At 59.5% G+C, this 225,327-nt stretch carries 229 protein-coding genes, 4 tRNA genes and 1 other RNA gene (2 of these 234 cut by a window edge); 122 read left to right on the top strand and 112 right to left on the bottom strand.

The features are described from left to right. A protein-coding gene (locus tag GH975_RS02275; protein ID WP_153712959.1) for a pirin family protein crosses the window boundary here: on the top strand, positions 1-717 show its 3' portion. Its footprint begins 150 nt before the window's first position; only the last 717 of its 867 coding nucleotides appear in the window; its start codon lies beyond the left edge, outside the window; its stop codon occupies positions 715-717. Between the two features lie 130 nt (positions 718-847). Further along, positions 848-1,327 (top strand): fasciclin domain-containing protein, encoded by a 480-nt coding sequence (locus GH975_RS02280; RefSeq protein WP_246164748.1) that lies wholly within the window; start codon positions 848-850, stop codon positions 1,325-1,327. A gap of 9 nt (positions 1,328-1,336) precedes the next feature. Here GH975_RS02280 and GH975_RS02285 read toward each other — a convergent pair whose 3' ends face one another. After that, entirely contained in the window at positions 1,337-1,663 is a 327-nt protein-coding gene (locus tag GH975_RS02285; RefSeq protein ID WP_153712961.1) for a translation initiation factor, read from the bottom strand. Positions 1,664-1,794: 131 nt separating this feature from the next. Here GH975_RS02285 and greA point away from each other — a divergent pair, with 131 nt between their 5' ends. Next, the gene (greA, locus tag GH975_RS02290) at positions 1,795-2,271 is read left to right on the top strand and encodes a transcription elongation factor GreA (protein WP_153712962.1); all 477 of its coding nucleotides are present in this window, start codon (positions 1,795-1,797) and stop codon (positions 2,269-2,271) included. Here greA and recN read toward each other — a convergent pair. Continuing rightward, positions 2,268-3,932: a DNA repair protein RecN gene (gene recN, locus GH975_RS02295; protein ID WP_153712963.1), complete on the bottom strand. Its 1,665-nt coding sequence runs from the start codon at positions 3,930-3,932 to the stop codon at positions 2,268-2,270. The two genes, greA and recN, sit on opposite strands and share 4 nt — an antisense overlap. Positions 3,933-4,001: 69 nt before the next feature. Continuing rightward, positions 4,002-4,304: a YhbY family RNA-binding protein gene (locus GH975_RS02300; RefSeq protein ID WP_153712964.1), complete on the bottom strand. Its 303-nt coding sequence runs from the start codon at positions 4,302-4,304 to the stop codon at positions 4,002-4,004. A gap of 64 nt (positions 4,305-4,368) precedes the next feature. Here GH975_RS02300 and rlmE point away from each other — a divergent pair, with 64 nt between their 5' ends. From rlmE to GH975_RS02335, 7 genes are all read left to right on the top strand, one after another. Next, positions 4,369-4,989, top strand: coding sequence for a 23S rRNA (uridine(2552)-2'-O)-methyltransferase RlmE (gene rlmE, locus GH975_RS02305; protein WP_153712965.1), 621 nt, complete (start codon positions 4,369-4,371; stop codon positions 4,987-4,989). A 44-nt stretch (positions 4,990-5,033) separates the two neighbouring features. Then, entirely contained in the window at positions 5,034-6,971 is a 1,938-nt protein-coding gene (ftsH, locus tag GH975_RS02310; RefSeq protein WP_153712966.1) for an ATP-dependent zinc metalloprotease FtsH, read from the top strand. A gap of 61 nt (positions 6,972-7,032) precedes the next feature. Further along, positions 7,033-7,818, top strand: a complete 786-nt coding sequence (gene folP / locus GH975_RS02315; RefSeq protein WP_246164749.1) for a dihydropteroate synthase — start codon at positions 7,033-7,035, stop codon at positions 7,816-7,818. 2 nt (positions 7,819-7,820) lie between these two features. Beyond that, a complete protein-coding gene (gene glmM, locus GH975_RS02320; RefSeq protein ID WP_153712967.1) occupies positions 7,821-9,161 on the top strand; it encodes a phosphoglucosamine mutase in 1,341 nt (446 codons plus the stop codon). A 49-nt stretch (positions 9,162-9,210) separates the two neighbouring features. Further along, positions 9,211-9,945, top strand: coding sequence for a triose-phosphate isomerase (gene tpiA / locus GH975_RS02325; protein ID WP_153712968.1), 735 nt, complete (start codon positions 9,211-9,213; stop codon positions 9,943-9,945). Next, positions 9,945-10,280 (top strand): preprotein translocase subunit SecG, encoded by a 336-nt coding sequence (secG, locus tag GH975_RS02330; RefSeq protein WP_153712969.1) that lies wholly within the window; start codon positions 9,945-9,947, stop codon positions 10,278-10,280. The genes tpiA and secG overlap by 1 nt, the downstream gene beginning before the upstream one ends. Before the next feature lie 9 nt (positions 10,281-10,289). Then, positions 10,290-10,376: transfer RNA gene (locus GH975_RS02335), tRNA-Leu, on the top strand. 1,124 nt (positions 10,377-11,500) lie between these two features. Here the strand turns inward: GH975_RS02335 and GH975_RS02340 are convergent. Continuing rightward, the gene (locus GH975_RS02340) at positions 11,501-12,037 is read right to left on the bottom strand and encodes an MASE1 domain-containing protein (RefSeq protein ID WP_153712970.1); all 537 of its coding nucleotides are present in this window, start codon (positions 12,035-12,037) and stop codon (positions 11,501-11,503) included. Between the two features lie 190 nt (positions 12,038-12,227). Here GH975_RS02340 and GH975_RS02345 point away from each other — a divergent pair. Both GH975_RS02345 and GH975_RS02350 read left to right on the top strand, forming a co-directional pair. Beyond that, a tRNA-Leu gene (locus tag GH975_RS02345) sits at positions 12,228-12,314 on the top strand. 427 nt (positions 12,315-12,741) lie between these two features. Continuing rightward, positions 12,742-13,809, top strand: a complete 1,068-nt coding sequence (locus tag GH975_RS02350) for a TauD/TfdA family dioxygenase (protein ID WP_153712971.1) — start codon at positions 12,742-12,744, stop codon at positions 13,807-13,809. A gap of 63 nt (positions 13,810-13,872) precedes the next feature. Here the strand turns inward: GH975_RS02350 and GH975_RS02355 are convergent, their stop codons facing one another. Further along, complete coding sequence (locus GH975_RS02355) at positions 13,873-14,700, bottom strand: IclR family transcriptional regulator (protein WP_153712972.1); 828 nt, start codon at positions 14,698-14,700, stop codon at positions 13,873-13,875. A gap of 153 nt (positions 14,701-14,853) precedes the next feature. Between GH975_RS02355 and gcl the strand changes: the two genes are divergently transcribed. The 4 genes from gcl to GH975_RS02375 are packed head-to-tail and all read left to right on the top strand — an operon-like array spanning position 14,854 to position 19,565. After that, positions 14,854-16,650 (top strand): glyoxylate carboligase, encoded by a 1,797-nt coding sequence (gcl, locus tag GH975_RS02360; RefSeq protein WP_153712973.1) that lies wholly within the window; start codon positions 14,854-14,856, stop codon positions 16,648-16,650. Then, positions 16,643-17,440 (top strand): hydroxypyruvate isomerase, encoded by a 798-nt coding sequence (gene hyi / locus GH975_RS02365; RefSeq protein WP_153712974.1) that lies wholly within the window; start codon positions 16,643-16,645, stop codon positions 17,438-17,440. Before gcl ends, hyi begins: the two co-directional genes overlap by 8 nt. Further along, positions 17,437-18,330, top strand: a complete 894-nt coding sequence (locus GH975_RS02370; RefSeq protein WP_153712975.1) for a 2-hydroxy-3-oxopropionate reductase — start codon at positions 17,437-17,439, stop codon at positions 18,328-18,330. Before hyi ends, GH975_RS02370 begins: the two co-directional genes overlap by 4 nt. Then, the gene (locus tag GH975_RS02375) at positions 18,327-19,565 is read left to right on the top strand and encodes a glycerate kinase type-2 family protein (protein ID WP_153712976.1); all 1,239 of its coding nucleotides are present in this window, start codon (positions 18,327-18,329) and stop codon (positions 19,563-19,565) included. The genes GH975_RS02370 and GH975_RS02375 overlap by 4 nt, the downstream gene beginning before the upstream one ends. A 5-nt stretch (positions 19,566-19,570) precedes the next feature. On the opposite strand, the gene GH975_RS02380 is transcribed toward GH975_RS02375, so the two are convergent. Next, positions 19,571-20,446: a DMT family transporter gene (locus tag GH975_RS02380; RefSeq protein WP_153712977.1), complete on the bottom strand. Its 876-nt coding sequence runs from the start codon at positions 20,444-20,446 to the stop codon at positions 19,571-19,573. Positions 20,447-20,545: 99 nt separating this feature from the next. Here GH975_RS02380 and GH975_RS02385 point away from each other — a divergent pair, with 99 nt between their 5' ends. The 5 genes from GH975_RS02385 to GH975_RS02405 all read left to right on the top strand — a co-directional run bounded on the left by GH975_RS02385 (position 20,546) and on the right by GH975_RS02405 (position 26,999). After that, positions 20,546-22,213: a sensor histidine kinase gene (locus GH975_RS02385; protein ID WP_153712978.1), complete on the top strand. Its 1,668-nt coding sequence runs from the start codon at positions 20,546-20,548 to the stop codon at positions 22,211-22,213. Then, on the top strand, positions 22,210-23,544 hold the full coding sequence (locus GH975_RS02390) for a sigma-54-dependent transcriptional regulator (protein WP_153712979.1): 1,335 nt from the start codon (positions 22,210-22,212) through the stop codon (positions 23,542-23,544). The genes GH975_RS02385 and GH975_RS02390 overlap by 4 nt, the downstream gene beginning before the upstream one ends. A gap of 116 nt (positions 23,545-23,660) precedes the next feature. Then, on the top strand, positions 23,661-24,650 hold the full coding sequence (locus GH975_RS02395) for a DctP family TRAP transporter solute-binding subunit (protein WP_153712980.1): 990 nt from the start codon (positions 23,661-23,663) through the stop codon (positions 24,648-24,650). Positions 24,651-24,699: 49 nt separating this feature from the next. Further along, on the top strand, positions 24,700-25,383 hold the full coding sequence (locus tag GH975_RS02400) for a TRAP transporter small permease (RefSeq protein ID WP_153712981.1): 684 nt from the start codon (positions 24,700-24,702) through the stop codon (positions 25,381-25,383). Continuing rightward, a complete protein-coding gene (locus GH975_RS02405; RefSeq protein ID WP_153712982.1) occupies positions 25,383-26,999 on the top strand; it encodes a TRAP transporter large permease in 1,617 nt (538 codons plus the stop codon). Before GH975_RS02400 ends, GH975_RS02405 begins: the two co-directional genes overlap by 1 nt. A gap of 36 nt (positions 27,000-27,035) precedes the next feature. Here GH975_RS02405 and GH975_RS02410 read toward each other — a convergent pair whose 3' ends face one another. Further along, positions 27,036-27,551, bottom strand: a complete 516-nt coding sequence (locus GH975_RS02410) for an adenine phosphoribosyltransferase (protein WP_153712983.1) — start codon at positions 27,549-27,551, stop codon at positions 27,036-27,038. Between the two features lie 46 nt (positions 27,552-27,597). Here GH975_RS02410 and GH975_RS02415 point away from each other — a divergent pair, with 46 nt between their 5' ends. Beyond that, positions 27,598-28,068: an outer membrane lipoprotein gene (locus GH975_RS02415; RefSeq protein ID WP_153712984.1), complete on the top strand. Its 471-nt coding sequence runs from the start codon at positions 27,598-27,600 to the stop codon at positions 28,066-28,068. On the opposite strand, the gene GH975_RS02420 is transcribed toward GH975_RS02415, so the two are convergent. Beyond that, positions 28,069-28,326 carry a DUF1244 domain-containing protein gene (locus GH975_RS02420; protein WP_153712985.1) on the bottom strand — a complete coding sequence of 86 codons (258 nt, stop codon included), beginning with the start codon at positions 28,324-28,326 and terminating at the stop codon, positions 28,069-28,071. A gap of 212 nt (positions 28,327-28,538) precedes the next feature. Between GH975_RS02420 and rimP the strand changes: the two genes are divergently transcribed. The 7 genes from rimP (at position 28,539) to pnp (ending at position 37,042) form a co-directional block, all read left to right on the top strand. Further along, positions 28,539-29,003: a ribosome maturation factor RimP gene (gene rimP / locus GH975_RS02425; RefSeq protein WP_153712986.1), complete on the top strand. Its 465-nt coding sequence runs from the start codon at positions 28,539-28,541 to the stop codon at positions 29,001-29,003. Between the two features lie 6 nt (positions 29,004-29,009). Next, on the top strand, positions 29,010-30,500 hold the full coding sequence (gene nusA / locus GH975_RS02430) for a transcription termination factor NusA (RefSeq protein WP_153712987.1): 1,491 nt from the start codon (positions 29,010-29,012) through the stop codon (positions 30,498-30,500). A 14-nt stretch (positions 30,501-30,514) separates the two neighbouring features. After that, positions 30,515-33,250: a translation initiation factor IF-2 gene (infB, locus tag GH975_RS02435; protein WP_153712988.1), complete on the top strand. Its 2,736-nt coding sequence runs from the start codon at positions 30,515-30,517 to the stop codon at positions 33,248-33,250. Then, positions 33,251-33,625 carry a 30S ribosome-binding factor RbfA gene (gene rbfA / locus GH975_RS02440; RefSeq protein WP_153712989.1) on the top strand — a complete coding sequence of 125 codons (375 nt, stop codon included), beginning with the start codon at positions 33,251-33,253 and terminating at the stop codon, positions 33,623-33,625. Between the two features lie 4 nt (positions 33,626-33,629). After that, positions 33,630-34,556 carry a tRNA pseudouridine(55) synthase TruB gene (gene truB / locus GH975_RS02445; protein WP_153712990.1) on the top strand — a complete coding sequence of 309 codons (927 nt, stop codon included), beginning with the start codon at positions 33,630-33,632 and terminating at the stop codon, positions 34,554-34,556. A gap of 81 nt (positions 34,557-34,637) precedes the next feature. Then, positions 34,638-34,907: a 30S ribosomal protein S15 gene (gene rpsO, locus GH975_RS02450; RefSeq protein ID WP_153712991.1), complete on the top strand. Its 270-nt coding sequence runs from the start codon at positions 34,638-34,640 to the stop codon at positions 34,905-34,907. A gap of 56 nt (positions 34,908-34,963) precedes the next feature. Beyond that, complete coding sequence (pnp, locus tag GH975_RS02455) at positions 34,964-37,042, top strand: polyribonucleotide nucleotidyltransferase (protein ID WP_153712992.1); 2,079 nt, start codon at positions 34,964-34,966, stop codon at positions 37,040-37,042. A 60-nt stretch (positions 37,043-37,102) separates the two neighbouring features. Here the strand turns inward: pnp and GH975_RS02460 are convergent, their stop codons facing one another. The 4 genes from GH975_RS02460 to GH975_RS02475 form a co-directional block, all read right to left on the bottom strand. Further along, complete coding sequence (locus GH975_RS02460) at positions 37,103-37,360, bottom strand: hypothetical protein (protein WP_153712993.1); 258 nt, start codon at positions 37,358-37,360, stop codon at positions 37,103-37,105. A 96-nt stretch (positions 37,361-37,456) separates the two neighbouring features. Then, complete coding sequence (locus tag GH975_RS02465; protein WP_153712994.1) at positions 37,457-38,287, bottom strand: DMT family transporter; 831 nt, start codon at positions 38,285-38,287, stop codon at positions 37,457-37,459. After that, positions 38,284-38,571 (bottom strand): RnfH family protein, encoded by a 288-nt coding sequence (locus tag GH975_RS02470; RefSeq protein ID WP_153712995.1) that lies wholly within the window; start codon positions 38,569-38,571, stop codon positions 38,284-38,286. The genes GH975_RS02465 and GH975_RS02470 overlap by 4 nt, the downstream gene beginning before the upstream one ends. Continuing rightward, positions 38,568-38,999, bottom strand: coding sequence for a type II toxin-antitoxin system RatA family toxin (locus GH975_RS02475; protein WP_153712996.1), 432 nt, complete (start codon positions 38,997-38,999; stop codon positions 38,568-38,570). The genes GH975_RS02470 and GH975_RS02475 overlap by 4 nt, the downstream gene beginning before the upstream one ends. A gap of 69 nt (positions 39,000-39,068) precedes the next feature. Between GH975_RS02475 and smpB the strand changes: the two genes are divergently transcribed. Beyond that, positions 39,069-39,548 carry an SsrA-binding protein SmpB gene (gene smpB, locus GH975_RS02480; RefSeq protein ID WP_153712997.1) on the top strand — a complete coding sequence of 160 codons (480 nt, stop codon included), beginning with the start codon at positions 39,069-39,071 and terminating at the stop codon, positions 39,546-39,548. A 2-nt stretch (positions 39,549-39,550) separates the two neighbouring features. Here the strand turns inward: smpB and GH975_RS02485 are convergent, their stop codons facing one another. Beyond that, complete coding sequence (locus GH975_RS02485) at positions 39,551-39,958, bottom strand: hypothetical protein (RefSeq protein WP_153712998.1); 408 nt, start codon at positions 39,956-39,958, stop codon at positions 39,551-39,553. A gap of 54 nt (positions 39,959-40,012) precedes the next feature. On the opposite strand from GH975_RS02485, the gene GH975_RS02490 reads away from it, so the two are divergent. After that, a complete protein-coding gene (locus tag GH975_RS02490; protein ID WP_153712999.1) occupies positions 40,013-41,011 on the top strand; it encodes a DUF6538 domain-containing protein in 999 nt (332 codons plus the stop codon). Here the strand turns inward: GH975_RS02490 and ppnP are convergent. After that, positions 41,002-41,280, bottom strand: coding sequence for a pyrimidine/purine nucleoside phosphorylase (ppnP, locus tag GH975_RS02495; RefSeq protein ID WP_153713000.1), 279 nt, complete (start codon positions 41,278-41,280; stop codon positions 41,002-41,004). The genes GH975_RS02490 and ppnP overlap by 10 nt on opposite strands. A gap of 116 nt (positions 41,281-41,396) precedes the next feature. On the opposite strand from ppnP, the gene ssrA reads away from it, so the two are divergent. Further along, positions 41,397-41,757, top strand: a transfer-messenger RNA (tmRNA) gene (gene ssrA, locus GH975_RS02500). Between the two features lie 283 nt (positions 41,758-42,040). On the opposite strand, the gene GH975_RS02505 is transcribed toward ssrA, so the two are convergent. Further along, positions 42,041-42,556: a hypothetical protein gene (locus GH975_RS02505; RefSeq protein WP_153713001.1), complete on the bottom strand. Its 516-nt coding sequence runs from the start codon at positions 42,554-42,556 to the stop codon at positions 42,041-42,043. 161 nt (positions 42,557-42,717) lie between these two features. Between GH975_RS02505 and GH975_RS02510 the strand changes: the two genes are divergently transcribed. Beyond that, positions 42,718-43,410 (top strand): glutathione S-transferase C-terminal domain-containing protein, encoded by a 693-nt coding sequence (locus tag GH975_RS02510; protein ID WP_153713002.1) that lies wholly within the window; start codon positions 42,718-42,720, stop codon positions 43,408-43,410. Here GH975_RS02510 and GH975_RS02515 read toward each other — a convergent pair. After that, a complete protein-coding gene (locus GH975_RS02515) occupies positions 43,407-43,814 on the bottom strand; it encodes a response regulator (protein WP_153713003.1) in 408 nt (135 codons plus the stop codon). The two genes, GH975_RS02510 and GH975_RS02515, sit on opposite strands and share 4 nt — an antisense overlap. 199 nt (positions 43,815-44,013) lie before the next feature. Between GH975_RS02515 and GH975_RS02520 the strand changes: the two genes are divergently transcribed. Next, a complete protein-coding gene (locus GH975_RS02520; protein WP_153713004.1) occupies positions 44,014-45,009 on the top strand; it encodes an Ldh family oxidoreductase in 996 nt (331 codons plus the stop codon). A 28-nt stretch (positions 45,010-45,037) separates the two neighbouring features. Next, on the top strand, positions 45,038-45,655 hold the full coding sequence (locus GH975_RS02525; RefSeq protein ID WP_246164750.1) for a 2OG-Fe(II) oxygenase: 618 nt from the start codon (positions 45,038-45,040) through the stop codon (positions 45,653-45,655). Here the strand turns inward: GH975_RS02525 and GH975_RS02530 are convergent. The 3 genes from GH975_RS02530 to GH975_RS02540 all read right to left on the bottom strand — a co-directional run bounded on the left by GH975_RS02530 (position 45,652) and on the right by GH975_RS02540 (position 48,233). Beyond that, complete coding sequence (locus tag GH975_RS02530) at positions 45,652-46,269, bottom strand: cupin domain-containing protein (protein WP_153713005.1); 618 nt, start codon at positions 46,267-46,269, stop codon at positions 45,652-45,654. The two genes, GH975_RS02525 and GH975_RS02530, sit on opposite strands and share 4 nt — an antisense overlap. A gap of 2 nt (positions 46,270-46,271) precedes the next feature. Then, positions 46,272-47,717 carry a DEAD/DEAH box helicase gene (locus tag GH975_RS02535; RefSeq protein ID WP_153713006.1) on the bottom strand — a complete coding sequence of 482 codons (1,446 nt, stop codon included), beginning with the start codon at positions 47,715-47,717 and terminating at the stop codon, positions 46,272-46,274. A 78-nt stretch (positions 47,718-47,795) separates the two neighbouring features. Next, on the bottom strand, positions 47,796-48,233 hold the full coding sequence (locus GH975_RS02540) for a YtoQ family protein (protein ID WP_153713007.1): 438 nt from the start codon (positions 48,231-48,233) through the stop codon (positions 47,796-47,798). Positions 48,234-48,427: 194 nt separating this feature from the next. Here GH975_RS02540 and GH975_RS02545 point away from each other — a divergent pair, with 194 nt between their 5' ends. The 5 genes from GH975_RS02545 (at position 48,428) to rimI (ending at position 53,666) form a co-directional block, all read left to right on the top strand. Further along, positions 48,428-50,314, top strand: a complete 1,887-nt coding sequence (locus GH975_RS02545) for a DEAD/DEAH box helicase (RefSeq protein ID WP_153713008.1) — start codon at positions 48,428-48,430, stop codon at positions 50,312-50,314. A gap of 189 nt (positions 50,315-50,503) precedes the next feature. Next, positions 50,504-50,713 carry a cold-shock protein gene (locus tag GH975_RS02550; protein WP_153713009.1) on the top strand — a complete coding sequence of 70 codons (210 nt, stop codon included), beginning with the start codon at positions 50,504-50,506 and terminating at the stop codon, positions 50,711-50,713. A gap of 291 nt (positions 50,714-51,004) precedes the next feature. Beyond that, a complete protein-coding gene (locus tag GH975_RS02555; RefSeq protein WP_211365827.1) occupies positions 51,005-52,552 on the top strand; it encodes a 2-isopropylmalate synthase in 1,548 nt (515 codons plus the stop codon). Beyond that, positions 52,549-53,232 (top strand): hypothetical protein, encoded by a 684-nt coding sequence (locus GH975_RS02560; RefSeq protein ID WP_153713011.1) that lies wholly within the window; start codon positions 52,549-52,551, stop codon positions 53,230-53,232. Before GH975_RS02555 ends, GH975_RS02560 begins: the two co-directional genes overlap by 4 nt. Beyond that, positions 53,196-53,666 carry a ribosomal protein S18-alanine N-acetyltransferase gene (gene rimI, locus GH975_RS02565; protein ID WP_153713012.1) on the top strand — a complete coding sequence of 157 codons (471 nt, stop codon included), beginning with the start codon at positions 53,196-53,198 and terminating at the stop codon, positions 53,664-53,666. The genes GH975_RS02560 and rimI overlap by 37 nt, the downstream gene beginning before the upstream one ends. On the opposite strand, the gene GH975_RS02570 is transcribed toward rimI, so the two are convergent. Continuing rightward, positions 53,663-55,363 (bottom strand): beta-ketoacyl synthase, encoded by a 1,701-nt coding sequence (locus tag GH975_RS02570; protein WP_153713013.1) that lies wholly within the window; start codon positions 55,361-55,363, stop codon positions 53,663-53,665. The two genes, rimI and GH975_RS02570, sit on opposite strands and share 4 nt — an antisense overlap. 62 nt (positions 55,364-55,425) lie before the next feature. Between GH975_RS02570 and moaC the strand changes: the two genes are divergently transcribed. From moaC to GH975_RS02595, 5 genes are read left to right on the top strand one after another with little or no spacing between them, the layout of a single operon-like run. Next, on the top strand, positions 55,426-55,899 hold the full coding sequence (moaC, locus tag GH975_RS02575; protein ID WP_153713014.1) for a cyclic pyranopterin monophosphate synthase MoaC: 474 nt from the start codon (positions 55,426-55,428) through the stop codon (positions 55,897-55,899). Beyond that, positions 55,886-56,116 (top strand): MoaD/ThiS family protein, encoded by a 231-nt coding sequence (locus tag GH975_RS02580; protein ID WP_153713015.1) that lies wholly within the window; start codon positions 55,886-55,888, stop codon positions 56,114-56,116. The genes moaC and GH975_RS02580 overlap by 14 nt, the downstream gene beginning before the upstream one ends. Before the next feature lie 3 nt (positions 56,117-56,119). After that, entirely contained in the window at positions 56,120-56,533 is a 414-nt protein-coding gene (locus tag GH975_RS02585; protein WP_153713016.1) for a molybdenum cofactor biosynthesis protein MoaE, read from the top strand. Continuing rightward, on the top strand, positions 56,530-57,042 hold the full coding sequence (gene moaB / locus GH975_RS02590) for a molybdenum cofactor biosynthesis protein B (protein WP_211365828.1): 513 nt from the start codon (positions 56,530-56,532) through the stop codon (positions 57,040-57,042). The genes GH975_RS02585 and moaB overlap by 4 nt, the downstream gene beginning before the upstream one ends. Further along, positions 57,026-58,192 carry a molybdopterin molybdotransferase MoeA gene (locus tag GH975_RS02595; protein WP_153713018.1) on the top strand — a complete coding sequence of 389 codons (1,167 nt, stop codon included), beginning with the start codon at positions 57,026-57,028 and terminating at the stop codon, positions 58,190-58,192. Before moaB ends, GH975_RS02595 begins: the two co-directional genes overlap by 17 nt. On the opposite strand, the gene GH975_RS02600 is transcribed toward GH975_RS02595, so the two are convergent. From GH975_RS02600 to GH975_RS02620, 5 genes are all read right to left on the bottom strand, one after another. Beyond that, the gene (locus GH975_RS02600; RefSeq protein WP_153713019.1) at positions 58,189-59,082 is read right to left on the bottom strand and encodes an AEC family transporter; all 894 of its coding nucleotides are present in this window, start codon (positions 59,080-59,082) and stop codon (positions 58,189-58,191) included. The two genes, GH975_RS02595 and GH975_RS02600, sit on opposite strands and share 4 nt — an antisense overlap. Before the next feature lie 77 nt (positions 59,083-59,159). After that, positions 59,160-61,136, bottom strand: coding sequence for a transketolase family protein (locus GH975_RS02605; RefSeq protein ID WP_153713020.1), 1,977 nt, complete (start codon positions 61,134-61,136; stop codon positions 59,160-59,162). Continuing rightward, complete coding sequence (locus GH975_RS02610; RefSeq protein WP_153713021.1) at positions 61,136-61,891, bottom strand: SDR family NAD(P)-dependent oxidoreductase; 756 nt, start codon at positions 61,889-61,891, stop codon at positions 61,136-61,138. The genes GH975_RS02605 and GH975_RS02610 overlap by 1 nt, the downstream gene beginning before the upstream one ends. An 18-nt stretch (positions 61,892-61,909) precedes the next feature. Continuing rightward, the gene (locus tag GH975_RS02615; protein ID WP_153713022.1) at positions 61,910-62,947 is read right to left on the bottom strand and encodes a transketolase family protein; all 1,038 of its coding nucleotides are present in this window, start codon (positions 62,945-62,947) and stop codon (positions 61,910-61,912) included. Then, entirely contained in the window at positions 62,944-63,777 is an 834-nt protein-coding gene (locus GH975_RS02620) for a transketolase (RefSeq protein ID WP_153713023.1), read from the bottom strand. Before GH975_RS02620 ends, GH975_RS02615 begins: the two co-directional genes overlap by 4 nt. 138 nt (positions 63,778-63,915) lie before the next feature. Here GH975_RS02620 and GH975_RS02625 point away from each other — a divergent pair, with 138 nt between their 5' ends. Next, a complete protein-coding gene (locus tag GH975_RS02625; RefSeq protein ID WP_153713024.1) occupies positions 63,916-64,839 on the top strand; it encodes a LysR family transcriptional regulator in 924 nt (307 codons plus the stop codon). Here GH975_RS02625 and GH975_RS02630 read toward each other — a convergent pair. Further along, on the bottom strand, positions 64,836-65,762 hold the full coding sequence (locus GH975_RS02630; protein ID WP_153713025.1) for a sugar kinase: 927 nt from the start codon (positions 65,760-65,762) through the stop codon (positions 64,836-64,838). The two genes, GH975_RS02625 and GH975_RS02630, sit on opposite strands and share 4 nt — an antisense overlap. A gap of 65 nt (positions 65,763-65,827) precedes the next feature. On the opposite strand from GH975_RS02630, the gene GH975_RS02635 reads away from it, so the two are divergent. Continuing rightward, the gene (locus GH975_RS02635; protein ID WP_153713026.1) at positions 65,828-66,430 is read left to right on the top strand and encodes an HAD family hydrolase; all 603 of its coding nucleotides are present in this window, start codon (positions 65,828-65,830) and stop codon (positions 66,428-66,430) included. On the opposite strand, the gene GH975_RS02640 is transcribed toward GH975_RS02635, so the two are convergent. From GH975_RS02640 to GH975_RS02650, 3 genes are read right to left on the bottom strand one after another with little or no spacing between them, the layout of a single operon-like run. Then, positions 66,427-66,891 carry a DUF2938 domain-containing protein gene (locus tag GH975_RS02640; RefSeq protein ID WP_211365829.1) on the bottom strand — a complete coding sequence of 155 codons (465 nt, stop codon included), beginning with the start codon at positions 66,889-66,891 and terminating at the stop codon, positions 66,427-66,429. The two genes, GH975_RS02635 and GH975_RS02640, sit on opposite strands and share 4 nt — an antisense overlap. A gap of 2 nt (positions 66,892-66,893) precedes the next feature. Continuing rightward, on the bottom strand, positions 66,894-67,640 hold the full coding sequence (locus GH975_RS02645; RefSeq protein WP_153713027.1) for an SDR family oxidoreductase: 747 nt from the start codon (positions 67,638-67,640) through the stop codon (positions 66,894-66,896). After that, positions 67,640-69,421 carry an IlvD/Edd family dehydratase gene (locus GH975_RS02650; protein ID WP_153713028.1) on the bottom strand — a complete coding sequence of 594 codons (1,782 nt, stop codon included), beginning with the start codon at positions 69,419-69,421 and terminating at the stop codon, positions 67,640-67,642. Before GH975_RS02650 ends, GH975_RS02645 begins: the two co-directional genes overlap by 1 nt. 94 nt (positions 69,422-69,515) lie before the next feature. On the opposite strand from GH975_RS02650, the gene GH975_RS02655 reads away from it, so the two are divergent. Genes GH975_RS02655 through GH975_RS02675 form a run of 5 tightly spaced genes read left to right on the top strand, consistent with a single transcriptional unit; the run spans position 69,516 to position 73,178 of the window. Continuing rightward, positions 69,516-70,238, top strand: a complete 723-nt coding sequence (locus GH975_RS02655) for an AzlC family ABC transporter permease (RefSeq protein ID WP_153713029.1) — start codon at positions 69,516-69,518, stop codon at positions 70,236-70,238. Further along, a complete protein-coding gene (locus tag GH975_RS02660) occupies positions 70,231-70,554 on the top strand; it encodes an AzlD domain-containing protein (RefSeq protein ID WP_153713030.1) in 324 nt (107 codons plus the stop codon). Before GH975_RS02655 ends, GH975_RS02660 begins: the two co-directional genes overlap by 8 nt. Positions 70,555-70,570: 16 nt before the next feature. Continuing rightward, complete coding sequence (locus GH975_RS02665) at positions 70,571-71,263, top strand: RraA family protein (protein ID WP_153713031.1); 693 nt, start codon at positions 70,571-70,573, stop codon at positions 71,261-71,263. 28 nt (positions 71,264-71,291) lie between these two features. Then, positions 71,292-72,401 carry a mandelate racemase/muconate lactonizing enzyme family protein gene (locus tag GH975_RS02670; protein ID WP_153713032.1) on the top strand — a complete coding sequence of 370 codons (1,110 nt, stop codon included), beginning with the start codon at positions 71,292-71,294 and terminating at the stop codon, positions 72,399-72,401. A 15-nt stretch (positions 72,402-72,416) separates the two neighbouring features. Further along, on the top strand, positions 72,417-73,178 hold the full coding sequence (locus GH975_RS02675; RefSeq protein WP_153713033.1) for an SDR family NAD(P)-dependent oxidoreductase: 762 nt from the start codon (positions 72,417-72,419) through the stop codon (positions 73,176-73,178). Here the strand turns inward: GH975_RS02675 and GH975_RS02680 are convergent, their stop codons facing one another. Then, positions 73,179-74,096 (bottom strand): NAD(P)-dependent oxidoreductase, encoded by a 918-nt coding sequence (locus GH975_RS02680; protein ID WP_153713034.1) that lies wholly within the window; start codon positions 74,094-74,096, stop codon positions 73,179-73,181. A 138-nt stretch (positions 74,097-74,234) separates the two neighbouring features. Here GH975_RS02680 and GH975_RS02685 point away from each other — a divergent pair, with 138 nt between their 5' ends. From GH975_RS02685 to denD, 3 genes are read left to right on the top strand one after another with little or no spacing between them, the layout of a single operon-like run. Further along, positions 74,235-75,152, top strand: a complete 918-nt coding sequence (locus tag GH975_RS02685) for a dihydrodipicolinate synthase family protein (protein WP_153713035.1) — start codon at positions 74,235-74,237, stop codon at positions 75,150-75,152. 9 nt (positions 75,153-75,161) lie between these two features. Next, entirely contained in the window at positions 75,162-76,313 is a 1,152-nt protein-coding gene (locus GH975_RS02690) for a fumarylacetoacetate hydrolase family protein (protein ID WP_153713036.1), read from the top strand. A 17-nt stretch (positions 76,314-76,330) separates the two neighbouring features. Then, on the top strand, positions 76,331-77,299 hold the full coding sequence (denD, locus tag GH975_RS02695; RefSeq protein WP_153713037.1) for a D-erythronate dehydrogenase: 969 nt from the start codon (positions 76,331-76,333) through the stop codon (positions 77,297-77,299). Here the strand turns inward: denD and GH975_RS02700 are convergent. From GH975_RS02700 to GH975_RS02715, 4 genes are read right to left on the bottom strand one after another with little or no spacing between them, the layout of a single operon-like run. Then, on the bottom strand, positions 77,292-78,230 hold the full coding sequence (locus GH975_RS02700) for a 2-hydroxyacid dehydrogenase (protein ID WP_153713038.1): 939 nt from the start codon (positions 78,228-78,230) through the stop codon (positions 77,292-77,294). The two genes, denD and GH975_RS02700, sit on opposite strands and share 8 nt — an antisense overlap. Before the next feature lie 24 nt (positions 78,231-78,254). Next, positions 78,255-79,094 carry a phosphogluconate dehydrogenase C-terminal domain-containing protein gene (locus GH975_RS02705; protein ID WP_153713039.1) on the bottom strand — a complete coding sequence of 280 codons (840 nt, stop codon included), beginning with the start codon at positions 79,092-79,094 and terminating at the stop codon, positions 78,255-78,257. Positions 79,095-79,104: 10 nt separating this feature from the next. Continuing rightward, positions 79,105-80,457, bottom strand: a complete 1,353-nt coding sequence (locus tag GH975_RS02710; RefSeq protein WP_153713040.1) for a four-carbon acid sugar kinase family protein — start codon at positions 80,455-80,457, stop codon at positions 79,105-79,107. Then, positions 80,454-81,701 carry a ribulose-bisphosphate carboxylase large subunit family protein gene (locus GH975_RS02715; RefSeq protein ID WP_153713041.1) on the bottom strand — a complete coding sequence of 416 codons (1,248 nt, stop codon included), beginning with the start codon at positions 81,699-81,701 and terminating at the stop codon, positions 80,454-80,456. Before GH975_RS02715 ends, GH975_RS02710 begins: the two co-directional genes overlap by 4 nt. A gap of 129 nt (positions 81,702-81,830) precedes the next feature. On the opposite strand from GH975_RS02715, the gene GH975_RS02720 reads away from it, so the two are divergent. Next, the gene (locus GH975_RS02720; RefSeq protein ID WP_153713042.1) at positions 81,831-83,000 is read left to right on the top strand and encodes a pyridoxal phosphate-dependent aminotransferase; all 1,170 of its coding nucleotides are present in this window, start codon (positions 81,831-81,833) and stop codon (positions 82,998-83,000) included. Here the strand turns inward: GH975_RS02720 and GH975_RS02725 are convergent. Continuing rightward, entirely contained in the window at positions 82,997-84,340 is a 1,344-nt protein-coding gene (locus tag GH975_RS02725) for an NAD(P)H-dependent oxidoreductase (RefSeq protein WP_153713043.1), read from the bottom strand. The two genes, GH975_RS02720 and GH975_RS02725, sit on opposite strands and share 4 nt — an antisense overlap. A 119-nt stretch (positions 84,341-84,459) precedes the next feature. On the opposite strand from GH975_RS02725, the gene GH975_RS02730 reads away from it, so the two are divergent. Continuing rightward, positions 84,460-85,335 (top strand): NAD(P)-dependent oxidoreductase, encoded by an 876-nt coding sequence (locus tag GH975_RS02730; protein WP_153713044.1) that lies wholly within the window; start codon positions 84,460-84,462, stop codon positions 85,333-85,335. Here GH975_RS02730 and GH975_RS02735 read toward each other — a convergent pair. Further along, positions 85,332-86,177, bottom strand: coding sequence for a fumarylacetoacetate hydrolase family protein (locus tag GH975_RS02735; RefSeq protein WP_153713045.1), 846 nt, complete (start codon positions 86,175-86,177; stop codon positions 85,332-85,334). The genes GH975_RS02730 and GH975_RS02735 overlap by 4 nt on opposite strands. A 3-nt stretch (positions 86,178-86,180) precedes the next feature. Further along, a complete protein-coding gene (locus tag GH975_RS02740; RefSeq protein WP_153713046.1) occupies positions 86,181-86,840 on the bottom strand; it encodes a GntR family transcriptional regulator in 660 nt (219 codons plus the stop codon). 216 nt (positions 86,841-87,056) lie between these two features. Here GH975_RS02740 and GH975_RS02745 point away from each other — a divergent pair, with 216 nt between their 5' ends. The 7 genes from GH975_RS02745 (at position 87,057) to GH975_RS02775 (ending at position 94,687) form a co-directional block, all read left to right on the top strand. Continuing rightward, positions 87,057-88,070 (top strand): TRAP transporter substrate-binding protein, encoded by a 1,014-nt coding sequence (locus tag GH975_RS02745; protein ID WP_153713047.1) that lies wholly within the window; start codon positions 87,057-87,059, stop codon positions 88,068-88,070. Between the two features lie 158 nt (positions 88,071-88,228). Then, positions 88,229-88,981, top strand: a complete 753-nt coding sequence (locus GH975_RS02750) for a TRAP transporter small permease subunit (protein ID WP_211365830.1) — start codon at positions 88,229-88,231, stop codon at positions 88,979-88,981. 3 nt (positions 88,982-88,984) lie between these two features. Next, positions 88,985-90,616: a TRAP transporter large permease gene (locus GH975_RS02755; RefSeq protein WP_211365831.1), complete on the top strand. Its 1,632-nt coding sequence runs from the start codon at positions 88,985-88,987 to the stop codon at positions 90,614-90,616. Between the two features lie 57 nt (positions 90,617-90,673). Next, positions 90,674-92,164, top strand: a complete 1,491-nt coding sequence (locus tag GH975_RS02760) for a UxaA family hydrolase (RefSeq protein WP_153713049.1) — start codon at positions 90,674-90,676, stop codon at positions 92,162-92,164. A gap of 15 nt (positions 92,165-92,179) precedes the next feature. Next, complete coding sequence (locus GH975_RS02765) at positions 92,180-93,061, top strand: NAD(P)-dependent oxidoreductase (RefSeq protein WP_153713050.1); 882 nt, start codon at positions 92,180-92,182, stop codon at positions 93,059-93,061. Next, positions 93,058-93,780 carry an SDR family oxidoreductase gene (locus tag GH975_RS02770; protein WP_153713051.1) on the top strand — a complete coding sequence of 241 codons (723 nt, stop codon included), beginning with the start codon at positions 93,058-93,060 and terminating at the stop codon, positions 93,778-93,780. The genes GH975_RS02765 and GH975_RS02770 overlap by 4 nt, the downstream gene beginning before the upstream one ends. A gap of 4 nt (positions 93,781-93,784) precedes the next feature. Further along, positions 93,785-94,687: a DMT family transporter gene (locus tag GH975_RS02775; RefSeq protein ID WP_211365832.1), complete on the top strand. Its 903-nt coding sequence runs from the start codon at positions 93,785-93,787 to the stop codon at positions 94,685-94,687. Here GH975_RS02775 and otnC read toward each other — a convergent pair. From otnC to GH975_RS02795, 4 genes are read right to left on the bottom strand one after another with little or no spacing between them, the layout of a single operon-like run. After that, positions 94,684-95,322, bottom strand: coding sequence for a 3-oxo-tetronate 4-phosphate decarboxylase (gene otnC / locus GH975_RS02780; RefSeq protein ID WP_153713052.1), 639 nt, complete (start codon positions 95,320-95,322; stop codon positions 94,684-94,686). The genes GH975_RS02775 and otnC overlap by 4 nt on opposite strands. Then, positions 95,309-96,538 carry a 3-oxo-tetronate kinase gene (gene otnK, locus GH975_RS02785; RefSeq protein WP_153713053.1) on the bottom strand — a complete coding sequence of 410 codons (1,230 nt, stop codon included), beginning with the start codon at positions 96,536-96,538 and terminating at the stop codon, positions 95,309-95,311. The genes otnC and otnK overlap by 14 nt, the downstream gene beginning before the upstream one ends. Further along, positions 96,535-97,425: an L-threonate dehydrogenase gene (gene ltnD / locus GH975_RS02790; RefSeq protein ID WP_153713054.1), complete on the bottom strand. Its 891-nt coding sequence runs from the start codon at positions 97,423-97,425 to the stop codon at positions 96,535-96,537. Before ltnD ends, otnK begins: the two co-directional genes overlap by 4 nt. Before the next feature lie 14 nt (positions 97,426-97,439). After that, the gene (locus GH975_RS02795) at positions 97,440-98,201 is read right to left on the bottom strand and encodes an SDR family oxidoreductase (RefSeq protein ID WP_153713055.1); all 762 of its coding nucleotides are present in this window, start codon (positions 98,199-98,201) and stop codon (positions 97,440-97,442) included. A gap of 95 nt (positions 98,202-98,296) precedes the next feature. Between GH975_RS02795 and GH975_RS02800 the strand changes: the two genes are divergently transcribed. Next, positions 98,297-99,343 carry an L-idonate 5-dehydrogenase gene (locus GH975_RS02800; protein WP_153713056.1) on the top strand — a complete coding sequence of 349 codons (1,047 nt, stop codon included), beginning with the start codon at positions 98,297-98,299 and terminating at the stop codon, positions 99,341-99,343. On the opposite strand, the gene GH975_RS02805 is transcribed toward GH975_RS02800, so the two are convergent. Genes GH975_RS02805 through GH975_RS02815 form a run of 3 tightly spaced genes read right to left on the bottom strand, consistent with a single transcriptional unit; the run spans position 99,340 to position 102,109 of the window. Next, positions 99,340-99,981, bottom strand: a complete 642-nt coding sequence (locus tag GH975_RS02805) for a LutC/YkgG family protein (protein WP_153713057.1) — start codon at positions 99,979-99,981, stop codon at positions 99,340-99,342. The genes GH975_RS02800 and GH975_RS02805 overlap by 4 nt on opposite strands. Continuing rightward, a complete protein-coding gene (locus tag GH975_RS02810; RefSeq protein WP_153713058.1) occupies positions 99,978-101,387 on the bottom strand; it encodes a LutB/LldF family L-lactate oxidation iron-sulfur protein in 1,410 nt (469 codons plus the stop codon). The genes GH975_RS02805 and GH975_RS02810 overlap by 4 nt, the downstream gene beginning before the upstream one ends. Further along, a complete protein-coding gene (locus tag GH975_RS02815; protein ID WP_153713059.1) occupies positions 101,384-102,109 on the bottom strand; it encodes a (Fe-S)-binding protein in 726 nt (241 codons plus the stop codon). Before GH975_RS02815 ends, GH975_RS02810 begins: the two co-directional genes overlap by 4 nt. Positions 102,110-102,206: 97 nt before the next feature. On the opposite strand from GH975_RS02815, the gene GH975_RS02820 reads away from it, so the two are divergent. The 3 genes from GH975_RS02820 (at position 102,207) to aceF (ending at position 107,709) form a co-directional block, all read left to right on the top strand. Then, positions 102,207-102,959: an FCD domain-containing protein gene (locus GH975_RS02820; RefSeq protein WP_153713060.1), complete on the top strand. Its 753-nt coding sequence runs from the start codon at positions 102,207-102,209 to the stop codon at positions 102,957-102,959. Positions 102,960-103,055: 96 nt separating this feature from the next. Beyond that, a complete protein-coding gene (gene aceE / locus GH975_RS02825; protein ID WP_153713061.1) occupies positions 103,056-105,722 on the top strand; it encodes a pyruvate dehydrogenase (acetyl-transferring), homodimeric type in 2,667 nt (888 codons plus the stop codon). Positions 105,723-105,744: 22 nt separating this feature from the next. After that, positions 105,745-107,709, top strand: a complete 1,965-nt coding sequence (gene aceF / locus GH975_RS02830) for a dihydrolipoyllysine-residue acetyltransferase (protein ID WP_153713062.1) — start codon at positions 105,745-105,747, stop codon at positions 107,707-107,709. Between the two features lie 77 nt (positions 107,710-107,786). On the opposite strand, the gene GH975_RS02835 is transcribed toward aceF, so the two are convergent. Genes GH975_RS02835 through GH975_RS02845 form a run of 3 tightly spaced genes read right to left on the bottom strand, consistent with a single transcriptional unit; the run spans position 107,787 to position 109,468 of the window. Further along, positions 107,787-108,338 carry a cob(I)yrinic acid a,c-diamide adenosyltransferase gene (locus GH975_RS02835; protein ID WP_153713063.1) on the bottom strand — a complete coding sequence of 184 codons (552 nt, stop codon included), beginning with the start codon at positions 108,336-108,338 and terminating at the stop codon, positions 107,787-107,789. 54 nt (positions 108,339-108,392) lie between these two features. After that, a complete protein-coding gene (locus tag GH975_RS02840; protein WP_153713064.1) occupies positions 108,393-108,707 on the bottom strand; it encodes an MGMT family protein in 315 nt (104 codons plus the stop codon). Next, entirely contained in the window at positions 108,707-109,468 is a 762-nt protein-coding gene (locus GH975_RS02845; protein ID WP_153713065.1) for an SDR family oxidoreductase, read from the bottom strand. Before GH975_RS02845 ends, GH975_RS02840 begins: the two co-directional genes overlap by 1 nt. Positions 109,469-109,566: 98 nt before the next feature. On the opposite strand from GH975_RS02845, the gene GH975_RS02850 reads away from it, so the two are divergent. The 3 genes from GH975_RS02850 to groL all read left to right on the top strand — a co-directional run bounded on the left by GH975_RS02850 (position 109,567) and on the right by groL (position 112,140). Further along, positions 109,567-110,010 (top strand): FxsA family protein, encoded by a 444-nt coding sequence (locus GH975_RS02850; protein WP_153713066.1) that lies wholly within the window; start codon positions 109,567-109,569, stop codon positions 110,008-110,010. Between the two features lie 177 nt (positions 110,011-110,187). Next, positions 110,188-110,481 carry a co-chaperone GroES gene (locus tag GH975_RS02855; RefSeq protein WP_153714762.1) on the top strand — a complete coding sequence of 98 codons (294 nt, stop codon included), beginning with the start codon at positions 110,188-110,190 and terminating at the stop codon, positions 110,479-110,481. An 18-nt stretch (positions 110,482-110,499) separates the two neighbouring features. Then, positions 110,500-112,140: a chaperonin GroEL gene (gene groL, locus GH975_RS02860; protein WP_153713067.1), complete on the top strand. Its 1,641-nt coding sequence runs from the start codon at positions 110,500-110,502 to the stop codon at positions 112,138-112,140. A 923-nt stretch (positions 112,141-113,063) separates the two neighbouring features. On the opposite strand, the gene GH975_RS02865 is transcribed toward groL, so the two are convergent. After that, positions 113,064-113,645, bottom strand: a complete 582-nt coding sequence (locus tag GH975_RS02865; protein WP_153713068.1) for a superoxide dismutase — start codon at positions 113,643-113,645, stop codon at positions 113,064-113,066. Positions 113,646-113,771: 126 nt separating this feature from the next. On the opposite strand from GH975_RS02865, the gene GH975_RS02870 reads away from it, so the two are divergent. From GH975_RS02870 to GH975_RS02885, 4 genes are all read left to right on the top strand, one after another. Then, a complete protein-coding gene (locus GH975_RS02870) occupies positions 113,772-114,728 on the top strand; it encodes a coiled-coil domain-containing protein (RefSeq protein ID WP_153713069.1) in 957 nt (318 codons plus the stop codon). Continuing rightward, positions 114,725-115,051 carry a YqcC family protein gene (locus GH975_RS02875; RefSeq protein WP_153713070.1) on the top strand — a complete coding sequence of 109 codons (327 nt, stop codon included), beginning with the start codon at positions 114,725-114,727 and terminating at the stop codon, positions 115,049-115,051. Before GH975_RS02870 ends, GH975_RS02875 begins: the two co-directional genes overlap by 4 nt. A 101-nt stretch (positions 115,052-115,152) precedes the next feature. Then, the gene (locus GH975_RS02880) at positions 115,153-116,754 is read left to right on the top strand and encodes an alpha-glucosidase (protein ID WP_153713071.1); all 1,602 of its coding nucleotides are present in this window, start codon (positions 115,153-115,155) and stop codon (positions 116,752-116,754) included. Beyond that, positions 116,755-117,423 (top strand): DNA-3-methyladenine glycosylase I, encoded by a 669-nt coding sequence (locus GH975_RS02885; RefSeq protein ID WP_153713072.1) that lies wholly within the window; start codon positions 116,755-116,757, stop codon positions 117,421-117,423. On the opposite strand, the gene GH975_RS02890 is transcribed toward GH975_RS02885, so the two are convergent. From GH975_RS02890 to puuE, 6 genes are all read right to left on the bottom strand, one after another. Next, on the bottom strand, positions 117,350-118,246 hold the full coding sequence (locus GH975_RS02890) for a YihY/virulence factor BrkB family protein (protein WP_153713073.1): 897 nt from the start codon (positions 118,244-118,246) through the stop codon (positions 117,350-117,352). The genes GH975_RS02885 and GH975_RS02890 overlap by 74 nt on opposite strands. A 96-nt stretch (positions 118,247-118,342) precedes the next feature. Next, positions 118,343-119,662, bottom strand: a complete 1,320-nt coding sequence (locus GH975_RS02895) for a uracil-xanthine permease family protein (protein ID WP_153713074.1) — start codon at positions 119,660-119,662, stop codon at positions 118,343-118,345. A gap of 69 nt (positions 119,663-119,731) precedes the next feature. Next, entirely contained in the window at positions 119,732-120,199 is a 468-nt protein-coding gene (locus GH975_RS02900; RefSeq protein WP_246164751.1) for an ureidoglycolate lyase, read from the bottom strand. Further along, a complete protein-coding gene (gene alc, locus GH975_RS02905) occupies positions 120,192-121,154 on the bottom strand; it encodes an allantoicase (protein ID WP_153713076.1) in 963 nt (320 codons plus the stop codon). Before alc ends, GH975_RS02900 begins: the two co-directional genes overlap by 8 nt. Continuing rightward, the gene (gene uraD / locus GH975_RS02910; protein ID WP_153713077.1) at positions 121,151-121,663 is read right to left on the bottom strand and encodes a 2-oxo-4-hydroxy-4-carboxy-5-ureidoimidazoline decarboxylase; all 513 of its coding nucleotides are present in this window, start codon (positions 121,661-121,663) and stop codon (positions 121,151-121,153) included. Before uraD ends, alc begins: the two co-directional genes overlap by 4 nt. Then, on the bottom strand, positions 121,664-122,575 hold the full coding sequence (gene puuE, locus GH975_RS02915; RefSeq protein ID WP_153713078.1) for an allantoinase PuuE: 912 nt from the start codon (positions 122,573-122,575) through the stop codon (positions 121,664-121,666). Between the two features lie 177 nt (positions 122,576-122,752). On the opposite strand from puuE, the gene GH975_RS02920 reads away from it, so the two are divergent. From GH975_RS02920 to uraH, 3 genes are read left to right on the top strand one after another with little or no spacing between them, the layout of a single operon-like run. Next, entirely contained in the window at positions 122,753-123,907 is a 1,155-nt protein-coding gene (locus GH975_RS02920) for a urate hydroxylase PuuD (RefSeq protein ID WP_246164752.1), read from the top strand. Further along, positions 123,908-124,822, top strand: a complete 915-nt coding sequence (locus GH975_RS02925; protein ID WP_153713080.1) for a LysR family transcriptional regulator — start codon at positions 123,908-123,910, stop codon at positions 124,820-124,822. 10 nt (positions 124,823-124,832) lie between these two features. Continuing rightward, positions 124,833-125,174: a hydroxyisourate hydrolase gene (gene uraH, locus GH975_RS02930; RefSeq protein ID WP_153713081.1), complete on the top strand. Its 342-nt coding sequence runs from the start codon at positions 124,833-124,835 to the stop codon at positions 125,172-125,174. On the opposite strand, the gene panD is transcribed toward uraH, so the two are convergent. After that, a complete protein-coding gene (gene panD, locus GH975_RS02935; RefSeq protein ID WP_153713082.1) occupies positions 125,171-125,560 on the bottom strand; it encodes an aspartate 1-decarboxylase in 390 nt (129 codons plus the stop codon). The two genes, uraH and panD, sit on opposite strands and share 4 nt — an antisense overlap. Positions 125,561-125,634: 74 nt before the next feature. After that, a complete protein-coding gene (locus GH975_RS02940; RefSeq protein WP_153713083.1) occupies positions 125,635-126,588 on the bottom strand; it encodes a cupin domain-containing protein in 954 nt (317 codons plus the stop codon). Between the two features lie 111 nt (positions 126,589-126,699). Between GH975_RS02940 and GH975_RS02945 the strand changes: the two genes are divergently transcribed. After that, entirely contained in the window at positions 126,700-127,281 is a 582-nt protein-coding gene (locus GH975_RS02945) for an LOG family protein (protein ID WP_153713084.1), read from the top strand. Here GH975_RS02945 and GH975_RS02950 read toward each other — a convergent pair. Then, positions 127,253-130,417 carry an efflux RND transporter permease subunit gene (locus tag GH975_RS02950; RefSeq protein WP_153713085.1) on the bottom strand — a complete coding sequence of 1,055 codons (3,165 nt, stop codon included), beginning with the start codon at positions 130,415-130,417 and terminating at the stop codon, positions 127,253-127,255. The two genes, GH975_RS02945 and GH975_RS02950, sit on opposite strands and share 29 nt — an antisense overlap. 3 nt (positions 130,418-130,420) lie before the next feature. Next, positions 130,421-131,578, bottom strand: a complete 1,158-nt coding sequence (locus tag GH975_RS02955) for an efflux RND transporter periplasmic adaptor subunit (protein ID WP_153713086.1) — start codon at positions 131,576-131,578, stop codon at positions 130,421-130,423. A gap of 96 nt (positions 131,579-131,674) precedes the next feature. Between GH975_RS02955 and GH975_RS02960 the strand changes: the two genes are divergently transcribed. Both GH975_RS02960 and GH975_RS02965 read left to right on the top strand, forming a co-directional pair. Then, a complete protein-coding gene (locus GH975_RS02960; protein ID WP_153713087.1) occupies positions 131,675-132,328 on the top strand; it encodes a TetR/AcrR family transcriptional regulator in 654 nt (217 codons plus the stop codon). Positions 132,329-132,364: 36 nt separating this feature from the next. Beyond that, complete coding sequence (locus GH975_RS02965) at positions 132,365-133,306, top strand: AEC family transporter (RefSeq protein ID WP_246164753.1); 942 nt, start codon at positions 132,365-132,367, stop codon at positions 133,304-133,306. On the opposite strand, the gene GH975_RS02970 is transcribed toward GH975_RS02965, so the two are convergent. The 14 genes from GH975_RS02970 to GH975_RS03035 all read right to left on the bottom strand — a co-directional run bounded on the left by GH975_RS02970 (position 133,289) and on the right by GH975_RS03035 (position 142,262). Next, positions 133,289-133,567 (bottom strand): hypothetical protein, encoded by a 279-nt coding sequence (locus GH975_RS02970; RefSeq protein WP_153713088.1) that lies wholly within the window; start codon positions 133,565-133,567, stop codon positions 133,289-133,291. The two genes, GH975_RS02965 and GH975_RS02970, sit on opposite strands and share 18 nt — an antisense overlap. A gap of 70 nt (positions 133,568-133,637) precedes the next feature. Beyond that, a complete protein-coding gene (locus tag GH975_RS02975; RefSeq protein ID WP_153713089.1) occupies positions 133,638-134,348 on the bottom strand; it encodes a hypothetical protein in 711 nt (236 codons plus the stop codon). A 233-nt stretch (positions 134,349-134,581) separates the two neighbouring features. Continuing rightward, positions 134,582-135,304: a hypothetical protein gene (locus tag GH975_RS02980; RefSeq protein WP_153713090.1), complete on the bottom strand. Its 723-nt coding sequence runs from the start codon at positions 135,302-135,304 to the stop codon at positions 134,582-134,584. 149 nt (positions 135,305-135,453) lie between these two features. Next, on the bottom strand, positions 135,454-135,693 hold the full coding sequence (locus GH975_RS02985) for a hypothetical protein (RefSeq protein ID WP_153713091.1): 240 nt from the start codon (positions 135,691-135,693) through the stop codon (positions 135,454-135,456). Positions 135,694-135,814: 121 nt separating this feature from the next. After that, positions 135,815-136,456, bottom strand: a complete 642-nt coding sequence (locus GH975_RS12095; protein ID WP_153713092.1) for a response regulator transcription factor — start codon at positions 136,454-136,456, stop codon at positions 135,815-135,817. A gap of 84 nt (positions 136,457-136,540) precedes the next feature. Continuing rightward, on the bottom strand, positions 136,541-137,194 hold the full coding sequence (gene ureG, locus GH975_RS02995; protein WP_153713093.1) for an urease accessory protein UreG: 654 nt from the start codon (positions 137,192-137,194) through the stop codon (positions 136,541-136,543). Between the two features lie 12 nt (positions 137,195-137,206). After that, a complete protein-coding gene (locus GH975_RS03000) occupies positions 137,207-137,896 on the bottom strand; it encodes an urease accessory protein UreF (protein ID WP_246164754.1) in 690 nt (229 codons plus the stop codon). After that, a complete protein-coding gene (locus tag GH975_RS03005; RefSeq protein ID WP_153713095.1) occupies positions 137,865-138,053 on the bottom strand; it encodes a hypothetical protein in 189 nt (62 codons plus the stop codon). Before GH975_RS03005 ends, GH975_RS03000 begins: the two co-directional genes overlap by 32 nt. Positions 138,054-138,062: 9 nt before the next feature. Next, a complete protein-coding gene (gene ureE / locus GH975_RS03010; protein ID WP_153713096.1) occupies positions 138,063-138,518 on the bottom strand; it encodes an urease accessory protein UreE in 456 nt (151 codons plus the stop codon). A gap of 7 nt (positions 138,519-138,525) precedes the next feature. Beyond that, positions 138,526-140,229, bottom strand: coding sequence for an urease subunit alpha (ureC, locus tag GH975_RS03015; protein ID WP_153713097.1), 1,704 nt, complete (start codon positions 140,227-140,229; stop codon positions 138,526-138,528). Then, positions 140,226-140,549 carry an urease subunit beta gene (locus tag GH975_RS03020; protein WP_153713098.1) on the bottom strand — a complete coding sequence of 108 codons (324 nt, stop codon included), beginning with the start codon at positions 140,547-140,549 and terminating at the stop codon, positions 140,226-140,228. The genes ureC and GH975_RS03020 overlap by 4 nt, the downstream gene beginning before the upstream one ends. Positions 140,550-140,557: 8 nt before the next feature. Then, positions 140,558-140,860 (bottom strand): urease subunit gamma, encoded by a 303-nt coding sequence (gene ureA, locus GH975_RS03025; RefSeq protein WP_153713099.1) that lies wholly within the window; start codon positions 140,858-140,860, stop codon positions 140,558-140,560. An 8-nt stretch (positions 140,861-140,868) separates the two neighbouring features. Continuing rightward, positions 140,869-141,705, bottom strand: a complete 837-nt coding sequence (locus GH975_RS03030; RefSeq protein ID WP_211365833.1) for an urease accessory protein UreD — start codon at positions 141,703-141,705, stop codon at positions 140,869-140,871. A gap of 125 nt (positions 141,706-141,830) precedes the next feature. Beyond that, positions 141,831-142,262, bottom strand: a complete 432-nt coding sequence (locus tag GH975_RS03035; RefSeq protein WP_153713100.1) for a hypothetical protein — start codon at positions 142,260-142,262, stop codon at positions 141,831-141,833. 125 nt (positions 142,263-142,387) lie between these two features. On the opposite strand from GH975_RS03035, the gene GH975_RS03040 reads away from it, so the two are divergent. Next, positions 142,388-143,005: a flavin reductase family protein gene (locus GH975_RS03040; RefSeq protein ID WP_153713101.1), complete on the top strand. Its 618-nt coding sequence runs from the start codon at positions 142,388-142,390 to the stop codon at positions 143,003-143,005. A 39-nt stretch (positions 143,006-143,044) separates the two neighbouring features. Here GH975_RS03040 and GH975_RS03045 read toward each other — a convergent pair whose 3' ends face one another. Further along, complete coding sequence (locus GH975_RS03045) at positions 143,045-143,848, bottom strand: NERD domain-containing protein (protein WP_153713102.1); 804 nt, start codon at positions 143,846-143,848, stop codon at positions 143,045-143,047. 140 nt (positions 143,849-143,988) lie between these two features. Between GH975_RS03045 and nfsA the strand changes: the two genes are divergently transcribed. From nfsA to GH975_RS03070, 5 genes are all read left to right on the top strand, one after another. Then, on the top strand, positions 143,989-144,765 hold the full coding sequence (nfsA, locus tag GH975_RS03050; RefSeq protein WP_246164755.1) for an oxygen-insensitive NADPH nitroreductase: 777 nt from the start codon (positions 143,989-143,991) through the stop codon (positions 144,763-144,765). A 199-nt stretch (positions 144,766-144,964) separates the two neighbouring features. Next, positions 144,965-146,050, top strand: a complete 1,086-nt coding sequence (dctP, locus tag GH975_RS03055; protein ID WP_153713103.1) for a TRAP transporter substrate-binding protein DctP — start codon at positions 144,965-144,967, stop codon at positions 146,048-146,050. A gap of 62 nt (positions 146,051-146,112) precedes the next feature. Then, positions 146,113-146,766 carry a TRAP transporter small permease subunit gene (locus GH975_RS03060; RefSeq protein ID WP_153713104.1) on the top strand — a complete coding sequence of 218 codons (654 nt, stop codon included), beginning with the start codon at positions 146,113-146,115 and terminating at the stop codon, positions 146,764-146,766. Further along, positions 146,763-148,286, top strand: coding sequence for a TRAP transporter large permease (locus tag GH975_RS03065; protein ID WP_153713105.1), 1,524 nt, complete (start codon positions 146,763-146,765; stop codon positions 148,284-148,286). Before GH975_RS03060 ends, GH975_RS03065 begins: the two co-directional genes overlap by 4 nt. 64 nt (positions 148,287-148,350) lie before the next feature. Continuing rightward, positions 148,351-149,133 (top strand): TSUP family transporter, encoded by a 783-nt coding sequence (locus GH975_RS03070; protein ID WP_153713106.1) that lies wholly within the window; start codon positions 148,351-148,353, stop codon positions 149,131-149,133. A gap of 13 nt (positions 149,134-149,146) precedes the next feature. Here the strand turns inward: GH975_RS03070 and GH975_RS03075 are convergent, their stop codons facing one another. The 4 genes from GH975_RS03075 to GH975_RS03090 are packed head-to-tail and all read right to left on the bottom strand — an operon-like array spanning position 149,147 to position 154,218. Then, positions 149,147-150,880 (bottom strand): histidine kinase dimerization/phospho-acceptor domain-containing protein, encoded by a 1,734-nt coding sequence (locus GH975_RS03075; protein ID WP_153713107.1) that lies wholly within the window; start codon positions 150,878-150,880, stop codon positions 149,147-149,149. Continuing rightward, a complete protein-coding gene (locus tag GH975_RS03080; RefSeq protein ID WP_153713108.1) occupies positions 150,862-151,539 on the bottom strand; it encodes a response regulator transcription factor in 678 nt (225 codons plus the stop codon). Before GH975_RS03080 ends, GH975_RS03075 begins: the two co-directional genes overlap by 19 nt. A 56-nt stretch (positions 151,540-151,595) precedes the next feature. Continuing rightward, positions 151,596-151,985 (bottom strand): MerR family DNA-binding protein, encoded by a 390-nt coding sequence (locus GH975_RS03085; protein ID WP_153713109.1) that lies wholly within the window; start codon positions 151,983-151,985, stop codon positions 151,596-151,598. A 19-nt stretch (positions 151,986-152,004) separates the two neighbouring features. After that, complete coding sequence (locus GH975_RS03090) at positions 152,005-154,218, bottom strand: heavy metal translocating P-type ATPase (RefSeq protein WP_153713110.1); 2,214 nt, start codon at positions 154,216-154,218, stop codon at positions 152,005-152,007. A 75-nt stretch (positions 154,219-154,293) separates the two neighbouring features. Here GH975_RS03090 and GH975_RS03095 point away from each other — a divergent pair, with 75 nt between their 5' ends. Both GH975_RS03095 and GH975_RS03100 read left to right on the top strand, forming a co-directional pair. Further along, positions 154,294-155,475 (top strand): AGE family epimerase/isomerase, encoded by a 1,182-nt coding sequence (locus GH975_RS03095; RefSeq protein WP_153713111.1) that lies wholly within the window; start codon positions 154,294-154,296, stop codon positions 155,473-155,475. Between the two features lie 29 nt (positions 155,476-155,504). Next, positions 155,505-156,494, top strand: coding sequence for an aldo/keto reductase (locus GH975_RS03100; protein ID WP_153713112.1), 990 nt, complete (start codon positions 155,505-155,507; stop codon positions 156,492-156,494). Here the strand turns inward: GH975_RS03100 and GH975_RS03105 are convergent. Both GH975_RS03105 and GH975_RS03110 read right to left on the bottom strand, forming a co-directional pair. Further along, positions 156,491-157,525, bottom strand: a complete 1,035-nt coding sequence (locus tag GH975_RS03105) for a Gfo/Idh/MocA family protein (RefSeq protein WP_153713113.1) — start codon at positions 157,523-157,525, stop codon at positions 156,491-156,493. The genes GH975_RS03100 and GH975_RS03105 overlap by 4 nt on opposite strands. Before the next feature lie 14 nt (positions 157,526-157,539). Continuing rightward, positions 157,540-158,385, bottom strand: a complete 846-nt coding sequence (locus GH975_RS03110; RefSeq protein WP_153713114.1) for a shikimate dehydrogenase family protein — start codon at positions 158,383-158,385, stop codon at positions 157,540-157,542. Positions 158,386-158,566: 181 nt separating this feature from the next. Between GH975_RS03110 and GH975_RS03115 the strand changes: the two genes are divergently transcribed. Genes GH975_RS03115 through GH975_RS03125 form a run of 3 tightly spaced genes read left to right on the top strand, consistent with a single transcriptional unit; the run spans position 158,567 to position 161,867 of the window. Continuing rightward, entirely contained in the window at positions 158,567-160,195 is a 1,629-nt protein-coding gene (locus GH975_RS03115; RefSeq protein ID WP_153713115.1) for an acyl-CoA synthetase, read from the top strand. Next, positions 160,192-160,941 carry an electron transfer flavoprotein subunit beta/FixA family protein gene (locus tag GH975_RS03120; RefSeq protein WP_153713116.1) on the top strand — a complete coding sequence of 250 codons (750 nt, stop codon included), beginning with the start codon at positions 160,192-160,194 and terminating at the stop codon, positions 160,939-160,941. Before GH975_RS03115 ends, GH975_RS03120 begins: the two co-directional genes overlap by 4 nt. Continuing rightward, complete coding sequence (locus GH975_RS03125; protein WP_153713117.1) at positions 160,941-161,867, top strand: FAD-binding protein; 927 nt, start codon at positions 160,941-160,943, stop codon at positions 161,865-161,867. Before GH975_RS03120 ends, GH975_RS03125 begins: the two co-directional genes overlap by 1 nt. On the opposite strand, the gene GH975_RS03130 is transcribed toward GH975_RS03125, so the two are convergent. Next, complete coding sequence (locus GH975_RS03130; protein ID WP_153713118.1) at positions 161,864-162,865, bottom strand: AraC family transcriptional regulator; 1,002 nt, start codon at positions 162,863-162,865, stop codon at positions 161,864-161,866. The genes GH975_RS03125 and GH975_RS03130 overlap by 4 nt on opposite strands. Positions 162,866-162,968: 103 nt before the next feature. Here GH975_RS03130 and GH975_RS03135 point away from each other — a divergent pair, with 103 nt between their 5' ends. The 3 genes from GH975_RS03135 to GH975_RS03145 are packed head-to-tail and all read left to right on the top strand — an operon-like array spanning position 162,969 to position 167,030. Then, positions 162,969-164,690, top strand: coding sequence for an acyl-CoA dehydrogenase (locus GH975_RS03135; RefSeq protein WP_153713119.1), 1,722 nt, complete (start codon positions 162,969-162,971; stop codon positions 164,688-164,690). After that, positions 164,690-166,309 carry an electron transfer flavoprotein-ubiquinone oxidoreductase gene (locus GH975_RS03140; RefSeq protein WP_153713120.1) on the top strand — a complete coding sequence of 540 codons (1,620 nt, stop codon included), beginning with the start codon at positions 164,690-164,692 and terminating at the stop codon, positions 166,307-166,309. The genes GH975_RS03135 and GH975_RS03140 overlap by 1 nt, the downstream gene beginning before the upstream one ends. Beyond that, positions 166,284-167,030, top strand: a complete 747-nt coding sequence (locus GH975_RS03145) for a class I SAM-dependent methyltransferase (protein ID WP_153713121.1) — start codon at positions 166,284-166,286, stop codon at positions 167,028-167,030. The genes GH975_RS03140 and GH975_RS03145 overlap by 26 nt, the downstream gene beginning before the upstream one ends. Here GH975_RS03145 and GH975_RS03150 read toward each other — a convergent pair. The 4 genes from GH975_RS03150 to GH975_RS03165 are packed head-to-tail and all read right to left on the bottom strand — an operon-like array spanning position 166,991 to position 171,042. After that, on the bottom strand, positions 166,991-167,989 hold the full coding sequence (locus GH975_RS03150) for a glucokinase (RefSeq protein WP_153713122.1): 999 nt from the start codon (positions 167,987-167,989) through the stop codon (positions 166,991-166,993). The genes GH975_RS03145 and GH975_RS03150 overlap by 40 nt on opposite strands. Continuing rightward, positions 167,986-169,371, bottom strand: coding sequence for a bifunctional enoyl-CoA hydratase/phosphate acetyltransferase (locus GH975_RS03155; RefSeq protein ID WP_170272519.1), 1,386 nt, complete (start codon positions 169,369-169,371; stop codon positions 167,986-167,988). The genes GH975_RS03150 and GH975_RS03155 overlap by 4 nt, the downstream gene beginning before the upstream one ends. Continuing rightward, the gene (gene fabI / locus GH975_RS03160; RefSeq protein WP_153713124.1) at positions 169,364-170,110 is read right to left on the bottom strand and encodes an enoyl-ACP reductase FabI; all 747 of its coding nucleotides are present in this window, start codon (positions 170,108-170,110) and stop codon (positions 169,364-169,366) included. Before fabI ends, GH975_RS03155 begins: the two co-directional genes overlap by 8 nt. Then, a complete protein-coding gene (locus GH975_RS03165) occupies positions 170,107-171,042 on the bottom strand; it encodes a histone deacetylase family protein (protein ID WP_153713125.1) in 936 nt (311 codons plus the stop codon). Before GH975_RS03165 ends, fabI begins: the two co-directional genes overlap by 4 nt. Positions 171,043-171,328: 286 nt before the next feature. On the opposite strand from GH975_RS03165, the gene GH975_RS12220 reads away from it, so the two are divergent. Together GH975_RS12220 and GH975_RS03170 are read left to right on the top strand one after the other, a co-directional pair. Beyond that, a complete protein-coding gene (locus GH975_RS12220; RefSeq protein WP_272482789.1) occupies positions 171,329-171,460 on the top strand; it encodes a hypothetical protein in 132 nt (43 codons plus the stop codon). A 51-nt stretch (positions 171,461-171,511) separates the two neighbouring features. Further along, a complete protein-coding gene (locus tag GH975_RS03170) occupies positions 171,512-171,673 on the top strand; it encodes a DUF6435 family protein (RefSeq protein ID WP_153713126.1) in 162 nt (53 codons plus the stop codon). On the opposite strand, the gene urtE is transcribed toward GH975_RS03170, so the two are convergent. The 5 genes from urtE to urtA are packed head-to-tail and all read right to left on the bottom strand — an operon-like array spanning position 171,670 to position 177,144. After that, the gene (gene urtE / locus GH975_RS03175) at positions 171,670-172,365 is read right to left on the bottom strand and encodes an urea ABC transporter ATP-binding subunit UrtE (protein WP_153713127.1); all 696 of its coding nucleotides are present in this window, start codon (positions 172,363-172,365) and stop codon (positions 171,670-171,672) included. The two genes, GH975_RS03170 and urtE, sit on opposite strands and share 4 nt — an antisense overlap. After that, positions 172,365-173,192: an urea ABC transporter ATP-binding protein UrtD gene (gene urtD, locus GH975_RS03180; RefSeq protein ID WP_153713128.1), complete on the bottom strand. Its 828-nt coding sequence runs from the start codon at positions 173,190-173,192 to the stop codon at positions 172,365-172,367. The genes urtE and urtD overlap by 1 nt, the downstream gene beginning before the upstream one ends. Continuing rightward, entirely contained in the window at positions 173,189-174,271 is a 1,083-nt protein-coding gene (gene urtC, locus GH975_RS03185; RefSeq protein ID WP_246164756.1) for an urea ABC transporter permease subunit UrtC, read from the bottom strand. The genes urtD and urtC overlap by 4 nt, the downstream gene beginning before the upstream one ends. 4 nt (positions 174,272-174,275) lie before the next feature. Continuing rightward, positions 174,276-175,856, bottom strand: coding sequence for an urea ABC transporter permease subunit UrtB (urtB, locus tag GH975_RS03190; RefSeq protein WP_153713129.1), 1,581 nt, complete (start codon positions 175,854-175,856; stop codon positions 174,276-174,278). A 58-nt stretch (positions 175,857-175,914) separates the two neighbouring features. Continuing rightward, the gene (gene urtA / locus GH975_RS03195) at positions 175,915-177,144 is read right to left on the bottom strand and encodes an urea ABC transporter substrate-binding protein (protein WP_246164775.1); all 1,230 of its coding nucleotides are present in this window, start codon (positions 177,142-177,144) and stop codon (positions 175,915-175,917) included. Positions 177,145-177,467: 323 nt separating this feature from the next. On the opposite strand from urtA, the gene GH975_RS03200 reads away from it, so the two are divergent. The 6 genes from GH975_RS03200 to GH975_RS03225 are packed head-to-tail and all read left to right on the top strand — an operon-like array spanning position 177,468 to position 181,963. Next, positions 177,468-177,911: a ZrgA family zinc uptake protein gene (locus tag GH975_RS03200; RefSeq protein WP_153713131.1), complete on the top strand. Its 444-nt coding sequence runs from the start codon at positions 177,468-177,470 to the stop codon at positions 177,909-177,911. Then, complete coding sequence (locus GH975_RS03205; RefSeq protein WP_153713132.1) at positions 177,880-178,518, top strand: ABC transporter ATP-binding protein; 639 nt, start codon at positions 177,880-177,882, stop codon at positions 178,516-178,518. The genes GH975_RS03200 and GH975_RS03205 overlap by 32 nt, the downstream gene beginning before the upstream one ends. A gap of 11 nt (positions 178,519-178,529) precedes the next feature. Continuing rightward, a complete protein-coding gene (locus GH975_RS03210; RefSeq protein WP_170272520.1) occupies positions 178,530-179,714 on the top strand; it encodes an ABC transporter permease in 1,185 nt (394 codons plus the stop codon). Then, positions 179,711-180,289: a DUF3299 domain-containing protein gene (locus GH975_RS03215; RefSeq protein ID WP_153713134.1), complete on the top strand. Its 579-nt coding sequence runs from the start codon at positions 179,711-179,713 to the stop codon at positions 180,287-180,289. Before GH975_RS03210 ends, GH975_RS03215 begins: the two co-directional genes overlap by 4 nt. Before the next feature lie 45 nt (positions 180,290-180,334). Then, entirely contained in the window at positions 180,335-180,763 is a 429-nt protein-coding gene (locus GH975_RS03220) for an acyl-CoA thioesterase (RefSeq protein WP_153713135.1), read from the top strand. Positions 180,764-180,823: 60 nt separating this feature from the next. Then, positions 180,824-181,963 carry an iron-containing alcohol dehydrogenase gene (locus GH975_RS03225; protein ID WP_153713136.1) on the top strand — a complete coding sequence of 380 codons (1,140 nt, stop codon included), beginning with the start codon at positions 180,824-180,826 and terminating at the stop codon, positions 181,961-181,963. A gap of 34 nt (positions 181,964-181,997) precedes the next feature. Here GH975_RS03225 and GH975_RS03230 read toward each other — a convergent pair whose 3' ends face one another. Genes GH975_RS03230 through GH975_RS03240 form a run of 3 tightly spaced genes read right to left on the bottom strand, consistent with a single transcriptional unit; the run spans position 181,998 to position 184,208 of the window. Then, positions 181,998-182,159: a hypothetical protein gene (locus tag GH975_RS03230; RefSeq protein WP_153713137.1), complete on the bottom strand. Its 162-nt coding sequence runs from the start codon at positions 182,157-182,159 to the stop codon at positions 181,998-182,000. Next, positions 182,156-183,229 (bottom strand): YeeE/YedE thiosulfate transporter family protein, encoded by a 1,074-nt coding sequence (locus tag GH975_RS03235; protein WP_211365834.1) that lies wholly within the window; start codon positions 183,227-183,229, stop codon positions 182,156-182,158. The genes GH975_RS03230 and GH975_RS03235 overlap by 4 nt, the downstream gene beginning before the upstream one ends. A gap of 1 nt (position 183,230) precedes the next feature. Then, on the bottom strand, positions 183,231-184,208 hold the full coding sequence (locus GH975_RS03240; protein ID WP_170272521.1) for a sulfurtransferase: 978 nt from the start codon (positions 184,206-184,208) through the stop codon (positions 183,231-183,233). Positions 184,209-184,380: 172 nt separating this feature from the next. On the opposite strand from GH975_RS03240, the gene GH975_RS03245 reads away from it, so the two are divergent. Both GH975_RS03245 and GH975_RS03250 read left to right on the top strand, forming a co-directional pair. Next, positions 184,381-185,142 carry a hydroxypyruvate isomerase family protein gene (locus GH975_RS03245; protein ID WP_153713139.1) on the top strand — a complete coding sequence of 254 codons (762 nt, stop codon included), beginning with the start codon at positions 184,381-184,383 and terminating at the stop codon, positions 185,140-185,142. A 185-nt stretch (positions 185,143-185,327) separates the two neighbouring features. Next, the gene (locus GH975_RS03250) at positions 185,328-186,458 is read left to right on the top strand and encodes an MFS transporter (protein ID WP_153713140.1); all 1,131 of its coding nucleotides are present in this window, start codon (positions 185,328-185,330) and stop codon (positions 186,456-186,458) included. Here the strand turns inward: GH975_RS03250 and GH975_RS03255 are convergent. After that, on the bottom strand, positions 186,451-186,855 hold the full coding sequence (locus tag GH975_RS03255) for a hypothetical protein (RefSeq protein ID WP_153713141.1): 405 nt from the start codon (positions 186,853-186,855) through the stop codon (positions 186,451-186,453). The genes GH975_RS03250 and GH975_RS03255 overlap by 8 nt on opposite strands. A 1,180-nt stretch (positions 186,856-188,035) precedes the next feature. Beyond that, positions 188,036-188,112: transfer RNA gene (locus GH975_RS03260), tRNA-Met, on the bottom strand. A 301-nt stretch (positions 188,113-188,413) separates the two neighbouring features. Between GH975_RS03260 and GH975_RS03265 the strand changes: the two genes are divergently transcribed. Continuing rightward, positions 188,414-189,130, top strand: a complete 717-nt coding sequence (locus GH975_RS03265) for a VPLPA-CTERM sorting domain-containing protein (RefSeq protein ID WP_153713142.1) — start codon at positions 188,414-188,416, stop codon at positions 189,128-189,130. Here GH975_RS03265 and GH975_RS03270 read toward each other — a convergent pair. From GH975_RS03270 to GH975_RS03280, 3 genes are read right to left on the bottom strand one after another with little or no spacing between them, the layout of a single operon-like run. Then, positions 189,127-189,897, bottom strand: coding sequence for an SDR family NAD(P)-dependent oxidoreductase (locus tag GH975_RS03270; protein WP_153713143.1), 771 nt, complete (start codon positions 189,895-189,897; stop codon positions 189,127-189,129). The two genes, GH975_RS03265 and GH975_RS03270, sit on opposite strands and share 4 nt — an antisense overlap. After that, positions 189,894-190,859: an LLM class oxidoreductase gene (locus GH975_RS03275; RefSeq protein WP_211365835.1), complete on the bottom strand. Its 966-nt coding sequence runs from the start codon at positions 190,857-190,859 to the stop codon at positions 189,894-189,896. The genes GH975_RS03270 and GH975_RS03275 overlap by 4 nt, the downstream gene beginning before the upstream one ends. A gap of 32 nt (positions 190,860-190,891) precedes the next feature. Beyond that, positions 190,892-193,525 carry a cation-translocating P-type ATPase gene (locus GH975_RS03280; RefSeq protein WP_153713144.1) on the bottom strand — a complete coding sequence of 878 codons (2,634 nt, stop codon included), beginning with the start codon at positions 193,523-193,525 and terminating at the stop codon, positions 190,892-190,894. Positions 193,526-193,681: 156 nt separating this feature from the next. Between GH975_RS03280 and GH975_RS03285 the strand changes: the two genes are divergently transcribed. From GH975_RS03285 to sbcB, 5 genes are all read left to right on the top strand, one after another. Beyond that, the gene (locus GH975_RS03285; protein WP_153713145.1) at positions 193,682-194,812 is read left to right on the top strand and encodes a PilT/PilU family type 4a pilus ATPase; all 1,131 of its coding nucleotides are present in this window, start codon (positions 193,682-193,684) and stop codon (positions 194,810-194,812) included. A gap of 69 nt (positions 194,813-194,881) precedes the next feature. Then, entirely contained in the window at positions 194,882-195,583 is a 702-nt protein-coding gene (gene minC, locus GH975_RS03290; protein WP_153713146.1) for a septum site-determining protein MinC, read from the top strand. A gap of 77 nt (positions 195,584-195,660) precedes the next feature. After that, positions 195,661-196,473 (top strand): septum site-determining protein MinD, encoded by an 813-nt coding sequence (minD, locus tag GH975_RS03295; protein ID WP_153713147.1) that lies wholly within the window; start codon positions 195,661-195,663, stop codon positions 196,471-196,473. 4 nt (positions 196,474-196,477) lie between these two features. Then, positions 196,478-196,726, top strand: a complete 249-nt coding sequence (gene minE, locus GH975_RS03300) for a cell division topological specificity factor MinE (RefSeq protein ID WP_153713148.1) — start codon at positions 196,478-196,480, stop codon at positions 196,724-196,726. After that, entirely contained in the window at positions 196,719-198,158 is a 1,440-nt protein-coding gene (gene sbcB, locus GH975_RS03305; RefSeq protein ID WP_153713149.1) for an exodeoxyribonuclease I, read from the top strand. Before minE ends, sbcB begins: the two co-directional genes overlap by 8 nt. On the opposite strand, the gene GH975_RS03310 is transcribed toward sbcB, so the two are convergent. Next, positions 198,155-198,322, bottom strand: a complete 168-nt coding sequence (locus GH975_RS03310) for a Trm112 family protein (protein ID WP_153713150.1) — start codon at positions 198,320-198,322, stop codon at positions 198,155-198,157. The two genes, sbcB and GH975_RS03310, sit on opposite strands and share 4 nt — an antisense overlap. A gap of 28 nt (positions 198,323-198,350) precedes the next feature. On the opposite strand from GH975_RS03310, the gene GH975_RS03315 reads away from it, so the two are divergent. Further along, entirely contained in the window at positions 198,351-199,178 is an 828-nt protein-coding gene (locus GH975_RS03315) for an alpha/beta fold hydrolase (RefSeq protein WP_170272522.1), read from the top strand. 72 nt (positions 199,179-199,250) lie between these two features. After that, positions 199,251-199,760 carry a DUF2244 domain-containing protein gene (locus tag GH975_RS03320; RefSeq protein WP_153713152.1) on the top strand — a complete coding sequence of 170 codons (510 nt, stop codon included), beginning with the start codon at positions 199,251-199,253 and terminating at the stop codon, positions 199,758-199,760. On the opposite strand, the gene GH975_RS03325 is transcribed toward GH975_RS03320, so the two are convergent. From GH975_RS03325 to yaaA, 3 genes are all read right to left on the bottom strand, one after another. Beyond that, positions 199,711-202,428, bottom strand: coding sequence for an insulinase family protein (locus GH975_RS03325; RefSeq protein WP_170272523.1), 2,718 nt, complete (start codon positions 202,426-202,428; stop codon positions 199,711-199,713). The two genes, GH975_RS03320 and GH975_RS03325, sit on opposite strands and share 50 nt — an antisense overlap. A gap of 146 nt (positions 202,429-202,574) precedes the next feature. Then, the gene (locus GH975_RS03330; RefSeq protein WP_153713154.1) at positions 202,575-202,976 is read right to left on the bottom strand and encodes a DUF6231 family protein; all 402 of its coding nucleotides are present in this window, start codon (positions 202,974-202,976) and stop codon (positions 202,575-202,577) included. After that, positions 202,973-203,743: a peroxide stress protein YaaA gene (gene yaaA, locus GH975_RS03335; protein ID WP_153713155.1), complete on the bottom strand. Its 771-nt coding sequence runs from the start codon at positions 203,741-203,743 to the stop codon at positions 202,973-202,975. The genes GH975_RS03330 and yaaA overlap by 4 nt, the downstream gene beginning before the upstream one ends. Before the next feature lie 104 nt (positions 203,744-203,847). On the opposite strand from yaaA, the gene GH975_RS03340 reads away from it, so the two are divergent. Further along, a complete protein-coding gene (locus GH975_RS03340) occupies positions 203,848-205,302 on the top strand; it encodes a circularly permuted type 2 ATP-grasp protein (protein ID WP_153713156.1) in 1,455 nt (484 codons plus the stop codon). Continuing rightward, entirely contained in the window at positions 205,302-206,228 is a 927-nt protein-coding gene (locus GH975_RS03345) for an alpha-E domain-containing protein (RefSeq protein WP_153713157.1), read from the top strand. The genes GH975_RS03340 and GH975_RS03345 overlap by 1 nt, the downstream gene beginning before the upstream one ends. 390 nt (positions 206,229-206,618) lie before the next feature. Here the strand turns inward: GH975_RS03345 and GH975_RS03350 are convergent. Further along, positions 206,619-206,695: transfer RNA gene (locus GH975_RS03350), tRNA-Pro, on the bottom strand. A 105-nt stretch (positions 206,696-206,800) separates the two neighbouring features. Here GH975_RS03350 and GH975_RS03355 point away from each other — a divergent pair. Together GH975_RS03355 and GH975_RS03360 are read left to right on the top strand one after the other, a co-directional pair. Further along, positions 206,801-209,215, top strand: a complete 2,415-nt coding sequence (locus tag GH975_RS03355; protein WP_153713158.1) for a circularly permuted type 2 ATP-grasp protein — start codon at positions 206,801-206,803, stop codon at positions 209,213-209,215. After that, complete coding sequence (locus GH975_RS03360; protein ID WP_153713159.1) at positions 209,212-210,099, top strand: transglutaminase family protein; 888 nt, start codon at positions 209,212-209,214, stop codon at positions 210,097-210,099. The genes GH975_RS03355 and GH975_RS03360 overlap by 4 nt, the downstream gene beginning before the upstream one ends. On the opposite strand, the gene GH975_RS03365 is transcribed toward GH975_RS03360, so the two are convergent. From GH975_RS03365 to ettA, 7 genes are all read right to left on the bottom strand, one after another. Then, positions 210,096-211,016 (bottom strand): pirin family protein, encoded by a 921-nt coding sequence (locus GH975_RS03365; RefSeq protein ID WP_246164757.1) that lies wholly within the window; start codon positions 211,014-211,016, stop codon positions 210,096-210,098. The two genes, GH975_RS03360 and GH975_RS03365, sit on opposite strands and share 4 nt — an antisense overlap. A gap of 92 nt (positions 211,017-211,108) precedes the next feature. Beyond that, positions 211,109-212,137 (bottom strand): NADP(H)-dependent aldo-keto reductase, encoded by a 1,029-nt coding sequence (locus GH975_RS03370; protein ID WP_153713161.1) that lies wholly within the window; start codon positions 212,135-212,137, stop codon positions 211,109-211,111. Positions 212,138-212,191: 54 nt separating this feature from the next. Then, on the bottom strand, positions 212,192-213,994 hold the full coding sequence (locus GH975_RS03375) for a type IV pilus assembly protein FimV (RefSeq protein ID WP_153713162.1): 1,803 nt from the start codon (positions 213,992-213,994) through the stop codon (positions 212,192-212,194). Positions 213,995-214,092: 98 nt separating this feature from the next. Further along, positions 214,093-215,247 (bottom strand): MFS transporter, encoded by a 1,155-nt coding sequence (locus tag GH975_RS03380; protein WP_153713163.1) that lies wholly within the window; start codon positions 215,245-215,247, stop codon positions 214,093-214,095. Further along, complete coding sequence (locus tag GH975_RS03385) at positions 215,237-216,367, bottom strand: MalY/PatB family protein (RefSeq protein ID WP_153713164.1); 1,131 nt, start codon at positions 216,365-216,367, stop codon at positions 215,237-215,239. Before GH975_RS03385 ends, GH975_RS03380 begins: the two co-directional genes overlap by 11 nt. Further along, on the bottom strand, positions 216,360-217,253 hold the full coding sequence (locus GH975_RS03390) for a DMT family transporter (RefSeq protein WP_153713165.1): 894 nt from the start codon (positions 217,251-217,253) through the stop codon (positions 216,360-216,362). The genes GH975_RS03385 and GH975_RS03390 overlap by 8 nt, the downstream gene beginning before the upstream one ends. After that, positions 217,254-218,921: an energy-dependent translational throttle protein EttA gene (gene ettA, locus GH975_RS03395; protein ID WP_153713166.1), complete on the bottom strand. Its 1,668-nt coding sequence runs from the start codon at positions 218,919-218,921 to the stop codon at positions 217,254-217,256. It lies immediately after the preceding gene. 68 nt (positions 218,922-218,989) lie between these two features. Between ettA and GH975_RS03400 the strand changes: the two genes are divergently transcribed. Together GH975_RS03400 and rarD are read left to right on the top strand one after the other, a co-directional pair. Continuing rightward, positions 218,990-220,027, top strand: a complete 1,038-nt coding sequence (locus GH975_RS03400; RefSeq protein WP_153713167.1) for a bifunctional transcriptional activator/DNA repair enzyme AdaA — start codon at positions 218,990-218,992, stop codon at positions 220,025-220,027. Then, complete coding sequence (gene rarD / locus GH975_RS03405) at positions 220,024-220,923, top strand: EamA family transporter RarD (RefSeq protein ID WP_153713168.1); 900 nt, start codon at positions 220,024-220,026, stop codon at positions 220,921-220,923. Before GH975_RS03400 ends, rarD begins: the two co-directional genes overlap by 4 nt. On the opposite strand, the gene GH975_RS03410 is transcribed toward rarD, so the two are convergent. Together GH975_RS03410 and GH975_RS03415 are read right to left on the bottom strand one after the other, a co-directional pair. Beyond that, complete coding sequence (locus GH975_RS03410; RefSeq protein ID WP_153713169.1) at positions 220,873-221,067, bottom strand: DUF3094 family protein; 195 nt, start codon at positions 221,065-221,067, stop codon at positions 220,873-220,875. The genes rarD and GH975_RS03410 overlap by 51 nt on opposite strands. Next, positions 221,060-222,106 (bottom strand): malate/lactate/ureidoglycolate dehydrogenase, encoded by a 1,047-nt coding sequence (locus tag GH975_RS03415; RefSeq protein ID WP_153713170.1) that lies wholly within the window; start codon positions 222,104-222,106, stop codon positions 221,060-221,062. Before GH975_RS03415 ends, GH975_RS03410 begins: the two co-directional genes overlap by 8 nt. A gap of 105 nt (positions 222,107-222,211) precedes the next feature. Here GH975_RS03415 and GH975_RS03420 point away from each other — a divergent pair, with 105 nt between their 5' ends. From GH975_RS03420 to nhaD, 3 genes are all read left to right on the top strand, one after another. After that, on the top strand, positions 222,212-223,240 hold the full coding sequence (locus GH975_RS03420; RefSeq protein WP_153713171.1) for an AI-2E family transporter: 1,029 nt from the start codon (positions 222,212-222,214) through the stop codon (positions 223,238-223,240). 4 nt (positions 223,241-223,244) lie between these two features. Continuing rightward, positions 223,245-223,445: a DUF2788 domain-containing protein gene (locus GH975_RS03425; RefSeq protein WP_153713172.1), complete on the top strand. Its 201-nt coding sequence runs from the start codon at positions 223,245-223,247 to the stop codon at positions 223,443-223,445. 99 nt (positions 223,446-223,544) lie between these two features. Next, positions 223,545-224,984 (top strand): sodium:proton antiporter NhaD, encoded by a 1,440-nt coding sequence (gene nhaD / locus GH975_RS03430; protein ID WP_153713173.1) that lies wholly within the window; start codon positions 223,545-223,547, stop codon positions 224,982-224,984. Here the strand turns inward: nhaD and GH975_RS03435 are convergent. Beyond that, positions 224,955-225,327, bottom strand: the final stretch of a protein-coding gene (locus GH975_RS03435) for a GGDEF domain-containing protein (RefSeq protein WP_153713174.1). It continues 1,157 nt past the right edge of the window; 373 of the gene's 1,530 nt are visible here — the last part of the coding sequence; the start codon falls outside the window, past its right edge; its stop codon occupies positions 224,955-224,957. The two genes, nhaD and GH975_RS03435, sit on opposite strands and share 30 nt — an antisense overlap.

The raw sequence follows: 225,327 nt of genomic DNA on the forward strand, positions 1-225,327 counted from the left end.
TATGGTGCGGGCTTTCCGCCGCACCCGCACCGCGGCTTTGAAACCGTGACCTACATGCTGGAAGGAAAAATGGAGCACCACGACTCGGCTGGCAACAAGGGTTTGCTACGAGACGGTGGCGTCCAGTGGATGACCGCAGGTTCCGGGGTTTTGCATTCCGAGATGCCGAAACAAACCGACGGTCGGCTGTGGGGTTTTCAACTCTGGGTCAACTTACCCGGCCGCCTTAAAATGGTTAAGCCTGCCTACCAAGACATCCAGAGCGGAGATATCCCCGAGGTTCAGGCCAAGGGTTTTAGTGTGCGTGTTATTGCCGGGCAGTTCGGTGAACAGCAAGGTGCCGCCAAAACGCTGACCGATGTCAGCTACCTTGATGTGCATATTCAAGGCGGGCAGCGCGCCCCGATCGACTTGCCGGCGAATCAAAACGCCATCGTCTTTGTGTATGACGGTCAAGCCAAGGTCTCGACTGACGAGTCCCCTCCCGAGGTGATCGGCGACGGCGAGGCGGCGATACTGCAGGGCGACGGTCCGATCTACCTGTATGCCCGCAATGATGCGCGCATGCTGGTGATTGCGGGCGCGCCGCTGAACGAGCCGGTGGCGCGTCACGGGCCCTTTGTGATGAACACCCACGAAGAGTTAGTGCAGGCGGTCGACGACTACAACGCAGGCACGCTTGCGCCCAATCAATGGGCCTTTTTAGAACGCCAATAATGTGAACCGGCGCACTGGTACCAGCGGGGCAGGCGGGAAACTTTTCGGCCCGCCATCTCTCTAAGTCGTTGTCTCCAGGATGAGCACTTTTGCCAACGGTCGGCACTTCTTAATGAGTTTGGAGAGATCAATGAAAAAAACACTACTAGCCGCCAGCATGGGTCTGTTGATCAGTGCCTCGGCACTGGCCGGTTCGATGAAGGCCGATATCGTGGATACCGCATCCGAAGCCGGCACCTTTAAAACCTTATTGGCAGCGGCCGATGCGGCGGGCTTGGTCGAGACATTACGAAGCGCAGGGCCTTTTACGGTGTTTGCGCCGACCGATGAGGCCTTTGCAAAATTGCCGGCGGGCACGGTTGAAAGTTTGCTGCTGCCGGAAAATAAAGACCAATTGGCGGCGGTGCTGACGTATCACGTCCTGCCGGGCAAGGTGATGGCCTCACAGGTTCAAGACAAAGGCATGGCGACAACGGTTCAGGGCGACACCGTTGATTTCAGCATCGCCGGCGAGGCGGTGATGATCGATGCCGCAAAAATAGTCGCCACCGACATTGAAGCCAGTAACGGCATTATTCACGTGATCGATTCGGTGATCCTACCGAACTAGTCGCGGCACCTAGCCACCACTGCGCTTGGGGTTCAAACCCTTGGCCTCGAGCGCAGCCAAGACTTTGACGACCTGATCACCTTGTATCTCAATAATCCCGTCTTTTACGGCGCCACCTACGCCGACTGACTTTTTGAGTGCCTTGCCTAGACTTTTGATGTCATCTGCATTCATCGCAAGCCCCGTAACGGTGGTCACTGACTTACCGCCGCGGCCTTTTTTTTCCAGTCTTACCCGGACTTTGCCGTCGCCCAAGATCGCGTCGGGGTCGGCGTCAGGTGTCTCTGCAATCCGTCCGGTTTCGGTTGAAAATACCAGTGTTCGATCGCGTGCCATGCGTGCCTCAGTGTGCGTTAGAATTTGCAGTTTTTCGATGAGGCCACTATGTTGGCGCAAATACCCATGACACAACAACTCAGTTTGACCGGGACCCCGGCGGGTGCCGTGGTTTTTTCGTTGGAGAAAATATGAACAAAGTGCCAATGACTGTGGCGGGCGAGCAAAGCCTACGTGCCGAATTAACGGACCTGAAATCGGTTCAGCGCCCCGCAGTCATCGCGTCGATCGCTGAAGCCCGAGAGCACGGCGATCTTAAAGAGAATGCTGAATACCATGCGGCGCGTGAGCAGCAAGGTTTCATTGAGGGCCGTATTCAGGAGTTGGAGGGCAAGCTGTCCAACTGTGTGGTGATTGATGTCACTACGGTCGAAAACACTGGCAAGGTTATTTTTGGAACGACGGTGGGGCTGCTGAACGTCGACACCGAGACTCAGGTGACCTACCGCATTGTCGGCGAAGATGAGGCGGACGTTAAGAAGGGTTTATTGAGCGTTCAGTCACCCATTGCGCGTGCTTTGATTGGCAAGGTCGAGGGCGACGAAGTTGCCATCGACACGCCCGGCGGCACCGTGACCTTTGAGATTGAGTCCGTCGAGCATATCTAGGCCCCCATCAATAACTCCTGGGCGGTCGTTTTGGTCGCCTTGGTCACATCCAGTCCACCGAGCATGCGTGCGATCTCGTCGACGCGCTGGGGGGGTGTGAGTGTCTGGACGTGCGAACGCATGCCCTGATCGTCTTTGTGCTTGCTGACATGCAGGTGGGTTTGGCCGGCGGCCGCGACCTGCGGTTGGTGGGTAACCACGAATACCTGCGCGGTAACGGCCAGCTTGCGCAACAGTTCGCCGACTTTGGCGGCCGTACGGCCTCCGATCCCAACGTCGACTTCGTCAAAAATTAAGGTCGGCGTTTCCAGTTGCGAGGCGACGCACACCTGAATTGCCAGTGCGATCCGCGACAACTCGCCCCCGCTTGCGACTTTTGACAGCGCCTGCGCCTTTTGACCGCTGTTGGCGGTCAAGGTGAAGTGAATGTCCTCGGCGCCCTCTGCGCTGGGTTTTTTCGGCGTCAGTTCGTACGCCAATACCGCATCTTTTAGCTCTAGCTCTTTGAGCTGGGCGTTAACGGTGGCCATCAGCGTTTCGGCGCTGGCAATACGGGCGTCGGTTAGCGCGGCACACGCCATCTTCAGCGCTTGTTCGCTGGCGACAACGGCGTTTTCGATGTCGGGCAGCCGGCTGCGGTCCGCACTCATTTGGCTGAGCTTATGTTGTAGCTGGCCGTGCAATTGATCGAGCGTTGCCGGCTCCACCCGGTGCTTGCGACTGAGTTCCATCCACTCCGCGATGCGAGTTTCGGTTCGGCGCAAGGCCTCGGGGTCCGATTCTATGTTGTCGCAGGCGCTGTCCAACTCGCGCAGCGCTTCTTCCAGATTGATCGCCGCTTCGCTAAGTAGGCTGTGGGCGCCGGCGGCGTGTGTGTCGCCGCTGCCAAATGAAGCCAGGCGTTTGGCCAGGCGTTGGGTGATCGCAAGCGGACTATTTTCACCCTCACTTAATTCAAATTGGGTCGATTGATAGGTCGCGGTGCGCTCGTCGGCCGATCCCAGCAGCGTCAGATTTACTTCCAAACGCGCCCACTCGCCCGATTCGGGCGCTAGTTTGTCCAGCTCTTCGACCTGGTATTCAAGCAATGCGCGCTGGGCATCGGCGTCGGCCAGCGTCCCGAGTAAGGTCTTGAGTGCTAGCTGGTTGGTTTGGTGTTGCTGCCATGCCGTGCGCACGGCGCCTTTGAGTTCGCGGTGATGGCCGTATTGATCAACCAGTGTTCGTTGGCGTTCCGGCTGCAGGAGTGCATAGGCGGCGTGCTGACCTTGCAGGCTGATTAGATGCTCGGATAGCGCGCGCAAGTCTTGTAGCGTGACGGGCCGGTTGTTGATGTAGGCCTTTGAACGTCCGTCTTGGGTCACTGAACGGCGAACGCTGAGGGCATAGGGGTCGTCGGCGTCATCGAGGTCATGTGCGCACAACCACTGGTGTGCGTTGGCAAGGCGCTGGAGGTCAAATTCGGCGATCACTTCGGCGCGCTTGGATTGGCTGTTGACCAGGCTAGAGTCCGCCCGTTGCCCCATGATGAGTCCGAGCCCGTCCAATAGCAGCGATTTACCGGCGCCGGTTTCGCCGGTCAATACCGTCAGTCCAGGCTCGTACTCGATTGCTTGCGAGCGGACGATGGCCAGGTCTTGGATGTGCAGTCGGTTGAGCATGGTGTCGCCTCAGTATCGATTGATGACTGAGGAGATTACCGGACGATACTGGTTAAATAAACAGTATTTTTAGGAAATGCGATGCAGGTTGCTTTTCAGCGGATCGGCATTGGGGTTGCGGCGATAAAGCAGTACGATCTGGCCAATGCTTTGAACGATTTCGGCCTTGGTTTGATCAACCAAGCCTTGTTGCCACTCGGAGCGCACGTCACGCGGTGCGCGCAGGCGAACTTTGATCAGCTCGTGGTCGCTAAGTGCACGTTCGAGTTCGTCCATGACGCCTTCGCTCAGGCCTTTGTCGGCGACCATTACAACTGGGTTAAGTTGGTGTCCGATTGAGCGGAATTGTTTGCGCTGGGAGGCGGTGAGCATTCTAGATCCTTTCGTTGAGTCGGCACATAGCTTAGCATCTCGCGCCTTGGATACAGAGAGAATTATGGCCCGTTCAAAATCAAGTTCACGTTGGATTCGCGAGCACGAAGACGATGAGTATGTAAAAAAAGCCCGCGCCGCGGGGTATCGCTCGCGGGCGGCGTTCAAACTGATCGAGATTCAAGAGCGCGATCGTTTGATCAAACCCAACCAGACCGTGGTTGATTTAGGCGCAGCACCGGGCGGCTGGAGCCAAATGGCGCGCCAGTGGATCGGCCGTAACGGCATCTTGGTCGCCAGTGATATCCTTGAAATGGATGCCATGGCGGACGTGGATTTTGTTCAGGGCGACTTTACCGAAGCGGCTTGTCTGGACGAACTGCTGGGGGTGTTGGACGGTCGAGAAGTGGACGTTGTAATTAGCGATATGGCCCCCAATATGTCAGGTAACACCAATGTAGATATGCCGCGTGCGATGGTGTTGTGCGAATTGGCGCTGGAGTTCGCGCGCACTCAGTTGCGGCCGGGCGGAACCTTCTTAATCAAGGTGTTTCAGGGCGAAGGTTTTGAAACGTTTTTGAAGGAATGCAGAGCATCATTTGCGGTCGTCAAAAGTCGCAAGCCAAAGGCGTCACGACCGCGCTCACGTGAGCTGTACTTGCTAGGCACAGATTTTCGCGGGTAATCCCGCACGATTTTAGGCGGACCAACCGTCGACAGGAGTAATACATGGCACGCAACCTGATACTTTGGATGATCATCGCTGGGGTGTTGTTGACAGTGTTCAACAACTTCAGCATGGAACCGCAGCAGCGACAGTTGCCGTATTCTGATTTTGTCGAGGAAGTGAACCGCGATCAGGTCCGTGAAGTGACCATTAGCGGTTACACCATCAGCGGCACCCGTGCCAACGGCGAAACATTCGAGACCACTCGGCCGGCCATCAGTGACCCGCGTTTGATCGACGATTTGTTGGATCACAACGTCAAAGTCGAGGGCAAGCAGCCGGAACAACAAAGCGTGTGGACGCAACTGCTGGTAGCCAGTTTTCCGATCCTGATTATTTTGGCCGTGTTCATGTTCTTCATGCGCCAGATGCAGGGCGGTGGTGGCGGCAAGGGTGGCCCGATGAGCTTTGGTAAATCCAAAGCCCGGTTGCTCAGCGAAGACCAAATTAAAACCACGTTCATGGACGTGGCCGGTTGCGATGAAGCCAAAGAAGACGTCCAGGAGCTGGTCGAGTTTTTGCGTGACCCCGGTAAATTTCAAAAGCTCGGCGGACGCATCCCCCGTGGCGTGCTGATGGCGGGGCCTCCTGGTACCGGTAAGACGCTGCTGGCGAAAGCCATTGCTGGCGAAGCGAAGGTGCCGTTCTTCACCATTTCCGGTTCGGACTTTGTGGAGATGTTTGTCGGTGTCGGCGCCTCGCGTGTGCGCGACATGTTTGAGCAGGCCAAAAAGCAGGCGCCGTGTATCATCTTTATTGATGAGATCGATGCGGTCGGCCGCCAACGTGGTGCGGGCATGGGCGGCGGTCACGACGAACGCGAGCAGACCTTGAACCAGTTGCTGGTCGAAATGGACGGTTTTGACGTCAACGACGGCGTGATTGTGATTGCCGCGACTAACCGTCCGGATGTTTTGGACTCGGCGCTGTTGCGGCCGGGGCGTTTCGATCGTCAGGTCACGGTTGGCCTGCCGGATATTCGCGGGCGCGAACAGATCCTGAAAGTCCACATGCGAAAAACTCCGATTTCGGACGAAGTTAACCCGGCGGTGATCGCCCGTGGTACGCCCGGATTTAGTGGCGCCGACTTGGCGAACTTAGTTAACGAGGCGTCGTTGTTTGCGGCCCGCAATGACGAGCGCATGGTCAGCCAAAAGCACTTCGAATTGGCCAAAGACAAAATCATGATGGGTGCCGAGCGCAAAACCATGGTGATGAAAGAGTCTGAAAAGTTGAACACGGCCTTTCACGAAGCCGGTCACGCGATCGTTGGCCGCTTGATGCCCGAGCATGACCCGGTTTACAAGGTATCGATTATTCCGCGCGGCCGGGCCTTGGGCGTGACTATGTTCTTGCCCGAAGAAGACAAGTACAGCCACAGCAAGCAGGCCTTGTTGTCCCAGGTGTGTTCGTTATTCGGCGGCCGCGTCGCCGAGGAACTGACACTGGGTGAAATGGGTGTTACCACCGGCGCCAGCAACGACATTGAACGGGCGACTAAAATTGCCCGATCGATGGTCACCAAGTGGGGCCTTTCCGAGACCTTGGGTCCGCTGTTGTACGATGACGAAGACGGCGACCCCTTTGTTGGCCGCAGCATGGGCCAACCGGCGAAAGGCGTATCGGGTGAAACCGCGCGCATGATTGACGCGGAAGTCCGCCGCATCATTGACGAGTGCTATACCCAGGCGCGTACATTGCTGGTTGATAACCGGGATAAGCTCGACCTGATGGCCGAGGCACTGATGGAATTTGAAACCATCGACGCGTCGCAAATTGATGAGATTATGCAAGGTCATAAGCCGTCGCCGCCGCGCGACTGGAATCCGCCGTCGGACGATTCATCCAAGGGTGAATCCGAAACCGTTAGCATCGACCCGGCGGCACCGGAGTCGGACGATGGTGACGCGTCCGAGCCGGACAGCCAACCAAACAGCTAGTCGTTTGCGCGTTAACACAAGGGCCCCTCTCGCGAGGGGCCTTTTTACATTAGGAAGATGCATGACCGAGATCATGGCAGTGATGAACTTGACCCCGGATTCGTTTTCGGACGGTGGTCAAATCGACTTGACTCAAGATGCGGTCTTGGCCCGCGCGATCGCCTGTGTTGCCGAGGGGGCGACGTGGCTGGATTTGGGCGGTGAAAGCACGCGTCCCGGTGCCGAAAGTGTATCCGAAGCTGAGGAGCAGGCCCGCGTATTGCCGGCGCTGGAGTGGATTAAGGCGCGTGTGGATGTCAAGGTTAGTCTGGATACCTCAACCCCCAGTGTGATGCAGGCGGGGCTGGCTTTGGGTGCGGACATGATCAACGATGTCCGTGCGTTGACCCGCCCCGGTGCGCTCGAGGTGTGCGCCCAGTCCGAGGTGCCTTTGGTCCTAATGCATATGCAAGGCACACCGTTGAACATGCAGGCTGCACCGGAGTATCAAGATGTCGTTGGTGAGGTCATGGCGTTTTTGCAGGCCCGGGTTGCGGCGTGCGCGGACGCGGGCATTGGCAAAGAGCGTTTGGTGTTGGACCCCGGTTTTGGCTTTGGTAAGTCGCTTGAGCATAATCGCTCTTTGTTCGCGAGCATTGATGCGTTTCAGCGGGCCGGCTTCGACACCCTTATCGGGGTGTCGCGCAAGCGCATGATTGGTGACATCACCGGTCAACCGGTTGAAGGCCGGGCTGTCGGTTCGGCGGTGGCGGCTGCATTGGCAGCAAAGGCTGGGGCGCGCTGGGTGCGAGTGCATGATGTCGCCGCGACGCGCGATGCAATCGCGGTAATGAACTCCCTAGGATAGTTATGACACGTAAATACTTTGGCACGGACGGCATTCGAGGCACTGTGGGCACAGCCCCGATCACACCCGACTTCATGCTTAAACTGGGCTGGGCGGCTGGCAAGGTGCTGGGCGGTGATGCTGGTGGCAAAGTGCTGATCGGCAAGGACACTCGTATTAGCGGCTACATGTTTGAGTCGGCGCTGGAAGCAGGCCTGAGTGCGGCAGGAGTCGACACGCTGTTGCTGGGTCCCCTGCCGACGCCGGCGGTGTCGTATTTGACGCGTACGTTTTCGGCCCAGGCGGGTATCGTGATCAGTGCGTCGCACAATCCGTTTGCCGACAACGGCATTAAGTTTTTTGGCCCCGATGGGCGCAAACTTAGCGATCATCTCGAATCCGAGATTGAGCGTTTAATTGATCAACCTTTGGTGTGTGTGCATCCGGCAGGGCTGGGGCGTGCGAAACGGATCAATGACGCAGCCGGGCGTTACGTTGAGTTTTGTAAAAGCACATTTGGCGGCGACACCAGCCTGAAAGGGCTGCGAATCGTGGTGGACTGTGCGCACGGTGCGGCTTACCAGGTTGGACCGGCTGTGTTTCGCGAGTTGGGCGCGGAGGTGATTACCATCGGCAACGAACCGGACGGGCTAAACATTAATAAGGATGTCGGTTCGACCTACCCTGCGGCGTTACAGGCGGCGGTTAAAGCACGCGGGGCCGATTTGGGTGTGGCCTTGGACGGCGACGCCGACCGCGTAGTGATGGTCGATCACGAGGGGCGCTTGGTTGATGGCGATCAACTGCTGTTCGTTATCGCCGATCACCTGACGGCGCAAGGCCGGTTTGAGGGTGGTGTGGTCGGGACCCTGATGACCAATTTGGGACTAGAACAGGCCTTTGCCGCCCGCGGCATTCCGTTTGCCCGGGCTAATGTGGGCGATCGCTATGTCGTCGCAGAAATGGTCAAGCGCGGCTGGATGTTGGGCGGCGAGACCAGTGGCCACGTAGTGTGTGGTCATGCCACGGGCACCGGAGACGGTTTGGTCACGGCCTTGCAAGTGGTCGCCGCGGTCCGCGGCTCAGGCAAAACATTGGCGGCGCTCAGTCGCGGTTACGAGAGTTGCCCGCAAGTGCTGGTTAACGTGCGCATCGCCGAGAAAGTTAATTTGGCCGAACAGGCCAGTATTCAGGCAGCCGTGGTCAGCGCCGAAAGCGCCATGGGCGGGGATGGGCGTGTGCTGTTGCGTGCATCCGGCACCGAGCCTTTGATTCGGGTGATGGTCGAAGCTCAATCTCAGACCGTGGCCGACACGCATGCGCATACGATTGCTGACGTTGTTCGTGCATCCTTGTCAGATTGAATGCAGTGAGGCGCAGTGATAGTCTCTGCGCCCGATTATAAGGGTCCGTATGAACACACTGATTGCAGGCAACTGGAAGACCAATTTACTGGCTGATAGCGCTCAGGCGTTGGCGCAGGCAGTGCGGGACCATTGCAATCAGACCAATGTGTGCGTGATCCCGCCGGCGCTGTACGCTGGCAAAGTCGCTGAGCTATTGGCCACCAGCGATGTCGCGCTGGGATTGCAAGACATTAGCGACCAGGGCATGGGCGCCACGACCGGTGATATTTGCGCGCAACAGGCGGTGGACGTCGGCGCTAAGTACGTGCTGGTCGGGCATTCGGAGCGTCGTGTTCGCCAGTTTGAAACCTCAGATCTGGTTGCCCGCAAGGCATTGGCAGCGGCTAGCGCTGGTTTGGTGCCGATTGTTTGTGTCGGTGAGTCGCTGGATGATCGTGAAGCCGGCCGTCACGAGCAGGTGGTCGGTGAGCAGTTGGCGCCGGTGATTCAGGCCTTGGGCACGGTGATGGACTGCGTCGTGGCCTATGAGCCGGTCTGGGCGATCGGTACTGGAAAGACAGCCAGTGCCGAACAAGCGCAGGCCATGCATGCGGTGATTCGCCGGATGCTGGTCGACGCCGGTAAGGGCCAGACAAAAATTTTATACGGCGGCAGTGTGAATGCCGCTAACGCCGCGGAATTGGCTGCGTGCCCGGATGTTAACGGGGCGTTGGTCGGTGGGGCGGCATTAACTATTGAATCCTTTGCGGTGATCGTGAAGGCCTTTACGGAGCAGAATTAGTGGAAAGTGGAATTATCATCGTGCACGTGGTGTTGGCTGTGGCCATCATCGGTTTGGTTATGATCCAGCAGGGCAAAGGCGCGGACGCCGGTGCTTCGTTTGGTGGTGGCGCGTCACAGACCGTTTTCGGTGCGTCCGGATCGGGTAACTTTTTGACTAAGATGACGGGTATTTTGGCCGGTCTGTTTTTTGTGTCTTCGTTTACCTTGGCGGTGATCGCCAAGAATCAAGCGGACTCTATTTCAGGTGTTGGCTTGCCGACACTTGTTACGCCGATGGAAACAGTCGATACTCCCGCCCCGGCGGAATCGAGTGATCTTCCGACCGGTAATTAAAGCGTTATCGCCGAAGTGGTGGAATTGGTAGACACGCCATCTTGAGGGGGTGGTGAGATTTATCTCGTGCGGGTTCAAGTCCCGCCTTCGGCACCAAACATAAAAAAGGGCCCGCAATAGCGGGCCTTTTTTATGTTTGGTATTTGGGGACTTGTACCCGCACGTGCGGGTTCCGCCGGCCAGGATGGCCAAGCGCCGCGCAGGGCATGGATGCCCGAGAGCGGCGGAGTGATTCGTGTGATGGCGGTGGTCGTGGCACCAACAGCCCGCAATAGCGGGCCTTTTTTTATGTTTGGTATTTGGGGACTTGCACCCGCACGTGCGGGTTCCGCCGGCCAGGATGGCCAAGCGCCGCGCAGGGCATGGATGCCCGAGAGCGGCGGAGTGATACCTGTGATAGCGGTGTTCGCGGTAAGAGCAGCCCGCAATAGCGGGCCTTTTTTATGTTTGGTATTTGGGGACTTGTACCCGCACGTGCGGGTTCCGCCGGCCAGGATGGCCAAGCGCCGCGCAGGGCATGGATGCCCGAGAGCGGCGGAGTGATACCTGTGATAGCGGTGTTCGCGGTAAGAACAGCCCGCAATAGCGGGCCTTTTTTTATGTTTGGTATTTGTGGACTTGCACCCGCACGTGCGGGTTCCGTCGGCCAGGATGGCCAAGCGCCGCGCAGGGCATGGATGCCCGCGAGCGGCGGAGTGATTCATGTGATGGCGGTGGTTGTGGCACCAACAGCCCGCAATAGCGGGCCTTTTTTTATGTTTGGTATTTGGGGACTTGCACCCGCACGTGCGGGTTCCGCCGGCCAGGATGGCCAAGCGCCGCGCAGGGCATGGATGCCCGCGAGCGGCGGAGTCATTCGTGTGATGGCGGTGGTCGTGGCACCAACAGCCCGCAATAGCGGGCCTTTTTTATGTTTGGTATTTGGGGACTTGCACCCGCACGTGCGGGTTCCGCCGGCCAGGATGGCCAAGCGCCGCGCAGGGCATGGATGCCCGAGAGCGGCGGAGTCATTCGTGTGATGGCGGTGGTCGTGGCACCAACAGCCCGCAATAGCGGGCCTTTTTTTATGTTTGGTATTTGGGGACTTGCACCCGCACGTGCGGGTTCCGCCGGCCAGGATGGCCAAGCGCCGCGCAGGGCATGGATGCCCGAGAGCGGCGGAGTGATTCGTGTGATGGCGGTGTTGGTGGCCAGCAAGGCGCTTGTCCGCGCCATGCCATTTAGCCTGATTGTGTTGAAGCGGCCAGGCGCCGCCGGCGATCCCAGCGGAAGTAGAAAAGCAATGCCCCAACAAAAACGATCATGCCAATCAGATCGCCGACCGCATATTGGACGAGTTGGTTAACGTCGATATCTCGACTGGCCGTTACTAGGTAAACGCTGGATACCGCTACACCATTTAAGGCCGTTGCGATGACACCTAAGAGTGCAAATGAGGTCCAGGGCACCACGGGGTAGGCGTTTCGCGGCGCCAGCAAGTCCCAGCCCAGCGCATAAAGTGCCAGGTAAACCAGCGGTAGCGGGGTTACGCTGGCTATGCAGGTGGCAACGTATGTCCATGGCATTTCGGTGAAGTTGGGAAAGAAAAGTACGCAGGTGGCGATGTGTCCTACCAGGAGCCCCGGTAGCGCCCGGAAGCGGAACAGGAAAAAACTCACTACACGCCAGCCGTGCGGTAAAAAAATCAATGACGCTGCGGCTGAGTTTTGGCGAAAGCCCCAGTCTTGAACGGCAAATAGAAAAACGTAGATGGCCATGGTGGCGATGTTGATGGTGAGTGTTGATCGGTTAATAATGTCGGCCCCAAACTGACTCTTATTGTTAAGAACCTACACGCAAAATTGGAGTTGAGTCCACTTTTGACATCGATGCTTTAGTCGAGGGGGCGGCCTTGGTAAAATTCGCTTGCGCTGATGCGCTAACGTCACTATTATCCGCCCCCACAAAGCCCAGGTGGCGGAATTGGTAGACGCGCTAGCTTCAGGTGCTAGTGTCTGTATAGACGTGGAGGTTCAAGTCCTCTCCTGGGCACCAAATTCCAAAGGTTAAAGGCCAGCAGAGATGCTGGCCTTTTTCTGTTTAAAGTGCCTATTTAAAGTGCCTGCTTAGGGTGCCTGCGGTCGGACTGCCGGCCCGTCGCTGGCGCTTTGGGCGTTCGCAGGCTCGAAGCGTTGCTTCTCGAAATCCCTGCTCACCCTCTCCTGGGCACCAAATTCCAAAGGTTAAAGGCCAGCAGAGATGCTGGCCTTTTTCTGTTTAAAGTGCCTGCTTAGGGTGCCTGTGGTCGGACTGCCGGCCCGTCGCTGGCGCTTTGGGCGTTCGCAGGCTCGAAGCGTTGCTTGATACGGTGCGTCATATGCACCATCCGAAAAAGTCTAAGCGGCTGTTTTTTTCGATTGTCCAGCCTTCGTACCAAGTTTATGATGCTCGTCGCGTTTTAATTTACCCTTGAGAGAAATCGATGTCCGCGACCGCTGAAGCAGTATTTGCACCATTGCCCAACATCATCGAACCCAAATGGTGGACAGGCACCCCGTCCATTTCTCCGGATCTGTTTGTCATCGACGGCAACCAGTATCGCGTCGACGGCACGCCGTTAGCACCGAGCGCTGAACTTGAAGCCCACATGCAGCGGACCTTTGACGAAGTGGGTTTGGTTCATGTCGTCAATACCGGCCTTGATGATCTGCAATCGATGCGTTTGATTGCGACTCAAGTGCTGAAAGTACAGCGCAACTACGAGGGCGGTGCGAATCCTCGGAAAATGATCCAAAAGAACGTCTACGAAGTCGGCGCGCCGCTGGAAGCGCGTCTGCATTATCACCACGAGATGGCTTACATCGGTTCAAGCACCAAGATGGTCAGTTTCATGGCGAGCAAAATGCCGAGCGAAGGTGGCTATACCTTTGTGTCGGACAACTGCCGGGCGACGGATGCAATCTTAGCGACGCCTTTTGGCCAAAAGCTGAAGGAGCTGGGTCTGTGCTATCACCGTAGCCTGACGGATCGCGACTCCTTTACAGACCGTTTGAACATTGGCGTTTACAACCACTGGCAGCAGTCGATGTTGACTGATGACCCGGACGTGGCGGCGGCCGAAGCCCAAAGCCGCGGTTTGGAAGTCGAGTGGGGGCCGAATCGTTTACTGAAAACGCGTTTCTACATTTCGGCCTTCGAGTTTTTTCCGCAGATGGATCGTAACTTGCTGTACGCCAGCCTGGCTGACGATGCCGCGTGGTTTGACACCTGGCCGCTGGTCCAGCACCTGCCCGCCCACGAGCGCCCGTTACAGCTCACCTTTGGTGACGGCTCGGAAATGAGCGACGACGAAAAGCAGCTGTTCCTCAAGGTCTACGATGACTATGGCATTCCGATTCCGTGGAAGGTCGGTGACGTTGCCGTGATCTGTAACTACCGTTTTGCCCACGGTCGCCCGGCGGTGCACCTGAAACCCGGTGAACAGCGCGAGCTGGGTGTTTTGATCGGTGAATCGTTTGACCGATTGGAGACACGCGACGGCAAGTGGTAGCCGTCGACGGCGTGCCGTGTTGATTGAAAGGCCAGCCTAAAGGCTGGCCTTTTTTTATCCGCTTTAGCCGGCGTGGGATGCGCCCATTAGGGCGCTAATACGGCTGGCAGTTTGCCGCACCTGGCGGGCCAGATCGGGCATCGTGTCGTCGTTGACTCGAAAGCTTGGGCCGGACACGGACAGCCCAGCAATGACTTCATTGTGAACATTAAAGATGGGTGCCGCGACACAGCGCATGCCCGTGTGCCGTTCTTCATCGTCAATCGAAAATCCGTTGCGTCGGGCGTCACGCAGTGCGCTTTTGAAGCCGTCCTTATCGGTCAGTGTTGCGTCGGTGAAGCGTTCAAGCGGGTAGCTATTTAGCCAGTGGAATTGTTCAACCTCACCGGAGGCACCCAAAATAGCCTTGCCGATGGCACTGCTGTGTGCGGCGCTGCGACTGCCAGGGCGAAAAAACGCCCGGATGGGTTGGTGGGTTTCATGCTGGGCCACAAACACCACTTCGCCTTTATCTAAAATTCCGAGGTTGGCGGTCTCGTGGGTTAGCTCACTTAACTGCTTCATCGGCAGTCGTGCATGTTCGACCACTTTTGCCGAGCGGGCGAATACGCTGCCTAATCGAAAGGCCTCGATGCCAATCCGCCACTCGCCAGTTTCAGCGCTTTGGGTCACAAATCCACGGCGCTCGAAGGTGTTGAGGAATCGGTAAATCGAGGCTGGGCTGGTGTCCATGGTGACGGCGATATCGCTAAGGCTGATGCCGTCGTATTGACCGACGGTTTGCAAAATTGACAGGGCCCGGTCCAGGGTTTTAACGCCACTCGGCTCGCCTTCCAGTTTTGGCCGTCCGCGCCCGCGTTTGCTGGGTTCGGTTCCAAGGGAATTTTTCATTATTGTTTTTGCCTACCATTTGAAAAAACAAAAATCATTTAAATACAACTAGATAAATAATTTACCAATTTTATAAAAAGCAATTTTGAAAAAATATACTGCATCCGGCTAAAAGAACAAAGTAGTGCGTCTAAACAATAACGAGGACGAACTATGACCCAGATGCGTGCAGTGGATGCGATGGCATTAATATTGGAAAAAGAGGGCATTACCCAGGCCTTTGGCGTGCCAGGTGCTGCGATTAACCCTTTTTACTCTGCGCTAAAAGGTCACGGTGGTTTTAACCACGTGCTGGCACGCCACGTCGAGGCTGCCTCGCACATGGCCGAGGGCTTCACGCGTGCGGCGCCTGGCAATATCGGTCTGTGTATCGGCACCAGCGGCCCGGGTGGTACGGACATGGTCACCGGCCTGTACTCGGCATGGGCGGACTCTATCCCGATCTTGTGCGTGACCGGTCAAGCGCCGATCGCCAAACTAGACAAAGAAGACTTTCAAGCCGTCGATATTGTATCCATTGCAGCGCCCGTGACGAAGTGGGCGGTCATGTTGGGAGCCGCGGCGCAATTGCCGGGCACACTGCGCAAAGCCTGTCAGCTGATGCGCGAAGGGCGCAAGGGGCCGGTTTTAATTGATTTGCCGATCGATGTTCAGATGACGGAAATCGATTTTGATATTGACCTGTATGAACCGGCTGAAATCGCAAAGCCGGCGCCAAGTGCGGCTCAAATAGACCGCTTGGTCGACCTCATTAACCAATCTGAGCGGCCGGTGATCGTGGCCGGTGGTGGAATCATCAATGCCACTGCCGAAGCCGAGCTGTTGGCCTTTGCCGACGCCCGTCGCATTCCGGTGATTCCGACCTTGATGGGGTGGGGTTGCATTCCGGACGATCACGACCTCATGGCCGGTATGGTGGGGCTGCAAACCAGCCACCGCTGCGGCAACGCGACGCTGCTGCGCGCCGATTTGGTGATCGGAATCGGCAACCGCTGGGCTAACCGGCACACCGGTGACCTGGAAACCTATACCCGGGGGCGAAAGTTTGTCCATGTCGACGTTGAGGCCACCCAAATCGGGCGCATATTCGAGCCGACGCTGGGTATTGTGTCGGACGCCAAGCAGGCTTTGGTCCAGTTTGTCGCCGCGTTACCGCGGATTACCCAGCGCTTCGATCGCTGGTCCGCAGAATGCTTACACCGCAAACATCACATGCTGCGCAAGACCGATTTCGAGCAGGTCCCGATGAAACCACAACGCATCTACCAAGCCATGAACGAGGCCTTTGGCCCGGACACGCGCTACGTCTCGACCATCGGGCTTTCGCAAATCGCTGGTGGCCAGTTCTTAAAGGTGTTTAAACCGCGTCATTGGATCAACTGCGGCCAAGCCGGTCCCCTGGGCTGGACACTGCCGGCGGCACTGGGTGTCAGTGCCGCGTGCCCAGATGAGGTCGTGGTTGGGGTTTGTGGCGACTACGATTTTCAGTTTTTGATCGAAGAATTGGCGGTCGGCGCCCAGCACGGTCTGGGCGTGGTCATCATACTGTTGAATAACGCGTATCTGGGGTTAATTCGTCAGGCCCAAAAAGGCTTCGACATGGACTTCCAAGTCAGCCTCGCGTTCGACAACCAAAACACCCCCGCCGGCGGTGACGGTGTGCCGCAGGCCTATGGTGTCGACCATGCCAAAGTGATCGAAGGCATGGGCTGCGAAGTCATCCGTGTGCTCGAGCCACAACACCTCAACCAAGGCTTGATCGACGCCCAGGCCAGGGCCAAGGCGCAACGCGTGCCGGTTGTGGTGGAGTGCATTTGCGAGCGAGTGACCAATATCGCCATGGGCCAGTCGATCGCAGCGATCAATGAATTTGAGCCCATTGATTGCCGCGATGGAGACCTAACAGCCGAGACCTTTTGGGTGCCGAAAATGGAGAAAATCGATGCCTAAGTTCAGCGCAAACCTATCCATGTTGTTTACCGAAGTGGCCTTTATTGATCGCTTTCAAGCCGCGGCTGCGGCCGGATTTGATACGGTCGAATACTTGTTTCCCTATGCCCATCCGCGCCATGAAATAGCTGAGCTGCTCGCGACCCATGGGTTGCGCCAGGGCCTGTTTAATTTGCCGGCGGGTGACTGGGACCAGGGCGAACGCGGGATTGCCTGCCATCCTGACCGGATCGCCGAATTTCGAGCCGGCGTCGACAAGGCCATCGCCTATGCCAAGGAGTTGGAGTGCCCGCAATTGAATTGCCTGGCGGGCATTGTGCCGGCTGGCATCAGCCTGGAGCAGGCCCAGGCCGTGCTGGTCGACAATCTGCGCTACGCGGCACTGAAACTGGAGGGGGAGGGACTGCGCTTGTTGTTGGAACCGATCAACTCCAAAGTCGATATCCCCGGGTTCTTAATCGACACCACGGCCAAGGGTTTGGCGGCGATCGAGCAAGCCGACTGCGGCAATATTTGGCTGCAATATGACGTTTATCACGCGCAGGTTATGGAGGGCGATCTGATCCGGACGATGCACGCTCACATGGCCCAGATTGGGCATATCCAAATTGCCGACAACCCAGGGCGTCACGAACCCGGCACGGGTGAAATTAATTTCGACCAGGTATTTGCAGCCATCGATGCGGCCGGCTACCGCGGTGACATCGGCTGCGAATACAAGCCGGCACGGACAACCCAGGCGGGTCTGGACTGGTTGCGATCAACACTGAAAACGGAGGAAACCGCATGAGCACGATTGGATTTATTGGGTTGGGCATTATGGGTGCGCCGATGGTGGGTCATTTATTAAGCGCCGGTCATAGCGTCAGCACTAAGACGCACAGCGCGGCCTTGCCGGATGAGTTGGCGCGCCAAGGCCTGCAGGATCTGGACAGCTATGCCGCGGTCGCGGCGGCCGCGGACGTACTGATTTTAATGCTGCCGAATACCCCGCAGGTCGACGCGGTGCTGTTTGGCGACGGCGGCCTGGCGGCGTCACTGCGCCCGGGCACCTTGGTGATCGATATGAGCTCTATCGATCCGATTCAGACCCGGGATTTTGCCGCACAGGTCGAGGCCGCAGGCGGTGTTTGGCTGGACGCGCCGGTATCCGGCGGTCAGGTTGGCGCCAAGGCGGCGTCGCTGTCGATTATGTGTGGCGGCAGCGCGAGTGCATTTGAGCGCGCACAGCCGCTGTTGGCGTTGATGGGAAAAAACATCACCCATGTCGGCCCGTCCGGGGCCGGTCAAATTGCCAAGGTCGCCAACCAAATGATTGTGGCGCTTAACATCGAAGCCGTCGCCGAGGCCTTGGTATTTGCGTCCAAAGCCGGTGCCGATCCGCAACGGGTGCGCCAGGCCTTGATGGGTGGCTTCGCATCCTCCAAAATACTGGAGGTGCATGGCGAACGGATGACCACACGGTCGTTCGATCCGGGCTTTACAATCGAGCTGCACCAAAAAGACCTCGGCTTGGCCTTGGACAGCGCCAAGTCCCTTGGGCTTGCGCTGCCACATACCGCCGGCGCTATGCAGCTGATGAATCAGTGTGTGGCCATGGGCGGTGCCAGTCAGGATCACTCCGCGTTGGTGCGGGCCATCGAAAATATGGCCGGCCACACTATTGGCGAGCATGAATGACACAGCCCCGCGACTCCTTGACGGCGATGATGCAGGCGGCATTAGCCGCCGCGGACCCGGCCCAGGCCATCCACGGCAGACTGCCGGACTGTAAAAAACTAGTGGTGCTGGGCGCGGGCAAGGCCGCGGCGGCGATGGCACGCGCGGTCGAGCAACAATTTTCCGGATCCATTCGCGGCGCCGTGGTCACACGCTACGGCCATGCGGTCGATTGCCAGCATGTTGAAGTCATCGAAGCGGCTCACCCGACACCGGATGCCAACAGTGTTCGCGGCGCCCAGCGCTTGTTGCAATTGGCGGGCGGTGCGGCGGATGACGAACAGGTACTGATGCTGCTGTCCGGCGGTGCGTCGTCGCTGATTGCCTACCCACCGGCGGGGGTTGAGTTGGCTGAGATTCAGGCGATCACCAAACAGCTACTCAACGGCGGGTCAACCATCGGTCAGCTTAATACCGTGCGTCGACACCTCTCGCAAATTGGCGGTGGCCGCTTGGCCGCGGCCTGTGCCGGTGCCGGGCTGACCACGCTGGTGATTTCGGACGTTACCGGCGATGTGTTGCACGACATTGGGTCCGGCCCGACCAGTGCCGACCCGACCTCGGTCGGTGACGTGCTGGCGCTGTTTAAACAATTTGAAGTGACGCCCAGTGATGCCGTTTTGGCCCATTTACGCGGTCCCAATGGCGAAACACCCAACGCGGTCCCAGGCCATGTTGAGTTAGTCGCGACCCCGCAGCAGGCCCTGGTGGCGGCGGCCGATGTGGCCGAAGCGGCGGGTATTAATGTGCTCAATCTGGGGGCATTTATCGAAGCGGATGCGCTGGAAACCGCAAAGGTTATGGCCGCGATCGCGTTACAAGTCCAGCAATACCAACAGCCGATTCGGACCCCCGCGGTCATTTTGAGCGGCGGCGAATCCACCGTGACAGTGCGCGGTGAGGGTATCGGCGGTCGCAACGTCGAATTCGCCATGGGCATGGTTCAGGCACTGCATGGCAGCCGCGACATTGTCGGCTTGGCGATTGATACCGATGGGGTCGATGGCGCCGCTGAGGTGGCCGGAGCCTGGTTTGACTCGGGCAGCATGGATGCGGCCAATGCCCAAGGCCATGCCCTGGCTGAATACCAAGCGCGCAACGATGGCCACCGTTTTTTTGCCGCCACGGGTGAGCAGATCGTGACCGGGCCGACACTGACTAACGTCAACGATTTCCGGGCGATTTTGGTCCGCTAAGCGGGCTAGCGTGATCGGCGCAAAGTCGCCAAACCCGACACGATCACCAGCGCACTGCCGGCCAGCATCGCAGCGTTGACCGTTTCGTCAAAGAACACCACCGACAACATCAGCGCAAACACCAAGCGACTGTAGCGAAAGGGCGCAACGACGGCGACATCACCGCCGCGGGTCGCCAATACCACCGCAAAGTAGGCGCCGGCGCCGGCGATCGTTGATAGACAGAGCAAGCCCAGGTGTGCCGGGCGGATGGGGCTGAATTCACCAAATACCGGGATGGTCACGACGCCGGCCAGAAACAGCGCAAAGAAGGCCCAAAATGAAATCGTGATGGGCGCAATTGAGCCCGCGATTGACCGGGTTAGTAAGTCGCGAATTGCTAGTAATATGACCGCAACCACCGCCAGTAACGCCGCTGGCTGAAAGCCCTGCATGCCGGGTTGGATAATCAGCAACACGCCCGCGAAGCCGGCGCCAATGAGCACCCACTGGCGGGTGCTGACCGCTTGGCCCAAAAACAACGCGCCGCCCATGGCCACTACCAGCGGTGCCGCCTGCAAGATCGCCGAGGACGCTGACAACGAGGCGTAGACAATCGCCGAGACGAAAAATATTGCCGATGACAGCTCGCAAAAGGTGCGCCCGACAAAGCGCCAGTTGGCCAGGTTGGGCCCGAACAGTGCGATTGACTTAAGCGCCGCGATGACCGCAAAGGCGAGGCTGCCGCAGAGTCCGACCAATACCAAAATCTGCGAGATCGGCATGTCATAGGACAACTGCTTAATAACCGCGTCTTCAATTGCGAAGCCGGCCATGGCGATGACCATGTAAAGAATACACAGGCTGTTTTCGGAGCGGGCCGAGGCGGTGGCGTTAATCAAAGGAGCAATCCTGGGTGGTGGGCGCGCCAAACTGGACGCGCGCGGACGATAACCTGTCGCTGGCGTCGATCCAACCCTCGCATCAGGCTAAACTGTGGCATGGCCAAATCCCTGCAAGCCCTGACATTCCGGCGTCGCCTCGCGTTTGAGATGCTATTTATCCTGACCTTGGTGTTGTCGGCGGCGGCTTGGTTGTACGACTGGGAGCGAGCCTCGGATCGGGCACGGGCGTCCGCCGCCACCGATGCCGAGGTCCAGGTGCTGGCTCTGAATGCGTTGTTGGACCGTTATCGCTCATTGCCGCGGCTATGGGCCGAGGATACCCAGACCACTAACTGGGTGCGCCGCGGTAATCTGTATGCGTTAAAACAAAAGGCCACCGACTGGACCTACCTGTCTGGGGCTTATGCGACCGGCGTGTACAACGCGGACGGCGAGTCATTGGTGTGGGTCGACCGCGAATCCGGGCGCGGTCGTATTCAGTTGTTGCCCGATCAAATCAGCCGTGCGGTGCGCCAGGGTAGCCTTGGTCGCGGCTCGCTAATCGACGCGGCCGGGCGGCCATTGTATCTGTTTGCAGCGCCGGTTCGCGGCGCGGCTTATCTGGGTGCCATTTTGGTCGTCGTTGACCTGTCCCAGTTAGAACAGCAGTGGGTCATTGCCAACCATCCGCTGGTGTTGGTCGATCAACTGGGTGACGTTATCGTGACCAACGTCGAGGCGATCAAAGGCCAACCCTTTGCCGCCGCCAGCCGCTACGATCGCGGTTGGGTGACCCACCAGGTTCGACTGCCAGTTATGGGCTGGACGTTGTGGTCGATCGAGCGTATCGACATGGGGCGTGGTTGGGTGGTGCCGGCCATGGGGGCGCTGGTTGGGTTGGTGCTGTGGTTGACGCTGGCTCGTGTGTTTCGCCGCCAGATTCAATCGGTTCAGCAAGAGCGCCTGCAAAAATCCGTCTCGCTGCGTTTAGAACGCCAGGTCAGCCTGCGCACGCGTGATTTGCGTCTCGAAATTGAGGAGCGCCAGCAGGCCCAGCGTAAACTCGAAGCGGCCCAGGCCGAGCGCGAGCAAACCGCAAAACTGGCCGCCATTGGTCAGCTGTCGACGACTCTGAGTCACGAATATAACCAACCCATTGCGACGGTTCGCACCTACGCCCAAAACGCCCAAAAGCTACTGGCGATGGGCAAGCACGACACGGTCGCGGACAACCTTGGGTTTATTGTTGAACAAACTGAGCGCATGTCGATGCTGTCGAAGACTCTGCTCGGTTTTGCGCGTCGCTCGGACAGCCAACTGAGCTGGGTCGATTGGCAGGTCAGTGCGCGTGAGGCCTCGATCTTGCTGTTGCCGCGCTGTCGAATCCAACAGGTCGAGTTGCAAATTTTGGGGCCGCCGGCGCGGTTGAAAGCGGATTCAATTGCCCTGACTCAGGTCCTGTTAAACCTGTTAAGCAATGCCTTGGATGCGGTCCGCGACACCGACGCCCCCCAGATCGCCTTGACTGGGCAGTGGACTGAGGGTGGGTTTCAGCTGCGCTGTTCGGACAACGGGCCGGGTGTGGCCGACGCGGTCAAAGACCAGCTGTTCGAGCCGTTTGCGACCACCAAACCGCAAGGATCCGGGCTTGGGCTTGGGCTGTCGTTGGTGCATGATTTGATGCAACGCTTCGACGGTCAGGTCCAGGCGATTGGCGGCCCAAACGGCTCGGGCGCGATCTTTATACTGACCTTTAATCACGCACAACCAGCGAGCGAACCGTGAAATCACCGCACATTGTATTGATCGATGACGATTTGGATTTGTCGCGGGCGTTGGCCCAATCCTTGGAGCTTGAAGGCTTTGAGGTGCGCACGTTCAGCCGTGGCGCGCAGGCGTTGGAGCGCTTGTCGCGCGATGACTATGCGGTGGTGCTGACGGATTATTTGATGCCGGGGTTGGACGGGCTCGATGTGCTGGAGCGGGTTCAGGCGATTGATTCGGTGTTGCCGGTGGTGGTCATGACCGGTCATGGCGACGTACCGATGGCGGTCAAGTGCATGCGCCTGGGTGCCCATGACTTTATTGAAAAACCGTGCGCGGTCGAACAACTGGTGCGGACCCTAAACAATGCGGTGGAACGGCGCCGGCTGGTGCTTGAAAACCGCGTACTGCGATCTGAATTGACCGATAACCGTGGGTTGCAAAGCCGGTTGGTCGGCCAGCACCCGTCGATGGACGAATTGCGCCACCGTATTCAGGTTGCCGCCGAGGCCCAGATCGACTGTCTGATTGTCGGTGAAACTGGCACCGGCAAGGAAGTGGTGGCACGCGCCCTGCACGACGAAGGCCCGCGCGCGAGCGGGCCCTTTATCGCCATCAATTGCTCGGCGATTCCCACCGACATGATCGAATCCGAGCTGTTTGGCCATGTCGCTGGGGCCTTCACCGGCGCCCAAGGCGCGCGCGAAGGCCGGCTGGCGCACGCCGCCGGCGGCACCGTGTTCTTGGACGAGCTTGAAAGTATGAATCTGGACGTCCAGTCCAAGCTGCTGCGGGCCATTGAAAACCGCACGATTGAGCCGCTGGGCAGCAACCAAAGCATTCAGCTGGACGTGTGTTTCGTCGCCGCGATCAAGTCGACGCCGGAGGCCGATCCCGGTTTGAATTTGCGCAGTGACCTGTATTACCGGCTGAATGTGGTCCAGTTGCCGCTGTTGCCGCTGCGCGAGCGCATCAGCGATGTGCCGGCGTTGTTTTATCATTTGGCGCGCGAAGCTCGGGGCAAGTACCGACGCGAGATCCCCGAGTTGAGCCCGGCGCTGGAGCAACAGCTGATGGCCTACGGCTGGCCGGGCAATGTGCGTGAGCTTCGTAACCTGGCCGAGCGCTTTGTGCTGGGGCTGTGGCATGGCTTTGCGACCCCGACGGCGGACGGCCAGCAACCCTTGGCGGATCAGGTGGCAGCGTTCGAGGCCAGCGTGATTCGGGCGGCGTTAATCGGTAACGCGGGCCAAATGAAGGCGACCTACGAAGCCCTGGGCCTGTCGCGCAAGGGGCTTTACGACAAGCTGCAGCGACACGGCATTGATGGGTCGAAACTGACGCACGAATAGTTGCGAATGGGTAGATTACTACCCGCGCCCACCGCAATGACTAACTCTTGAGCTGGCACAGCCTTTGCAGTATCCCGCGCACTGCAGCTTTGCAGCTATAACAATAGGAGTTACATATGAACAAGTTGATTGGCGCGGTCAGCGCTCTGACGTTGGCCGTTGCGGCCTCTACTGCGAACGCCGCCTGCGACGCCGGCGAAGTGGTGGTTAAGCTTTCACACGTCACGGGCGGCACCACGCACCCTAAAGTTGTGGCGGCGAACAACCTGGCCGAACGCATCAACACGGAACTGAACGGCCAAATGTGCATGGAAGTTTATCCTTCAAGCACGCTGTTCGGCGACTCAAAAGAACTCGAAGCACTGTTGCTGGGTGACGTTCAGGTCCTCGCGCCTTCGCTGTCTAAGTTCGGCTCGTACACCAAGAAATTGGGCGTATACGACCTGCCGTTCATCTTCCAAGATATCGATGCGGCGATTCGTTTCACCAATTCATCAACCGGTAAAGACCTGCTGAACTCGATGGAAGACGTCGGTTTTGTTGGCCTGGGTTACTGGATGAGTGGCATGAAGTACTTTTCTGCCAACAAGCCCTTGCTAGAGCCGACCGATGCTGCGGGCCTGAAATTCCGCGTTCAGACGTCGGACGTTGCCAAGGCGATGATCGCAGCCATGGGTGCGTCACCGCAGCCGATGGCATTCAGCGAAGTTTACGGCGCGCTGCAGACGGGCGTTGTTGACGGTCAGGAAAACACCTGGTCGAACATCTACACCAAGAAGTTCTTTGAAGTTCAGGACGGCACCACTGAAACCAACCACCAGCTGCTGGCCTATTTCTTCATGACCAGCTCTGAGTTCCTGGACAGCCTGGATGCGGACTTGCGTGCTGACTTCCTGCGCATTTCGGATGATGTGACGCAACAAGCCAACTTGAACGTTAAGAAGGCCGAAGCCACCAACCGTGCCAACATCCTCAAAGCGGGCGGCGAAATTCGCAGCCTGACGCCTGCTCAGCGTGCCAGCTGGGTAGAAGCGATGAAGCCGGTCTGGGGTCAGTTCGAAGACGAAATCGGTGCTGACATCGTTAAAGCTGCGGCGGACGCCTAAGCTTTTTCCGCCCGGCGTTCGCGCCGGGCACTTATTCTAGGATGACCCCATGGCATATTGGCCTCACCTTTGTTTGCTAGCGCTCGTCGCGGCGTTATTTGTTTGGGAGCGATTCAAGCCCCAAGCGGTCGCTAACCTTGAAGAGAACATGCTGGTCGGACTGATGGCGTTGTTAACGCTTGTCTCGTTCGGCCAGGTCGTGGCTCGGTACGGTTTTAATACCGGCTGGAGCGCAGCCTTGGAATTCACCACCTTGGCCTTTTCATGGCTGATTCTGGTGGGCATGAGCTATGGCATCCGCACCGGCACCCACCTGGGTGTCGACATTTTACTCAAAGCCATGCCGCCCAAAAGCATGCGCTATATGGCCGCGTTCGGCGCTTTTTCAGGCGTGCTGTACGGTCTGATATTGCTCGACGCCAGTTGGCTGGCCTACGTGGGTATCGAAACCCGCTCCGGGGCGATCGATTACTGGGCAAAAATGTACAAGATCAATATTGGCACCGAAGAGCTGCGCTGGCCGCTCTGGGTCCAAGACACCTTTGGCGTCAAAGACCGTGTCCAGCGTTGGCTGGTGCTGATTATGTTGCCGGTTGGGCTGGCGCTGCTGGCGTTCCGCTCGCTCCAAGCCATGGTTCAAATCTTAATGGGTCAACGCGACATGGTCATTGCCAGTCACGAAGCTGAGGACCTGGTCGAAGAAAACAAAGGCGTGCTTAAGGAGCTCGACTGATGGAAGCGCTGATTCTATTTGGCATGGTCTTGGCATTGCTGTTCGTCGGTGTGCCGGTCGGGCTGTCGCTCGGTTTATCGTCGATTTTGTTCATCGCGGTGTTTACCAATGACTCCCTGTCCAGTGTCGCCATCAGCCTATTTGGCGTGGGGCAGCACTACACCCTATTGGCGATCCCGTTCTTTGTTTTGGCGTCCAGCTACATGTCCACTGGCGGCGTCGCCAAGCGCTTGATCCGGTTTGCTATTGCCGCGGTCGGTCACCTGCGCGGTGGCTTGGCCATGGCGTCGGTGTTGGCATGTATGTTGTTCGCAGCCTTGTCCGGTTCATCGCCGGCCACAGTCGTAGCCATTGGCACCATCGCCATCGCCGGTATGCGTCAAGTCGGGTACTCCAAAGAGTTCGCATCGGGCGTGATTGCTAACGCCGGGACCTTGGGTATTTTGATTCCGCCGTCGATTGTTATGGTGGTATACGCCGCGTCCGTCGACGTGTCCGTCGGCCGTATGTTCCTGGCCGGTATTATTCCTGGCATCTTGGCCGGTGCCATGTTGATGCTGGCCATCTACATCGTTGCGCGAATTAAGAATCTGCCGGCGGGTGAGTGGAAAGGCGTCGGCGAATTGGTGGCCGGTGGCAAAGACGCTTTCTGGGGTTTGTTCCTGGTCGTTATTATCATGGGCGGTATCTACGGCGGTGTCTTTACGCCGACCGAGGCGGCCGCGGTCGCGGCGGTCTATTCCGCGGCGATTGCGGTGTTTATTTACCGCGACATGGGGCCGCTTAAAGGCATCGGTTGGACCGATGAAAACGATGCGCCGGTCGCTCGTGTCGGTTTCAACGGCTGGGTCTACATGCTGTCCTTTTGGATGGTGTTCATGATTTTGTCGTTCTTTGCGCTGGCCGGCTCCGAGTCCATTGGTTTGGGCGATCGCAGCCTGATCGGCCTGGGATTGGCGGCTGCATTGGGTGTTTGGTACGTTCAGTGGCGTGGCCAAGGTGGCCTGGGTGCGGTCGCCGGCTACCTAGCCGCAGGCTTCCCGATTTTGCTGCGTAACTTCAGCCTGATGGGCCGCAAGTTCTTCCCGGCCCTGTTTGGTGGAGCGTCACGTCAAGTGACCTTGGACGCTACGCGGACCACGGTGATGTTGATGTTTATCATCGCCAACGCCTTGTTGTTTGCGCACACCTTGTCCGCCGAGCGCATTCCGCAAATGATTACCGAGTGGATGTTGTCGGTCGGCTTTAACTGGTTCACCTTCCTGATCTTGGTCAACGTATTGCTGTTGATTGGCGGTCAGTTCATGGAGCCTTCAGGGCTGCTGGTTATCGTCGCCCCAGTGGTGTTCCCGATCGCGATGCAGCTGGGCATCGATCCGATTCACTTGGGTATCATCATGGTCGTGAACATGGAAATCGGCATGATTACGCCGCCGATTGGGCTTAATTTGTTTGTCACCTCCGGGATTACCGGGATGAGCTTGGCGCGTGTCGTCAAAGCCGCCGCGCCTTTCGTCGGCGTGTTGTTCATCTTCTTGATTATGGTGACTTACATCCCCGCTCTGTCGACCATGATTCCGAACGCTATCATGGGCCCCGAGATCGTCACCCAATAAGCAGGTGATCGCCGGCTACGGCCGGCGATGCTGCCTTCAGAATTCGTACTGTTGCAGCGCGTGGACGTCTCCGGACAGCCGCGCGCGGCCATTTAACCCGGTCAATTCGACTACGAAAAGGCTGGCCACAACCGTGGCACCGACTTGCTCAATCAGGGCTTGGGCGGCGCTTACGGTGCCCCCTGTTGCCAACAGATCATCAATGATGACCACGCGTTTGCCGTGCAAATCGCGCTCGGTTTGAATCGCCAAGGTCGCCTCACCGTATTCCAGTGCATACGAGCGCTCGATCACCTGGCCCGGCAGTTTGCCAGCCTTGCGCACCATGATCGTGCCGATATCCAGCGCCAGCGCCACCGGCAGGCTGAACAGAAAGCCGCGCGCATCCAGTCCGATAATGACGTCTGGCTGATAGCGAGCGGCCAGCTCGCTCAGTGTGTTGACGGCTTGGCGGGCGACCGCCGGGTCTTCGAGTATCGGACTGATGTCGTAAAAGGTGATGCCGGGCTTCGGAAACGCCGGGACTTTTGCGATATGTTGGTCGAAATTCATTCGGTGTCCTTTTAAAGGGCAATTGACAGCTGAGTAAGGAAATAAGATGGCGCACATCATAAAAGTATTGCTGGCAGTTTCCACATTGGTGTTGGCCGGCTGTGCCTCCAGCCTCAAAGGCGATGTCTATTCACGTGGCGAAGCGCGCGATGTTGCCACGGTCCAGTACGGCACCATCAACGAAGTCCGCGCGGTGATCATTGAGGGCACCCAGAGCGGTGCCGGTGCGGTCGCCGGCGGCGCGATCGGTGGCATTGCCGGGTCTGGGGTGTCCAGTGGTTCGCGCGAAAGCCGGATCGGCGCGATTTTGGTCGGCGCAGTCGGCGCGCTAGTCGGCAACAAGGCCGAAGAGGCTCTGACCAAGACTCAGGGCTTGGAGATGGTGGTGTCGTTGGATGCGGGCCGCGTGATCAGCTTGGTTCAGGAAGTCAGTCGCGTTGATGAATTTGCGCCCGGGCAGCGCGTCAAGGTGATCGGCACGGGCAAGAACACGCGTGTCTCGCCCGCTGCCGACTAGCTATTTTTGGTAGTTAGCTTTCCATTCGGCGTACGGCATGCCGTACACGGCTTCACGGGCGTCGGGGTCTGAAATTTCGACGCCTTGGTCGGCAGCCTCGGCGCGCAACCACTTTGATAGACAGTTACGGCAAAAACCCGATAGTTCCATCAGATCAATGTTTTGGACGTCGGTTCGCGATTGTAAATGCGCCACAAGGCGGCGGAATGTGGCGGCTTGAATGGCATCAAGTTGCTGGTCGTTTGTAGGTTCGCTCATGGCGGAATTCTCCAAGTTATGTGATCGCAGTTAGGTTGATTTGTACCCTCAACTTCCCTAGTATGCGCACCAGCGATAGGCGATGACAAACCTCACGGGTGTTTGTCGGCACACATCAAAGCACCGATGTGACCCTACGTGACTAAAGGGCCCCGTGTGAGGCCCTTTTTCGTTTTTAGGGCCCGTGGGGGCCCTTTTTTATGCAGGACGCTATGCAAGGTAAAGCCTTAGAAATTGCGGAATTGGCACGGCCGGGCGTCGAGGCGCTGGGACTGGTGTTGTGGGGCGTCGAGCTCGCAGGTTCCGCCAAAGAACTGAAAGTCATTGTCTATATTGATCGTGCCGGTGACGAAACCGTCAATGTTGATGATTGCGCTGATGTCAGCCGCCAACTAAGCGGCGTGATGGATGTCGAAGAACCGATTGCCGAGGCCTACAGCCTAGAAGTGTCGAGCCCGGGTTGGGATCGGCCGCTGTATTCGCTGGACCAGTACCAGCAAATGGTTGGCTCGGAAGTGCGCATTAAACTGCGCTTCCCGTTCGACGGTCGTCGTAATTTTCGCGGGCCGTTGAAGGGTGTCGAGGGCGACGAGGTTGTCGTCCAGGTTGATAACGAAGAATATGTTTTGCCGTTTGAGGCGATTGAGCAAGGGCGCGTTGTGCCCCCGAAAGGATAGGAAAGGATGGAAGGTAAAGAACTGCTGTCTGTTGTCGAACTGTTCGCCAACGAAAAAGACATCAACAAAGAAATCGTATTCGAAGCCATGGAGCAGGCCTTGGCCAGCGCCACCAAAAAGCGTTTTGAAGACGAAGAGCCGGAAATCCATGTGGTGATCGATCGCGAAAGCGGCGACTACCAGACTTTCCGAACCTGGTTGGTGCGTGCCGACGACGAAATGGCGATTTTGGGGTCTGAGTTGACCACCGAAGAGGCTAATGAAGTCGACCCAAGCTTGGAAGTGGGCGATACCCACAAAGAGCTAGTGGCGAACGCCGGCTTTGGTCGTATCGAAGCCCAGGCGGCGAAACAGGTCATCGTTCAAAAGATCCGCGAAGCGGAGCGTGAAAAGGTCGTCGTCGAATACGAAGACCGTGTTGGCACGCTGATCAACGGTACGGTCAAAAAGACCACCCGCGATAACGTCATTGTCGATTTGGGCAATAACGCCGAAGGCCTGTTGCCACGGGAAAACTTGGTTGGTCGCGAAATCTTCCGCATCAATGATCGGATCCGTGCGCTGCTCGAAGAAGTGCGCCCGGAAGGCCGCGGCCCTCAGCTGTTGCTGACACGTACCGCGCCGAAAATGATTATGGAGCTGTTCAAGCTCGAAGTGCCGGAAGTCAGCGAAGAAGTGATCGAAATTCGTGGCGCTGCACGTGACCCGGGCAGCCGCGCCAAAATCGCGGTTAAAACCAACGACGGTCGTATCGACCCGGTTGGCGCTTGCGTGGGTATGCGAGGCAGTCGTGTTCAGGCAGTTTCGAACGAATTGAACAACGAACGCGTCGACATCGTGCTGTGGGACGACAACCCCGCGCAGTTGGTGATCAATGCCCTGAGTCCGGCCGAAGTCGCGTCAATCGTGATGGACGAAGAAGCCCACACCATGGACGTTGCGGTCGCCGAAGATAACTTGGCTCAGGCCATTGGTCGCGGTGGTCAAAACGTACGATTGGCGTCGGAGCTGACCGGTTGGAATATCAACATCATGACCCTCGAGGACGCCGATGCGCGCCGCGAAGCGGAAATGGGCCAGTATGTCGAACAGTTTATGGAATGGCTGGGTATTGATGACGAATTGGCCGGTGTGCTGGTCGAAGAAGGCTTCACGACCTTGGAAGAAGTTGTTTACGTTCCGCGCGAAGAAATGCTCGCCATTGAAGGCTTTGAAGAAGACCTGGTCGATGCACTGCGCGAGCGTTCACGCGATGCCCTGTTGAACCTTGAGCTGGCGCGCGAAGAAAAATTGGAAGGGCGTGAGCCGGCCGAAGATTTGTTGACTATGGAAGGCATGGACCGGGCAACCGCGTTCAAGTTGGCGGAACAAGATATCCGCACCATGGAAGACCTGGCCGAGCAAGCGGTTGATGACCTGTTGGACATCGAAGGAATAGATGCTGAACGAGCGGCCGCGCTGATCATGAAAGCGCGTGAGCCCTGGTTCGCCGAGTAATTTGGGAGAAAGTTTTGTCTGAAAATACCGTTGCTAAGCTAGCTGAGCTAGTCGGCACACCAACCGAAAAACTGCTGAGTCAGATGGCCGATGCAGGTCTGTCACAGAAAACAGCACAGGACGCCGTCAGCGAGTCTGAAAAGGCTACGTTGCTTGCGCACCTGAAAAAATCACACGGCGGCGATGGCGCGGTTGACCCCGCGCGCGTCACCATGACCCGCAAGACCAACACCACCCTGAAAGTGGGCGGCGGTCGCGGTGGCAAAACCGTCAACGTTGAAGTTCGTAAAAAGCGCACCTACGTGCGCCGTGACGAGCCCGTTGCTGGTGAGCCCGTTGCTGGTGAGCCTGGAGCCGGGACGCCTGAAGCCGCAGCGCCGATGATCGAAGAAGTTGCCGCGGCACCTGTGGTCGAGCCGGTGGTCGAGCCCGTGGTCGAGCCGGTTGTTGAAAAAGCGCCGGAGCCCGTGGCTGAAGTGGCACCGGCACCCGAGCCCGAGCCCGAGCCTGTGGTTGCAGCTGAGCCGGTAGCGCCGGCCAAGCCAGCGGCGCCCAAGGTTCCGCGCACTGAAATCAAGATGGACGATTTGGACCGTTTGGCCGCGGCACGCCGCGCCAGCCGCGAGCGTCGCGAAGCCGAGGCTCTGGAATCCGAGCAGCGCCGTAAAAAGAAAGCCGAGGACGAAGTCCGCGCCAAGGCAGCGGCGGCCGCGAAAGCCGCGGCCAACGCCCAGGCAGCAGCCGCTAAACCGGCCGCTGCACCGGCGGCGGCACCCTCGCCGGACAGTGGGCGTGCGGATCGTACGCGTCGCTTGCGCCCGGATGCGGCCCCCGCTAACAACGACCGGTTCGCCAAGAAGCGCGGCCCGGGTGGTGGACGTAACCAGCGCGGTAAGCAGGACGATCGCCGCCGCACCGGCAAAAAACTGAAAGGCGGGCAGGCCGTGGCAGAAATGTCCCAAGCCAACCAATTCCAAGCCCCGACCGCACCGATTGTGCGCGAAGTCACGGTCTCCGGTCCCATCACGCCGGGTGAAATCGCCCAGCAAATGGCGGTCAAGTCCGGTGAAGTCATCAAGACGCTGATGAAGATGGGCACCATGTGCACCATCAACCAAGCGATTGATGAAGACACCGCCGAGTTGGTGATCGAGGAAATGGGCCACGTGATTAAGCGTGTCGCCGAAAACCAGATCGAAGAAGCCATCGTCAGCGAAGTGCAGTACGACCAGAGCAAGTCGGCGACTCGTGCGCCGGTTGTCACCGTCATGGGTCACGTTGACCATGGTAAGACGTCGCTGTTGGACCGCATTCGTAAAACCCGCGTCACCGCGGGCGAGGCCGGCGGCATCACCCAGCACATCGGTGCCTACCACGTTGATACGCCCAACGGCATGGTGACCTTTATTGATACCCCCGGCCACGCCGCCTTTACGGCCATGCGTGCTCGTGGTGCTGAGGTGACGGATATCGTGATCTTGGTGGTGGCGGCCGACGACGGCGTGATGCCCCAGACCGAAGAAGCCGTCCAGCACGCCCGTGCCGGTAACGTGCCCTTGGTGGTTGCCGTCAACAAAATGGATAAAGAACAAGCCGACCCGGATCGTGTTAAGAACGAGCTGGCCCAGCGCAACGTGATTCCCGAAGCCTGGGGTGGCGACACGCAGTTCGTGCACGTGTCAGCGACCACGGGCGAGGGCGTCGAGCAGCTGCTGGAAGCGGTATTGCTGCAGGCTGAACTGATGGAGTTGAACGCGGTGGCCGAAGGCCCCGCGACCGGCACCGTAGTTGAATCGCGCTTGGACAAGGGCCGCGGCCCAGTTGCAACGGTCTTGGTACAGCAGGGCACCCTGCGCAAGGGCGACGTGCTGTTGGCCGGTGACCAGGTCGGTAAGGTTCGTGCGTTGATCGATGAAAACGGTAAGCAGATCTTGGAAGCCGGGCCGTCTATGCCGGTCGAGGTTTTGGGCTTGGCGGGTACGCCGAATGCCGGTGACAACTTTTTGGTTGCGGAAAGCGAGCGTAAAGCCCGCGAAGTGGCGGAATTCCGTCGCGACCGTGCCAAAGAGCAAGAGCAGCGTCGTCAGCAGGCGGCCAAGCTGGACCAGATGTTCGCCAACATGGGTGCGGACGAAGTTCAGGTCTTGAATATTGTCCTTAAAACCGACGTGCGCGGTACCTTGGAAGCCTTGAACGGCCAGATCGAGAAGCTGTCGACCGAAGAAGTCAAAGTTAACGTCATCAGTTCCGGCGTTGGCGGGATCACCGAAAGCGATGCCAACTTGGCATTGTCAGCCGGTGCGATTGTGGTCGGCTTTAACGTTCGTGCGGACAATGCGTCACGCAAAATCATCGAACGCGAAGACATGGATTTGCGTTACTACAGCGTGATCTACGACATCATCGACGACATCAAGCAAGCAATGTCGGGCATGTTGAGCCCGGAATTGCGCGAAGAAATCGTCGGTATTGCCGAAGTGCGCGATGTCTTCAACTCGCCCAAGTTTGGTCAGGTTGCCGGGTGTATGGTGGTCGAGGGCACGGTTTACCGTCAAAAGCGGATCCGTGTACTGCGCGACAACATCGTGGTTTACGAAGGCGAGCTGGAAAGCTTGCGCCGCTTCAAGGACGACGTCCAAGAAGTCCGCAACAACATGGAATGTGGTATCGCGGTTAAGGCCTACAACGACGTTAAGCCCGGTGACAAGATCGAAGTCTTTGACACCAAAGAATTCGCGCGGACACTATAAGTGGCTCGCGAGTTTAAACGGTCCGACCGTCTGGGCGAGCAAATCCAGCGTGAACTGGCGGAGCTGTTGCAGTTCCATTCCCGAGTTCACCTGCCGGGTTTGGTCACCGTCAGTGGCGTTAAACTAAGCCGTGATATGGGCTACGCTGATGTTCACATCAGCGTGCTCGGCGGTGGTGATGACGCCCCTACACGCGCACTGGATGCGATTAACAGTCAAAAAGGATACCTGCGCACGGAGTTGAGCCAACGCTTGCACGTGCGCCGGGTGCCCGAACTGCGTTTTTATGGGGATAGCACCCAGCAAGACGCAGCCCGCATGGCGACGCTGATTTCAAAGGCGCGCGCCAGCGATTCAGATATTTCCGAGGAATAAATACATGGGACGTCGTAGAAAGCCGAGCGGCCGTCGGTTCGACGGCGTGTTGTTGTTGGATAAGCCCCAGGGCATTACCAGCAACGAAGCTTTGCAGACCGTTAAACGCATTTACAATGCGGACAAAGCCGGCCATACCGGGTCACTGGATCCGTTGGCGACCGGCATGTTGCCTATCTTGTTTGGTGAGGGCACTAAGTTGTCACGCCTGTTGTTGGAAGCGGACAAGGTTTACACCACGCGGGCTAAGTTAGGCGTGACCACCGATTCCGGCGATGCCGATGGCAAGGTGCTGGAAACCAAAGCCATCCCCGAGATCAGCGATGAACGGTTGGAATCGGTTTTGGCCAAGTTTCGTGGCCAGGGCACACAAATTCCGAGCATGTTTTCGGCGCTGAAAAAAGACGGCAAAAAGCTGTATGAGTTGGCCCGCGAAGGGATAGAAGTGGAGCGCGAGCCGCGTCCCATCAACATTTTCGAGCTGACGCTGCTGGGCCGTGGCGACGATTGGATTGATCTGCGGGTGCACTGCTCGAAGGGCACCTACGTTCGAACCTTGGTCGAAGACATAGGTCAGGCTTTAGATTGTGGCGCACATGTGGTTGAATTGCGCCGCACGAACGTTGCGGGCTTCCAAGCGGACGCCATGGTGACGCTCGATGCGTTGAATTTATTGCGCGATGACAAGGCCTTTGCCGAGATGGACGCCCACTGTGGCCCCATTAATTCTCTGGCCAATCATCTGCCGCGCTTTGAATTGACCGCTGAAGAAATCAGCTGGGTCGTCAAAGGGCAAGCATTGCTGATACCAGGTGCACCCACCGAGGGTGACTTGGCATTGGTAGACGCCGAAGGCCAGTTAGTGGCTTTGGGCGCGATGATGGACGACGGTCGGGTTGGCCCGACACGCTTGTTGATCTCGGGTCAATAATGACCCACAAGGTGACTGCAGATATGCGCGGTCACCGGGGCAATATCGCCCTTTAGGCATATTCCACAGGAGGAAATCGCCATGGCACTAACCGCCGAAGCAAAAGCTGCAATCGTCGAGAAATTTGGACGTGTTGCAAACGACACCGGTTCACCGGAAGTTCAGGTCGCACTGTTAACCGCGAACATTGAAGCCCTGCAAGGTCACTTCAAGAGCAACATCCACGACCACCACAGTCGTCGCGGTTTGATCCGCATGGTTAACCAGCGTCGTAAGTTGCTGGACTACCTGAAGGGCAAGAGCGTTGATCGCTACTCAGCCCTGATCAAAGAGCTTGGCCTACGCCGCTAAGCGCTTAAAAAAATGGCCCGCATGTGCGGGTCATTTTCGTTGGAAGGAATGGAAAATTGACTATCGTAAAAAAATCATTTGAGTTCGGTGGCCAGACGGTCACATTGGAAACCGGTCGAATCGCACGCCAAGCCAGCGGCGCGGTCATGGTCAGCATGGGCAAAACCCAGTTGCTGGCAACGGTTGTTGCTAAAAATGGCCTGAAGCCGGGACAAGACTTCTTCCCGCTGTCGGTTCATTACCAAGAAAAGACCTACGCTGCCGGTCGTATCCCCGGTGGTTACTTTAAGCGTGAAGGCCGTCCCACCGAAACTGAAACACTGGTTTCGCGTCTGTGCGACCGCCCGATTCGTCCGCTGTTCCCGAAAGGCTTCATGAACGAAGTTCAGGTTATCCTGACCGTTATGAGCGCCGAGCCGGGTCGCGATGCCGACATCATTGCGATGATCGGTCAGTCCGCTGCGCTGGCGGTGTCTGGGATTCCGTTTAACGGCCCGATTGGTGCCGCCAAAGTCGGTTTCAGCGAAACCGGTGAATACATCCTTAACCCGAGCCGTGCGCAGCTGGAAACCAGCCGTCTGGAAATGGTCGTGGCCGGTACCGCAGACGCGGTATTGATGGTCGAATCGGAAGCCGAAGAGCTGACTGAAGACCAGATGTTGGGTGCGGTTTTGTTCGCCCACGAAGAAATTCAAGAAACCATCGAAGTCATCAAGGCGTTCGCCGCCGAAGCTGACATCAAGCCGTTCGCATGGACACCACCGGCCGAAGATAAGGCCCTGGCGGCCTTGGTCGCACCTTACGCCGAGCGCGTGGCTGCGGCCTACCGCGTGACTGACAAGATGGAGCGTTACGCTGCATTGGGCGCGATCCGTAGCGAAGCGACTGCCGAGCTGGTTAACGACACCTACAACGCTGACGACATCGGCAGCGGCATCGCCAAGCTGGAAAAAAACAGCGTGCGTGAAGCCGTTCTGAATGGCGAACCGCGTATCGATGGCCGTGACCTCACTACCGTGCGCGGTATTGATGTTGAAGTCGGCGTATTGGACCAGACCCACGGCAGCGCTTTGTTCACCCGCGGTGAAACGCAGGCGATCGTAGCGGCGACCTTGGGTACGCTGAAAGATTCTCAGCACCTGGACACGCTGCACGGTCACATCACCGACCGCTTCATGCTGCACTACAACTTCCCTCCCTTCTCGGTTGGCGAAGCGGGCTTCATGGGTGGACCTAAGCGTCGTGAAATCGGCCACGGCCGTCTCGCACGTCGCGGTGTTCAAGCGGTACTGCCCAGCGAAGAAGACTTCCCTTACGCGTTGCGTGTGGTCTCGGAAATCACCGAGTCCAACGGTTCGTCGTCAATGGCATCGGTGTGCGGTACGTCACTGGCCTTGATGGACGCAGGCGTGCCCTTGCGTGCGCCGGTGGCCGGTATTGCTATGGGCTTGGTCAAAGATGGCGAGCGTTTCGCGGTATTGACCGACATCTTGGGCGACGAAGATCACCTCGGCGACATGGACTTCAAGGTCGCAGGTACCGCCGAAGGCGTGACTGCACTGCAGATGGACATCAAGATCGAAGGCATCAACGAAGAAATCATGGAGAAGGCGCTGCAGCAGGCTTGTACTGCGCGTTTGCACATCCTTGATGAGATGAACAAGGTCCTCAAAGAATCACGCACTGAGCTGGCTGCTACGGCGCCGCGCATGAGCACCATGAAGATCGACTCGGACAAAATCCGTGACGTGATCGGCAAGGGTGGCAGCGTGATTCGTGACCTGACCGAGAAGTCAGGCGCGTCGATCGATCTGGACGACGATGGCACGGTGCGTATTTACGCCGCCAGCCAGGACAGTGCAGATTTGGCCAAACAGATGATCTTGGCGATTACAGCGGAAGCTGAAGTCGGCACAGTCTACGAAGGCTTGGTCGCACGTATCGTTGATTTTGGTGCCTTTGTGACTATTTTGCCGGGCAAAGACGGCTTGGTTCACATCAGCCAGATCAGTGAAGAACGTGTCGAGAAAGTCACGGACTACCTGTCCGAAGGCCAGACCATCAAGGTCAAGGTATTGGACGTGGACGCCCGCGGCCGTATCAAACTGTCAATGCGTGACCTCGAAGCCGAGTAGTCATTCGCGATTGATAGATCAAGGAAGCCAGCATCATGCTGGCTTTTTTGTGGGCGGCGTTTAGGCGCCGGTGTCTTGTTCGTCTTGATCGATGGTGCGCGTGTGTTGACGGACCAAGCTGACCATCAAGGTGTCCTCAATGATCTTGACGGCTTCGGCGCGTAACCGATCGTCTTCGAAGTTAGTCAGCACCGCTCGCAGCTGTCCGAATAGCGCATCGGCGTCATCCGCGATCTGTTCGTCCTCTTGAAATAGGGCGTTAATCGCGTCGCGCTCTTCGTCGGTCAGCAGTCCGCTGGGTTTAGAAGTTTGATCCAAGGTATCCCTCTCCAGTTACGAGGTGGACTTTAGTACAGTATTGTCTGCGGTGGAATCAATGGTTTTGCTTACGCCAGGTATTTGGGTGCGTACAAGTTACTTACTACGCATCAGCGCGGAGCCAAACACGACGCCGGCGCCGGCGAGGGCGATCCAGCTGTGTTCCTCGCCGAATACCATGGCGGTTACGATCAGTACGAACACGGATTCTAAGTTCAAGATAAATGACGCGTCCTGATGCACCAGGTGGCGTTGGGCTTTGATTTGCAGCATGAATCGACTGCAGGTAATGCCGACGCCGGCTATCAACAGCCACGCCCAACCGGTGGCGTTGGCCTGACTGAATTGTGCGGTGGGCTCGAACAGGGCCGATAGCGCTAAAAGGCCGGCGCCGGTGGTTAACATCTGACCGAAGCCGACGGTGACGGTGTCCGCCCCACGGGTTTGATGATTGATTAGGGTGATTTGCCAGCCAAACGCGATCGCGGCGCCCGCAAACAGGGCGAAGTTATCCAGCTGAAAATCCGGCGCCATCAGTGCGCCGCCGGCCAAGGCGAGGGTGGCTCTGCGTTTGAAGCCGGCGCTGACCGGTTCGTTAAAGAACCAGTGGCTGTAAAGCGGTGACAGCACCATGCCGACGGCGACGACAAAACCGGCCAAACCCAGTTCGGTAGAGCGCTGTACCGCGGTCGCCCAAAGTGCCGTCGACACCACCATGACCACACCGATCAAGCAGCTGGCGCGAAAACTGCGCCACTCAAAGGTTTTCAGGGCAAACGGCAGCAATATCAGGCCGACTGCAAGGAAACGCACGCCCATAAACCCCATCGGTTCGAAGTGCGTTAGGCCGATCTTGGTCACCGGCCACCCCCATGAGGCTAAAAACGCGGCGCCCAGCATGGCCAGCCGCGCTTGGTTCCGGGTCAAGGCGTGGTGGCTTTGCTGGCGCGGTTTTTACGCGCCTCTTTGGGGTCAATCAATAGCGGCCGATAAACCTCGATGCGCTCGCCGGTTTGCATGATGCGAGTCGCCGGGTCCTTTTCGGTCTTGCCCCAGACGCCCATCTTGACGCTGGCCATGTCGATTTCGGGAAATTCGCGCAGGATACCGCTGGCGCGCACGGCCTCGATCATGGTGGTGCCTGTACTGACGTCAACGCTTAAAATGAGTTGGCGCTTGGGTGTCGCGTAGGCCACTTCGATCGTGATCATGGGTATATCTCGTCTGCGCGGTCACAAAACGCAGCGACCATGGTGTTGGCAACCTGGGTAAAGACCGGGCCCAGCGCGATTGCGGTTAATTTCCCGCCCATATCAAAAGATAGGTTCAGCGCAACTTCACAGGCATCGTCGCCTTTGGCGGTAAAGGTCCATTCACCGTGAAAGTGTTTGAACGGGCCCTGGACCAGTGACAGCGTGATCGACGTCGGCCGCACGCGGGCGTTGCGCGTGGTAAAGGCATGGCGCAGCCGGCCTTTGGCCAAATTGAGTTCGGCGACCATGCTGTCATCGGATGTTTCGATGATCGTGGCATCGGCACACCATGGCAAAAATTCCGGGTAACGCGCGACGTCGTCAACGACATCGAACATCTGCTCGGCGGTATGGAACACAAGGGCAGTTTTAGCAATGTTTTTCATGGGGCAGGAGTGTAGCCGATCCCGCCAATACATTGAATTTTAGCGCATTGGGCGTATGCTCACGGCCGCATGAGTAATAAACCCAACAAAGGCGGCATGCCCGCCATCGCACGCAACAAGCGCGCGGCATTCGAATACCACATCGACGAGAAATTCGAGGCGGGGTTGGTCCTGCAAGGGTGGGAAGTGAAAAGCGCCCGCGCCGGCAAAGTCCAGCTGACCGACACCTATGTGGTGATGCGCGACGGCGAGGCGTTTTTGTTAAACGCCCACATTCAGCCGTTGAATACGGCCTCGACACACGTTATCGCGGATCCGGAACGCACCCGTAAGCTGTTGTTGCATCAAAAAGAGCTCGGCAAGATTCACAGCGCCCTGACCGGCAAAGGCCGAGCCTGCGTTGGCTTGGCGATGTATTGGAAAGGCAAGAACATCAAGGTCGAAATCGGCTTGGCGACGGGTAAGAAAATGCACGACAAGCGCCAAACCGAGAAAGAACGCGATTGGACTCGTGAAAAAGGTCGCGTACTGCGCTCAAACACCAAGTAATTTCAGTCGCAGCGCTGGCCTTGAAGGGTCGGCGCCTGCTCGTTTGGGGTAATCACCTCGCGGCCGATCCGGCCATAAAAATCGACCACCATGCGTGGGGGATTCGCCAGTTGAAAGCTTTGGACCCAAAAGTCGTTTGGGTAGCCGAGGCGAATGCCGTCATCGGTCCGGCGCATATCGATGTGACCGGGCAATGCCGCACACGGCAGCCGTTTCAGGGTGCCCGGGAAGGTAAGCCAGATCGAACGCTCATCAAATGTGGTGCGATGTGCCAGGTTTCGATCCAGGTCAAAGACCACGCGTACGCGATCGTTATAGCTGTGGTGGCGAACGTCCAGCACCACCCACGGCGCGGCAAGCGCGGGTAGGGATAGCAGGGTTAACGCGCATACTAGGGTGTGTCTCAACATCGCCGGGGCCGAACAGAGTTTGTGATACGCTAGGGGTATCACAAGTGAGTGCGCATGGCGAATTATCTGTTAAAGCGGGGCAACCTTTGGTGGGTCCAGCGAAAATTTCCAGTCGATGTCAAAGATCAATTAGGAACGTTTTTTCGCAAATCGCTGTCGACTGAGGATGCCGATGCGGCGCGTCTGGCTGTGCCTCAACGGATGCGTGAATTCGATGCCTTGATTGGTCAGGTTCGGATGGCACGGGACGAGGGCGACTTGTTCGCCAATGCTGATGAGCAGCCCGCGCTGGATCAAATGCTGGTGCGTTACCAAGGTCAGGTCCTAAGTGGTCTGTCGAATGCGGCCCAGCGCCGCCACCTACGCGTACTTGAAGCCTTTGGCGCCTTTGTCGGGCTGAATCTAACTGCGCAGCAATTGGCCAGTCGCGCCAAACCGGTGGTCGAGCAGTGGTTGCTGCCAAGTTTTGGTCATACCGACGCCGGGCGCCGGGCATTGAACGTGCTGATCGCATTTTACGACTGGGTGGTGGAGTGCGGTTACGCACAGCCGCCGAATGCGTTTAGCGGTTATCGAATTCGACCGATCAAAAGCGTGGTGGTGTCGCGTAAAGCCTGGACGGATAATGAATGCGAGCTGGTGTTGACCAGTTTGCTGGCCGAGGCCGAGCGTCCGGCCAACGTTTTGGCGCGGGACAATGCGTGGCGCTTGGCGTGGGTGGTCTTGCTGGGGCTGTCGTCCGGAGATACCTTGCACTTCGTGTGTGAAGCGCAACGCCAAACGCATTTTAAGGCTTTGTCGGCGGATTGGCATAAAACCCGTGCCTGCTGGCCCGAGATCGATCCTTATTGGGTGCCCGGCTTGTCGCCCGGCGGGCCGGACGGGCGCCGGTCATGGCAATTACAAAAAGCCTTGGGCCGGCGCCTGACGTCGTTACCGGGCAGCTTGACCTACACCGGTTTGCGCCATGCGGCGGCCAATCAGGTTCGCCCTGATTTCGACGCGTGGCTTGCGCGACTGCAAGCCATCGACTTGTCGCCCGCTCAGGCGTAGTGACACAGGTACGCGGTCGGCGTTTCGACCTGGACTTCAAATTCTTGGTGAGTCGGCACTTCGAACTGGCTGCCTGCGCTGAATACGACAAACTCGGCGTCGGAATCGCGCTTAATGGTCAGTGAACCCGTAATCACGGTCATGGTTTCGTGCTGCGAGGTGGCAAAGGTATAGGTGCCGGGTTGCATTACGCCAACGGACTGGGTGCCGTCGTTGTTTTCAAATCCGACAGAGACGACGTGATCTTCAAAGTAGCGGTTAACTTGCATGTGGGTTCCTTAGGTTGGTTGCAAACGGAAATCTAACCCAAGGGTGCATGGCTGTCGCGATAATTTGTCGGATGAGGTCTTGTGTTTGCCTGCAATCGGCCTAACATTGCCGGTATGGGGACGCACTGGTTTCGACGTCAGTGACAAAACCTATTGTGCATGCCGAGCGGTTCCAACAGCGTTCGTAAATCCAACTGATGGGCTTTGTTAGCATAACTGCCAACGACGAAAACTACGCTCTAGCCGCTTAAAGGTTAGACTGCAAAGCTTGCTCGGCTCTGGGTGGGTGGCGCAGTAATTTACAGAGCCTGGCGTGGAGTACCTGGTCCGGGGACAAAGCGTAAGACTGAAATGGACTCGCCCCATGCTTCCTGGCCTTCGGACAGCGGACGGGTTAACTAGAAAGAATGGCCTAAGCATGTAGATCAGTAGGCAGAGTGCTAGCGGACGCGGGTTCAATTCCCGCCGTCTCCACCAATACCAACGAAAAAGGGTCGCCCATCGGGCGGCCCTTTTTCGTTGGTGTGGCGCCGTATTGGGAATTGATACCCGCGTAGCGGGTTGGCCCAACGGGCCCACCGGGGCCATGGCCCCGGTGCTAGGTAATCGCGTGGGCGATGTTGAGCGATGCGCCGAAATATCAGCGCCCATTGGGCGGCCCTTTTTCGTTGGTGTGGCGCCGTATTGGGAATTGATACCGACCCGCATGACGCGGGTCCACCGGGGCGGCCATGGATGGCCGTAGCCCCGGTGGTCGCAATCACCCCCGAAATTCATCCGCCGACTGCCACTGCAGCTCGAAAAACGTGCCGAGCAATTCAGGGTCCTCGTTGATCCAGTGCGAACCGTCGGCGTTGGCCCACACGGTGTGGCGGGTACGAATGCGATCCATCAGTCGAATCAATTCGGCGCCGGTGCTGTCGCTGTGGGTCGGCGCGTGCAAGGGTGGGCTGGGATTACCGTTGGCCGCGTCGCACAGGCACATGACCTGAACGCGGCCGGGGCGGCCGAGGTCGCGGCGAAAGCTGTCGTGGGTCGCCAAAAAGCCCGGTGCCGGGGTCGCCACCGTGTTCAGAAACGGTTTCAGTGGGACCGCGCGGCCGTGCTTGTACAGCGCCATGACCGACAGTGTGATGACCTGCTCGTCGGCATCCAGCACCTCGCCAATGATGAAATGGTCGTCGGTATTCTTGCGCACGAACACGCGCACGATGGCGCCACGTGCCAGTTTCGGCTTGCCGTTCTTGAGCGTTAACCGGGGGGTCGGGAGATACACGTAGACGCCTCCTTTTTTACAACGCTAACACCCATCGTGGCCGTCCGCATTTGGCACTGCAACACGGGCGTGCCAATTGCGCTCGAATGCCGTGCCAGGTCGCGACTTGTGTGTGATCGGGTATGCGATAAGACTGTGGGACTTAGCAAAAGGAGCCGCAGATGCTGTCAGATTTCCCCATTACAAAACGTTGGCCGGCGGCCGATCCATCGGTTATCCAGCTGTACTCGTTGGCCACGCCCAACGGTATCAAGGTCGCGGCCATGTTAGAGGAGACCGGGCTTGGGTATGAGGCACACAAAGTCAGTTTCGCTGACGCCGACCAGATGACCCCCGAATTCTTATCACTGAATCCGAACAATAAAATCCCGGCGATCATTGACCCCCACGGCCCGGATGGCAAGGCCATTGGGCTGTGGGAAAGCGGCGCAATCCTGATTTATCTGGCGGAAAAAACGGGGACGCTATTGCCGTCGGATCCGGTCAAACGTGCCCACAGCTTGCAGTGGTTGATGTGGCAAATGGGTGGGGCCGGTCCAATGTTCGGCCAGTTTGGATTCTTCTTCAAAATGGGCGGGGCTGCGTTTGAGGACAAGCGGCCGCTGGCGCGTTACACCGACGAAGCGATTCGTTTGCTCGGTGTGATGGATGCGCAGCTGGCGGCTAACGAATTCATCGCCGGAGACGCCTATAGCATTGCTGATATTGCGCTGTGGCCGTGGATCAACGTGCTAACGGGTTTTTACGGGGCTGGCGAGCATTTGCAGGTCGCTCGCTACCCGCACATTCAGCGCTGGTTACATGCGGCGCTGGCGCGGCCAGCCAGTCAAGCGGCGCTGACGGTGCCGTCTTAGCGCGCTTTTTCCGTTTGGCGTATCTCGAATGAGTGGCCAGATCCAGCCAGCGCCGCGCGGATGTGCTCTGGACGAAGTGGCTTTTCGATCACCTCGGCGCCCTGTTTGCGGACATGGCGGACCAGCTTCGATTCAGCGTTGCCGCTGACAAACAAAAAACAGTGGTTGCCTTCGCTGCCAAAGGATGACAGTAGGCTGACAATTTTAGGGCCGGACAGCTCGGGCAAATAGATGTCCAAAATAATCAGGTCGTAGCGGTAGTCCTGACAGGCGTCCATTGCGGCATAGGGGTTATCAACGGAGGTGACCTGAACACCCTCGAGCTGGGCCAGCGCGCGCTGGCCTGCGGCCAAGTCGTCAGGGTTGTCGTCAACCAGCAATATCGCCTTTGGGATTATGTGCATGGTGGTTCACCTTTTCGAGAGCGGGTGGTGAGCGGGTGGTGAGCGGGTGGCACTATCGCAGGTCGCGCAGGGTCAGGTGTGTCGTGGTTCGCAATCTTCATCGGCAGTTTGTCGTCGATTAGACCCGACGTGTCGCTAAAGGCGCTGGAGTCGGCGCATAGAAGTTGCGACCATGTGGCGAAATTTTAAGGACAACATCATGGCTATCCTGACCCTCAATGAAATAGAAACCCTGTGCTTTGACGCCCTGGTCCGCTGCGGTGCCAGCGACCTGCAAGCGGGCGCCGCGGCGTTGGAATTGCGCGACGCCGAAGCGGAAGGCATTCGCAACGTGGGCTTGGGTTATATCCACCTGTATTTGAAGCACCTGCGTTGCGCCAAGGTCGATGGTCAGGCAGTGCCGAGCATTGTCAAAACGTCAGAGTCGGCAACGGTAGTCGATGCGGCGCATGGTTTTTGCCACACCGCGTATTTGGCCGGTGAGTCGCGCCTGATCGAAACCGCCAAGCGTCAGGGCATCGCGACCATGGTCATTCACCGCTCGTATTCGGCCGGCGTGCTGGGCTGGTTTACGCGCCGTCTGGGCCAGCAAGGGTTGGTCAGCTTGATGTTTGCCAACTCCTCCAAGGCGGTCGCAGCCCACGGCGGGCGGGTGCCTTTTTTTGGTACCAATCCGATGGCCTTTGGTTCCCCGCGCGGTGGCGACGAGCCCTTGGTATTTGACATGGCCACGGCCTCAACGGCCCGCGTCAACTTGGTCAAGGCGGCCCGCGACGGTGTCGCCATCGAGCCGGGGCATGCGATTGATCCCGACGGCAATCCCACCACCGATCCGGCGCTCGGTTTAAAAGGTGCGCAATTGCCGATGGGCGGGGCCAAAGGCTTTGGCCTTGGATTGATGGTCGATATGTTGGGCGGGCTACTCAGTGGCGGCAACTGTTCGTACGAGGCCAGTATGTTTGCCACCGAAGAGGGCGGTCCGCCCAACGTTGGCCAAACGATCATAGCCTTTGACCCTGACTTTTTTGCCCCGGGTTACGTGGCGCACTTAGAGCAGATGCTCGGCGATTTAACGGACGGTAACGAGGTCCGAGTGCCTGGCGAGCGTCGCGCTGGCTTGCGTGAGCACCACGAATCCAACGGTGTCGAGGTGCCGCAATCATTGCTGGACCAAATCGCCGCGTTGTCTCAGTAATGGCATGCGCTGTTCGGTGTTTTTTTAGGTGATTGCGCCGTCGACCTTGGATCAAATCGCCAACGACTTGGCCGAGCAGGGGTTTAGCGTTTGCCCGCGCGCGCTGCCGGCCGAGCTAATGCGAGCCTTGGCCGAGGAGGCAGTGGGCGGCACGTTGTCACCGGCGCGAATTGGCCGCGGGGTGGATCAAGTCTCCGCGCCCGAGCAGCGCGGCGACCGCATTCGTTGGATTGATGAATGCTCCGGCGCCGGGCGCACATGGCTGGCCGGCTGTGATCAGCTGCGTGTACATTTAAACCGAACACTGATGGCAGGGCTGTTTTCGTTCGAGTCGCATTTCGCTCATTACCCAGCGGGCGCTTTTTACCAGCGCCACGTCGATGCATTTCGCGGCCAAGCCAATCGCCGTGTCTCGCTGGTGGCCTATCTAAATGACGAGTGGAGTGACGCGGACGGTGGTCAGTTAGTGCTGTACCCGACCGACCACCCGCAGGTTCGGGTGACCCCCGCGATGGGCACATTGGTGGTGTTTCTAAGTGAGGATCTGGCGCACGAGGTATTGCCGGCCAGTCGCGATCGCTATTCGATTGCCGGCTGGTTTCGGGTCAATCAGTCCAGCACCGGGCGGGTCGACCCACCCGTCTAAATTGGCCGTCTGAGGTGTCCGCGCTTGCGCAGTACGCGGGTTGGCTCAAGCGCCTGCCATTGACCGTCAAACCCGGCGGGTAACCGGATCCAGCTGCCGCTAGGGTAGTCGCCCGCTAGTACCCCTAGGCACCCGGATAGCACCATGACTTCGTCGCCGTCATGGCCGACTGGGCATGAGTCGGTCCAGGTTTCCAGGCTAACGATTTCAGTTTGGTGTTGATGCAGTGGGCCGTCGCCGGCATCGTCGATGACGAATTGCGCGCTGTCGTCAGCGGCGAACTGATGCAACTTTACCCAAATCAGGGCGCCTTGGGCGCCGACTTGGGGGGTGTGGCTTGTGCCGATCGGATTACGCAGGTAACTGCCGGCCGGATAGATGCCGTGTTCATCGCCAAATGCGCCGTCCAATACAAATATTTCTTCGCCGCCGCCGTGGGTGTGGGCGCTGAATGAGGCGCCGGGCTGGTATCGAACTAACGAGGTGGCACGGGCCACTTCATCACCGACGCGATCCAGCATCATGCGCTCGACCCCGGGCATCGGCGACGCCAACCATTGATAGTCACGCGGGTGAACCCGCGCGGGCTGATCAAAGTCGGCGCGCAGTCTCACACTTAGCGGTTGCCGGACGGCGCCGACGGACGACGCGGTGCGCTTGAGCGGCGTCGGCTATTGGCCGGCTTGTCACCGTCGCGGCGCTGACCACTGCTAGCACGTTCGCCGCCATTACCGCGCGACTCGCCGCGGCTATTGTCCGAGCGGGTGCTGCTGCGTCCGCCACCGGGACGGCTGTTGCCGCGTGAATTGCCACGATTATCGTCACGGTTGCCACCGCGGCTGTCGTCGCGACGGCGGTCACCGGTCGGCTTGGGCTTCTTCGGACGCGTGGCCGAACGTGGGCCGCGCAGGCTGGATTCAGGCAGCGGCGTCGAGGGCGTGAAACCTTCGATTTCGTGGCGCGGCAGAATCTTTTGAATCAAGCGCTCGATATCTTGCAGCAACGGGAATTCTTCGCGATCGACCAGCGAGCTGGCCAGACCTGATTTGCCGGCACGCCCGGTACGGCCGATGCGGTGAACGTAGTCTTCGGAGACGTTGGGCAGATCGTAGTTGACCACGTAAGGTAACTCGTCGATGTCGATGCCACGGGCGGCAATGTCAGTGGCGACCAAGACCTGCAAGTCTCCGGCTTTGAACTCGGCCAATGCCCGGGTGCGCGCGCCTTGGCTTTTGTTGCCGTGGATAGCGGCCGACGGGATGTCCGCCTTGCCCAACAGCGTGGCGATTTTGTTGGCACCGTGTTTAGTGCGGCTGAATACCAGCACCTGGTGCCAATTGTTGTCTTTGATCAGGCGGATCAGCATGGTCGTCTTATCGGCCTTGTCGGTCGGATAAATACGTTGCTCAATACGCTCAACCGTGCTGTTGCGCGGCGTCACCGAAATCTCGACCGGATCGTTAACCAGTCCCTTGGCCAGGTTGCGTATTTCCTGGCTAAAGGTGGCGGAGTACAGCAGGTTTTGGCGCTTGGGCGGCAATAACCGGAAAATGCGTTTGATATCGTGAATAAAGCCCATGTCCAGCATGCGGTCGGCTTCGTCCAGCACCAGCACTTCGAGTTGCTCGAACTTAATCGCGTTTTGTTGGTGCAAATCCAACAGGCGACCCGGCGTCGCCACCAGCACGTCAACGCCACCGCGCAGTTTTTGCAACTGGGGGTTAATCTTGACGCCACCGAACACGACCGCCGCTTTGATCGGCAAGTGCTTGGCGTAGCTTTGCACGTTATCCAAGATCTGGGCCGCCAGTTCACGCGTCGGCGTAATGATCAGCGCACGCGCCTGGTTGGGTCGCGCACGTTCCCCCTTGGACAGGCGATCTAGGATCGGCAGGGTAAAGCCGGCGGTTTTACCGGTGCCCGTCTGTGCCGCGGCCATGACATCGCGGCCGGACATGACGGCGGGGATGGACTGGGCTTGAATGGGCGTCGGGGTGGTGTAGCCGGTTTCCAGCACTGCGTCCAAAATGGGTTGGGCGAGGCCGAGCTGATCGAATTGCATGCGCTATCCAGAGAAAAAGGGTGGCGGAGTATAGGGGACTGGCTCGAACAATGTTGAGTTTTGTCCCCGGCGAGTTAACTAGTTGGAACTTAGTACGTAGGCGAGAATTTGCACGACCTGGTCGGTGTTTTTGGCCCACGCCATGGCTTGGGCGTCGACTTCCTTTAAAGGATGCACAATATCGTCGGCGTGCAGCGTGATGTACGGCTTGCCCAATGCAGCGCAATAGCCCGCGTCAAACGCCGCGTTCCACTGTTTGTATTTGTCACCGAAACGCACCACCACAAGGTCAGCCATTTCAATCGCAGTTTTGGTCCGGATGCCATTGACCTTGGAGGACTGGTGGTCGCGCCAAAAACTTTCGGCCGGCACGCCCAGCATATCCCCGGCGGCGTCCGAGGCATCGTGGTCGGTGACGGGGGCCGAAAAGGTCACGTCTAGACCCCGTGCCGCGCAGCCTTTTTCAATGTCTTGGCGCCATTGGGTGTGGATCTCTCCGGAGAGGTAAACGTTCATCTAAATTCCTTAAGTCAATTAATCTGACACTATACCTTGGTCTGTGATAGTATTCGCGCCCCAAGAGTCAGGGAGAGTGTCGTTAACACGGCATCGCGACTCGAATTTGGTTCAAACCGTTTGTTTGAATCCCACCGGGCAATGGTCGACCGCAGTAAGGGTCTGGATTGCCTGACTTAACTTAAAGGCATTCTATGACTACCGAAATTACCTTCGCCGACTTGGCGTTGCCGACCGCTATTCTTGAAAATTTAACGCGCATTGGCTACGAAAAGCCCTCGGCCATTCAGGCCGCCAGTATCCCGCTTTTGCTGGCCGGCGAAGACCTGTTGGGCACCGCCCAAACCGGAACCGGCAAAACCGCCGCGTTCGCTTTGCCTGCATTGGCGTTGATTGATCCCAATTCCAGCGACACCCAAGTGTTGGTATTGACGCCGACGCGTGAGTTGGCAATTCAGGTCGCCGAAGCCTTCCAAACTTACAGCCAAGGCATGCGTGGTTTTCACGTGTTGCCGATCTACGGTGGCCAGCCCATGAGCGGCCAGCTGCGTGGATTGCGCCGTGGCGTTCAAGTCGTGGTCGGTACGCCGGGCCGAGTCATGGATCACCTGCGCCGCGGCACCTTAAAGTTGGACAACCTGCGCGAAGTGATCTTGGACGAAGCGGACGAAATGCTGCGCATGGGCTTTATTGATGACGTCACCTGGATTTTGGAGCACGCACCGAAAGAGCGTCAGGTTGCGTTGTTCTCGGCCACCATGCCGCGTCCGATCCGTCGCTTGGCAGAGCAGTACCTGACCAACCCCAAAGAAATCTCCATTCAGGCGCAGTCCAGCGTGGTCGACAAAATCGACCAGGCCTACTGGCTGGTGTCGGGCGTTAACAAATTGGACGCCCTGACCCGCATCCTGGAAGTGGAAACCTTTGACGGCCTGGTGATGTTTGTTCGCACCAAAAACCAGACCATCGAAATGGCCCAGAAGCTTGAAGCCCGTGGTTACAGCGCCAAAGCGATTAACGGCGATATGACCCAGAAGCTGCGTGAGCAGACCATTGGTGAGTTGAAAAGCGGCACTATCGATATTTTGGTGGCCACTGACGTCGCAGCGCGTGGTATTGACGTACCGCGTATCACCCACGTGATCAACTACGACATTCCGATCGATCCCGAAGCCTACGTCCACCGTATTGGGCGTACCGGTCGAGCCGGCCGTTCGGGCAAGGCGATCTTGTTCGTCGCGCCGCGCGAGCGTCGTTTGTTGCGTTCGATCGAGAACTTGACCAAGACCCGCATTCAGGCGATGGACATTCCGACCCGCGATCAGGTCAGCGAAAAGCGTATTAACGACTTCAAGAGCCAGATCGGTGAAGCGCTGGAACACCCCAAGCTGAGCTTTTTCCAGCAAATGGTCACGGACTACCTGGAAGAATCGGGCGTTGAATTACTCGACCTGGCAGCCGCGTTGGCGTGCCTGGGTCAAAAAGACAAATTGTTGCTGACGGACGAGCGCCCAGAACGCGCTGAACGTCAAGAGCGTGCGCCGCGTGATCGCGGTGACCGTCCGGCACCGTTTTCAGAGCGCACCGAATGGCACGAAAAACAGCGTGAGCGTCGCGTACATGACGACTCGGGCATGGGTTTCTACCGGATTTCGGTCGGCTACCAGCACAGCGTGCGTCCGGGTGACATCGTCGGCGCCCTGGTCAACGAAGCGGACATTGATAAGGCCTCCATTGGTCGTATCCAGCTGTTTGACGATTTCTCGGTCGTACAGATGCCGGTCGGTATGCCTGACAACCTGTTGAGCCATCTGAAGCGTTTGAAAATTCGCGGTCAGAGCATCGTCATCAATCCGATCGACGTCAGCGAAGTGCCCGAGCAAAAGCGTCCGCCGCGCAGCGACAAGCCCCGCGGCGACCGTCCTTACGGTGACAAGCCCCGTGGCGATCGTCCGCACGGCGACAAAGGCGGCTACCGCGGCGACAAAGAACGCAGCAAGTCCGGCTTTAAGCACCGCAAGTCTAACGACTCGGGCTTTGACCCGGCCCGCGCACCGAAGAAGCGTCCGTCGCGCGACTAAATTATTTAGCACTCGGAGCTTGTAGTGGCGTAAATTCCTCTATAGGCTCCTACTTAGGTATAGAGGCGAATAAACGTCGAGTTTTTCCAGCAATGGATTTGGTCACCGTTTTGCACTCTTCTGTACCGTCCGGCGTCGGCACTAGGTCACGACCGGTTTTTTAAAAGTCAGAAAAGGTATACTCGAGCAATGTCCGAGAAGCAAAACGGAACCGTTAAGTGGTTCAACGAAAGTAAAGGCTACGGCTTCATCCAACGTGATGGCGGCGCTGACCTGTTTGTTCACTTCAGCAACATTTCTGGTAGCGGATTCCGCACCCTTCAAGAAGGTCAGCCTGTGACTTTCACTGAAGGTACTGGCCAGAAAGGTCCTCAAGCCGAGAACGTTGAACCTGCCTAAGGTCTGACTGCTCAGTTTGTAACGAGAGCGCCTGCATTTGCGGGCGTTTTTGTATGCGTTATTTTTGACGCTTGTCAGCGCGTGCAAACGCCGCTATGTTTCAAGTATGAACTCACACACTCCCACAGCGTTCTCGCTGACCGGCCTTCTGGCTGCGTTGACCTGTGTGTGCTCGCTACGCGCCCTGCTACGACTGCCCTGAGGGGCATATTATTTTTTACCCAACAGGTCTGACTAATTTCGTAGCAACTCTTTAAGATAGGGCTGGCGCGTCCGCCCAAAGGAATAATGATGACAACAAACAATTTGGTGATCTTTGACACCACCATGCGTGATGGCGAGCAGTCGCCGGGCGCGTCTATGAGCCGCGATGAAAAAGTGCGCATCGGCAAGACCCTCGAGCGTCTCGGTGTTGATGTTATGGAAGCCGGCTTTGCAATCGCCAGCAAAGGCGACTTCGAGGCAGTCCGCGCGGTCGCCAGTGTGGTTAAAGAGAGCACGGTCTGTTCGTTGGCACGTGCCCACGACAAAGACATTGAAGCGGCGGCTGAGGCGCTGGAGCCGGCGGCGCGTAAGCGTATTCACACCTTTATCGCGACCAGCCCGATCCATATGAAGTACAAGCTCAAGATGGAGCCGGACCAGGTTGTTGAACAGGCTGTGGCCGCCGTTAAGAAGGCCCGTCAATACTGCGATGACGTTGAATTCAGTGCCGAAGACGCGGGTCGCTCGGACCCAGACTTTTTATGCCGAATTTTTGAGGCCGTGATTGCCGCCGGTGCCGGAACGATCAATATCCCCGACACGGTCGGCTATGCCTTGCCGCATGAATTCGGTGCCCTGGTGGGCGACGTCATGGCGCGCACCGCCAACTCGGATCGCGCGATTTTCAGCGTCCACTGCCACAACGACCTGGGTTTGGCCGTCGCCAACTCGTTGGCCGCGGTTCAACAGGGTGCCCGTCAGGTCGAGTGCACCATCAACGGCTTGGGCGAGCGCGCGGGCAATGCCAGCCTCGAAGAAATCGTCATGGCGATGCGCGTGCGCAAAGACTTGATGGCCTTGGATACGCGTATTGATACCACCCAAATCGTTCCGGCGAGCCGTTTGGTATCCAGCATCACCGGGTTCGCGGTCCAGCCCAACAAAGCCATCGTCGGTGCCAATGCCTTTGCGCACGAAGCGGGCATTCACCAGGATGGCGTGCTCAAGCACCGCGAGACCTATGAAATTATGGCCGCCGAGGACGTCGGTTGGTCGGCTAACCGGATGGTGCTCGGCAAGCACTCGGGGCGTGCTGCCTTCAAGAGCCGTTTGGAAGAGCTGGGGATTGAGCCGGGTGACGACAATGACTTTGGCGATGCCTTTGTGCGCTTCAAAGCATTGGCGGACAAAAAACACGACATTTTCGACGAAGACTTGGTTGCGTTGGTTTCGGGTAATGAAAGTATGGACGGGGCGGCCATGTTCACCTTGACCAACTTGAACGTGACCAGCCAGTTAGGCACCAACCCCAATGCCGCGGTGTCGCTGGATGTTCAGGGCGAGGGTGTCGATTCCAGTGCCCAGGGCGACGGCCCCGTAGATGCGGTGTTCAAGGCGATTGAGAAAATTGCCCAGTCCGGCTGCGAGCAAAAACTTTATAACGTCAACGCGATCACTTCGGGCACCGAGTCCCAAGGTGAAGTCACGGTCCGTCTGGAGCGCGCAGGGCGCATCGTTAATGGCGTCGGTGCGGACACCGATATTGTCGTTGCCAGCGCCAAGGCCTACTTGCACGCCTTGAACCAAATGATGCGACCCCAGCTGCGCCAGCATCCGCAGGCCAGCGGCGTTTGATCGCACCGGGAATCGGTCAGGGCGGGCGCGATCCTGCCATTGCTCGTGCGGCGCTGGAGCACATGGGTATCACGCCTTGGGTGTTGCGGGAGCGTGTAGCCGAGCCGATTAGCCAGCCCGTTGGCAAGCCGATTGCCAAAGCAGCGCCGGCTGCACCGCTCGCTGCTCGTGAACCTGAACGCGCCGCGATTGTTATTCCCAAGCCCGAGCCAGTGGTTGCTAAGTCGCGGGAGCCCGCTGAAGACACCGAGTCTGAACCTGCGCCGAGTGACCGTGTTGAACCAGTCTTTTTTGCCTGCATGCAGCGCGGCGAGTTGTTGGTGATGGCACAGCTACCCAGTTGGTCCAATGGCTTGCTGGAGCACGTCAGCGCCGGCTTCCTCAAGGATCTGTTGGGGCATTTGCCGGACGGCGAAGCACCGCGTGACGTGATGGCGATCAATTTGCCAGACCAGACCCAATACGATGTGCGCGCCATGGTCCAGGGGCGTCTGATGCGCGAGCGCGGCCGTGGGGTCAAACGTTGCTTGCTGCTGTCGGATCTGTCCGCATTGGTGGCGCCGGCGGTCCCGACCGAAATGGCGCTGTTCGAGGCGCCAGGCCTGCAAACACTGTGGGAATCCGGTTCGGCTAAGCAAGCCCTGTGGGCGCTGGTTCAGCGGTTGTCGGGTTCGGTTTGAACCTGCGGCCGATGACCGACGCGGATTTGCCGATGGTGGCCGAGGTTGAGGCCGCGGCGTACAGCCACCCCTGGTCGATGAACGTGATTCGCGGCTGCATCAAAATGCGTTACGACGCCTGGGTCGCCGAATTGGAAGGGGTGATTCGCGGGCACCTGTTTATCCAATGCGTGCTGGACGAAGCGCATTTGCTAAACGTATGCGTCCATCCGACTCTGCAAGGTCAGGGCTTTGGGCGCCAATTAGTCGCCCACGCCGAGGCCCGTTGCGAGCAGCTGGGGGCGTCACGGATTATTTTGGAAGTGCGGCCTTCAAACAAGCCGGCGCGGCGGTTGTATCGCGATGCCGGCTTCGAGCGTATCGGCGTTCGCCCGGGTTATTACCCCGGACACGGCAGCCGTGAAGATGCCTGGGTGCTGTCTAAGTACCTTTAGAGTTTCAGGTCCGGGAAGGGATGCGGAATGTTCAGGTCGACCCCTCGATCCCAGCCCGGCACTTTCAATGCGCCACTGCTGATTTGAATATCGTTGCCGTCGATGACGTCCTCGCCGAAATGGTATTGGACGTTGAAGTCGGCGCGCGCACTGCGCACGCGATAGTCATCGCTGGCAGTCAGTACCGATTCGTTGCGGTGTTCCCACGCGGTCATGTCGTGGCGTTTGGCCATCATCGCACGGGTCACGTCGGGGCCGGCGACTAACGCGGTCGCGTTATTACCGCCAAACCCTTTGGCGTTCAAAAAGCAGCCCGGCGGCAGGTCGAGTTGGCGATCGTGCATCACGAAATCCAAGCCCGCGGTGTGGACGTCGTCGGCCAGCGCCGCGGTGGTTTGGATGCCCGGCAGCCAGCCGCTGGCAAAGGTGCCCAGTGCGTTGGCCATTTGATCGCCGCCCGCGGTGCCTTGCGAGTGGCCGATAAAGGCCTTGATCGCAGTGACCGGCCAGTGCGCGCCCATGGCTTGGGCAACCTGGCTTAGTACGTGAGATTCGGTGACTCGGTTTTGTGGCGTACTGGTGCCGTGCGCGTGCACAAACATGCGGCGCATGTCGGTGTCGCCAAATAGCGTACGGGCCAAACCGGCAGCCTTGGCCATGGTCAAATAGTTGCCGGCGCCGGGGGCTGAAATGCTGCGTTTGGGGCCGTCGGCGTTGACGAACAGGCCGGGCACGCTGCCCATCACGCGGGCGCCAGTTTCGGCCGCTAATTCGTCGTCCATTAACAGCATGAACTGAGCGCCCTCGGCGATCGTGAAACCGCAGTTGTTGCCAAAGGGGCGGCTGGCTTGGCGCCAGTTAACCCTTTGTTCCGCGCTTAGGTTATCGATCGCTCGCAACCCGGCTTCGTCCGCCAGCGCGCTCATGGCGCGGAAGCCTTCGACCACTTCCGGCACGATCGGGGCATCGGCCCCGCCGACCACGGCGATACGGGCCTGGCCGGTTTGGATGGCGTGGCAGGCATTGGCTAGGTTGTAAAGGAAGCTGGCACAGGCCCCTTGAACGGCACCGGTCGAACCTAAGGTTCCGAGCACATAGGCGTTGACGAAGTCCGCGGGCATTTGCGGATACCCCAGCGGCAGTTGCTTGGATGACACTCGTTTACCGAACAATGCCGCTTGCAGCATGCCACCAAAGCCTTGGTTGTCGAGTTGGCCGATGCTGTTGCCGGCGTAAACCGCGACCTGGTCCGGGGCGATGCGCTGGCGCAAGCTGTGCCAGTCCAGGCCGCTGGCGGCCATCATGTCGCTGGCGGCGAACACCGTCATTTGCAGCGCACGCGGATGGGCGCGCGATTTGTAAAGGTCGGCCGGGCGAAAGCCCGTTGGCAGCATACCGGCGCTGCGAACCGGGCTGTTGCGATCCGTATCGGCCCACATGTCGTCGCTGCGCCGGCGTGCATGCAGCGCGCTGGGGTTGTACCAGTCCGGATGGATTTCTCGAATCAGACTGTCGTTCAGCATTGCGTCGACGCTGGCATCGGGGCGTCCGGTCAGTGCGCGCAATTCGTCAATGACGCCGGACTGTTGTGCCGCGGGCAGGCTGGGGTAGACCATGCGCATCAAGTCGCTGTGGAAGGCGCTGCGTCCTGCTGCGTTGATTCCGCCAACGGAAACAATGATGGGTAACTGGGCCACCCGCTACTCCTTTGTTTTTGATCGCGCTAGAATACTCGCTCCCAACCTCGAAGACTATGATAATGAACGGATTTACGCACACAGATGCGGCCGGTAACGCGCGAATGGTCGATGTCTCTGAAAAATCGATTACCCGTCGGGTTGCTGTGGCCGAGGGCTACTTGATCACGCGACCGGATGTGATTCAACGTATTCAAACCCAAAATATCGCAAAAGGCGACGTGCTCGCGGTGGCACGCGTGGCCGGGATCATGGCGGCTAAGCGCACGCCGGATTTGATTCCGCTATGCCATGGCCTGCCGATGGATGGCTGCGAGGTGGAATTGACCTGTCAGGACGATCGCGTGCGGATTCAAGCAACCTGCCTAATCGACGCCAAAACCGGTATCGAAATGGAAGCTTTGACTGCGGTCAGCGTAGCGGCGTTGACGCTGTACGACATGTGCAAGGCGGTCGACAAGGCCATGCGCATCGAAGGCGTGCGGTTGCTGTCGAAAACCGGTGGCAAAAGCGGTGATTACCATGCCGACCGTTAACCTGGTGTTTCTGGCTGCGTTTCGTGACGTCGCCGGTACCGACCGCACCACCGTCGAGGCGGCGACGCCGCGCGCGGCTCTGGCCCAGCTCGGAATTTTGGATGCGCTGGTGGCCCAGACACCCATTGTCGCCGTCAATCAGCGCATTTGTGACTTGGATATAGCGCTGTCCAGTGGCGATGAAGTGGCCTTGATGCCACCGATGACCGGGGGCTAGATCATGGTCAAAGTACAGCGCGATCCGTTCGATCCCGGCGCCTTGCAACAGGCCCTGACCGGCAACGAAGCAGTCGGTGCGGTGGTCACCTTTACCGGTTACGTGCGCCAAACCGACACCCTCGAATTGGAACATTACCCGGGCATGACCGAGGCTGTGATGGACGACTTGCGCAGCCAAGCAATCACGCGTTTTTCGTTGCACGGCGCGGTTTTGGTACACCGGGTTGGGCCGCTTCAAACCAATGACCCGATTGTCTGGGTCGGCGTCAGTGCGCCGCACCGGGTTGACGCGTTTCAGGGGGCGATGTTTTTGATGGATCACCTCAAGTCATCTGTGCCGCTGTGGAAAAAAGAGCAGGGTCAATGGCTGCGTCCCAGTGAGCACGACAAATCCAGTATCGAGGCATGGTCATGAGTGAAGCATTACATTGTGCGGTATTGACGGCCTCCGATAGCCGCGACTTGAGCACCGATACCAGCGGTCAATACCTGCATGACGCCCTAGAAAGCATGGGCCATCGGGTCATGTTTCGCGAGTTGCTACCCGACGATCCTTACCACATTCGCGCTCAGGTGTGCCGCTGGGCCGCGGACGCCGACCCGCAGGTGATACTGATTACCGGTGGTACGGGATTTAGCGGCCGCGACGGCACCGTCGAGGCGATACGGCCGATTTTGGACACCGAAATCGAGGGCTTTGGCGAGCTATTCCGCCAGCTCAGCTACCAAGACATCGGCAGCTCCACGGTCCAGTCGCGGGCCATGGCGGGGCTGTCAAACAACACCTTTATTGCGTGCTTGCCTGGCTCCGGCGGCGCATGCCGTTTGGCGTTTGAGCGCATCCTGCGCGAGCAACTGGATAGCACCCACAAGCCCTGCAACTTCGTCAACTTGCTGCTGCGTGGCGATGCTCGACGTAGCTGAGGCCCGTGCGCGCTTACTGGCGGCCATAACCCCGGCTGATTTGGTTGGTCGGCGCTTGGCCTTGGCCGAGGCCGCCGGCCAAATTGCCGCGTTGGATGTCGATGCGCGGGTCGCTAACCCGCCGTTTCGGCGCGCCGTGATGGACGGCTATGCCTGTCGTGCGGCCGATTTGCCTGGCCCCTTGCCGGTTGCCTTTGAAGTGCCGGCGGGTTCGGCGCAGACCCACCTGGACGCCGGTCAGTGCGCGCGTATTTTTACCGGTGCTCCGGTACCCGACGGCGCAGACGTGGTGGTTCCCCAGGAAAACCTGCGCGCTCACGAGGGCGGTGTGCTGTTGGATCCCAGCACCCAGGCCTGGATCCGTCCGGTTGGCGACGACATTCAAATCGGTCAACGCCTGGTCAGCGCCGGCCAGGCCCTAGGCCCGGTCGAGCTAGGTTTGTTGGCGGCTGGGGGGCACGCGGACGTGGCCGTTCAGTCCGCCCTCAAGGTCGCACTGATCACTACCGGTGACGAGGTCCGCCCGCCCGGAAGCGCGCTGGAAAGCGGCCAGATTCACAGCTCCAACGCGGTCTCGCTGATGGCGTTATTGGCCGGGTGGGGCGTTCAGGCCGAACACCACCACATCGCCGACGATTACCAGGCAATGGTGTCGGCCTTGTCCGAGCTCTCGGCACGGTGCGATTTGGTGGTGACCGTGGGCGGCGTCAGTGCCGGTGACTACGACTGGGTTCGTCCAGCCATCCAAGCGCTTGGCCAGATCGAGTCGTATCGGGTTCGCATGAAGCCCGGAAAGCCATTTGCCTTTGGCCAGATTGGCACCACGCCGGTGTGCTGCGTGCCGGGTAATCCGGCCAGTGCATTGGTCACCAGTTTGCTGTTTGTGTGGCCGGCGATCCAGGCCCTGCGCGGCCAACAACATGGCGATGTGCGCTTGCCGGTGCGCGCCAAGTTTACGACAACGGCGGCCCAGCGCAGGCGTTTCCTGAGGGTGCGCTGGGACGGCGATGGCCTGCGTGTCCATGCCAATCAAGACAGCGGGTCGATCACGCCGATGGCATGGGCCACGGGGCTGGCGGAAATTGCTCCGGACACCGCCGTGGCCGACGGTGATAGCCTCGTTTATTGGCCGTTTAGTCAGTGGTTCTAAAGCACAAAAAACAAGGTCGCCGGGATAATCACTAGGCCGCCGATGTTGCCGATCAAGACGATCGGCGCCACCAGTTCCGGCTGTTGGTTTTGGCGTTCGGCGACAATGTAATTCAGCACCGCCGGCGGCAGTGACGCAAACAACCACACATAGGCGGTGTTGACGGCCGACAGGTCCAGCCAGTAGACCACTGGAATCGCCATCAGCAAGCCGGTCCCGGGGCCAATCAGAGCGCTCCATAGGCCGATTTTCCACTGCGAAAAATCGACATCATTCATGCGCACACCCAATGCAAACAGCAGCAGCGGGATCGACACCTGCCCCAGCATTTCCAGCGAAATGGACAGGGTCTTGGCCATCGGCAAGTCCAGTAAACTCCAGGCAATGCCCAGGAAAGTCGCCGCGATCATGGGTTGGGTCAGCAGCTTGAACGGGTTTTTATCCGCCCCAACCATGTAAGCCCCAAGCGTGAAGTGAATGGTGTTACTGACGACGAACAGCATCACCGCGGCGGGCAGTGCGGTCTCGCCAAACGCCAGCACCAACAGCGGCAAACCCAGGTTGCCACAGTTGTTAAACATCATCGGCGGGACAAAGGTTTTGACCTGGACGCCGAGCACTCGGCACAGCGGCCAGGCCAACAGCCCGGAGCCCAACACAATGACCGTAACGGCAACCGCCAGGTCCAGGTAAGCGGTGATGTCAAAGGCCTGGGACGACATCACGCCGAAAATCAGCGCGGGCAAAAATACGTCGGTGTTGATCTTGTTCGAGACCGACATGTCGGTGCTGCGATAACGGCCATACACATAGCCGACCGCGACCACAGCGAACAGCGCAAACACGATCTCGAAGGTCTTTTGAAAGATCGCCAGTAACTGGGCGTCCATGGAGGTCCTTAGCGGGTCAACTGCAAAGGGCGAGTATCGTTACTTATGACCCGATTGAGTAGCGATTTTTGACCGATTTATTGCCCCAGTCGCTGTTGGACCGCGCTGACGATGGCCTCGGCGCTGATCCCAAAATGTTCGTATAACTGCTCCGCTGGCCCGGATAATCCATAGCCGTGCATGCCGATAAAGAGATCGCTCGGTGATAACCACTGATCCCAGCCAAAGCGCACCGCGGCTTCGACCCCGACGCGCAAATGCCCGCTGCCCAGTACGTCTTGGCGATAGGCCTCGGTTTGCTCGGCAAACAGTTCCCAGCACGGCAATGACACGACGGCGGTGGCGATGCCGAGGGCTTCCAGCCGCGCGCGTGCGTCGCAGGCAATCGCCACTTCCGACCCGGTCGCCAGCAGCGTCACTTGGCGCGGCCCGGATTGGGCGGGCTGTAATACATAGCCACCGTGCGCGCACGGGTTGCCGCTGAGCCCTGGTGCGCGCACCCGCACCAGGTCTTGCTTGGCGAACACCAAGGCACAGGGTGCGTCATCAATACCCAGCGCAATTTCCCAGCACTCCGCCGCCTCGACGGCGTCAGCGGGGCGCATTAGGTACAGGTTCGGCATGGCCCGAAACGACGCCAAAAATTCAACCGGTTGGTGGGTCGGACCGTTGCGCCCGACGCCAATCGAGTCGTGGCTGAACACATATTTCACCGCTAGCCCCATCAGCGCCGCCATGCGAATTGAGGCCCGTTCGTAGTCCGAGAACGCCAGGTAGGTTACCGCCAGCGGTATCACGCCACCGTGTGCCGCCATGCCGTTGGCCATTGCCGCCATGGCGTGTTCGCGAATGCCGCAATGCAGGTACCCGCCGTCGGGCATGTCGGGTGTAAACGCCGTCAGGCCGCGTTTGTGCGAGGTCGGCGCCTCCAGATCGGCACACCCGACCAGTCGCTCTGGCAACCAGGGCCCGAGCAAATCATTGATTTCGGCCGACGCTATGATGCCGGCAATGGGGGCATTGCTGGACAGCGCGCGGCGCTTGTAATCGTTCAAGCACGCGACCAGTCCATCGGGCAGCGTAGCGCTTTGTTGGCGGTCCCATTGGCGACGTTGGCTGCTGAGCAACGCCGCATGCGCGGCCTGCCACGCCCGGTACGCCGGCCGGCTTTGGTCGGCAAAGGTGCGCCACACCGATAAGACCTCGGATGGGATTTCAAAGGCCGGATGCGGCCACCCTAATAGGGCTCGGGCAGCCGCGGCGTCGTCACTAAATAGGCGCGCGCTGTGCCCGGCGCGCAGGCCTTGGACACGCGGCAAGCCGCGGCCGATGACGGTGGCGCAGGCAATCAGCGATGGCCTTGGGTCCTGTTTGGCGGCGGCGATGGCGACGGATACCGCGGCGCTATCGTGGCCGTCGACTTCGCACACATGCCACCCGGCGACTCGGAATCGCGCGGCCACGTCTTCGCTGATCGACAGTTGCGTGCTGCCGTCGTCGGTGATTTTGTTGTCATCCCACAGAAAAATCAGGCGACCCAGTTTCAGGTGCCCGGCCAGCGAGATGGTTTCCTGGCCGATGCCTTCTTGCAGGCAGCCGTCGCCGACAAAGGCATAGGTGTAGTGGTTGACCATGGCGTCGCCAAAGCGCGCCCTCTGGTGGGCCTCGGCGACCGCCATGCCCATGGCGTTGGCAATGCCCTGGCCAAGCGGTCCCGTGGTCACTTCGATGCCCGCTTCGGGTTCGTACTCGGGGTGGCCGGCACAGATCGAGCCCAGTTCGCGAAACCCTTGGATTGCGTCCAGTGAAACCTGGGTATAGCCCGTTAAATACAACAGCGAATACAGCAACATCGAGCCGTGTCCGTTGGACAGCACGACCCGGTCGCGATCCGGCCAGGTCGGATCGGCGGGGTTGAACTTTAGATGATCCCGGTACAGCGCGGTGGCAATGTCGGCCATGCCCAGTGGCACGCCCTGATGGCCTTCGCCGGCCTTGACGATGGCATCGATCGACAGCATACGAATCGCATTCGCGAGGGTTTGACTGTCCATCAGTGAATCAACGAGCCGCCGTTAACGTCGACCTCGGAGCCGGTCACGTACGACGCCAACGACGATGCCAAAAACAAACAGCACCCGGCGACTTCATCCGCGCGTCCCGGGCGTCCCAGCGGAATTCCGGCCTTAATCCCGACCAGCATATCGTCGGTCAGTTTGCCTGCCGTGATGTCGGTTGCGATGAACCCGGGGCAGACCGCATTGACGCGGATGCCGTCGACGGCCAGTTCGCGCGCTGACGCCTTGGTTAAGCCCAAGATGCCGGCTTTGGCGGCGGAGTAGTGTGGGCCGCCGAAAATACCGCCGCCGCGCTGAGCCGAAACTGATGAAATATTGACGATGGACCCTCGCTGGCGCCGGCGTAGGTGCGGCGTCACGGCCTGGGTCATATACAGCGTGCCACGCAGATTTACGTCCAGCACGGCGTCGTAGTTCGCGCCTTGTATGTCCATCAGTTTCAACGGCTGGGTGATGCCTGCGTTATTGATCAGCACATCAATTTGCCCCCATTGGGCCAACAGCTGATCGACCGCGCGCTGGCAGGCGTCACGATCGGTGACATCGCACGCCAGCCCAATGTGCCCGGGACCCAGGTCGGCGGCCGCGCCTTGTGCCGCGGTTAAATCCAGGTCCAAAATGGCCACGGTGGCGCCGTGCTCGGCGAACAACCGTGCGCTGGCTTTGCCCAAGCCGTTAGCCGAGGCGGCGCCGGTGATGATGGCGAATTGACCGGACAGTAATCCTGACATGGCGGTGGGTTCCTTAGGTTAGTGGGCGAGCCAGTGTTTGACCTGGCGCACCACGGCGTCGGTCGAAATGCCGTATTGGTCGTGCAGCACGGGTAGCGCGCCGGCATCTAGAAATTCATCCGGCAGTCCGATCATGCGAAACGCGGGGGTGACGCCGTTTTGTAACAGGGCGCTGGCGACTGACTCGCCGAGGCCGCCGATGACGCTGTGGTTTTCAGCGGTCACCACCAAACGCCCGGGCTTGGCGCAGTGCTTGACTAGGGTGGCCACGTCCAGCGGCTTAATGGTCGGGCAATGCAACACGCCGCAATGGATGCCGTCGACCCGTAGCAACCGCATGGCTTCGATCGTGCGCATGGTCATGAACCCGGATGACACGAACAGCACTTCCGCCCCGTCTTCGAGCAATTGCGCTTTGCCCAACTCAAATTGGTAGTCGTATTGATCCAAGATGCTGGGCACCTGACCGCGCAACAGCCGCATATAAACCGGCCCTTTATGGGCCGCGATGGCGTGCGTGGCTTGATGGATTTCCAGGGCGTCGCAGGGATCGACGATGGTCAGGTTGGGCAGACCACGAAAGATCGCCAGGTCCTCGGTGGCCTGGTGGCTGGGGCCATACCCGGTGGTTAAACCGGGCAAGGCACAGACCATTTTGACGTCCAGGTTGTCCTCGGCGATGGCCATGGCAATAAAGTCGTAGGCGCGGCGGGCGGCAAACACCGCGTAGGTGGTCGCAAAGGGCGTCAATCCCTCTTTGGCCAGTCCCGCGGCGGCGCTGAACATGACCTGTTCGGCCATGCCCATTTGATAAAAGCGTTCGGGGAAGGCCTCGGCAAAAACGTGCAGGTCGGTGTACTTGCCCAGGTCCGCAGTCAGCCCCACGACATCGTCACGTTGGTGCGCGATTTCGACCAGCGCGTGGCCAAAGGGTGCGCTGACGGTGGGCAGGCCCTCGGCGCCTAATGACGCAATCATTGCCGACGTTAATTGGCGCTCGGCGGCATCGACTGGCGTGCGAGCCAGCCACTTTGAACGGCGACGGCTAAGGCTCATTGCGGCTTCCCCTGTTGCAGTATGTCCAAGGCGAGCGCCCACTCCTGTTCGTCGACCCGAACAAAGTGCGCGATCTCGCGGGCTTCCAAAAACGGCACCCCTTTACACATGGTGGTGTCGCAAATGATGGCCCGCGGCACCGGCTCGGGGTGATGGCGGGCGCGGTCAAATGCCTCGACCAGGGCGTTCAGGTCGTTGCCATCGACGCGTTGGGTGTACCAGCCAAAGGCCTCGAACTTTTGGTCGACCGGTTCCGATGACAGCACCTGGCGTGAGCATCCGTCGGCCTGTTGGTTGTTAAAATCAACCAGGCAGATCAGGTTGTCCAGGGCGTGGTGGGCGGCTGACATCGCCGCCTCCCAGGTTGAGCCTTCGCCCAGTTCGCCATCGGACATCAGGTTGTAAATGAAACACTCCGAGCGCTTGCGTTTAAGCCCCAGCGCCATGCCGACGCCGATGCCCAGCCCCTGTCCAAGCGAGCCACCGGTGATTTCCATGCCCGGGGTATACGAGGCCATGCCCGACATCGGCAACCGGCTGTCGTCCGTGCCGTAGGTTTCCAGTTCAAGCGCCGGGATCACGCCTTTTTCGATCAGTGCCGCGTACAACGCGATTGCGTAGTGGCCGATCGACAGCAAAAACCGGTCGCGCCCTTCCCATTCCGGGTCATCGGCGTGCATGTCCATGGCGTGAAAATAGGCCACTGCCAGCACGTCGGCGACGCCGAGGGCTTGACCGACATAGCCTTGTTTTTGGACCGCGCCCATGCGCACGGCGTGGTGACGAATGCCCCAGGCGTGTCGGGCCAGAGCCGGAAGGTCAGCAGACATAGGCGCTCTCGTTGTTTTTGTTAGGCGTTGATTTTTGGCCGCATTCGGCGCATTTTCAATGCGAATCTATTAACTTAATGTTTAGCTGGGCTTCACTAATGGCGTCGGCGTATTTTTCCTCGGAGGTAACGAGTCCGCATGTCGCGCGATCCCAGTTTGAATGCCATGGTCTATTTCGAATCGGTCGCGCGTACCGGCCGCGTCGCCAAAGCCGCCGAACAGCTGGGGGTGTCGCCGTCCGCGGTCAGCCAGCAAATTAAACTGTTGGAGAATCTGCTTGGGGTGGCGCTGTTTCGCCGCGACAAACGCGAGCTGAGCCTGACGCTGGAGGGTGAACAGATGTTCACCGCAGCATCCTCGGCGTTTACCACCTTGGATGCCGCCCGCCGACGTATTACCCGTCAGCGCGAGCGCCAACAACTGATCGCTCGGGTCAGCCCCAGCTTTGGTGTGCGCTGGCTGGGTCAGCGATTGGTCGGCTTTATTGACGCCCACCCGGACTGGGATTTGCGCATTGACGCGACCGCTGACCCGACTAACTTTGACCGTGAAGTGGTGGATTTGGACCTGCGCTACGGCCACGGGCAGTGGCCTGGCCTGGTCAACCAATGCGTGATTCAAGACTCGGTTTTCCCCATGTGCAGCCCCGACTACCTGGCCCGCACCGCGGTCGACGAGGCACGCTATATCGACAGCACCCAGGCGGCTATTCAGTGGGATCGGTGGTGGGCCGAGCAGTCCATGACGCCGACGGGGGATTATGGCGCGCTGCGTTTTGAACGCTCATCCATGGCCATCCAGCAGGCCGTCAACGGAGTCGGCGTGGTGTTAGAGTCGGCGACCTTGGCATGGGACGAGTTGTCCGATGCGCGCTTGGTTCCCTGGGCCCCAGAGCAGGGCGCGCTGCGATTTCCAGCCTACTGGGCGGTCTGTCCACCCGGGCACGCCAATCGCAGGCTGCTGCGAGCGTTTATTGACTGGGTCCAGGCCGAGGGCACGGCCCACGAGTCGGCGATTCAGGCCTACTTGCTCGCCCATGCGATCCGAATCCAGCAGCCTTAATGCGTGGTCACAATAGCGCCGCGCTGCTGGATGACCTGGGCGGCCAGCGCATGGCCACGGCCTAGGCAGTGTTGGGTGTCCTGTCCGCCCATTAACGCAGCCAGGTAGCCGGCGTTGAAGCTGTCACCGGCGGCGGTCGTATCAATCGCCCGGACACTGGGCCCAAGATCGGCCAGAGGCGCACCACTGACCAGATCAAGCGGACCCTCAGCGCCGCGCTTTAGGGCGCCGGCGCGGAATGTGTATTGGGCCAGACGCTGGCGCACCGCGGTTTCATCCGCGTCCGCGTGCAGCGCCATTTCGTCGTCAACCGAGGGCAGGGCGATGTCGGTCCGCAGCCACATTTGATGATGGGCGGTTTGCGCCTGCTCGCGGCTATCCCACAGCTGCGGCCGGTAATTGCTGTCGTACACGGTTATGCCGCCGGCGGCGCGAAAATCATCCAGGTACTGAAACAGCCGCGCGCGGCCAGGTTCGGACAAAATGGCCAAGGAAATGCCGGACAGGACCACGACCGATGCGCCGCTTAGGGCGCTGTACGGCGGCCAGTCGGGGAATGAAAACAGTGTTTTCGCGGCCGAGTCGGAGCGCCAGTAGGTGAAGCTGCGCTCGCCCTGTTGATCGGTTTGGATGGCGTACAGTCCGGCGCCTTTGTCGGCGTGGCGGACGATCAAGTCGGTGTCCAGGCCGTGCTGCTGGGCTTGGTCGATCATCTGTTGTGAAAACGCATCGCGGCCGACCGCGCTCAGGTAGCGCACCTGCACGGTGCTGGGTAGGCAACGCTTTAGATACACCGCGGTATTGTAGGTGTCGCCGGCGACCGACAATTGGGCCTGGCCGGCGTCGCCGACGATTAACTCGGACATGACTTCACCGATCACGATGATCGATCCGGGTAACGAGGAAAACAGGGCTGCGGTCATGGCCACTCCTGGCGGTTGCTGTCGTGCGCGCGTTCGTGAAAGGATGATGCATACAGGAGATTCGCATGCTCAATTTGGATGCCTACGCCGGCATTATTTTCGATATGGACGGTACCTTGGTCGACTCGGTTGGCGGGCATCTTGACGCCTGGCAACAGGTCTGTGGGCGTTTTGGACTGCACTTCGATGGCGATTTTATTCATGCCCTCAGTGGCATGCCGTCCTGGGGCATCGCCGAGAAAATGCTGGCGCGCGACGCGGTTGATCATTGCCCACGGGCGATTGCCGAGGCCAAGTACCAGGCCTGGCTGGCGCTGGATCACCACCCGGACTTGATCGATCCGACCTATCGCGTGTTTCAGCACTACGAAGGGCGCGTGCCGATTGCGGTGGGTACCGGCGCCATTCGTCCGTGCGCAGAATTGATCTTGGCCCGCGTTGGAGTGCTGGATCGACTGTCCGCACTGGTCACCTCCAGCGACGTCGCGCGCGGTAAACCGGACGGTGAGACCTTTCATTCAGCCGCCGTTACCATGGGCGTCGAGCCACGCCGCTGCGTGGTCTTCGAGGACACTCAGGTCGGTGTCGATGCGGCCCATGACGCCGCCATGGACTGTTATTGGGTCGGTCCCGCCGGTCTTGAATTCAGGCCGCGCCCGGGTCACTAAACCAGCACCACCGGCAGGTACATACCGACACCGAATACCGTGTGGCCGATTAACCCCAGTGCGCGTCCTTTCCATGGACGTGGCGTGCGGCCAAGGGCCCAGCCCAGGCCCATGCCGGGCTGCAGTAAAAACCAGCCACCGGCAATGGTGACTAGGGCATACAGCCACAGCACGGGGAAGGTCGGTTGGGCAAACCAGGCCGGCCCGACCAGCAGTGCAAAGATCAGTCCAAAGGCCAAGCCGACGGCATAGTGAAACGCCCACCCGATCGCCAACTCGTGCCGGTGCGGCGGGGCGTCGCCAATGTCGTCGTGAAACACCCGAGTGCCTAAGTGCGACACCCAGCGCCCGACCCGAGCCCAATTCGGGCGGTCCGCGATGCCGGCTTTTTCGAGCAGATAACCCCAGGCGTCCAGCAACAAAGTACCGCACACACCCATGACCAAGCCCTGTAGCAGCACGCTTAGCCGCGCCCGATGTAAGGCATGTTGGTGGCCATTACGGTCATGAACTGCACGTTCACACCGAGCGGCAACTGGGCCATATTCAGCACGCTGTCGGCGACGTGTTTGACGTCCATGACCGGTTCGATTTCGATCCGTCCGTCGGCTTGGGGCATGCCCGTGGTCATCGATTGGGCCATATCGGTGAGGGCATTGCCGATGTCGATTTGGCTGCAGGCGATGGAAAACGGGCGACCATCCAGGCTGATCGAACGGGTTAGGCCGGTGACCGCGTGTTTGGACGTGGTGTAGGCGACCGATCCCCAGCGCGGCACGTGGGCCGAGACCGAACCGTTGTTGATGATGCGCCCGCCCTGGGGCGTTTGTTCGCGCATCAGCCCAAAGGCCGCCCGGGCACAGATAAAGGCCCCAGTGACGTTGATGTCGATCAGCGAACGCCAGTCCGCCACCGAGACTTCGTTAATCGGCTTACCTTTAACGGTGACACCGGCGTTGTTGAACAGCGCATCCAGTCGCCCCCAGTCGGCGGCCGCGGCTGCGAAGACGCGGTCAACGTCGGCTTCATCACTAACATCGCAGGCCATGACGCGGGCATTTGGGTGACCGTCGGCGGTCTCGACCAGCGCCTGTTCGCGCCGCCCGACCAGTCCAACCCGCCAGCCGGCGGCCAAGAAACGGTGCGCGGTGGCGCGCCCGACGCCGGAGCCGGCGCCGGTAATGATGATGGTTTGAGTGTCTGTGCTCATCAGTGGTTATCCCGTGGCAGTTGATGTCGAATTTTTTGGTAGGCGGTGGCCAGTTCCAAGCAACCGCCGTTGGACAGCTGGCCGACGTGGTTGCGGTAGATTTCTTGCCAGGGCGTTTGATGAACCAGCTGCGGCGGCTCCCAGGCGTCAATTCGGGCTTGCCATTCGTCGGCGTCGACCAAGGCCATCAGCGTCGATGCGTTCAAATCCAGGCGCACGCGGTCGCCGGTTTGAAGGTGCGCCAAGCCGCCGCCAACCACGCTTTCCGGGCTCGCGTTCAGAATTGATGGGCTTTCGGAAGTGCCGGATTGGCGCCCATCGCCGACCGTGGGCAGGTGGTAAATGCCCTGGCGAATCATGTCATCGGGCGGTTGCATGTTGACCACTTCGGCCGACCCTGGGTACCCGACACAGCCCACGCCGCGGATAAACAGTATCGTCTTGTCATCGATGTTCAGGGACGGGTCGTTGATCCGGTCGTGGTAGTCCTCGGGGCCTTCGAACATGACCGCGCGGGCTTCAAAGATACCCTCGTTTCCGGGTTGGGATAAAAAGCGCTGTTGGAAGTCTTCGGAAATGACGCTGGTTTTCATCAGTGCCGAGTCAAACAGGTTGCCCGACAGCACCTTAAAGCCCGCATCGTGACGCAGCGGCTGATCGTACGAGGTGATCACCATTAGGTCTTCGCTTTGCATGCCGGCAATGTTTTCGCCGGTGGTTTTGCCCGTTGCGGTGCGCGTGTCCATATGGATCCGCCCGGCCTTGGCCAGCTCGCCCATCACTGCGGGCACGCCGCCGGCACGGAAAAAGCTTTCACCCAGGAATTTACCGGCCGGTTGCATGTTGACCATCAGCGGCACGTCAAAGCCGATCGTTTCCCAGTCTTTGACCTCCAGGTCAACACCGATGTGGCGAGCCACGGCTTGCAGGTGCGGCGGCGCATTGGTCGAGCCGCCAATGGCGGTGTTGACCACAATCGCGTTTTCGAAGGCTTCGCGGGTCATGATGTCGGACGGTTTCAGATCTTCATGGACCATTTCGACGATGCGTTTGCCGGTCAGGTAGGCCATGCCCATGCGCTCGCGGTAGGGCGCCGGAATCGCCGAGTTGCCGGACAGGCTCATGCCCAAGGCCTCGGCCATGGCGTTCATGGTGCTGGCGGTGCCCATGGTGTTGCAGTGACCCAGCGATGGCGCGGATGAGCACACCCGCGACATGAACTCGTCAAAATCAATTTCGCCAGCGGCCAGTAAGCGTCGGCTTTCCCACACAATCATGCCGGACCCGGAGCGTTCGCCTTTCCACCAGCCATCCAGCATCGGACCACCATTTAATGCGATCGCCGGCAAGTCGACGGTGGCGGCACCCATCAACATCGCCGGGGTGGTCTTGTCACAGCCCGTGGTCAGCACCACACCGTCAATTGGGTAACCGTGCAGCACTTCAACCAACCCCAGATAGGTTAGGTTGCGATCCAGCGCGGCGGTCGGTCGCTTGCCGGTTTCTTGGATCGGATGAACCGGGAATTCCATCGGAATGCCGCCGGCCTCGCGGATGCCGTCTTTGATGCGATCCATCAGGTACACGTGAATTTTGTTGCACGGTGACAGGTCGCTGCCGGTTTGGGCAATGCCAATCACCGGCTTGCCGCTTTGCAGCTCATCGCGGGTAAAGGTCTGATTTTGGTAGCGCTCGACATACAAAGCCGTCATGCCCGGGTTGTTGGGATTATCAAACCATTCTTGTGAGCGAAATCGTTTGTTGGCTTTGGTATCGGACATGGAGCGGCTCCTGATTAAATTTATTTTATGCTACGCTTCCGGAGGAGTAGAATGGTATACCAAATAATTCGCAGAACACAATAAAAGGCGCGCGATGAACCTGAAACACCCCTGGAGCGGATTTTGGCGTGGCTGCGTGGACTGTTCGCCCTTTGTTGTGATCGTTATTCCGTATTCGTTGCTGTTTGGTGTCGTGGCCACCGATGCCGGTCTGAATCTGTTTGAAACGATGTCGATGTCGGTGCTGGTGATCGCGGGCGTCTCGCAATTTACCGCGCTGGCGCTGTTGCAAGACCAGGCGCCGGTGTTCATCGTGCTGTTGGCATCGTTGGCGGTTAATTTGCGCATGGCGATGTATTCGGCGGCCTTGGTGCCCTACCTCGGCCATGCCTCGATGCGGCTGCGTGCGTTGATGTCGTATTTGATGGTCGACCAGGCTTATGCGGTCGCCGTGCGTGCCTACGAAGCGGATCCACAGATGGGGCCAAGCACCCGCGTTGCCTACTATTTCGGCTGCATGAGCATGATCGGTCCTTTTTGGTACTTCTTTACCTTTATCGGTGCCTGGGCGGGCACCGCCATTCCGGCGTCGTGGTCACTCGAATTTGCGGTGCCGATTTGCTTCATCGCCTTGACCGCGCCGTTGCTGCAATCGTTATCACACGTGCTGGCGGCCTTGGCGGCAGCTGTTTCAGCCTTGGTGTTTGCCTTTTTGCCCTGGTCGTTGGGCCTGATCGTCGGCGCCAGTGTCGGCATTGTGGTCGGCGCTCAGGCCGAGTTGTGGGTCAATCGCCAGGCGCGGGTTGCCCATGATTGAGTCATCCACGTTTTGGCTGGTCACGCTGACGTTGGGCCTCGGCACCTTTTTGATCCGCTTTTCGTTTCTCGGATTTTGGGGTGCCCGGCCTATCCCTGACTGGGCCCGGCTGCACCTGAAATACGTCGGCACTGCGGTGTTTCCGGCGCTGGTGGTGCCCCTGGTGGTGTGGCCGCCGGCGACCGACGGAGTGTTCGATCCCGTGCGATTTGTCGCCGCACTGGCGGCGCTGCTAGCGGGGCTGCGTTTCGGCGTGGTGTGGGCGATTGTGCTGGGCATGGGGACCTTGTATACCCTGCAATATGTGTTGAATTAAGCGAGGACGCGACGCGATGTTAGAAGAACCCCCCGTATTAAAACTGTGCCGGTCCATAGCGCGACCGACGGCCCGTCAAATTCAAGCCTTCGAAGGCGTGCCCACGGGTTTTGTATGCGATGCCTTGGGCGGGCAGGGGGCACTGGACCGGTCGATTAGGCCGCTGGTTGCGCGGGCAGACGCGGTTCATGTGGTTGGCCCAGCGGTGGTGGCGGATAACGGTCCGGCCGATTTGCTGGCGACCTTGGGTGGCTTGCACCTAATCCAGCCGGGTGATGTGTTGGTAGCGGCGGTGCACGGTCATCAAGGCTGTGCTGCGGTCGGTGATCTGGTTTGTGGCATGCTCAAAAATCGCGGCGCGCGGGCGCTGGTGACCGATGGGGTGGTGCGCGATTACGCCGGCCTAATGCAGGTTGATTTGCCGCTGTGGTGCACCGGGCTCAGCCCCAATTCTCCCTTTGCCAAAGGCCCTGGAACGGCGGGGTTCGGCGCCCAAATTGGCGGTCGCCAGGTCAACTCCGGCGATCTGGTGGTGGCCGATGCCGACGGCGTGGTGACGGTGCCTTTTGCGCGCATCGACGAGATCATTGCGCAACTGGATGCGATCCGCGAAGCCGAGGCCGAGATGGACGCCAAGGTCGCGGATGGACTGGGCAATTTGCCCGTGGTCGAAGACTTATTATCCAGCGGTGGGGCCGTCTGGGACTGACCCACGCACTAACCCGGGAGTAACGCCAATGACCGCGATAATTACCGCCCTCACCACCCAGGTCTTCGATGTGCCGCTGGCTGAAGTATTGGTCGATGCGAAGCACGGTGATCATACCCATTTCGAGCTGGCCACCGTCACCGTAAAGCTGAGTGACGGCCGCGATGGCACCGGTTACACCTACACCGGTGGCAAGGGTGGGCGCGCGATCGCCGCGATGATCGAACATGACCTGACCGGGCTATTGCTCGGGCAACCGGCGGATGATGTCGAGGCGTTATACGACGCCATGCAGTGGCACATTCATTATGTCGGCCGCGGCGGGGTTGCGTCCTTTGCGATTTCCGCGATCGACGTCGCGCTGTGGGACCTGCGTTGCAAGGCGCTGGGACAACCGCTGTGGCAGGTCGCCGGGGGCGCCGGTGATCGCTGCCGGGCCTACGGAGGGGGGATTGATTTGGGCTTTCCGTTACCGAAGTTGCTGCGCTCGATCCAAAGTTACCTGGACGCCGGCATGAACGGCGTCAAAATCAAAGTCGGCCAGCCAACCCTGGCGGCGGACGTCGAGCGCGTGGCGGCGGTGCGTGAATTGATTGGACCGGCGCGCAAGCTGATGGTCGATGCCAACTATTCGATGAGCGTGGCCGAGGCGATCGACGCGGCCAACGCCTTTAAGCCCTATGATTTATTGTGGTTCGAAGAGCCCACCATTCCGGATGATTACGTGGGCTTCGCACGCATTGCCGAGCAAACCGGCATGCCACTGGCGATGGGCGAAAACCTGCACACCCTGCATGAATTTGAATACGCCTTTGCCCAGGCCCGCCTGAGTTTCATACAGCCGGACGCCTCGAACTGCGGTGGTATTACCGGGTGGCTTCAGGTCGCAAAACTCAGCGAGCGTCACGGTTTGCCAGTCTGTAGCCACGGCATGCAAGAGCTGCACGTCAGTTTGATGGCGGCGCGGCCGAATGCCGGTTGGATGGAAGTGCACAGTTTTCCGATCGATCAGTACACCATGCGGCCGTTGGTGATCGAGCAACACCTAGCGGTGGCCCCGAACGAGGCTGGGATCGGTGTGACCTTTGATTGGGACAAATTACACGCGGCGCATCGCTCGATGCACGCACCCACCTGATAGCACGGAGCCGGTATGAGCACGAATAATCAGTATGCATTGCAGGGACAGCGGGCGGTCGTCACCGGCGGTGCCCAGGGTATTGGCTACGCCGTAGCGGGGCGCTTGCTGGCTAACGGCTGTCGAGTCGCGTTGTGGGACCTGAATGACGACCGAGTCAACGCCGCGGCGGCTGAATTGCGTCAACTGGGTGACTGCCGTGGGGTGGTGTGCGATGTCAGCCGTTTTGAGTCGGTCCAGCAGGCCCAGGCCGATACGGACGGTGAATGGGGCGGCATCGATATACTGGTCAATAGCGCCGGTATCGCAGGCCCTAACGCCAGCGTCGAGGACTATCCGGTGGCCGACTTTGAACGGGTCATGCAGATTAATTTGATGGGCACGTTTTTCACCAACAAGGTGGTGGTCGCCGGCATGCGCGCGCGCAATTACGGCCGGATCGTCAATATCGCGTCGATCGCCGGCAAGGAAGGCAACCCCCAAGCGGGCGCCTACAGCGCCTCAAAGGCGGGCGTCATTGGCCTGACCAAATCACTGGGCAAAGAGTTAGCCGGGCATAATGTCGCGGTCAACTGCATCACACCGGCGGCCGCGCGTACGCCCATTTTCGAGCAGATGTCGGACGAATTTATTCAATACATGCTGTCGAAAATCCCGCGCAATCGGTTTCTGGAAGTCGACGAGGTGTCGGCCATGGTGGCCTGGCTGGTCAGCCCGGAAAACTCCTTTACCACCGGTGCAGTGTTTGACCTGTCCGGTGGCCGGGCGACCTACTAACTAGCGCGTCTTGCGCACCACCGCATCGATATCCAAGCCGTTTAGGCGGCCGACGTGATCGCACAGCTGGGGCACGAAATCTTCGCCCGCACCCTGGGCCAGCGCGTGGGTGTAGTAATGCCGTGCGGCGGACGACATGACGTTCATGACGCCGGCATCACAGGCCATGTCATTGACGTAGCCGATGTCCTTGGCCATGTTGTTGATGGAAAATTTGTGGGCGTCGCGATCACGTTCACAGACGTACTGCATAAAGGTATTAAAAAACCCAGATCCCAGGCGGCTCGGGCCGATCACCTCGCGAAAGGTGTGCGGACTCAGGCCGACGCTTGACGCCAGTGACACCGCTTCGGAGTACAGGGCGGCGTAGCTGGCACCTAAAAAGTTCATCAGCAGTTTCATTTGGTGACCACTGCCCGTATCGCCAATGCGCGTGATGGTGCCGGCCCAGCAATCAATCACCGGTTTGATCGTATCGAATAGCTCCGCGGGGCATCCGACCATGGCATCCAATTCGCCGGCCTCGGCCTCTTTGGGCGTGCGCCCCAGTGGTGCATCGACCAGGGTGCAGCCCTGAGCGCTCATGTCCGCGGCTAACTTCAAGGTCACCGCCGGGTCCGAGGTCGAGGTGTCGATGACGATCAGGCCTCGGCGCTGGGCGCTTAATAGCCCATCCGGTCCCAGTATCGCGTCGCTGACTTGGGCTGAGTTGGACAGGCACAGGTGAATGATGTCGCAGTGCTCGGCCATCTGGCGCAGGCTGCCGGCTTCCTGGGCCCCCAGTCCGAGCAAGCTGTCGATTGGTGTGCGGTTGCGGTTGCCCTTGATCCACAGGGGGTAGCCCCGGGCCAGAATATTTTTTGCCATGCCGTGGCCCATAAAGCCGACGCCGACGAATCCGATGGTGGGGTGTGTCATTGAGTGCGCTCCGGTGTGTGCAGTGTCAATCAGTTTGACATTTAGCAAACGGTATACCATTTTAATGGCAATGCTCAAGCGCAGGTATTGGGCACACATAATAATCGGCGCTTGCGGGCCGACCATCGAGACAATGCAATGAATTATCCACGCTATTCGGGGATTTGGCCGGTCGCCCCAACGCCGTTTACTGATAACGGAGCCCTTGATCTACCTGGCATGCGTCGGGTTTTGGACTTGATGATCGACCAAGGCGTCGATGGCATCTGCATCTTGGCCAATTTCTCGGAACAGTTTTTGATTACCGACGCCGAGCGCGAACAGCTGACGCGGCTGTGCCTTAAACATGTCGCCGGGCGTGTGCCGGTGATTGTCACCATCAGCCACTATGCGACCCCGATCGTGGTCGAGCGTGCGCGCTTGGCCAAGGACCTGGGCGCGGACATCGTGATGATGATGCCGCCCTACCACGGCGCCTTGATGAAAGGCTCGGCGGCCCAGACCTTTGAGCAGTTCCAAGCGGTCGGCGAGGTCGGCATTCCGATCATGCTCCAAGACGCGCCTTTGTCGGGGGTCGATTTGCCGGTGCCGCTGCTGGTCGAGATGGCGCAAAAAATTGAGATGCTGAAACTGTTCAAAATCGAGTGCCCACAGGCCGCGGCCAAATTGCGCGCCCTGATTGAACAGGGTGGCGCCGCGATTGAGGGGCCCTTCGATGGCGAGGAAGCGATCACGCTGCTGGCGGACTTGGACGCGGGGGCCACTGGGACTATGACCTCGGCCATGATCCCCGATTTGATCGGTCCGATCGTGCGCGACTTTGCCGCCGGCCGCCGTGACGCCGCGATTGCCCAGTACGCACGGGTATTGCCGGTGGTTAACCATGAAAACCGTCAGTGCGGTTTTCGCTCGGCCAAGGCCGCGATGATGGCCGGTGGCGTCATTCAATCCGATTTTTGCCGTCATCCAATCGCGCCGCTTCACCCAGCCACCCGAGCCATGCTGCTCGAGTTGTTGACGCCATTGGATCCCCTGGTCTTGAACTGGGGTCGCTAGGAGCTCGTTATGTTGCCGTATTCAAACCCCACGCCCGGCGCGACCTTGATCGGTCGTATCTGGCTTCCCGGTCAGGGCCCTGCGCTGGTGCGCGTGGACGGTGATCAGGTGGTCGATATCACCTGTGCCGATTACCCAACCGCACAGGCCTTGTTCGACGCACCGGACTGCGTTTTGGTGGCCCGCGCCTTACCCGGCCGCGTGGTCACCGATTTGGCGACGCTGGCGCAGGCCTCGCTGAACGCGGGTGCGGACGATCTGCGGCTGTTGGCGCCGGCGGATTTACAAGCGATCAAAGCCTCCGGTGTGACCTTTGCCGACAGCATGGTCGAACGCGTGATTGAAGAGCAGGCGGCGGGGGACCCGGATCGCGCCGAGGCCATCCGCGAAAAAGTCACCCGCATTATTGGCGACAGTTTGTCCGGGATCGAACCGGGTTCGGCGGACGCCGAACGGGTCAAGGCGGTCCTGAAAAGCGAGGGGCTGTGGTCTCAGTACTTGGAAGTTGGGATTGGTCCGGACGCGGAAGTGTTTACCAAATGCCAGCCCATGGCGGCGGTTGGGTTCGGCGCCGAGGTCGGGTTGCACCCGATCTCGTCGTGGAACAACCCCGAGCCGGAAATCGTGCTGGTGATCAATGGCGGCGGCGTCATTGTCGGTGCGACCTTGGGCAATGACGTTAATTTGCGCGACGTTGAAGGCCGCTCCGCGCTGTTGTTGGGTAAAGCTAAAGACAACAACGCCAGCTGTGCGCTGGGGCCCTTTGTGCGCTTGTTTGATGGCGACTACAGCCTCGACAGGGTGCGCGCGGCTGAGCTGAGTTTGACGGTCAGCGGAGACGACGGTTTCGTGCTCGAGGGCGCCTCGTCGATGGCTAAAATCAGTCGCGATCCGGCGTCGATCGTCGCTCAAACGGTCGGGTCGCATCATCAATACCCGGACGGGTTCCTGCTGTTTTTGGGAACCCTGTTTGCACCGGTTCAGGACCGTGATGCACCCGGCCAGGGCTTCACCCATCACCTGGGTGACGACGTGCGTATTCGTGAAGCGGCGCTGGGCGAATTGCGCAACTCGGTGAACTTATCAACACGTTGCCCGCCCTGGACATTTGGCACGGCGGCACTCATGCGAAATCTGGCCCAACGCGGGCTGCTCACATAAATTCAATGGAGAACACTGTGAAGGTATTGATTATTGGAGGCGGCGGTTTCGTCGGCCAGAAATTGGCACGTTCGTTGGTCGCTCGGGGTCAATTGGACGGGCAGGCGATTCAGTCCATCAGTTTGGTCGACGTGGTCATGCCAGCATCGATCGAGAGCGCCGCCATTGCAGTCAACAGTTCGGTCTGTGATATCACCGACCCGGCGTCGATTGCCAACGCCCTCGATGCCAGTGTCACGCACATCTTTTTGCTGGCAGCGATTGTATCGGCGCATGCCGAAGAAGATTTTGATGCCGGTATGCAAATTAATATGCAGGGTGTGTGGAACGTGCTCGAACGCGCCCGTGCCCTTGGTAGCGTGCCGAAGGTCATCTTTACCTCGTCGATCGCGGTCTACGGCGGCGAAGTGCCCGATCCGATAACCGATCACAGTTTCCTGAACCCCCAAGGCTCCTACGGCATTCAAAAGGCGATTGGCGAGCTGTTGTTAAACGATTACAGCCGCAAGGGCTTCGTCGACGGCCGTGGCTTCCGCTTGCCGACCATCTCCGTGCGCCCGGGCAAGCCCAACCGCGCCGCGTCAAGCTTCATGTCGTCGATACTGCGTGAGCCGCTAAACGGCGAGTCCGCGGTGTGCCCGGTTGACGATGACTTCCTGCACTACTATTTGTCGCCGCGCAAATGCGTTGAAAATCTGATTAAAGGGGCTGAATTGGCGGCCGCCGATTTGGGCCAGAACCGTTGCATGTTGATGCCCGGCAAGACCTGGAGCATCGGCCAGCTGATCGAAGCACTGACGGCGGTGGCGGGCCCGGGCCCTGCGCAGTTGATCCGACGCGAATCGCAGCCGGATATTCAGCGAATTGTTAAAGGCTGGCGCTTTGATTTTCACGCCGACAAAGCTTTGGCGCTGGGCCTAAGCGCGGACGAGTCGTTCCAAGACAACGTCCGCTATTACCTTGAGGATGACGCGCCGGTTAGTTAACCGGCGTCAACAGGGCCTGGCCCGTTGTAAACGCGCTGACATTGTCGCGCTGCAACTGGGCCATGGCGGCGCGGGTTTCAACCGTGGCTGACCCCTGGTGCGGCTGAAAGCTGACATTGTCCAGCGCCAGAAAACGCGGGTCGATGTGCGGCTCGTTCAAGAACACATCCAACGCCGCGCCGCCCAGGGTGTTGGCTTCCAACGCGTCCAGCAACGCGCCCTCGTCGACCGTTGATCCGCGTGAAATATTAACCAGCACCCCGTTCGGCCCAAGCGCGTCGATCACCGCTTTAGAAACGAAGTTTTGCGTGTCCGGGCCACCGACCAGCGCGACTATCAAGTAGTCCACTGATTGCGCCAGTGATACCGGGTCGCTGTGGAACTGCCAGCCGGGGGTGTCTTTTTGGCTGCGCGCAAAGTAGTGAATTTCGCTTTTGAAGGCGGCCAAACGATCGGCGATATCGCGGCCAATGCGGCCCAATCCCAAGATGCCGACTTTGCGGCCTGATACTTTTCGGCCCAACGGGTAAGCGCCCTGACTGGACCAGTTGCCGTCGCGCACCCAACGACTGGCGCCTTCGTACTGGCGTTCATGCGCCAGCAACATCAGTACGGTTAAATCGGCGACGTCGTCGTTCAGCACATCCGGGGTGTTAGTCACGCGCACGTCGCGCGCCGAGGCGGCGACGGTGTCGATGGCGTCATAGCCGACGCCGAAGTTAGCAATCAGGCCCAGGGCTGGAAATGCGTCCATCTCGGCGCCGCCAAAGGCGTGGTGGCCGCGGTAGGCGATCGCCGTGATGGCGCCGCGCTCGGCCTCGCTCAGTTGGGCTGCGTCGGCCAGCGATGGGCTATAAAGGGGGTCAAAGGCGGCCTCGGTAATGGCGCGCTCGGCATCACTTTCCGGCCCGATGACTAGTACATTCGACATGGTTATAGATCCTTTTTAGCTCGGTTAGTCGGCACAGATGTCCCGCACGGATTTTTTAATGGCATCGAGGTTAAACACCTCATCCAACCACTGGTCTTTGAAGACCACGGATTTGGCCTGGTCGATCGCCATTAAGGCGCCGTCCGAGAAGCGTCCCTCGGGAAAGATACCAAAGGCAATCGCCAACTCAATTTTTAAGTGGCCCAGAATAAAGTCATGCGCGGCTGCGGCCGGCACGCCCATGGAAATGGCTTTGTCGGTGGCTTCGCGCAGCGCCATGGCAAAGGTCGCGCCGACGGTTTCCGACAGCGCCGGTTCCAAGATGGCAATCTGTTCGAGGCTGCAGCGGTGACTGCGCGATACCGGCGCATAGATCACCTGGGCCACTTCTTCGCACAGCGCGTAATGCGCGTCCGGTCCCTGAATCAGCGCACACACAATCGCCTGGGGCGCTGCGATGCCACCAAAGTAGTCCTGCTGGGCTGCGCGACTGTCGTGTGCCTCCAGGATGTGCGGGTGGCAGGGGTGCGTGCAAAAATAGGTGATGTCGGCGCGCTCGGGCAATTCCCCTGCATAGGGTGCGGCGGCGTCCAGCACGATGACGGCGGCACCGGGTTTTAATTGCGCAATAAAGGTGTGGGCGATTTTGCCAATCAGTTTGTCCGGCACTGCCATCAAAACGATGTCGGCCTCGGCCAAGGCCAGCGCTTGCTCGACCGCTTCAAGCCCGGTGGCGTCGCGCAGTCGCGCACGGCCCTCGACGGAAATTTCGACCGGGTCGAGCTCGAAGCGTGAGTGGTTCAGGTTAGTTGCCAGGCGCACGCCCATTTTTCCGCCGGCACCCAGTAACGCTACTTTGGTCATCGTGTTTTCCTCATTGGGGGCCTGCGCCCGCTTTTATCCAGCCGAAGAAGTCGGCACTGCCCATCTGACCGCCCTTGAGAGCCAACTCCAGGCCTTGCCAAGCCGGGTCTTCGGAGTGGGCCTGCATCAGCGGCGCACCGGGCACCGTTTGGGCCAGCGCGGTCAGGGCGTAAATGTCCATGCATTGGCAGACAAAGCCTGCACTGTCACCACCGGCGACGACTGCGCGTCGCAGCCCCGTGGTCAGTAAAACAGATTTGAGTAGCTGCCCCAGCGCCGCACCGATTTCAGCCTGCACCTGGTCCAGGTTCAATCCCAGCTGGTTGACCGTGTCGGTCAGCGCGGCCACGGCCGGATCGTCGGGCCCTCGGGCGGAACAAATCAGCGGGTCACGTCCATCGTCGATCGCGATCAAGGCGGCGTCCAGCGCCGCCTGGACGATGCCGGCGTCGCCGCGCGCCAGTCCAGCGGCATCTAACTGGATGACCGCAAAGCCGTTGTGTTCGGCCCATGCAATTTGCGCTGCACTGACCGGCGACACTGAACCGGACACCACCGGCAAGCATGCAACAGGACCGGCATTGGCGGCCGTGGGCGGCGCGGGCAACTGTCCGCTCGCGCGCCAGTGTTCGACCAGCGCGTATTGAATGCCCTGGGAGCCGACCACGAATCGGGGTTGATGCCGCCACAACAGCCCGCCAATGATCGCCATGTCCGCGTCAGTCATCGCATCAAAAGCAATCACGGACTGTTTGGCCGCTTGGCAGTGCGCCAGCGCCCGCTCGGCGTCGTCGGCCAAGTCCTCAAGGCTGATGACGCCGAACTTGGCATCGGTCTGGGCCGCTAAATGACGGCACACATCCGACTCATGCATCGGTGTGACCGGGTGATGAGCCATGCTGGGATGGCGGTCCAACCGATAGACACCGCCGGGCGCGCCGGCAAATAGGTGCCCAAAGGCCTGGTAGCGGCGCAGTTGAGGTGCCGCGATCAGCACCGCCACCCAGGTGTCGGCAAACGCCTTGCGCCCCAGTTCGATGGCGCGGCCGATCGAACCGATCCCCGGCGCACTGTCCAAGGTCGAGCACACTTTGTAGTGGATGATCGGGGCGCCAAATCCTCGCAAGGCGTCAAACGCCGCTGGAAGGTGATGGTCCATCCATGCCGGCGACTGAGCGCGGGCAGTGCTGGCCAGGCCGATGCCGCGGGCACCTTTAAATCGGTCGCGTTGGGCGGCGGTCGGTGCTGTCAAAAACAGCACCGACGCCAGGCCGGCAAAGGTCAAGACTTCAAGCGTCGCCGCAGCGCCGGTGAAATCGTCGCCGACCCACGCAATCAGTGGGCCGTCCGGCAGCGCCGTCATTGGTAAGCATCCAGGGCACGGACTAAGGCGGGGTGCTGCTGGGCATGGGTCGCGATCGGAATCCCGCGCATGGCCGCATGCCACCCTTCGCGCAGTGATGAAACGCCGGCGCCAGGCCCGTCTGGGTGACCCATGATCCCGCCCCCTGCGGCGTAGATCAGGTCCGCATGGCCCAGGCGTTGGTAGGTTTGTTCGATCTGTTTGACCGATTGGCCGGACGAAAAGACGGCCATTGCGCGCTGTGGGTGCTGGCTAAATATCGGCGTACTCAGCGACTGGGCCGAGCGCATGACGCTGTCGTTGTCTTCACTGAACTTGTTGTCCAAGCCATTCACGTGCAGGTGGTCGGCCCCGGCGATGCGCCACAGTTTGGACCACGCCCGGTAGTCCCACCCTAGCATCGGCGAGCGCGACAGGTAGCCCCAGCCATTGCGATGTGCATGGATTGGCAGCTGGGAATGGCGACTTAACCCCAAAAAACCAGTCATCCCAACCGAGTTGAGACTGGCCATGACACAGCTGCCGCCCAAGGCCTGAACCTGGTCGTGGCGGCGGCGCATTTGGTCGACTTCACCGGTGACATTGAAGGCGTACATGACTTTTTTGCCGGTCGCGTCGGCATGCCGATTGATCACTGCCATGACCGCTTCCGCGCGCGCATCAAAGGGGCACCGAGGGCCATCGCATTGCAATTCGTCGTCTTTGATAAAATCAATGCCGGCGTCAATCAGTGTGGTGACCAGCTGCGCCGTTTGGGCCGGATCCAAACCAACGGAGGGCTTGATGATGGTGCCGATGAGCGGCCCCTGATCGACCCCGGATAATGCACGGGTGCCACTGACGCCAAACTTTGGCCCGGGGTAAACGGAGGCAAAGGCGTCCGGAAGGCGCACATCCAGCAGACGTAGCCCGGAAAGGCCCTGTAGTTCAAACAGGTTGCCTGCGACGGTGGCAATCAAATTGGGCAGGTCGGCGCCAATGTTGTCCAACGGCCAGGATAAGGTGACCCGGGCTTGGGTGAATTCCGAACCCTGGTAGCGGCCGGGCAGGGCCGGGCCAGTCGCCGGTGCCAGCACCTCGATGTGCTCGACGCGTGCGGCACTGCGCTCTTTTAATTCGGGGGTCTCGTTGGGTACTGCGATAAAAGTGCCGGAACTTTGCTCGCCAGCGATAACCGCCGCCGCATGCTCGATGGGTTCGGGGGTCTGGACTAAATAATCGGCTTCAAAACGCTCCGATCGCATGCCTGGCTCCGTTACAGTCGCGCACCACGGCGCAGATGAATTATTATTTGCAACGGAATGGTATACCATAATCCGCTAGTGCGACAGCATCGACAATCGCCCGCGAGGGCCGGGACAGGAAACCCAGTTATGAGTTCATTGAAATTTGCCGCCAGCCTTTCCCGGCTGGGCACCGAATCAGCATTTGAAATTTTGGCCCGCGCCCAAGCACTGGCGGCCGGCGGTGCCGATATTATTAACCTAGGCATCGGCCAACCCGATTTCAAAACTCCGGAACATATCGTCGAGGCCGGCATCCAAGCGCTGCGTGATGGCCATCATGGATACACGCCGGCTAACGGAATTTTGCCGCTGCGCGAAGCGGTCTGTGCGGATTTGCACCGGCGCCATGGGGTCGAGGTTAACCCGGACAACGTGGTGGTGGTGCCGGGCGGCAAGCCCACCATGTTTTTTGCGATCATGATGTTTGGCGAACCGGGGGCGGAAATTATCTATCCCAATCCGGGCTTTCCGATCTATGAATCGGTGATCAATTACTCCGGGGCGACGGCGGTGCCGATGTCGCTGAAAGAGGAAAACGGATTCGCGTTTTCCGCCGACGAGGTGCTGGCCCAGATCAACCCCAACACGCGGCTGATCATTATCAATTCGCCAGCCAACCCGACCGGCGGTGTTACCCCGCGCGCGGAAATCGACAAGTTGGTCGCCGGCTTGCAGGCCCATCCACAGGTCGCGCTGATGTCGGACGAAATTTACTCGAACATGCTGTACGACGGCCGCGAGCACGTCAGCTTGCTGCAATACCCGGAGATTCGAGACCGCCTGATCATGTTGGATGGCTGGTCCAAAACCTATGCCATGACCGGGTGGCGGCTGGGGTATGCGGTGTGGCCGGATGCCATGGTCGAACAGGTCCAGCGGCTGTGCATCAATGATCACTCGTGTGTTAATGCGGCGACCCAGTACGCCGGTTTGGCGGCCCTCAATGGTCCCCAAGACGCGGTCCGCGACATGGTCGCCCAGTTTGATGTGCGTCGACAGCGCATCGTCGCCATGCTCAACGATTTGCCGGGTGTGTCCTGCACCGATGCGGCGGGGGCCTTCTATGCCTTCCCGAACATCACCGGCACCGGGTTGACCTCGACCGAGGCGCAAAACAAATTCTTAGAAGCCTGCGGCGTGGCGTCCGTCAGCGGGACCGCCTTTGGGGCGTCGGGCGAGGGCTACGTGCGCTTTTCCTATGCCAATTCGCTGGACAACATCGAAGAAGCGATGCGCCGTATTCGCGCGGTCCTTTAAGTCTTCGATAGCATTTTTCGCTGGGCCAGGCGAATTTGATGAAGGTCCAGGTCGTCGACGATATCGACATCGTCAAGCGTGACGATTTGGTCCTTGCGAATGGCGCGCTTTAGCTTGACGTGATGGGCCAGTCCGATCGGCAGGGCATTGTGCTGTGCCGATAGGGTGGCGGGAATGGCGTTCGCCCAGACCTTATAACCGCCCTCGCCGTCGAGGTAGTCGCCGGCGGCAAAATCGCCTTTTGCGGTCGCAACCGCGTCCGCTCGATAGGTGTTGGAGCAGCCGGTTGGTTCGTTGCGCAGGGCCGCTGACAACACCGACACGCTGGTTTCCAATCCGATCAGGTGAAAGGGTCGCCACATCGATCCATACCAACCGGAGTCGTCGGTCAACAAGCCGTACTGTTTGAAACAGTCGCGTGCGTATTGGTCCGGTGCCCGGAAGGTGACGAACATGCCGTATTGGATGTTGTTGAGGACAACGCGCCCGTCGGGCTCGCGGCTGGCTGCGATATCGACCAGTCCGGGTTTGTCGAGACGACCGCCGTCGGATTTGGGCTTGAAAACCTGGGCAAGGTCCTGAAGTCCAGCGGGGTGAAAGTCCAAGCCCCGGTCCGGACAGTCCAGCCCGGTGGCATTGGCGACGGCGGCCATCTCGATGGCGGCCTTAGTGCCGTCGGTAAATGAGTTATACATTTTTGCGTTGAAGTCGCCGGCCGCGACCTCTTCGTCGCTCCAGCCAAAAAAGCCCCACACCGTATCCGGCGTTGAGTAGCGGTAATGCGGCGCAAAGTTCATGCCTTTTCCGGCCGCGACCAATTCGAATCCAGAGCACCGGACCCAGTCCACCAGTTCGCAGATCGCCGCGGGTTGGTCGCCGTATGCCATCGAATACACCACGCCTTGCTGGGCCGCGCGCTTTGCTAGATAGGGGCCGCAGAGCACGTCCGCTTCGACGTTGACCATGACCAAGTGCTTGCCGGCGTCGATGGCGGCCATGGCATGCCGAACCCCGGCCAGGGGGTGTCCGGTCGCTTCAATGATGACCTCGATTTGATCGTCCTGAAATAGCGCCGCGGCATCGTCGGTCACCCAGGTGCTGCCGTCGCGATGGGCGTCGGCGATGGAGTTGGCGCTGTATTGGGCCTCGCTCCAATGAACCCGGTCAAACGCCTGGCGCGCTTTGGGAATGTCCAGGTCAGCCACCGCGACCACGTGATAGCCCTCGATGTGCTTGGCCTGAGCCAGCACCATAGAGCCAAATTTGCCGGCACCGATTAGCCCAACTTTGACCGACTTGCCGTTGGCAACGCGCGCTTGTAATAGCCTGTGTAGGTTCATGATTCGCTCAACATCCGTAGCAATTAGAGATGTCGAACATACGCCGGCGCACGGGCTTGCGATAGGCATTGGACGTATTTCGTGGCAACGTGGCTCGCGCCATGCGGGAGGAGGCTAGGATGAAGTTATCGATGATTGGGTTGGGCATGATGGGGCTGGGCATGGCCCGAAATCTATTGAAGGCGGGCCATGAGCTGGACGTCTTCGATTTGTCCGGCGACGCCTGCGCAGCAGTTCAGCAGGCTGGCGCAACAGCCCATGCCAGTGCCGCCGAAGCCGCCGCCGGTGCCGATCTGCTTTTGCTGATGGTCGCCAGCGGTCCGCAGTGCCAAGCGGCGCTGTTTGACAGTGGCGCGGCTGCGGCGTTGAGTCCGGGTGCCGTGGTCTTAATTTGCTCGACCATCGCGCCATCTGACGCCCGCGCAATCGCGGCGCAATTGGCGGCCATGAATTTGTCACTGGTGGATGCGCCGGTGTCCGGTGGCCAGGTCGGCGCTAATGCCGGACAGTTGACCATCATGGCCTCGGGGGCCGATGAGGCCATGGACCGGGTTGAACCCGTGCTTCAGGCTTTCGCCAAAAAAGTCCATAAGCTGGGCTCGGTCGCCGGCTTGGGGTCAACCTACAAAGTCGTCCATCAGCTCGCAGCCGGGGTCCATTTGGTGGCTGCGGCGGAACTCATGAATCTGGGGGTTCAGGCGGGTTGTGACGCCGAGCGGCTGTTCGACATTGTGTCGACGTCAGCGGGCAACAGCTGGATGTTTTCAGATCGCGTTCCGCGCATGCTGCAAGAGGACCCGGCGGCGACCTCGACGGTGGACATTTTCATTAAAGATTTGGGGTTGGTGCTGCAAACTGGGCAGGAAGCCCAGGCCAGCTTGCCGTTGGCGGCGGCGGCCTTTCAGATGTTGGTCGCGGCCCGCGGCTTGGGCCACGGGCGCGATGATGACAGTCAGGTTATTCAGGCCTACCAGGCCTTGACGAGTAAGGACTAGTCGGCGGCGACGGCGACCTGTCGCTGTTGCCCGAGGCCATCAATTTCCAGCTCCATGACGTCGCCAGGCTTCAAGAAACGCTGCGGGTTCATGCCCAAGCCAACCCCAGATGGGGTGCCGGTGGTGATGATGTCACCGGGCATCAACCGCATGAACTGGCTCATGTAGGCGACGATCTCGCGGACGCTGAAGATCATGTCGCTGGTGTTCGAGTCCTGAACGACTTCGCCGTTCAGCGCCAGCTGCAAACGCAGGGTCTGGGGGTCAGGGATTTCATCGGCCGATACCAAATAGGGTCCAATCGGGCCGAAGGTGGGGGCCGATTTGCCCTTGACCCACTGACCGCCTTTCTCAATCTGAAACTCGCGTTCCGAAACGTCGTTGATCAAGCAATAGCCGGCCACATAGTTCAGCGCGTCGGCTTCGTCGACGTACAGCGCTTCGCGGCCGATGACCACCCCCAGCTCGACTTCCCAGTCGGTTTTGACCGAGCGGCGCGGAATAATGACGTTGTCGTTGGGGCCGGACAGGCTGGAGCTGGCTTTGTTAAACAAGACCGGTTCACTGGGCGCATCCAGGCCAGATTCAGCCGCGTGCAGCGCATAGTTCAGCCCGACGCAGTAAAAGTTGCGAGTGTCGGCGACACAGGCACCGATGCGCGTTGACGGGTCGACAATGGGGTATTGGGTTAGGTCCAGCGCGGCAATGCGGGCAATGGCGTCGCACGAGATGTCGGCGCCAAAATAGTCCGGGACGACGCCTGTCAGGTCACGGATGTTGCCGTGGGCATCAATGGCACCGGGAGCTTCATGGCCTGCGGGGCCGAAACGTAACAGTTTCATCGCTTAATTTCCTTGTGGTGTGTTGGGTTCTAGGATTTCTTGCATGTCCTCGGCCAAATGTCCGAGGTGTTGATCAATGGCCGCCCGCGACGCGACCGGATCGCCAGATTTCACAGCGTCGACGATGGTGGTGTGATCGTGAACCATCTTGTTGCGGTTGCGCCGTTTGCTGGCGGAAATGAAGCGCGACCGCCACAGCCGCTGCAGGTACTGGCGATGGGTCGCTGCCAATGACGCATTGTGCGAAGCCTCCGCCAGGGCTGAGTGAAAGGTCATGTCAATTTCAAACATGTCCAGCGGGTCCATCGAGTCATAGTGCTCGGCCATGTAGGCGACCAATTCTTCAATCCGCGCAATGTCTTCGGCGGTCGCATGCAGGCACGCCAGTTCAACGGACAACTTTTCAAGCGCGATCAGTACCTCGGCTTGGTCTTTGACGACTTGCCCGTCCGGCCGCGCAACGATCGGGCTGCGCGACGGTCGCAACTCTACCAGGCCTTCTTTGGCCAGCATGCGCACGGCTTCGCGCATCGGGGTGCGGCTGACACCCATGTCGAGCGCATTGTCGCGCTCCTTGATCGGTGTTCCCGGGGGCAATTGGCCACGCAAAATACGCCGGCGCAGCGCGGTGGCGACGGTTTCTGCAAGTACGCTGTCTGACATCGATCGTGGCTCTCCGTGACCCTGACCACACATTCGCTGCGTCGTTAATTTGTTCGCGAACAAATGGTTGTAAATGAAAATTGCTTTGTTTAATCTGATTGGCGAATGGTATACCAATTGAGAATTCGAGTGTATAGCATCCGTCGCAAGCCCTGAGCATCGGGTGAAAGAAAAATAAAAAGCGGTGTCGATCACCGCACCATGGAGTAGGACCGTATGAACTTTAAAAAATCCTTACTAACCTCAGCTGTCGTAGCCGCGGTATCCGTGTCGGCATTTGCTGACCCTATTACACTGCGCGTTTCATCACACTATGCAACTGAGCACCCGACTGGTCAGATGCTGACCCAGTGGGCGGACGACGTTCAGACTATGTCTGGCGGCGACATCACCATTGAAATGTTCTATTCGTCATCAGTTGTTGCCACCACCGAAACATTCGACGCGGCGATCAATGGCATTTTGGATTGTGACGCTACCGGCGGCGCTTACCAGACCGGTAAAAACCCTGCGTTCCAGTTTGTTGGTGACATCATGGGCGGCTACGAGACTCCGTGGCAGCAGTACTCATGGCTGTACTACGGCGGCGGTTATGAAGCGGCACAGGAACTTTACAACGCCAACAACATGCAGCTGATCGGTTGGTCGATCTACGGTCAAGAATCTATGTCTTCTTCGACGCCTATCCGGGGCTTGGAAGATCTGAAAGGCTGGAAATTCCGTTCACCGCCCGGCATGGAAACTGAGATCTTTAAAGAGTTGGGTGCATCACCCATCGTGATGGATTTCACCGAGATCTTTACCGCGCTTGAAACCGGCATCATCGACGGTGCTGACGCGTCGGGCTTGTACAACAACGTTGGTCTGGGCTTGTACGACATCGTTAAGCACGCGACTTACCCCGGTTTCCACTCCATGCCGTCGGATCACATGGCGTGTAACCTGGACGTCTGGAACGGCATGACCGACCAGCAGCGCCTGATCATCGATACCGCATGGCAGAAACTGTCATTCCAAATCGCGATGGCCAACAGCAAGAAAAATGCTGAAGCCGCAACGGAGCTGAAGGCGGCCGGCGTAACCTTGCACACCTGGTCTGAAGCAGACCGTGCGGTGTTCCGTCAAGCGGCTCAGAAAGCATGGGATGACTGGGCAACTCGCTCACCTGAAGCTGGCGCGCTGGTTGCGAGCCACAAGAAATACATGAAAGAACTGGGCCTGATCGATTAATCGAGCCCATTTGAAGCGCAGCTGCCGGTCAGTTTGATCGGCAGCTGTTCTCTTAAGTTTCTAATAATAATTCCCCACTGCTTTTTTATAATAGGAGCTAAGCGATGACTAGCCAAAGTGTATGGTTAGGTTCTGCGCGTCAGCCAATGCGCTGGATAATGATTGGGTTTTTGGCCCTTGCCGCCGCTAACTTCTTGCTCATATTGGTTCTGAATTTGGTGTCCGAAGGCGACATTGGCATTCATGAGATGATTCGCCCCGCCGGTCGACCCCTGGTCGTCAGCATGTTGTTCTTCATTTTTGGATCAATCCTAACTACTTCAATTTATCTGTCCGACACGGTCGAGACCATCGAATGCGAGCCCCGCGGTTTCTTTGACATCGTGTCGTTGATCGCGTCGCGCATCGCGATGATTTTCACCACGCTGATCGTGCTGGTGATGTTTTACGAAGTCATTTCGCGCTACCTGTTTTCCGCGCCAACCCTGTGGGCGAACGAATTGTCATTGTGGTTGGCCGCGTTTGTGTTTTTGTTGGCCGGTCAATACGCCATGCAACAGCGCAGCCACATTCGCATTTACGTGCTGTACGACATGATGTCCCGGCCCTTTAAGAAGCTGTCGGACGTTTTGACCGTGTCAATGATCTGCGGCTTCACCTTTGCCCTGGTGTGGGGCAACTTCGCCGACGCCCAGCGCCGGTTCGATCGGATGGAGACCTTTGGCACCGCCTGGGATCCGCCGATGCCGGGGACTATTAAGCCGGCGATTCTGATCATCATTGTGTTGGTCGCTATTCAAGCGGTTTCAAACTTAATATCGGACTGGCACAAAGAGCCGGAAACCCACTCGCCAATGGACGACATTGACCAGAGTGAAATCGAGAACATCAAAAAGACGTTGGAGAACTGACGCGTGGAATTCTTTGATTTACTAGCCTGGATGAAGGTCGGGGACGTTGCCACGCTGTCCATCGTGTTGCTGCTGGGTATGTTGGTGCTGTTGGCGATCGGGATGCCATTGGGATTTGCCTCGGCTTTCTTGGCGGTCGCCGTCATCGTCATGAAGTTTGGTCCTGAAATTGCGTTCGGCCGTTTTGGTAGCGGTCCGCTCTCGGTGTTGGCGCAGGCCGTGTATCGGCAAATGACCAACTATGTACTGATATCGGTGCCGCTATTTATCTTCATGGCGGCGCTGTTGGAACGCTCTGGCATTGCCCGGGATATGTACTCGTCGTTGAACGTTTGGTTAAGCCGTACCCGTGGTGGTATTGCCCTGGTGACCTCGCTGATGGCGGTCATTATGGCGGCCATGTCCGGCATCATCGGTGGTGAAGTCGTGTTGCTCGGCCTGATTGCCTTGCCGCAAATGCTCAAGCTCGGTTATGACCGTGGGTTGGCCATCGGCACCATCTGTGCGTCCGGCTCGTTGGGCACCATGATTCCGCCGTCGATCGTATTGATCTTCTATGGGTTGGTGACTGAAACCTCGATCAAGGCCTTGTTCACGGCATCGTTCCTGCCTGGCTTCATTTTGGCCGCGATGATCATGCTGTACATCGTCATCCGTACGACCATTAACCCCTCCTTGGCGCCGCTGCCGGAACCGGACCCGAACGACCCCCAGGGTTGGGAAAAATTCCTGCGCTTCGTCGGCTTCTTGTGCAAGTTTGCGCTCGGTGTGTATACGGTGCTGATCTTGCGCGCGGTGTTCTTGACCGTGACTGGTCAGAACGATCCGGCGATCTTGGACGAGCCGGTGCGCTATGGCATGGCCTCGGATATCCCCTGGTTCGTTGGCACCTTTGTCGCGTTGTATTTGCTGATGCGCTTTGGGGTCGGCAAGCAACGGACCGATGAAGGCTGGGAAATGGGTCGCGGTCTGGTCGCACCGATCATCGTCATTGGCGTGGTCATGGGCTCGATTTACGCCGGCATTACCGGCATTACCGAAGCCGCTGGTATGGGTGTGATCGCGGTCTTTGTACTGGGCGCGATTCGCCGCGAGATGTCCTTCGAAGTGGTATGGGACAGCTTGGTCCGGACGCTGAAATCGACGGGTACCATCATATGGGTGACCATTGGTGCGGCGGCCTTGGCTGCGGCCTACACCCTGTCGGGCGGTCCGACTTACGTGGCCAACATGATTGTGGCGGCGGACTTGCCGACCATGGGCATCATTTTGACCATGATGGTGATCTTCCTGATCATGGGCATGTTTATGGACTGGGTCGGCATCGTCTTGCTGATCATGCCCGTGTTCTTGCCGATCGTGATGCAATTGCCGGTCGAAGAACTCGGCTTCTTTGGCCAGGCGCTGGAGCCGCGTCAGGTCGCGATTTGGTTCGGTGTGGTGTTCTGTATGAACATGCAGGTCAGCTTCCTGTCGCCGCCATTTGGTCCCGCTGCTTTCTACCTGAAGTCAGTCGCGCCGCCGGATATCTCGTTGACGGACATTTTCAAAGGCTTTTTGCCCTTCATCTGCTTGCAGTTGATGGCACTTGCGCTGTTGGTGTGCTACCCGCAGATCGTCACCGTCTTTTTGTAAGCTACGATGCCCCGCCCGGCGTTCCAGCCGAGCGGGGCACTTTTTGAGGTAAATCCTGTGAGTACTGTCCAACTGTCCCCTGCGGACAACGTGGCGGTGGCCACGGTCGAGTTGTGCGCCGGTGATTTTGGTGCGATCGAAACCATCCCCCGCGGTCACAAACTGGCGACACGCCCAGTTGCTCAAGGCGAACCGGTCTTGAAGTACGCCCAAGTCATTGGCTATGCGGCTTGCGATATTGCTCAGGGCGCGCACGTCCACGAGCACAACCTTGAGTTTCGCAATGTCTCGCAAATCTACGAATTTTCAACCCGCTTGCAGGACGTGCCCAAGGCCACTCAGGCCGATACCTTTATGGGCTACCGGCGCGCTAATGGCCGGGTCGGAACGCGCAACTATATTGCGATTCTAACTAGCGTTAATTGTTCGGCGACGGCGGCGCGCATGATCGCGCAGCACTTTACCCCCGAGCGGCTGGCGGACTACCCGAATGTCGACGGTGTCGCAGCCTTCGTGCACGGCACAGGCTGCGCCATGGGCGGCGACGGGACTGGCATTAAGTTCTTGCAGCGTGTGCTGTGGGGGTATGCCAAGCACCCGAACGTGGGTGGCGCGCTGATTGCGGGCTTGGGCTGCGAGACCATGCAGATCGACCGCTTGGTCGGGCATTACGGGCTAGAGCCGGGGCCGCTGTTTCAGGCCATGAATATCCAGGACAACGGCGGGCTGCAAAAAACCATTGAGCTGGGCATTGCCCAGGTCCAGGCCATGTTGCCGCTGGTCAACCAAGCCGAACGCGAACCCTGCCCGGCCTCGGAATTGATGGTGGCGCTGCAATGCGGTGGATCGGACGCCTGGTCCGGCATCACGGCTAATCCGGCGCTGGGCTATGCCAGCGATTTGTTGGTCGCCCAGGGCGGCAGTGTGGTGCTGGCGGAAACGCCGGAGATCTATGGGGCCGAGCACTTGCTGACGGCACGTGCGCGCACCGAAACGGTCGGCGGCGACCTGATTGGTCTGATTCGCTGGTGGGAGGACTACACCCAGCGCAACCATGGCAGCATGGATAACAATCCGTCGCCGGGTAACAAGAAGGGCGGCCTGACCACCATTTTGGAAAAGTCACTGGGTGCGGTCGCCAAGGGTGGCACCTCGCCACTTAACGGCGTCTATAAATATGCTGAGCCGGTGACCACCCCTGGCTTTAACTTTATGGACAGCCCGGGTTATGACCCAGCCAGTGTGACCGGACAAATCGCTAGCGGCTGCAACCTGGTGACCTTCACCACCGGGCGCGGTTCGGCGTTTGGGTCAAAGCCGGCGCCGACCCTGAAAATTGCCACCAATACGCCAATGTTTGAGCGCCTCAGCGCCGATATGGACGTCAATGCCGGACAGGTGTTGTCGGACGGCGCCAGTGTCGAAGCCGTCGGCCAGCAAATCTATCAGCGCTGGCTGCAGGTGGCGTCAGGCCAGGCAACCAAGTCTGAAGCCCAGGGCCTCGGGGACTATGAGTTTGTGCCGTGGCAAGTCGGCGCGGTGATGTAAACCAGGAGTTAACACATGAAAATTGGATTTATCGGACTTGGCCTGATGGGCCGCGCGATGGTCGAGTGCCTGCAAAACGCAGGACACGAATTGCGGGTTTTGGGTAACCGGGATCGCACTGGGGTCGATGAAGCGGTCGCCCGCGGTGGCGCCGAAGCCGCCAATGCACGTGAGCTGGTGGCTGCCAGCGACATGGTCATGCTGTGCATGGCAACGTCCGAACAGGTCGAGCAACGCATTTATGGCGACGACGGCGTGCTTGCTGGCATCAAAGCCGACCAAATTGTGATTGATTTCGGGACTTCGCTGCCCGGCTCAACCTTGAAAATTGGGGCCGATTTGGCGGCCAAAGGGGCCGGTTATTTAGACGCCCCCCTGGGCCGGACCCCGGCCTTTGCCAAACTCGGCCAGCTCAACATTTTGTGCGGCGGGGACTCGGCGATTTTTGAGCGGGCCAAACCGGTGTTGGATCAACTCAGTGAAAACCTGTTCTATTTGGGCGAGTTGGGCAGCGGTCACACCGTTAAGTTGCTTAACAACTATTACGCCATGACCAGCGCCTCGGCCATGTCCGAAGCCTTTGCCATGGCGGATGCGGCGGGCGTCGATCGCGACACCCTGTATAAGGTCGTCGCGGCTGGCCCGAACGGCTCAGCGATGATTGGTTTCATTCGTAATTTCGCGGTCGACGGCCAAATCGACCTGGCCTTTTCGGTTGCCAACGCGCGCAAAGACGTTGGTTACTACCGCCAAATGGTCGCGGACTTGGGCAAAACCAGTCGTATGTCCGGGGCCGCTTATGGGGTGCTCAGCGACGCCTGTGACAGCGGTGACGGTCAATTGATGGTCCCGGAACTGGTCAATTGGATGTCCGCGCATTTGGAGAAAGACGCATGAGATTGACCGGGAAACGTATTTTTGTGACTGCCGCCGGCCAAGGCATCGGCCGCGCGATTGCCGTGGCCATGGCTGCCGAGGGTGGCCATGTCATCGCCAGCGACCTGGATTCGGGCCTGCTCGCGGGCCTACCGGTGGCCGAGACCCTGGGCTTGAATGTGCTGGATAAACAGGCACTGGAGCGGGCAGTGACTGACGCCAACCCAGACGTGTTGGTCAACTGCACCGGTGTCGTCCACAGCGGCACCGTCAGCGACGCTAGCGACGCAGACTTTGACCAGGCCATGAACCTGAATGTGCGTGCGCACATGCACGCAATAGCTGCGGCCTTGCCGGGGATGATTGCCCGTCAGCAGGGTTCGATTATCAGCATCAGCTCGGTCGCTTCGAGCATTCAAGGATTGCCGAATCGCTTTATTTACGGCACGTCCAAGGCCGCCACCATCGGCTTGATTAAGTCGGTGGCCGCGGACTACGTGACCCAAGGCATTCGCTGTAACGGTATTGCCCCGGGCACGGTCGACAGCCCGTCGTTGCACGAACGGTTGCGGGCAACCGGCGACTACGACCAGGCCATGCAACAGTTCGTCGCCCGTCAACCGATGGGACGACTGGGCATGGACACGGAAATCGCGGCCTTGGCCGTGTACCTGGCATCCGACGACAGCGCGTACATGACCGGTCAATGCCTGTCCATTGATGGCGGTATGACGATCTGATCCAGTGAGCATAAAACCGCGCGAGGACAGGGCCACCAGTGGCGTCTTGATGATGCTGCTGGCGGTGATGTTGTTTACCGGCATCGACACCTCGGCGAAGTGGCTCAGCATCGCCGGGTTGCCGGTGATCGAGATCGTGTTCCTGCGTTATTTCGGTCATTTCATATTGGCCACTGGTTATTATTTGCCGACCTCGGGCCCCGCCATCTTTGTTTCCAACGCGCCCCGGATTCAGTTGTTGCGATCGACTTTTCTGTGTTTAAGCACCGTCAGCAATTTTTGGGCGCTTAAGTACCTGCCGATCACGGTGACCACGACGATTGCCTTTGCCGGGCCAATCGCCACGACCCTGTTGGCGATCCCAATCTTGGGAGAGCGCGTCGGTATTCATCGGATTATCGCCGTTTGTTGTGGTTTTTTTGGCGTACTGTTGGTCATTCAGCCCTGGAACGCGGCGTTTCATCCGGCCATGATTTTGAGTTTATTTAATCTGGTGATTGTGTCGGGCTATTTTATTACCACGCGGATGATCGCCGGGGTCGAGCGCAATGCCACGCAGCAGGTCTGGAGCAGTGGATTTGCCAGTATGGTGTTGGCACCGTTTGCGTTTGCTCATTGGGTTTGGCCGGATTCGATCACCCAGTGGTTGGTGATTGTCGCGATGGGCGCCTTTGGGGCGACCGGGCATATTTCGGCGACCGCCGCCCATCGTCGTGCTGACGCCTCGATACTGGCGCCGATGTTTTACACCCAGGTTTTCTCGGCGACGCTGGTCGGCATCTTTATTTTCGATACCTGGCCAACCTTGTGGACGCTGGCCGGCGGCGCGGTGATTATTGGTTCGGGGGCGTATATCTGGCAGCGCACCCGGCGTAAATCCAAAGCGCCGCCGGCGCCGTTGGTCTAGTTCCAGGGCACGTTGAACTGGGTCACCAGCTCGCTGATCTGGGCCGGTGATAAACGATTCGGTTCCAGCGCGCGCGTCAGGTACGCCAGTTTAGCCGTGGCTTCCAGTTCCTCGGCGGCATAGACCGCCGCTTCCAACGTTTTGCCCGTTACGACAGGCCCATGGTTGGCTAGCATCACCGCGCTGTGGCGGCCGGCCAAGTCGTGGATGTCCTGGGCAATACTGGGGCTGCCTGGGACGCGATACGGCAGCAGCCGGACCTGGCCCAGTTGCATGATCCCGTAGGGCGTCAGTGCCGGCAGCCAATCATCCTCATCGTCACACGGCAGCAGCGACAGCGTGGTCGCGTAACAGCTATGCAAATGCACCACCGCGCCGGTATGCGCGGCCCGGGACTGATAAAACGCCCGGTGCAGCGGCACTTCTTTGGTCGGTGCCGGCCCGCCGTCCAGGCTGCCGTCGGGGTTGATCACCGCCAGCCCTTCCGGCGTTAATCGGCCCAGCGAGCACCCGGTTGGGGTCACCAGCAACTGGCCGTTAGGCAGCCGCGCCGACAAATTGCCAGTGCTGCCGTGGGTCAGGCCGCGCTGGTAGAGGCTAAGGCCGAACTCACACAGCTGTTCACGCAGGTCCATCGGCTAACTCCAGCTGTTTTAGGGCGTCATCAAAGAAGCTGACTGCGCCAAAGTTGCCGCTCTTCAAGGCCAGGGCCAGGGGATCCGAGGCGCTGCCGGCGAAGGTCCAGGGCACCCCGGGACAGATCTCGGGTCCACAGCGCACCTGGCGCACGCCCAAGGCTTGGGCGACCGCACCTGAGGTTTCGCCGCCGGCCACGACAAAGCGCCGGACGCCGCGGGCGTAGGCCGCCTGTGCGATCTGGCTAAGAGCAGATTCGACTTGGCTGCCGGCTTCGGCGACGCCCATGCTCGACTGGGCCGCACGCACCGCCGCCGGGTCGTCGGTGGCGTAAATCAACGCTGTTTGCTCGGCCGGCAGTTGGTCCAACCACGCGACGCAGGCGTCGATGTCGGCCGCGCCCAACTGGCCTGGTTTGATTTGGTAGCTGGGACGATCGGCGCTCCAATGGGCGACCTGTCGGCGCGTCATTTCCGAGCAACTGCCGCTGAGGACCAGGCTGCGGCCGGGCACCTGAGGGTCCGCTTCGGGTTGGTGGTTAGCCAGTCCAAGGCGCGCCGGAAGCGGCATTGCCAAGGCACTGCCACCAGTCAGCATGACATGGTCGGGGAGGCTGGCAACGATCTGTTCCAGGTCGTCAAATTCGACCGCGTCGGCAATGATGTGTTCGGCATCCGGCAGTGCGCTTTGACTGCGTTGGTCGGCGCGCGAGAACAGGGCGACGCGCCCTGCGACCTGCGGCGTTAGCACCCGCACCAGGTTGGAATCCGTCATCGGCGTTAGTGGGTGGTCTTTGAGGCTGGATTCGCTGAGCAACTGTTGGCCGACGAACAGGTGGCCCATATAAACGCTGCGACCGTTTTCGGGAAAGGCCGGGCAGTAAATCGCCTGGGTCTTGCCACTCAGTGCCATTAAGGCTTCCGAGACTGGGCCAATGTTGCCCGTGGCGGTGGAATCAAAGGTCGAGCAGTATTTCCAGTACAGCTGCTGGGCCCCGCCGGCCAATAACCAGCGTCCCGCGGCGGTGCAATCGGCAACGGCGGTAGCGACCGGCTCGGTGCGGCATTTTAGCGCGACAATTTCGATGTCCGCGTGGCCGTCGGACGGGCCATCGGGCAGCCCGAAGTGCAGCTGGACCGACGCACCGCTGCGTCGTAGCAGGCCGGCGAGGTCGGTGGCGCCGGTGAAATCATCGGCAATGCATCCCAGTATCATTCGTCCATCCCCGGCAAGCGTTGCTGTGATTGGCGCGCTAACAGCTGGGCCACGGCGCTGTCATCGAGGCGCCCGAGGCCGGCCTGGGAGGCGTCGGCAAACAGCCCAAGCGAGGTGTCGGTCAGCGGTGTGACCGCGGCTTCGGCGCGCGCCTCGTGCTGAACGATGCCCAGGTCCTTAACAAAAATGTCGACGCTGGACAGCGGTCGGTAGTCGCCGTCGGCAATGTGCGGCGCGCGGTTTTCGAACATCCACGAGGTCCCAGCACACTTGCTGATGACGTCAATGACCTGGTGCAAGTCCATGTCCAGCGCCGCCGCCAGGTTCATCGCCTCGGCGGCGGCGGCAATGTGAACGCCGGCCAACAGCTGGTTGATGGTCTTCATCTTTGAGCCTTCGCCGGCGGCGTCGCCCAAGCGGAACACGTGCTCGGCGATGGCATCCAGTACCGGCTGTGCGTGTTGCATGCTGGCCGGGGTTGCGGAGGCCATGACCGACATGCGGCCTTCGCTGGCCTTTAAGGCGCCGCCGGACACCGGCGCATCGATGTAGCCAAAGCCGCGTTCGATGACCCGTGCAGCCAGATCTTTGGCGATGCTGGGTGCCAACGTGACGCAGTTCATAACGACGGCGCCGGGTGACAGTTTATCCAGCAGCGGACTGTCGAAAATCACCGATTCTGCTTGTTGCGCATTGACCACAAAAATCAGTGCAACATCAATGCTATCGGCGTTATCCAGTCGATCGATGGGGGTGCCACCGTCGGCAGCAAAGGCATTGAGTGCATCGGCATTCAGGTCAAAGCCGACGCTGGTTAGGCCGGCACGATGACAAGACAGGGCCGCGCCCATACCCATCGAACCTAACCCAATGGTCAGTGTTTTCATTTTACGTTCCTCAATTATAGGCAGGCAGTCATGCCGCCATCAACAAATAGGGTTTGGCCATTAACAAAGCTGGATGCGGCGGAGGATAGGAACACACAGGCCCCGACCAGTTCATCGATTTGGCCCCAACGACCGGCGGGTGTGCGTTTCTCGATCCACGCACAAAAGGTCGGGTCGCTGACCAAGGCCGCATTTAACGGCGTGTCGAAATAGCCCGGTGCGATGGCGTTGCAATTCAGGCCGCGACCGGCCCAGTCCGTGGCCATGCCTTTGGTCAGGTTGGCAATAGCGCCTTTGGAGGCCGTATAGGGGGCAATGCCGGGACGCGCCATGGCGGTCTGGACACTGGCGATGTTAATGATTTTGCCCTGACCACGTTGCAGCATGTGGCGCGCGGCGGCTTGGCCGACGTAAAAGGCCGAATACAGGTTGGTCCGCATCAGCTGGTCAAAGGCGTCGACCGGAAAGTTTTCAAGCGGTTCGCGAAACTGCATACCTGCGTTGTTAACCAGAATATCAATCGGCCCATGTTCGCGCTCGAACCCATCGATGGCTTGGGCGCAGGCATCGGCGTCGGTGACGTCAAACCCCAGCGTTCGGACATCCCAGCCCTCTGCGCTGAGTGTGCGCTGGGCGTCGTTCAAGCGTTCGGTGTTGCGTGCATTCAATACGATTTTGGCGCCGGCCTGGGCCAGTCCCCGGGCCAACGCAAAGCCGATGCCCATCGAGGAGCCGGTGATTAGGGCAGTCTTGCCGGAGAGGTCAAAGAGGTTCATGTTGGTCTCACTGTTTAGCAGCTATTATTCTAAAAAATAATGGTATACCATTTTATCAAGGCGGTCGAGACCGTCACTTTTCCTAGGATGCTCTGATGAAAGCACTGTACGCGCACGGCCCCAAAGACCTTCGTTTGACCGAGCAACCGTCGCCTGAATTGGGCGCCGGCCAGGTCCGTATTAACACGGCCCGCGGCGGTATCTGCGGCTCGGATCTGCATTACTTCCAGCACGGCGGGTTTGGTGACATCCGTTTGCGCGAGCCGATGATTTTGGGTCACGAAGTGTCCGGCTATGTGGCGGAAATGGGTGCTGATGTCACCGGTTTGAGCCTCGGCGATCGAGTCGCGGTATCGCCTTCGCGGCCGTGCGGTGAATGCCAGTACTGTTTAGAAGGGCTGCCCAATCACTGCCAAAACATGCGCTTTTATGGCTCTGCGATGCCGTTTCCGCACATCCAAGGTGCGTTCAGCACCGAGCTGATCATCGACCAGTCCCAGGCCGTTGTAGCCAACGGCATCAGTGCCGAAGAAGCCGCCATGGCCGAGCCTTTGTCGGTCGGTTTGCACGCGGTTAAGCGCGCAGGCGACGTGTTTGGTAAAACCGTCATGGTGACCGGTTGTGGGCCGATCGGCGTGATGTGCGTGCTGGCCGCGCGCCGTGCAGGGGCCGCACACATTATTGCGGTCGACATCGCCGACTTTACGCTGGGCTTTGCGACCCAGGCCGGGGCGGATCAGGTGATCAATCCCCAGACCAACCCCGAGGCGTTGGAGCCGTTAAAAGCGGGCAAAGGCCAGGTCGACGTACTGATTGAATGTTCGGGCGCGGAATCGGCCTTGGTCAGCGGCATTGCCTGCATGCGCCCGCGCGGCGTGATCGTTCAATTGGGGCTGGGGGCGCCGATGACGCTGCCACTAATGCAGATCACCGCCAAAGAGTTGTCAATGAAAGGCTCGTTTCGGTTCCATGCTGAGTTTGCCCAGGCGGTCCACTTCATGACCGCGGGGCTGATTGATGTGAAACCCTTGATGACCCACTCGTTTGACGTCAGCGATCACGCCCAGGCCTTTAAAACGGCGGCTGACCGAACCTCGGCGATGAAAGTGCAGTTGCGCTTTGACACCGAGATGTCGGCTTAGTCTTGGATCAGCAGCACAATCAAGCGTTTCGGGCCGTGCACGCCATAGGCCAGCACCTGGGCGATATCGGCGCTTTTGGACGGCCCGGACACCAGCAAGGCATTGGTCGGCATTTGCGTCGCCCAGCCTTGCTCGGTTAGCACCTCGGTAAAGGTGTTGCCGATGGTTTGGCCGTCCAGCAGCGCAATATGCACCGGCGGCACCAAACTCATCAGGCGTGGCTCGTCAGGTGTCGGCCACATCACCAGCGAACCGGTTTCGGCAATGCCGCCGCGCGTGCTGGTAAAGGCGGCATCAATATCGCTGAACAGCTCGCCTTTCCATTCGTTGATCGGGGCATCATAGCGACGCACTTCGCCGCTGACGGCGGCGGCCGCTTGGTCGGCCACCTCGCCGGCGCCGACTAACACGCGCTCAAAGCCCTCGGCTGCACAGATGCGCGCCAAGTGCTCGCTCCAATCCTTGCGGTTCACGCGAACAACTTCGCCGTGCACGCTTTCGATCATTTGTTGAAAACGATCCAGGCGCTCGTCGCCGCTCCACTGCTTATCCAAATGCACGGCCAAGTCCGGGTCGCCGGCATCGCTGGCAATCCACTGGCTTTGCAGCCGCTGTAAGATACGGTCGCGTGCGCTCATCGTTTGTCCTTCATCATTTCATGCAGGGTCTTTGGTGCTAGCGCCGGTTTGATTCGACTCTTGGTCCAGGGGCCCATGGCTTTTTCCGGCAGTAAGCCGCGAAAGCGCGTGGCGCTCCAGGTCATGGTGCGATACAGCGCCGGGCGCTGGTGAATCCATTGCCACGATTGCCAGACCAGGGCCTCGTACCATTTGCGCAGGGCGCCCTGGCCGTAAACGGTGCCGGCGCGGTCGTTGCGGGTCGCTTCGTGGCGCAGCTTGCTGATCAGTTGCGGTATCGGAATTCGGACCGGGCAGGCTTCGCCGCACGCGCCATTGAGCGAGCACGCGCTGAGCATCTCGCCTTGCTTGTCGATGCCGTATTGCTGCGGGTTCAAGATTTGGCCGATCGGGCCGGGGTAGACCGTCCCGTAGGCATGACCACCAATGCGCGTATACACCGGGCAATGGTTCATACAAGCGCCACAGCGAATGCACTTTAGGGTGTCGCGCATGGCGTCGTCGTTGAATATTTTTGATCGGCCGTTGTCCAGCAATACCAGGTGGACTTCGTCCGGGCCGTCCATCTCGCCGGGCTTGCGCGGGCTGGAAATCATATTGAAATAGGTGGTCGCGTGCTGGCCGGTGGCGCTGCGGGTCAGCACCGAATACAGCGGCGGCACGTCGGCCAGCTGCGGCACCACTTTTTCGATCCCGGTGATGGCAATGTGGACCGGCGGCACGGTGGTGGTCATGCGCCCATTACCTTCGTTTTCGACCAGACACAGGGTGCCGGTTTCGGCGACGGCAAAATTGACCCCACTGATCCCGACCGCGGCGGTTTCAAACTTGGTTCGCAGCACCTTTCGTGCAATCGCCGTCAGGGTGTCGACGTCTTCGGTGTACTCGACCCCGGGTATTTTTTCGGCAAACAGCTCGGCGATTTCTTTTTTGTTCTTGTGGATGGCCGGCATGATGATGTGGCTGGGGGTTTCACCATCGATTTGGACGATGTACTCGCCCAGGTCGCTTTCCAGCGCTTCGATGCCGTGCTGCTCTAAAAACGCGTTGAGGTGGCACTCCTCCGACACCATCGACTTGCCTTTAATGACGTGTTTCGCGTCGTGGCGTTGGCAGATGCCCAAGATAATGTCGTTGGCCTCGGCCGGGGTGTCGGCCCAGTGAACCTGGATGCCGTTGGCTTGGCACTGGGCTTCTAGGGTGATCAAATTTTGCGGCAGGTTTTTCAGCGCACGTGCACGAATGGCACTGGCCAAGTCGCGCGCCGATTCCAGCTCCACCGGATCGGGGAATTGGTTAGCACGACGCTCGCGCAGGCTGTCCATGGCTTCGCGAAAGTTGGAGCGCAGGGTCGGGTTGGCGAGGGCGTCTTTGGCGGCGTTGGTAAAACTAACCGGGCTGTTCATTGAATGCGCTCCCAGACAAAGTCATACAGGTGGGCGGGATTCAGGTTCATGCCTTGCTTGCCCATGGTGCCGGAAATGTTCATTAAACAGCCTGAATCGCCGCAGACGAACTGTTGGGCGCCTGTTGCGGCCACGTGTTTGGCTTTGTCGTCGGCCATGGCGGCGCTGATTTCGGGTTGTTTGACGCTAAAGGTACCGCCAAAGCCGCAGCATTCAGTTTCGTACTGGGCGACTTTGACGGTTACCTTCGACAGTCGAGCCAACAAGGCCTTGCCCTGTTCGGCCACGCCCATCTCGCGGCGCGCGCTGCAGCTGGTATGCAGGCAAATATCCAGCGCCGGTCCGCGGTCGTTGAGCGCCACGTCCAACACATCAATCAGGTATTCCGATAGCTCGTAGGTGCGCGCCGCCAATTCTTTGGCCGCCGCCTCGTGCTTGGTCCCGGCCAGCAGTTCCGGCCAATGGTGCTTAATCATGCCAGCACAGCTGCCGGACGGGACGACCAGGTCGTGGCCGTCCTTGAACAGCGCCAGCTGATTAATCGCGACGGTTGCGGCTTGATCACGAAATCCGCTATTGAAAGGTGGCTGACCGCAGCAGCTTTGGGCCTGCGGATAGTTGACTACGCAGCCGGCGTGCTCGAGTAATTTAACGCCGGCGATGCCCGCATCGGGATAAAACATATCCACCAGGCAGGTGCCGAAGAAGTAGACTTGGCGCATTGGCGTTAAATCCTTTAAATTGGTCAGACCAATTAAGAGTACCGGTTCAAAAGGCCGCCAAGCAAGCGAAACGATCGCATAACCCTAGGACCCATGAATGCCGCAAACTGCACGCGTCTCCGACGCCATCGTCGATCAGCTCGAAGCCTTGATTCTAGAAGGTTCGATGCGCCCCGGCGAACGCTTGCCGACGGAGCGGGCGTTGGCTGAACGCTTTGATGTGTCGCGGCCAAGCGTGCGCGATGCGCTGCAGAAATTGTCCAGTCGCGGCCTGGTGCGCCGGCGTCAGGGTGGCGGAACCTTTGTTGCGGACGGAATCGGCGCCACCTTTACCGATCCTTTGATGGAGCTTTTGGCAAACGACGACAATGCAGCCGAACAAATCAGCGAGTTTCGGCACGCCTTGGAAGGCTTGGCAGCGCGCTTGGCTGCTAAGCGCGCCACCGACCAAGACCGCGCTCTGATTCAGCGCAAGTACGATGAGCTGCGTCGACTGCAGCAAACCGATGACCTGTCAGCCGAGGCCGCCGCGGATGCCGAATTTCACTTGGCGATCGCCGAGGCGGCCCATAACCCAGTGCTGTTGCACGTCATGCGTACTATGTTCCTCTTGCTTAGGGACAATATTATCGGCAACCTTAGCGGCCTCAGTGAAGAGACGGGCTCACGTCAGCTGATTCGCGACCAGCACGCTAAGATGCTGGAGCACATAGTTTCAGCGCCGGATCCGGACAAAGCACGGACCAGCGCACGAGAACACCTCGAGACCATTATCCAAATGTTCCGAGATAATAAAGCGGCCACAGAGCGGCAAAAATCATCCCGAAGGCGGGACCTGTTCAAATCCTAACCGGTGCCGAACATGTCTGGAAAATAAGAAAAAACAGCGGTGTCGGGGCCACGAGCCTTTTGACGCCTTTCGCATATTCGACTAGGGAGTTTGGGCATGTCACAGCATCCAGACCATACAGATGTAGATCCGATTGAAACCCAAGAGTGGGTGGATTCCTTTGAATCCGTTTTGCGCCATGAAGGCGTAGAGCGTGCAGGTTACCTGCTGAAGCGTTTGGTAGATCGCTCATCGCAAGTGGGTGCTCAAATCCCAGTTGCCCTGACGACCCCGTACCGCAACACCCTGCCGTCGAGCGAAGAAACCCCCATGCCGGGCGATTTGTTTATGGAGCGTCGCATCCGCTCGCTGGTGCGCTGGAATGCCTTGGCCATGGTCATGCGCGCGGGCAAAACCGGCGATGAACTGGGGGGCCACATCGCGTCGTACCAGTCCGCCGCGACACTGTACGAAATTGGCTTTAACTACTTCTGGAAAGGTCCGGATCACCCCGAAGGCGCAGACCTGATCTATTACCAAGGCCACGTGTCCCCGGGCATGTACGCGCGCTCGTTTTTGGAAGGCCGTTTCAGCGAAAGCGACCTGGACAATTTCCGCCGTGAAGTCGATGGCAAGGGCCTGTCCAGCTACCCGCACCCCTGGTTGATGCCCGATTACTGGCAGTTTGCAACCGTCTCGATGGGCCTGGGCCCCTTGCAGGCGATCTACCAAGCGCACGTCATGCGCTACCTTGAAAACCGCGAAATGAAGCCGACCACCAGCCAAAAAGTCTGGGCCTTCTTGGGCGACGGCGAAATGGACGAGCCTGAAAGCTTGGGTGCCATTTCATTGGCCGGCCGTGAAAAGCTCGACAACTTGGTGTTCGTGATTAACTGCAACCTGCAGCGCTTGGACGGCCCGGTTCGTGGCAACGGCAAGATTGTTCAGGAACTGGAAGGGGTCTTCCGCGGCGCCGGCTGGAACGTGATCAAGTGCCTGTGGGGTCGCCACTGGGATCCGCTGTTCGAGAAAGACACCAAGGGCTTGCTGCAAAAGCGCATGGACGAAGTGGTCGATGGCGAACTGCAAAACTGCAAAGCCAATGGCGGCGCGTACACACGCGAGCACTTTTTTGGCACCGACCCTGAGCTGTTGAAAATGGTCGAGCACCTGTCTGACGAAGAAGTCGGCAAGCTCAACCGCGGCGGCCACGACCCGTACAAAGTTTACGCAGCCTACGCGGCGGCGACTCAGCACAAAGGTCAGCCGACCGTGATTTTGGCGCAAACCGTCAAAGGCTACGGCATGGGTTCGTCAGGCGAATCACGTAACCCGTCGCACCAGGCTAAAAAGCTGGACGAGAACAACCTTAAGGCGTTCCGCGACCGTTTCGCACTGCCGATTTCGGACGACCAGCTCAAAGAACTGCCGTACTACACCCCCGGCCCGGACAGTGCCGAAGTGCAGTACATGAAAAAAGCCCGTCAGGAACTGGGTGGCTTCTTGCCGCACCGTCAGAGCCAGTTCGAAGGCCTGCCGATTCCGGCGTTGGACAAGTTCAGCGCCCAGACCAAAGGCTCCGGCGAGCGCGAAATTTCGACCACCATGGCCTTCGTGCGCATCCTGTCGACCCTGATCAAAGACAAGCAAATCGGCAAATATGTCGTTCCGATCGTGCCGGACGAGGCGCGGACCTTCGGTATGGAAGGTATGTTCAAGCAGGTCGGCATTTACTCGACCGAAGGTCAGAAATACACGCCGCACGATTCGGACATGGTCTTGAGCTATCACGAAAGTGCTAGCGGCCAGATTTTGGAAGAGGGCATCAACGAAGCGGGCGCTATGTCCAGCTGGATTGCGGCGGGCACGGCCTACTCGAACTACAACGTGCCGCTGATTCCGTTCTACATCTACTACAGCATGTTCGGCCACCAGCGTATTGGTGATCTGGCCTGGGCCGCAGGCGACATGCAAGCGCGTGGCTTCCTGTTGGGCGCAACCGCGGGTCGTACGACGCTGAACGGCGAAGGCCTGCAGCACCAAGACGGTCATAGCCACATCTTTGCCGGTGTGATCCCGAACGTTAAAACTTACGATCCGACCTACTCGCACGAAGTCGCCATCATCGTTCAGGACGGCTTGAAGCGGATGTACGTCGATAAGGAAAACATCAGCTACTACCTGACCTTGATGAACGAAAACTACCCGCACCCGGCGATGATCGAGGGCTGCGAGGAAGGCGTTCTGAAGGGGCTGTATCGACTCAAGAATGCCAGTGGCAAGCGCAAAATGCGGGTCCAGCTGTTGGGTTCTGGCACGATTTTGCGTGAAGTCGAAGCCGCGGCTGCGATCTTGGAAAATGACTTCAACATCGACGCTGACGTTTTGAGCGCGACCAGCTTCAACGAGCTGCGCCGCGATGGCATGACGGTGTCGCGTGAGAATCTGTTGAACCCGGGCAAGAAAGCCCAGCAGCCGTGGGTCACGCGCGTGTTGAGCGAAGTCGATGCGCCGGTTATCGCGGCCACCGACCACATCAAGCTGTACGCCGACCAGGTTCGCGAGTGGGTTCCGGGTACCTACAAGGTGCTGGGCACTGACGGTTTTGGCCGCAGTGACAGCCGCGCCAAGTTGCGTGAGCACTTCGAAGTGAATCGTCACTTTGTGGTGATCGCGGCGCTGACCGCGCTGGTTGAGAAGGGTGATTTGAAGGCCGCGGTCGTGACTAAAGCGATCAAGGACTTTGGCATCGACGTCAGCAAGCACAACCCGCTGTACGCCTAAGCAGTTTGTCTAAGGAATTGGAATGAGCGATATGAATGTAAAAGTCCCAGACATTGGCGATGCCAGCGAAGTCGAAGTGATTGAAGTGTCCGTGGCGGTGGGTGACACTGTCGAAGAGGGTGACACGCTGATCGTATTGGAGTCGGACAAGGCCAGCATGGAAATTCCGGCGCCGGCGTCGGGTGTCATCACTGAACTGAAAGTCAAAGAAGGCGATCAGGTCGGCGAGGGCACCGACATTGCGGTGATGCGCAGCGACGCGGCTGCCCCAGCCCCCGCGGCTGAACCCGCCCCTGCCCCTGCGGCGGCGCCTGCCCCGGCAGCTGTGGCCGCGCCGGCAGCGGTTGCCAGTGCCAGCCAGACCGTCACCGTGCCAGACATCGGTGACGCAACTGACGTCGAGGTCATCGAGGTGTCCGTCAAGGTCGGTGACGCGGTTGAAGAAGGCGACACCCTGATCGTATTGGAATCGGACAAGGCCAGCATGGAGATTCCGTCACCGGTCAGCGGTGTGGTTGAAAGCCTGACCGTGGCCGAAGGCGCCAAAGTCGGCGAAGGCGATGCGATTGCCGTGGTGGCCGCAGCGGGCGCCGCGCTTGTTGCAGCGCCTGTCACGGCGACAGCGGCTCCGGCAGCATCGGCTCCGGCAGCAGCCCCGGCCCCGGTTGCGGCCCCGGTTGCGGCGCCTGCCGCGGCGTCGGGTCCTGTGGCCGTTACGGTCCCGGACATTGGCGAAGCGACCGATGTTGAAGTGATCGAAGTGGCGGTCAAGGTCGGCGACAGCGTGAGCGAGGGTGACACCTTGATCGTGTTGGAGTCGGACAAGGCCAGCATGGAAATCCCGGCGCCGGCGGATGGTGTGATTGAATCAATCACCGTTAAGGAAGGCGACAAGGTCAGCGAAGGCACCGCCATCGCGACCCTGAAAGGCGCGGCTGGCAGTGCGCCCGCCGCCGCCCCTGCACCGGCGGCCGCGCCGACTCCGGCTGCGCCCGCAGCGGTGTCACCGAATGCGGCAGCCCCCAGCGCAACGGCTCCGGCCAAAGCGCCGACGGCCGGCCCCACCAGTGACGCTGCCAAGGTTCACGCTGGCCCGGCCGTGCGTGCCTTGGCGCGTGATATGGGCGTCGATTTGATGCGCGTCAGTGCGAGTGGTCCGCGTGGTCGAATTTTGAAGGAAGACATTCAGAACTTCGTTAAGCACGCGTTGGCTAATCCGGCGCCTGCGGCGAAAGCTGCGGTGTCCGGCTCGGGCGTCCCGGCCGTTAAGCTGCCTGACTTCAGTAAGTTTGGTCCGGTTAGCCACACCAAAATGTCGAAGCTGCAGCGCGTCACCGCGGACAACATGACCAAGTCATGGCTGAACGTGCCGGCGGTAACACAGTTCGATAACGTCGATATCACCGACTTGGAAAGCTTCCGCAAGGCTAAGAAAGCGGCGGCTGAAAAAGCCGGCGTTAAGTTGACCCCGCTGCCATTTATGATCAAGGCGGTGGCAACGGTGCTGCGTGAACTGCCCCAGTTCAACGTCGCACTGGACATGGAGTCCGGTGAAATCATCCAAAAAGACTATGTCCACGTTGGCATGGCGGTCGACACCCCGGCAGGCCTAATGGTGCCGGTGATTCGTGACGCGGATAAGAAGAGCATCTACGACATCGCACGTGAAACCATCGTGTTGGCGGGCAAGGCGCGTGATCGCAAGCTGACCGCGGCCGATATGACCGGCGGTTGCTTCACGATTTCGTCGCTGGGATCGATTGGCGGAACGCAGTTCACGCCGATCGTTAACAACCCCGAGGTCGCGATCATGGGGGTCTCCAAAGCCAGCATGCAGCCAGTTTGGGACGGCAAGGGCTTTGAACCGCGCTTGTTGATGCCGATTTCGTTGAGCTACGACCACCGCGCGGTGAATGGTGCCGATGGCGCCCGATTCACCACCCGCATGGGGCAGTTGCTGGGCGATATTCGCGAATTGCTGCTGTAACGACTCGTCAGTCAGGGTCAATAAAAAGGCGCGCGGTGTAACCACCGGGCGCCTTTTTTGTGTCTGAAGGGCGGGCGTTAGTCGCCGCGCTGCCAGTAGACCTCGTTGCCACCGTCGCGCCGGCACAGTGAACGCGCCAATATAAACAGCACATCCGAGGCTCGGTTCAGGTATTGCTGAATTTCGGGGCGCACGGCATCGTCCAAGTGGCGCAGCGCGACCACGCTGCGTTCGGCCCGGCGTGCGACCGCGCGCGCGACCTGGCAGTGGCTGGCCGCCAGGGTGCCGGCCGGCAAGATAAATTCTTTGAGCGGCGGCAGGTCTTCGTTAAGGCGTGCACTGTGGACTTCGATGGCGGCCAGGTGATCGGCGGTGACCATCTCGAATCCAGGTACCGCAAGCTCGCCGCCGACGTCGAATAGGTGGTGCTGCATTAAACTCAGCAGCGCGTCCTCGGCATCGTCGTGGCCAAGCGTGGCTCGCAATACGCCCAGGGTCGAATTGAATTCATCGACGTCACCAATCGCATGCATCCGCGCATGGTCTTTGTTGATTCGACTGCCGTCGCCGAGGCCGGTGCTGCCGTCGTCGCCGGTGCGCGTGGTGATTTTGCTGAGTCGGTTGCCCATGGAGGTGTCCTGCTGTGTGTGGTGGCTAGGTAGTTGGTGGCGTATGCCACCGCTTCAAGGCGCGGGGCACCATCGCTGCGGTGATGGCAGTCGGCCGCCAACAAAAGTCAGGCCTTCGTCAGTCAAGCGCTGACGTTGGTATTCAAAGCGCGGATCGCCCTCGACAAAGCTGGAGCGTCCCGCGGCATTGACCACCCGATGCCATGGTATGTCGCCGCCGCTGGGTAGCTGGCCAAGGACTGTGCCGACCAGGCGAGCGCGCCTCGGCAGGCCCGCCATGTCCGCGATTTGACCGTAGCTGGCAAAGCGGCCCGGCGGTATCGCATTGACCACCAATAGTATGCGCTGCGCCGGGCTGAGAGCGTCCATTAAATGCGCAGCGCGCCATCCACTTCAATCACTCGGCCGCTGACGTAGTCGTTTTCAAGTATGAACTGCACGGCGTGTGCAATTTCATCGGGTTGCCCCAGGCGTTTGGCAGGGATGCCTGCGGCGATTTTTTCGAGCACATCATCGCGCATGCTGAGGACCATTTCGGTGCCGATAAACCCCGGTGCGACGGCACCGGTGCGGATACCGTAACGGGCCATCTCTTTGGCCCAGGTCACGGTCATCGCAGCGACGCCCGCTTTGGTGGCGGTGTAGTTGGTTTGACCCAGATTGCCGGCGCGGCTGATGCTCGAAATGCTGACAATGCAGCCGTGCTCGCCGGCATCGACCATGTGTGCTGCCACTTCACGCGTGCACAAAAAGACGCCGGTCAGGTTGACGTCAATCACCGCGTTCCATTGCGCCAAGGTCATTTTGTCGGTGACCTTGCCGTCGCGCGCTTTGATCAACAGCCCGTCCCGGGTGATGCCGGCGTTATTGACCAAACCGGACAGGGTGCCCTGGCTGGCAACGATGGCGGCTACGGTGGTCTCAACTTGGTGTTCGTCGGCGACGTTACAAATATAGCCTTGTGCGCTGGAGCCGCGTTCGGCCACCATAGCGCAGGTCTCATCAAGGGCGTCTTGGTTCATGTCGACCAGCGCGAGTCGGGCGCCGGCATCCGCCAGCCGCAGGGCCATGGCGCGGCCCAGGCCTTGGCCGCCGCCTGTGATCATGATCAACTTGTCTTTTAATTGCATAACGGTTCCATCAGGTTATTCATCGACCATAGCTCAATTTGTGCGGTGCGGTAAGCTAGGTCCGTGCGCCACTGTGTATCAAAGTTTTTGGAGTATCTATGCCACTTTTGTTGTTTCTAGTCATACCATTGGTCGAGGTTGCGATCCTGATTCAGGTCGGCGGTCTGATCGGATTTTGGCCGACCCTCGGTCTGGTGGTGTTGACGGCGGTGATCGGCGCGCAACTGTTAAAGCAGCAGGGGCGGGCGCTATTGATGGCCGCGCAGGGCCGGTTAGAGCGCGGTGAGCTGCCATTGTCGGAGCTGGCCCAGGGGCTGTTGGTGGCAGTCGGTGGGGCGCTGCTGTTGACCCCAGGCTTTGCCACCGATGCCTTTGGTTTTGCCTGCTTGCTGCCGGGTACGCGCGCCGCCATGGGGAATGCGCTGAAGCGTTGGCTGGAGCCTCGGCTGGTGGCGCGCGCACAGTTCACCGCTCAAAGCTCGAGCGCGCGGCCATCCTCAAATGGCGACGTCTTGGATGGCGTGTTTCGGCGCGACGATTAAACCTGATCTTTTTTTGTTCTCTCCCCTTGAAACCCTTTTGCGCGTCCGCACCAAAGGGAGGCTCGGAAATTTCATGGCACCACCTAAACAGGAGTGTGCCGAGCATGGAAGCAACGGTTGCTAGTGAATACCGCAGCATTGCGTAATAACAAATTGCTTTATCGGAGAGTGAAAGCGATGAACATTCGTCCCCTTCAGGATCGTATTGTGGTCCGCCGCATGGAAGAAGAAACCAAAACTTCTGGCGGCATCGTGTTGCCTGGCAGCGCGGCAGAAAAGCCTAATCAAGGCATTGTTGTGGCCGTCGGCCCCGGCAAAACACTGGACAACGGCACCGTAAACGCGGTTGACGTTAAAGTCGGTGATTCGGTCGTTTTCGGCCAATATTCCGGTTCAAACACCATCAAAGTTGATGGCGAAGAACTGTTGATCATGAACGAAAGCGAAATTTTCGGCGTCGTCGAAAAGTAAGACCTAGGAGAGAATTCAATGTCAGCAAAAGACGTACAGTTTGGCGACAGCGCTCGTCAGCGCATGTTGGACGGCGTAAACGTACTCGCCAACGCAGTTCGCGTAACGCTTGGCCCCAAGGGTCGTAACGTAGTTCTGGACAAATCATTCGGCGCGCCGACAGTCACCAAAGACGGTGTATCTGTTGCCAAAGAAATCGAGCTGAAAGACAAGTTCGAGAACATGGGCGCCCAGATGGTCAAGGAAGTGGCTTCACAGGCGAACGATGTGGCCGGTGATGGCACCACAACAGCGACGGTTTTGGCTCAAGCCATCGTCACTGAAGGCCTTAAATCAGTCGCAGCGGGCATGAACCCGATGGACCTGAAACGTGGCATCGACAAAGCCGTAATGGTCGCTGTTGAAGCGATCAAAGACATGGCCAAGCCGTGCGAAGACAGCAAAGCGGTTGCACAGGTCGGCACGATCTCTGCGAACTCCGACGAGCGCGTTGGCCAGATCATCGCGGACGCGATGGACAAGGTCGGTAAAGACGGCGTTATTACCGTTGAAGAAGGCTCGGGCTTCGAAGACGAGTTGGAAGTGGTTGAAGGTATGCAGTTCGACCGTGGTTACCTGTCGCCTTACTTTGTGACCAATCAAGACAACATGACGTCTGAGCTGGATAGCCCGTTCGTTCTTTTGGTCGACAAGAAAATCAGCACCATTCGTGACCTGATCCCGCTGCTGGAAGCCGTCTCTAAAGCCGGCAAGCCGCTGTTGATCGTGGCCGAAGACGTTGAAGGCGAAGCCCTGGCGACATTGGTTGTTAACAACATGCGTGGCATCGTGAAAGTCGCAGCCGTTAAGGCGCCGGGCTTTGGTGATCGTCGCAAGGCTATGCTGCAGGACATCGCTGTATTGACTGGCGGTACCGTGATCAGCGAAGAAGTCGGCCTGAGCGTTGAAGGCGCGACCCTGGAAGACCTGGGTACTGCGAAGCGCATTCAGATCAGCAAAGAAAACACCACGGTCATCGACGGTGCGGGCGAAGCGGCGGACATCCAAGCGCGCGTTAAGCAGATCGAAGCCCAGATGGCTGAAACCTCAAGCGACTACGACAAAGAAAAGCTGCAAGAACGCAAGGCCAAATTGGCTGGCGGCGTTGCAGTCATCAAAGTCGGCGCGGGTTCCGAAGTCGAAATGAAAGAAAAGAAAGCACGCGTCGAAGACGCTCTGCACTCAACCCGTGCAGCGGTCGAAGAAGGCGTGGTACCTGGCGGCGGCGTGACCCTGATCCGTGCATTGCAGGCGGTTGGCGACTTGGTTGGTGACAACGAAGATCAAAACGTCGGTATTGCGCTGGCCAAGCGTGCGATGGAAGCGCCGATGCGCCAGATCGTTGCAAACGCCGGTGGCGAAGCCTCGGTTGTGGTCGATAAGGTCAAGCAAGGCAGTGGTGCATTTGGCTTCAACGCCGGCACTGGCGAGTACGGTGACATGCTGGAAATGGGTATTTTGGACCCGGCCAAAGTGACCCGTTCAGCACTGCAGGCAGCATCTTCCGTTGCTGGCATGATGATCACCACCGAAGCCATGGTTACTGAACTGCCTGACGACGGCAAGTCAGCGCCCGCCCCGGATATGGGTGGAATGGGTGGAATGGGCGGCATGATGTAATTCTGCTTCGGTGAAGCGGCGCGGGACGTCGTTGCTGCCCGAACTCGAAAATGCTCACGTGCTAATTGCACGCTGCGCTTTTCTCGTCGGCCGCGCCTAGTCCCGCTTGCGTCACCTCGCAGAATTTTTCAAGACGTTCTATTAAGAACCCGCTTGGCTTCGGTCAGGCGGGTTTTTTATTGGGGGTAGGGAAAGGGCAGGGCTTGAGGGCAGGGCTTAAAGGTTAGACCCGTCTAGGCGAACGTTCTGATCATAGCCCCGTGATGTTGGCATCGACGCTGGTTTGAGCAGTCCACTCCGTCGGCAGAATGCTTCAAGACGTTCTAGTAAGACGCTGCTTGGCTTCGGTCAGGCGGGTTTTTTATTGGGGCAGGGAAAGTGCAGGGCCTAAGGGCAGGGCCTAAGAGCAGGCCATAAAGGGTAGACCCGTCCAGGCGAACGTTCTGATCATAGCCGCGTGATGTTTGCATTGATGCTGGTTTGAGCAATCAACTCCGTCGGCAGAATTCAGTGAACCACTACAGAATATTCAAGACGTTCTATTAGGAATCTGCTTGGCTTCGGTCAGGCGGGTTTTTTATTGAGGGCAGGGAAAGGGCAGGGCTTGAGGGCAGGGCGTGAGGGCAGGGCGTGAGGGCAGGGCTTGAGGGCAGGGCTTGAGGGTAGGGCTTGAGGGTAGGGCTTGAGGGCAGGGCTTAAAGGTTAGACCCGTCTAGGCGAACGTCCTGATAATTGCCCCGTGATGTTTGCATTGATGCTGGTTTGAGCAATCAACTCCGTCGGCAGAATTCAGTGAACCACTACAGTGCGATAAAGGGGTGCTATAAAGAGTAGTTCACGCCGCGCTTGGCTGTGGCGGATGCTGGACCATTGGCCAAAAAAAAAGCCCGGCGGTGCCGGGCTTTTTCAATCGCCGGGGACGATTAGGCAGCGAACTGTGCGGACACGTAGTCCCAGTTAACCAGTTCCCAAAATGCTTTCAGGTAGTTCGGGCGCGCGTTGCGGTAGTCAACGTAGTACGCGTGTTCCCACACGTCACAGGTCAACAGCGGGGTGTTGCCCTCGGTCAAGGGGTTACCCGCGCCGATGGTGCTGGCCAGTTCCAATTTGCCGTCGGCGGTTTTAACCAACCAGCCCCAGCCGCTACCAAAGGTGGTGACGCTGGTTTTAGTGAAGGCTTCTTTGAAGGCTTCGAAGCTGCCGAAGGTTTCGTTGATGGCATCCGCCAACGCGCCGGTGGGCTCGCCGCCGCCGTTGGGTGACAGGCAGTTCCAGTAAAAGGTGTGGTTCCACACTTGGGCTGCGTTGTTGAATATGCCGCCGGAGCTAGACGTGATGATGTCTTCTAGGCTTTTATTTTCGAATTCCGTGCCGGGGACCAGGTTGTTCAGGTTGTCGACGTAGGTTTTGTGGTGTTTGCCGTGGTGGAATTCCAACGTCTCTTCTGAGATGTGGGGTGCCAGTGCGTCTTTGGCGTAGGGCAGTGCGGGCAGTTCAAAAGCCATGATTCGGACTCCGATCGGTAAGATTTATTGGGTTCGGATGGAACATAAGGGCGAAAGGGCAACAAATCAACGGGGGACATTGTTTGCGGGAGGGTCGATGATACCATGGACGTACTAGGAGACCGCATGCGCCAAGAACCACAGTTAACCGATTTCGATGCCTTGGACGAGCCGCGCGCGCCTCGCGCCCCCGGACCGTCGGTGGTGATTAATCGATCCAGTGCCGGGCCCTTCCTGTGGCTTTTGGTGCTGTTGAATCTGGGGGGGCTGGCTGCGCTGGGGTACTTCAGCCTGAACTTCCAAGGCCAGGCCCTCGAGCAGGGCAGCGCCGCAGAAACCACCGATGCCCGTTTGGCGACTGCGCTGGACGATGCCCAGGCCGACCTGATCCAACTGGCACGCGCGCTAAAGAATCAGGGCATTGTTGACGACGAGTTGGCCAATCGCTTGGATTTAGTTACCGGCCAAGGCGTCAGTGCCAACGCCGCGGAGGTTAAGCGCCTGCAAAGCACGCTGCGCGAGCAAGAAACCCAATTAAACGCGGTCACCTCGCGCTTGGATGCGTTGTTGACGGATCTGGGTCAAAACAAGGACCAAAGCCAAACACTGAACACCCAAGTGTCGCAACTGACCGGTAGTCTGCGTGCCGTGGAAACCCAGTTAGGCGGTTTGGATGCGCGATTGGGCGGCCAGGACGAGTTGATTGAATCGATTGCGGCGCGTTTCGGTCCCTTGACCGCAAGCGTGACCGCGCAAACCGAAGATCTCAGCGCCTTGCAAACCGCTATTGTCCGCCTGGAAGGCAGCTCAAGCTCGACCTTGGACGAGGTCGAGAGCCAGCAAACCCAGTTGGCGCGACTGGACGGACGGGTTTCGGAACTGGCGGTGTTGGCGGCCCAAAAGCCGGCGCTGCAACCGGACCCGCGCCAAGACATCGCGTTACTTCAGGATCAAATCACCGTTCAGCGGCGCGAGTTGACCGAGATTTCAGAGCGTTTGCGCTCGATTGATCAGTTTCGGATCCAAACCGGCCGTTTGACCCAGCGCCTGGAAGCGGGATTGCGCGAGATCCAAGCACAATGAACTCAATCGTTGAACACTTAGATGCCCTAGAAACCGGCTTGCTAACGCATGGGCTCCACAGTGCGCAGCGACCTGATGATGAGGCCTTCGCCAGCACCCAACCGTTTTGCTTGGACACCATGAGCTTCCCGTGCTGGCTACAGTTCGTGTTCGTGGAAAAGCTGCGCGACCTGATCGCCGCGAATGCGCCCTTGCCATCGCCCTGTAACATTGCCGCCATGGGCCAAGCCTATGCCCAGGGCGCGCACTTCCCAGGCGACTTGGTCGCGGTGTTAGAACGCATCGACGACGCAATTAACAACGCCACTAACAACGACGCGTAACGCGGCGGCCAATCGGTTTACATCAGCCTCAATCCGATTAGACTTTCGGCTAAATAACACAGCTGGCGCGCGGCGCTTGGCGACAATCTCAGGACTGACCTATGACCGGCGAAAATTCATGGTGGCGCGGTGGCGTTATCTACCAAATCTACCCACGCTCCTACGCGGATGCCAACCACGATGGGGTCGGCGATCTGAAAGGCATCACCGAAAAGTTGGATTACGTGGCCAGCCTTAACGTCGATGCGATCTGGTTATCGCCGTTCTTTAAGTCGCCGATGAAAGACTTCGGTTACGACGTCTCGGACTACCGTGCGGTCGACCCGATTTTTGGTGACGTCGATGACTTTAAGGTGATGTTGGATAAGGCCCATGGTCTGGGTATCAAGATCATCATCGACCAGGTCATCAGCCACACTTCGGACCAGCACGCCTGGTTCGGCGACAGTCGTCAGGGCGCCGGCAATGCCAAATCCGACTGGTACATCTGGCGCGACGCAAAACCGGACGGCACACCGCCGAACAACTGGATGTCGATTTTCGGCGGCAGTGCGTGGGAGTGGGACGGCCAGCGCAAACAGTATTTCATGCATAACTTTTTGCGGACCCAGCCGGACTTGAACCTGCACAACCCAGAGGTCCAGGACGCGGTGCTGTCGGACATGCGCTTCTGGCTCGAGTTGGGCGTGGACGGGTTCCGCTTGGACACCGCCAATTTTTACATGCACGACCCTGAGTTTCGTGATAACCCGGCCCGCGATATGACCACCTTTGACGCCGGCGTCGGCGGCCCGGCGGACAACCCGTACTTCTTCCAACAGCACGTCTACGACAAAGATCACCCGGACAACATCGCCTTTTTGGGCCGGATCCGCGCGCTGATGGACGAATACGGCGTCACCACCACGGTCGGCGAAGTCGGCTCGGATAACCCGAACACGGCCGTCGACTACACCCAGGGCAGTGACCGCCTGCACATGACCTACAGCTTCGACTTTTTGAACGACGTGACCTCGGCGGCCCACATACGCCAGACCATCGAGCGGATGGAGCGCATGATCGGCAGCGGTTGGGCTTGTTGGGCGCTGTCGAATCACGACTTCAAACGTGTGGTCAGCCGCTGGGCCGGGTATGGCGGCGATGAAACGACCCGCGCTAACCTGTTCAATTTGTTGCTGATGACCCTGCGCGGCAGCGTCAGCTTGTACCAAGGCGAGGAGCTGGGGTTGCCCCAACCGGCGTTGGAGCAGCATGAGCTGGTCGACCCCTACGACATCATGATGTACCCCAACCACGTTGGTCGCGATGGCTGTCGCACGCCGATGGTGTGGGACTCCGGTGCCGCGCACGGCGGCTTCAGTACCGATGCCCCCTGGCTGCCGGTCAAACCTGAACACGCGGCGCGCGCGGTCGATACTCAGGCGGCGCCGGACAGCGTGCTGAATAAAACTCGGGCCTTGATTGGTTGGCGCAAACACCAGCCGGCGCTGATGGTTGGCAGCATTGAGCTGGTCGAAGGGCCCGACGACGCGGTGATCTTTGTGCGTGAATGCGACGACCAGCGCCTGTGGGTGGCACTTAACTTTGGCAGCCAGCCGATCCAGTTGAACCCGCCGGCGGGTGCCCGCATCGTGCGCGAGTCATTTTTAAGCGCGGACGAACACTCACTGGGACCGCTGCAAGGCAGCATCTGGAGTCTATAAATGCGGCCTTTTGTTGAACTGTGGGGGATGGCGGCGGATCGCCTAAGCGGCGACGCCATGCTGGAAGCGGTGTTGTATGACGTTAAATCGCCGGATCAATTAGCCGAGGTCAGTGACGACCGGTGGCTCAGTGCCTTTAGTCACTGCGTGTTTCGGGCCGGTTTTAGCTGGGAGGTGGTGCGTAAAAAGTGGCCAGAGCACGAGCAGGTCTTTCATGAGTTCGACACCATGCACTGCGCCATGCTCGGTCCGGATGAGCTCGAAGCACTGGCCCGTGATGCGCGCATTATCCGCAACCATATTTCGATTAAAGCGGTCCGGGACAATGCGATTTTCATTCGCGAATTGCGCTCCGAACATGGCGACCGTGGTCGTGCGCTGGCTAATTGGCCTGAAACCGACCAGGTCGGGCTGATGAAAGTGCTGAAAAAACAAGGTTCACGACTGGGCGGTATGTCCGGTTGTCACGCCCTGCGCCGGGTCGGTAAGTCGGCGTATGTGTTGACGCGGGACGTTAACAATGCGCTGATCCGTGAAGGGGTGATCGACAAGCCCGCGGCCAGCCAGCGCGACATGCTAAAAGTCCAAACGGCCTTTAATACGTGGCATGATCAGTCCGGTCGGCCGATGACGCATATTTCGCAGGTGCTGGCGCTGAGTGTGGGCTGATTTGGGCGTTGACCGACGCGCCCACCAGCACCACCAGCGAGCTCATCCATAGCCACATCATCAGCACAATCACCGCGCTGAGGCCCTGGTAGGTCGCGCTGTAGCCGGCGATTTCAGCGACGTAGTAGCTGAGGCCGACGCTGCCCAGCAACCACAGCACGATCGCCGTCATGGCGCCCCAGTCCGGCCACATTCGAGTCGGTTTCAGCGTTCGCGACGCACCAAAGCGGTACAGTCCCGACAGTGCCAGAAACAAAAAGCCAGCAATGATCGGCCAGCGCAAAAACTTGACCATGCCTTCCAGCCACGGAATCCAGTCAAGGAATTTAAACAGCACTGGGATCATCACCAGCGTGATCAGCATGATCACGGCCATCATCAGCCCCACCAGCGTCAGCCCCAGCGACACCAAGTGCAGCTGGAAAAAGCCGCGGCTTTCGTTTTCTTGATAGACCACGTTAAGCGCCGCCATCATCGCCCGAACCCCTTTGCCGGCGCCCCATAAGGCAACGCCCAAACTGATCAAGGTGGTGGTGCCCAGTTGCGATCGGCCTTGGCCAGCCAGCCGCGTCAGCTCGGCTTCGATCAGGCGGTAGGCGTCGGTCGGCATGACGTCGGCGAATTCGCTGAGGTGGCTTTGCAATTCGGTTGGGTCGAGGAAAAAGCCGAACAGGGAGACCAGCCCTAATAAGGAGGGGAAAATCGCGATCAGGCCGTAGAACGCGACACCCGCGGCGATTAGCGTGGTGTTGTCGTCGCGCAGCTTGAGCGCTAAACGGTGGGTGAATTGGACGGGTGGGCGTTGCAGCAGCGGTGGGTTCATCGGCCTAGAGTAGGTCACTGCGGCCAGGCCGACTATGTACGCAGGCACAAAAAAGCCCCGCCAATGGGCGGGGCTTTCGTTGGACCCAGTGGCGTATTACGCCTCGTCGCCCTCCGGCAACACCAGGTTCAATACGATAGCCAAGAAGGCCACCGGCAGCAGACCCGAGGTCAGCAACACTTTCAGTGTGCCGGGGACGTGCTGTAGTGCGCTAGGCACAGCTTGCAGGCCCAAACCAACGGTCAACGAGATCGCCAGAATCGACATGTTACGGCTGTTCCAGGTGACGCCAGACAGCATGCTGATGCCGGCCGATACGACCATGCCGAACATGATGATAACGCCGCCGCCCAATACCGCGGTCGGCATCGCTGAAACCAGCGCACCAACTTTGGGAATCAGACCACACAGGATCAAGAACAGCGCACCAATGGTGACTACGAAGCGGCTCATGATGCCGGTCAAGGCGATCAGGCCAACGTTCTGGCTGAACGAGGTGTTAGGCAGGCCGCCAAACAAACCGGCGAAGGCTGACCCCAAACCGTCGGCAAAGGTCGCGCCTTTCAGTTCTTTCGCAGTCGGTTCGCGCTGGGCTCCGGCTTTGGTGATACCCGAGACGTCACCGACCGTTTCAATCGCCGACACCACACACATCAAGCTGATGGCCAAGATGGCACCCAGGTTGATTTCGAAGCCGTACTTAAAGGGTTCGGGGATGGCGAACCAGGCCGCATTGGCGACGCGGTCAAAGCTGACCATGCCCATGGGAATGGCGACCAAGTAACCGGCGATCAGGCCGAGCAGTACCGCAGCCGTTGACAGCATGCCGCGGGCAAAAAACTTGAGGCCCAGCGATACGAAGATGACGACCAATGCCAGGAACCAATGGTTCATCGCACCAAAGGCTTCTTTGCCCATCAAGGGTACGCCGCCGGCGGCGTACTTGATGCCGGTGGGGATCAAGGCCAAGCCAATCGCAACAACGACCAGACCCGTGACCAGAGGCGGTAACCAGCCTTTGATACGGCCAATAAAGAAGCCCAAGATAAAGTGAACGATGCCGCCGATGACGATGCCGCCAAACAGCGCGCCCATGCCGGCACCCTTGACGATCGGGATCATCACCGGAATGAAGGCAAAGCTGGTGCCCTGCATGATTGGCAATTTCGCGCCGATCTGACCCAAGGTCACGGTTTGCAACAAAGTCGCGATACCGGCGAACAGCATCGACATCTGGATCATGTAGACCATGTCAGCACCGCCGAATGCGAAGCCGGCCGCGCCTGCGATAATAATCGCGGGGGTGAAGTTACTGACAAACATCGCCAGAACGTGCTGGATACCCAGCGGGATTGCTTGGCTGAGTGGTGGCACGTAGTCCGGGTCACGCAGTTGCTCTTGTAATGTAGACGCCATTGGTCCGTTCTCCTTGGTTTTTTCTTGTTATCCTTAAGCACACCGCATGCCAACTAGCATGCGCTAGGCTCAGAGTTTCCAGCTTATGCTGCGATTAAAGTGAACTTCATCACAGTTTTTTTCCAGACCCTGACGGTCAACGACTAGAAATTGTTGCGCCTGGTCCACCAACAGGGGGTGGTGCCAGGTGCCAGTATGGTAATTCACGCCCTGGTCGCCGCGTGCGCGAAACACACGCAGCTGATCGATGTCGGCGTCCGGTGCCACCACGACCCACCAATCCTGTTCGGACATGGGGATAAAGGCTTGCGACCCGAACGGGTGGCATTCCAGCATCGACACGCTCAATGGGCGCGGTCGACCCAAGAAAAAGTTAATCAGCACCCGAGTGTGCGTACCCTGCAAGTCCGGTTGGAACAGGTCATGGACGCGTGTGGTGAAACCGTCGTTGATCTCGAACTGGTGGGCGCCGGCGACTTCAATGACGTCGCCGAAGGGTGCGAACGCCTCGGCGGTCAGCGCTTCAACCTTAACCATGATCAGGGCGTCCGAATGCGCGGATGCGTGACATGCCACCGTCGGGGATGCTGTTGACCTTAATGTGGGTGACGCGGCCGGTGGGGGCGACATCAAAGCGGTGAATGCTGTCCGCGGTCAGTGCGTTGAACGGCACGATTTCGTCCCAGAACATGGCCTGGGTGACAATGGCTTGGTCGCCCAGCGCGGGCATGTCGGCGGCTTGGATGGTGAAACCACCGGGGAAGTTGCCTTTGAAGTGGGCGGTGTCGATTTCGATTTCGCCGATTTGGCCGGGGACGCCCAATTCGATAATCAACCACTCGTTGCCCGGCTCGCGGCGGCGCTTGGTTTCCCAGCCGTCGCCCATGTCGGTACCACGTCCGGCGGTCAAGACGGCCTCTACGTTGCCGTAGTGGGCGTCCGAGTACGCAGTGATGCGACCCCCGTTGACCAGGGCAGACAGTTCGATGCTGTCGTCACCGCTGCGCTCGACTACGGCTTTACCATACACGCGCAGGCGTGCCACGCCGCCGTCGGGGTACATGTCAAAGCGAATCCACTGGTAGACACCGGCTTTGTCTAGGCACTGGGCGTCTTGCTGGCTGTCGCCTTGGAGGCTCAAGATATCGGACAACGGCACCCAGCGGTCACTGGTCGCGCTGGGTTGTTCGTCCCCGATTGCGCCCCAGACCTGGGCACCGGGCGGGTAGTTACCGGTGAAATATGAGGTGTCGACGGTGAAGCGGTCGATCTGGCCGGGTACTGCCAGCTTAATCACGCACCAGTCAAAACCACCGCTGCGGCGCCGCTTGGATTCCCAGCCGTCCATCCATTTGCCAAAGTCGTCATAGACGTCTTCTTTCCAAACCGCCGGGTGGTCTTGGAGCAGACGATCCATTGAGGCGAACGAGTCATCGCTGCATTGGACGGCTTGCGCGCCAAGTTTGGCGGAGGCGAGGTTAAGGTGGCTCATTGTGAGGTCTCCATGGCGTTCAAGCGCAGGCGACCGATTCGGTGGACCTGGTTGAGGGCGGTTGCAAATTCAGTCGCCGGATCGTTTTCAACACGGGCCCGGAACGACGCCAAGATGTCACTGCGGTGGAAGCCGCCGACGGCAAAAATAAACGGAAAGCCAAAACGCTGGTTATAGCGCTCGTTAAGCTCGCGAAACTCGGCAAATTCGTCCGGCGTGCATTCGGTCAGCCCGGCGCCGGTCTGTTCGGATTGGCTTTCGCGGGTCAGTTCGGCTAATTCCAGTTTGCCGACCAGCTCGGGGTGGGCTCGCAACAACGCCAGCTGGAGTGCCTCGCCGGCGTGGTCGACGATCGCCTGCATTGCGCTGGCCATGACCAGTGCTTGGTCGTGCTGCGCAGTCAGATTCGGGTATAGCTGTTCGGCGACCCAGGGCGAGTGCTCGTAAATGCTGCCATAGGCCTGAACGAATGCCGGTAAGGCGCATTTAGACGGTTGCGGATTCAGCATCTACGCAGCTCCGTGGGGGTGGTGTTTAATCCAGTGCTCGGCAATGTCCAATCGGCGCGCGACCCAGACATCGTCGTGGCTTAACACATAGTCCACGAACTGCTGTAGGGCACGGAAGCGCGCAGGGCGTCCAAGCAGGCGGCAATGCATGCCAATCGACAGCATCTTCGGCGTGCGCTCGCCCTCGGCGTACAGCACGTCAAAGGCGTCCTTTAAGTAAGTGAAAAACTGATCGGCGGTGTTAAACCCCTGGGGCGTCGCAAAACGCATGTCGTTGGTGTCCAGAGTGTAGGGGACGACCAAGTGCGGCGTAGTGACTTGGGTTGACCAAAACGGTAAATCATCCGAGTAGTCGTCGGCGTCGTACACAATATGATCGCGTTCGGCGACCAGCGCTCGGGTGTTTTCGCTGGTGCGGCCGGTGTACCACCCTTGGGGCAGTGAACCGGTAACCTCGACATGGGCGTCAATCGCCGCGTCCATCATGGCGCGCTCTTGGTCCATGCTAAGGCCGTCGTAGTTGATCCAGCGATGGGCGTGGCTGGCGATCTCGTGACCGTCCTTTAAGCACTGTTCGATCACCGCGGGGTGGCGCTGCATGGCCATGCCGACGCCGAACACCGTCAGCGGTATTTGGCGGCTGCGGAACAAGTCCAAAATGCGCCAAACACCGGCGCGACTGCCGTATTCGTAGATCGACTCCATTGACATGTGGCGACGGCCTTGGAAGGCGGCGGCTCCAATAATTTCCGATAGGAAAATCTCGCTGGCCGGGTCGCCGTGCAACACACAGTTCTCCGCGCCCTCTTCGTAGTTGAGGACGAATTGGACGGCGATGCGGGCGCGGTTAGGCCAGTTCGCATGGGGTGGCGTGGGGCCATAACCGATTAAGTCGCGAGGATAGTCAGTCATAAACGGGGTGTGCGTCCGATATTTGTGATGCAGGCATTAAACCCGAATTGTAAAGTTTTTGCGTTAAAATATATTTGATAATATTGTTGGGGGAATTTTACAGATTCGCCAACGGGCCGCCCCTACACTTCGAACATTCAAAATTACTGAGAGGTCTTGCCCATGACGGCATACATAATGGAGTGGGCAAGCTTGCTGCTGCGTTGGTTGCACGTAATCACCGCGATCGCCTGGATTGGTAGCTCGTTCTACTTTGTATGGCTGGACTTGTCGCTGCGTAAACGTGAAGGACTGCCCAAAGGTGCTCACGGTGAAAGCTGGAGCGTCCATGGGGGTGGCTTCTATCACGTCCAGAAATACCTGGTGGCGCCGGAGCGGATGCCCGAAGAGCTGCACTGGTTCAAACATGAAAGCTATTTTACCTGGTTGTCCGGATTTTGCTTGTTGGCGGTGACCTACTATTACGGCGCTAATACCTACCTAGTCGACACGGCGGTGGCCGATTTATCGGCGATGCAAGCGATCGGTATCAGCATCGCGTCGCTGGTCGGCGGTTGGGTGTTTTTCGATCAGCTGTGCAAATCCAAATTGGGTGAAAATCTGTGGGTGCTGGCGGCGATATTGTTCGTATTTTTGATGGCATCGGGTTGGGCTTACAGCGAGATCTTTAGTGCTCGGGCCACCTTGCTGCACGTCGGCGCGATGATCGCGACCTGGATGACGGGCAACGTCTTTTTCATCATCATTCCGAACCAGAAAAAGGTCGTCGCGACACTCAAAGCGGGCGGTAAAGCCGACCCGATCTACGGCAAAATTGCTAAGCAACGTTCAACCTTTAATAACTACCTGACCTTGCCGGTGTTGTTCATGATGCTGTCCAACCACTACCCCATGACCTACGGCATCGATGCGCTGTGGTTGGTGGTCGGTTTGGTCATTTTGATTGGCGCGACCATCCGTTCGTGGTTCAACTTTGGCCACGAAGGCCGTTCTGGCGTTGCGCGTCAGTGGCAGTGGCCGGTCGCCGGCGTGCTGACCGTTGTGTTGGCGTGGGTGTTGTATGTACCACCGGCCCAGCTTGAAGCGGGTGAAGCGGTGATCTCGGACGCCGAGGCCGTGGCTCTTGTCCAGACCCATTGTGTTGCCTGCCACGGCCCGGTTTTGGCGGCGGCCATGAAGGGCGTGCAGCTGCACACACTGGACAGCATTATCAAAAACAAAGACTCGATCTATGCCCAGGCAGTCGCCTCCCAGGCTATGCCGATGGGCAATGCCAGCGGCATGACCGAGGCTGAACGACGTGCGCTGGGCCTTTGGATTCAGGCCCAGTAAATGCACCGAATCGACGATGAACAGGTGTTCTGCGAAGTCGTCGAGCACGGTAGTTTTTCGGATGCGGGCCGGGCGCTGCGGGTGTCCACTGCGGTCATCAGTGCGCGCATTGCGCGCCTTGAAGAGCGCCTTGGACTACGGCTTTTAAACCGCACCACCCGCAGCGTGGTCACCACCGAAGCCGGTCAAGTTTACTACCATGCCTGTCGCGAGGTGGTTGCGCGCATGCGCGCAGCGCTGGATCAGCTTGAGGAAATGCAAAACGCGCCACAGGGTGTGATCAAGGTTACGGCACCGGATGTGTTGGGCCGCGAGGTGATCGCACCGCTGCTGGCGGAATTTCGGCTGCTGTATCCAAGCGTTGATATTCGCCTACACATTGCCGACCGGGTCGTTAATATCATCGATGAATCGTTGGACTTGGCGATTCGTCACGGCTACCCCGAGGCTTCGTCCTGGGTCTTGCGGCCACTGGCGCTGGACCGCTGGGTGACCTGTGGGTCGCCGGACTATTTGGCGGGTCAGGGCACGCCGGACAGCGTCGCTGACCTGACCGAACACAACTGCTTGCTGTTGCGCTTTCATGGTTCGCGCCAATTCCAATGGCAGTACCAGCACGGGGCGGACCGATTATACGAAAAAGTCGGTGGGTCGATGGATGCTTCGGCCTCCGGCGTGCTGGCCAGCTGGGCCAAAGCCGGCCTTGGTCTGGTTCAGCAGTCGGTTTGGAATTTGCACGGCGACCTCAGCAGTGGGGCCTTGGTGCCGGTGCTGGAAGGGTTCGAGCCAAAAGGCCTGCGCATCAATGCGCTGATGCCGGACCGGGAACACCGGCCGGCAAAAATTGGCCTGTTGCTGGACTTCTTGGCCGAGCGCATGGCCCAACATCCCTCACAAACCTATTTACCTTCGTAAGGAACATCGCATGGCTTCACTGTCGACACACGCACTGGATACCGCTTTGGGCACACCGGCCCGCGGACTCGGATTAACCCTATTCAAAATTAACGCCGGCGAGCGTGTCGAGTTAGGTCGTTTCACCACCAACGACGACGGACGCGTCGACGGTGGCTTGTTTAACGACCCCGAGACGGCTCTGGGCGAATATGAAATCGTGTTCGAAGCGGGCGCTTACTTGGCCTCGACCGGTGGCACGGATCGTTACCTGACCCAGGTTCCGATTCGGTTCAGTGTTTATGATCAGAGTCATTACCACGTGCCGCTGTTGGTCAGCAGCTATGGTTACTCAACCTACCGTGGCAGCTAGTTCGTGACACCCTGACGGGCGAGGGCATCGACCTCCGAAATCTGTCGATTGCGCTCGTCGACAAAAACCTTGGCGGGTGTGTGCTTGGACAGCTCGTCTTCGGTGAGTTGGCAAAAGCTGGCGATGATCAGCAAGTCGCCGACTTCGGCTTTGCGTGCTGCCGAGCCGTTGACTGAAATCACCCCGGATCCGGCTGGCGCCTCGATTGCATAGGTCGAGAAGCGTTCGCCGTTGTTCAAATTCCAGATGTCGATGCGCTCATGCTCGACCATGCCGGCGGCCTGCAGCAAGTCAGCGTCGATGGCGCAGGACCCAATGTAATGCAGCTCGGCGGCGGTCACGGTGACTCGGTGCAGTTTGGCGTCCAGCAGGGTGCGTAGTTTCATGTTCAAGCCCGTGTTTTTGATGCGCCGCAGTATACCGAGCCGTGGTGCCCTTGGGCTATGTGTTTCGCTAGGGGTTAAAAACCGAGCGTCGGCCCGGCGGGGTCCTCGGTCGGGCGCACGCGGTACAGGCTGGCCTCGCCGCTGACGGCGGGCACCAGTGTACGGCTGGCGCCGGCGTCGACCAGTACCGTGTCGCCGGGGTTAATTAGGGTGTCGGTGCCATCCACCGTCAGTTTCCAGTGTCCACGCATACCCATCAATACCTCGGGGCGGTCGGACTGGTAGGCCGATGTTAGCGATCCGCGGCTGACGAAATCGACCTCGAATCCAGGCCGGTCATGGATCAGCGCACCAGCGCCAATGACAGGGCAGGGCTGGTGATCGGACAAGGCCATTAAGTCCCAATAGCGTTTGACGTAATGGGGTACGACGGCTGCGTTAGGCAGCTCGGGAAAGGCGGTCAGTTGTTGCTCGGTCAGCGGCGTTATCGGGGCCACCCCAGGCGGCAGAGTTTCATCCAGTTGGCGATCGTATAGCCGACCGTTATCGCCCAAAACCAGTCCGTGGGCCTCGGCCGCTGCCAGCACATGCGGCGCCCAAACCACGCCACCACCGGCATCATCGCCGCCCAAGACGGCCATGATCATGCCGTAGTCATCGCCGACGTTTTCAAATCCGCGAAACACCGGGGTTGGGATGTTAAAGATGTCACCTTCATTCAAAATCACCTCGCCGGCGCTGCCGTGTTGGCCCCAAAAAAAACGCCATCGGCCTTTCAGAACAAAGAACACTTCGGCGGTGCGGTGGGTGTGTAGCGAGTTGTTGCACTTGGGCGGTTGTCCGGCGGCACCAATGTTGAAACCGATCTGGTCGCTAAGGTGAACGTGTTGATCGGCCGATTCCGACACCCCTCCGCCGATAATGGTGAAGTTTTCTTTTTGATCCGAGCCGGGTGTGTGCGCGTCGATAAACGCGGTGCGGCAGGGTTTTAGTTCGCCAAAACGGACGACGTGGACGGGGTTACGCATGGATCGGATGGCCTGACATTATTTTAGTTAAGATAGAGCGCAGTGCATTCGGATGCAAACCCTTTTGCCGACGGCTAGGGTAGGCTATAGGTCCAAACCAAGGAGCCGTTGATGAATCGAGTCTGTGTATTTTGTGGATCCAGTCCGGGTCTGGGTGATGATTACCTGGCGCTGGCCCGAAGCCTCGGTGAAACCTTGGCGCAACGCGGTATCGAACTGGTCTATGGCGGCGCTGCGGTCGGCTTGATGGGGGCGACCGCGGATGCGTGTTTGGGCGCGGGCGGGCGCGTGATTGGGGTTATTCCTGAATACCTCGCGGACAAAGAGTTGGCCCACCCCGGCCTAACCCAGCTCGAAGTGGTCGATTCGATGCACGCACGAAAGGCGCGTATGGCGGATTTGTCCGATGCCTTTGTTGCCTTGCCCGGGGGTGTGGGTACGCTCGAGGAATTGTTCGAGATTTGGACCTGGACCCAGCTTGGGTTGCACCGAAAGCCATTAGGGGTGGTCAATGCTGGCGGTTTTTACCAGGGCCTGATCGATTTCGTGGCGCACCTAGCCGACCAGGGATTCATGAAGCCTGCGCATCGCGATTTATTGCTGGCCGACTCGTCGCCGGCAGGCCTTTTGGATCGGCTGGCGACGGCGGATTTGCCGGACACCCCTAAATGGGTTGCGACGCCGCGTCGGTGACCGCGATGGCGGCGGTTTGACCGCGCAGCTTGGCGATGCCCATAAACACTGCTGGCACCGACAGCAAGATAATAATGGTGCCAAACAGCACCCCAAAGCCGATACTGACGGCCAGCGGAATCAGGAACTGAGCTTGCAGGCTGGTTTCGAGGATCAGCGGGAAAATGCCCAAAAAGGTCGTCAGCGAGGTCAGTAGAATGGGCCTGAATCGGGACTTGGTGCCTTCGACCACGGCGGTTTGAACGTCGTAACCGGCGGCGATGTACTCGTTGTACTTGTCGACCATTACCAGCGAGTTGTTGATGACCACGCCGGCCAGTCCGATAATGCCGAAAATGCTGAGCAAACCGACCGCGATACCCATGATCAGGTGGCCCATGATGGCGCCGATCAGCCCCAGTGGAATCGCGAACATAACCACAATGGGTTGCACGTAGCTGCGGAAAATGAGCGCCAACAGCGCAAAGATAATAAACATCGCAACCGCGAAGGCTTGACCCAGGGCGGCGCCGGCATCGCCTTGGGTGCGCTGCTCGCCGCCAAAGTCGATTTGCAACCCCGGGTAGCGTTGGAGCAAGTCCGGAATGACGTTTTGGCTCAAAAAGTCGTTGGCCTCCTGGCCGGTAATGATGCTCAGGTCAACGTCCGCGGTCATTGTCGTGATGGTGCGGCCATCGCGCCGGTTGATCTGGGTCGGGCTGGTGCCCGGCTCAATGTCAGCAACGGCACTGATCGGGATCAGATCACCCGCCGGCGTTCGAATGGTGCTTTCTAACAAGTCATCCAGGGTGTTGCGTTCGTCCTCGGGGTAGCGCACGAACACGCGCACATCGTCACGCCCGCGCTGAACCCGTGCCGCTTCGGTGCCGTAAAAACCGCCGCGAACTTGGGTCGCCAGGTCATTTAGCTGAACGCCATAGGCGGGGGCGCTGTCTTTCAGTGACAGCGTGTATTCCAGCTTGCCGGACGAGTTGTCATCGCGAATGTCAAAGATACCCGGCACGTCGGCCAGAGCCGCGCGCAGGTCGGCCATGACCGGGGCGATGTCTTGGCCGTCAGCGACCGAGGCTTCCAGGGCGACGGCGGCACCGGCGTCAACCAGGTCGGCGCTCAGTACCAACTTTTTAACCCCGGGTACATCGCCAATTTCGTCACGCCACAGACGTTCGAAGTCGGCAGTCGCCACGGTGCGGATTTCCGGGTCACTCAGGCGCACAACCACATGCGCTAGCGCCGCGCCGCTGTTGGTAGTGCCGCCACCGGGTCCACCGTCGCGTGGGCCTTCGCCGATCACGGTGTAAATGTTTTCAACCACCGGGATGACGTCTTGCTCGGACAGCGTCAGCCCGGCGCGATAGGCGGCCGCGCGCAGTCGGTCGGTCAAGGCTTGGGTACGTTCAAAGGTCGTGCCATCGGTCATTTCGATGTCGGCCGTGACGAATTTGCCCTCGATCGCCGGAAAGAAGCTGAACTTGACGTAGCCGTGGGCCATAACCCCCACCGTCAGCACCATCATGCTGACCACGAGCGCGATTGGGACCGAGGTGTGGGCGGTCGCGAAGCGCAGCATGGCGTCCAGCGGTCCGTTAATAAAGGCCTTAAGGCCGCGGTCAATCGGGGCCCGCACGCGGTTCATCCAACGCACCAGAAAGAAGGTTTTGGCCTGCGGACGCAGGTCCAAACTGGACAGGTGGCGGGGCAGTATCAACAGCGATTGGGCCAGCGACAGCAACAGCACAATGATGACGACGGTGGGAATATCGCCCAAAAACTTGCCCAATATGCCGGGCAATTGCAGCAACGGCGTAAAGGCCACGACCGTGGTCAGTGCACTGAAAATAACCGGGATGGCGACGCGCTGGGTGCCCAGCACCGACGCGGCGACGCCACCGGTGCCCTGTTCGTTGTTGAGGTAGACGTTCTCGCCCACGACAATCGCATTGTCGACGACGATGCCGATCGCCAAGATGAAGCCAAACAGACTGATCATGTTGATTGACATGTCCATCAGTGCCATCACCCCAAAGGCGCCCATGAAGCTGACGCCGATGCCGACGGCGGACCAAAACGACAGCCGTAAGTCCAAAAACAATGCCAGACACAGCACCACTAAACCCAGCCCCAGTATGGCGTTGGACATCAGCAGGTCCAGGCGATTTTGCAGTTCTTCGGCTTCGTTATTCCAGATCGTGGCTTCGATGCCACTGGGCAGGCTGGGGATGAAGACCGCGTCCAAGTAGGCGCTGACGTCGTCAACGATGGCCAATACCTGTTCGTCGCCAACGCGGTAGACGTTGACGCTGGCACTGGGCCGATCGCCAAAGCGTGCCGACAAGTCGGATTGTTCGAATCCGTCGATGACGGTGGCTACGTCGCTTAGGGTGACGCGCGTTCCGTTGTCGCCGGACACCAACACGATGTCACCGAACTCGGCGGCGGTGAAATTGCGTCCCAGCGTGCGCAGCGGCACGGTCAGCTGGTTGGTGCGCAGGTCACCGCCGGGTAACTCGAGACTGTTGGCGCGTACCGTTTGGGCGACTTGATTGAGGGTCAAGCCATAGGACGCGAGCGTATCGCGGTCGATTTCAATAGAGATTTCATAGTCGCGGGTGCGCGACACCTGGACGAAAGAGAGGCTGTCGAGCTTGGACAGCTCGTCCTTCAGGCGCTCGGCTTGGTGCTTTAATACGGCTTCGTCGACAAAGCCGTGGACGGTGATTTCCAGGACCTGGCTACGGTTCGAGGCCTGGATCACGCTGGGTTCCTCGGCGTCCTCTGGGAACACGCTGATGCGGTCGATCTCGGCCTTGACGTCGTCTAGCTTTTGGCTGACATCCTCGCCCAGTTTCAGCGCCACGTTGACGCTGGCACGGCCTTCGAACGCGGTCGCGGTGATTTCATCGACGCCGTCAATGCTCGACAATTGGTCTTCAATCGGCCGGATGATGCTCTGCTCGATCTCTTGTGGGCTGGCGCCAGGGTAGACCACGCTGATCGAGATCTGGTCCAGGGTGAATTCAGGAAAGGTCTGCTGGGGCAGTTTGACGGCGCTGATGATGCCGATGCCCAATACAAAGACCATGCTCAGGTTGGCGGCGACCGGGTGTTCGGTCATCCACTTAATCAGCCCATTCATCGCTTAGTTAGCCCCCGACTGGGGTTCGTTCGAGCGCTCGGCGCGAACCGGCATGCCGTCGCGGGCGCCATCCAAGGACGACACGATGACCGCTTGGCCGGCCAAGCCGGGAGCGCGCACGTAGAGTATTTCTTGGTCGCGGTGAATGACCTCGACCGAGCGCACCCTCAGGCTACCGTTCTGATCAACCCAGACTTGGTTGCCCACCCGCAACGCGGTGCTGGGAATCATCACGCTGTCGCTGACTGCGTGGCCGTCAATGGTCACTTTGACGTAGCTATTGGCCAAAAGTGCCGGGGCGTTCGGGCTGATGGCATCAAGCACGCGCACGGTAACCCCGAGTGTCCGGGTTTTGGCATTGATCGCCGGGCTGACGCGTTGGACACGAGCGGCATAGCGGTGGTCGGACCATTCGACTATGGCGGCGGCTTGGCCGGCGCCCATCAAATCCGGAATTAACGCGGCTTCTGCTTTTGTCAGCGACAGCTCAACCTCCATTGCGGTGTCGGTAAACAATGTTGCCACCGCTTGCCCGGCCCCCAACACGGCGCCTAGCTCGGCGCTTTGGTCAAGCACACGACCGGCGAATGGGGCCTCAATCCGAGTGTTATCGACCGCCACTTGCGCGCTTTGGCGGGCTGCTTTCAGGCTCAAAATGGCCGATCGAACCTGGGTGACTTGGGTTTCCAGCTGGTCCAGTTGATTCAAGCTGACGCTGCCTTGCTGGTACAGGGACTCGGTCCGCGCCAACTGTTTAGTCAGTAGCGCCAGGTTGGCTTGGTTGCCGGCTAAATCGGCCTCGGCTCGGGCCAGGTTGGCGCGCGCTACGCGATCGTCGAGCTGGGCTAAGGTTTCGCCACGCTCGACCCGGGCACGCTGCTCGATTGCCGGGTGCAGCGAAACGACGCGGCCACCGGTCTGTGCAGCCACCGCAACCTGTCGGAAAGGGCGCACAAACCCATCGGCGCGGACCGGCAATGGGGCGCTCATGGGGGTGGCGATCACGGTGCTGACAATGGGTGTTTGACGCGGTTGCGGTTCGGCCTGGACCGGGGTCTTGAGTGCGCCCATGACCTGAAAACCGCCGACGCCCACCGCTAAAATCAGGGCCGATAGGCAGTACCACAGAAAGTTATCGCGGATCGCGGTAAAAAAGCGCATAAAACCAAAACCTTGAATTAAGTGACCGGCCAGTCAGTGAATGCAGTATGGTGATTGGGAAACAAAGATCAACTGCTGTTACAAAGGTTTAAAGCGATGCCCCAAGCCGGCAAACCCGTCGATCACGCACTGCGCGCCCGCCGCGAGGCGGACATTCGCGCATCGGCATTGGATGTATTAACGTCCAAGGGCTACGCCGGGATGCGCTTGGACGAGGTCGCGCGCTTGGCCGGTGTTAGCAAATCCGCGGTGTATCTGTATTTCGATAGCAAGGCGGACCTGTATAAATCCGTTTTGAAATCGTTGTCGGTGCGCACGGCCGGCGAAATTCAGGCGTTGCGCAGTGCCCGCGATCTGGACTATCCGCAGCGGCTGGCGCAAACCTTGGATACGCTTTACGCGGCCATGCTCGAATCGCCGATGGGGGCGCTGTTGCCCGTGGTCAGCGAGACCGCCCGCCAATACCCGGATTTGGCGGCGTATTTTTTGACCGAAGTACGCGGCCCCCTGGACCTGGCTCTGCTTGGATTGATGGCCGAAGGCGTTGCCGCCGGCGCCTTTGCCGATCGGCCGATCACGCGCTCGGTGCCCCTGCTGGTCGGGCCCATTGTTGCGCTGGCATTGCAGCAATCGATTGCCGCCAACGTCGCCCAGCCACCGGTGTTGGATCTGCCGGCGCTAAAACGTGCGCACTATGAATTACTGATGGCTGCGCTGGTGCCGCCGGCACTTCCTGATACTCCGTCCTAGCACTATGCTAGGCGTGCCTTAACCGTTGGAGCCACCGTGTTTTCCCAATTCATGCTAGCCCTGGGTATTACCGCGCCGATTTTTATCGTGTTGGTGTTTGGCATGGTGCTGCGCCGGCGCCGCTGGATCGACGACAGTTTCGTCGAAACCGGCTCCAGCTTAGTGTTTCGGTTGGCCCTTCCCTGTGTGTTGTTCTTGAGCATTAGTCAGACCCGATTCGAGGACGCATTTGATCCGCGCATGATTGCGGTCGGGGTGGGCGGGACCTTTTTGGTGTGGTTGCTGCTGGAATGGGTGGCGGGCCGTTGGATCCAACCACCACGGGATCGTGGCGTGGTCATTCAAGCCAGCTTTCGCGCCAATATGGGCATTATCGGATTGGCTTATTGCGTCAATGCCTATGGCACTGAAGGGTTGGCCCAGGCGTCAATTTACCTGGCCTTGGTGACGATTTTGTACAACGTATTGTCGGTGGTGACGCTCAACCGTTGGGTTGATGGCGCCCGCGGGCTGCGTGGCACAGTTAGCGGCATCGTCAAGAACCCCCTAATTATCGCGATCGTATCGGCCTTGCCGTTTTCAATCACCCAAGTCAGTTTGCCTGCGGTGCTAATCCAATCCGGCGCTTATTTAGCCCAGTTGGCACTGCCGTTGGCGCTGCTGTGCACCGGTGCCAGTCTCAGCTTTGCCGGTTTGCGCGCGGATTCGTGGAATGCGGTGTTCGCTTGCTTTGCCAAATTGTTTTGGGTGCCGGTGCTGATTGGTGCGCTAGGGGTGATGGCCGGGTTGTCCGAACAGTTATTGGGCATTGTGATCTTGATGGCGTCGGCGCCGACGGCAGCGGCCAGCTACGTCATGGTGCGTGGCGTTGGCGGCAATGCGACCTTGGCGGCCAATATCATTGTGCTGACAACGCTAGCGTCGGCTGTCAGCACCAGTGTGCTGTTAGTGTTGGCGCAGCTAGGCGGTTTTTTGTGAGTCGGGCGACGTCGCCAGTCGTGAATCGACCGCCGCCATGATGTCAATTACCAACCGCCCATCCAAGGTAGTGCCCGGGGCGACGGTCAATCCACCAATACTAAAACCCTGATCACAACCAATTTCTAACAGCTTCAATACTTGATCAATGGCGTCGCGGCGTTGCGATACAGTGCCATCAATTTTACTTTGCGCCACCAATTGGACGGCTACTCTTAGGGCCTGGCGAAAGCTGGGTTCGATTTTAATTGTAGTTTTCATCAAATAAGTATGACCGTATGCATTCGGATTCTCACCCGTTGATTAAGCAGTATGACCGATAAAAATTGTGCTATCGCTGCGGCCGGATACGAATGGCTTCCAAGATGCAGTCGTAAAGCAGGTTGATAAAGTCGCTGGCGATTCGTTGCCCCAGCGGCGTCAGCGCGACCCAGCGATCGTTGAAAAAATGCTCGCTACTGGTTTCAACCCAGCCGTTTAGAATCCAGCGCCGCAGCTCCGGTTCCAAGTCCTCGCCGATGGCGGCGTTGTGGTCTTGTAAAACGTTACGAATGCGTCGGCGATCGGCCCCATGGTGGCTGAGGTGCAGTCGCAGCAGGCTAAATAGGGCGCGGCCGTGGACGGGCGTTAGGCGCTGGGTGCCGGCGTATTCGGCACGCAGCCACCCCAGGCGCACGGCACGGGAAAAGGCGTCGGCGTGGTCGGTCCGCGGCCAATCGCACTGTTCGATTTGGTCGACTAGGGCTCGCGTCGGTTGATCTAGCGCCGACATCATCAGATCAGAGGCAAACCAGGCATCGTCGACCACGTAGGCCAGGCCCGTGGCTGCGTAAATTTTGAGCAGCTTGCGAGCGGTCGGGCGACTGGCACCGGACACCAACGAAAATTGGTCGGTTTTTAACGCCCAGCGCTCGAGCGAGGCCAGCATCAGTGCACGCATCCCAAGTGTTCGGAAGGGATCGGCGATGGCCGGGTTGCGTGCATAGGAAGCTGCGACATACCCCCGCGCCAAGGCCCAGTGGATGTCCTCGGGTGCGGGCACGACGTTAACGTACCATTGCTTGTCAGTGGCGTTCAGTGGGCTAAAAATGACCGCTCCTCAATCACAGTAAAGCGTTAAAAAAAGGGGCAAGTACGCTAGCGATTTTCCCAAGATCTAACTATCAATCGTGTGGGCAATGTATGCAAATATTTTTTGGTCGGCACCGCGTCTTAGCCAGCATAGCTCGTCCGGTGGGTGTCAGTTATAGTGTCATAAGGCCTGGCTTGCTGGACTCAGGCGACGGTTTCGGGTTGTTTTTGACAGGCGATTTGGATGTTGCCGGTCAGTTGTTCGGCGTACAGCCGAGCGATTTGGTGACCTAAAGGATTGACCTGTACCGGCTTATCACGTTCGCAATTGATCCAGTCCAGCGCGGCCCAGCGTTTGACCGTATCACTCTGGTGGACGGGCAGTAGGCGGGTCGCTAGCTCCTCGTAGCGCTCGGTGGTTATCGCTGGGTTGTCGTGGCAACTCTGTAGTAGGTGAAAGAACCCAAGTTGGCGTGCGCCCGCCAGCGGCGAGAAGCCCTGGCGCGCCCACAACTCGGTTCGTAAAAATCCGTGCAGGACATCGTCGGCACTGGCTTCGATGGTCAGGCCGAGCGCGCCAGCACGGCTCAGTTGGCGGGTCAATGGGCGTGTCTCGGCGTCGACCCGGGCGGACAACGCTTGGGTGCCAAACCAACCTTGATCGCGATGCTCGGCATATTCACAGGCTTTCAATTCGCGCAGGTTTTTCAGCGCGGTGGGGCGAGTGATGCCCATAGCCATCAAATGGTGTTCAACGGTGGTAGGGCGGTGCTCGATCCGATTGAGGGCCAGGAACAGGGTGTCGTCCGTCAATCGGTGTTCGGCGCGTTCCAGCGTCAAGCTTGCGCAAGTATCTGAAAGGGCGCGGGTGATACGGGTAAGCGCGTTCCGATCAATCGGAGGCGCGGCGCGAAACTGCCAACTCAATAGTGAATCTCCAAGCTGTACGTTATTAGCCGATCTACACTGCCGCAACGGATACATTAAAGATAGTTCATTTCGGTGATATTGGTCGCTTTTTGCAATTTGGTGTGGACCATTGGGCGGTGCTTGGGGATTAACGACTGGTTTTTTCGTCAGCGCTTTGACGGAATTCGGCTGTTTTGTTCGCGGGCTGTTTGGTTGAGGTGGCTGACCCGGCGACCGCCCAGCTCGACCAATATCCGCGCCACGCGCAATGATTTCTCGACGTTCTTGGCGGTCACGGCACAGGCAAGCTGACGCTCGTACAGCGGAATAATAGCGGCCAATTCATTCGGCGTCATGGCATCAAGGGAACGTCTAAGGTCAGGTATATCCAAACCGCGCGACTTCATCTGCGTTCCGGTGGGCTCCGAGGTTTCATGCGCGTCGGACAACAGCGAGTACCTTCAAAAACGTGACAGAAAGTCAGTGTGATCTTTATGCCGGGTCATTACCAATAACAACACAGGAACCCTACGTCAATTCGCTGTCGGAAAGCTGTCCTTTGACCAACAGTGCTAGCTCTAAACGGTCTCGGGTTTGGGTTTTGCGAAAGGCCGCCGTCAGGTGCGCCTTGATGGTGCGTTCGGTGACATTTAAGCGGGCGGCAATCGCTTTGTTGGTGGCGCCTTCGGCGACGATCTCGGCGACCTCACGTTCGCGTTCAGACAGCATGCTCATGCGACTGTTGTCGGCGGCGTTGTAGCCGTTTCGATCAACCAGGTCGTCGACCAGTAAGCGCACCAGGCGCCGCGAGATCCAGGCCTCGCCACGACCGATTGCCGCGACGGCGGCCTGCAACAGCCGCGCATCGGTGGTCGCCTGTGTGTAGCCGCGCACGCCCGCTTTGAGTAGCACAATGCCATGGTTATCGCTGACCGTATTGTCCATCACCAGTATCGGCGTTGCGCTGTTGGATAAAATCAGGGCGACCGCATGATCGATGCGGTGGTGGTCGCCATCCACATGAAATAGCACTAATTTGGGTTGGTGCTCGCTGATCGCAGCATGCAGGTGGCCACGATTGCTAACGGCGGTAACGGTTGCGATAGGCTCCAAAGCTTGGAGCCATTGACGGATTAGCCGGTTGTCGCTGCTGCAGATTAAAACGTTCACGCGCGATGTCCTTTGGCAATGGCGCGCCCGCGAAGTGATAGGCGCGCTACACAGTCTAAATAAGAGGCCCAGGAACGCCTTGGATTAAAGTACTAATACCGGTGTTGATTTTCTGCCTGTACTTATGCTCAGCATTCCCTGGTGTTCGATGAAGTCAACGATGGTGTCCAAGCCTTGGCCAGTTTTTAGGTTGCTGAACGTCCAGGGTTTTGTCGGGCGCATGCGGTCGGTGTCGCTGGCCATGACTTCAAGGCTGGCGCCAACGTAAGGCGCCAAGTCGATTTTATTGATGATCAATAGGTCTGATTTGGTGATGCCGGGGCCGCCTTTGCGGGGGATCTTTTCGCCTTCGGCGACGTCAATCACGTAGATCGTAAGGTCCGCCAGTTCTGGGCTAAAGGTCGCGCTTAGGTTGTCGCCGCCGCTTTCGACGAACACCACGTCGAGGTCTTTGTGTAACTGGGCCAGCTCGTCAACCGCGGCCAGGTTCATCGAGGCGTCTTCGCGAATGGCAGTGTGCGGGCAGCCGCCAGTTTCGACCCCGATGATTCGATCCGCTGCCAGCGCTTCGGCCCGGGTCAAGATCTTCGCGTCCTCTTGGGTATAGATGTCGTTCGTGACCAGGGCCAGGCTGTAACGATCTCGCAGGCGTTTGCACAGCGCTTCGAGCAGTGCGGTTTTGCCGGAGCCAACCGGTCCACCAACGCCGATTCGCAGCGGGTTTTTAATGTCTGTCATGTGAGGTCCTTGTTAAGAGCGATACAATCGCGTGTATTGGGTTTCGTGCAGGCTGCTGGCGATTGCAAGCGCCAGGTTGGACGAGCCGACCTGTTCATCGGTGACCGAAAAAGCGTGTGTGACGGCCCGGTCCAGCTCGCCCGACAGTTGCGCCATCAGTTGCTGGCCCTGGGTTTGTCCCAGCGGCACCAGTTTGACGCCAGCGACCACTGCGCCTTCCAGCCATGCCCAAAGGTAGCCGCGGCTAAGTGCCTCCGGCGCAATCGACCATTGGTGACCGGCATAGGCCATGGCGGCGACCTGGGAACTGGCGATGGCGTGCAGCCAGCTTTCCTCCAGCTCAATCGGCAGGGCCTTGAGTAGGCGCACAAAGGCGGCTCCGCGCTGGGATTCTTCGGCCCGCAACTCCCGGGTTTCGCGTGCGGCGGTCAATTCGCCCGTCCAGTCGCTGAATGCATCCAGATCATCGCGCCGAGTCGCCGCCATGGCGCGGATCAGCACCGGCAGTTCGAGCTGGGCGATGCCATGCCAAAGCACAGACTGAAGCCACTCTCGCAGGCTGTCAGCATCGGTGATCCAACCGCTTTCGACCGCCCATTCCAAACCTTGGGAGTAGGTAAAGGCACCGACGGGTAGGTTCGGGCTGACCAGTTGGTAAAGCCGAAAGTCGTTAAGCACGACGGCGAACAAGGACCACGGCAATCAGCCCGGCGAGCACGCCGGCGGCGGCCATGACTAAATGGTCGGGTTGGCTGAACAAGTGCCCCAGGGTTGCGAAGATATGGCTACCGTGATCGCCGGCGTGGGCGAATACCTTGGGGGTGGCAACCAATGCTGCTAATGACGTCAGAGTTTTCATTGCGATTCCTTAATGCTCGTGTGAATGGGCGTGGCTGTGCGAGGTGCCGCCATAGGCGCCGTCCTCGGGTTCAAAGGGGTGGTCGTGGACGACAATGGTCGCGCCGAGTCCGCGCACCATGTCGTCCAGCACATGGTCGTGCAGGTAACGGGCGTAATTGACGCCGACCTCGAGTGGCACGTGCCGGTTGCCAAGGTGATAGCAAACCCGCGCCAGCAGTAACCCGCTGTCGGCAGAGACGGTCGATACGCGCTCGTTCGCGGCGACCACTTCGACCACAATTCCGGTCGCATCCGTCAGCAGATCCCCGCCGCGCAGTGTCTCGCCGCGGCCAACAAACAAACCCGCTTCGCGGCCGTCGGACAGCTTAATACGTTGGCGACTGCGCACGCGTTGGTGAATGGTCAACACGGCATTAGCGTTAACTGAGGTGCCAGGCGCGGCGCGGTGTGTCAGTTCAATCATCGTCATCTCAAAATAGGTAGTAGCGCTGGGCCATGGGCAACTCGGATGCGGGTTCGCAGGTCAGCAGTTCACCGTCCGCGCGCACTTCGTAGGTCTGAGGGTCAACTTGAATGTCTGGCATCCAATCGTTGCGGACCATGTCGGCCTTGGTCAGGGTGCGACAGCCTTGGACTGCGCTGACTGGGGTTTTCAGGTCAAGCTGTTCGGGCACGCCCGCATCGATAGCGGCCTGGGACATGAAAATTAGGCTGGTATGACTCGCGGCGGCGCCGAACGAGCCAAACATCGGCCGGTAGTGGACCGGTTGCGGCGTCGGAATCGAGGCATTGGGGTCGCCCATGGGGGCATAGGCGATCAATCCGCCTTTTAAAATTAGGCTGGGTTTGGTGCCAAAAAAAGCCGGTTTCCACAGCACCAAGTCCGCCAATTTACCGACCTCGATCGATCCAACCTCGTGGCCGATGCCCATGGTGATCGCCGGGTTGATGGTGTACTTGGCAATGTAACGCTTGATCCGCTCGTTATCAGCGTCATCGCTATCGCCGGCCAAGGGCCCGCGTTGGACGCGCATTTTGTGCGCGGTTTGCCAGGTCCGGGTGACCACTTCACCGACCCGGCCCATGGCTTGGGAGTCGGACGAAATCATCGAAAACGCGCCCAAGTCATGCAGGATGTCCTCGGCGGCAATCGTTTCGCGGCGAATGCGCGACTCGGCAAAGGCAACGTCTTCGGCGATGCTGGGATCTAGGTGGTGGCAGACCATCAGCATATCCAAGTGCTCGTCCACGGTATTGACCGTGTACGGGCGCGTCGGGTTGGTCGAGGACGGCAGCACGTTGGCGTAACCGGCCGCCCGAATGATGTCCGGCGCGTGGCCGCCGCCGGCGCCTTCGGTGTGATAGGTGTGGATAACACGATCACCAATGGCGGCCAGGGTGGCCTCGACGAAGCCGGACTCGTTCAGCGTATCGGTGTGGATTGCGACCTGGACGTCGTAGCGGTCAGCCACGGACAAACAGCAGTCGATCGCCGCCGGTGTGGTGCCCCAATCCTCGTGCAATTTCAGTCCCATGGCGCCGGCTTTGAGTTGCTCTTCCAAGGCGCCGGGTTGGCTGGCATTGCCCTTGCCTAAAAAGCCCAGGTTCATGGCAAAGCCATCTGCGGCCTCGAACATGCGGGCCAAATTCCAAGCCCCGGGTGTGCAGGTGGTGGCATTGGTTCCAGTCGCCGGGCCGGTGCCGCCGCCCAACATCGTGGTGATGCCGCTGGCCAAAGCTTCTTCGATTTGCTGCGGACAAATAAAGTGGATGTGGGCATCGACGCCGCCGGCGGTCAGAATTTGACCCTCGCCGGCGATCACTTCGGTGCCGGGGCCGACGTCGATGTCGACGCCGGGTTGGATGTCGGGGTTGCCGGCTTTGCCGATGGCGTGGATTCGGCCGTCCTTGACCGCCACGTCGGCTTTGATAATGCCCCAATGATCGACAATCAGCGCGTTGGTGATGACCAAGTCCGGCGCCACTTCACGCCCGGACTGGCTTTGACCCATGCCGTCACGAATGACCTTGCCGCCGCCGAACTTAACTTCTTCGCCGTACACGGTTAGGTCTTTTTCAACTTTGAGCCACAGCTCCGTATCGGCTAGGCGAACGCGATCGCCGACCGTGGGTCCGAACATTTCTGCGTAGGCTTGGCGCGTCATCCGAGTCATGCGCTGTCTCCTTGATCCAACGGGCCCATGACCTTGCCTTGAAAGCCATAGACGGCGCGCTTGCCGGCCAGTGCAATCAGGCTGACACGTCGCGATTGGCCGGGCTCGAAGCGAATGGCGGTACCCGCGGCGATGTTCAGGCGCGTGCCGCGAGCTGCTTCGCGATCAAAGCGCAGGGCATCGTTGACTTCGAAAAAATGGTAGTGCGATCCGACCTGGATCGGCCGATCACCATGATTTTCAACACTGACGTCGCGCGTGCTGCGGCCAACATTCAGTTCGATGTCGCCACTGGCAACGCGAATTTCTCCGGGAATCATCGGCGTCCTCATACGATAGGGTCGTGAACGGTGACGAGCTTGGTGCCGTCGGGGAAGGTGGCTTCGACCTGGACGTCGTGGATCATGTTGGGGATGCCCTCCATGACGTCATTAACGGTTAGCAAAGTGCGGCCATAGTCCATCAGTTCCGCGACGCTGCGGCCGTCGCGGGCACCTTCTAATATTGCAGCACTAATAAAGGCGATAGCTTCGGGGTAGTTGAGTTTTAGACCGCGTGCCAACCGGCGCTCGGCCAGCAGGCCGGCCGTGAATAGCATCAGTTTGTCTTTTTCGCGGGGGGTTAATTCCATCAGAGTTCCTAGGTGTTCCAAATTCGAGGAGGGCAGGGCGCGCGGCCCAAAATGTTGGGGCGGAGGGCCTGCCACAATTCAGTCATGGCGCGCATGGCAGGCTCGGTGTGCGGGGCCAAGGCGCGAACAATCAGCACGTCGCCAATCAGCGTCGCGCCTATCGTCAGTCCGTCGCCGCCGCACTGGCGCGCCATCGCCAGGTCGTTTTCGTTGGCCGGTGTTGCAATTAGGGTGCTTTGGACCGGGAAATTGCGGTGATTGGCGGCCGGAAAGTGATAGCTTTGCGGCGTCAGGCTAAGCCGATCGCTGAGCACCAGTTGACCGCTAATGCGCAGGCGCAGGCGCGCATCGATGGCGCCGTAGTCAAAGTGTTCATTCATCACCGGTCGCCCGGCACAGTGGGTTTCCCAGCCGATAAAGCGAGCCCCGGCGGCGAGTGAAATGTGGGTGGTTTGGCGCGCATTGCATCCGGGGAAGTAGATGGCTTCCAGTGGTAACCATTCCAGCGACGCGCCGTTATTCACGGTGATGGTTTGGGTCAAGCTGGACGGTCGGTTGGCGCGGTAAAATTTGCCGGCACCGGGCGTTGTGACCAGCGCATGGGCATTGTCCGCGAGCGTGCAGTCAACGCTCAATTGGTCCCCACCTGCGATTCCGCCAGGTGGATGTAGCAGGTAGGTGTGGCAAACCGGGCCTTCGGGGTAGAGGCTGCGCTGGACGCTGAGGGGGCCTTGTCGCTGGCGGTGGACCAGGGCGGTGCGACCGTGACGCGCCTCAAACCCCAGCGACAGCCGTGCGACCCAGTCGTTGGCGGTTGAGGGAATCGGGCAGGCGAGGCTGGTCAATGGCGGATCCGTGATCAAGGTGTTTGATCGATGGTTGCGATATCTGTGCCAGTACGAGCGCACGAGAATGGGGCGTGCGCGGGAGAATTAGTGCGTCATATTGGTGCTTTTGGTGTTCCTTTTGGTCATTTTTGGTGCGCGCGTCGGTGCGTGCCAAAGGTGTCGTCGGCATGTAGCAGCAACGCCAAGGCGTGCAGTCCGGGTTGCGTTGGGCTGCCGATGCCGCGAATTAGGTCGCGATGAACACGGCGGCAGCGCAGGTGGCTGATTGCAGAGGGGTCCGTTAGGAACCACTCGCCGACGCGCTTGACTAGGGTGTCGATCAGTTCGGGCGCCAGATGGTAGCCGACCACCGTGCGCACCAGCACCACCGTGCCACGCAGGTCCGTGGCTTGGTACTGTTGTTGTTCGGCGACGCTAAGGTCTTGGGTGGCGAATTCCGCAGGGCAGGCAAAGGTGATGCTCAGTCGCCAACCGAAATGCGCCGTTGAGTCTTCTTCTGACCACCACCAGTTGGTGATTTCGGCCAGCCGTGGCGCGTGGTCGTGGTTGTGCATTGGCGTCCTCCCATGTTTGACCTATCCAGACTATCAACGGCAAGCGACTCAAGTGCCCCTGGGTTCACAGGTTGATGTTGCATTGGTTCCCATGTAAACCAAGGTCAAGTCACGGAGGCGCGTAAATGTATATACCGATTGAGGATGCCCGCACACAGTTGGGGCATGACCCATTTAAGGCCATCGTGGCGCCGCGTCCGATTGGTTGGATTTCGACGGTGTCGGCCGCCGGGATCGTCAATTTAGCGCCGTACAGCTTTTTTAATGCAGTCAGCGCCGACCCGGACATGTTGATGTTTTCCAGCGCCGGCGAAAAAGACACCCTCAACAACTGCAGGGCGACCGGCGAGTTTGTGTGCAATTTAGTGTCGCAGCCACTGCTTGAGCGCATGAGTCAATCGTCGGCGGCTGCAGATGCCCACATCAATGAGTTCGAGTTGGCGGATCTGGCCTCGGCGCCGTCATCGCGGGTGGCGCCGCCGCGCGTGGCCGACACCCCTGCAGCGCTTGAGTGCGTTGTGGTCGATGTGATCCGACTAACGGACCGGTACGGCTCCGCGACCCATAGCTGGATGACCATCGGTGAAGTGGTCGGTCTGTATATCAATCCGGATTATCTGACCTCGGACGGGCGCTTTGACACCGCCAAGGCGGCGGCCGTGGCGCGTTGCGGTTACCAAGATTATCAACTGGGTGGCGAGTTAGTTGAGTTGGCGAGGCCGGGACCGGGACCGGGACGATAGGGGCTGCCACGAGCTAAATTGGGGCCGAGCGTTTCCAGCCTACAGTGCATCAGGCACCTGATGGAAGCGGCACTTGGGAAAGGTACTGCACCCTAAAAAGTGGATGCCTTCGAGTCTCCCTTTGCGGCCGAGCCTTGGCACCATCGGAGAATTGCAGCGAGGGCATTTGTCCGAGGTAACCGCAGCTTTGGCTGGGGTGGCGCTGACCGATCGACGCTGCTCCAGGTTTGCAATATGTGCCTTGGCCGTTTTACGGGTTGCAGGCAAGCGTAGGGCGCCGAGCTGGCTGCAGATGCCACTGTATTCGACGGCTGTTAGGGACACTGTTTGAAACGATCTGAGGTGTTTTATCAGTGCTGCTCCACCCCAAACAACGTTCGACGGCAGCTGGGTTTTGGGGGTCGATCGGCGACTAAATATAACCACGGACGTCAGCCGCTCGGGAGCGATTTCCAGTACTTTAGCTAAGGCATTGGTGTGGGTGGCGTTTTGGCGTAATGGGTTCTGAAAATAGAATCGTTTCTTGAAAAACGTTTGAGTCCAGCGTGGATCCTCCGGTTGGCCAAATATCCAACCGCCATAATTTTTTGATTCAATAACGAAAACGCCAAAACGGGACACGCAAATGTGATCGATTTGCGTTGTTTTTCCCTCGATCTCTAAGGTGACATTGTGAAAGTGACGCCATTCACTATTCGGCAATTCGCGTCGAAGCAGCGTCGCGACCTTTCGTTCCATCAGCCACCCGGCGAATTTGTTTTCGTCGATGGTTTGGAAAAGCATCAGAAGTACGATCAAAATGAGCAGCAATGTGGCGGGAAGTAACCATAGGTTATCGATCATATAGGCTCCAATAGGCGCTGGATGTGAAGTATGGCTCTGCCTGACGCCGATCTTGTGGATTTTGGTAGGTGCAGGTGAACCAAAGGGCAAACGCTTTTTACACTCGAGTTTTGGGGCGCTGCGACGATCGATACGGTATCTTGCGTCATCTAACTTACTGGACGCACGCGACCATGGCCGGCGACAACACCCTTGACCTGATTCAATCCCACGTTTCCGTGCGCGATTTCACCGGCCAGCCGGTTGACCTTGAGACGCTGCACCGGCTGATCGCCTGTGGTCAGTCCGCTGCGACCTCGAGTTTCATCCAGGCCTACTCTATTGTGCGTGTCACCGATCCGGCCAAGCGTGCAGCCATTGCCGCCGCCGCGGGCGGTCAGCAATGGGTCATCGCGGCGCCTGAATTTTTGGTCCTGTGTGCGGACTTGAACCGTCTCAACATCGCCACTGAAAAAGCCGGGCAGGGCGCGCTCGATGGGCAGACCGAGCACTCCATTGCGGCGGTGATTGACGTCGCCTTGATGGCTCAAAATATGCTGCTGGCGGCCGAATCCCTTGGCATGGGCGGCGTCTTTATTGGGGGCATTCGAAACGACCCTGCCGTCACCATTGATCAGCTTCAGTTGCCGCACCGGGTGATGCCGTTATTTGGTCTGTGCTTGGGCTATCCGGCGCATAAAAATCCGGTCAAACCACGGATGCCGGTAACGCATGTGCTGCACACCGATAGCTTCGATGCGAGCCGTGTGGCTGGTGATGTCGACGATTACGATGCGGTATTAAACGAGTATTACCAGTCCCGGGGTGCCGGCAGCAAAAACGCCAATTGGAGCGATTCGGTTGCCCCGGCGTTGCAGGGTAAAAAGCGTCAGCACATGTTAAGTGTGATGACCGCGCGCGGCTTCTTTAACGCCTAGCGGATTGGGCGCGTCGAATTTAGTGATGCGTTGTCACGTTAAATTTGGTTGCCTTTCAAATTAAATCGGACTAATTTCGATTTTTGGAACTGGATTCCAAATTTCGGCCTCGCGGTCGCTCGTGCGGAGCAGCTCAAGACGGTTGCTGTCGCCTAATGTCGACAGCCGCGATAAAAAATATAAAAAAGCGGAGAGTTCAATGAGTCAATCGATCGGTCTAAAGGGCCTTGCCGTCGGCGTAATTGCTGGCGCCACCCTGACATTATCGGCAGCGGTCAGCGCAGCCACTACCTGGAAAATTCAATCGTCGTGGGACGCAGGCACCATCGGTTACACCACCTTTAAAGACTGGTGCGACAGCATGGAAGGCAAAACGGGCGGCGAATTGGCGTTCGAATGCTTCCCAGCCAAAGCCGTCGCAGCCGATAACAACGGCTTGTTCGATGCCGTCCGTAATGGCGTGCTGCAAGGTATGAACCCCTTTACGCTGTACTGGTCCGGCAAAATCCCCGCCAGCGTATTCCTAAGCTCGTACCCCGGTGGCCCTGATCAGCCGCACCAGTGGGACACCATGTTTTATTCCATGGGCTTGCTCGAAAAAACGCGCGAAATTTATGAGCGTTTCGGCCTGGTTTACGTCGGCCCGATTCACCACGACGCCAACATCATCCACTCGAAAACTCCGGTCAACAGCATCGAAGATTTCAAAGGCATGAAGCTGCGCCTGCCCGGCGGCATGGTGGCCGAAGTATTCCAAGAATTTGGTGTTTCAACGGTCAGCTTGCCCGGTTCGGATATTTTCCCGGCTCTGGAAAAAGGCACCATTGACGCGGCCGACTACGTAGGCCCCGCGGTTAACTGGGAACTGGGCTTTAGTCAGGTGACCGATTACATCCTGTTTGGGCCTCCGGGCACCATGTCAATTTATCAGCCGGTGGATTTGATGGATTTGACGGTTAACGCACGGGCTTGGAAGCGCATCAGCCCTGAGTTGCAGGCGCTGGTTACGGACGAAGTGCGGACCTATAGCCAAAAGCATTACCAAGTCATCCAGAAGCGTAACTTGGAAGCGATGAAGAAGTTTGAGGAAGCCGGCGACATCGTGTCACGCCTGTCTCAAGATGACGTCGACGCCTTCCGTAAAGCGGCGATTCCGGTTTGGTATCGCTGGGCTAACAAAGACAAGAACGCTCAGGAAGTATTCCAGATCCACCTGGACTACATGACCAACCCAATCGCGGGTTACCTGACTGCGGACGACATCAAAGGTTACTCACTGAAGTAATCGACTCAACCTCGCGTGGGGCGTCCGCCTCACGCGATCTATTTATTTTGTACAGGTGAACTATGGGCAACATGTCTGGGTTTGGCTTTGTCATGCCTCACTGGTTGTATTGGGGCTGGCTTGCAGTAATGCCGCTGCTATTGCTTTGGATTAATGGGTTTAGAAAACCCAATGCAGACGATGAAGTGCGATTGCACCCGCATCCGGGCAATCGCCTGACGCGTTGGATTGATTGGACCAGTGAGTGGTCCGGTATTTTCGTCGCGCTGTGGACCGTCAACGCAGTAGTTTTCTACTTCTTTGAAGTGGTCATGCGCTACATCTTCAACATGCCCACTATTTGGGTTCACGAAGCGTCGTACCTGTTGTTGGGCATGCAGTATTTAATGACCGGTGCCTACGCATTTTTGCATGGGGCGCACGTGCGCGTGGACGTGGTGTACAACTTCTTGCCGCCGCGTGGCCGCGTTGGCATGGACATTTTTAGCTCGATGTTTTTCTTTATTTTCGCGCTCGCCCTCACCGTGACATCGTGGACCTATTTTTCCCAGTCGTTGGACATGGGTGAAACCACGATTGAAACCTGGGGCGTCCAGTATTACCCGGTTAAAGGCCTGATGACCTTGGGTTCAGTGTTGATTCTGCTGGCGGGTGTTTCCAAGCTGATTAAAGACGTGCTGCTTTATATTGAAATGGGTCGGAGGGACGTCGCATGAGCACGACCACACATGCCGGCGCCGTCGGGCGTTTTGGCCATTACTTGATGTTGTTGTCGACCCTGGCGATTGCCAGCGTCATTGTTGTTGAACTGATAAATATCGCGTTTTTTGACCCCTATGGCGACGCTAAGTTCCTGTTTCGCCTAGAAGGCATCTTGGCGGATGTATCGATCGGTCCGCTGACCTACTTGATGTTTGGGTCGCTGTTGGTGGCCTTGATGATGGGGCTGCCACTGGCCTTTGTGACGGGCGGTCTGGGCGTTACCTTCATCTACCTGGTCGGCGATTCATTCATGCTCAATATCGTGCCGGGGCGTATTTTCCCGTTCATGATTAACAGCGACATTGCAGCGATCCCCTTGTTTATCTTTATGGCGGCGATGCTGGAACGGGCGGGCCTGATCGAAGAGATGTTCAACGTGGTTTACAAGTGGATGGGCGGCTTGAACGGCGGCTTGGCCACGGCAACCATTGTCGCATCGACTATTTTGGCGGCCATGGTTGGGGTGATTGGCGCAGCCGTTGTGACCATGGGCATCATCGCCTTACCGGCCATGTTGAAGCGATCGTACGATCACAAAATTGCGTTGGGTTCGATCATGGCGGGCGGCACGCTTGGCATCTTGATCCCGCCGTCGATCTTGGCAATTTTGTACGCGGTTGTGGCGCAGCAATCCGTTGGCGAGCTTTACTTGGGCGCGGTCATCCCGGGCTTGTTGCTGTCGGTCATGTACATCGCCTACGTCACTATTCGGACCAAGCTGAATCCGGAGCTGGGCCCGCCGATTCCGGTCGAAGAGCGCATTACATTGCGTGAAAAGCTGGGCTTGCTGAAAGACTTGATTGCACCGCTGATCCTGGTGGGCTTGGTCTTGGGCTTATTATTCGGCGGGATTGCAACGCCGGTTGAAGCCGCGGGCATTGGGTCGTTCGGCGCCATGTTGGTAGCCTGGAAACACGGCGTGTTCAGCGTGCGCGCACTGCAGGATGCGTCGGTTACCACCGCCAAGGCCACGGCCATGGTGCTGTGGATTATGTTCGGCGCCTCGGTCTTTGTGGGCTTCTACATCCTTCAGGGTGGCCAAGCCTTCATTACCGAAATGATCTTGGGTACCGGTTTATCGGCCTACGGCATCTTGATGGTGTTGATGGTGCTATTGGTGCTGTTGGGTATGTTTTTGGACTGGGTTGGTATCTTGCTGCTGGCGGTTCCGATCTTTGTGCCGATCGTCAAAGCCCTGACCTTCGATGGCCTGTTTGGCTTGCCGGGGGTGGATTCGGATGATGTGGTGCTGTGGTTCGGCGTGCTCTATCTGGTCAATATGCAGATGTCGTTCCTGAGTCCGCCATTTGGCTATGCCCTGTTCTATATCCGCGGGGTTTGCCCGCCGGAAATCGACATGGCGACGATTTTCCGTGCGGCGCTCGTGTTCTTGGCACTGCAGGCATTCGGTTTGTTCCTGTGCGTGGTGTTCCCCAGCCTAGTCACCTGGTTGCCCAGCCTAGCCTACGGCTAACTGGGACATCGGCTAGGTCAAAAGGCGCCCCTGATCGGGCGCCTTTTTTGTTAGGATGCGGCGCATGAATTTTCTCCCTGATTTTGCTCTGTGGCAGTTCATCACTATCGGACTCATCTTTGTTTGGAGCGGCTTCGTGCGCTCTGGCCTCGGGTTCGGTGGCGCGGTGTTGAGCTTGCCGTTTCTGCTGTGGGTCAATGATGATCCGCTGTTCTTTCTGCCCATTATCGCGGTTCATTTGCTGGTCTTTTCGTCACTGATCATGTGGCAAAGCCACCGCCGCCGGGCGCGCAGTGGTGGCCGTTCGCATGACACCATTGATTGGGACTACTTAAAGCAATCACTGAAAATCATGATCATTCCCAAGATCATTGGTATCGCCGGCCTGGTCACGCTGCCGGCAACGGTGATGTCCAGCATCATCTTTGTGATCGTCACGGTGTACTCGGTCGGCTACATTTTAAATAAGCCGTTTCGCTCGACCCGGCCGTGGCTGGACAAACTGTTTTTGGCCTTGGGGGGTTACGTCAGCGGAACCTCGCTGATCGCGGCGCCGCTGGTGATGGCGGTTTACTCAACCCACGTCGTCAAAGAAAAACTGCGCGATACGCTTTTTGTGCTGTGGTTTGTGTTGGTCGTATTGAAGATGGGGTCCTTTGTGGCGCTGGGTGTGGATTTACAGCTGGCGCAACATCTGTGGTTATTGCCCTGTGCCTTTGTTGGCCATTTGATGGGCGAGCGCTTTCACGCCCGCATGCTGCAGACCGATACCGTGACGTTTTTCCGGATTTTGGGGGCGGTCTTGCTATCGGTCAGCCTATTGGGGCTGGTTCGGGTATTCGTATAGCCCCGAGCCGGGGTTAGCGCTCTAAACCGACCTGAAAACCTTCAATCAGCAAGCTGACGCCGCCGTCGACATTACGCAAGTAGGCGCGGGCGCCCATCGCGTTGGCGATCAATTGGACGACGTACAAGCCAAGCCCTAAATGGGTGCCATCGGTGCCACTGCGCGTGCCGATGAACATCTGAAAGGGGTCGGCGCCGGCGGCTATGGACGGGCCTTGGTTGCGCACCTCTAAGTCGGCGCTGAGCAAGTGATCCTGAACCAATAGCTGAATGATGCCGCCGGCCGGGGTGAACGATCGGGCGTTGTCGATGGCTTTGTCCAGCAGCTGCTCAACGCGTAAGTCGTTGGCGATCACCATGACCGGGTCAGGTGGCACGGTCAGTCGCCATTCGAAGTCGGGGTGCTGTTGGCGGCAAACCTCTAGGTAACGCCGTGCTAGTTGCCCCAGATCAAGCAGCGTTTTGGGGTCTTGGCGGACCGATTCTTCCAAGTTGGCCGCTTCGGTAATCCGGTTCAGGGTCGAGTTGAGGCGGGCGATACCGCGCAAGGCGGCGTCGCGCAGCCGCGTTTGTTGGGCCGGGTCCTGTTCGTCTTCCAGCAGTTCAATACTGGACTGAATGGTGCTCATGGGGTTGGCCAGTTCGTGGCGTAAGGTGCGCGGAATGCGCACCAAAAATCGGTTATAGCGAGTCAGGTCGCCCAGCAGGCGCTGCATATCGCGTGCTAGCTGGCCAATTTCATCAGGTCGTTGGGTGTCCGAAAAGGACACAGCGGCGGTACCTTTGTCGCCCAGTTGCAGCGTCAGTTCACGCTGCAGCCGGCGAATGCGTCGGGACAGCCCTGTCATCAAGCCCAGCAGTCCAAGCACAATCACCAGCACCACCACCGAAAGCTGAATGATTAGCGTATCAATTTGACTGAGCGAGCGCGCGAAAAACGGGTCCAGTGGTGATTCAAGTTCGACAAATCCCAGGGTTTGGTTAGCCGCCACCACCGGCAGGCGCACCCTGACCCCGTTGGCCGGTCCCCCAGCACGTGCCAGGCGCCGGCCCTGTGCATCCAACACGCTGACTTGTGTGCTGGGCGACGCCACCAAGGCTGCTGCGCTGAGTAGCACCGGGTCATGCCAGGACACCGGAAAGCGGGCCGCGGGTTGACCGCCAGCATCGATCTGGACCAAGCCCGACGGCGGTAATAACGCCAGTGGCACCGCGAACTCCAGCCGATAGCCGTCGGGCCAGTCCCAGCGAGCCACCGCGAGGCGCCGGGCGAACACGCCGACCAACTCGGCCTGGGTACGCCCCTTCGTCGTTTGCACGCGTATTTGGCTGTCGTCACCCGGCGGGCCCAGGCTAATCTGCCAGCGATTAAGGGCTGGCGAGCGAGTTTCAATCGCCATGTAGACCTGATTGCCGTGCTGGACGGCGAGCCAATCAAAGGCGGCACTTTGGTAAAGCCGTGCCGAGGCAGGCCACTCCTCTAAAAATCCATCGATTTCCAGCGCAAAGCCAATGCTCGGAACCGGCGCGGCACCCTCAGCGTTGGCGCGGGTAAAGCGTGCGGACTCGGCCGACAGTTGGCGGGCCAGTCCACCGCCAAGCGCGCGTAATGATTGCGCCTGCGCGTCTCGGGCCACCGTCGATAGCGTGTTCAGCGCCTGCCACCCCAGCCAAGGCAGCAGCGCCAACGCCAATCCGATCGGAATCAGCTTGACCCACAGCGAGTGCCTTAGTCGGATGGCTGCCATTGGTAGCCTTTGCCGTAAACACTGACCAGTGCGTCGAAGTCGCGGTCCAGGGTCTTGAGTTTGCGTCGAATGTGTTTGATGTGGGTGCTGAGGGTGTTGTTGGTGACGACGCTTTGGCGGGTGCGTTCAGCCAGTTGATCGAAGTCCAAGACCGCGCCGTTGGCGTGGATTAAGGCATCGACAATCGCAAACTCGGTGACCGTTAAGTTGGCCGGCGCGCCACGATAGGTCACGCGCATGCGCGGGCCGTCCACTTGCCAGTCGCCATCGATTGACGCGGTGGTGACGGGGGCGGCGCGTTTCAGTACCGCGCTGACTTTTTCGACCAGCAAGGTCATGGAAATGGGCTTGGTCAAATAGTCCCAGGCGCCCAATCGCAGCCCGAAGATTTGGTCGATTTCGTCGGTACGGCTGGACAGAAACACAATCGGTAGGCCCGGGTGGCGCTCGATTAGGCGTCGGCACAATTCAAACCCGGCGTCGGCATCGGTGCCTAAATGCACGTCCAGCAGTGCCAGGTCCGGACGCACGCTGTCGTCCGCTAAGGCCGATGCGGAATCGGCATGGGCGCGGCAGGTCCAGCCCTTGCGCGTCAGCGCGTGGCAGTAATTGGTCAGTTGATCCGGGTCGTCTTCGACCACCAATAATTGCGACGACATCAGGGTTCCATGTTGTAGGACAGGGGGGGCATTGTGGCGCAAGCGGGCGGTAGGCGTCACCGCAAGTCTTTAATGCCCTCCAAAATCGGGCAGTTGGGACGCGCGTCGCCGGCACAGCAGTCGATTAATCCGGCGATGGTGTCGCGCATTTGGGTCAGCTCGCGGATCTTCGTGTCGATCTCGGCCAAGTGGACCTGGGCCATGGCCTTGACGTCGGCGCTGGCGCGCGTGTCGTCCGCATACAGCGACAACAGACTGCGGCACTCGGTGATCGAAAAGCCCAGCGCACGAGCATGAGCGATGAACTCGAGGGTGTGCAGGTCGCCATCACCAATGATCCGATAGCCGTTGCTGTCGCGGGTAAATGACACCAGGCCGACGGATTCGTAGTAGCGCAACGTTTTTGCGCTGAGCCCGGCGGCGTTGGCGGCTTGGCTGATTTTCATAAGGTCCCCAGGTTGGCAGTTAAGCGCTACGTTTCAGTCCCCGCAAACGCAGCGCGTTCATGACCACAAACACCGATGATAGCCCCATCGCGCCGGCCGCGAACATGGGCGACAGTAACCAGCCCATGGCCGGGTAAAACACGCCCGCGGCAACGGGAATCAGCGCAACGTTATAGCCAAAGGCCCAAAATAAGTTTTGGTGAATATTGCGCAAGGTCGCATCGGACACGTTAATCGCGTCGACAACGCCTTGCAGGTTGCCGCTCATCAACACCACATCAGCCGATTCGATGGCGACATCGGTGCCGGACCCAATGGCGATGCCAACGTCCGCGACCGCCAGCGCCGGCGCATCGTTGATGCCGTCGCCGACGAAGGCCACCGGGCCGCCGGTTTGCAGGGCACGCAGCGCCGCCACTTTGCCGTCGGGTAATACGCCGGCGATGACCTCGGTGATGCCCAACTCGCGTCCAATCGCCTCAGCCGCGGCGGGTTGGTCGCCACTGATCATGACCAGCCTCAATCCGCGCGACTTGAGGGCTTGTATGGCGCCAGGCGTGCTGGCCTTGATCGTGTCTGCAACGGCGATCACGCCGACGGGCAGGCCATCGCGCTCTAAGTAGGCGAGGGTTTTACCGGCTTTTGCGAGGGCCTGATCGGCACCGTTAAAAACCGAAAAGTCCGAGTCCATCATGGCCCGCGAACCCAGCGCCACCTCGGCGCCCTCAACGCGCCCGCGAATGCCGCCGCCGGTGACGCTGACGACGCCCTCGGCGCTGGCCAGTTCGGCCGGCGCTGCGGCCACAATGGCACGCGCGATCGGGTGCTCTGAATGGGCTTCCAGTGCCGCCGCCAGCGCCATCAGCTGGTCGACGCTGACACCCTCGGCACACAGTTGGTCGGTCACCCGCGGCTTGCCCTCGGTCAGTGTCCCGGTTTTATCCAGTGCAACTGTGGTGACCTCGGACAGGGCTTGAAGGGCATCGCCGCGGCGAAATAAGACGCCAAATTCGGCGGCCTTGCCGGTCCCGATCATGATCGACGTTGGCGTCGCCAAACCCATCGCACAGGGGCAGGCAATGATTAGCACCGAGACCGCGGCGACCATGGCCAATGCCGGTTGGTCGCTGAGGCTGAGCCACGCCAGCAAGGTCAGCGCCGACAGCCCCATGATCGCCGGCACGAACCACAGCGTGACGCGGTTGACGACTGACTGAATCGGCAGTTTGGCGGACTGGGCGTCCTGTACGGTGGCAATAATTTTAGCCAGCACCGTGTCCGCGCCGGTCTGGGTGACGTCGCAGTCAAAACTGGCGTTGGTGTTCAGCGTACCGCCAATCAAGGCGTCGCCGGGGCCCTTGGCGACCGGGATCGGCTCGCCGGTCAACATGGATTCGTCGACATGGCCTTGGCCGCTGACGATTTCAGCGTCCAACGCAATGCGTTCGCCCGGGCGTACGCGGACCCGGTCGCCGCGATGGATGTGGGCGATTGGCCGTTCCACCGGGCGCCCCTTAACCAGCACCAGCGCGGTATCCGGTTGCAGCCCCACCAGCCGCTGAATCGCCTGGCCGGTTTGACCCTTGGCACGGGCCTCTAAAAAGCGACCCAGCAAAATCAGCGCAATAACGACGGCGACGGATTCGAAGTACACCGCGTGGGCGGCACCGGGAATCAGGCCGGGGGCAAACATCACCACCAGCGAAAACACAAAGGCTGCGGTGGTACCGACCGCCACCAGACTATTCATGTCCGGCCGACCCTGCAGCAGTGCTGGAAATCCATGGCGGTAAAACGGCCGCCCAGGACCTGCCATCATGGCAATCGCAAACAGCAGTTGCAGCGGGTGGTTCCAATTGCCCAGGGTGCGTTCGACCCAATGGTGCATGGCCGGCACCAGATGCGCGCCCATCTCGACAATGACGACGGGCACGGCTAACGCTGCCGCGAGTATAAATTGACGGCCGAGCTGGCGCGTTTCGCCGGACAGGTCAATCACCGGGACGGGCGCTTCGGGCGCCTGATAACGGGCAGGGTAGCCTGCGTTGGTGATGACCTGGGCAATGTCGTCATGGCTGATTTGGCTGGCATCAAAGATCACCGTGGCACGTCGCGTCGCCAGGTTGACCGCAGCCTCGATCACCGCCGGGGTCTCACTCAGCGCTTTGTCGACCCGTCCGACACAACTGCCGCACGACAGGCCTTCGATTTGATAACTGGCAGTTTCGTTCATGGCAACGTCCTCTGTGGAAACCTGACCCTAAGGTTTCCACTGACTGGAAGGTCAAGCCTCTGATAGATTATCCACATGATAAAACCAGACTTCCAAGATCCGGCGACCTTGCGTGGCCACATTGCCAAAACCCTGGCCTTTTACGAACCCCGTGTGTTCGACCCGGCGGGCGGTTTTTTTCAACACTTCAAAGACGACGGCCAGGTCTACGACGCCGCCACCCGCCACCTGGTGTCCAGCACGCGGTTTGTCTTTAATTACGCGATGGCCCTAAAGGCCGGTGGTCCGGCGCACTACCGCGACTGGGTGCGCCACGGCCTGGACTACCTGGAACAGCGCCACCATCAACCCGGCCGCGGCTATGCCTGGGTGCTGTCCGGTGACCAGGTGCTCGACGACACCTGTCACGCGTACGGGTTGGCCTTTGTCATGGTCGCCGGTGCCACCGCGATGTTGGCCGGGGTCGAACAGGGCCGCGCCAGTCTGGAAGCGGCCTACGATTATTTGGACCGGCACTTTTGGCAGTCCGATGTTGGTCTGTATGCCGATGAAGCCAGCGCAGGCTTTGCGGTGCTGAGCCCGTATCGCGGCCAAAACGCCAATATGCACGCCTGCGAAGCCATGTTGTGGGCCTTTGAAGCGACCGGGGAGGCGCGCTATTTGGATCGTGCGCGTGCGCTAGCGGATGCGGTGGTTAACCGCCAAGCCGCCTTGGCCGGTGGTTTGGTGTGGGAGCATTACCAGCCGGACTGGTCGGTGGACTGGGACTATAATCGCGACGATCCCAAGCACCTGTTTCGGCCCTGGGGATTTCAGCCCGGGCACCAAACCGAGTGGGCTAAATTGTTGCTAATTTTAGACCGATTCGACCCCCAGCCCTGGCACCTGGAGCGCGCGCGGGCACTGTTCGACCACGCCGTGCGCGTGGCCTGGGACGATCGGCACGGCGGCTTGTGTTATGGCTTTGACCCGGACGACCGGGTCTGCGATGACGACAAGTATTTTTGGGTCCAGGCCGAATCCATGGCGGCGGCGTACCTGTTGTACCAAGCCAGCGGCGAGTCCGATTATTTGGACTGGTATCAAAAATTGTGGGGCTACAGCTGGGATCACATGATCGATCACCGGCACGGCGCTTGGTTCCGTATCCGTAACCGCGACAACAGCCCCCAGGACGACCTCAAATCGCCGGCCGGTAAAACCGATTACCACACCATGGGCGCCTGCTACGAAGTGCTGCGGGCAATGCGGGCTTAGGGCCTAAAACCATCAAATAGGAATGCATGATGACGAATAGAAAAATTGGCCGATTTGAGGTCTCCGCACTGGGGCTGGGTTGCATGAGCCTGTCGCATGGCTATGCCACGCCGCCGTCGATCGACGAGGGTGCCCGTGTTCTAAACAGTGCCCTGGACGACGGTTATACGCTGCTCGATACCGCCGCCATGTATGGGTTTGGTGCCAACGAAACGCTGTTGGCCAATTCGATCATGCATCGCCGTGACGACTTTGTATTGGCCTCCAAAGGCGGCATGTTTCGGGATGATCAGGGGCAGCGATTGATCGACGGCCGCCCACAGACCTTGCGCACGCATTGCGAGGCCAGCCTGGCACGGCTGAACACCGATCGGATTGATCTTTACTATTTGCACCGCTGGGACAAATCGGTGCCCATCGAAGACAGCGTCGGCGAGATGGCGCGTTTGGTCGACGAGGGCAAGGTGTTGGAGCTTGGGCTTTCAGAAGTCAGCGCCGACACCCTGCGCCGCGCCCATGCGGTTCACCCGATCGCGGCGCTACAAACCGAATACTCACTGTGGACGCGTAATCCAGAAATTGCCGTGCTCGATGCCTGCAAACAGATGGGCGTGGCGTTCGTCGCATTCAGCCCGTTGGGCCGCGGATTTTTAGCCGGCGGTGTCGCGGACAGCGCGGCGCTGGAGCCCGGTGACATGCGCGTCAATATGCCGCGCTTTAGTGCCGACAACCTGGCCATCAACCTGGGCTTGCTGAATGCGATCGACACCGTGGCCGGGGCGATGTCCGCGACTCGAGCGCAGGTTGCGTTGGCCTGGTGCTTGGCCCAGGGCGATCACATTGTGCCGATTCCGGGCACGGCTGACGCCGCGCACGCGACTGAAAACTGGGGCGCGCTTGACCTGCACCTACGCCCCGAGCACCTGGCCTTGTTGAACCAAGGCATTAACCAATCAACCGTGGTCGGCGGCCGCTATACGCCGGCCTTTCAAGCGGAAATCGACACCGAGACCTTTTAGCCTGGGCGGCAGGCATCGGCGATTTGCTCCGCCACCCGCAAATTCTCGATGCCGTCGGCCAACGACACCTTGGGCCGTTGCCGGCGCCGGATAACCTCGCCGAAATGTTCAAGCTGAGCGACCAGGGGGTCGACTGCGGCAACCGTAATCGATTGGCTTTGCATCGGGTTCCACCACGACGATTCAGTGCCCTCGGCAAAGCGTTGCAGCCGCAGGTCCGGCACGCTCAGCGAACCGCGGGTCCCCGCCACCAGGTAACAGTGCGCGGCGTTATCACGGTGGTAGCTCGGATTTTCGCCCGACGTCTGCTCCCAACTGTGGGTCGACGCGGCGCAATCCGATAATAAAAACGTCCCCATGGCACCGCTTTCAAATCGTATGACCACGCCGGCGGTGTCCTCGACGGCGAACTGGCGGGTGGCGCGGGATGACAGCCCAACGACCTCGGTGATCTCGCCCAGCAGGGCACGCAGGTTGCCCACTTCGTGAATCAGGTTAATCAAGATCGGGCCACCACCGGGTTGGGTGCGCCATGCCCCGGCCTTAAAATAGTCCGCCGGTTTGAAGAACAGGGCGGTTGCGTTGACCGCGACCGGCTGTCCAATCTGGCCGCTGCTGATGATGTCGCGCGCGCGCTGCATGGTCGCACTGTACACCCGGTGGTGGCCGACCAAACAACGATCCAGCATGGCATGGTGCTTGGCCTGGGCTTGCACCTCCAGCGCCTGCTCCAGCGAGTGGGCGATGGGCTTTTCGATCAGTACCGGGAACCCGGCCTGAATGCACTGAATGGCTTGGGCGGCATGCAGGTCATTCGGCGTTGCCAGCACCACGCCGTCGATATCGTCGCGGGCCAACAAGGCCTCCAGGTCCGGTTCCAGGGGGCAGCCGAAGCGGGCTTGAATCACAGCGGGATCGGCGACCGGGTCAACCACGCAGGCCAAGCCAAGGTTGGGCGCATCATGCAGCCGCTGGGCATGCTCTTGGCCGATCAGTCCAAAACCGACGACGGCGATGTTTATGCGGGGCACTGTGTCTTCCTCAACTAAATCAGGGCGGATTGCAGGGCGAATTTGTCCATAAAAGCCACGCGGGCGGCGGCCTCGTCGACAGCGATGCCGGTCCAAAACTCGAAGGCATCCAAGCCTTGGTAAAAAAACAAATCGAAACCGGTGACCAGGTCCAGTCCCGCATCCGCGGCGGCGATTAACAGTGGGGTGTCGATCGGCGTGTAGACCGCATCGAATACCCAGGATTGGGCGCCAAGCCATGCCAGTTCAAAGGGGCAGCCGGGCGTGGTGTAGTGCCCAATAGGGGTGCAGTTGACCCAGCCGTCGGCGCGCGCGGCGCGATCTTGCAGTTGCTCGGCAGTGACCGTCCTGGCGTGGACCCCCTCATCACATAAGGCGCGGGCGAGGGCGGTGGCCTGAACTGGATCCAGGTCAAAGATGTCGATGCGCTCGGTGCCGACGTCGGTCAAGCCAAAGGCGACCGCGCGCCCAACACCGCCGGCACCCAGCAGCAATACGCGGCCGGCGCGGCGGTCAGCGCGGCGGTGACGGTAGGCTCGGATGAAACCGGTGTAGTCGGTGTTGGTTGCCCGAATAGTGTCCCCGAACCCGAGCGTGTTGACCGCGCCGACTCGCCGTGCTGCGCGGTCCGGCTGTGCCGCGCTATTTATCGCGATCTGTTTGAACGGCAGCGTGACGTTGCAGCCCTGGTAGCCGCGCGCGATCAGCTCGGCGAGTTGCTGTTGAAAGGCGATCGCGGTGGCGGCGCCTGGGTCGTGCAGATGGTAGCTGAGCGGCAGGCTGTGTAGTTGCCCAAGCAGCTGATGCAACGCGGGCGCACGGGACTGCGCGATTGAGTTGCCGATTAAGCCGAAAGTCATTGTCATGGCGTGCGCGCGGGTCTCGTGGTTTTTGGGCAGTCGACGCTAGCACAAAATGTATACCAAATGGTGTGGCTAGGCAGGCCTGGCCGATAATGTTAATTAAAGGGCTGATTCGGTCATTCGGCCCCCGTCCATGCTGGTCAACACTGAGTCCAAATAATGACGAGTTAAATGCGCCATGGACAACGATCCCATCGAGTTACAAGCCGGGCCTGCGAATTACGAGGCGCTGACGCCGATTTCCTTTTTGAACCGGGCCGCCCGGGTTCACCCAAACAAACTGGCGCTGATTCACGGCGCACTGCGCCAAACCTGGGCGACCACCCAGGCGCGCTGTGTGGCGCTGGCCCAAGCCCTGATCGGTCGCGGTATTCAGCCCGGTGACACGGTCGCGATCATGGCCCCGAATGTGCCGGCGCACTACGAAGCGCATTTTGGCGTGCCCATGGCCGGTGCGATTTTGAATTCGATCAACACCCGGCTCGATGCCGACACCGTGGCGTTTATTTTGCGCCATGGCGGCGCGCGTCTATTTTTGGTCGATCGTGAATTTGCCGAGGTGGCGGCCGCTGCGGTCAGTCGCATGGACGATCCGCCGGTGCTGATCGGTATTGACGATGCCAGTTTCGACGGCGGTTGGCTGCTGGGCGATTGCAGCTACGAGGCGTTGCTGGCCGAGGCGGACCCGGCGTGCGATTGGGTCCGCGTCGCCAGCGAGTGGGATTCCATCAGCCTCAACTACACCTCCGGCACCACCGGTAACCCCAAAGGCGTGGTCTACCATCACCGCGGCGCCTACCTGAATGCAACCGCCAACGCCGTCTCCTGGGGCATGGGACAGCACGCGCGCTATCTGTGGACCTTGCCCATGTTCCACTGCAACGGCTGGTGCTTTCCCTGGACCCTGGCGCTGTTGGCCGGCACCAATGTGTGTTTGCGTCACGTCCGCGCCGACGACATTTTGAGCCTGATCAGCCGCGAACAGGTCGACCACTTGTGCGGTGCGCCGATTGTGCTGGGCATGCTGGCCAAAGCCCCCGAGGCGCAGCGCGCCCAGGTCACCCATGCGGTCAAAGTGATGACCGCGGGTGCGCCGCCACCGGCCAGCGTGATTCAAGCCATGGAGGCGATGGGCTTTAGCGTCACCCACACCTACGGCCTGACCGAAACCTATGGCCCGTGTGTGGTGTGTGAATGGGACAGCGATTGGGCCGCCCTTGAAGGTGCTGAACAAGCCCGCCTTAAAGCACGTCAGGGCGTGCCGGTGCCGATGCAAGAAGGGTTGATGGTGGCCCACCCCGATACGCTGGAGCCGGTGCCCATGGATGGCACCACGATTGGCGAAATTATGATGCGCGGCAATGTCGTCATGAAGGGCTACCTGAAAAATCCGACCACCACCGCCGAGTCATTTGCCGGTGGCTGGTTTCACTCGGGCGATCTGGGTGTTTGGCACCCTGACAGCTACATCGAAATCAAGGACCGCTCCAAGGACATTATTATTTCCGGCGGCGAGAACATTTCCTCAATCGAGGTCGAGGAAGTGCTGTTCCGCCACCCAGAAATAAAAGACGCAGCGGTGGTGGCAATGGCCGATTCGACTTGGGGCGAGGTGCCGTGCGCCTTCGTGACCCTCGAACAGGGCAGCGCCCTCGATGCGGCTGCGATTATTGACTACTGCCGCGCCAACATGGCGCGCTTCAAAGTACCCAAGCGGGTGCATTTCCAAAGCCTGCCGCGAACCTCGACCGGCAAGGTCCAAAAGTTCGCCCTGCGCGACATCGCCAACCAGGAGTCCACCCCATGAAGGTATTGGTCGCGGTCAAACGCGTGATTGATTACAGCGTCAAAGTGCGCATCAAAGCGGACCAAAGCGACGTTGATTTGGCTAATGTCAAAATGTCCATGAACCCGTTTTGTGAGATTGCCGTCGAGGAAGCCATTCGGCTCAAAGAAGCCGGCATCGCCGACGACGTCGTGGTCGTCTCGATCGGGCCCAAAGCGTGCCAAGATCAGATCCGCTCGGGCCTGGCGATGGGCGCCGATCGCGGCGTCTGGGTCGAACACGAGGGCGCCCTGGGCAGCTTAGCCGTGGCCAAATTATTGGCCGCCGTGGTCGAGCGCGAAGCCCCGCAGCTGGTGTTGCTGGGCAAACAGTCCATCGACAGTGATAACAACCAAACCGGTCAGATGCTGGCGGCCCTGCTGGGCTGGCCACAAGCCACCTTTGCCTCAAAGCTGGTCGCTACAGATGGCGGTTTCGAGGTCACCCGCGAGGTCGACGGCGGGCTCGAAACCTTGGGCCTGAGTGGGCCCAGCGTGGTGACCACGGACCTGCGGTTGAACGAACCGCGCTTTATCAAGTTGCCCGACATCATGAAAGCCAAGCGCAAACCCATGGACCATTTGACCCCGGTTGAGCTGGCGGTTGATCCGGCGCCGCGCGTGGTTATTGAACGTGTCGAGAAGCCAAGCCAACGCAGTGCCGGCATTCGTGTCGCCTCGGTCGATGCGTTAATCGACGCCCTGAAAAACCAAGCGCAGGTATTCTAATGAGCATTCTAATCATTGCAGAACATAACGGCGTCGCCCTGCGCGGTGCCACCTTGAACGCGCTGACGGCTGCGGCCGCGCTGGAATTGCCCATCGCGGTGCTGGTCATGGCCGCGACCGATGCGGTCGCCCAACAGGCCGCCCAACTGCCCAACGTCAGTCGCGTGTTGTCGGCCATCAATCCCGCCTTTGAACACCCGCTGGCGGCGACCCAGGCGCCGACCGTGGTGGCCAACTTGGACGGTGTCACTCATGTGCTGGCGACCGCCACAACCTACGGCAAGGACTTGCTGCCGCGGGTCGCGGCACTGGCCGATGTCGAGTGCATCAGCGATGTCTCGGCGATCCTTGATACCGAGCGTTTTCAGCGCCCGATCTATGCCGGCAACGCAATTGCCACGGTCCGCTCCGGCGACCCGATCAAGGTCTTGAGCATTCGTGGTACGGCCTTCGCAGCGGCCCCGGTGGATGGCGGTTCGGCCACCATTGAGCCTGCGCTAGTCGGCGCTTTAGCGTTGCACACGACCTTTGTTGGTGCTGAACTGGCGGTCTCTGAACGGCCCGAATTGACCGCCGCATCGGTGGTCGTGTCGGGTGGGCGGGGGCTGGGCAGTCGCGATAATTTTGAGCTGGTTTACCAGCTTGCCGACGCCTTGGGCGGCGCCGTTGGGGCGTCGCGTGCGGCCGTCGACGCCGGCTTTGTTGCCAACGACCTGCAAGTCGGTCAGACCGGCAAAGTGGTGGCGCCGGATCTGTACATTGCGGTGGGCATTTCGGGCGCGATTCAGCACCTGGCCGGGATGAAAGACTCCAAGGTCGTGGTCGCGATCAACCAGGATCCGGACGCACCGATTTTTGAGTCGGCCGACTACGGCTTGGTTGGTGACCTGTTTGAGTTGCTGCCTGAATTGACCGCGAAACTTTAGCGGTCGCCGCGGTAATGCCGGGGGGCTTGACCGGTCCAGCCTTTAAACGCCCGAGAAAAGGCCCCGGGGTCGGAAAAGCCGAGTTCACCGGCGACGTCCGCCATCAGTACGTGGGGCTGGGCCAGTCGCTGGGCCGCGTAGTCGCGCCGGACCTGATCTTTGAGGTCCTGATACGCGGTGCCCTCATCCGCCAGGCGGCGGCGCAGCGTGCGTTCGGTCATGTGCAATTGCGCCGCCACCGCTTGAATACGGGCGCTGCCGATCGGCTGCGTTTGGCGCAGTGCCTGACGGACCCGGCGGCTAATAGTCGGGTAGATTTGTTGCCGTGTGACCCAGGTCAGCGGCGCGTCGTCCAGATGCTGGCGCAGGCTTTCGCGGGTCTGAACGACCGGCCAATACAGCGCGGCGGAATCGAACACTAAGGCCGACGAGGGCTGGTTGAATTGCCCGGGCTGGCCGAAAATTAGCCCGTATTCGTCGGCATGGGCCGGCTCGTCCCCGGCCATGTCAACGCGGCGCAGCGCAATACGCTTGCCCACCAACCAACTCGGGAAACGGTGCATCAACAACAGGTAAAACTCGCGCAGCGTGGCCTGTGGATCTAGTTGCGGCCGCTCAAGCATCAGGTCAAAGCGCGCTTCCCCAGCGTCGACGCGCAGCGCAAAGTTCAGGTCCCGGGTCACCAACCGGTAAAAACGTTCGATGTGCTGGTAGACCTGGCGCAGGTCATCCAGCATCACCGCCTGTTTGGCCATCATCACAAACGCACCGTGGCGGCACGGCTGGTCGGTTAATCCCAAAAATTCGTCGTCGGCGCGGCCAAAGACGTCCAGCAGCAGACGGCTAAATTGATCCGACGTCAGGCGCGCCTGGGGCGATAGCTCGGCGGGGATGCCGGCCTGTGCGCGCACGCTGTCGGCGCTTAAGCCGCGCCGCGCCGCGCCCTGGCAAATCGAATCGAGGTAGTGCGCTGAAATACTGTTGCGTTTGGGGTCCATGGCCGCAGGCTACCAGTGCTGGCCGAAAAGGTTAAGAATTGGACTTTATTGGTCATTTCCGACGGGCGCCGCTGGCCTGACACTGGCAAAAAAGGAGTAGCCCGTGACCTATCAACACCCCGCCGCCGATACCCACTTTGTCCTGGAACACCTGGTTCAGTTCGACGCCCTGTGCCAACGCACCGGGTTCGACCAGGTCGACCAAGCGCTGGCGGATGCCGTGATTGAAGAGGCCGGCCGTTTCGCCAGCGAAGTGCTGGCGCCGTCTAACCGCGTCGGCGACCAGCAACCCCCGACCTTGGGACCCAATGGGGTCGAACAAACGCCGGGGTTTAAGGCCATTTACCAAAGCCTGGCCGAGGCCGGCTGGATCGGCTTAACCGCGCCCGAATCGCACGGCGGGCAGGGCTTGCCCAGCGTACTGGGAACCGCGGTCAACGAAATCTGGCAAAGCGCAAATTTGGCCTTGAGTTTGTGCCCGATGCTGAGTCAGGGCGCGATCGAGGCGCTGGCTCACCATGCCGACGATAGCGTCCGCGACCTGTTTTTGCCGCGTTTGGCCAGTGGCGAATGGACCGGCACCATGAATCTGACCGAGCCGGACGCCGGTTCGGATTTGGCGGCGATCAAGGCCCGGGCCGAGCCGGACGAGGACGGTCTGTATCGGATCAGCGGCCAGAAAATTTACATCACCTGGGGCGATCACCAGATGACCGACAACATCGCCCACCTGGTGTTGGCGCGGTTGCCGGACGCGCCGGCGGGTATTAAGGGCATTAGCCTGTTTATCGTGCCGAAATTTCGCATCGACGCCGAGGGCAATGCGCTGGGGGCCAATGCGGTCAGCGCACTGTCGCTCGAACATAAATTGGGTATCCACGCCAGCCCGACCTGTGTCATGCAATACGACGGTGCCCAGGGCTACCTCGTCGGGGCGCCGCACCAGGGCCTCAAATACATGTTCACCATGATGAACCACGCCCGCCAAGCCGTTGGTGTGCAGGGCTTGGCCGTCAGTCAGCGCGCCTACCAACAGGCGCGCCAATACGCCAGCGAGCGGGTCCAGGGGCGTCGCCGCGATGGCTCCAAGATTTGCATCATTGACTACCCGGATGTGCGCCGCCAATTGCTGACCATGCGGGTCGGCTGTGAAGCCATGCGTGCGTTGGCGCTGGTCGCCAGCAGCCAGCTGGACCGTGCCGCGTGCGATCCTGAATCGGCGGCGTTGGCACAGTGGTACACGCCGATCGTCAAAGGTTGGCTGACCGAGTTGTCGGTCGAGCTGACGTCCTTGGGCGTCCAGGTGCACGGTGGCATGGGCTACGTTGAAGAAACCGGCGCCGCGCAATACCTGCGCGATGCGCGGATTTTGCCCATTTATGAGGGCACCACGGCGATTCAGGCGCTCGATCTGATTGGCCGTAAAACCCTCGCCGACCAGGGCCAAATCGCCGAGCAAATGATTGCCCAGATGCGGGTGGACTGCGCCGGTGACGTGCTGATGGAACAGGCCATTAACACCGCCGAGGTGGCCTTGTCCGAGCTGCTGGCGGGGCATGTCGATGACCCTGAATTGGCCCCGGCCGTGGCCTACCACTACCTGATGCACCTGGGTTACCTGTGCGGTGGCTGGCTGATGGTGAAAAGCGCTCGGGTGGCACAGGCACAGTTGGACGCTGGGGTAGGCGACGGCGCATTTTTGCGCGCCAAAATTAACAGCGCCGAGTTTTACGGTTATCAACTGTTGCCGCGCGCTACAGCGCACGCCGCGTCGATGCGCGGAGGTAGCCGCTGTGTCATGGCAATGCCGCGGGAGCAGCTGTAATGGAACGTGAATCGATGACATTTGATGTGGTCATTGTCGGTGCCGGGCCGGCGGGTTTGTCGACCGCGTGTCGGTTGGCTCAGCTGGCGGCGGAGCGCGCCCAGACACTGTCCATTTGTGTGGTCGAGAAGGGCTCGGAAGTGGGCGCCCATATTTTGTCCGGCGCGGTCGTCGAGACGCGGGCACTGGACGAGCTGTTTGCGGACTGGCGCGAGCGCGGGGCACCCTTGAATACGCCGGTGACGACGGATGAAATGTACTGGTTGTCCTCGCCCGAGCGTGGTCATCGGCTGCCCAAATTGATGCTGCCGGCGCCGCTGCACAACGCCGGCAATCAGGTCATTAGCCTGGGTAACCTGTGCCGTTGGCTGGCCCAGCAAGCCGAGGATTTGGGGGTTGAAGTGTTCCCCGGATTCGCCGCGTCCGAAATCCTATACGAGGGCGATCGGGTGGTCGGGGTACTGACCGGTGACATGGGTGTGGATCGAGCTGGCAATCCCAAGGACGGCTACATGCCGGGGATGGAGCTACGAGCTGGGACCACGGTGTTTGCCGAAGGCGCCCGCGGGCACTTGGGTAAGCAGTTGCAGGCACGCTTCGATCTGGCGCGCGACGCCGACCCCCAACACTACGGATTGGGACTCAAAGAGTTATGGGACATACCGGCGCACCAGCACCAGCCCGGCAAGGTCATGCACGGCGCCGGCTGGCCGCTTGGCAAACAGACCGGCGGAGGCTGGTTTCTGTATCACTTGGAAAATCAGCAGGCGGTGGTCGGATTAATTGTTGATTTGAACTATCCCAACCCGTACCTGAGTCCGTTTGACGAATTTCAGCGCCTCAAGCACCACCCGGTGTTGGCGGCATCCTTGGCCGGTGGCACCCGGATCAGTTTTGGCGCCCGGGCGATCGCCAAGGGCGGTCATCGCGCATTGCCGCGCATGGCGTTCGCCGGCGGTGTGTTGATCGGCTGCGACGCCGGCACCCTCAATATGGCCAAAATCAAAGGCACTCATACCGCGATGAAAAGTGGCATGTTGGCGGCCGAGGCTATTATGGACGGCGATGTCGCCAGCCTGGATGCGCGTTTTGACGCCAGCTGGGCCGGACAGGAGCTGCGGCGGACCAAAAACTTCGGCCCGGCGCTGCATCGATTTGGCGCCTTGGTCGGAGGCGCCTACAACGCGCTGGATCAAAACCTGTTTGGCGGCCGGTTGCCCTTTGCGCTGCGTGATTTGACCCCGGATCATCAAAGTCTGCGTGCGGCTGCTAGCTGCGCCCGCATTGACTACCCGAAACCGGACGGGGTGCTCAGCTTTGACAAGTTAAGTTCGGTTTACCTGTCCAATACCGCCCACGAGGAAGACCAGCCGGTCCACTTGCGGCTGGCCGATGCGCGAATTCCACTGGGTCAAAATCTGGCGGATTATGACGAGCCGGCCCAGCGCTACTGTCCCGCCGGTGTCTATGAAATCACCGAAGTGGACGGCGCGACGCGGTTCCAAATCAACGCCCAAAACTGTGTTCACTGCAAAACCTGTGACATCAAAGACCCTGCACAAAACATCACCTGGTGGGTGCCGGAGGGCGGCGGTGGACCCAACTACCCCAACATGTGAGTGGATCCGCGGGCTACCGCGGGATTACCGGGCGGCGGAACCGGCCTTGGCGCGGCTGGAGCATTTCCACCTTGGCGGGCGCGGGCTGTTAGAGCAGGCCTTTGCGGCGATTGAGCCGCCGCCGGGCGATTGTTTGGAACTGGCCTGCGGTGTCGGTGGGGTAGGTCGGTTCTTGTTGTCGCGCTTCGCTCAGGTCCGCTCGGTCCAGGGCGGTGACATTGACCCGCGCACCCTGGCCATCGCGAACGCCTTGAACCGGCATTTCGAGTTGCCGTACCCGGTCGGGTTAAGCGACGCGCGTGAACTGCGTTCAGTGTCGGCGGACTGGGTCTTGGTCTCGCATTTGTTGCCCTTTGTTGGCCTCGAATTTTTGCCTCAACTGGCGCGTGCGGCGGCCAAAAAGCCGGTGCTGTTGATCGAGCCCGTGCGGCTGGGGTGCTTTGCATACCCGCAAATCTGGGCGGATGACGCCAGCGTCGACCGATTGGTTGAGCCGTCGGCGCTGCGGGCGCGTTTGCACCAGGCCGGCTTTAGGGTCCAGCACATGGTTGACCTGGGCCATGCCTTGGCCGCGCCTGTGTTCTACCATGCGCTGGCCGGTGTGCCCTCATTGGCCGAGGTCGCGGGGCTGACTGACTTTGCCCGGCGCGCGCGCAATGGCCGTGATGCGGTCGCCGCCGGTCAGCTGTCGGTGGTCGCGGTGCTGGCCTGTGCGGATTGATCGGCACCGATACCGTTAAAGACGGCCTCGGCAATGATCGCGGCCTCGTCGGTCGCCACCACGCGTGTGTTGCCGGTCATGAACGCGATGCGCTGGGCGATGGCGTCGCGCACCGGCGCCGCGTTCTCGCCAATGCCGCCGCTGAACACGACCCCGTCCAAACCGCCCAGCAGCAAGGCCAATTCGCCAACGGCTCGCGCCGCGCTCAGGCAAAACTGATCGATGGCGGCGCGCGCGTGGGCGTCATCTCGGGCCAGCAAAAACTGCATGTCACTGTCGCCGGCGAGGGCCTTTAGCCCGGAATTAAAATACAACTCATGTTCGACCTCATCCACGCTATAGCCCTGGCGCCACCAGTGCAGCAGCAAGCCCGGGTCCAAGCGGCCGGGCCGGGTCCCCATGATAAGTCCGTCCAACGGCGAAAAACCCATGCTGGTGCCCTGGCTGACGCCATTGAACAGGGCGCATGCACTGGCACCCGAGCCCAGATGCAGCGCCACCCAACGACCGCTGTTTGGGCCCAGTTGGCGGGCGATGTAGTCGTAGCTGAGGCCGTGAAATCCAATATTTCTAAGGCCACCGTGGGTCAGCGTTTCCGGCACCGGCAAGCGACTCATCAGGGTGGATTGAGTGGTATGGAAGGCGGTGTCAAAACAGGCGATTTGCGGCACGTTCAAGGCCGCCAAGGTCTCGATTGCATCCAAACTTGGGCCTTGATGCAGCGGCGCAAGCGGCGTCAGTTCGCGCAATTGTGACAGCACCGCCGCATCGATCACCACCGGCTCGCGAAAGTGCGGCCCGCCGTGGACCACGCGGTGGCCAATCGCCACGGGTGTGCCGCTGGGTAAATTGGCATTGGCGGCCACCGTCAAGCGTTCGATACAGGCGCGGGTGGCCGCATCGTAGCGCGCCAGTTTCAGGGTCGATGAGCCGCGATTGATGACCCAGATTTCACTCATGGTTGTTTGCGCACAAAGGCGCAGGCCATGGCCGCGGAACAGACGCGGGTGTCGATAGAGCTGGCGCGCGAGGTCAAAATCACCGGTACCCGTGCGCCCATGACAATGCCTGCGCCCTCGGCCCCGGTCAGGTAGGACATCTGTTCAAACAGCAAATTGCCTGATTCCAAGTCCGGGCACAGCAAAATATCGGCGTCACCGGCGACTTGCGAAACGATCCCCTTAATCGCGGCGGCCTCGGCACTCAAGGCATTGTCCATGGCCAGTGGACCGTCCAATAACGCGCCGGTGATTTGACCGCGCTCGGCCATTTTACACAGCGCCGTCGCATCCAAAGTCGATGGCATGTTGGCGTCGACCGTTTCGACCGCCGCCAAAATGGCGACCTTGGGGATGCGCGCGTTGATGGCGGTAAACAGGTCGATCGCGTTTTGGCAGATGTCGCGTTTGGCGTTCAAATCAGGGCGTATGTTGAGCGCACAGTCAGTGATGTACAGCGGTTTCTTATACGGCACGGTGTCCATTGCAAAGACATGCGACATGCGCCGGCCGGTTTGCAGTCCGGTGCCCTTGGCGAGTATCGGCCGCATCAACTCGTCCGTGTGCAATTTGCCTTTCATGATCGCATCGCCACGCCCGTCCTGAATGAATTGGACCGCGGCCTCGGCGGCGGCATGGCTGTAGCCGACGTTGATAATACGGCCCGTGTCCAGCTCGACGTGAAGTGATTCGGCCAGCGCCAGCAAGCGTTCTTTGGGCGCTATCCACCAGGGGTCAATTAACCCTTCGCGCTGGCATTGCAGCGCGCCAAGCAACGACAGCGCATCCATCGGGTGAACCACCGCCGTCACGATCGGGGCGACGTCTCGGCACTGCTCCAGCAGGAACTGCTGTAACCCCGACGGCCGGTCGGTGAATTGGATGTTCGGCAGTTGTGGTCGCGGGCGCCTGACCGGTTCGGTCGGCGCCATCACCCAGGCCTCACCGGAGACCACGCGGTCACCGTCCTGGTTAGTCGCCAGGCAATTGAGGCGAACACGGTGGCGATCGGCTTTTTCAATACAGGTCACCTGAACACACAACCGATCGCCGATGTGGACAGGCTTGTGAAACTTCATCTGCTGGGACAGGTAGATCGTCCCGGGCCCCGGGAACTGGGTCCCCAACAGCGTGCTCAGCAATGCCCCGGTCCACATACCGTGGGCAATGACGCCGTGGAATGCCGACGAATCGGCATAGGCATCATCCAGGTGTGCCGGGTTGACGTCCCCGCTCATGACCGCAAACAGTTGGATGTCACGTCGGGTCAACACCCGCTCCAAGCTATCGCCTTGGCCGATTTCAATGTCGTCGTACAGGTGGTTGGTCAGCCAGTCAGTCACGGATGCAATACCCCGCGTCGACGTACAGCGTTTGCCCGGTCACGTGACGGGCACTGGGCGAGGCCAGGAAGGTCGCGAATTGGCCAACGTCGTCGATCGTGGTCAGCTCACCCAGCGGCGCGTTTTTCGCAGCGATCGCCATCAACTCATCGAAATGCGCCAACCCGGACGCGGCTCGCGTCGCAATTGGGCCTGGGGACAGCGCATTGACCCGTATCGCGTCGGCGCCCAGGTCCACAGATAATTGGCGCACGCTGGCTTCCAGGGCCGCTTTGACCGGCCCCATTAGTTGGTAGTTCGGCACCACGCGCTGCGCCCCGTAATAGCTCAGGGTGGTGATCGCGCCGCCTTGTGTCATGTGTGGCCGGGCGCGCCGAGCCAATTCGATCAGGGAATAGCAGGACACCTCCATGGCCATTGAAAAGCCATCCAAGCTGGCATTCACCAGTGGGCCGTGCAGGTCCGCCTTGGGCGCAAATGCAATCGCGTGCAGGGCAAAGTCAAGCGCTTCGAGCGGCTCAAACAGGGCGTCCCATTGGGCCGGATTGCGCACGTCCAGTTCAACCAACGTGGCGCCAATGGACTCGGCAAGCGGGGCCACATGTGCCAGCGCCTTGGCGTTTTGATAGGTCATCGTTAAGCGCGCGCCGGCGCCGGCATAGGCTTTGGCGCAGCCCCAGGCGATTGAGTGCTGGTTGGCGACGCCAATAACCAGTCCGTGTAACCCGTTCAGATTCATACGATACCCTCTAAGCGGGCCAGTACCCGGATGTGTTGTTCGACCGATCGGGCCAAGGATTTAAATTCATAGCCACCCTCGAGTGAGGACACCATGCGTCCGCCGGCGTAGCGGTCGGCGATATCGCGCATCTGCAGCGTGACCCAGGCGTAGTCGGCGTCGACCAAGGCCAGACCGCCCATGTCATCGTCGCGATGAGCGTCGAACCCGGCCGACATCATCACCAGATCTGGCGCAAATGCATTCAATGCCGGCAACCAGTGCTCGCGCACCGCGGCACGAAATGCGTCACCGCCGGCGCCGGCCTTAAGCGGTACCGAGACCATGGTGTCGGACACCGGGCGCAGCGGTGTATTTGGGTAAAACGGGTGCTGTAGGGTCGAGCAAAATAGGATCGCCGGGTCATCGACCACAATGTTCTCGGTGCCGTTGCCGTGGTGTACATCAAAATCGACGATGGCGACGCGGTTGATGTCCGGGTGGGTTAGTGCCTGATAGGCACCCACGGCGATGTTGTTAAACAGGCAAAACCCGGAGGCAGCCCCGGCATTGGCATGATGACCCGGCGGTCGCACGGCGCAAAAGGCGGTTTGGGCCTGGCCGCTGATGACGGCGTCAACGGCCTCGACCACCGCGCCGGCGGCGAGGCGGGCGGCCCGTGCACTGCCGGCACTGACGCGGGTGTCCGGGTCCAAATGGTGGTAACCCTGCGGCGGCATCGGCGCGTGCACGCGCGCCAATAGTTCGGCCGTGTGGACCCGCAACAGCTGGCGGTCACTGGCCGGGCTTGCGCGTCGGTAGCTGAGGTAATCCATCAATTGGGTAACCGCCAAATGCTCTTCAATGGCTTGCAGGCGGCCCGCGCATTCTGGGTGGCCATAGCCGGTGTCGTGTTGTTGGCACGCCGGATGGGTAACAAATAAGGTTTCCATAGGCCAACCCTAGACGCTTTTTGGGTTGCCAATTCGACTGGGTTGCGGTGTTTTTGAGTTAGGTCAAAAGACCAATGTGCAGGTGCAGCATATTTGCCTTGGCCTAGCCCTATGAACACTCAAGCTTGCGCCGACCGACGTGCCTTAACCTTCCGTACCGCGCGGCCGAATGACGCCGCTGCGCTGCGTGAATTTTACCGCGCGCTCAGTCAGGCCAGCCGACGACTGCGCTTCATGGGGAGCATTGCGCGCCTATCGAGCGCCTTTATCAATCGCCTGACGGGTGATGATCATGTCTGGCGAGGTGCTGGTCGAAAATGTTCGGCTGTTGAGATTCGTCAGGCGCCTCGGCTTCAGCGTTCATTGCGATCCGCTCGACCGCCAGGTCATGCTGGTGTCGCTGGATTTGGCGGTTTAACTGGCGGCAACGGGACCCATATAGTGACTACCCTAAAATGAGGCACCCACGATGTTCGGACTGTTCAAAAAAGACCCCAAGCAAGCGCTCGAAAAAGAATATAAGCAACTGTTAGAGCAGGCCATGAAGGCACAGCGCTCCGGTGACATCCGCGGCTATTCGGAATTAACCGAAAAGGCGGATGCGATTTACCAAAAAATACAGGCCAGCTAAACCGTCAGGTAGGCTTTGACCTGATCCCCAGTCAACGCCTCCATCGGGCCCTGCGCCACGGTTTGACCGCGGTCCAGGATGCAAAAGCGATCGGCCAACTTACGTGCAAACGGCAGTTTTTGTTCGACCAACACAACCGTCATGCCCATGTCTTTGTTGAGCTTTTGAATGATGCCGGCGATTTCGGCCACCACGTTGGGCTGAATGCCCTCGGTTGGTTCATCCAATAGCAACACCTTGGGGTCGATGACCAGCGCCCTCGCAATCGCCAGCTGCTGTTGTTGACCACCAGACAAATCGCCCCCGCGCCGCGCCAACATGTCTTTTAGAACTGGGAACAACTCAAAGATGTAACTCGGAATTTGACGCTGTCCGCGCGGCCGCATGGGCAAACCGATATCCAAGTTCTCTTGCACGCTCAGCAGCGGAAAAATCTGCCGGCCTTGGGGCACATAGCCAAGGCCCAGTGTCGGCCGCGCCTCAACTGAATGGCCCTGAATGGGCTGGCCGTCCAGCATGATTCGACCGCTGGCGAGGGGGTTGATGCCCATGATGGACTGTAGCAGCGTAGTTTTACCGACGCCGTTGCGGCCCATGATTACGGTGCACTCGCCAGTGGGTATGTCCAGCGATAAGTCCCGCAGGGTGTGGCTTTGGCCGTAGTATTGATTGACGGTATCAAGCACTAGCATCAGTTGTCCTCTCCTAGGTAGACCCGGCGCACGTCGGTATTGTTTTGGATTTGGTCCATCGAGCCCTCGGCCAACACCGAGCCTTGGTGCAGCACCGATACGGTGCCGCCGCCATCGGACAGGGTCCGCACAAAGTCCATGTCATGCTCGACCACGACCACGCAATGGGTCCCGGCCAGCGAGCGCAACAATTCAGCGGTTTTGTCGATTTCTTGGTGGGTCATGCCGGCGGCCGGCTCGTCAACCAACAACAGCCGTGGCTGTTGCATCAGCAGCATACCGATCTCTAACCACTGCTTTTGGCCGTGCGATAGGTCACCCGATAGGCGCGGCAGATGATCTTGAAGGCCGATGGTTTCGGCAACATCGAGAATTTTTCGGCGCTCGTGAGGCTGGGACTTGGCCTGGTACAGCGACCAAAAATCGCGTGGCTGGCGCATCGCCAACTCCAAACAGTCCTGAACGGTGAGCGATTCAAACACGGTCGGTTTTTGAAACTTGCGCCCGATCCCGGCCTCGGCGATGGCGGTCTCGTCCAGGGCCAGCAAGTCGATGGTTTGGCCAAAAAATGCGGTCCCACAGTCCGGTCGAGTTTTGCCGGTAATGATGTCCATCATGGTCGTTTTGCCTGCGCCGTTGGGCCCGATGATGCACCGCAGTTCGTCATGTTTTAGGTACAGATTCAAATCATTGATGGCCTTGAAACCGTCAAAGCTGACGCTGATCCCCTCCAGGTACAGCAGTATCGACTTGTCGATATTCAGACGCGGGTCGACTTGGGGTTTGACGAAATCAAAGACTTCATCGCGCTGCATAAAACCGCTCATGTGTTCGACTCCTTGCGGGTAATCAGGCCGGCGACGCCCTTGGGTAAAAACAGGGTGACCAAGACAAACAGGGCGCCTAGCACGAACAGCCAGACCTCGGGGAACTCGACGGTCAGGTACGACTTGGCGTAGTTGATCGCCAGCGCCCCGATGACGGCGCCGAACAGCGTTGCGCGGCCGCCAATGGCGACCCAGACCACCACTTCGATCGAGTTAATAGGCGAAAATTCGCCGGGGTTAATGATCCCGACCTGAGGCACGTAGAGCGCCCCGGCCACGCCTGCGATACAGGCCGACAGCACGAACACCCACAATTTGATGCGTTCTACCCGAAACCCAGCAAAACGGCTGCGGCTTTCGGCATCGCGAATGGCCACACAGGCACGCCCGGCACGCGAGGTCACCACGCTTTTGGAAATCCACAGGGCGCCGATCAAGGCGATCACGCTGGCCATGAACAAGCCAACCTTAGTCGCGTCCGCTTGCAGGCTGAAGCCCAACAGCTCTTTGAAATCGGTCAGGCCGTTGTTACCGCCAAAGCCCATTTCGTTACGGAAAAATGCCAACATCAGGGCGTAGGTCAGGGCTTGGGTGATGATCGACAGGTAAACCCCAGACACGCGCGAACGAAAGGCCAGCGCCCCGAACACAAAGGCGATGACGCCCGGCACCAGCAAAATCATCAGCGCGGCGAACCAAAACTGATCAAAGCCGACCCAGAACCAGGGCAAGGCATCCCAGTCCAAAAAGACCATGAAATCCGGCAGCAGTGGGTCACCGTAAACACCGCGATCGCCGATTTGGCGCATCAAGTACATGCCCATGACGTAGCCGCCTAGGGCGAAAAAAGCCGCGTGGCCGAGGGTTAAAATACCCAGAAACCCCCACACCAGGTCAACCGCGACCGCCAGCATCGCCAGCGTCAGGTATTTGCCCAACAGACTTAGGGTGTAGGTCGGCATATGCCCCAGCGAGCCCTCGGGCAAGCTGTTAAGCACCGGCACCAGTACCAAGGCGAGTAGCAACCCGCCCATGACCAGTTGCTCGGTGCGTGAATTGGGTTTGATCAGTTGCATCATGCTTTTAGCCCTCGACCGCACGACCGCGCTGCGGAAACAGGCCGCGCGGATTTTTTTGGATGAACAGCACGATAAAAATCAGCACTACGATTTTGGCCAAGACGGCCCCAGTCCACGGCTCGATCAGCTTGTTGGCGATGCCCAGGCTAAGTCCCGCCACCAACGTGCCCCACAGGTTGCCGACGCCGCCGAAGACCACGACCATGAAGGAGTCAATAATGTAGGCCTGACCCATATTCGGGCCGACGTTGGTCAGCTGTGACAGGGCTACACCAGCCAGGCCTGCGACACCTGAACCCAGTCCAAAGGTCAGGGCGTCGACCCATTGCGAGCGCACGCCCATGGCCCGGGCCATGGTCCGGTTCTGGGCCACGGCGCGGACTTGCAAGCCGAGTGACGAACGCCTCAAAATTGTCAGCAAGGCAAAGAACACCAGCAAGCAAAACCCAATTACGTATAGGCGGTTCAGGGTTAGCGATAGCGCCGCGTTGATTTCCCACGCGCCGCTCATCCACTCGGGTGTGGTGACACTGCGGTTTAGCGGTGAAAACACGCTGCGCACGGCCTGTTGCAAGATCAAACTGATGCCAAAGGTCGCCAACAGCGTTTCCAGTGGGCGTCCGTACAAAAATCGAATGACGCCGCGTTCAATGCAGATGCCGACGGCGGCGGCGACCACGAAGGCGGCCGGGATCGATAGCAATAGCGCCAGCCCCGGGCTGGCGGGCATCAGTTGCTGCATAACAAAGGTTGTGTAAGCGCCCAACATAATCAGCTCGCCATGGGCCATGTTGATCACGCCCATGACCCCGAAGGTAATCGCCAGGCCGATCGCAGCCAGCACCAAGACCGACCCAAGGCTGATGCCGAAATACAAGGTCTCGGCCCATTGGTAACGTTGATGTGCCCGCTCGATCGCGACGACCCCGCGCTGGGCGTCGGCATACAATGCGTCATCCGGGCTGATCAGGCGCAAGGCATTCAGCGCGTCATTACTGACCGAGTCGCTCAGCGAAGTGACCGCGGCGGCGCGCGCTTCCGGCTCGCTGCTGGCAAGCCCGGAGATCGCCAAGGCGAGGCGCATTTTTTCCTGGATGTTGGCATTGCCCTCGCGTTCGGCGGCTAGCTGGATCGCGGCGGTTGCACGGGCTGAGGGCGTTTGCAGCAACTGTTCGATACTGCCAAGGCGAATCGCCGGGTCATCGTTGCTGAGTGACAGTAGCGCAAGCTCCGTGCGTAATTGGTCGCGCAGGTCGTTGTTGAGCGAGACCCGCTTGAATTGTCGTTTTTTGTCGATGGTGACGGTGCTCTGGCCATCCAGCGTTAGCGCTGTCGCGCCTTTGCGATGGTCGGCGACCTGATACAGGGTGCCATTGCGCTTGTCGTAATACAGCGCTCCGTCCAGCATTAACTGGCTGGCGCGTTGGGCGGCGGCGGGATCCTGCGTCAGCCACTGGGTCATCAGTTCGGCTTTTTGTTCGAACGAAGCGTTGGGCAGGGCGTTGACGATCGCGTCATCGGCGGCCGCCATCGGAGACAGCGCTAGCAGCAGCGCAGTGATCCAGCCAAGTGCATGGCGATTCATAGTGTGGTCCTTGCAAAAAAGCCCGGCACACGGCCGGGCTCTGGGGAGGTGCGGTGGATTAGAAGTTTTGGCCTGAGCATTTCGACGTAACCACGTCGTAGGCACCACAAGACAACGGCGCACGCCAGTCCGAAATCAGGTCCTTGGAACCCGGCAGGAAGTCCGACCAGGCATCGCCGACCACGGTTCCCGAGGTCTTCGAGACGATTTCGAATTGACCGTCGTCTTGAATTTCCCCGATCAACACCGGTTTGCTGATGTGGTGGTTGGGCATCATCGCCGCGTAGCCGCCGGTCAGGTTAGGCACGGTGACACCGATAATGGCGTCCTGTACGGCGCTGGGGTCGGTGGTGCCCGCTTTGGTGACCGCTTCAACCCACATGTTGAAGCCGATGTAATGGGCTTCCATCGGGTCGTTGGTAACGCGCTCGTCGTCACCGGTAAAGGTCTGCCATGCGTCGATAAAGGCATCATTAGATTCGGTGTCCGCGCTCATGAAGTAGTTCCATGCGGCTAAGTGACCGACCAAAGGCGAGGTGTCCATGCCTGACAGTTCTTCTTCGCCGACCGAGAACGCGACGACGGGGATGTCAGCGGCTGAAACGCCCTGGGCGCCCAGTTCCTTGTAAAAGGGCACGTTGGCGTCACCGTTAATGGTCGAGACCACGGCGGTCTTTTTGCCCTGTGCGCCGAAGGATTTGATGTCAGAGACAATCGATTGCCAGTCGCTGTGACCGAAGGGCGTGTAGTTAATCATGATGTCGCTTTCGGCAACGCCATTGGCCGCCAGGTAAGCCGCCAGGATCTTGTTGGTGGTGCGCGGGTAAACATAGTCAGTGCCGGCCAAGACCCAGCGCTCAACCCCCAGGTCCGCAAGGTAATCAACTGCAGGGATGGCCTGCTGGTTCGGTGCCGCGCCGGTGTAGAAGACGTTTTTCGAGGATTCTTCGCCTTCGTATTGAACCGGGTAAAACAGCACGCTGTTGAGTTCTTCAAACACCGGCAGCATTGATTTGCGCGATACCGACGTCCAACCACCAAAGACCGCGTCGACCTTGTCTTTTTCGATCAGCTCGCGGGCTTTTTCGGCGAACAGCGGCCAGTTAGACGCGGGGTCCACGACCACGGCCTCCAGTTGCTTACCGAGCAATCCACCTTTTTTGTTTTGCTCGTCGATCAGCATCAACATGGTGTCCTTTAGCGTGGTTTCGCTAATGGCCATGGTGCCGGACAGCGAGTGCAACACACCGACCTTGATGGTGTCGGCAGCCATCGCCATATTGGCCATCGAGGCGGCGAGGGCGATCGGGGCAAGGCGCAGGGCTTTGTGGGTTTTGATGGTTAGCATGATCTCTCCGTGAGTTTTGGGTTGACGGGAGAGACATAGCGGAAAGCGTGCCAACTTTTGTTGATCATTGATAATTATGATTTTTTCTTTTGGTTCGTGCGGATTGGTTGGCGTTTTGTTCGCAAATTTAGATCAGCTGCGCGACTTTGGTGCGTCTGCGTTATTGCGGTGCACCAGCATGAGGCCTGGATCGATTGATCTGTGATTGACCTGATGCCGAAGTGTTATAATATATCGTATCGCTGTCAGTCGAGGAATTGAGTGTGCACACTAAATTTGCCCAGGGTTTGAGCCTGGTGGGGGCGCTGTTGTCCGCACCCGTGTTGGCCGGTGGTGGCCATCATCATGGTGAGGGCCACATGCAGGTCGCGCTGGATGGCGCGGTATTGGATGTTAATTTGGTCCTGCCAAAAGCGGATTTTGGCACCATCGACCCGCGCGGTCGGCAACTATTAGCCGCCCCGTCAGGTCAATGTGTAGCGCGTGCCATTCAGATGCTGGATACGGACCTGGGTGATGGCCATGCGGACATTACCTTGGCCCAAACCTACGATTGCGCGGCGCCGACGTCGCTGAGCTCGATTGAGCTGAGCGTTTTTGCGTGGGCACCGTCGCTTCAAGAAATTGAGCTGACGTACCTGTCGGCGCGCCATCAAGTGTCGCAAACTGTCAGCGATGAACAGCCGGCCGTGCTGCTGGGTGACTGACACGGTGCTTGCGGCCCAGGGGCTATCGGTTCGGCTTGGCAGCCGGCACATTGCCTTTCCGGACCTGCGGCTGGCGCGTGGCGAATCGGTCTTGGTCCTGGGCGAGTCCGGGTCCGGCAAGTCGACGCTGATTCACCTGCTGGCGGGCTTGCTGGTGCCGGCCACCGGTTCCGTGCAAATCGCCGGGCAATCGATCGGCGCGATGTCATCGTCGGAGCGCGATCGTTTTCGCGCGCGTCACCTGGGGCTGGTTTATCAAACACTCAATTTGTTGCCCTACCTAACCCCGATCGACCATCTGCGTCTGGCGGCTCAGTTTGCCGGTCGTGCGCCCAGCGATGGGAAGGACTTATGGGCTGCGTTGAGCCTGGATGCGTCGCTGCTGAATACACCGGTGCGCCGGCTAAGCGTCGGCCAGCAGCAGCGCGTGGCGGTGGCCCGGGCCTTAATCTGTCAGCCAGACCTGATTTTTGCCGACGAACCAACCTCGGCGCTGGATCGAACTAACCGTGATCGCGTGATGAATTGTTGGGGCGGCCAAACCCTATTGATGGTCAGTCACGACTCGGATTTGGCATCACGATTTGATCGGGTGGTAACGCTATGATGCGGTTGCGAATGGCACTTAAATCGCTGCGCTATCGACGCGCAAGTGCCGCACTCACGGTGGTCGCGATTGCCTTGGCGCTGGTCATTGTGGTGCTCGGTCAGCGGGTCACCGAAGGCGTTAAAGAGGGTCTGTATGCGGGTGCCCGCGGCATCGATTTAATCGTCGCGCGCCCGTCGGGGGATGTCCAGATCGTGATGCACGCGCTGTACCAGCTAGGCGCCGGGGGCGCCGGTTTGTCGCCCGCGGACCAAGCCCTGGTCAGCGCTTTGGAGGACGTCGACTGGGTCGTGCCGATTGCGCTTGGGGATTCGCACCGCGGCGTCGCTGTGATGGCGACGGCGCCGGACTACGTGCGTCATTTAAGCGACGCCCGCGGTCAGCCGATTCGCTTCGCCACCGGCGCATGGCCGGACGATTGGCGTTCGGTGGTTTTAGGTGCCCAAGCGGCCAATCGCTTGGGTTATGCGACCGGCCAATCGATCCAGTTATCCCACGGCAGTGGCACCGGGTTAGAGCGCAGCCACGATCAGGTGTTGCGGGTGACGGGCATACTGGCCCCGACCGGAACGCCGCTGGACAACCGGATACTGGTGTCGCTGCAAGCCGACCGCATCGTGCACGGGGCCGATCCGGATGCCGACGGGGCAGTCACGGCGCTGTTACTGGGTGCGAAGCGTAAAGTCGGTATTTTTCGAATCCAGCGCCAGATTGACCGTTCGACGGAGGGGCGCGTGACGGCGGTGATTCCGGCGGCTGCGCTGACTCAGTTGTGGCAGTTGCTGGGCGTGGTGCAGTCGTCCGCGCGCTTGTTCTCGGGGTTGATCCTGCTGTTCGCCGGGCTGTCGCTGGTGACTTTGATGTTGATGAACTGGCAGCAACGCCGGCGCGAGTGCTGGGTGTTGCGGGCGATGGGCTGCTCGCTCGGCTTTGCGTTATCCGTACAGGCGATTGAGGGGCTGGTGATCGCGGCTTTGGCGGTGGCGCTGGCGATGCTGACGATCGCACTGGGTAGCGGCGCACTGGGTCACTGGGTGATGGCAGAGTACGGTATCTTGATCGCCGCCCCTGACGTCAATTATTTCGCGTTAGGGCTTTTCAGTGCGGCGATTGCGATCTGTTTGGTTTTCTCGTTGCTACCGACGCTGTTAAGCTGGCGCGGTCAGGTCCAGCGTGGGCTTACGGAGACGGTATGATCAAAAGCGTTGGTGCAATTGCGTTGCTGTTTTCGGCCTTGGGCGCGTCCGCCAGCTGGTTTTCCAGCGACGATCCGATTCGTTTGGACGATGCCCGCTTGAAGCAGTCGTATGCCTCGTGGGACGGACTGATCCCGCCGGACGCCTATGCCTGGGTACCGGAAAATCCATCGTTTGAATTGATTGATTCGGATGAGTTTCAGCGTCAATTAGAGGCCAGTGGGGCCAGCCTGAACGAGGGAATGCAGGGCAAGGCGATTGGCATTGGCGGGTTTATGGTGCCGATCGACGTCGACGGCCAACAGGTCCTGACGTTTCTATTGGTGCCCGAAGCGGGCCAGTGCGTCCACGTTCCGGCGCCGCCAATTAACCAGACGGTTTTAGTCGATGCCTCGCTGAATCCAGTGCTGCTGCGTGATCTCTATCAACCGATCTGGGTGAATGGAGATATCCGCGTCAGCCGCGGTGACACGGACCTTGCTGAATACGGATACCTGTTGGTTGACCCGCGCGTGTACGACCTCGAAATTCCCGACTACGATGCGGCGCTGGTGCCGCGCCACAGTGGCGACTAGCGCCCGAACTGCTTTATGGTGGGTGCCCCTTTAAGAGGACGCCCCATGAGCAACCTTGAGCAAACCCCCGCAACCCGCGGCCGTCTGACGATCCGAACGCTGGCGATGCCGGCGGACACCAACCCCTCGGGCGACATTTTCGGCGGCTGGGTGCTGTCACAAATGGACTTGGCGGCGGGTATTTGTGCCGGTCAGCGCGCCCAGTCGCGCGTGGTCACGGTCTCGGTCGACAGCATGAGCTTTATCCGGCCCGTCCAGGTTGGCGATATCTTGGGCGTCTACACCTTTGTTAAACGCGTTGGCCGCAGTTCCCTCGATATCAACGTCGAGGCCTGGGTCCGGCGCGGCCGCATTGGCCAGCGCGAAAAGGTCACCGAAGCGCTGTTCCGTTTCGTTGCGCTGGACGACGACGGCCAGCCCACGGCGGTCCCCACATTGGCTGAACTGCCCGAGTACGTTGACAGCGACTTCTAAACGCCTTGAAAAGCAGGCGGCCGCCACAACTTTTAAAGCACACCAACATGAGAGCCACCGATGCAAAACTTCGCCTATAAAAATCCGACTGAAATTCTGTTTGGCGCCGGCCAGGTCGCCGAAATCGCCAGCCGTATCCCCGCCGATGCACAGGTGCTGATGCTTTACGGCGGTGGTTCAATCAAAGCTAATGGTGCCTATGACCAAGTGGTCGCGGCCTTGGGTGGGCATAATTGGACCGAATTCGGTGGTGTTGAAGCCAACCCGACCTACGAAACCTTGATGCAGGCGCTGGATGTGGTGCGCGATGAATCGATTGATTTCATCCTCGCCGTCGGCGGTGGCAGTGTCGGAGATGGCGCTAAGTTCATTGCCGCGGCCGCGAAATTTGATGGCGAGCCCTGGGACATTTTAGCCAAAGGGTCAGAGGTCACAGCCGCGTTGCCGCTGGGCGTGGTCTTGACCTTGCCGGCGACCGGCACCGAGAGCAACGGTAACGCCGTGGTCACCCGAACGCAGACGCAGCAAAAATTGGCGTTTGGGTCACCTTGGGTGCGCCCAGTTTTTGCGGTATTGGACCCGGCGTTTACGCTGACGCTGCCGACCCGCCAAGTCGGCAACGGTGTGGTCGACGCCTTTGTGCACGTGATCGAGCAGTACTTGACCTACCCCACGAACGCGCCGTTGCAAGACCGCTTTGCTGAATCGATTTTATCGACTTTGATCGAGGAGGGCCCGAAAGCACTCAGTTCACCCGAGGATTTAGAGGTTCGGGCCAATGTCATGTGGTGCGCCTGCATGGCGCTGAATGGCCTAATTGGCCAAGGCGTGCCACAAGATTGGGCGACTCATATGATTGGTCACGAGCTGACGGCGGTCCATGGACTGGACCATGCACAGACACTGGCGGTGGTGTTGCCGTCGCTGCTGCGGGTCAAAATCGACGCAAAGCGTGCAAAATTGGAGCAACTTGGCGCCCGTGTATTCGGTATCAGCGGCGATGCAGCGGCCACCATTGATGCGGTCGAGGCATTTTTCGAATCGATGGGCGTCGCCACTCGGTTGTCTGGATACGGGCTGGATCAATCGGCGGTGGCACCGGTGATCGCCAGCCTGACGGACAATGGGATGTTGGCGCTGGGTGAGCATGGCGACATTACGCCACAAACTGCGAATGAAATATTGACGCTAGCCGGCTGATGATCGAGGCGTCGGTCCGGGCGCCTCGATTCAATTACTGTCCGGTAAACGAACAGAGCGCGCCGCTGGCGCCGTCTTTAGAGCCCCATGCCAGCGGATCCGGTGCCTGATACGGATTCGGCGGCGTGTTTGACAGGTCCGCGATCAGCAGTCCGACCACGATCAGTGCCAGTGCAACAATGCCAAGTCGCCTCATAGTGACCACAACCTATCGCGCAAGCGCACGCCGATTAGGCTGCCGCCAAAGCCGCACACCATCCACACCCAACCGTGCAATGAGCCGCTTGCAATGCCGCTGAACAGTGCACCGACATTGCACCCGAATGCCAAGCGCGAACTGATGCCCAGCACCAAGCCGGCCAGCAGCACGACGCCGTAAAGTTGCCAACGAATAGAGGGCAGCAGCGGTTGTCCCTTAACCGATTGCCATGACGCCAGCGCGGCACCGGCCATCAGGCCGATGCTGGTCAGAGACGTGACGTCATTGAGCACGCTGTTGCTGAGGCTGGTGGCGTTCACGGAGGCACTCCAGAATGCCGATCCGGTTGGGTCCCAGCCCAGTGGTACGGCGATCTTAGCGACCCAAAGACCGAGGCCGTAGACAACGCCCCAGGGCTGGCCGGCGACTAGTACATGGGCGATTGCCAGCACTGCAACCAAGGTCGCGGCCAGCATCAAACGGCGGTTAAGACCACTCGTTGAACCTTTCCAGTGCGCCAGTACCGCAATCACGGCTAAGCATGACAAGGTAGTCGCCAGGGAGCCTGCGACCCCGAACTCAGTCGTCAGATCAACCGCAATGTGCGGTATTGCCGCGACTGCGGCGGGGACCCACAAGGAGCCTGCGAAGCTGCCGACGCAAAACGCGGGCAAGGCGACCAGCGCGACTAAGTTGCCGGACCCTGCATTGACCAGGGTGCCGCTGCCGCAGCCCAGCAATAACTGCATGGCCAGCCCAAAGACCGCCGCCGCTAAACCCATGGACAGGCTGATCGGACCGATTGCGCCGACCAGTGAATCCTGGGATGCAATCAGCGGTTGGATGATCACCGCCGTCAGCGCAATGGCCCAGCACTGGGCGATCACGCCCTGTGGGTTGCGTTCGCGAATCCAGCGGCGCCAAGGCCCGGCAAATCCGAAGCCAAAGCGCTCCAGCACGAAGCCCAAGCCGATGCCGATCAGCATTAGCAACGCAAAACGAGCGCCGACGAAAATCGCCAGCGCTGCGGTCAGGGCCAGTAGCCCGAGGGTTATCAGTGCGCGCAACTTAGTTGATTAACCCGTCTGCCCACTTTTTAACTTTCAGCAGTGCAAACTTGGCAGCACCCGGGACGTTGTCCATGGGCAATTCAGCGTTTGACCACTCGACCATGGATTCTGCGTACAGCGTGACCTCGGGTATTTGGGCGACTTCGGACAGCACGAACCAGTTGGTGGCGGCCCAGTGGCCGGTGTTGCAGTAACTCACGGTTTGCGCCTGGTCCAGCCCGTTGGCCGCGACGATCTTGTTGACCTCGGCCTGGGATTTCAGACTGGCCTCGTCAAAAAATGCGGTGAACGCAAAGTTGTCGGCACCCGGTAAAATGCCCGGCTTCTTAGCCGCGCCGTGCCAGGCTTCGCCGGCGTAAAAGGCCGGTGTGCGGCTGTCCAGCAAGCGTCCTTGGCCACTGTCGATGCGGGCTTTGACGGTTTCGGTGCTGGCGTACCACTGGTCGTTAAAGGTTAGCTCAAGGTTGCTGGCAACCGGTGATACCGCGCCTTTGGCGGCTTCAAAACCGGCGGCTAGGTAGCCCTTGGTGCCACCATTCAGAATGCTCAGGTTTTCAAACCCGAGTGACTTGAAGGTCCAGTAAACGCGAGCGGCGGCGCCGAAATCGGTCGAGTTTTCACCGAAGTGCGCGACCACCAGGGGGGCGTCGGCACGCAGGCCAGCCGCACCCAAGGCTTGGGTCAGCGCATTCAGTTCAGGCAGTGCGCCGGGGTTGGTTTTGGGTCCACGGAATGCGCCGTAACCAATTTGGACGGCGCCGGGGATGTGGCCGGCTTCGAAGGCGTCTTTGTCACCGCGAATGTCGACGATCTGGACAGATCCCAGCAGTGCTTCCAGCTCAGGCGCTTGGATGACGCTGGCTAGAACAATTCGATCGCCGGGCAGGGCAACGCTGTCGACGGCCGGTAACCCGTTCGCCAGGGCGCCGGCGGATGCCAGTGTGGCTGAGGCGGCTAAGAGTTTTAATGTGCGCATGATCGGGCTCCGAGTAATGTTCAATGCGCGCATCCTAGTTCCCTGTTGTGGCGTTGCAAAATACCGTTTTGCGATAGAGCTATAGCCAAATGAAAGGTCGTTGTTCGTTAAACTGGCGCGCTCCGTTACAGTGGGCGAACACCAATAACAATTCCGTTAATTAGAGAGCACTATGACGTTTTCAGCCAACCTAGGATTCCTGTGGACCGAACTGGCACTGCCAGCTGCGATTGAAAAGGCCGCCGCGGCCGGTTTTGATGCGGTCGAATTTCATTACCCCTACGCCCAAAATCGGGCCGCGGTTAAGGCTGCGTTGGCCGCCACTCAGTTGCCGGTGATGGGCTTGAACACCGAGCGCGGCGAAGCCGGTCAAAATGGTCTGGCTGCGTTGCCCGGCCGCCAAGCCGAGGCACGCGCCTTGATCGACCAGGCCTTTGACTGGGCGGCTGATTTGGGTGCCCGCAATGTCCATGTGATGGCGGGTTTTGCCAGTGGTGACGCGGCGCGCGAACAGTTTATTGCGAACTTGAACTATGCCGCGGATGTTGGCGAGCGCGCGGGTGTCGGCGTATTGATCGAGCCGTTGAATGCGTTTGATGCGCCGAACTATTTCCTCAATCGGATTGATCAGGCGCTGGCGATCTTGGCCGAGGTGGATCGTGCCAACGTTCGCTTGATGTTTGATTGTTACCACGTCGCGCGCACCGAGGGCGACATTCTGGCTCAGTTCGACCACGCCCGGGCGCGCATCGGTCATGTCCAGTTTGCCGGGGCGCCGGATCGTGGTGCCCCGGATTTGGGGGCCGTCGACTATGCGCCGGTGTTTGCGCATATTGCGGCCAGTGGCTGGGATCAGCCCCTGGGGGCCGAGTACAAGCCCGGTGGCGACACGGACCAAAGTTTAGGCTGGCTGGCGAGCTTGGGCACGGCTTAGAGCGAGTCGGCTCGCGGCGTGATTCGGGTGCCGTCTTGCAGCGCCGGCGACATTTGTGCGCGCGCGGTCAGCACCGTTACCGGAATGCACTCAGCCCGCAATGTCCAGGTCTTCCGTCGTTTCTCCCTTTAAGACTTCGGCCAAGGTTCATGCGACAATTTCGTGTCATTTAAACGGCTAATCTTGTGTTCGTTTTTGTACTGCTTTGGGTGGTCGGCTATTGCCTGCGCCTAACCATTCTGGCGATGCCCCCGGTCGCCGCCCATCTGACCGCCGCGTTTGATCTGTCGGCTTCGCTGACTGGCGCTCTGACGACCCTGCCGATGCTGACCATCGCCATCGGTGCCTGGTTGACACACCGGTTAATCCAACGCTTTGGCCTGGCCGGCACCGTGGTGATGGGGTTGGGCTTGACCGCGCTGTTATCGACGGCGCGGGTGGCGGCGCCTGATGTGGCCTTGCTGATGGCGGCGACGGCAGGCATGGGCGTTGCGATCGGCGTGTTTCAAACGGCATTGCCGGCGCTGGTGACCCAGTGGACCCCGACCCGGATTGCGTTTGGCTGTGCGGTCTACTTAAACGGCATGATGATGGGTGAATGGTCGGCCGCGGGGCTGACGCTGCCACTGGTGACGCCGGTTATTGGCGCTGATTGGCGGGCGATTTTGCTGTTCTGGTCGTCGCTTGTCGCGGTTGCGGCGGTTGGCGTCACGCTGCGGACTTGGCTGGCACCGAGTGCGGTCGCGCCGACCGAGTTGGCTGTGGACACGCGGACCTACTGGGGCCGCCAGGCCTTTTCCATGGGTATTCCATTGGGCGCTTCGATCGCGGCGTTTTACGCCGTCAATGCCTATGCTGCCGATTTGGCGATTGCCCGGGGCGAGCTGGACGCACTGCCTCGGTTTTTGTTTCTGTTTAACCTGACGCCGATGCTGGCGTCGTTTGTGGTGCTGCGCGTGTCGCACTGGATCGGTCAGCCGCGGCCGATTTGGATCGCAACGCTGGTGACGGCGCTGGCGTTGTCGGTCTTTGTCGTAACGGACGGGGTGGTCGGATTGCTGGCGGCCTGTGTGGCCGGATTTTTTGCCACCCTGATGATGATTCTATTGATGGCGCTGCCCAGCATCCTATGGACTGGATCGGCGGCCAGTCAGGCCACCGCGTCGATGTCGGTGATCGGCTATGTGCTGGGGTTCACGCTGCCATTGGCCGGCGGCATGTTGGTCGATGGGTTTGGCTGGGCGCCCTTGGCGCTGATACCGATCGCGCTATTGTTGATGGGCTGTTTGGTGTGCCGCCCGGTCGCGGTTAGGTAAGGCCGACCTCTTTTAACAGCCGCTCCGCGTCAATATGGAATTGGGCTGCCAGCCCCGTCAGCCGCCACTGCGGTTCGCCGTCGATGTGAAACACCACGATGGCCTCCAAGTCGACATCAGTCAGCCGCTCCAGCAGGGGCTTCAAAAAATCGGTCAGCGACTGCATACCCTGTTCATCGTCAAAGGTTCGGTTCAGTTGGTGGCGATAATCCAGATCCGTACCCGATACCATGAAGGGCGTAACGCGCGGGTGGGCGCCGGCGTTGATGCTGTCAGGGAAGCCCAATTCGGTGAACGATATCAGGCGCAGTTCGACCGCGCCGTCGTCGAAGTAGGCGACGTGGTTGGCGAGGCTGAGCCCCCAGTTGGTGGGGTCGAAAATCGGTTGATCAGTCATCTGGGCATGATGCCTGATTGGGGGTGGGAATATTAGGTGGCGGGGTGGGGGTCCATCCCATTGCTTATGGTTTATGGGCATAAAGCACAATAAGCGAATAATTGACCGACACAAAAAGTGAGTAATAGATACGCACAACAAGTGAGTAAGAAATACGCGCGATAAGCGAGAAAAGCCACCATGGCGACCCCCTCCGAAAAACTGGCCGATGCATTGGCAGCCCTACACGAACTTCAGACAAATGGCTCGGTTGCCAGACGCTCTGCCGATCTCTCGCGCACTCACCGTGAACGCCTCGTTAAAAATGGCTGTAATGACCTACTGAATTCTTGCACAGCGTATAGCGGTCCAAGCAGGGCGCGCCACAACAGGCATTCGAATTAGCCGCTTAGTTGTGCAGAAACCGGTGACTGCAGCGCTGATGCGCTTGGTTGCTCGGGGCGCACCGCTCTCGGCCTTGACTGCCATGGATGGCAGGAATGCCCGGCTTGCAGGAGCAAGGCCGGGCCCATGGCCTACGCGGTGTACCTACATCCTGTAGGCAAACTGCCGACCTATGGTCGTCGGGTCCAAATCTGGGTCGGTGCGCGGAGATCAACGTTGGGGGCCAGGCACGTCATTCGCCCATTCGCCGCGCTATCGCTTCAGGCGAATGGACTCACTGTGTGTACCCACTCGCCACTGCAGCGCTTGGTTGCTCGGGGCGCACCGCTCTCGGCCTTGACTGCCATGGATGGCAGGAATGCCCGGCTTGCAGGAGCAAGGCCGGGCCCATGGCCTACGCGGTGTACCTACATCCTGTAGGCAAACTGCCGACCTATGGTCGTCGGGTCCAAATCTGGCCCGACAATATCTACGGCTAGAAACCAAAAAAGCCTTGTCAATTTCGTCCGAGTGGACTGAATTGACAAGGCTTTTTTGATTTCGAAACGGTTGGTAGCGGGGGCCGGGCACGTCGTTCGCCCATTCGCCGCGCTATCGCTTCAGGCGAATGGACTCACTGTGTGTACCCACTCGCCACTGCAGCGCTGATGCGCTTGGTTGCTCGGGGCAAACTGCCGACCTACGGTCGTCGGGTCCAAATCTGGCCCGAAAATATCTACACATAGAAACCAAAAAAGCCTTGTCAATTTCGTCCTAACGGACTGCATTGACAAGGCTTTTTTGATTTCGAAACGGTTGGTAGCGGGGGCCAGATTTGAACTGACGACCTTCGGGTTATGAGCCCGACGAGCTACCAGGCTGCTCCACCCCGCACCTGTTTCGTGGGGCGCATACTATAGGTTTGCGCGGCGCCGTCAACCGGTTTGTGCCGTAAATATGAATAAATAATTAGCGCCGTGCTGGCAGGTGTCGGAATCCCTAACACTGGCGCCCATGCGACTGTTGCCCGTGCCGACGTGTGGCGCCCTTTGGATTACCGGGCGCCGGTCAGGTGACGCAGCGTCAATAGGCGATGCAGCCAGCCGTATAGCCAATGGCCCGGTTCTTGCTAACCAAAGCAGTAACGACTGTTCGCAATCGAGTGCGAACTCAACGGCTATATGAGGAAATGACTGTGAAAATAATTAAAAGCATGGGTGCGGCGGCGCTACTGGCAAGCTCGGTCGGGGCATCGGCCAGTATGGTTAACATTGATTTCGAGGGACTGGCGTCGCAGACCGCGGTCACCTCGATCAATTACGGCACCGAAACCCTTTCGATCTCGAACGTCACTAAGGTGGTCGGCAGCGGCAATGCCGCCAGCGAAGCCTGGGTTTACGACACCACAACCGCCGGCGAGGACCCGGATTTGACCGCCTCGTTTGCTAACTCCAGCGGTGGTTCGCTTAGCCCCGGTAATGTGTTGATCGTTCAGGAAGACCTGAATCGCGCCGCCGACGACAATGGCCAGGGCGGCTTTATGCGCTTTGATTTCTCCAGCAGCATTGTTTTGCAAAGCATCGATGTCTTTGACGTGCGCCAGGGCGCCGTGACTTTCTCGTTGTACAACTCGGTCAATGCACTGTTGGTGGCGGTGACCAATAGCGAAAACTCCGACACCGGCAACAGCACCACCAACAACAAGTATGAGACAGTTGATTTTGGCGGCGTTGAAATGTCGTGGATGACGGTCCAGCTCGCCGATTCGGGTGCCCTGGATAACATCCGGTTTGATCTGGGTGGGTCCACCACCAACATCTCGCCGGTGCCCTTGCCCGGTGCGGTCTGGTTGTTCGGCACCGCTCTCGCCGGCTTCGTTGGCGTCCGTCGTCGGCGTGCTAAAGCGGCCTAGTTAACCGCCGCCAGCGCATCACAGGCGGCAAACACCCGGGCGTTACTTGCGACGTCTGCGGTGTTGGGGTGGGCTGGGGCGAAATGCCCGGCGTCGTTGTCAAAGTACTCACCGCTGTGCCCTAAAAACTCGTCCCCGGTTGCCGCGCGCACGATAATGTCCGACCCCTGTCGTACGTCGGAACCGGCGACACCAAACCCCTCGGTGACCATCTTGGTCGCCAACAATGAACCCGGGTTAACCGCCACGCATAATTGCGGCACGTGGATCGCCAGGTGGGCGGTCCACTGGGTGATGGCCAGTTTGCTTTGGGCGTAGGCTTGAAAATCATCCGCCAATTGCGAACGACCCGCCAGCGCGTCCAGGTCCACGGGCGCTTGTGCTGCCGACGACAGGTTAACGATACGGCCGTTGTCCGGCATGCCCTTGATCACTGCCTGTGCCAGCATCAAAGGCGCAATGGTGTTGACCGCAAAACGGGCATCCAGGCCCTGGTCCGTTCGCGGCTGGGGCGTTTTGAAAACGCCGGCGTTGTTAACCAGCACGTCAAACGTCTGTGCCAACTGGCCGTGTGCCAGTTTGACCTCGACCAGGTCACTGAGGTCACAGCACCAAGCATGCGGCGTGCCTAATTCGTCGGCGACGGCGCCCAGTTTGTCCGGGTCACGGCCGTGAATCCAAACCTGGTGGCCGGCCGCAATCAGCTCCGCCGCGGCCACTTTGCCGATGCCGTCGGTGGCGCCGGTTATTAAAACTCGTAGGGTCATGGTGATTCCTCTTGGCAGCCAAAGATGGGGAATAGGTGCGCGGCCAGCTCGGTTAGGGTGTCCTCAATCGGTGCGGTGTTAAAGCGCAGGTTCAGGGCCACGTGGTTGACATCGGACGCTTGTAATGTCGCTAGCAAATCGTGCAGCTGCTGAATGCCCAGCCGCCAGCCCAAGTGAATCGGGATAGGCTGCGCCGGCGCGTCGCGAACCAAGTCAATGTACAAGGACTGGGACACGGGCACCGGCGTGTCGCGCAATTCGCGCACGCGACTTTGCCAGTCTTGAATGATCTGGGCTTGCAGCGCTGGGGGGCGCGGGTAGGTAATCCAGGCATCCGCGTGTTTGGCGACCCAGTCCATCGGCTGTTGGCTGGCGCCGGTGACGGCCATGGGTATTCGCTGGCCGACCGGTTTTGGCAAACAATCAATGTCGCCACGCAACTGTCCGGCGCTATTGGACAGCCGCGGGTAGTCGTCGGCCATCGCGCGGATGTAGTCAAAGTGATCCCGAAAGGCCGCGCCGCGATGCTCGTAGTCCTTGGCGGTGGCCGGGTATTCCTCCGGGCGATCGCCGGAGGCCACGCCCATGATCCAACGACCACCGGACAGCTGGTCAATGCTGGCAGCGGACTTGGCGACATGGGCTGGGTGGCGCAGCGGCAAAATAATACTGCCGCTGGCGAGTGCAATGTGCTCCGTTTTAGCGGCCAACCAGGTCGCAAATACAAAGGGGTCGTAGATCTGGCCGGTGTCGCCGAAGCTGGGGACGTTGAACGGAATGTCGCGCAACCATACGGCGCCAAATCCCAATGCCTCGGCCTGTTGCACGCGTGCCGTTATTCGATTGAGCTCGGGCAGGCTGGCGATGCCGTAGTGGTCGATCGGTACGACCAGCCCAAGCGACAGGCGCCCGGGGCGAAAAATACGGGCGAACCCGGCGTTGATGGCGTCAAATGGGGTCATGCAGTCAGTCGCTGTGGGGATGCCGCGCTAGTCTACGCGCGGGCTGTCGTCAGTGCATCTGCGCGTACCTGCGCCACCGCGGTCAAAACGGCGAGCGCCGCTGCACAGGCGCCACCGATCCACAGCCAGGCGACCAAACCCAGATCCGCCGTGCCCAAAACCTGCTGAGCCAAGGGTAGGCTGCTGGCCAGCCACTGGGCCGCGCACACCGCGCCAATACAGCCCCACATGACCCGATGGCCGCGCAACGCACCGGCCATGGTGATGCCGCCGGCGCTATAGCGGACCGCGACCAAATTGATGACCTCCAGTCCGACCAGTAAATTCATCGCCAGTGTTTGGGCCTGGGCATGGCTGTGACCGGTGGCGACCGCGGCGTGGTAGCTGGCAAACACCAGCGCCACAAACAAGGCGGTCACCCACAGCAATTGGACAACATCGGCGCGGCTTAAAAAGGGCGCGTTGGCGGCTCGCGGCGGCCGGCGCATGGTGCCCGCGCGTGCGGGATCAAACGCCAGCGCCAGCCCCAAGGTAATGGCCGTCACCAAATTCACCCATAGTATTTGCAATGCGCTGATCGGAAGCTGCAGGCCGGCCAGTAGAGAGACCACGATGACCCCGGCTTCGGCGGCGCTGGTGGGCAGGTTCCAGCGAATGACCTTGTGCAGGTTGTCAAACAGGTTGCGGCCCTCGCGGATGGCGGCCACCACCGAGGCGAAGTTGTCATCCGCCAAAATCAGGTCGGCCGCCTCGCGTGCTGCCGCGGAGCCGCGCTGGCCCATGGCGACGCCGGCATCGGCCTTTTTCAGTGCTGGGGCGTCGTTGACGCCATCGCCGGTCATGGCAACGGTTTGATGCTGGTGCTGTAAGGCACCAATGAGTGCCAACTTGTGCGCCGGGCTGGTCCGGGCAAAGACGCGATAGTGCCGCGCGACGTCGGCCCATTCGGCAGGCTCCAAGGTATCCAGCTCGGTCCCGGTGATGGCGCGGTCGGCGTCGGGCAGGCCGATTTCGCGGGCGATCGCCGAGGCCGTAACGGGATGGTCCCCGGTGATCATTTTGATTTCGACGCCGGCGTTAAGTATTTCTTTGACCGCGCTTTCGGTCTCGGGTCGCGGTGGGTCGATTAGCCCGACCAGTCCGATCCAGTTGAGGTGTCCGCGCCAGCCGACGCCGCTCAAATTGGCGTCATGGATCGGGCCGTCCGCCAGTGCCAATACGCGCATGCCGCGGCCGGCGAGCGCCTCGATTTGCAGTGCTAGGTCGTCCGGCGCATGGGCGCACAGCGCCGCAATCGCTTCCGGCGCGCCTTTGGCAGCAATCTGGTGGTGGCCGTCCGGGTCTGCGACCAAGACCGCCATGTAGCGGTGTGCGGCGTCAAATGGAATGGCGCTGACGCGCGCCCATTCATTGGTGTTAACGCGTGTTTTTTCAGCAAACACCGCCAGTGCGCCCTCCATCGGGTCGCCGACGACTTGCCAGTGGCCACCGCTCAGTGCGACGCGGGCATCGTTGCACAGTTGCGCGACACGGCCGGCTCGTTGCACGTCGGCGTGCCACGGCTGGGGTGACACCTCGCCGTCGGGGTCGTAGCCGCTGCCGCTGACTTGAAAGTGCTGGTCCGCCGTCACCAGGTGGGTCAAGGTCATCTGGTTTTGAGTCAGCGTGCCGGTCTTGTCGGTGCACACCACCGACACCGAACCCAAGGTTTCGACCGATGGCAACTGGCGCACAATCACGCGCCGCCGCGCCATGGCCTGAACGCCCAGCGCCAAGGTGATGGTCAGCACCGCCGGCAGGCCCTCGGGTATGGCCGCGACGGTCAGTCCGACAATCGCCATAAAGAGTTGATCCAGCGGCAGCCGCGCCTGCCAAACGCCAAACGCGAAGAGCGCCAGCGCGAGCGCCACGATCGCCATCGACAGGCGCTGAAAAAGTCGATCGAGCTGCGTCAGCAGTGGTGTTTTCAAGGTTTTGACTTGGCTAGCCAGTTGGCTGACCAGTTGACTGACCTGGCCGACCTCGGTGTCGGCGCCGGTGGCAATGACCAGCCCGATCGCGCTGCCTGCGACCAGGTGCGTGCCGCTGTAGGCCATGCAATAACGCTCGGCCAATGGCGCCGGCTGCGCCAGTGCCTCGGTCGATTTTCCCACCGCCACCGACTCGCCGGTCAGCATCGATTCGTCGATTGACACCCCGTGACACTCGAGCAGCCGCAGGTCCGCCGGCACCAGGTCCCCGGCGTCCAGCCAGACCCAATCACCGGGCACCAATTCGCCGGCATCCAGGGGCACCTTGACGCCATCGCGATAGGCTTGGGCGGTGCGCGGCACCAAGGCGGCAATCGCTTGCAGCGCCCGCTCGGCTTGGCCTTCTTGGACCAGTCCGATCATGGCGTTGACCACAATGACGGTCGTGATGACCGCGGCGTCCACCCAGTGCTGCAGCAGCACCGTCACCAGCGCCGCCGCCACCAGCACCCAAACCAAGGCGTTGTTGAGTTGACGGCCGAGCCGGGTCCACAGACTGTCCGGGGCCGGAGCCGGTAGGCGATTGGGGCCATGACGCTGCAGGCGCTGGTGCGCCTCGGCGTGGCTCAGGCCTTGCCGGCGGCTGTCCATAATGGTGATGGCGTGCTCGGTTGATAAGGTTTCGATGCTGGGCATCGGGCCACTGTAGAGAGCAAGTGGGCGTCAGCGTGATGACCTAGAGTCCAAACGTCAGTGCCCAGCCAGGCAAGTTTCCAGCGCGGGAGTGTTAGCTCGATCACACCTGCGGGTTCGCCCCAGCCGCGCTCGATTAAAGCCAACTAGGCTGTGGGCATGACATTACTGACTTGGTTACGTGAACTGGACACCCGTCAGGGTTCGGACCTTTACCTGTCGACGGCAGCACCGGCGACCGTGCGGGTTAACGGGGTGATGCAGCCGATCGGCGAGCCGCTGGCCACTGGTGCCGTCGCGGGGCTGTTAGCCGGGGTCACCAGTGCGGCCCAAAAAGCCGAGTTCGCGGCCAAGCCGGAACTTAACTTCGCGGTGTCCGAGCCGGGCCTGGGGCGTTTCCGCATCAACGCCTTTAAACAGCGCGGCGAGGTCAGCATCGTCGCCCGTGCCATCAAGACCGACATACCCAGCATTGCGTCGTTGGGGTTGCCGCCGCTGCTAAAACAGTTATCGATGGCGCCACGCGGCCTGATCTTATTCGTTGGTGCCACCGGCAGCGGCAAATCAACCTCGTTGGCGTCGATGGTCGACTACCGCAATGCCAATGCGGCCGGGCACATCATCACCATCGAGGATCCGATTGAATTTGTTCACGCGCACAAGCAATCGGTGGTCAACCAGCGCGAGGTCGGGATGGACACCGACACCTACCAGGACGCCCTCGAAAACACCCTGCGCCAGGCCCCGGACGTCATTTTGATCGGCGAAATTCGAACCCGTGAAACCATGGAACACGCGATCGCCTTTGCCGAAACGGGCCACCTGTGCCTGTCGACCTTGCACGCCAATAACGCCAATCAAGCCTTGGATCGCATTATTAACTTTTTCCCCGAGGAGCGACGCGACCAGTTGCTGATGGACCTGTCATTGAACTTGCGCGGGATTGTGTCCCAGCGTTTGGTTAAAACGGTTAGCAGTGCGCGCACCGCCGCGGTCGAAATTCTATTGGGCACACCCCGGGTCAGCGACTTGATACGTCAGGGCGAGGTGGGACTGCTCAAAGAAGCCATGGAGCAGGCCGGAACCGAGGGCATGGTGACCTTTGATGCGGCGCTGTTGGCGTTATGGAAATCAGGGGCCGTTAGCCTGGACGAGGCGCTGCGCAATGCGGACAGTGAAAACAACCTGCGTTTGGCCATTAATCTGGTCGAGCAGCGCCAAGCGGACGGCAGCGATGCCGGTTGGTCATTGACGCCAAACCAAGAGGCCCCGGGCCAGCGGTTGCGTTGATCGCAAGGATCTGGACGTGCAACTTGTGCCGGCCTACACTGGCAACTTGTATCACCTAGGTATCACAAATTGTTCGCACTCAACGCCACCGACTACCCCTTACTGATTCTGACGCTGGGTTCCAATGACCCGGTCAAGCTGGATCAGTGGTTCGCAAGTTCCGTGACCCAGGCGCCGGATATGCTGTCGCGTCCGTGGATCATCGATTTAGGCAGCTTCCCCGGTCACGTCGACATCGGCGAAATGGTCCGCGTGTGCCGCAAGTTTGGCGTCACCCTAGCGGGTGTGATGGGCGCCGGTGGTGGAGCCCTCAGCCAAGCCAGCGCGATGGGCTTGGCGTGTCTGCCGAACGCTGACCATCTGGCGGTGTTGCCGGTCGTCCAGCCCGCCGCTGAAGCGCCGCCATCGCCGGCCCCGGTCGCGCCTACCGCGGACGGTGCGCGTGTGGTCGCAAGCCCTGTGCGCTCCGGCCAACAGGTCTGGGCGCAGCACCAAGACCTGGTCTTGCTGGGCACCGTCAGCGCCGCCGCCGAGGTCATGGCGGATGGCAATGTGCACTGTTACGGGACCCTGCGCGGTCGCGTTGCGGCCGGCGTTAGTGGCAACGAAAACGCCCGGGTATTCGTCCGCAAACTCGAGGCCCAGGTGGTCTCGATCGCCGGGGTTTACATGGCCGAGGAAGAGCTGGCCGCACTGCCGCAGTGGGGTCAATCGGCTATGTTTAGCTTGGTGGATCATCGTCTACAGGTTGCCGCCTTACCCGATTCCTAGGTAGCAAATCCCGCTATTCAGGGTCCGCACGTGCGTGTTAATGTAGTGGGGTATAAACTCACTCAGGGATACCCCACGTGGCTAAGATCATCACCGTCACCTCGGGCAAAGGCGGCGTCGGTAAAACGACATCGAGTGCCGCCATTGCCACTGGACTTGCGCAAAAAGGACACAAAACCTGTGTCATCGACTTTGACGTCGGCCTGCGTAACCTCGATTTGATCATGGGCGTGGAACGCCGCGTGGTTTATGACTTTGTTAATGTTATCCAGGGCGAGGCCAGCCTCAACCAAGCGATGATCAAGGACAAACGTACGCCGAACCTGTTCATTTTGCCGGCTTCGCAGACACGCGATAAAGATGCCCTCAGCCAAGAAGGCGTCGGTCAGGTCTTGAGCGAACTGGTCGACGACCTAGGGTTTGAGTACATTGTCTGTGACAGCCCGGCCGGGATCGAAAAGGGTGCCTTTTTGGCGCTCTATTACGCCGATGTCGCGATTGTGGTCACCAACCCCGAAGTCAGCTCGGTGCGCGATTCGGACCGGATCTTGGGCATCTTGCAAAGCAAGTCTAAAAAAGCTGAGGACGGCGGCCAGATCGAAGAGCACCTGCTGCTGACTCGCTATAGCCCAGAACGCGTCGACAAGGGCGAAATGCTGTCGCTCGAAGACGTCCAGGACATCTTGTCGATTGACGTGTTGGGCGTGATTCCGGAGTCGCCGGACGTGTTGTCAGCGTCCAATGCCGGCGAGCCGGTGATCAAAGCGGTGGATACCGATGCCGGTCAAGCCTACCAAGACGCCGTCGATCGACTGTTGGGCGAAGAGCGCCCGTTGCGCTTCTTGACGGCCAAAAAACGCGGCTTCTTTAGCCGAGTATTGGGGGGTTAATGGCATGAGTTTCCTGTCCCTATTTCAGAAAAAGCGCGACACGGCCAAGACCGCCAAAGAGCGCCTGCAGATCGTTATCGCCCACGAGCGTGACCGCGCCGCGGGCCCCGATTTTCTGCCGGAACTCCAGCGCGAGATCATGCAAGTGGTCAGCAAATACGTCGATATCGATATGGACCAGATCAATATCCAACTGGACCGTGATGGTGATTGCGCCGTGTTGGAACTGAACGTCACGCTGCCGGATGACTGACCGCCGATTCGTATTTTATGATTACGAAACGACTGGCCTTGACCCAGCATTGGATCGGCCGGTTCAGTTCGCCGCCACGGTGGCGGGCCCTGATCTAGCACCACTCGAGGACATCGAGTTCAAGGCGCGTTTGGCGGGGGACGTGATTCCCGGTCCTTACGCGACCTTGGTGCATGGCCTAACCCCCCAGCAACTGGATACCGAGGGCCTTCCTGAAAACGAGTTCGCGCAACGCGTGCTCGATGTGTTGGGCCACGGTCACCAGATCGTGATGGGCTATAACACCGCCGGCTTTGACGACCCCTTCACCCAGCATCTGATGTGGCGCAACTTCCAGTCGCCCTACGGCTGGCAGTTCGAAAACCAATCCTTGCGCTATGACCTGCTGCCGATCGTGCGTGCGGCCTATGTGTTGGCCCACGACGCCTTGGTCTGGCCTGAATTGGACGGCGCCGTCTCGATGAAGCTGGACCAGCTCGCGCCGGCCAACGGTATCAGCCACAGCAATGCCCACGACGCGCTGGCGGACACACAGGCCACGCGGGCACTGGCCGCCATCGTGCGGACCCAGGCGCCGACGCTGTGGGATGCCTGTATCGCCCAGGCCGATAAAAAAAATGTGCTGTCGTTGTTGGCTGATGCCCAATCGGGCGTCGGTGTGCTGCTGCACATTGATGGCAGCTTTGGCCGCGAACGCGGCTACGCGGGTCTGATTTACCCACTGGGGGCCAGCGCCAGCAACCCCAATGAATGGTACTGCATCGATTTGGGAATGGATCTGTCGGCGCTGGAAACCCTGGACGCTGAAGCTTTGCGTGCGGCCCTATTTACGCCCCGAGCTGAGCGCGCGGCCGACCACCCGCAGGTTGGCTTGCGGCGGCTTCGGATTAACCGCGCCTGTGCGCTGTTTCCGCTGGAATGGTTGAAAGACAATCCGACCGCACTGTTATTAACCGGTATTGATCGGGGTGCGTTGATGGCCCAACGCGCGCGCATTCGTGCCCGCGATGCGGCGCACTGGTGGACCCTGGCCGAAGCCGTCTTTCAGCACGACCTTAAGCCCTCGACCTGGGCGGATGCACAGCTTTACGATGGCTTTGTCGGGCGCATGGACGAGGCCAAGATGCGCCAGGTGCGAACCGCGTCCAGCGACGACTTGGTGTCGACACCGCCGGAGTTCGAGGATGCGCGTTTACGCGCCATGTTGCCGTTGTATATCGCGCGCAATTTCCCAGACAAGCTGGGGCCGGGCGACTACAAGCGTTGGACACGCTACCGCTCGCAACGCTGGCAGCTGGAAGGTACCCGCGCGATGACTGTGCACAGTTACCAAGCCCAGATGCAAGAACTGGCCGCCCAGGCATTGGCGCCGGAAAAAATGGCGTTGTTGGAACAGCTAGAGCAGTGGGTGCTTAAACACTCACCCTATTAGTCCAGCGCAGTCGCCGCGGATTCCAGCAGGTGCGGAATGCCATTGACGATAGGAAAGCGCACGCCGGCCTGTTCGGAGTCCAGGGACTCGGTCAGCGGGTTGTAGGTTAGCGGCCCGCCGCTGATGGGGCACACCAAGAGTGCCAGTACATTCGGATCAATCATGGGCGCAGTTTGCCTAGGGAGCACGGCAATGCCAACCGTCGAACGCACTTTCTTTGCCCTCGGGCGGGCCGGCGCGCGCATGGCGATTCACGAGCGCGCCGGTTGCGGCGTGCCGATCCTGTGCATACCGGGGTTAACCCGCAACCACCGCGACTTCGACGGTATTTTGCAGATGTTTCCGAGTCGCCCAGTGATCCGAGTGGACCTGTGCGGGCGTGGTGACAGTGATTGGGACAGCGACCCGGCGCGGTACACCCCTGCGGTCTACTTGGCGGACCTGACGGCGTGGCTGGCGACCCGGGCTGAACCGCAGTTTGATGTCATCGGCACCAGTCTGGGCGGAATTTTGACTATGGGTCTGGCGTCGCAGTTGCCGCAGCGCCTGCGACGTCTGGTGATTAATGACATCGGCCCGGTGATCGAAGCGGCCGGTATCGATGCCATTCGAGCCCGTGTCGGCGAGGGTGGACCCTTTGTGAATTGGGCCGAAGCCATCGATGAGGTGCGTGCGGCGCAGTTACCGGCACATCCGCGCGAAACCGACTGGCCGCGTTTTGCCCGGGCCTTGTGTCGCGCGCGCGATTCCCAGATCGTGTTTGACTATGATCCGGCGATCAGCCAGCAAACTCGCGGCGCCGAGATTGAGCCGTTTTGGCCGCTCTATCAGTCCACTATTGGCTTGGCGGTGTTGATCATCCGTGGCGAATGCTCGGACTTATTCAGCCCCTCGACCTTGGCTCGCATGCTCCAGCTCAACCCAGTTGCCGAGGCCTTGATTGTGGCTCAAACCGGTCATGCACCGACCCTTTATGAGCCGGAGTGTGTGGCCGCGATGGGCCAGTTCCTGGCCGATTGACGGGTCCGAGGTGGCCTCGCATACTCAGCGACTCCCGATGGATAAAACTGACCACGGCCGGTCCGGATTGCGATGGTTGAATTGCTCGACAACGCTGCCAGCCAAACCCTGGTGCTGCGCCCGAATGCTGCCATGCCGTGGCGGCGTAATCTGTATGTGATTGCTATTTTTGGTTTGGGGATCCTGGGTTTCGCGACCTTTTGGACGATCAAAGGTGTCGTGCTGGCGCTGCCGATGGGGATTTTGGAGCTGATCGGCCTGACGTGGGCGCTGTGGTGGGTGGCGCGCCAGGCCCAGCGTTGTCAAACCATCGAGCTGACCGCGCATGAAGTCATCATTCAAAGTGGCCGTGACCTGCCGGAGTCTGAATGGCGGTCGGCGCGGGCATGGACGCGCGTTCAGGTCGACAAACCTAAACGCCGGGGTGATCCGCCACGGGTCTGGTTTTGCTTTAAGGGTGACCAAGTCGAGGTCGGCGGCTTTTTAAACCGCCGCGACCGTCAGCGCCTGATTCGGATGCTGAAAAAAGTGATCAACGGGCCTGTGCGGATTTCGCCGCCACCGCATCGTCCACGGTCGTGATCGTTAACCGTCCTTCACCGGAGGCCAGCCGCTGCATCAAACCGCGCAGCGATTCCAGGCGCAGGTCCGAAACCGCTTGAATCACCTGCCCACGCCGCTGGAACTCGGCATCCTGTAACCCGATGGTGTTCCATAAACGCTGACTGCGGGCACTCAGGTTTGGATCTTCCTCGGTTAGCCCAGTTAGCACCGCCGCTTTGAAGCGCTCAAAGTCGGCCATAGTCATGGTTTCCGTGCGCTCGCTAAACTCGGCCCAGAACGCTTCGGCGGCCAGCTCAATGTCGTTCGGTGTGGTTTCAGGGGACTGAACCACAAACACCAGTCCGGGTTGGCTGATCAGCGGCATGTAGCCGGCAAATACGATGTAACCCAGTTGCTGCTCCGTGCGCAGCCGCGTGTAGAACGGGGTTTTGATGACTTGCCCCAGGACCCGATACAGGGCCTCGGATTGGCTGCTTTCGTCGGTGGCGGGCAGGTAAGCCAGCCAGGCGTTGTCGTTGTGGTCGATGGTGGATGCCAGGCGATCGCCGTCGGCAAAGCGTTGGTTGACGCCGGGCAAGTCATAGGCTGGCGCATCGCTGGCGGGGCGCAGAATCTGAACCAGGTCATCGGCGATCACGCGTGCTTGCTGATCGGTCAGGTTGCCGTGGGTCATTACGTCGACGCGTGACTCCGCCAGCAATCGGCGCCACACCATTTCGACATCGGTCAGCGTGATGGCCTCAGCGGCTGCAAGCTGGTCCGCTGTACTCCAGTACCCGTCAATCAGCGCCACCGGCAAAGCCTGCATTAATTGTTCGTACGGGGCATCAAGGGCTTGGTCTTTGAGCTCGCGGATCATGTCGGCCTGAATGAGTTCAAAGGCACGGGCGTCGACTTGCGGGTCGGCTGCGGCGTTAGCCACCAGTGACGCCAGTTTCGGCACCGTCTCGCTGTAGCCCTTGGCAACTAAGCTGATGCCGCTGAGGGTTCGATAGACGTCAAAGCCGAGCCCGGCAATGCGCGCGGGGTAGGTCTGGGTGTTCAGCTCTTCTTCGATGAGCCGGGTAATGATGCGTGTGGCCACCGATTGCTGAGCCGTCGCGTTTGCAGCCGGCGTCGCCAGGCGCAAATAAATGTCTGCCCGCGGCTTTAAGAATTGACGGTCCTGCAAGTGCCAGTGCTGGTGGTTGTCGGCTTGAATCAGCAAGTCCGGGGTGTCGCCGGCGTGACCACTTTGGGATTCCAAATCGAATGCGCTGGCGACAAAGGGGTTGGCCGACGGTAAGTCGGTCGAAAACGATTGCGTGACGCCACGCGCGCGAGTCCAGCGGCTCAGGCGCTCGGGTTCGATCGGGGTCAGGCTGTAGGGTGTGTCGTACCAGGGCGAATTCAGATCGCCGTCGACGTCAGGGGCGGAGTAACTTAACAGCAGGTTGTCCGGGGTTAGCGAACCTAAGATCGTGTCGATCATGTCCGGGTCGTACTGGTCCCACGCAAACGGGCCGCGCATTACGTCCTCTGGGGCGTAACGGGTCAGTGCACTGGCCAGCGCCATGGCGTGGCGTTGGGCTGGCGCGTCCGACAAAAAGCGGAACTCGGTGGCCAAAATCTGGCCTTGCTCACGATGGCGCCAGTGGTTGATGCCGCGCCGGTCGATCAATGCGATGTGCTCAAACACCAACTCGATGATCTGGTCACGATGTTCGGCTCCGCGCGGAGTTAACTCGATCCCAACCATAAAAGTCGCGCCGTCTTTGTTGGCGATACCTTGGCCGGCACTCAGGCCCTCGGCCCAGCCGCGCTGGCGCAGCAATGAGTACAGCGAACCTTCGCCCTCGTGCCCCACCAGGCTGCCGATGTAAGAGGTGGGCTTGGTCCGATAGAGGGTGCCAATTTCGCGGGTCGGGAAAATCAGTGTCAGGCTGCGCCGATCACGCAAGTTCTGGACCGCCAAGGTATGGCCTAGGGCTTGCTCGGTGAACATCGGTTCTAGCACCACTTGGCGGGTTAGGCGGCGGTCTTCGATGGCGCTGAATCGCTCGCGAACCATGCGCTCCAGGCTGTCCAGCGGCTCGCGTCCGACCACGCCAAGCGTCATCAGGTTGGCGGAATAATGTTGCGTCCAAAATTGGCGCACTTCGTCGGCCAGGTTGTCGCCGCTAAGGGTGTCCAGATTGCCCACTGTGAACTTGGAGAAGGGGTGTTCGGGGTTGACCACCTGTTTCAGGGCGTCGAAGTAGCGGCGTCCGTCTTCTTTGATTTTGGCGGTGTACTCACTGTGGACGGCGTTGCGTTCGCGCTCGACCAGGTCGTCGGTGAACAGTGGGCTGACGAAAAATGCCGCAAACCGATCCAGTGCAGGGGCTAATTGGTCGGCGTCGACATCAAAGTGATAGTTGGTTTGTTCGTAGGCGGTATAGGCATTTGAGCTGCCGCCATGGGTGGTCAGGAACTGCTGGTATTCGCCGGGTTGCGGAAACGGCTGGGTGCCCAAGAACAGCATGTGCTCCAAGAAGTGGGCCATGCCAGCACGCTCGCGCGGGTCGGAACCCGCGCCGATCGCCACTTCGAGGGAGGCCGCAGCCTTGTCGGTGTTGGGGTCGCTGACCAGCACCGCGGTCAAGCCGTTGTCCAACGAGACATAGCGGTACGCGCGGTCTGTGCCGGGACTTACCACTATGTTCACGGGCGACGCTCCTGCAGCCGCGGCGATCCCGATGGGTCCGGCTGCAAGGGCAACTGCGAGAAGCAAAGTTAGCATTGGCTTGCTAAATTCGAATGTCTGTGTGTATCGCAACATCTTATTCAGGTCCCATAACGAGTGTGATCGAGTTACCAAAATGCCTGCCCCCATCGTTCAGGATTGGCCCAGTATTTGGGATTGTTCCAGTCGCGCTGGTGGTTGTAGGTCCCCAGGTCGTAGCCAAAGCAGGCGACGCCTGCGGGTCCGGGTAAGCCTTTGAACCCTAAACCGAGCAAAGGTTCGCGGTCGTCGGGGCTGGGCTGGTCAATCCACAGCGCGATCTGTTGGGCGTACTGATTGCGCAGCTGACCCAGACGGGCAATGGACCGCGCATCCAGCGATGCTAGGCGCACCACGCAGCGGGTAAAGTACCGGGCCGGCCACTCGGCCGGGTCGTCGGTCAAGGCTTCGGCACCGGTCTGGCAACCGATGCAGGCGTGGGCGCCGTCGACCGGTTCGAGCGCCGTCAGCCAGTGTTCAAATGCGTTCACGGCGCCAACTTGCGCTTGAATATCCACTGGGTTGCGCTCGACTCGCCGGGGTCGAAGGCGTAGCCCTGAACATCAAAGGCCTTTAGGTCGTCGGCGTCACGCAATTGGTGATCAGCCATATAGCGAACCATCAGGCCGCGCGCTTTCTTGGCGTAAAAGCTAATGATTTTGTATTTGTCAGTTTTAAAATCTTTGAACACGGGCGTGATCACCCGCAGCGCGGTGCCTTTGAGGTCAACCACGCCGGAATACTCGGTGCTGGCCAAGTTCACCAGGGTATCGGTACCGATCTCGGCAGCCGCCGCCTCAAGCGCGCGGGTCACCTGGTCGCCCCAAAACTCATACAGGTTCTTGCCGCCGGGGTTGGCGAGGGCGGTGCCCATTTCAAGGCGGTATGCCTGCATTCGATCCAGCGGGCGCAGGGCCCCGTATAGTCCTGACAAAATCCGCAAATGGCGGTTCAAATAAACCAGTCCGTCGCTCCCCAGTGTCGATGCGTCCAGGCCCTGGTAGACGTCACCATTAAAGGCCATCACCGCATGGGTGCCGGCGCTCGCAGGCTCCGCTTGAAAGGTCGCGAAGCGTTCAAAGTTTAGGTGCGCCAGTTTATCCGACAGTTTCATCAAGGTGGCGATATCCGCCGGGGTTTGGGTGCGCATGACATCGACCAGGGCGCGGGCTTGGTCGCCGAACTGCGGGACGCTGGCCGGAAGGTCGGCGCTGCGTGCCATATCAAGGTTTTTGGCCGGAGAAAGTATCGCTAACACGGGGTGTCCTCATTTCGGTACTAGATTGTCATCCCTTATGGTGGGGGCTATGGGTATAGTTATCAAAGTGCGCCGGCACACAATCAAAACAACGAGGAGTCAGGATGGCTTGCTTATTTGATGAGTACCCAGCGCAAGCGGGATTTTTTGATGAGTTGCTGGACCAGGGGGCGCCGCGCCCTGTTGCCCGCGCCCTGTGCGAGCAGCTTAACCAGTTAACCCACGCCGACCTGTCCGAGCGCCAAGCCGCGCTGGACGCTGAAATTCGCGCGCAGGGGATTTCGTTCACGGTCTACTCGGACAGCCAAAACATCGACCGCGCTTGGCCGCTGGATTTGATTCCGCGCGTGATTGGCGCGCGCGAGTGGCGGTGCACTTCGGCCGGGCTGCAGCAACGCCTGCAAGCGCTCAACCTGTTTATCGATGACCTTTACAATGACCAGCGTGTCTTAAAGGACGGCATCATTCCGTCTGCGCTGCTGTTGGACAGTCCAAACTTCCGCCCTGAGTGTATCGGCACTAAACCGGCCCACGGGGTCTGGGCACATGTCTGTGGCAGTGACCTGGTGCGCGATGGCGAAGGCACGATTCGGGTGCTGGAGGACAATCTGCGGGTGCCGTCCGGTGTGTCGTACATGCTCGAAAACCGCAACCTGATTAAGCGTGTGCTGCCAGAGCTGTTTAAAAGCCAAAACGTATTGCCGGTCCAGGACTATGCGACGTCGCTGCTGGACACGCTGACCAGTTTGTCACCGCGCACGGACGTTCAGCCGACGGTCGCAGTGTTGACCCCCGGCATCTATAACAGCGCGTATTTTGAGCACTGCTATTTAGCCCAGCAAATGGGCGCGCAACTGGTCGAAGGCGCGGATCTGGTGTGCCAGGACAACATCGTCTACATGCGCACCATTTTCGGGTTGCAGCGCGTCGACGTAATTTATCGACGCATCGACGATACCTTTTTGGACCCGGACGTGTTTAACCCTGATTCGGCGCTCGGCGTGCGCGGCCTGATGGCGGCGTGGCGTGCGGGCAATGTCGCCATCGCCAACGCCCCCGGTGCCGGGGTGGCTGACGACAAAGCCGTGTACGCGTATGTTCCGGCGTTGATTAAGTACTATCTGGATCAAGACCCGATCATCGAAAACGTGCCGACCTTTCTGTGCTCGCGTCCGAATGAATGCCAGCACGTGCTGGCCAACCTCGACAAGCTGGTGGTTAAACCGGTCAACGAATCCGGCGGCTACGGGCTGTTAATCGGCCCCCACGCCAGTCAGGCCGAACGTGATGCCACCGCCGCTGCGATTAAGCACGCGCCACGCAATTGGATCGCCCAGCCCATGCTTAACTTGTCGACCACGCCGACCTTGATCGACGGGGTGTTGGCGCCGCGGCATGTCGACTTGCGGCCGTTTGTGCTGCAAGGCGAGCGCACCGCCTGCACCACGGGCGGGCTGTGCAGGGTCGCGTTAACCGAAGGCTCGTTGGTGGTTAATTCCAGTCAGGGTGGCGGTAGCAAGGACATGTGGGTGATCGAAGACGAACGGGGAGCGAACTGATGTTGGCACGTGTTGCGGAGCACTTGTATTGGCTGGGGCGTTACATAGAGCGCGCCGAGGACACGTCGCGCCTATTCGATGCAACCATTAACTTAATGCTGGACCTGCCGGAAGATGCGCCGTTGAATTGGGCCAACCTGGTTGACGCGATCACGTCGGAAGGTGATGACGGACTGGCTGAACCGACCGAGACCCGAGTCAGTCGATGGCTGCTGCTGGACAGCAAGAACCCGGCCTCGATTCGCAGCTGTATCAAGGCCGCCCGCGAGAACGCGCGAGTGGCGCGGGACCAAATCCCCAAGGACGCCTGGGAAGGCTTGAACCGAATGGACTTGCTGTTGGCCGAGGGCTCGGCGGTCAATATGTCGCGACGCAAGCGCTCGGAATTGCTGCGCCAGGTGATCTGGGGCTGTCGTCATTTTTCCGGGGTCTTGCACGGCTCCATGAGCCGCGACGAGGCCTGGCAGTTTTTGCGCTTGGGCTTACAGATGGAGCGCGCTGATATGAGCTCGCGGCTGTTGGACTTTAAAACCACGTCGCTGTTGCCGGATGCGGAATGGATCCAAGACGTCGATACAACGCTTGGCTGGATGGGCATTTTGCAGGCCCAGGACGGGTACGAGATGTACCGTCACAGCGTGACTAACCGGGTTAAGCCGCGCGAGGCCCTGAAGTTCCTGTTAATGGACCGTAGTTTCCCGCGTTCGTTAGTACACGCCCTCGGCGAGGTCGAAAGTGGGCTGCTGGGGCTGCCTGTAAAGGCCAGTGCGCCACGCGAAGTGCGTCAAACGCGTCAGTGGGTTGAAAACCTCCCTGCGGACAACATGAGTGCGGACGATCTGTCTGAAGCGATGGACGAATTTCAGAGTCGGTTGGACCTGGTGCACGAGTCCATACAAGAAGCATTTTTCGCGCGCAACCTATAAATCTGTGATTATTTTAGGTGCGGGGCTTGACTTGGTTATTAACAGTGGTGGCGTGCCTGTCCAATAGGGGCGATAAAACAGCGAAAAATCGTTTTGCTGGCGTTGACTTTGCTAACCATATGATTTTTATGATAATTTAAGTGTTCACATTTTGAGCAATCTGACGTGAGGCCTTGATAAATAAGGCCTTGCGGGGCTCTCTCAAAACTTTGTCCACCGAATTATCCACAGGCAAAGTGGAAAACTATTGGGCTTAAAAAGTGTGAACTGGTACTGAGGTACAGACAGCACGCGGCATCCGTTAACGAGAGGTCGAAATAGACCGCTGCGGAGTGCGAATGGATGTCAAAATGGATGGAAAAGTTTGCATGGAAATGGGTGAAGCTGAAGTGGTCGGAGTAGAGGGATTCGAACCCCCGACCTTCTCGTCCCGAACGAGACGCGCTACCAAGCTGCGCTATACTCCGATGGGCGCGGATTCTACCCGCGTTTTGTCACCGTGTTAAGCCCGATCTGCGGAATAATTACAGCGCTCTGCTATTCTCGCGCGGAAATAAGGATGGGATTGGCCATTGCCACATATTGAATCAACGTTGACGCCGGATACTGCGCGCGCCTGGGCTCCGCTGCTGGAGCTACTAGGGGCGACGCCGCCCGAGCAATTACTGCGCTGGGAATCTGAATTGCAGCGTCGGCTCAAAGACAACGGCTCGACCTATCGCAGCCTGCCGGACGGCCCGGACGTGCGCGACTGGCAGATGGACCCCTTGCCAATGGTGCTGGCCAGTGCCGAATGGGACCGCTTGGAGCGGGGCATTATCGAGCGGGCGGGTAACGTCGAAGCCTTGCTGACCGACCTGATGGGGGCGCAAACACAGGTTAAACGCGGCGGCTATGACCCGCGACTGCTGTTCTCCGATCCGGACTATCTGTTGGCGGCGCATGACGTCGCCGGGGATCGTCCGTGGTTGCGATTTTTAGCGATGGACCTGGGCCGTGACGCCGACGGTGAATGGCGTGTCTATGGCGATATCTCGCGGCCGCCAGGGGGCCTGGGCTACGTGCTGGAACGTCGCATTACCTTGGCGCGGGTGTTTGGGTTCCTGACCCGGCGGATGCCGATGCGCCGTGTCGCGTCATTTTTCCAGGCCTTCCGTGCCGCGGTGGACGACACGCTGGCGACCCGAGCAGGGCACGCGGTCATGCTGACGCCAGGCCAACACCACCCCAGTTATTTCGAGCATGCCTTTTTGGCTAACTACTTGGATTTGACCCTGGCTCAGGGCGAGGATCTAACGGTGCGCGACGGCCAACTGTGGTTGAAAACGCTGGATGGCCTACAACCGGTGTCGATGGTGCTGCGCCGTGTGCTGGACGCCTTTACCGATCCACTGGCATTCGATGACAACTCGCGATTGGGCACGCCCGGTATCGGCGCGGTACTGCGCGCGGGACGTGTCGATATGTGGAATCCACCGGGCGCCGGCTTGATCGATTCGCCGGGCTTTTTGAGTCAGCTAGATCATCTATACAGTTCGCCATTGAAAAGTGCCGAGACCTTGCCGCTGATGCAGCCGGAGAACGTCGAGTTGGTGCGCCAAAACCCGGCGGGGTTTGTGTTTCGTGTGCTCGGTGGCCAAGGCCGCGAGGGCGTTCTTTACCAAGGTGGCGAACCGGGTTTGGAGGCAATTTGGGCCAACCCGAATGGATGGGTCGCACAACGGCGTTTGACCGGCTCGCGCATACCGGCCTCGCAACAGGGCCAGGTCGGTGACGTCAACGCCTTGATTCGGGTCTACGCCGTGCGCGGCCCCAATGGCTGGACGGCGATGCCGGGCGGGTTGGTGCGCTATGTCGAAAATGATGTCGCAACGTTGCAAGCCAGCAGCCGTGTCGCCATCGGTGTCAAAGACCTATGGGTGATGGGCGAGGGCCAGGGTGATGCGGCGATCACGATAACCACCAGCGCCAAACCGGCGGTGGTCAATTCGGATCCCGGCGCGGTGCCGTCGCGGGTGGCGGATGCGCTGTACTGGATGGGCCGTTATGCCGAGCGCCTCGAATTTATCGGCCGGCTGCTGCGCGAGGTACTGCAGCGGGTGTTGGAGGAGCGTCAAAGTGTCGGTCCGGACAATGCTATTCCGGGCTTGCCGCTGTTGCTGTCCGGCGTTGCGTTGGGCTCGCAAATGGTTGATGTCAACAAACCCGAAGCCCAGTTATCGACCATCCTGACGCACGCCGACCACCCGGTCGGGCTGCACCGGGCGCTCGATGGATTGTTGGCCAACGCCCGGGCGGTTCCGGACTATTTGAGCCCGGACGCCTGGCGGTTACTGGTGCGACTGGAAAAAAACCTGCAGTCAGCGGTCGGTCTTCAGGAATTACCCGTCGGCCAGCAAATCGAACGGCTTGATCAGGTGTTGATGCTGTTGAGCGCGACCAACGGTTTGGTCAACGACACCATGACGCGCAGTCTTGGCTATCGGTTTTTGGATATCGGCCGGCATTTGGAGCGTGGTTTGCAGACCTGTGCGCTGCTGCGTGATGCCGCCAGCCCGATCCGGCGTAACGAGCTCGGGTTCTGGGAAATGGTGCTCGGCATTACCGACACCACCATGACCTATAAACGGCGCTACCGTTCCAGCATTCATGCCGGGGCGGTGGTCGATATGCTGCTGTTGGACGACTCGACGCCACGCGCGCTGGCCTACCAGCTGCGGCGCCTGGGCGAGCAGATCGATCTGTTGCCAGGCTCGGTTCGTCGCGGCACATTGCCGGTCCAGCAGCGTTTGGCGTTGGAGGCGCGCACGGCCATTCAGCTGGCGGACCCTGACGAGCTGATGACACCGGAAGGGCAGCCGCGGGCGGTACTGACCGATATGCTGGCGCAAACCGAGCGGCGCTTGTTGGCGCTCTCGGAAACCCTGACACTGCGTTACTTTAACCACGCCGAAATCCCGCACCGGCTTACTAAGGTCAGAACATGAAATTCAAAGTTCGTCACCTGACCCGTTACAGCTATGACGCCGCGGTCAGCGACTGCCAAAACACGGCGGTGTTGTTACCGCGTGCATCCCGTTGGCAGCAAGTCCAGCGTGCAGCGTTGTCTGTGTCGCCGGAACCTAATTGGCTGCAGGAACGGACCGACTGGTTCGGTAACCGGGTGGTCGATTTTTCAGTCGAAACCTTGCACGACGCGCTGGAAGTGATTGCCGACAGCGCGGTCGAGTTGATTGTGCCGTCGTTACCGTTGTGGGATGAAACGCCGCCTTGGGAGTCGGTAGCGGTCTATGTCGACGCCCACGAACAGCTGGATATTTACCGCCTGCCGTCGGCCTTGGCACCGGTGGCGGTGGGTGATATGCGCGAGTACGCGGCGCGGTCCTTCGCCCGCGAACGCTCGATTATCAGTGCGGTGATGGATTTAACCTCGCGCCTGTTTCACGATTTTAGCTACGTCCCCGGCAGCACCGAAGTCAGCACGCCGGTCCACCAGGTGTTTGCATCGCGGATGGGCGTTTGCCAAGATTTTGCGCACTTGGCGTTGAGCATGTTGCGTGGCATGGGATTGCCGGTGCGCTATGTCAGCGGCTATTTAGAAACTCAGCCGCCACAGGGGCAGCCGCGGCTAATCGGTGCCGATGCCAGCCACGCTTGGTTCAGTGTGTTCGTGCAGGGCTTGGGCTGGGTCGATTTTGACCCGACCAACAATCAAATGCCGTCGGATCGTCACATCACCGTGGCCTGGGGCCGGGATTATGCCGACGTGGTGCCGGTCAAAGGCTTTACCGCCGGCGGTGGCAATCAACGGTTGCATGTGGCGGTCGACGTCGTCGCCCACGACGACAACCCGCAGCACAGCTGGTTTTAGTTGGCCGGCAGCGCAATGTGCTCGGCGTTGTCGCTGGGGGGCAGTGTGAACTGTCCCTGCTCCCAATCCTCTTGCTGCCATTGATGCTTGGCGTGCTCAAGCTTTTCCAGGGACGAGGACACAAAATTCCACCAAATATGGCGCGGGCCTTCCAGCGGATCACCACCCAGTAGCAACACACGGGCGTCGCGAGTGGCCGTTAGGCTGAGGGCGTCGCCGGGGCGCAGCACCAACAGTTGCCCGCTTTCAAAGGTGTCCTTGCCCAGCGTGATGGTGCCGGACACGACGAACACGGCACGGTCCATGTGGCGCTGATCCAGCGGCAGTGATTGGCCAGCGCCGATGTCGGCATCGGCATAAAACAGTGGGCTTGATAGTTTTGCCGGGGCGCGTGCGCCATACAGCTCGCCCAGTATCAGCCGTACCTGTTTGCCCTCCCCCTCGATCAGCGGCAGTGCTTGGCGTTTGTGATGTTCAAAGTCCGGGGCCATGTCCTCGTGCTGTTCCGGCAGTGCCACCCAGGTTTGAAAACCCGACAGCGCAAATCCGCTGTCCCGGAGCGCCGGGCGCGTGCGCTCGGAGTGGGTAATGCCGCGCCCGGCGGTCATCCAGTTGACCTCGCCCGGGTTGATGTCTTGAACGGTGCCCAAACTGTCAGCGTGCAAAATGCTGCCTTGGTACAGATAGGTCACGGTGGACAAGCCAATGTGCGGATGCGGGCGCACGTCGATGCCGTGCCCAGGGTCGAACTGTGCGGGCCCCATTTGGTCCAAAAATATAAACGGGCCGACCATTTGGCGGCGTGCCGACGGCAGTGCGCGGCGCACGTGAAAGCCGCCCAAGTCACGCGCCCGTGGCACGATCAGGGTGTCCAGTGCGTCTTCGGGATTGCGGTGTTGAGTATCCAGTGGCGACATCATCGACTCCTTAGTAGAGCCCTATGATCAGTTGCCCTCGGCACCGGTGCAAGGGCATGCACTGGTGCCGAATTGGATCGAATGCCGGGGCCCTAGGGCGAGGGGTTGGGCTGGGTTGTATGAATCGCTTCGATGCCATCAATCAGCGCTTGGCTCAGCTCGACGTCGGCACTATCAATGCAGGTTTTGAGCTGGGCTAGGGTGGTCGCCCCAATGATATTTGAGAGCACGAAGGGGCGCGAGTTGACGTAGGCCAGCGCCATCAGTGTGGGGTCGATTCCGTGCTCATCGGCCAGTGCCAGGTAGGCCTCGGTGGCGGCCACGGCTTGGTCGTTGTTGTAGCGCGAGAAGCGATCAAACAGTGTCAGACGAGCGCCGTCTGGGCGGACGCCGTGGCGGTATTTTCCGGTCAAAACGCCAAACGCCAGCGGCGAATAGGCTAGCAAGCCGACGTTTTCACGGTGGCTGACTTCGGCCAAGCCGACCTCGTAGGTGCGGTTCAGCAAGTTATAGGGGTTTTGAATGGTCGCAACCCGCGGCCAGCCTTCGCGTTCAGCCAGCTGTAAAAATCGCATCGCGCCCCAGGGCGTTTCGTTGGACAGCCCGATCGCGCGAATTTTGCCAGAGCGTACCAGCGTATCCAGCGCCTGCAGCGTTTCCTCGATCGGAGTTTCGTCGGCGTCGCTGTGTTGGTAGCCGAGCTTGCCAAAAAAGTTGGTGTTACGGTCCGGCCAATGCAGCTGGTACAAGTCGATATAGTCGGTTTGTAGGCGTTGCAGGCTGGTGTCGACGGCGCGCACTAAATGGTCCGCACTAAAGCGGGGGCCGCCGCGGATGTGTTGCATCCATTCGCCCGGTCCTGAGGCCTTGGTCGCCAGTACCCAGCGGTCGCGCTGCCCGGTCTTGGCAAACCACGACCCGATGTACTGCTCGGTCCGGCCTTGGGTTTCGGCTTTCGGCGGCACCGGGTACATCTCGGCACAGTCGATAAAGTTAAGCCCGCGCTCTAGCGCATAGTCTATTTGTTCATGCGCTTGGGCTTCGGTGTTTTGTTCGCCCCAGGTCATAGTGCCCAGGCAAAGTTTGGTGACGGCGGTGCCGTTGATGTCAGTCAGTTTCATAGTGCGCCTTAGGTAAGTAGCTAGCGCCGAGACTACCGCATCACGCGGCCCAAATCAGGACCGTGTGTCGTTCAAATCCAAGGTGAATTCAATGCTGTCCAAGCGGGTTTCGCCGGGCAGGGGGGTTAGCCCCATATCGATCTCGCCTAAATCCTCGGGTCGATCGTGCAGCGTGGCCGGTGCGGCCGGGGTCGGGATGCTGTGGCTTTGCCCAAGCGCCGCCAACAGCGTTGGGTTGGACGCCCAGCGAGCCTTGCTTGTGGTGACAAATTCGTCCAGTTCATCCGGGCGAAAGCGCGCCAACACGTCATTTTTGCGCGCCACGATGCGTGGATCCGTGCGGTTGTCGTCGCGCTCGATGACGTCATCTAAGACGCGGATGGCCTGGTCAATTTGGCTGTAGCCGACCCACACCGCACAGGTCTCCAGTAGCTCCGATGTGCCGCCGAAGGGCGGGCGCGGTGTCGCCGCCATGGGCTGTGCTGGGGCCTCCTCAAACACCGGCGCCGGCTCCGCCAGTTCGGCCGCGGGTACAAAGCGTGTTTTGCTGCGACGGCCCCAGGCAAACCAGCCCAGCAGGGCAGTTAACAGTGCACCTAAGCCGCTTTGAGCCCAGGGGTTGGTCAAGTTGTCTTGGGCCAACACGGCAATGGTCTTGATCGTGTTGGCGGCTGGGGCGGCTGCGGCCGGGCTGGCTTTGGTGATGCTGGCGATCGGAGTCGCCGGGGCCGATGGAGCCACGGCGACGGGTGCCAAGGGTGCCAAGGGTGCGACGGGCGCAATTGGCAATGCAGCGGTCACCAAGTCATCAGCGACATCGACGTCATCAGCAACCATCGCGCTGGCAGCGGGATTCGGCGTTGCCACGGGCAGCGGCGTCAGTGCTGTACCGGTGGCCTCGGCAATCAGGTTGCCGACCTCGGTGCGCGACGCGTTGTTGGCCTGTAATTGGGCCAACTGCAGCTCCAAGGTTTGAATGCGTTGGCGCAGGTATTCGGTTTCGGTGTCCTCGACCAGCGTGTTTTGGGTGACCAGGCGCAAGCCACCGCTGGCGCTCGTTTCCAAGGCAACGCCGGGCAACTCTACATCCGCTTGGTCCGCCACCAGGGTCGGGGTATTGGGCGCCGGCAGGCTCGGCAACCGCAGCTCAGCACCGGCGCGAATCAGGTTGATGTTGCCGTTAATGAACGCCGAGGGGTTCAATTCAAACAGGGCTTGGGTGAAAGCGCCGACGTCCGCGGCGAAGGTGGGATCAAAGTAGCGACGTGCAATCCGGCCCAAGGTGTCGCCCGACTTAACGACCACCTCGCGGGTATTGCTCAGCGCTTGCTCGACCACATCCGCAGCTTTGACGACGGCAGGTTTTGTAGCGATCGGCTTGTCGGGTTTGGCAAAGGGTTTGACGGTGTCGGCCAAACCAAAATTGGGCAGGTCAAATTTGGCCGCGCTGGCGGCGGTCGGTAAATCCAGCAACAGCGCGTATTCGCGTGTCAGGCTGCCATCGTTCCAGTCGCCACGGACCAAGAACAGCATGAAGGGTTCGCGCACCGGTTGGTCGGTTTGGATGTAAAGGTAACGCCCGTTGGGGTCGACATCGAAGGTCATGTTGGCCAGCGCATCGGCTCGTTGAATTCCGGCGCGCTCGAACGCTTCGCGCGATGCCAGGGTTGTCACCAAGGACGCCAGGGCATCGGCGCTGGCGCCACGAATTTGCACACGGGCCTTGAGTGGCTGATCCAGGTACGACCCAATTTCGATGTCGCTCAGCCGCAAGGCATGTGCGTTGGCGGCCATGGCCAAGGCAATGGCGACGCTCAAACCGCGCAGGGCTGGCGCCTTTTGTAAGATCCGTTTCAACTGGGTATCACCGTTACCGCATTACATGTCCCTAAGCCTAGGACAGATGCCCAGTTGCGCCAGCACCAAAACGATCTAAGTGCTTGGATCTAGTACCTTTAGGCTGTTTGTGGGCGAGGCCGGATCAGGGCGATCAATGCGACCACAATTGCGACCGGTATCAGCATTACGATGTTCAGGCTTTGCCAGCCCAACCAGCCTTCCAGTGGGGCCGCGAACAGCACCGCCAAGGCGGTGAAGCCGAACACCAAGGTCTCGTTCAAGGCCTGACCGCGGGCGCGCTCGCTCGGCGCCAGCGCTTCGCCGACTGAGCGAGTCGCGCCAAGAAACAAAAAGTTCCAGCCAGCGCCCAGCAGCACCAGTGCCAGGACAAAGTCCAGGTAGCTTTGGCCGATTTGAGCCAACACCGAGCAGCCAAGGTACATCAGTGCGCCTACCAGCATGATCGGGCGGGTGCCAAAGCGCGTCATCAGTGATCCGGTGATGAAGCTGGGGCCGAACATGGCGACCACATGCCATTGGATGACGATGCCGACTTGGCCGAACTCAAAGCCCAGTCGGTCCATCGCCAAGGTGGTCACATTCATCAGCAGTGCCATCACCGAATAGCTGGTGACGCCGGCGATCACAGCCACGATCAGGACCGGGTCGCGGATCAATTGAGCAAGGTCACGGCCGCCTTTGGGTGGCAGGTCGGCGCGTCCGACCTTGAGCCCCCACAGCAGCACAAAAGACACCACGAACATCAAGCCCATGGCTAGGTAGGCGCCCTCAAAAGTTACCGCCATGATGTCGCGGCCGATAATGCTGGCCTGGGGGCCTAAAAACGCCGCAATCACGCCGCCGAACATGACCCAGCCCAGGGCGCGTGCACGCTGCGGTTCGGGGACGACTTCTTGGGCGGCGAAGCGGTAATACTGTCCAAAAGCGTTGGCCGCACCGGCCAATGTCGAGGCAATACATAGCGCCATGAAACTTTCATAGACCATGGCCCAGGCACCGGCGCCACCGGCGGCGGCACCCAAGGCGGCCCCGACCATAAAGCCGTTGCGCCGGCCGACCCGCGCCATCAATAAGCTGGCGGGGGTGGTCGCCATTAACAGGCCAATAAACTGCAAACTGACCGGCAGCGTGATCCAGGCAATGCCCGGGGCGATCGGTTTAGAGGCCAACGCGGTGATGCTGACCAGCACCGTCATGGCGCTGCCAAGCAGGGCCTGACAGGCGACCAGCCGTGCCAAATCAGGCTTCATCGATAACCCCGGCCAGTCGCATCAGGGCCTGATCCAGCAACTCGGCCGAGCAGGCCAGGTTAAAGCGCAAAAAGCCGGGTTTGCCGTAGGCCGCACCGTCATCCGGCCCGACCCCGGCGGCGACACAGTCCGCGTGCAGGGTCGGGCGGTTCAAAGCTCGGCAATCGATCCAGGCCAAATAGGTACCTTCCATGCGTGCCATGGTCAGCGCCGCTCGCGGCGCAATGAAACGCAGCAGTCGAGCGCGTTGGGCGCGCAGGTGATCGAGCAATTCAGCGCGCCACGGACCGCCGTGTTGATAGGCGGCAATGCTGGCGTGCCAGGCCAGGTTGGTGATGTCAGGGTAGCCCATCAGTGCGTGGGTAAATTTGGCCCGCAAGGCCGGGTTGGGGATGACGACAAACGCTAATGGCAGTCCGGCGATGTTCCAGGTCTTGGTGCCGGCAAGGATGCTGACACCCCAGTCCGGTGAGACCTTGGCCATCGGCACGTGGGCAATAGGATCCAAGATCAGATCGGCCCAAATTTCGTCGGACACCATGACCGTATGGTGTGCGGCGCAGGCATCCGCGATGCGCTGTAATTCGGCTTCGCGGTAGACCGCGCCACCAGGGTTGTGAGGGTTGCACAGCAAGGCGACGCCGGCGTTCTGCGGTTGTTCCAACGCCCGCTCGAAGGCGTCCAGGTCGATCAGACTGCGGCCGTCGTCGGTGTCGACCATGTCAACACCGTGGGCGCTGTCGCCGCTGATGCCGGGCACTCTCGGAAAGCTGTGGTAAACCGGCGTGGGCGTGACCACTTGGCCGTTGCCGGTCGAAAATGCGCGGTTGGCCGCGAACTGTGCGGGCACCACGCCGGCGACCGGCACAATCCACTCGGCCTCGACCGCCCAGTCGTATTCGCGCGCAAAGTGCGCGCGCACTACGTCCATGGCGTTGGCTGGCGGGTGGTCATAGCCAAAAATACCGTGTGCGACCCGTGCCTCGATCGCCGCTTGGATCGGCTCGGCGATGGTGCAGTCCATGTCCGCGACCGGCAATGGCAGCACATCGGGGGCAAAACGGGCCCATTTTTTACTGTTCCAGTCACGGCGTTGGCCGACATTTGCAAAGTTAAGCACGGGCTTTTCTCCAATGGTGAACCGGTAGCAAGGCAATCAATAGGCCGCTGGCAATTAAGGCCGCACCGATCCAGTGGTGGGCGGCCATGGTTTCGTCCAGGACCTGGGTGGCCAGGGCCAAGCCGAAGACCGGCATCAAGTGAATCATCTGGCCGCCGCGAGCCGCACCGACGCGGGCCATGCCGGCGTTCCAGCACAGGTACGCCAGCAGCGATGGGAATACGGCAAAGAAGGCGACCGCACTCATCAGCCTCGGGGTCAGCGTCATCGGCGCTTCGTCAAAGGGATTCCACAGCCCTAACCCTGTCAGCACTACGACGCCGATGCTGGCGGACAGCCCCAAAAAAGCGACCGGGTCCAGCTCACTCGGTCGAAACCGCAGGAACAGCGAATACACGGCCCACACCACCGAACTGGTTAAGATCCACAAATCACCGGTGGTGAAACTGAGGGCGGCGAGGCGCTCGAACTGGCCCTGGCTGATCAGCCAGGCGACCCCGATGCATGACACCGTAATACCGGCAAGGCTCCGCCGGCTGGGCACTTCGCGCAGCACCAGGGCACCAATCGCAATGATCAGGACCGGGATCGAGCTGTTGATCAACAGCGCATTGGTGGCCGTGGTGGTCTGAAGACCGATGTACAGCAAGGTGTTGAAACTGGCGACCGAAAAAATCGCCAGAAATACCAGCAAGCCGATGTGCTGACGGATCAGTGCGCGTTGACGCCACATGCGCGGCGCGGCGAACGGAATAATGATCGCCAGCGCCAGCGACCAACGCCACAGGCTCATGGTAATCGGGCCGATTTCGCCGGCGATCAAACGGCCGACGACGAAGTTGCCTGCCCAAAATAAGGCCGAGCAGGCTAGCAATAACCAGGCCATTTAGTCGCTCATTTTGCGGTATTTGACGCGCGTTGGCTGAAGGTCGCCCAGGCGTTTCTTGCGGTCCGCTTCGTACTCGGTGTAGTTGCCTTCAAAGAAGTTGACGCTGGAATCACCTTCGTAGGCCAGGATGTGCGTGCTGATGCGATCGAGGAACCAACGGTCGTGTGAAATCATGATCACCACACCCGGGAAGGCCAATACCGCTTCTTCGAGTGCGCGCAGGGTTTCCACGTCCAAATCGTTGGTCGGTTCGTCCAACAGCAACACGTTGCCGCCTTGCTTTAAGGTGTTGGCCAGGTGCAAACGGTTACGCTCACCGCCGGACAGGTCCTTGACCCATTTTTGCTGGTCCTGGCCCTTAAAGTTAAAGCGACCCAGGTAGGCGCGCGAACTGATCTGGTAGTTGCCGACCGTGATCATGTCCATGCCATCGCTGACTTCTTCCCACACGGTCTTGTTGCCGTCCAGGTTGTCGCGCGATTGATCGACGTAACCGAGCGTGACGGTTTCGCCGACGGTGACGGTGCCCGTGTCGGGCTGTTCGTCGCCGGTGATCAGCTTAAACAGGGTCGATTTACCGGCACCGTTACCACCGATAACACCGACAATCGCGCCGCGCGGCACGTCCAGGTTCAAATCGCTGAACAGGGACTTATCGCCGAAGGACTTGCTGACGTTTTCCAGCTTGATGACGTTTTCACCCAAACGCGGTCCCGGCGGAATATAGATTTCCTGGGTTTCGTTGCGGGTCTGGGTTTCTTGGCTCGATAGCTCTTCGAAGGCCTTCAAACGGGCCTTGGATTTTGACTGACGGCCTTTGGCGTTCGAGCGTACCCATTCCAATTCGCGTTTGATCGATTTGGCACGGGCGTCCTCGGACTTGGATTCGCGCTCCAAACGGGCTTCTTTTTGTTCCAGCCAGTTGGAGTAGTTGCCCTCGTAAGGAATGCCGTGACCACGGTCCAATTCCAGAATCCAGCTGGCCGCGTTGTCCAGGAAGTAGCGGTCGTGGGTAATGGCGACCACGGTGCCGGGGAATTCGGCCAGAAACTGTTCCAGCCAGCCGACGGATTCCGCATCCAAGTGGTTGGTAGGTTCGTCCAGCAACAACATGTCCGGTTTGGACAGCAGCAAGCGGCACAGCGCGACGCGGCGCTTTTCACCGCCGGACAGCGTGGTCACATCCGCATCCCATGCCGGTAGGCGCAGCGCATCCGCGGCACGCTCCAGCGTGCGTTCCAATTCCCAGCCACCGGCGGCATCGATTTGGTTCTGCAAGTCGCCTTGCTCGCCCAACAAATCGTTCATTTCGTCGTCGCTCATGGGCTCGGCGAAACGGTTACTGATTTCGTCGAAACGGGTCAGCATCGATTTGACTTCGTGGACGCCTTCTTCGACGTTGCCACGCACGTCCTTGGTCGGGTCCAGCTGTGGCTCTTGCGGCAGGTAGCCCACGCGCAGGTCCGGCTGCGGGCGCGCTTCACCGTTAAATTCGGTGTCGACGCCGGCCATGATTTTAAGCAGTGATGACTTACCAGAGCCGTTCAGACCCAACACGCCAATTTTGGCGCCGGGGAAGAAACTCAAGCTGATGTCTTTGAGAATTTGACGTTGCGGGGGAACCGTTTTCGAAACACGGTTCATGGTGTAAACGTATTGCGCCATGACATTCCTGTGGTGCGGGATCAAAAAATGGGTGGTTTGGGGCAATACTTTGGCGGCAGACTGCGCGCATGACAAGTAAATCCGAACAGGCGTGGGCCGTGGCCGGGCAGGTTGCACTGGCAACGCGCGATCCCAGTATCGACGGCCACCTGTGGTACGGCGTGATGACAACCGGGGTGTATTGCCGCATCAGTTGCCCATCGCCGGCGCCCAAACCAGACAACACGCGCTTTTTTAGTTCGCCAAGCGCGGCCTTGGCGGCCGGCTTTCGGGCCTGCAAGCGTTGCCACCCCGATCAATTGGTGCCGATGCCGCCTTACTTGGAGCGCGCCATGGGTGCGCTGGCCAAGGGCGTCAGTCCCACGCAAACCGCGGCACGTTTGGGCATCGCTCCGGCGACGCTGTCACGGGCGTTTAAACGCTGGCTGGGGTTCAGCCCAAAACAGTTGGAGCTGTTCGCTAAAACCGATCGCTTTAAGGCGCGCATGCTGGACGGGCAGGGCGTCATGCGGGCCGCTTTAGATGCCGGCTTTAATGATGACAAGGCGCTGTATCGCAGCGCCAGCACCTACGTTGGTATGACGCCCGGTGCCTATGGTGGTGATCGGTTGCTGACCTTTGGCTTGGCCGCGGTGCCGCTAGGCTGGTTGTTAGTCGCAATGCACAGGCATGGTCTGGTGTTTGCCGGACTCGGCGGTACACCTGGCGAGGTTATGTTGGATTTGCTGCGGCGGTTTCCCAATGCGCGGCTGGCGCCGATGGACGAGGCGGCGGGTGACGCGCTACAAACGCTCAGCGGTCAACTGGCGGGTGGACCCTGGCAGTCGATACCGGTCGAGTTGGCCGCCACGGCGTTTCGATTGCGGGTGTGGCATGCGCTGCGTGACATCGCCCCGGGCCAGACCCTGAACTACGCCGAACTGGCGGCACGTTTAGATTCGCCCACGGCGGCGAGGGCCATTGGCAGTGCTTGCGCCGCCAACCCGATTTGCCTCAGTATCCCGTGCCACCGTGTGCTGCCGAAATCCGGCGGTCTTGGTGGCTACTACTGGCGACCTTGGCGCAAAGCCTTCCTGTTGGCGCTGGAATCACGGAGCACGCAATGAACTCAGGCGGTATCGCGCTGGCCATGGTCAGCTTTTTTATGTGGGGCACCTTTCCGCTTTACTGGGTCAATACGGTCTCGGTGCCGGCGTTTGAAGTGCTGGCGCACCGCGGGTTTTGGATCGTGCCGGTGGTGCTGTTGGTGGTCACGGCACGGCGTCAGTGGCCGGCCTTGCGCGCCGCGTTTCGCTGGCCAAACTTACGTTGGCTGATGGTCAGTGCGGTGTTTATTGCGATTAACTGGGGCATGTATGTGTGGGCCGTGGCCGAGCAGCGCGTGACCGAGGCTGCGCTGGGGTACTACCTGACGCCGCTGTTGAACGTCGCCATGGGCGTGCTGCTGTTTGGCGAGCGCCTGAGCCGGTTAAAATACGTGGCGCTGGGTTTGGCTGCGGTTGGTGTGGCATCGGTGGCGGTATTGGGCGGACATTGGCCCTGGTTCGGCATTGTCGTCGGCATTAGCTTTGCCTGCTATTCCAGCACCCGAAAAATGGTCAAGGTCGAATCCTTGGTCGGTTTGACGGTCGAATCCTTGGTGTTGTTTCCGGTGTTTACGATTTGGCTGGCGCTGTTTGGTGACATCAAATGGGTGACCACGGAATCCACCGCTCCGTGGCTTATTTTGGGTGGCTTGATCACCGCGCTGCCGCTGTTGACCCACGTCGCTGCCGCCCGGCGAATCCCCTTGTCGTTGCTGGGAATGCTGTTTTTCACCGTGCCGACCTTGCAAATGCTGTGCGGTGTGTGGGTCTTGGGCGAACCCTTTGGCTTCGCCCAAGGCATTGCCTTTGGCTTTATTTGGTTGGCGGTGGCGTTGTATGTCGCCGATGAGTACCGCCGTTCGCGCTCAAAGGTACGGCTCGACCAGGTAGCCGATCAGCCAGGCAAAACCGCCTAATACGATCACCACGCCCATCAAGCCGGCCATCATTAGCCAGGGCTTGAAGGGCTTGCGCTCGATCGTTCGGGTGCCGCTGTGGTTGTAGTCATCGATCGCTTTTAGCTGTTCGGCGGTGTATTCCGCCGGATCCCGTTCAGGCATTCCAGTTCACTCCTACCAAGGCGCCAGCCTCGACCAGTGAGGCCCAGTTACCGTCGTCAAATTCTAAACCTGCGCTGCGTTCGGCCGTGCACTGGCGTTCCGGGTCGCCCGGCAAGATTACCGGTTCTGTGCCTGCGGCTGCGGAACCGGTCACATGGGCCACCAGTTCGCGCATTTCCAGCGCCAAATAGTCCGCCGATGCCAGTCGTGATGGGTCGATGATAATCGACATCATGTTGTTGATGATGCCGCCGCGGCGCTCGTGGTGCGGGGCCAAACTGCCACCGCCGGTCATCACCCCGGCCAATATTTCGCACATTAAGCACAGCGCATAGCCTTTGTGATCGGCCAGTGGCGTCAACGCGCCCTTGGGTTCTTGCCACATCACGCTGGGTTGGTCGGACAGGTTGCCATCGTGGTCAATCACCGCGCCTTGAGGCACGGTTTTGCCGCCCAAATAGGCGACCCGGGTTTTACCCAGGGCAATTTGCGATGTCGCCATGTCCAATAGCACCGACCGGGTATCGCCCATGGCGGGCATGCCAAAACAAATCGGGTTGGTGCCAAACACCGCCTGCTTGCCACGAAACGCGGCGACCATAGGCTGGTGATCGGTCACATTAACGAAGTGCAGGCTGATCATGCCGGCGTCCATGCATTGCTCGGCATAAGTGCCAATCCGGCCAATGTGGTGACATTGGCGCAACCCGATTAGGGCTACGCCATGTTCGACTGCGCGTTCGATGCCGCGCTGGATGGTTTCGCGCGCGATTCTCTGGCCGAAACCGCGGTGGCCATCAACGCCGAGCAGCGCGCCCGAATCGAGCGTGGTGGTGGCGGCTTGGTTGACCCTCAGTAAGCCGCTTTGAATGCCGGGCAAGTAGTTACTTAACATGCCGACACCGTGCGAGTCGTGGCCGGCCAAGTTGGCGCGCACCAAATGATCGGCGACGATAGCGGCTTCGTGGGCGTCGGAACCTGCGGCTTGCAGGGTCTTAATGACCAGGTCGGTCAATTTGGCAGGGCTGATCTGTGGCATGCGGTCTCCTTGTGGGAGGGGAGTGTCGCGCAACCTTTGACGCGTGACAAATGACGCACTGCGCAACCCCCGCTACACTGATGGCACGCTGAAACGAGGTCGACCATGGAAATCAACGAACGCTCTTACACACTGCTGAACTTGGCTGCGCTGGTGATCGTGGTGGCGGGCCTGAAGCAAGCAGCGCCGGTGGTGGTGCCGCTGTTGGTCTCGGCGTTTATCGCGATGATTGCCTGCCCGCCTGTGTTTTGGCTTGAGCGGCGCAAAGTTCCGGCGGTGGTCGCGGTACTTGGCGTAGTCGGCGTTATTGTTGGCTTCGCCACCATGATTAGCATGATTGTCGCCGGCTCCATCGATGGATTTTTACAGGCACTGCCGACGTATCAGGCGCGTTTAAAAGCTGAAATCGGTGCGATCGCGCCGGTCGCGTCTGAGTGGGGACTGCCGGTGGATTTGAAAACCCTACAGGACGTGGTCGACCCGGGCGCGGCCATGAGTTTGGTCTCGAACTTGCTGTCGGGGCTGGGCAATGTGTTGGCGAATAGCTTTCTAATTTTGTTGCTGGTGATTTTTATCCTGCTTGAGGCGTCGTCCTTGCCGGCTAAAATTCGCACGGCCCTGCGCGCGCCCGAAGCGGCACTCAATCAGTTCGGCGAATTGGCCAGTAAGGTCAATACCTACCTGGCGATCAAGACCTGGGTCAGTTTGGGCACCGGCCTGACGGCGACGGTGCTGTGCTATGCGATGGGCGTGGACTTTCCACTGGTGTTGGGGCTGTTGGCGTTTTTACTCAACTACATCCCCAATATCGGCTCGATTTTGGCGGCGATTCCGGCCGTGTTATTGGCGTTTTTGGAACTGGGCGCCGGCAGCGCGCTGGGGGTCGGTTTGGGCTACTTCGGCATCAATACCCTATTTGGCAACGTCATCGAGCCGCGCTTTCAGGGGCGTGGGGTCGGGCTGTCGACCTTTGTGGTGTTTTTCAGCTTGGTATTTTGGGGTTGGTTACTCGGCAGTGTCGGCATGCTGTTGTCGATTCCGCTGACGATGACGGTCAAGTTGGCGCTAAACGCCAACGACGAAACCCGTTGGTTGGCGGTGCTGTTGGGACCGGAAACCGAGGCGAAGGGATAAGCCCATGGATTTTGCACAGATCGAAGAGTTAGTGACCTACGTTGGCATCGCCGGTTTGGTGGCCTTGATGTGTTGGATTGTCTACGACGTCGGCACCCGCGCAGGGGTCGGCAGGTTCGGTCTGTGGACCATGATGGTGGTGCTGATGGCAGCGCCGGCGGTGTTCGTGATTAAGTCCATTGTCGTACTCATAATTGGTGCCTGAGTAATGACAAAACGCCATTGAAAAGCTAGAATTCGCGCGCTTGTTTTTTGTGGGCCCCCGACTTGGGACCCGTCCCTCAATGTCGCGGGAGTTCATGGAATGTTTCGAAATTTTTTGTTGGCACTGGTGTGCCTGCCGGGTATGGCTTTTGCCGCCGAATCCGGTCTTGATCTGACCACCCACTGGGTCGGTTTCTTCTCAATTGCGATCTTCGTGCTGGCCTACGCCTTGGTGATGGGTGAGGAAGTGTTGCACCTACGAAAATCAAAGCCGGTTTTGATTGCCGCGGGCGTGATCTGGGCGGCCATCGGCTGGGTCTATGCGGGCACCGGCGATCACCATTCGGCCGAAGCGGCCGTGCGCCACAACTTGCTCGAATTTGCCGAATTGATGCTGTTCTTGTTGGTGGCGATGACCTACATCAACGCCATGGAAGAGCGCCGGCTGTTCGACCGCTTGCGTGTCGTACTGGTGCGTTCGGGCATGAGCTTACGCTCACTGTTTTGGGTCACCGGTGCACTGGCGTTTGCGATTTCGCCGGTCGCGGACAACCTGACCACGGCACTGCTGATGTGCGCGGTGGTGATGGCGGTTGGCGCTGACAATAAGGCCTTCATTGGCCCGGCCTGTATCAACATCGTGGTCGGCGCTAACGCCGGCGGCGCGTTCAGCCCGTTTGGCGATATTACGACCTTGATGGTGTGGCAGAAAGGCGTGATTCCGTTTACGGACTTCTTTGTATTGTTCTTGCCGTCCCTGGTTAACTGGGTCATCCCAGCCTTTATCATGTCGCTGTTCATCCCCAAAGACCGACCCACCGCGGCGACCGATGATGTGCAAACCAAGCGCGGTGCCAAGCGAATTGTGTGCTTTTTCCTGGGCACCATTTTCCTGGCGGTGAGCTTCCACAACTGGCTGCACCTGCCGCCTGTGGTTGGCATGATGCTGGGTCTGGGTATTTTGAAATTCTTTGGTTTTTACCTGCGCAAGTCATTGCCGCGTTCGTTGGAGCGCAAGCGTGCGTTGGCCGAACGCGACGGCGACGAGCAAGCGCTGCGTGCGCTGGGTGAGGTCGTGCCGTTTGATATCTTTAGCAAGGTCGCCCGTGCCGAGTGGGACACCCTGTTGTTCTTCTACGGCGTGGTCTTGTGTGTCGGCGGTTTGGGCTTTATCGGCTACTTGGAGCTGATGAGCTCGTTCATGTACTTGGATCTGGGTCCAACGGCTGCCAACATCTTGGTCGGCATTATGTCCGCCATCGTCGATAACATTCCGGTGATGTTCGCCGTGTTAACCATGATGCCCGGTATGGATGAAGGCCAATGGTTGCTGGTGACGTTGACGGCCGGTGTCGGGGGTTCGCTATTATCGATCGGTTCGGCGGCGGGTGTGGCTCTGATGGGCCAGGCACGCGGACGCTACACCTTTTTTGGCCACCTAAAGTGGACGTGGGCAATTGCGCTGGGTTACGCAGCCTCGATTGCGGTCCACATGTGGATCAACAGCGCACTATTTGATGGTGTGCCCATTACTGTTTAAGTGACGGACTTCTTTCTGTCGATATAGCGCCGCATCTGCGAGCTTTATCACCTCGCCCGGCTCATCCGTAGCCGGGTTGAGGGTCACCGACCCTCCACTGATTTGAACACGCACATTGATATCGGGGCACTCGGGAATGGGCTCTTCGTTTAACATGGCGCGCGCCATTTTCAAGGTTCGTTCGGCATGCGACGCCGTTGCATCCGCCAGTACGACAATAAACTCATCGCCGCCAAGCCGCCCGACGATGTCGCCGCCTTGACTCCGCACCAAACCCTCTAAGGTATTCGCTAGCAGCTGTAAGGCGTTGTCGCCAATGGCGTGGCCAAAGGTATCGTTGACC

Origin of the sequence: Litorivicinus lipolyticus, assembly GCF_009650135.1 — a bacterium.
GTDB lineage: Bacteria > Pseudomonadota > Gammaproteobacteria > Pseudomonadales > Litorivicinaceae > Litorivicinus > Litorivicinus lipolyticus.

Bases quoted from the DNA above. Each gene is read 5' to 3' on its own strand.
- GH975_RS02280 (WP_246164748.1), top strand. From the start codon at position 848: ATGAAAAAAACACTACTAGCCGCCAGCATGGGTCTGTTGATCAGTGCC.
- GH975_RS02285 (WP_153712961.1), bottom strand. From the start codon at position 1,663: ATGGCACGCGATCGAACACTGGTATTTTCAACCGAAACCGGACGGATT.
- greA (WP_153712962.1), top strand. From the start codon at position 1,795: ATGAACAAAGTGCCAATGACTGTGGCGGGCGAGCAAAGCCTACGTGCC.
- recN (WP_153712963.1), bottom strand. From the start codon at position 3,932: ATGCTCAACCGACTGCACATCCAAGACCTGGCCATCGTCCGCTCGCAA.
- GH975_RS02300 (WP_153712964.1), bottom strand. From the start codon at position 4,304: ATGCTCACCGCCTCCCAGCGCAAACAATTCCGCTCAATCGGACACCAA.
- rlmE (WP_153712965.1), top strand. From the start codon at position 4,369: ATGGCCCGTTCAAAATCAAGTTCACGTTGGATTCGCGAGCACGAAGAC.
- ftsH (WP_153712966.1), top strand. From the start codon at position 5,034: ATGGCACGCAACCTGATACTTTGGATGATCATCGCTGGGGTGTTGTTG.
- folP (WP_246164749.1), top strand. From the start codon at position 7,033: ATGACCGAGATCATGGCAGTGATGAACTTGACCCCGGATTCGTTTTCG.
- glmM (WP_153712967.1), top strand. From the start codon at position 7,821: ATGACACGTAAATACTTTGGCACGGACGGCATTCGAGGCACTGTGGGC.
- tpiA (WP_153712968.1), top strand. From the start codon at position 9,211: ATGAACACACTGATTGCAGGCAACTGGAAGACCAATTTACTGGCTGAT.
- GH975_RS02340 (WP_153712970.1), bottom strand. From the start codon at position 12,037: ATGGCCATCTACGTTTTTCTATTTGCCGTTCAAGACTGGGGCTTTCGC.
- GH975_RS02350 (WP_153712971.1), top strand. From the start codon at position 12,742: ATGTCCGCGACCGCTGAAGCAGTATTTGCACCATTGCCCAACATCATC.
- GH975_RS02355 (WP_153712972.1), bottom strand. From the start codon at position 14,700: ATGAAAAATTCCCTTGGAACCGAACCCAGCAAACGCGGGCGCGGACGG.
- gcl (WP_153712973.1), top strand. From the start codon at position 14,854: ATGACCCAGATGCGTGCAGTGGATGCGATGGCATTAATATTGGAAAAA.
- hyi (WP_153712974.1), top strand. From the start codon at position 16,643: ATGCCTAAGTTCAGCGCAAACCTATCCATGTTGTTTACCGAAGTGGCC.
- GH975_RS02370 (WP_153712975.1), top strand. From the start codon at position 17,437: ATGAGCACGATTGGATTTATTGGGTTGGGCATTATGGGTGCGCCGATG.
- GH975_RS02375 (WP_153712976.1), top strand. From the start codon at position 18,327: ATGACACAGCCCCGCGACTCCTTGACGGCGATGATGCAGGCGGCATTA.
- GH975_RS02385 (WP_153712978.1), top strand. From the start codon at position 20,546: ATGGCCAAATCCCTGCAAGCCCTGACATTCCGGCGTCGCCTCGCGTTT.
- GH975_RS02395 (WP_153712980.1), top strand. From the start codon at position 23,661: ATGAACAAGTTGATTGGCGCGGTCAGCGCTCTGACGTTGGCCGTTGCG.
- GH975_RS02400 (WP_153712981.1), top strand. From the start codon at position 24,700: ATGGCATATTGGCCTCACCTTTGTTTGCTAGCGCTCGTCGCGGCGTTA.
- GH975_RS02405 (WP_153712982.1), top strand. From the start codon at position 25,383: ATGGAAGCGCTGATTCTATTTGGCATGGTCTTGGCATTGCTGTTCGTC.
- GH975_RS02410 (WP_153712983.1), bottom strand. From the start codon at position 27,551: ATGAATTTCGACCAACATATCGCAAAAGTCCCGGCGTTTCCGAAGCCC.
- GH975_RS02415 (WP_153712984.1), top strand. From the start codon at position 27,598: ATGGCGCACATCATAAAAGTATTGCTGGCAGTTTCCACATTGGTGTTG.
- GH975_RS02420 (WP_153712985.1), bottom strand. From the start codon at position 28,326: ATGAGCGAACCTACAAACGACCAGCAACTTGATGCCATTCAAGCCGCC.
- rimP (WP_153712986.1), top strand. From the start codon at position 28,539: ATGCAAGGTAAAGCCTTAGAAATTGCGGAATTGGCACGGCCGGGCGTC.
- nusA (WP_153712987.1), top strand. From the start codon at position 29,010: ATGGAAGGTAAAGAACTGCTGTCTGTTGTCGAACTGTTCGCCAACGAA.
- truB (WP_153712990.1), top strand. From the start codon at position 33,630: ATGGGACGTCGTAGAAAGCCGAGCGGCCGTCGGTTCGACGGCGTGTTG.
- rpsO (WP_153712991.1), top strand. From the start codon at position 34,638: ATGGCACTAACCGCCGAAGCAAAAGCTGCAATCGTCGAGAAATTTGGA.
- GH975_RS02470 (WP_153712995.1), bottom strand. From the start codon at position 38,571: ATGATCACGATCGAAGTGGCCTACGCGACACCCAAGCGCCAACTCATT.
- GH975_RS02475 (WP_153712996.1), bottom strand. From the start codon at position 38,999: ATGAAAAACATTGCTAAAACTGCCCTTGTGTTCCATACCGCCGAGCAG.
- smpB (WP_153712997.1), top strand. From the start codon at position 39,069: ATGAGTAATAAACCCAACAAAGGCGGCATGCCCGCCATCGCACGCAAC.
- GH975_RS02485 (WP_153712998.1), bottom strand. From the start codon at position 39,958: ATGTTGAGACACACCCTAGTATGCGCGTTAACCCTGCTATCCCTACCC.
- GH975_RS02490 (WP_153712999.1), top strand. From the start codon at position 40,013: ATGGCGAATTATCTGTTAAAGCGGGGCAACCTTTGGTGGGTCCAGCGA.
- ppnP (WP_153713000.1), bottom strand. From the start codon at position 41,280: ATGCAAGTTAACCGCTACTTTGAAGATCACGTCGTCTCTGTCGGATTT.
- GH975_RS02510 (WP_153713002.1), top strand. From the start codon at position 42,718: ATGCTGTCAGATTTCCCCATTACAAAACGTTGGCCGGCGGCCGATCCA.
- GH975_RS02515 (WP_153713003.1), bottom strand. From the start codon at position 43,814: ATGCACATAATCCCAAAGGCGATATTGCTGGTTGACGACAACCCTGAC.
- GH975_RS02520 (WP_153713004.1), top strand. From the start codon at position 44,014: ATGGCTATCCTGACCCTCAATGAAATAGAAACCCTGTGCTTTGACGCC.
- GH975_RS02535 (WP_153713006.1), bottom strand. From the start codon at position 47,717: ATGCAATTCGATCAGCTCGGCCTCGCCCAACCCATTTTGGACGCAGTG.
- GH975_RS02540 (WP_153713007.1), bottom strand. From the start codon at position 48,233: ATGAACGTTTACCTCTCCGGAGAGATCCACACCCAATGGCGCCAAGAC.
- GH975_RS02545 (WP_153713008.1), top strand. From the start codon at position 48,428: ATGACTACCGAAATTACCTTCGCCGACTTGGCGTTGCCGACCGCTATT.
- GH975_RS02550 (WP_153713009.1), top strand. From the start codon at position 50,504: ATGTCCGAGAAGCAAAACGGAACCGTTAAGTGGTTCAACGAAAGTAAA.
- GH975_RS02555 (WP_211365827.1), top strand. From the start codon at position 51,005: ATGACAACAAACAATTTGGTGATCTTTGACACCACCATGCGTGATGGC.
- moaC (WP_153713014.1), top strand. From the start codon at position 55,426: ATGAACGGATTTACGCACACAGATGCGGCCGGTAACGCGCGAATGGTC.
- GH975_RS02580 (WP_153713015.1), top strand. From the start codon at position 55,886: ATGCCGACCGTTAACCTGGTGTTTCTGGCTGCGTTTCGTGACGTCGCC.
- GH975_RS02585 (WP_153713016.1), top strand. From the start codon at position 56,120: ATGGTCAAAGTACAGCGCGATCCGTTCGATCCCGGCGCCTTGCAACAG.
- moaB (WP_211365828.1), top strand. From the start codon at position 56,530: ATGAGTGAAGCATTACATTGTGCGGTATTGACGGCCTCCGATAGCCGC.
- GH975_RS02595 (WP_153713018.1), top strand. From the start codon at position 57,026: ATGCTCGACGTAGCTGAGGCCCGTGCGCGCTTACTGGCGGCCATAACC.
- GH975_RS02600 (WP_153713019.1), bottom strand. From the start codon at position 59,082: ATGGACGCCCAGTTACTGGCGATCTTTCAAAAGACCTTCGAGATCGTG.
- GH975_RS02605 (WP_153713020.1), bottom strand. From the start codon at position 61,136: ATGGACAGTCAAACCCTCGCGAATGCGATTCGTATGCTGTCGATCGAT.
- GH975_RS02610 (WP_153713021.1), bottom strand. From the start codon at position 61,891: ATGTCAGGATTACTGTCCGGTCAATTCGCCATCATCACCGGCGCCGCC.
- GH975_RS02615 (WP_153713022.1), bottom strand. From the start codon at position 62,947: ATGAGCCTTAGCCGTCGCCGTTCAAAGTGGCTGGCTCGCACGCCAGTC.
- GH975_RS02620 (WP_153713023.1), bottom strand. From the start codon at position 63,777: ATGTCTGCTGACCTTCCGGCTCTGGCCCGACACGCCTGGGGCATTCGT.
- GH975_RS02625 (WP_153713024.1), top strand. From the start codon at position 63,916: ATGTCGCGCGATCCCAGTTTGAATGCCATGGTCTATTTCGAATCGGTC.
- GH975_RS02630 (WP_153713025.1), bottom strand. From the start codon at position 65,762: ATGACCGCAGCCCTGTTTTCCTCGTTACCCGGATCGATCATCGTGATC.
- GH975_RS02635 (WP_153713026.1), top strand. From the start codon at position 65,828: ATGCTCAATTTGGATGCCTACGCCGGCATTATTTTCGATATGGACGGT.
- GH975_RS02645 (WP_153713027.1), bottom strand. From the start codon at position 67,640: ATGAGCACAGACACTCAAACCATCATCATTACCGGCGCCGGCTCCGGC.
- GH975_RS02650 (WP_153713028.1), bottom strand. From the start codon at position 69,421: ATGTCCGATACCAAAGCCAACAAACGATTTCGCTCACAAGAATGGTTT.
- GH975_RS02655 (WP_153713029.1), top strand. From the start codon at position 69,516: ATGAACCTGAAACACCCCTGGAGCGGATTTTGGCGTGGCTGCGTGGAC.
- GH975_RS02660 (WP_153713030.1), top strand. From the start codon at position 70,231: ATGATTGAGTCATCCACGTTTTGGCTGGTCACGCTGACGTTGGGCCTC.
- GH975_RS02665 (WP_153713031.1), top strand. From the start codon at position 70,571: ATGTTAGAAGAACCCCCCGTATTAAAACTGTGCCGGTCCATAGCGCGA.
- GH975_RS02670 (WP_153713032.1), top strand. From the start codon at position 71,292: ATGACCGCGATAATTACCGCCCTCACCACCCAGGTCTTCGATGTGCCG.
- GH975_RS02675 (WP_153713033.1), top strand. From the start codon at position 72,417: ATGAGCACGAATAATCAGTATGCATTGCAGGGACAGCGGGCGGTCGTC.
- GH975_RS02680 (WP_153713034.1), bottom strand. From the start codon at position 74,096: ATGACACACCCCACCATCGGATTCGTCGGCGTCGGCTTTATGGGCCAC.
- GH975_RS02685 (WP_153713035.1), top strand. From the start codon at position 74,235: ATGAATTATCCACGCTATTCGGGGATTTGGCCGGTCGCCCCAACGCCG.
- GH975_RS02690 (WP_153713036.1), top strand. From the start codon at position 75,162: ATGTTGCCGTATTCAAACCCCACGCCCGGCGCGACCTTGATCGGTCGT.
- GH975_RS02700 (WP_153713038.1), bottom strand. From the start codon at position 78,230: ATGTCGAATGTACTAGTCATCGGGCCGGAAAGTGATGCCGAGCGCGCC.
- GH975_RS02705 (WP_153713039.1), bottom strand. From the start codon at position 79,094: ATGACCAAAGTAGCGTTACTGGGTGCCGGCGGAAAAATGGGCGTGCGC.
- GH975_RS02710 (WP_153713040.1), bottom strand. From the start codon at position 80,457: ATGACGGCGCTGCCGGACGGCCCACTGATTGCGTGGGTCGGCGACGAT.
- GH975_RS02715 (WP_153713041.1), bottom strand. From the start codon at position 81,701: ATGCGATCGGAGCGTTTTGAAGCCGATTATTTAGTCCAGACCCCCGAA.
- GH975_RS02720 (WP_153713042.1), top strand. From the start codon at position 81,831: ATGAGTTCATTGAAATTTGCCGCCAGCCTTTCCCGGCTGGGCACCGAA.
- GH975_RS02725 (WP_153713043.1), bottom strand. From the start codon at position 84,340: ATGAACCTACACAGGCTATTACAAGCGCGCGTTGCCAACGGCAAGTCG.
- GH975_RS02730 (WP_153713044.1), top strand. From the start codon at position 84,460: ATGAAGTTATCGATGATTGGGTTGGGCATGATGGGGCTGGGCATGGCC.
- GH975_RS02735 (WP_153713045.1), bottom strand. From the start codon at position 86,177: ATGAAACTGTTACGTTTCGGCCCCGCAGGCCATGAAGCTCCCGGTGCC.
- GH975_RS02740 (WP_153713046.1), bottom strand. From the start codon at position 86,840: ATGTCAGACAGCGTACTTGCAGAAACCGTCGCCACCGCGCTGCGCCGG.
- GH975_RS02745 (WP_153713047.1), top strand. From the start codon at position 87,057: ATGAACTTTAAAAAATCCTTACTAACCTCAGCTGTCGTAGCCGCGGTA.
- GH975_RS02750 (WP_211365830.1), top strand. From the start codon at position 88,229: ATGATTGGGTTTTTGGCCCTTGCCGCCGCTAACTTCTTGCTCATATTG.
- GH975_RS02765 (WP_153713050.1), top strand. From the start codon at position 92,180: ATGAAAATTGGATTTATCGGACTTGGCCTGATGGGCCGCGCGATGGTC.
- GH975_RS02770 (WP_153713051.1), top strand. From the start codon at position 93,058: ATGAGATTGACCGGGAAACGTATTTTTGTGACTGCCGCCGGCCAAGGC.
- otnC (WP_153713052.1), bottom strand. From the start codon at position 95,322: ATGGACCTGCGTGAACAGCTGTGTGAGTTCGGCCTTAGCCTCTACCAG.
- otnK (WP_153713053.1), bottom strand. From the start codon at position 96,538: ATGATACTGGGATGCATTGCCGATGATTTCACCGGCGCCACCGACCTC.
- ltnD (WP_153713054.1), bottom strand. From the start codon at position 97,425: ATGAAAACACTGACCATTGGGTTAGGTTCGATGGGTATGGGCGCGGCC.
- GH975_RS02795 (WP_153713055.1), bottom strand. From the start codon at position 98,201: ATGAACCTCTTTGACCTCTCCGGCAAGACTGCCCTAATCACCGGCTCC.
- GH975_RS02800 (WP_153713056.1), top strand. From the start codon at position 98,297: ATGAAAGCACTGTACGCGCACGGCCCCAAAGACCTTCGTTTGACCGAG.
- GH975_RS02805 (WP_153713057.1), bottom strand. From the start codon at position 99,981: ATGAGCGCACGCGACCGTATCTTACAGCGGCTGCAAAGCCAGTGGATT.
- GH975_RS02810 (WP_153713058.1), bottom strand. From the start codon at position 101,387: ATGAACAGCCCGGTTAGTTTTACCAACGCCGCCAAAGACGCCCTCGCC.
- GH975_RS02815 (WP_153713059.1), bottom strand. From the start codon at position 102,109: ATGCGCCAAGTCTACTTCTTCGGCACCTGCCTGGTGGATATGTTTTAT.
- GH975_RS02820 (WP_153713060.1), top strand. From the start codon at position 102,207: ATGCCGCAAACTGCACGCGTCTCCGACGCCATCGTCGATCAGCTCGAA.
- aceE (WP_153713061.1), top strand. From the start codon at position 103,056: ATGTCACAGCATCCAGACCATACAGATGTAGATCCGATTGAAACCCAA.
- aceF (WP_153713062.1), top strand. From the start codon at position 105,745: ATGAGCGATATGAATGTAAAAGTCCCAGACATTGGCGATGCCAGCGAA.
- GH975_RS02835 (WP_153713063.1), bottom strand. From the start codon at position 108,338: ATGGGCAACCGACTCAGCAAAATCACCACGCGCACCGGCGACGACGGC.
- GH975_RS02840 (WP_153713064.1), bottom strand. From the start codon at position 108,707: ATGGACGCTCTCAGCCCGGCGCAGCGCATACTATTGGTGGTCAATGCG.
- GH975_RS02845 (WP_153713065.1), bottom strand. From the start codon at position 109,468: ATGCAATTAAAAGACAAGTTGATCATGATCACAGGCGGCGGCCAAGGC.
- GH975_RS02850 (WP_153713066.1), top strand. From the start codon at position 109,567: ATGCCACTTTTGTTGTTTCTAGTCATACCATTGGTCGAGGTTGCGATC.
- GH975_RS02855 (WP_153714762.1), top strand. From the start codon at position 110,188: ATGAACATTCGTCCCCTTCAGGATCGTATTGTGGTCCGCCGCATGGAA.
- groL (WP_153713067.1), top strand. From the start codon at position 110,500: ATGTCAGCAAAAGACGTACAGTTTGGCGACAGCGCTCGTCAGCGCATG.
- GH975_RS02865 (WP_153713068.1), bottom strand. From the start codon at position 113,645: ATGGCTTTTGAACTGCCCGCACTGCCCTACGCCAAAGACGCACTGGCA.
- GH975_RS02870 (WP_153713069.1), top strand. From the start codon at position 113,772: ATGCGCCAAGAACCACAGTTAACCGATTTCGATGCCTTGGACGAGCCG.
- GH975_RS02875 (WP_153713070.1), top strand. From the start codon at position 114,725: ATGAACTCAATCGTTGAACACTTAGATGCCCTAGAAACCGGCTTGCTA.
- GH975_RS02880 (WP_153713071.1), top strand. From the start codon at position 115,153: ATGACCGGCGAAAATTCATGGTGGCGCGGTGGCGTTATCTACCAAATC.
- GH975_RS02885 (WP_153713072.1), top strand. From the start codon at position 116,755: ATGCGGCCTTTTGTTGAACTGTGGGGGATGGCGGCGGATCGCCTAAGC.
- GH975_RS02890 (WP_153713073.1), bottom strand. From the start codon at position 118,246: ATGAACCCACCGCTGCTGCAACGCCCACCCGTCCAATTCACCCACCGT.
- GH975_RS02895 (WP_153713074.1), bottom strand. From the start codon at position 119,662: ATGGCGTCTACATTACAAGAGCAACTGCGTGACCCGGACTACGTGCCA.
- GH975_RS02900 (WP_246164751.1), bottom strand. From the start codon at position 120,199: ATGGTTAAGGTTGAAGCGCTGACCGCCGAGGCGTTCGCACCCTTCGGC.
- alc (WP_153713076.1), bottom strand. From the start codon at position 121,154: ATGAGCCACCTTAACCTCGCCTCCGCCAAACTTGGCGCGCAAGCCGTC.
- uraD (WP_153713077.1), bottom strand. From the start codon at position 121,663: ATGCTGAATCCGCAACCGTCTAAATGCGCCTTACCGGCATTCGTTCAG.
- puuE (WP_153713078.1), bottom strand. From the start codon at position 122,575: ATGACTGACTATCCTCGCGACTTAATCGGTTATGGCCCCACGCCACCC.
- GH975_RS02920 (WP_246164752.1), top strand. From the start codon at position 122,753: ATGGAGTGGGCAAGCTTGCTGCTGCGTTGGTTGCACGTAATCACCGCG.
- GH975_RS02925 (WP_153713080.1), top strand. From the start codon at position 123,908: ATGCACCGAATCGACGATGAACAGGTGTTCTGCGAAGTCGTCGAGCAC.
- uraH (WP_153713081.1), top strand. From the start codon at position 124,833: ATGGCTTCACTGTCGACACACGCACTGGATACCGCTTTGGGCACACCG.
- panD (WP_153713082.1), bottom strand. From the start codon at position 125,560: ATGAAACTACGCACCCTGCTGGACGCCAAACTGCACCGAGTCACCGTG.
- GH975_RS02940 (WP_153713083.1), bottom strand. From the start codon at position 126,588: ATGCGTAACCCCGTCCACGTCGTCCGTTTTGGCGAACTAAAACCCTGC.
- GH975_RS02945 (WP_153713084.1), top strand. From the start codon at position 126,700: ATGAATCGAGTCTGTGTATTTTGTGGATCCAGTCCGGGTCTGGGTGAT.
- GH975_RS02950 (WP_153713085.1), bottom strand. From the start codon at position 130,417: ATGAATGGGCTGATTAAGTGGATGACCGAACACCCGGTCGCCGCCAAC.
- GH975_RS02955 (WP_153713086.1), bottom strand. From the start codon at position 131,578: ATGCGCTTTTTTACCGCGATCCGCGATAACTTTCTGTGGTACTGCCTA.
- GH975_RS02960 (WP_153713087.1), top strand. From the start codon at position 131,675: ATGCCCCAAGCCGGCAAACCCGTCGATCACGCACTGCGCGCCCGCCGC.
- GH975_RS02970 (WP_153713088.1), bottom strand. From the start codon at position 133,567: ATGAAAACTACAATTAAAATCGAACCCAGCTTTCGCCAGGCCCTAAGA.
- GH975_RS02985 (WP_153713091.1), bottom strand. From the start codon at position 135,693: ATGAAGTCGCGCGGTTTGGATATACCTGACCTTAGACGTTCCCTTGAT.
- ureG (WP_153713093.1), bottom strand. From the start codon at position 137,194: ATGACAGACATTAAAAACCCGCTGCGAATCGGCGTTGGTGGACCGGTT.
- GH975_RS03005 (WP_153713095.1), bottom strand. From the start codon at position 138,053: ATGAAAACTCTGACGTCATTAGCAGCATTGGTTGCCACCCCCAAGGTA.
- ureE (WP_153713096.1), bottom strand. From the start codon at position 138,518: ATGATTGAACTGACACACCGCGCCGCGCCTGGCACCTCAGTTAACGCT.
- ureC (WP_153713097.1), bottom strand. From the start codon at position 140,229: ATGACTCGGATGACGCGCCAAGCCTACGCAGAAATGTTCGGACCCACG.
- GH975_RS03020 (WP_153713098.1), bottom strand. From the start codon at position 140,549: ATGATTCCCGGAGAAATTCGCGTTGCCAGTGGCGACATCGAACTGAAT.
- ureA (WP_153713099.1), bottom strand. From the start codon at position 140,860: ATGGAATTAACCCCCCGCGAAAAAGACAAACTGATGCTATTCACGGCC.
- GH975_RS03035 (WP_153713100.1), bottom strand. From the start codon at position 142,262: ATGCACAACCACGACCACGCGCCACGGCTGGCCGAAATCACCAACTGG.
- GH975_RS03040 (WP_153713101.1), top strand. From the start codon at position 142,388: ATGTATATACCGATTGAGGATGCCCGCACACAGTTGGGGCATGACCCA.
- GH975_RS03045 (WP_153713102.1), bottom strand. From the start codon at position 143,848: ATGATCGATAACCTATGGTTACTTCCCGCCACATTGCTGCTCATTTTG.
- dctP (WP_153713103.1), top strand. From the start codon at position 144,965: ATGAGTCAATCGATCGGTCTAAAGGGCCTTGCCGTCGGCGTAATTGCT.
- GH975_RS03060 (WP_153713104.1), top strand. From the start codon at position 146,113: ATGGGCAACATGTCTGGGTTTGGCTTTGTCATGCCTCACTGGTTGTAT.
- GH975_RS03065 (WP_153713105.1), top strand. From the start codon at position 146,763: ATGAGCACGACCACACATGCCGGCGCCGTCGGGCGTTTTGGCCATTAC.
- GH975_RS03070 (WP_153713106.1), top strand. From the start codon at position 148,351: ATGAATTTTCTCCCTGATTTTGCTCTGTGGCAGTTCATCACTATCGGA.
- GH975_RS03075 (WP_153713107.1), bottom strand. From the start codon at position 150,880: ATGGCAGCCATCCGACTAAGGCACTCGCTGTGGGTCAAGCTGATTCCG.
- GH975_RS03080 (WP_153713108.1), bottom strand. From the start codon at position 151,539: ATGTCGTCGCAATTATTGGTGGTCGAAGACGACCCGGATCAACTGACC.
- GH975_RS03085 (WP_153713109.1), bottom strand. From the start codon at position 151,985: ATGAAAATCAGCCAAGCCGCCAACGCCGCCGGGCTCAGCGCAAAAACG.
- GH975_RS03090 (WP_153713110.1), bottom strand. From the start codon at position 154,218: ATGAACGAAACTGCCAGTTATCAAATCGAAGGCCTGTCGTGCGGCAGT.
- GH975_RS03095 (WP_153713111.1), top strand. From the start codon at position 154,294: ATGATAAAACCAGACTTCCAAGATCCGGCGACCTTGCGTGGCCACATT.
- GH975_RS03100 (WP_153713112.1), top strand. From the start codon at position 155,505: ATGACGAATAGAAAAATTGGCCGATTTGAGGTCTCCGCACTGGGGCTG.
- GH975_RS03110 (WP_153713114.1), bottom strand. From the start codon at position 158,385: ATGACTTTCGGCTTAATCGGCAACTCAATCGCGCAGTCCCGTGCGCCC.
- GH975_RS03115 (WP_153713115.1), top strand. From the start codon at position 158,567: ATGGACAACGATCCCATCGAGTTACAAGCCGGGCCTGCGAATTACGAG.
- GH975_RS03120 (WP_153713116.1), top strand. From the start codon at position 160,192: ATGAAGGTATTGGTCGCGGTCAAACGCGTGATTGATTACAGCGTCAAA.
- GH975_RS03125 (WP_153713117.1), top strand. From the start codon at position 160,941: ATGAGCATTCTAATCATTGCAGAACATAACGGCGTCGCCCTGCGCGGT.
- GH975_RS03130 (WP_153713118.1), bottom strand. From the start codon at position 162,865: ATGGACCCCAAACGCAACAGTATTTCAGCGCACTACCTCGATTCGATT.
- GH975_RS03140 (WP_153713120.1), top strand. From the start codon at position 164,690: ATGGAACGTGAATCGATGACATTTGATGTGGTCATTGTCGGTGCCGGG.
- GH975_RS03150 (WP_153713122.1), bottom strand. From the start codon at position 167,989: ATGAGTGAAATCTGGGTCATCAATCGCGGCTCATCGACCCTGAAACTG.
- fabI (WP_153713124.1), bottom strand. From the start codon at position 170,110: ATGAATCTGAACGGGTTACACGGACTGGTTATTGGCGTCGCCAACCAG.
- GH975_RS03165 (WP_153713125.1), bottom strand. From the start codon at position 171,042: ATGGAAACCTTATTTGTTACCCATCCGGCGTGCCAACAACACGACACC.
- GH975_RS12220 (WP_272482789.1), top strand. From the start codon at position 171,329: ATGATCATGTCTGGCGAGGTGCTGGTCGAAAATGTTCGGCTGTTGAGA.
- GH975_RS03170 (WP_153713126.1), top strand. From the start codon at position 171,512: ATGTTCGGACTGTTCAAAAAAGACCCCAAGCAAGCGCTCGAAAAAGAA.
- urtE (WP_153713127.1), bottom strand. From the start codon at position 172,365: ATGCTAGTGCTTGATACCGTCAATCAATACTACGGCCAAAGCCACACC.
- urtD (WP_153713128.1), bottom strand. From the start codon at position 173,192: ATGAGCGGTTTTATGCAGCGCGATGAAGTCTTTGATTTCGTCAAACCC.
- urtC (WP_246164756.1), bottom strand. From the start codon at position 174,271: ATGATGCAACTGATCAAACCCAATTCACGCACCGAGCAACTGGTCATG.
- urtB (WP_153713129.1), bottom strand. From the start codon at position 175,856: ATGAATCGCCATGCACTTGGCTGGATCACTGCGCTGCTGCTAGCGCTG.
- urtA (WP_246164775.1), bottom strand. From the start codon at position 177,144: ATGGCCAATATGGCGATGGCTGCCGACACCATCAAGGTCGGTGTGTTG.
- GH975_RS03205 (WP_153713132.1), top strand. From the start codon at position 177,880: ATGAACAGCCGGCCGTGCTGCTGGGTGACTGACACGGTGCTTGCGGCC.
- GH975_RS03210 (WP_170272520.1), top strand. From the start codon at position 178,530: ATGGCACTTAAATCGCTGCGCTATCGACGCGCAAGTGCCGCACTCACG.
- GH975_RS03215 (WP_153713134.1), top strand. From the start codon at position 179,711: ATGATCAAAAGCGTTGGTGCAATTGCGTTGCTGTTTTCGGCCTTGGGC.
- GH975_RS03220 (WP_153713135.1), top strand. From the start codon at position 180,335: ATGAGCAACCTTGAGCAAACCCCCGCAACCCGCGGCCGTCTGACGATC.
- GH975_RS03225 (WP_153713136.1), top strand. From the start codon at position 180,824: ATGCAAAACTTCGCCTATAAAAATCCGACTGAAATTCTGTTTGGCGCC.
- GH975_RS03230 (WP_153713137.1), bottom strand. From the start codon at position 182,159: ATGAGGCGACTTGGCATTGTTGCACTGGCACTGATCGTGGTCGGACTG.
- GH975_RS03240 (WP_170272521.1), bottom strand. From the start codon at position 184,208: ATGCGCACATTAAAACTCTTAGCCGCCTCAGCCACACTGGCATCCGCC.
- GH975_RS03245 (WP_153713139.1), top strand. From the start codon at position 184,381: ATGACGTTTTCAGCCAACCTAGGATTCCTGTGGACCGAACTGGCACTG.
- GH975_RS03255 (WP_153713141.1), bottom strand. From the start codon at position 186,855: ATGACTGATCAACCGATTTTCGACCCCACCAACTGGGGGCTCAGCCTC.
- GH975_RS03270 (WP_153713143.1), bottom strand. From the start codon at position 189,897: ATGACCCTACGAGTTTTAATAACCGGCGCCACCGACGGCATCGGCAAA.
- GH975_RS03275 (WP_211365835.1), bottom strand. From the start codon at position 190,859: ATGACCCCATTTGACGCCATCAACGCCGGGTTCGCCCGTATTTTTCGC.
- GH975_RS03280 (WP_153713144.1), bottom strand. From the start codon at position 193,525: ATGCCCAGCATCGAAACCTTATCAACCGAGCACGCCATCACCATTATG.
- GH975_RS03285 (WP_153713145.1), top strand. From the start codon at position 193,682: ATGACATTACTGACTTGGTTACGTGAACTGGACACCCGTCAGGGTTCG.
- minE (WP_153713148.1), top strand. From the start codon at position 196,478: ATGAGTTTCCTGTCCCTATTTCAGAAAAAGCGCGACACGGCCAAGACC.
- sbcB (WP_153713149.1), top strand. From the start codon at position 196,719: ATGACTGACCGCCGATTCGTATTTTATGATTACGAAACGACTGGCCTT.
- GH975_RS03310 (WP_153713150.1), bottom strand. From the start codon at position 198,322: ATGATTGATCCGAATGTACTGGCACTCTTGGTGTGCCCCATCAGCGGC.
- GH975_RS03315 (WP_170272522.1), top strand. From the start codon at position 198,351: ATGCCAACCGTCGAACGCACTTTCTTTGCCCTCGGGCGGGCCGGCGCG.
- GH975_RS03320 (WP_153713152.1), top strand. From the start codon at position 199,251: ATGGTTGAATTGCTCGACAACGCTGCCAGCCAAACCCTGGTGCTGCGC.
- GH975_RS03340 (WP_153713156.1), top strand. From the start codon at position 203,848: ATGGCTTGCTTATTTGATGAGTACCCAGCGCAAGCGGGATTTTTTGAT.
- GH975_RS03345 (WP_153713157.1), top strand. From the start codon at position 205,302: ATGTTGGCACGTGTTGCGGAGCACTTGTATTGGCTGGGGCGTTACATA.
- GH975_RS03360 (WP_153713159.1), top strand. From the start codon at position 209,212: ATGAAATTCAAAGTTCGTCACCTGACCCGTTACAGCTATGACGCCGCG.
- GH975_RS03365 (WP_246164757.1), bottom strand. From the start codon at position 211,016: ATGTCGCCACTGGATACTCAACACCGCAATCCCGAAGACGCACTGGAC.
- GH975_RS03370 (WP_153713161.1), bottom strand. From the start codon at position 212,137: ATGAAACTGACTGACATCAACGGCACCGCCGTCACCAAACTTTGCCTG.
- GH975_RS03380 (WP_153713163.1), bottom strand. From the start codon at position 215,247: ATGAAGCCTGATTTGGCACGGCTGGTCGCCTGTCAGGCCCTGCTTGGC.
- GH975_RS03390 (WP_153713165.1), bottom strand. From the start codon at position 217,253: ATGGCCTGGTTATTGCTAGCCTGCTCGGCCTTATTTTGGGCAGGCAAC.
- ettA (WP_153713166.1), bottom strand. From the start codon at position 218,921: ATGGCGCAATACGTTTACACCATGAACCGTGTTTCGAAAACGGTTCCC.
- GH975_RS03400 (WP_153713167.1), top strand. From the start codon at position 218,990: ATGACAAGTAAATCCGAACAGGCGTGGGCCGTGGCCGGGCAGGTTGCA.
- rarD (WP_153713168.1), top strand. From the start codon at position 220,024: ATGAACTCAGGCGGTATCGCGCTGGCCATGGTCAGCTTTTTTATGTGG.
- GH975_RS03410 (WP_153713169.1), bottom strand. From the start codon at position 221,067: ATGCCTGAACGGGATCCGGCGGAATACACCGCCGAACAGCTAAAAGCG.
- GH975_RS03415 (WP_153713170.1), bottom strand. From the start codon at position 222,106: ATGCCACAGATCAGCCCTGCCAAATTGACCGACCTGGTCATTAAGACC.
- GH975_RS03420 (WP_153713171.1), top strand. From the start codon at position 222,212: ATGGAAATCAACGAACGCTCTTACACACTGCTGAACTTGGCTGCGCTG.
- GH975_RS03425 (WP_153713172.1), top strand. From the start codon at position 223,245: ATGGATTTTGCACAGATCGAAGAGTTAGTGACCTACGTTGGCATCGCC.
- nhaD (WP_153713173.1), top strand. From the start codon at position 223,545: ATGTTTCGAAATTTTTTGTTGGCACTGGTGTGCCTGCCGGGTATGGCT.